Source organism: Streptomyces sp. GL_140 (genome assembly GCF_057834465.1).
Genome location: NZ_CM174404.1, coordinates 1,015,963 through 1,240,674, shown reverse-complemented (window position 1 = coordinate 1,240,674; position 224,712 = coordinate 1,015,963). Strand labels below are relative to the sequence as shown.

200 protein-coding genes and 6 pseudogenes (2 of these 206 cut by a window edge) are annotated in these 224,712 nt (G+C 72.9%); 107 read left to right on the top strand and 99 right to left on the bottom strand.

From position 1 onward, the window contains the following. Positions 1–808 carry the 3' portion of a lactonase family protein gene (locus AC3IYJ_RS05745; protein WP_489400262.1) on the top strand. The gene continues 287 nt to the left of window position 1, outside the view, so only the last 808 of its 1,095 coding nucleotides appear in the window; the start codon falls outside the window, past its left edge; the stop codon is at positions 806–808. A gap of 99 nt (positions 809–907) precedes the next feature. On the opposite strand, the gene AC3IYJ_RS05740 is transcribed toward AC3IYJ_RS05745, so the two are convergent. The 3 genes from AC3IYJ_RS05740 to AC3IYJ_RS05730 all read right to left on the bottom strand — a co-directional run bounded on the left by AC3IYJ_RS05740 (position 908) and on the right by AC3IYJ_RS05730 (position 3,747). After that, on the bottom strand, positions 908–1,822 hold the full coding sequence (locus AC3IYJ_RS05740) for a sirohydrochlorin chelatase (RefSeq protein ID WP_489400261.1): 915 nt from the start codon (positions 1,820–1,822) through the stop codon (positions 908–910). Between the two features lie 122 nt (positions 1,823–1,944). Beyond that, positions 1,945–2,631 (bottom strand): uracil-DNA glycosylase, encoded by a 687-nt coding sequence (locus AC3IYJ_RS05735; RefSeq protein WP_489400260.1) that lies wholly within the window; start codon positions 2,629–2,631, stop codon positions 1,945–1,947. A 27-nt stretch (positions 2,632–2,658) separates the two neighbouring features. Then, complete coding sequence (locus AC3IYJ_RS05730; protein WP_489400259.1) at positions 2,659–3,747, bottom strand: WD40/YVTN/BNR-like repeat-containing protein; 1,089 nt, start codon at positions 3,745–3,747, stop codon at positions 2,659–2,661. Between the two features lie 228 nt (positions 3,748–3,975). Here AC3IYJ_RS05730 and AC3IYJ_RS05725 point away from each other — a divergent pair, with 228 nt between their 5' ends. Further along, positions 3,976–5,088: an NADH:flavin oxidoreductase/NADH oxidase gene (locus AC3IYJ_RS05725; RefSeq protein ID WP_489400258.1), complete on the top strand. Its 1,113-nt coding sequence runs from the start codon at positions 3,976–3,978 to the stop codon at positions 5,086–5,088. Between the two features lie 78 nt (positions 5,089–5,166). Next, positions 5,167–5,514, top strand: coding sequence for an ArsR/SmtB family transcription factor (locus AC3IYJ_RS05720; protein WP_489400257.1), 348 nt, complete (start codon positions 5,167–5,169; stop codon positions 5,512–5,514). An 85-nt stretch (positions 5,515–5,599) separates the two neighbouring features. On the opposite strand, the gene AC3IYJ_RS05715 is transcribed toward AC3IYJ_RS05720, so the two are convergent. From AC3IYJ_RS05715 to AC3IYJ_RS05695, 5 genes are all read right to left on the bottom strand, one after another. Continuing rightward, positions 5,600–6,967: an FAD-dependent oxidoreductase gene (locus AC3IYJ_RS05715; RefSeq protein WP_489400256.1), complete on the bottom strand. Its 1,368-nt coding sequence runs from the start codon at positions 6,965–6,967 to the stop codon at positions 5,600–5,602. Positions 6,968–7,078: 111 nt separating this feature from the next. Beyond that, complete coding sequence (locus AC3IYJ_RS05710) at positions 7,079–7,726, bottom strand: TetR/AcrR family transcriptional regulator (RefSeq protein WP_489400255.1); 648 nt, start codon at positions 7,724–7,726, stop codon at positions 7,079–7,081. Positions 7,727–7,763: 37 nt separating this feature from the next. After that, positions 7,764–8,528, bottom strand: a complete 765-nt coding sequence (locus tag AC3IYJ_RS05705; protein WP_489400254.1) for a phosphatase PAP2 family protein — start codon at positions 8,526–8,528, stop codon at positions 7,764–7,766. A gap of 68 nt (positions 8,529–8,596) precedes the next feature. Then, positions 8,597–9,535: a M56 family metallopeptidase gene (locus tag AC3IYJ_RS05700; RefSeq protein WP_489400253.1), complete on the bottom strand. Its 939-nt coding sequence runs from the start codon at positions 9,533–9,535 to the stop codon at positions 8,597–8,599. Positions 9,536–9,636: 101 nt separating this feature from the next. After that, a complete protein-coding gene (locus tag AC3IYJ_RS05695) occupies positions 9,637–10,203 on the bottom strand; it encodes a DUF5134 domain-containing protein (RefSeq protein WP_489402700.1) in 567 nt (188 codons plus the stop codon). A gap of 189 nt (positions 10,204–10,392) precedes the next feature. On the opposite strand from AC3IYJ_RS05695, the gene AC3IYJ_RS05690 reads away from it, so the two are divergent. After that, positions 10,393–10,932, top strand: a complete 540-nt coding sequence (locus AC3IYJ_RS05690; RefSeq protein WP_489400252.1) for a GNAT family N-acetyltransferase — start codon at positions 10,393–10,395, stop codon at positions 10,930–10,932. A gap of 34 nt (positions 10,933–10,966) precedes the next feature. Here AC3IYJ_RS05690 and AC3IYJ_RS05685 read toward each other — a convergent pair whose 3' ends face one another. Both AC3IYJ_RS05685 and AC3IYJ_RS05680 read right to left on the bottom strand, forming a co-directional pair. Continuing rightward, positions 10,967–11,659 (bottom strand): glycerophosphodiester phosphodiesterase, encoded by a 693-nt coding sequence (locus tag AC3IYJ_RS05685; RefSeq protein ID WP_489400251.1) that lies wholly within the window; start codon positions 11,657–11,659, stop codon positions 10,967–10,969. 190 nt (positions 11,660–11,849) lie between these two features. Next, positions 11,850–12,500 (bottom strand): helix-turn-helix transcriptional regulator, encoded by a 651-nt coding sequence (locus AC3IYJ_RS05680; protein ID WP_489400250.1) that lies wholly within the window; start codon positions 12,498–12,500, stop codon positions 11,850–11,852. 49 nt (positions 12,501–12,549) lie between these two features. Between AC3IYJ_RS05680 and AC3IYJ_RS05675 the strand changes: the two genes are divergently transcribed. The 6 genes from AC3IYJ_RS05675 to AC3IYJ_RS05650 all read left to right on the top strand — a co-directional run bounded on the left by AC3IYJ_RS05675 (position 12,550) and on the right by AC3IYJ_RS05650 (position 18,802). After that, the gene (locus AC3IYJ_RS05675; protein ID WP_489400249.1) at positions 12,550–13,671 is read left to right on the top strand and encodes an LLM class flavin-dependent oxidoreductase; all 1,122 of its coding nucleotides are present in this window, start codon (positions 12,550–12,552) and stop codon (positions 13,669–13,671) included. 19 nt (positions 13,672–13,690) lie between these two features. After that, positions 13,691–14,752: an alpha/beta hydrolase gene (locus AC3IYJ_RS05670; protein ID WP_489402699.1), complete on the top strand. Its 1,062-nt coding sequence runs from the start codon at positions 13,691–13,693 to the stop codon at positions 14,750–14,752. An 81-nt stretch (positions 14,753–14,833) separates the two neighbouring features. Continuing rightward, the gene (locus AC3IYJ_RS05665; protein ID WP_489400248.1) at positions 14,834–16,240 is read left to right on the top strand and encodes a DUF6421 family protein; all 1,407 of its coding nucleotides are present in this window, start codon (positions 14,834–14,836) and stop codon (positions 16,238–16,240) included. A gap of 26 nt (positions 16,241–16,266) precedes the next feature. Beyond that, on the top strand, positions 16,267–17,028 hold the full coding sequence (locus AC3IYJ_RS05660; RefSeq protein WP_489400247.1) for an SDR family NAD(P)-dependent oxidoreductase: 762 nt from the start codon (positions 16,267–16,269) through the stop codon (positions 17,026–17,028). Between the two features lie 11 nt (positions 17,029–17,039). Continuing rightward, a complete protein-coding gene (locus AC3IYJ_RS05655) occupies positions 17,040–18,128 on the top strand; it encodes a threonine aldolase family protein (protein ID WP_489400246.1) in 1,089 nt (362 codons plus the stop codon). Between the two features lie 74 nt (positions 18,129–18,202). Further along, positions 18,203–18,802 (top strand): transglutaminase-like domain-containing protein, encoded by a 600-nt coding sequence (locus tag AC3IYJ_RS05650; RefSeq protein ID WP_489400245.1) that lies wholly within the window; start codon positions 18,203–18,205, stop codon positions 18,800–18,802. On the opposite strand, the gene AC3IYJ_RS05645 is transcribed toward AC3IYJ_RS05650, so the two are convergent. Continuing rightward, positions 18,738–19,997 (bottom strand): MFS transporter, encoded by a 1,260-nt coding sequence (locus AC3IYJ_RS05645; RefSeq protein ID WP_489400244.1) that lies wholly within the window; start codon positions 19,995–19,997, stop codon positions 18,738–18,740. The two genes, AC3IYJ_RS05650 and AC3IYJ_RS05645, sit on opposite strands and share 65 nt — an antisense overlap. 289 nt (positions 19,998–20,286) lie before the next feature. Here AC3IYJ_RS05645 and AC3IYJ_RS05640 point away from each other — a divergent pair, with 289 nt between their 5' ends. Beyond that, complete coding sequence (locus AC3IYJ_RS05640; protein WP_489400243.1) at positions 20,287–21,510, top strand: alginate lyase family protein; 1,224 nt, start codon at positions 20,287–20,289, stop codon at positions 21,508–21,510. Between the two features lie 50 nt (positions 21,511–21,560). Here AC3IYJ_RS05640 and AC3IYJ_RS05635 read toward each other — a convergent pair whose 3' ends face one another. Next, a complete protein-coding gene (locus tag AC3IYJ_RS05635) occupies positions 21,561–22,283 on the bottom strand; it encodes a lysophospholipid acyltransferase family protein (protein ID WP_489400242.1) in 723 nt (240 codons plus the stop codon). A 281-nt stretch (positions 22,284–22,564) separates the two neighbouring features. On the opposite strand from AC3IYJ_RS05635, the gene AC3IYJ_RS05630 reads away from it, so the two are divergent. The 5 genes from AC3IYJ_RS05630 (at position 22,565) to AC3IYJ_RS05610 (ending at position 27,111) form a co-directional block, all read left to right on the top strand. Continuing rightward, entirely contained in the window at positions 22,565–22,903 is a 339-nt protein-coding gene (locus AC3IYJ_RS05630; protein WP_489400241.1) for a TlpA family protein disulfide reductase, read from the top strand. Positions 22,904–23,056: 153 nt separating this feature from the next. Continuing rightward, positions 23,057–23,590 carry a flavin reductase family protein gene (locus tag AC3IYJ_RS05625; RefSeq protein WP_489400240.1) on the top strand — a complete coding sequence of 178 codons (534 nt, stop codon included), beginning with the start codon at positions 23,057–23,059 and terminating at the stop codon, positions 23,588–23,590. Positions 23,591–23,790: 200 nt separating this feature from the next. Beyond that, positions 23,791–24,576 (top strand): electron transfer flavoprotein subunit beta/FixA family protein, encoded by a 786-nt coding sequence (locus AC3IYJ_RS05620; RefSeq protein ID WP_489400239.1) that lies wholly within the window; start codon positions 23,791–23,793, stop codon positions 24,574–24,576. 91 nt (positions 24,577–24,667) lie between these two features. Next, entirely contained in the window at positions 24,668–25,630 is a 963-nt protein-coding gene (locus AC3IYJ_RS05615; protein WP_489400238.1) for an electron transfer flavoprotein subunit alpha/FixB family protein, read from the top strand. 182 nt (positions 25,631–25,812) lie between these two features. Further along, entirely contained in the window at positions 25,813–27,111 is a 1,299-nt protein-coding gene (locus AC3IYJ_RS05610; RefSeq protein ID WP_489400237.1) for a DUF6986 family protein, read from the top strand. Positions 27,112–27,181: 70 nt separating this feature from the next. On the opposite strand, the gene AC3IYJ_RS05605 is transcribed toward AC3IYJ_RS05610, so the two are convergent. Next, complete coding sequence (locus AC3IYJ_RS05605) at positions 27,182–29,545, bottom strand: WD40 repeat domain-containing protein (protein ID WP_489400236.1); 2,364 nt, start codon at positions 29,543–29,545, stop codon at positions 27,182–27,184. Between the two features lie 167 nt (positions 29,546–29,712). After that, positions 29,713–30,927 (bottom strand): IS110 family RNA-guided transposase, encoded by a 1,215-nt coding sequence (locus AC3IYJ_RS05600; RefSeq protein WP_489398780.1) that lies wholly within the window; start codon positions 30,925–30,927, stop codon positions 29,713–29,715. Between the two features lie 364 nt (positions 30,928–31,291). Here AC3IYJ_RS05600 and AC3IYJ_RS05595 point away from each other — a divergent pair, with 364 nt between their 5' ends. Then, complete coding sequence (locus tag AC3IYJ_RS05595; protein WP_489400235.1) at positions 31,292–31,516, top strand: hypothetical protein; 225 nt, start codon at positions 31,292–31,294, stop codon at positions 31,514–31,516. Here AC3IYJ_RS05595 and AC3IYJ_RS05590 read toward each other — a convergent pair. Continuing rightward, positions 31,506–32,549 carry a LacI family DNA-binding transcriptional regulator gene (locus AC3IYJ_RS05590; protein ID WP_489402698.1) on the bottom strand — a complete coding sequence of 348 codons (1,044 nt, stop codon included), beginning with the start codon at positions 32,547–32,549 and terminating at the stop codon, positions 31,506–31,508. The two genes, AC3IYJ_RS05595 and AC3IYJ_RS05590, sit on opposite strands and share 11 nt — an antisense overlap. A 142-nt stretch (positions 32,550–32,691) precedes the next feature. Between AC3IYJ_RS05590 and AC3IYJ_RS05585 the strand changes: the two genes are divergently transcribed. Beyond that, positions 32,692–33,732 (top strand): NUDIX hydrolase, encoded by a 1,041-nt coding sequence (locus AC3IYJ_RS05585; RefSeq protein ID WP_489400234.1) that lies wholly within the window; start codon positions 32,692–32,694, stop codon positions 33,730–33,732. Positions 33,733–33,807: 75 nt separating this feature from the next. On the opposite strand, the gene AC3IYJ_RS05580 is transcribed toward AC3IYJ_RS05585, so the two are convergent. Both AC3IYJ_RS05580 and AC3IYJ_RS05575 read right to left on the bottom strand, forming a co-directional pair. Next, the gene (locus AC3IYJ_RS05580) at positions 33,808–34,422 is read right to left on the bottom strand and encodes a response regulator transcription factor (protein WP_489400233.1); all 615 of its coding nucleotides are present in this window, start codon (positions 34,420–34,422) and stop codon (positions 33,808–33,810) included. Continuing rightward, positions 34,419–35,504: a sensor histidine kinase gene (locus AC3IYJ_RS05575; RefSeq protein ID WP_489400232.1), complete on the bottom strand. Its 1,086-nt coding sequence runs from the start codon at positions 35,502–35,504 to the stop codon at positions 34,419–34,421. Before AC3IYJ_RS05575 ends, AC3IYJ_RS05580 begins: the two co-directional genes overlap by 4 nt. Positions 35,505–35,707: 203 nt before the next feature. Between AC3IYJ_RS05575 and AC3IYJ_RS05570 the strand changes: the two genes are divergently transcribed. Then, positions 35,708–36,988 (top strand): tannase/feruloyl esterase family alpha/beta hydrolase, encoded by a 1,281-nt coding sequence (locus AC3IYJ_RS05570; protein ID WP_489400231.1) that lies wholly within the window; start codon positions 35,708–35,710, stop codon positions 36,986–36,988. A gap of 5 nt (positions 36,989–36,993) precedes the next feature. Here AC3IYJ_RS05570 and AC3IYJ_RS05565 read toward each other — a convergent pair whose 3' ends face one another. Together AC3IYJ_RS05565 and AC3IYJ_RS05560 are read right to left on the bottom strand one after the other, a co-directional pair. Continuing rightward, positions 36,994–37,698 carry an MBL fold metallo-hydrolase gene (locus AC3IYJ_RS05565; protein WP_489400230.1) on the bottom strand — a complete coding sequence of 235 codons (705 nt, stop codon included), beginning with the start codon at positions 37,696–37,698 and terminating at the stop codon, positions 36,994–36,996. 85 nt (positions 37,699–37,783) lie between these two features. Then, entirely contained in the window at positions 37,784–39,148 is a 1,365-nt protein-coding gene (locus AC3IYJ_RS05560) for a dipeptidase (protein WP_489400229.1), read from the bottom strand. A gap of 189 nt (positions 39,149–39,337) precedes the next feature. On the opposite strand from AC3IYJ_RS05560, the gene AC3IYJ_RS05555 reads away from it, so the two are divergent. Further along, positions 39,338–40,759, top strand: coding sequence for a geranylgeranyl reductase family protein (locus AC3IYJ_RS05555; RefSeq protein ID WP_489400228.1), 1,422 nt, complete (start codon positions 39,338–39,340; stop codon positions 40,757–40,759). Between the two features lie 139 nt (positions 40,760–40,898). Here AC3IYJ_RS05555 and AC3IYJ_RS05550 read toward each other — a convergent pair whose 3' ends face one another. Then, positions 40,899–41,357: a nitroreductase/quinone reductase family protein gene (locus AC3IYJ_RS05550; RefSeq protein ID WP_489400227.1), complete on the bottom strand. Its 459-nt coding sequence runs from the start codon at positions 41,355–41,357 to the stop codon at positions 40,899–40,901. Between the two features lie 159 nt (positions 41,358–41,516). Between AC3IYJ_RS05550 and AC3IYJ_RS05545 the strand changes: the two genes are divergently transcribed. Both AC3IYJ_RS05545 and AC3IYJ_RS05540 read left to right on the top strand, forming a co-directional pair. Continuing rightward, positions 41,517–42,251 (top strand): TetR/AcrR family transcriptional regulator, encoded by a 735-nt coding sequence (locus AC3IYJ_RS05545; RefSeq protein WP_489400226.1) that lies wholly within the window; start codon positions 41,517–41,519, stop codon positions 42,249–42,251. A gap of 134 nt (positions 42,252–42,385) precedes the next feature. After that, positions 42,386–43,351 carry a spherulation-specific family 4 protein gene (locus AC3IYJ_RS05540; RefSeq protein WP_489400225.1) on the top strand — a complete coding sequence of 322 codons (966 nt, stop codon included), beginning with the start codon at positions 42,386–42,388 and terminating at the stop codon, positions 43,349–43,351. A 346-nt stretch (positions 43,352–43,697) separates the two neighbouring features. Here the strand turns inward: AC3IYJ_RS05540 and AC3IYJ_RS05535 are convergent, their stop codons facing one another. Beyond that, on the bottom strand, positions 43,698–43,949 hold the full coding sequence (locus tag AC3IYJ_RS05535) for a DUF6332 family protein (RefSeq protein WP_489400224.1): 252 nt from the start codon (positions 43,947–43,949) through the stop codon (positions 43,698–43,700). A 57-nt stretch (positions 43,950–44,006) separates the two neighbouring features. Beyond that, on the bottom strand, positions 44,007–44,765 hold the full coding sequence (locus AC3IYJ_RS05530) for a maleylpyruvate isomerase family mycothiol-dependent enzyme (RefSeq protein WP_489400223.1): 759 nt from the start codon (positions 44,763–44,765) through the stop codon (positions 44,007–44,009). A 36-nt stretch (positions 44,766–44,801) separates the two neighbouring features. On the opposite strand from AC3IYJ_RS05530, the gene AC3IYJ_RS05525 reads away from it, so the two are divergent. Both AC3IYJ_RS05525 and AC3IYJ_RS05520 read left to right on the top strand, forming a co-directional pair. Next, the gene (locus AC3IYJ_RS05525) at positions 44,802–45,470 is read left to right on the top strand and encodes an alpha-ketoglutarate-dependent dioxygenase AlkB family protein (RefSeq protein WP_489400222.1); all 669 of its coding nucleotides are present in this window, start codon (positions 44,802–44,804) and stop codon (positions 45,468–45,470) included. Positions 45,471–45,513: 43 nt separating this feature from the next. Further along, positions 45,514–46,848: an ROK family protein gene (locus tag AC3IYJ_RS05520; RefSeq protein WP_489400221.1), complete on the top strand. Its 1,335-nt coding sequence runs from the start codon at positions 45,514–45,516 to the stop codon at positions 46,846–46,848. Positions 46,849–46,888: 40 nt separating this feature from the next. Here AC3IYJ_RS05520 and AC3IYJ_RS05515 read toward each other — a convergent pair whose 3' ends face one another. Beyond that, positions 46,889–47,542: an ATP-binding protein gene (locus AC3IYJ_RS05515; protein WP_489400220.1), complete on the bottom strand. Its 654-nt coding sequence runs from the start codon at positions 47,540–47,542 to the stop codon at positions 46,889–46,891. 265 nt (positions 47,543–47,807) lie between these two features. Here AC3IYJ_RS05515 and cds1 point away from each other — a divergent pair, with 265 nt between their 5' ends. From cds1 to AC3IYJ_RS05500, 3 genes are all read left to right on the top strand, one after another. Further along, on the top strand, positions 47,808–48,935 hold the full coding sequence (gene cds1, locus AC3IYJ_RS05510) for an L-cysteine desulfhydrase Cds1 (protein WP_489400219.1): 1,128 nt from the start codon (positions 47,808–47,810) through the stop codon (positions 48,933–48,935). A 77-nt stretch (positions 48,936–49,012) separates the two neighbouring features. After that, entirely contained in the window at positions 49,013–49,738 is a 726-nt protein-coding gene (locus tag AC3IYJ_RS05505) for a hypothetical protein (protein WP_489400218.1), read from the top strand. A gap of 225 nt (positions 49,739–49,963) precedes the next feature. Next, complete coding sequence (locus AC3IYJ_RS05500; protein WP_489400217.1) at positions 49,964–50,563, top strand: hypothetical protein; 600 nt, start codon at positions 49,964–49,966, stop codon at positions 50,561–50,563. A 46-nt stretch (positions 50,564–50,609) separates the two neighbouring features. On the opposite strand, the gene AC3IYJ_RS05495 is transcribed toward AC3IYJ_RS05500, so the two are convergent. Next, the gene (locus tag AC3IYJ_RS05495; RefSeq protein ID WP_489400216.1) at positions 50,610–51,098 is read right to left on the bottom strand and encodes an SRPBCC family protein; all 489 of its coding nucleotides are present in this window, start codon (positions 51,096–51,098) and stop codon (positions 50,610–50,612) included. A 133-nt stretch (positions 51,099–51,231) separates the two neighbouring features. Here AC3IYJ_RS05495 and AC3IYJ_RS05490 point away from each other — a divergent pair, with 133 nt between their 5' ends. Further along, a complete protein-coding gene (locus AC3IYJ_RS05490) occupies positions 51,232–51,744 on the top strand; it encodes a GNAT family N-acetyltransferase (RefSeq protein WP_489400215.1) in 513 nt (170 codons plus the stop codon). 21 nt (positions 51,745–51,765) lie between these two features. On the opposite strand, the gene AC3IYJ_RS05485 is transcribed toward AC3IYJ_RS05490, so the two are convergent. The 5 genes from AC3IYJ_RS05485 to AC3IYJ_RS05465 all read right to left on the bottom strand — a co-directional run bounded on the left by AC3IYJ_RS05485 (position 51,766) and on the right by AC3IYJ_RS05465 (position 58,256). After that, the gene (locus AC3IYJ_RS05485) at positions 51,766–54,234 is read right to left on the bottom strand and encodes a right-handed parallel beta-helix repeat-containing protein (protein WP_489400214.1); all 2,469 of its coding nucleotides are present in this window, start codon (positions 54,232–54,234) and stop codon (positions 51,766–51,768) included. A 141-nt stretch (positions 54,235–54,375) separates the two neighbouring features. Continuing rightward, the gene (locus AC3IYJ_RS05480) at positions 54,376–54,969 is read right to left on the bottom strand and encodes an Rv1733c family protein (RefSeq protein ID WP_489402697.1); all 594 of its coding nucleotides are present in this window, start codon (positions 54,967–54,969) and stop codon (positions 54,376–54,378) included. A gap of 389 nt (positions 54,970–55,358) precedes the next feature. Then, positions 55,359–56,183, bottom strand: a complete 825-nt coding sequence (locus AC3IYJ_RS05475; protein WP_489400213.1) for an MOSC domain-containing protein — start codon at positions 56,181–56,183, stop codon at positions 55,359–55,361. A 55-nt stretch (positions 56,184–56,238) separates the two neighbouring features. Further along, positions 56,239–56,784 carry a DUF6643 family protein gene (locus AC3IYJ_RS05470; RefSeq protein ID WP_489400212.1) on the bottom strand — a complete coding sequence of 182 codons (546 nt, stop codon included), beginning with the start codon at positions 56,782–56,784 and terminating at the stop codon, positions 56,239–56,241. 278 nt (positions 56,785–57,062) lie between these two features. Continuing rightward, a complete protein-coding gene (locus tag AC3IYJ_RS05465) occupies positions 57,063–58,256 on the bottom strand; it encodes a glycosyltransferase (protein ID WP_489400211.1) in 1,194 nt (397 codons plus the stop codon). 143 nt (positions 58,257–58,399) lie between these two features. Between AC3IYJ_RS05465 and AC3IYJ_RS05460 the strand changes: the two genes are divergently transcribed. Continuing rightward, a complete protein-coding gene (locus AC3IYJ_RS05460) occupies positions 58,400–59,194 on the top strand; it encodes a glutamate racemase (protein ID WP_489400210.1) in 795 nt (264 codons plus the stop codon). A gap of 43 nt (positions 59,195–59,237) precedes the next feature. Here the strand turns inward: AC3IYJ_RS05460 and AC3IYJ_RS05455 are convergent. After that, a pseudogene (locus AC3IYJ_RS05455) lies at positions 59,238–59,741 on the bottom strand (ADP-ribosylglycohydrolase family protein); the annotation flags it as partial. Positions 59,742–59,937: 196 nt separating this feature from the next. Here AC3IYJ_RS05455 and AC3IYJ_RS05450 point away from each other — a divergent pair. The 3 genes from AC3IYJ_RS05450 to AC3IYJ_RS05440 are packed head-to-tail and all read left to right on the top strand — an operon-like array spanning position 59,938 to position 62,734. After that, the gene (locus AC3IYJ_RS05450) at positions 59,938–60,453 is read left to right on the top strand and encodes a hypothetical protein (RefSeq protein ID WP_489400209.1); all 516 of its coding nucleotides are present in this window, start codon (positions 59,938–59,940) and stop codon (positions 60,451–60,453) included. A 50-nt stretch (positions 60,454–60,503) separates the two neighbouring features. Further along, complete coding sequence (gene lnt / locus AC3IYJ_RS05445) at positions 60,504–62,189, top strand: apolipoprotein N-acyltransferase (protein ID WP_489400208.1); 1,686 nt, start codon at positions 60,504–60,506, stop codon at positions 62,187–62,189. 26 nt (positions 62,190–62,215) lie between these two features. Beyond that, entirely contained in the window at positions 62,216–62,734 is a 519-nt protein-coding gene (locus AC3IYJ_RS05440) for an NUDIX hydrolase (protein WP_489400207.1), read from the top strand. Between the two features lie 31 nt (positions 62,735–62,765). Here the strand turns inward: AC3IYJ_RS05440 and AC3IYJ_RS05435 are convergent, their stop codons facing one another. Then, the gene (locus AC3IYJ_RS05435; protein ID WP_489400206.1) at positions 62,766–63,548 is read right to left on the bottom strand and encodes a trypsin-like serine peptidase; all 783 of its coding nucleotides are present in this window, start codon (positions 63,546–63,548) and stop codon (positions 62,766–62,768) included. 643 nt (positions 63,549–64,191) lie between these two features. On the opposite strand from AC3IYJ_RS05435, the gene AC3IYJ_RS05430 reads away from it, so the two are divergent. Both AC3IYJ_RS05430 and AC3IYJ_RS05425 read left to right on the top strand, forming a co-directional pair. Next, on the top strand, positions 64,192–65,481 hold the full coding sequence (locus tag AC3IYJ_RS05430; protein ID WP_489400205.1) for an ATP-binding protein: 1,290 nt from the start codon (positions 64,192–64,194) through the stop codon (positions 65,479–65,481). A gap of 292 nt (positions 65,482–65,773) precedes the next feature. Continuing rightward, on the top strand, positions 65,774–66,100 hold the full coding sequence (locus tag AC3IYJ_RS05425) for a DUF6191 domain-containing protein (protein WP_489400204.1): 327 nt from the start codon (positions 65,774–65,776) through the stop codon (positions 66,098–66,100). On the opposite strand, the gene AC3IYJ_RS05420 is transcribed toward AC3IYJ_RS05425, so the two are convergent. The 5 genes from AC3IYJ_RS05420 to AC3IYJ_RS05400 form a co-directional block, all read right to left on the bottom strand. Next, positions 66,078–66,848: a hypothetical protein gene (locus AC3IYJ_RS05420; protein ID WP_489400203.1), complete on the bottom strand. Its 771-nt coding sequence runs from the start codon at positions 66,846–66,848 to the stop codon at positions 66,078–66,080. The genes AC3IYJ_RS05425 and AC3IYJ_RS05420 overlap by 23 nt on opposite strands. Further along, complete coding sequence (locus AC3IYJ_RS05415) at positions 66,845–68,452, bottom strand: serine/threonine-protein kinase (protein ID WP_489400202.1); 1,608 nt, start codon at positions 68,450–68,452, stop codon at positions 66,845–66,847. The genes AC3IYJ_RS05420 and AC3IYJ_RS05415 overlap by 4 nt, the downstream gene beginning before the upstream one ends. A gap of 138 nt (positions 68,453–68,590) precedes the next feature. Beyond that, the gene (locus tag AC3IYJ_RS05410; RefSeq protein WP_489402696.1) at positions 68,591–69,847 is read right to left on the bottom strand and encodes a Tm-1-like ATP-binding domain-containing protein; all 1,257 of its coding nucleotides are present in this window, start codon (positions 69,845–69,847) and stop codon (positions 68,591–68,593) included. A 48-nt stretch (positions 69,848–69,895) separates the two neighbouring features. Next, entirely contained in the window at positions 69,896–70,372 is a 477-nt protein-coding gene (locus AC3IYJ_RS05405) for an NUDIX hydrolase (protein ID WP_489400201.1), read from the bottom strand. Positions 70,373–70,461: 89 nt separating this feature from the next. Continuing rightward, complete coding sequence (locus AC3IYJ_RS05400; RefSeq protein WP_489400200.1) at positions 70,462–71,535, bottom strand: cation diffusion facilitator family transporter; 1,074 nt, start codon at positions 71,533–71,535, stop codon at positions 70,462–70,464. Between the two features lie 186 nt (positions 71,536–71,721). On the opposite strand from AC3IYJ_RS05400, the gene AC3IYJ_RS05395 reads away from it, so the two are divergent. From AC3IYJ_RS05395 to AC3IYJ_RS05385, 3 genes are read left to right on the top strand one after another with little or no spacing between them, the layout of a single operon-like run. Continuing rightward, complete coding sequence (locus AC3IYJ_RS05395) at positions 71,722–74,076, top strand: ABC transporter ATP-binding protein/permease (RefSeq protein ID WP_489400199.1); 2,355 nt, start codon at positions 71,722–71,724, stop codon at positions 74,074–74,076. A gap of 5 nt (positions 74,077–74,081) precedes the next feature. Continuing rightward, entirely contained in the window at positions 74,082–74,723 is a 642-nt protein-coding gene (locus AC3IYJ_RS05390; protein ID WP_489400198.1) for a hypothetical protein, read from the top strand. Next, the gene (locus AC3IYJ_RS05385; RefSeq protein ID WP_489400197.1) at positions 74,720–75,790 is read left to right on the top strand and encodes a serine/threonine-protein kinase; all 1,071 of its coding nucleotides are present in this window, start codon (positions 74,720–74,722) and stop codon (positions 75,788–75,790) included. Before AC3IYJ_RS05390 ends, AC3IYJ_RS05385 begins: the two co-directional genes overlap by 4 nt. Here the strand turns inward: AC3IYJ_RS05385 and AC3IYJ_RS05380 are convergent. Further along, positions 75,754–76,140 (bottom strand): hypothetical protein, encoded by a 387-nt coding sequence (locus AC3IYJ_RS05380; RefSeq protein WP_489400196.1) that lies wholly within the window; start codon positions 76,138–76,140, stop codon positions 75,754–75,756. The genes AC3IYJ_RS05385 and AC3IYJ_RS05380 overlap by 37 nt on opposite strands. 150 nt (positions 76,141–76,290) lie before the next feature. Beyond that, positions 76,291–77,562 carry a streptophobe family protein gene (locus AC3IYJ_RS05375; protein ID WP_489400195.1) on the bottom strand — a complete coding sequence of 424 codons (1,272 nt, stop codon included), beginning with the start codon at positions 77,560–77,562 and terminating at the stop codon, positions 76,291–76,293. Positions 77,563–77,825: 263 nt separating this feature from the next. On the opposite strand from AC3IYJ_RS05375, the pseudogene AC3IYJ_RS05370 reads away from it, so the two are divergent. Beyond that, positions 77,826–79,052, top strand: a pseudogene (locus AC3IYJ_RS05370) (DUF6777 domain-containing protein); the annotation flags it as partial. A gap of 515 nt (positions 79,053–79,567) precedes the next feature. Here AC3IYJ_RS05370 and AC3IYJ_RS05365 read toward each other — a convergent pair. Continuing rightward, a complete protein-coding gene (locus AC3IYJ_RS05365) occupies positions 79,568–80,491 on the bottom strand; it encodes a C40 family peptidase (RefSeq protein WP_489400194.1) in 924 nt (307 codons plus the stop codon). A 31-nt stretch (positions 80,492–80,522) separates the two neighbouring features. Then, complete coding sequence (locus tag AC3IYJ_RS05360; RefSeq protein ID WP_489400193.1) at positions 80,523–81,596, bottom strand: SPFH domain-containing protein; 1,074 nt, start codon at positions 81,594–81,596, stop codon at positions 80,523–80,525. A 538-nt stretch (positions 81,597–82,134) separates the two neighbouring features. On the opposite strand from AC3IYJ_RS05360, the gene AC3IYJ_RS05355 reads away from it, so the two are divergent. Beyond that, positions 82,135–84,276, top strand: coding sequence for a SpoIIE family protein phosphatase (locus AC3IYJ_RS05355; protein WP_489400192.1), 2,142 nt, complete (start codon positions 82,135–82,137; stop codon positions 84,274–84,276). 3 nt (positions 84,277–84,279) lie between these two features. On the opposite strand, the gene AC3IYJ_RS05350 is transcribed toward AC3IYJ_RS05355, so the two are convergent. After that, positions 84,280–84,651, bottom strand: coding sequence for a DUF4328 domain-containing protein (locus AC3IYJ_RS05350; RefSeq protein WP_489402695.1), 372 nt, complete (start codon positions 84,649–84,651; stop codon positions 84,280–84,282). Here AC3IYJ_RS05350 and AC3IYJ_RS05345 point away from each other — a divergent pair. Then, positions 84,560–84,970 (top strand): annotated as a pseudogene (locus AC3IYJ_RS05345) (phosphodiester glycosidase family protein); the annotation flags it as partial. The gene AC3IYJ_RS05350 and the pseudogene AC3IYJ_RS05345 sit on opposite strands and share 92 nt — an antisense overlap. Positions 84,971–85,210: 240 nt before the next feature. On the opposite strand, the gene AC3IYJ_RS05340 reads toward AC3IYJ_RS05345, so the two are convergent. The 5 genes from AC3IYJ_RS05340 to AC3IYJ_RS05320 all read right to left on the bottom strand — a co-directional run bounded on the left by AC3IYJ_RS05340 (position 85,211) and on the right by AC3IYJ_RS05320 (position 89,960). Beyond that, positions 85,211–85,648, bottom strand: coding sequence for a GNAT family N-acetyltransferase (locus AC3IYJ_RS05340; protein WP_489400191.1), 438 nt, complete (start codon positions 85,646–85,648; stop codon positions 85,211–85,213). 30 nt (positions 85,649–85,678) lie between these two features. Next, complete coding sequence (locus tag AC3IYJ_RS05335) at positions 85,679–86,182, bottom strand: FBP domain-containing protein (RefSeq protein ID WP_489400190.1); 504 nt, start codon at positions 86,180–86,182, stop codon at positions 85,679–85,681. Positions 86,183–86,275: 93 nt separating this feature from the next. Beyond that, positions 86,276–88,300, bottom strand: coding sequence for an ABC transporter permease (locus AC3IYJ_RS05330; RefSeq protein WP_489400189.1), 2,025 nt, complete (start codon positions 88,298–88,300; stop codon positions 86,276–86,278). A gap of 213 nt (positions 88,301–88,513) precedes the next feature. Beyond that, positions 88,514–89,338 (bottom strand): molybdate ABC transporter substrate-binding protein, encoded by an 825-nt coding sequence (modA, locus tag AC3IYJ_RS05325; protein ID WP_489400188.1) that lies wholly within the window; start codon positions 89,336–89,338, stop codon positions 88,514–88,516. A gap of 226 nt (positions 89,339–89,564) precedes the next feature. Beyond that, the gene (locus tag AC3IYJ_RS05320) at positions 89,565–89,960 is read right to left on the bottom strand and encodes a TOBE domain-containing protein (protein WP_489400187.1); all 396 of its coding nucleotides are present in this window, start codon (positions 89,958–89,960) and stop codon (positions 89,565–89,567) included. A 148-nt stretch (positions 89,961–90,108) separates the two neighbouring features. Between AC3IYJ_RS05320 and AC3IYJ_RS05315 the strand changes: the two genes are divergently transcribed. The 3 genes from AC3IYJ_RS05315 (at position 90,109) to AC3IYJ_RS05305 (ending at position 94,500) form a co-directional block, all read left to right on the top strand. After that, the gene (locus AC3IYJ_RS05315; protein WP_489400186.1) at positions 90,109–90,498 is read left to right on the top strand and encodes an RNA-binding S4 domain-containing protein; all 390 of its coding nucleotides are present in this window, start codon (positions 90,109–90,111) and stop codon (positions 90,496–90,498) included. 216 nt (positions 90,499–90,714) lie between these two features. Continuing rightward, on the top strand, positions 90,715–93,816 hold the full coding sequence (locus tag AC3IYJ_RS05310; protein ID WP_489400185.1) for a carbohydrate binding domain-containing protein: 3,102 nt from the start codon (positions 90,715–90,717) through the stop codon (positions 93,814–93,816). Between the two features lie 57 nt (positions 93,817–93,873). Continuing rightward, positions 93,874–94,500: an alpha-ketoglutarate-dependent dioxygenase AlkB gene (locus AC3IYJ_RS05305; protein WP_489400184.1), complete on the top strand. Its 627-nt coding sequence runs from the start codon at positions 93,874–93,876 to the stop codon at positions 94,498–94,500. Between the two features lie 28 nt (positions 94,501–94,528). Here the strand turns inward: AC3IYJ_RS05305 and AC3IYJ_RS05300 are convergent, their stop codons facing one another. After that, positions 94,529–94,825, bottom strand: a complete 297-nt coding sequence (locus AC3IYJ_RS05300; protein WP_489400183.1) for a YkvA family protein — start codon at positions 94,823–94,825, stop codon at positions 94,529–94,531. Then, on the bottom strand, positions 94,825–95,289 hold the full coding sequence (locus tag AC3IYJ_RS05295) for a MarR family winged helix-turn-helix transcriptional regulator (protein ID WP_489400182.1): 465 nt from the start codon (positions 95,287–95,289) through the stop codon (positions 94,825–94,827). Before AC3IYJ_RS05295 ends, AC3IYJ_RS05300 begins: the two co-directional genes overlap by 1 nt. A 155-nt stretch (positions 95,290–95,444) precedes the next feature. Between AC3IYJ_RS05295 and AC3IYJ_RS05290 the strand changes: the two genes are divergently transcribed. Together AC3IYJ_RS05290 and AC3IYJ_RS05285 are read left to right on the top strand one after the other, a co-directional pair. Then, complete coding sequence (locus AC3IYJ_RS05290; protein WP_489400181.1) at positions 95,445–96,002, top strand: DoxX family protein; 558 nt, start codon at positions 95,445–95,447, stop codon at positions 96,000–96,002. A gap of 79 nt (positions 96,003–96,081) precedes the next feature. After that, positions 96,082–97,893: a glycoside hydrolase family 15 protein gene (locus tag AC3IYJ_RS05285; protein WP_489400180.1), complete on the top strand. Its 1,812-nt coding sequence runs from the start codon at positions 96,082–96,084 to the stop codon at positions 97,891–97,893. Positions 97,894–97,912: 19 nt separating this feature from the next. On the opposite strand, the gene AC3IYJ_RS05280 is transcribed toward AC3IYJ_RS05285, so the two are convergent. From AC3IYJ_RS05280 to AC3IYJ_RS05255, 6 genes are all read right to left on the bottom strand, one after another. Beyond that, complete coding sequence (locus AC3IYJ_RS05280) at positions 97,913–98,686, bottom strand: ABC transporter ATP-binding protein (RefSeq protein ID WP_489400179.1); 774 nt, start codon at positions 98,684–98,686, stop codon at positions 97,913–97,915. Then, positions 98,673–99,716, bottom strand: coding sequence for a taurine ABC transporter substrate-binding protein (locus tag AC3IYJ_RS05275; RefSeq protein ID WP_489400178.1), 1,044 nt, complete (start codon positions 99,714–99,716; stop codon positions 98,673–98,675). The genes AC3IYJ_RS05280 and AC3IYJ_RS05275 overlap by 14 nt, the downstream gene beginning before the upstream one ends. Before the next feature lie 64 nt (positions 99,717–99,780). Further along, a complete protein-coding gene (locus AC3IYJ_RS05270; RefSeq protein WP_489400177.1) occupies positions 99,781–100,689 on the bottom strand; it encodes an ABC transporter permease in 909 nt (302 codons plus the stop codon). Further along, a complete protein-coding gene (locus AC3IYJ_RS05265; RefSeq protein WP_489400176.1) occupies positions 100,686–101,801 on the bottom strand; it encodes an LLM class flavin-dependent oxidoreductase in 1,116 nt (371 codons plus the stop codon). Before AC3IYJ_RS05265 ends, AC3IYJ_RS05270 begins: the two co-directional genes overlap by 4 nt. A gap of 416 nt (positions 101,802–102,217) precedes the next feature. Beyond that, complete coding sequence (locus AC3IYJ_RS05260; RefSeq protein ID WP_489400175.1) at positions 102,218–102,754, bottom strand: rhodanese-like domain-containing protein; 537 nt, start codon at positions 102,752–102,754, stop codon at positions 102,218–102,220. A 346-nt stretch (positions 102,755–103,100) separates the two neighbouring features. Then, positions 103,101–103,883 carry a helix-turn-helix domain-containing protein gene (locus tag AC3IYJ_RS05255; RefSeq protein WP_489402694.1) on the bottom strand — a complete coding sequence of 261 codons (783 nt, stop codon included), beginning with the start codon at positions 103,881–103,883 and terminating at the stop codon, positions 103,101–103,103. Between the two features lie 213 nt (positions 103,884–104,096). Here AC3IYJ_RS05255 and AC3IYJ_RS05250 point away from each other — a divergent pair, with 213 nt between their 5' ends. Then, positions 104,097–105,134: a zinc-dependent alcohol dehydrogenase family protein gene (locus tag AC3IYJ_RS05250; RefSeq protein ID WP_489400174.1), complete on the top strand. Its 1,038-nt coding sequence runs from the start codon at positions 104,097–104,099 to the stop codon at positions 105,132–105,134. A gap of 191 nt (positions 105,135–105,325) precedes the next feature. Here the strand turns inward: AC3IYJ_RS05250 and AC3IYJ_RS05245 are convergent, their stop codons facing one another. From AC3IYJ_RS05245 to dhaK, 9 genes and pseudogenes are all read right to left on the bottom strand, one after another. Beyond that, positions 105,326–106,795 carry an APC family permease gene (locus AC3IYJ_RS05245; RefSeq protein ID WP_489400173.1) on the bottom strand — a complete coding sequence of 490 codons (1,470 nt, stop codon included), beginning with the start codon at positions 106,793–106,795 and terminating at the stop codon, positions 105,326–105,328. A 348-nt stretch (positions 106,796–107,143) separates the two neighbouring features. Further along, on the bottom strand, positions 107,144–108,007 hold the full coding sequence (locus tag AC3IYJ_RS05240; RefSeq protein ID WP_489400172.1) for an STM4011 family radical SAM protein: 864 nt from the start codon (positions 108,005–108,007) through the stop codon (positions 107,144–107,146). 62 nt (positions 108,008–108,069) lie between these two features. Then, positions 108,070–109,449 carry an STM4012 family radical SAM protein gene (locus tag AC3IYJ_RS05235; RefSeq protein WP_489400171.1) on the bottom strand — a complete coding sequence of 460 codons (1,380 nt, stop codon included), beginning with the start codon at positions 109,447–109,449 and terminating at the stop codon, positions 108,070–108,072. Further along, positions 109,446–110,264 (bottom strand): STM4013/SEN3800 family hydrolase, encoded by an 819-nt coding sequence (locus AC3IYJ_RS05230; RefSeq protein ID WP_489402693.1) that lies wholly within the window; start codon positions 110,262–110,264, stop codon positions 109,446–109,448. The genes AC3IYJ_RS05235 and AC3IYJ_RS05230 overlap by 4 nt, the downstream gene beginning before the upstream one ends. 37 nt (positions 110,265–110,301) lie before the next feature. Next, on the bottom strand, positions 110,302–111,486 hold the full coding sequence (locus tag AC3IYJ_RS05225) for an STM4014 family protein (protein WP_489400170.1): 1,185 nt from the start codon (positions 111,484–111,486) through the stop codon (positions 110,302–110,304). Then, the gene (locus tag AC3IYJ_RS05220; RefSeq protein ID WP_489400169.1) at positions 111,483–112,445 is read right to left on the bottom strand and encodes an STM4015 family protein; all 963 of its coding nucleotides are present in this window, start codon (positions 112,443–112,445) and stop codon (positions 111,483–111,485) included. Before AC3IYJ_RS05220 ends, AC3IYJ_RS05225 begins: the two co-directional genes overlap by 4 nt. 159 nt (positions 112,446–112,604) lie before the next feature. Continuing rightward, complete coding sequence (locus tag AC3IYJ_RS05215; protein ID WP_489402692.1) at positions 112,605–113,189, bottom strand: PTS-dependent dihydroxyacetone kinase phosphotransferase subunit DhaM; 585 nt, start codon at positions 113,187–113,189, stop codon at positions 112,605–112,607. Then, positions 113,178–113,834: pseudogene (dhaL, locus tag AC3IYJ_RS05210) on the bottom strand (dihydroxyacetone kinase subunit DhaL); the annotation flags it as partial. The pseudogene dhaL and the gene AC3IYJ_RS05215, both read right to left, overlap by 12 nt. Positions 113,835–113,883: 49 nt before the next feature. Then, a complete protein-coding gene (gene dhaK / locus AC3IYJ_RS05205; protein WP_489400168.1) occupies positions 113,884–114,891 on the bottom strand; it encodes a dihydroxyacetone kinase subunit DhaK in 1,008 nt (335 codons plus the stop codon). A gap of 292 nt (positions 114,892–115,183) precedes the next feature. Here dhaK and AC3IYJ_RS05200 point away from each other — a divergent pair, with 292 nt between their 5' ends. Then, positions 115,184–116,311: a glycerol dehydrogenase gene (locus AC3IYJ_RS05200; protein WP_489400167.1), complete on the top strand. Its 1,128-nt coding sequence runs from the start codon at positions 115,184–115,186 to the stop codon at positions 116,309–116,311. Between the two features lie 19 nt (positions 116,312–116,330). Here the strand turns inward: AC3IYJ_RS05200 and AC3IYJ_RS05195 are convergent, their stop codons facing one another. Together AC3IYJ_RS05195 and AC3IYJ_RS05190 are read right to left on the bottom strand one after the other, a co-directional pair. Then, the gene (locus AC3IYJ_RS05195; RefSeq protein ID WP_489400166.1) at positions 116,331–118,544 is read right to left on the bottom strand and encodes a SpoIIE family protein phosphatase; all 2,214 of its coding nucleotides are present in this window, start codon (positions 118,542–118,544) and stop codon (positions 116,331–116,333) included. A gap of 334 nt (positions 118,545–118,878) precedes the next feature. Next, positions 118,879–120,339: an MFS transporter gene (locus tag AC3IYJ_RS05190; protein ID WP_489400165.1), complete on the bottom strand. Its 1,461-nt coding sequence runs from the start codon at positions 120,337–120,339 to the stop codon at positions 118,879–118,881. 126 nt (positions 120,340–120,465) lie between these two features. Here AC3IYJ_RS05190 and AC3IYJ_RS05185 point away from each other — a divergent pair, with 126 nt between their 5' ends. From AC3IYJ_RS05185 to AC3IYJ_RS05165, 5 genes are all read left to right on the top strand, one after another. Beyond that, complete coding sequence (locus AC3IYJ_RS05185) at positions 120,466–121,392, top strand: LysR family transcriptional regulator (RefSeq protein ID WP_489400164.1); 927 nt, start codon at positions 120,466–120,468, stop codon at positions 121,390–121,392. 218 nt (positions 121,393–121,610) lie between these two features. Further along, positions 121,611–121,838: a FeoA family protein gene (locus tag AC3IYJ_RS05180; protein WP_330294984.1), complete on the top strand. Its 228-nt coding sequence runs from the start codon at positions 121,611–121,613 to the stop codon at positions 121,836–121,838. Then, positions 121,835–124,000, top strand: a complete 2,166-nt coding sequence (gene feoB, locus AC3IYJ_RS05175) for a ferrous iron transport protein B (RefSeq protein WP_489400163.1) — start codon at positions 121,835–121,837, stop codon at positions 123,998–124,000. The genes AC3IYJ_RS05180 and feoB overlap by 4 nt, the downstream gene beginning before the upstream one ends. Continuing rightward, positions 123,997–124,398, top strand: a complete 402-nt coding sequence (locus AC3IYJ_RS05170; RefSeq protein WP_489400162.1) for a helix-turn-helix domain-containing protein — start codon at positions 123,997–123,999, stop codon at positions 124,396–124,398. The genes feoB and AC3IYJ_RS05170 overlap by 4 nt, the downstream gene beginning before the upstream one ends. 78 nt (positions 124,399–124,476) lie before the next feature. Continuing rightward, complete coding sequence (locus AC3IYJ_RS05165; RefSeq protein ID WP_489400161.1) at positions 124,477–125,181, top strand: class I SAM-dependent methyltransferase; 705 nt, start codon at positions 124,477–124,479, stop codon at positions 125,179–125,181. Positions 125,182–125,219: 38 nt separating this feature from the next. On the opposite strand, the gene AC3IYJ_RS05160 is transcribed toward AC3IYJ_RS05165, so the two are convergent. Further along, entirely contained in the window at positions 125,220–126,131 is a 912-nt protein-coding gene (locus tag AC3IYJ_RS05160; RefSeq protein WP_489400160.1) for an alpha/beta hydrolase fold domain-containing protein, read from the bottom strand. Positions 126,132–126,344: 213 nt separating this feature from the next. Here AC3IYJ_RS05160 and tdh point away from each other — a divergent pair, with 213 nt between their 5' ends. The 3 genes from tdh (at position 126,345) to AC3IYJ_RS05145 (ending at position 129,779) form a co-directional block, all read left to right on the top strand. Then, positions 126,345–127,373 (top strand): L-threonine 3-dehydrogenase, encoded by a 1,029-nt coding sequence (tdh, locus tag AC3IYJ_RS05155; RefSeq protein WP_489400159.1) that lies wholly within the window; start codon positions 126,345–126,347, stop codon positions 127,371–127,373. A gap of 218 nt (positions 127,374–127,591) precedes the next feature. After that, on the top strand, positions 127,592–128,785 hold the full coding sequence (locus AC3IYJ_RS05150; protein WP_489400158.1) for a glycine C-acetyltransferase: 1,194 nt from the start codon (positions 127,592–127,594) through the stop codon (positions 128,783–128,785). 79 nt (positions 128,786–128,864) lie between these two features. Beyond that, positions 128,865–129,779 carry a LysR family transcriptional regulator gene (locus tag AC3IYJ_RS05145; RefSeq protein WP_489400157.1) on the top strand — a complete coding sequence of 305 codons (915 nt, stop codon included), beginning with the start codon at positions 128,865–128,867 and terminating at the stop codon, positions 129,777–129,779. Between the two features lie 52 nt (positions 129,780–129,831). Here the strand turns inward: AC3IYJ_RS05145 and AC3IYJ_RS05140 are convergent, their stop codons facing one another. After that, positions 129,832–130,611, bottom strand: a complete 780-nt coding sequence (locus AC3IYJ_RS05140) for a DeoR/GlpR family DNA-binding transcription regulator (RefSeq protein WP_489400156.1) — start codon at positions 130,609–130,611, stop codon at positions 129,832–129,834. A gap of 193 nt (positions 130,612–130,804) precedes the next feature. Here AC3IYJ_RS05140 and AC3IYJ_RS05135 point away from each other — a divergent pair, with 193 nt between their 5' ends. The 8 genes from AC3IYJ_RS05135 (at position 130,805) to gap (ending at position 139,038) form a co-directional block, all read left to right on the top strand. Then, a complete protein-coding gene (locus AC3IYJ_RS05135) occupies positions 130,805–131,707 on the top strand; it encodes an SIS domain-containing protein (protein ID WP_489400155.1) in 903 nt (300 codons plus the stop codon). Next, positions 131,704–132,540, top strand: a complete 837-nt coding sequence (locus AC3IYJ_RS05130) for a class II fructose-bisphosphate aldolase (RefSeq protein ID WP_489400154.1) — start codon at positions 131,704–131,706, stop codon at positions 132,538–132,540. The genes AC3IYJ_RS05135 and AC3IYJ_RS05130 overlap by 4 nt, the downstream gene beginning before the upstream one ends. A 26-nt stretch (positions 132,541–132,566) precedes the next feature. Beyond that, a complete protein-coding gene (locus tag AC3IYJ_RS05125) occupies positions 132,567–133,088 on the top strand; it encodes a hypothetical protein (protein ID WP_489400153.1) in 522 nt (173 codons plus the stop codon). A gap of 194 nt (positions 133,089–133,282) precedes the next feature. After that, the gene (locus AC3IYJ_RS05120; protein WP_489400152.1) at positions 133,283–134,497 is read left to right on the top strand and encodes an LLM class flavin-dependent oxidoreductase; all 1,215 of its coding nucleotides are present in this window, start codon (positions 133,283–133,285) and stop codon (positions 134,495–134,497) included. Next, complete coding sequence (locus tag AC3IYJ_RS05115) at positions 134,494–135,555, top strand: zinc-binding dehydrogenase (protein WP_489400151.1); 1,062 nt, start codon at positions 134,494–134,496, stop codon at positions 135,553–135,555. Before AC3IYJ_RS05120 ends, AC3IYJ_RS05115 begins: the two co-directional genes overlap by 4 nt. A 103-nt stretch (positions 135,556–135,658) precedes the next feature. Continuing rightward, entirely contained in the window at positions 135,659–136,849 is a 1,191-nt protein-coding gene (locus tag AC3IYJ_RS05110) for an acyl-CoA dehydrogenase family protein (RefSeq protein ID WP_489400150.1), read from the top strand. A 95-nt stretch (positions 136,850–136,944) separates the two neighbouring features. Then, positions 136,945–137,901, top strand: a complete 957-nt coding sequence (locus AC3IYJ_RS05105; protein ID WP_489400149.1) for a GlxA family transcriptional regulator — start codon at positions 136,945–136,947, stop codon at positions 137,899–137,901. 138 nt (positions 137,902–138,039) lie between these two features. After that, entirely contained in the window at positions 138,040–139,038 is a 999-nt protein-coding gene (gene gap / locus AC3IYJ_RS05100) for a type I glyceraldehyde-3-phosphate dehydrogenase (RefSeq protein WP_489400148.1), read from the top strand. A 59-nt stretch (positions 139,039–139,097) separates the two neighbouring features. On the opposite strand, the gene AC3IYJ_RS05095 is transcribed toward gap, so the two are convergent. Further along, positions 139,098–139,820, bottom strand: a complete 723-nt coding sequence (locus tag AC3IYJ_RS05095) for an SDR family NAD(P)-dependent oxidoreductase (RefSeq protein ID WP_489402691.1) — start codon at positions 139,818–139,820, stop codon at positions 139,098–139,100. A gap of 229 nt (positions 139,821–140,049) precedes the next feature. Between AC3IYJ_RS05095 and AC3IYJ_RS05090 the strand changes: the two genes are divergently transcribed. The 3 genes from AC3IYJ_RS05090 to AC3IYJ_RS05080 are packed head-to-tail and all read left to right on the top strand — an operon-like array spanning position 140,050 to position 144,830. Beyond that, a complete protein-coding gene (locus tag AC3IYJ_RS05090; RefSeq protein ID WP_489400147.1) occupies positions 140,050–140,943 on the top strand; it encodes an oxygenase MpaB family protein in 894 nt (297 codons plus the stop codon). A gap of 27 nt (positions 140,944–140,970) precedes the next feature. Then, positions 140,971–143,241, top strand: coding sequence for a serine/threonine-protein kinase (locus AC3IYJ_RS05085; protein ID WP_489400146.1), 2,271 nt, complete (start codon positions 140,971–140,973; stop codon positions 143,239–143,241). Further along, positions 143,238–144,830 (top strand): phytoene desaturase family protein, encoded by a 1,593-nt coding sequence (locus AC3IYJ_RS05080; RefSeq protein ID WP_489400145.1) that lies wholly within the window; start codon positions 143,238–143,240, stop codon positions 144,828–144,830. The genes AC3IYJ_RS05085 and AC3IYJ_RS05080 overlap by 4 nt, the downstream gene beginning before the upstream one ends. 49 nt (positions 144,831–144,879) lie before the next feature. On the opposite strand, the gene AC3IYJ_RS05075 is transcribed toward AC3IYJ_RS05080, so the two are convergent. Further along, positions 144,880–145,326, bottom strand: coding sequence for a nitroreductase family deazaflavin-dependent oxidoreductase (locus AC3IYJ_RS05075; RefSeq protein ID WP_489400144.1), 447 nt, complete (start codon positions 145,324–145,326; stop codon positions 144,880–144,882). Positions 145,327–145,651: 325 nt separating this feature from the next. Between AC3IYJ_RS05075 and AC3IYJ_RS05070 the strand changes: the two genes are divergently transcribed. Then, on the top strand, positions 145,652–146,416 hold the full coding sequence (locus tag AC3IYJ_RS05070) for a dienelactone hydrolase family protein (protein ID WP_489400143.1): 765 nt from the start codon (positions 145,652–145,654) through the stop codon (positions 146,414–146,416). 56 nt (positions 146,417–146,472) lie between these two features. On the opposite strand, the gene AC3IYJ_RS05065 is transcribed toward AC3IYJ_RS05070, so the two are convergent. Then, entirely contained in the window at positions 146,473–148,566 is a 2,094-nt protein-coding gene (locus AC3IYJ_RS05065) for a serine hydrolase domain-containing protein (RefSeq protein ID WP_489400142.1), read from the bottom strand. A 146-nt stretch (positions 148,567–148,712) separates the two neighbouring features. Here AC3IYJ_RS05065 and AC3IYJ_RS05060 point away from each other — a divergent pair, with 146 nt between their 5' ends. The 3 genes from AC3IYJ_RS05060 to AC3IYJ_RS05050 all read left to right on the top strand — a co-directional run bounded on the left by AC3IYJ_RS05060 (position 148,713) and on the right by AC3IYJ_RS05050 (position 152,752). Beyond that, the gene (locus tag AC3IYJ_RS05060) at positions 148,713–149,819 is read left to right on the top strand and encodes a nitronate monooxygenase (protein ID WP_489400141.1); all 1,107 of its coding nucleotides are present in this window, start codon (positions 148,713–148,715) and stop codon (positions 149,817–149,819) included. A gap of 17 nt (positions 149,820–149,836) precedes the next feature. Continuing rightward, complete coding sequence (locus tag AC3IYJ_RS05055; RefSeq protein WP_489402690.1) at positions 149,837–151,414, top strand: acyl-CoA synthetase; 1,578 nt, start codon at positions 149,837–149,839, stop codon at positions 151,412–151,414. Between the two features lie 189 nt (positions 151,415–151,603). Beyond that, positions 151,604–152,752, top strand: a complete 1,149-nt coding sequence (locus tag AC3IYJ_RS05050; protein WP_489400140.1) for a calcium:cation antiporter — start codon at positions 151,604–151,606, stop codon at positions 152,750–152,752. 103 nt (positions 152,753–152,855) lie between these two features. Here AC3IYJ_RS05050 and AC3IYJ_RS05045 read toward each other — a convergent pair. Then, positions 152,856–155,313 (bottom strand): annotated as a pseudogene (locus AC3IYJ_RS05045) (penicillin acylase family protein). 272 nt (positions 155,314–155,585) lie between these two features. On the opposite strand from AC3IYJ_RS05045, the gene AC3IYJ_RS05040 reads away from it, so the two are divergent. Next, complete coding sequence (locus AC3IYJ_RS05040; RefSeq protein WP_489400139.1) at positions 155,586–157,088, top strand: fatty acyl-CoA synthetase; 1,503 nt, start codon at positions 155,586–155,588, stop codon at positions 157,086–157,088. Between the two features lie 56 nt (positions 157,089–157,144). Here the strand turns inward: AC3IYJ_RS05040 and AC3IYJ_RS05035 are convergent, their stop codons facing one another. Together AC3IYJ_RS05035 and paaK are read right to left on the bottom strand one after the other, a co-directional pair. Then, positions 157,145–158,017 (bottom strand): YhjD/YihY/BrkB family envelope integrity protein, encoded by an 873-nt coding sequence (locus tag AC3IYJ_RS05035; RefSeq protein ID WP_489400138.1) that lies wholly within the window; start codon positions 158,015–158,017, stop codon positions 157,145–157,147. A 164-nt stretch (positions 158,018–158,181) separates the two neighbouring features. Then, positions 158,182–159,489 (bottom strand): phenylacetate--CoA ligase PaaK, encoded by a 1,308-nt coding sequence (paaK, locus tag AC3IYJ_RS05030; protein WP_489400137.1) that lies wholly within the window; start codon positions 159,487–159,489, stop codon positions 158,182–158,184. A 375-nt stretch (positions 159,490–159,864) separates the two neighbouring features. Between paaK and AC3IYJ_RS05025 the strand changes: the two genes are divergently transcribed. Beyond that, entirely contained in the window at positions 159,865–160,080 is a 216-nt protein-coding gene (locus AC3IYJ_RS05025) for a hypothetical protein (RefSeq protein WP_489400136.1), read from the top strand. A gap of 15 nt (positions 160,081–160,095) precedes the next feature. Here AC3IYJ_RS05025 and AC3IYJ_RS05020 read toward each other — a convergent pair whose 3' ends face one another. Then, positions 160,096–160,365: a hypothetical protein gene (locus AC3IYJ_RS05020; RefSeq protein ID WP_489400135.1), complete on the bottom strand. Its 270-nt coding sequence runs from the start codon at positions 160,363–160,365 to the stop codon at positions 160,096–160,098. 13 nt (positions 160,366–160,378) lie between these two features. Continuing rightward, positions 160,379–162,010, bottom strand: a complete 1,632-nt coding sequence (locus tag AC3IYJ_RS05015) for an acyl-CoA synthetase (protein ID WP_489400134.1) — start codon at positions 162,008–162,010, stop codon at positions 160,379–160,381. A 174-nt stretch (positions 162,011–162,184) separates the two neighbouring features. Between AC3IYJ_RS05015 and AC3IYJ_RS05010 the strand changes: the two genes are divergently transcribed. From AC3IYJ_RS05010 to AC3IYJ_RS04975, 8 genes are all read left to right on the top strand, one after another. Then, positions 162,185–162,985, top strand: coding sequence for a crotonase/enoyl-CoA hydratase family protein (locus AC3IYJ_RS05010; protein ID WP_489400133.1), 801 nt, complete (start codon positions 162,185–162,187; stop codon positions 162,983–162,985). Positions 162,986–163,246: 261 nt separating this feature from the next. Further along, positions 163,247–164,215 (top strand): OB-fold domain-containing protein, encoded by a 969-nt coding sequence (locus tag AC3IYJ_RS05005; RefSeq protein WP_489400132.1) that lies wholly within the window; start codon positions 163,247–163,249, stop codon positions 164,213–164,215. After that, positions 164,215–165,288 carry a thiolase domain-containing protein gene (locus tag AC3IYJ_RS05000; RefSeq protein WP_489400131.1) on the top strand — a complete coding sequence of 358 codons (1,074 nt, stop codon included), beginning with the start codon at positions 164,215–164,217 and terminating at the stop codon, positions 165,286–165,288. The genes AC3IYJ_RS05005 and AC3IYJ_RS05000 overlap by 1 nt, the downstream gene beginning before the upstream one ends. Then, the gene (locus tag AC3IYJ_RS04995) at positions 165,285–166,460 is read left to right on the top strand and encodes a thiolase domain-containing protein (protein WP_489400130.1); all 1,176 of its coding nucleotides are present in this window, start codon (positions 165,285–165,287) and stop codon (positions 166,458–166,460) included. Before AC3IYJ_RS05000 ends, AC3IYJ_RS04995 begins: the two co-directional genes overlap by 4 nt. 143 nt (positions 166,461–166,603) lie before the next feature. After that, entirely contained in the window at positions 166,604–166,831 is a 228-nt protein-coding gene (locus AC3IYJ_RS04990) for a DUF397 domain-containing protein (protein WP_371619550.1), read from the top strand. Positions 166,832–167,024: 193 nt separating this feature from the next. Further along, positions 167,025–167,441 (top strand): ACT domain-containing protein, encoded by a 417-nt coding sequence (locus tag AC3IYJ_RS04985; protein ID WP_489400129.1) that lies wholly within the window; start codon positions 167,025–167,027, stop codon positions 167,439–167,441. A 193-nt stretch (positions 167,442–167,634) separates the two neighbouring features. Beyond that, positions 167,635–170,337, top strand: a complete 2,703-nt coding sequence (locus tag AC3IYJ_RS04980) for an ATP-binding protein (RefSeq protein WP_489400128.1) — start codon at positions 167,635–167,637, stop codon at positions 170,335–170,337. A 203-nt stretch (positions 170,338–170,540) separates the two neighbouring features. Continuing rightward, complete coding sequence (locus AC3IYJ_RS04975; protein WP_330294947.1) at positions 170,541–171,041, top strand: hypothetical protein; 501 nt, start codon at positions 170,541–170,543, stop codon at positions 171,039–171,041. 30 nt (positions 171,042–171,071) lie between these two features. On the opposite strand, the gene kstD is transcribed toward AC3IYJ_RS04975, so the two are convergent. The 3 genes from kstD to AC3IYJ_RS04960 form a co-directional block, all read right to left on the bottom strand. After that, positions 171,072–172,850 (bottom strand): 3-oxosteroid 1-dehydrogenase, encoded by a 1,779-nt coding sequence (gene kstD, locus AC3IYJ_RS04970; protein ID WP_489400127.1) that lies wholly within the window; start codon positions 172,848–172,850, stop codon positions 171,072–171,074. A 228-nt stretch (positions 172,851–173,078) separates the two neighbouring features. Continuing rightward, a complete protein-coding gene (locus tag AC3IYJ_RS04965) occupies positions 173,079–173,282 on the bottom strand; it encodes a hypothetical protein (RefSeq protein ID WP_489400126.1) in 204 nt (67 codons plus the stop codon). Positions 173,283–173,357: 75 nt separating this feature from the next. After that, positions 173,358–174,482, bottom strand: coding sequence for an aminoglycoside phosphotransferase family protein (locus AC3IYJ_RS04960; protein WP_489400125.1), 1,125 nt, complete (start codon positions 174,480–174,482; stop codon positions 173,358–173,360). Positions 174,483–174,711: 229 nt separating this feature from the next. Here AC3IYJ_RS04960 and AC3IYJ_RS04955 point away from each other — a divergent pair, with 229 nt between their 5' ends. Further along, entirely contained in the window at positions 174,712–176,196 is a 1,485-nt protein-coding gene (locus AC3IYJ_RS04955) for a DNA-binding protein NsdB (RefSeq protein WP_489400124.1), read from the top strand. A 126-nt stretch (positions 176,197–176,322) separates the two neighbouring features. On the opposite strand, the gene AC3IYJ_RS04950 is transcribed toward AC3IYJ_RS04955, so the two are convergent. After that, positions 176,323–177,765: a PP2C family protein-serine/threonine phosphatase gene (locus tag AC3IYJ_RS04950; protein ID WP_489400123.1), complete on the bottom strand. Its 1,443-nt coding sequence runs from the start codon at positions 177,763–177,765 to the stop codon at positions 176,323–176,325. Between the two features lie 528 nt (positions 177,766–178,293). On the opposite strand from AC3IYJ_RS04950, the gene AC3IYJ_RS04945 reads away from it, so the two are divergent. The 4 genes from AC3IYJ_RS04945 to AC3IYJ_RS04930 all read left to right on the top strand — a co-directional run bounded on the left by AC3IYJ_RS04945 (position 178,294) and on the right by AC3IYJ_RS04930 (position 184,970). Next, complete coding sequence (locus tag AC3IYJ_RS04945) at positions 178,294–180,594, top strand: xanthine dehydrogenase family protein molybdopterin-binding subunit (RefSeq protein WP_489400122.1); 2,301 nt, start codon at positions 178,294–178,296, stop codon at positions 180,592–180,594. A gap of 177 nt (positions 180,595–180,771) precedes the next feature. Then, positions 180,772–181,227, top strand: coding sequence for a (2Fe-2S)-binding protein (locus AC3IYJ_RS04940; protein ID WP_489400121.1), 456 nt, complete (start codon positions 180,772–180,774; stop codon positions 181,225–181,227). Between the two features lie 225 nt (positions 181,228–181,452). Beyond that, positions 181,453–182,997: a helix-turn-helix domain-containing protein gene (locus AC3IYJ_RS04935; RefSeq protein ID WP_489400120.1), complete on the top strand. Its 1,545-nt coding sequence runs from the start codon at positions 181,453–181,455 to the stop codon at positions 182,995–182,997. 20 nt (positions 182,998–183,017) lie between these two features. Then, on the top strand, positions 183,018–184,970 hold the full coding sequence (locus tag AC3IYJ_RS04930; protein WP_489400119.1) for an APC family permease: 1,953 nt from the start codon (positions 183,018–183,020) through the stop codon (positions 184,968–184,970). Here the strand turns inward: AC3IYJ_RS04930 and AC3IYJ_RS04925 are convergent. Beyond that, complete coding sequence (locus AC3IYJ_RS04925) at positions 184,876–186,237, bottom strand: helix-turn-helix domain-containing protein (protein ID WP_489400118.1); 1,362 nt, start codon at positions 186,235–186,237, stop codon at positions 184,876–184,878. The two genes, AC3IYJ_RS04930 and AC3IYJ_RS04925, sit on opposite strands and share 95 nt — an antisense overlap. 161 nt (positions 186,238–186,398) lie before the next feature. Between AC3IYJ_RS04925 and AC3IYJ_RS04920 the strand changes: the two genes are divergently transcribed. Then, positions 186,399–186,962, top strand: coding sequence for a TetR/AcrR family transcriptional regulator (locus AC3IYJ_RS04920; RefSeq protein ID WP_489400117.1), 564 nt, complete (start codon positions 186,399–186,401; stop codon positions 186,960–186,962). A 47-nt stretch (positions 186,963–187,009) separates the two neighbouring features. After that, on the top strand, positions 187,010–187,681 hold the full coding sequence (locus AC3IYJ_RS04915) for a DUF6461 domain-containing protein (RefSeq protein ID WP_489400116.1): 672 nt from the start codon (positions 187,010–187,012) through the stop codon (positions 187,679–187,681). Positions 187,682–187,700: 19 nt separating this feature from the next. Here AC3IYJ_RS04915 and AC3IYJ_RS04910 read toward each other — a convergent pair whose 3' ends face one another. Continuing rightward, positions 187,701–188,936: a M48 family metallopeptidase gene (locus tag AC3IYJ_RS04910; protein WP_489400115.1), complete on the bottom strand. Its 1,236-nt coding sequence runs from the start codon at positions 188,934–188,936 to the stop codon at positions 187,701–187,703. Between the two features lie 305 nt (positions 188,937–189,241). Between AC3IYJ_RS04910 and AC3IYJ_RS04905 the strand changes: the two are divergent. The 6 genes and pseudogenes from AC3IYJ_RS04905 to AC3IYJ_RS04880 all read left to right on the top strand — a co-directional run. After that, a pseudogene (locus AC3IYJ_RS04905) lies at positions 189,242–189,478 on the top strand (helix-turn-helix domain-containing protein); the annotation flags it as partial. 230 nt (positions 189,479–189,708) lie between these two features. Beyond that, complete coding sequence (locus AC3IYJ_RS04900; protein WP_489400114.1) at positions 189,709–190,119, top strand: hypothetical protein; 411 nt, start codon at positions 189,709–189,711, stop codon at positions 190,117–190,119. Next, positions 190,116–190,907, top strand: coding sequence for a transcriptional regulator (locus AC3IYJ_RS04895; RefSeq protein WP_489400113.1), 792 nt, complete (start codon positions 190,116–190,118; stop codon positions 190,905–190,907). The genes AC3IYJ_RS04900 and AC3IYJ_RS04895 overlap by 4 nt, the downstream gene beginning before the upstream one ends. 71 nt (positions 190,908–190,978) lie before the next feature. Beyond that, positions 190,979–191,395, top strand: a complete 417-nt coding sequence (locus AC3IYJ_RS04890; protein WP_330294930.1) for a roadblock/LC7 domain-containing protein — start codon at positions 190,979–190,981, stop codon at positions 191,393–191,395. Positions 191,396–191,450: 55 nt separating this feature from the next. Beyond that, positions 191,451–191,828, top strand: a complete 378-nt coding sequence (locus AC3IYJ_RS04885; protein ID WP_489400112.1) for a hypothetical protein — start codon at positions 191,451–191,453, stop codon at positions 191,826–191,828. A gap of 213 nt (positions 191,829–192,041) precedes the next feature. Then, a complete protein-coding gene (locus tag AC3IYJ_RS04880; RefSeq protein ID WP_489400111.1) occupies positions 192,042–192,533 on the top strand; it encodes a VOC family protein in 492 nt (163 codons plus the stop codon). Here AC3IYJ_RS04880 and AC3IYJ_RS04875 read toward each other — a convergent pair. Continuing rightward, positions 192,530–193,282: an SIR2 family NAD-dependent protein deacylase gene (locus tag AC3IYJ_RS04875; RefSeq protein WP_489400110.1), complete on the bottom strand. Its 753-nt coding sequence runs from the start codon at positions 193,280–193,282 to the stop codon at positions 192,530–192,532. The genes AC3IYJ_RS04880 and AC3IYJ_RS04875 overlap by 4 nt on opposite strands. An 85-nt stretch (positions 193,283–193,367) precedes the next feature. Between AC3IYJ_RS04875 and AC3IYJ_RS04870 the strand changes: the two genes are divergently transcribed. The 3 genes from AC3IYJ_RS04870 to AC3IYJ_RS04860 all read left to right on the top strand — a co-directional run bounded on the left by AC3IYJ_RS04870 (position 193,368) and on the right by AC3IYJ_RS04860 (position 195,592). Next, positions 193,368–193,964 (top strand): hypothetical protein, encoded by a 597-nt coding sequence (locus AC3IYJ_RS04870; RefSeq protein ID WP_489400109.1) that lies wholly within the window; start codon positions 193,368–193,370, stop codon positions 193,962–193,964. 533 nt (positions 193,965–194,497) lie between these two features. Further along, positions 194,498–194,662: an ATP-grasp domain-containing protein gene (locus AC3IYJ_RS04865; protein ID WP_489400108.1), complete on the top strand. Its 165-nt coding sequence runs from the start codon at positions 194,498–194,500 to the stop codon at positions 194,660–194,662. Positions 194,663–194,704: 42 nt separating this feature from the next. Beyond that, entirely contained in the window at positions 194,705–195,592 is an 888-nt protein-coding gene (locus AC3IYJ_RS04860) for a GNAT family N-acetyltransferase (RefSeq protein ID WP_489400107.1), read from the top strand. 11 nt (positions 195,593–195,603) lie between these two features. Here AC3IYJ_RS04860 and AC3IYJ_RS04855 read toward each other — a convergent pair whose 3' ends face one another. After that, positions 195,604–196,047, bottom strand: a complete 444-nt coding sequence (locus AC3IYJ_RS04855; RefSeq protein ID WP_489400106.1) for a subtilase-type protease inhibitor — start codon at positions 196,045–196,047, stop codon at positions 195,604–195,606. A 207-nt stretch (positions 196,048–196,254) separates the two neighbouring features. Beyond that, positions 196,255–198,324 (bottom strand): transcriptional regulator, encoded by a 2,070-nt coding sequence (locus AC3IYJ_RS04850; RefSeq protein ID WP_489400105.1) that lies wholly within the window; start codon positions 198,322–198,324, stop codon positions 196,255–196,257. Positions 198,325–198,416: 92 nt separating this feature from the next. Here AC3IYJ_RS04850 and AC3IYJ_RS04845 point away from each other — a divergent pair, with 92 nt between their 5' ends. Next, positions 198,417–199,235, top strand: a complete 819-nt coding sequence (locus tag AC3IYJ_RS04845; protein WP_489400104.1) for an alpha/beta fold hydrolase — start codon at positions 198,417–198,419, stop codon at positions 199,233–199,235. A 49-nt stretch (positions 199,236–199,284) separates the two neighbouring features. Here the strand turns inward: AC3IYJ_RS04845 and AC3IYJ_RS04840 are convergent, their stop codons facing one another. The 4 genes from AC3IYJ_RS04840 to AC3IYJ_RS04825 form a co-directional block, all read right to left on the bottom strand. Further along, the gene (locus AC3IYJ_RS04840; protein WP_489400103.1) at positions 199,285–199,680 is read right to left on the bottom strand and encodes a Crp/Fnr family transcriptional regulator; all 396 of its coding nucleotides are present in this window, start codon (positions 199,678–199,680) and stop codon (positions 199,285–199,287) included. Between the two features lie 245 nt (positions 199,681–199,925). Next, positions 199,926–200,228: a hypothetical protein gene (locus tag AC3IYJ_RS04835; RefSeq protein ID WP_489400102.1), complete on the bottom strand. Its 303-nt coding sequence runs from the start codon at positions 200,226–200,228 to the stop codon at positions 199,926–199,928. 161 nt (positions 200,229–200,389) lie between these two features. After that, a complete protein-coding gene (locus AC3IYJ_RS04830) occupies positions 200,390–200,830 on the bottom strand; it encodes an ankyrin repeat domain-containing protein (protein WP_489400101.1) in 441 nt (146 codons plus the stop codon). Beyond that, a complete protein-coding gene (locus AC3IYJ_RS04825) occupies positions 200,827–201,549 on the bottom strand; it encodes a maleylpyruvate isomerase family mycothiol-dependent enzyme (RefSeq protein WP_489400100.1) in 723 nt (240 codons plus the stop codon). Before AC3IYJ_RS04825 ends, AC3IYJ_RS04830 begins: the two co-directional genes overlap by 4 nt. Positions 201,550–201,729: 180 nt before the next feature. On the opposite strand from AC3IYJ_RS04825, the gene AC3IYJ_RS04820 reads away from it, so the two are divergent. After that, a complete protein-coding gene (locus AC3IYJ_RS04820) occupies positions 201,730–204,462 on the top strand; it encodes a DNRLRE domain-containing protein (protein WP_489400099.1) in 2,733 nt (910 codons plus the stop codon). A gap of 31 nt (positions 204,463–204,493) precedes the next feature. Here AC3IYJ_RS04820 and AC3IYJ_RS04815 read toward each other — a convergent pair whose 3' ends face one another. After that, positions 204,494–204,799 carry an ArsR/SmtB family transcription factor gene (locus tag AC3IYJ_RS04815; RefSeq protein WP_489400098.1) on the bottom strand — a complete coding sequence of 102 codons (306 nt, stop codon included), beginning with the start codon at positions 204,797–204,799 and terminating at the stop codon, positions 204,494–204,496. 65 nt (positions 204,800–204,864) lie between these two features. On the opposite strand from AC3IYJ_RS04815, the gene AC3IYJ_RS04810 reads away from it, so the two are divergent. Then, positions 204,865–206,874 (top strand): heavy metal translocating P-type ATPase, encoded by a 2,010-nt coding sequence (locus AC3IYJ_RS04810; RefSeq protein ID WP_489400097.1) that lies wholly within the window; start codon positions 204,865–204,867, stop codon positions 206,872–206,874. Positions 206,875–207,125: 251 nt separating this feature from the next. Here the strand turns inward: AC3IYJ_RS04810 and AC3IYJ_RS04805 are convergent, their stop codons facing one another. Continuing rightward, complete coding sequence (locus tag AC3IYJ_RS04805) at positions 207,126–207,596, bottom strand: hypothetical protein (protein ID WP_489400096.1); 471 nt, start codon at positions 207,594–207,596, stop codon at positions 207,126–207,128. A gap of 131 nt (positions 207,597–207,727) precedes the next feature. On the opposite strand from AC3IYJ_RS04805, the gene AC3IYJ_RS04800 reads away from it, so the two are divergent. Then, positions 207,728–208,054 (top strand): hypothetical protein, encoded by a 327-nt coding sequence (locus AC3IYJ_RS04800; protein WP_489400095.1) that lies wholly within the window; start codon positions 207,728–207,730, stop codon positions 208,052–208,054. Here AC3IYJ_RS04800 and AC3IYJ_RS04795 read toward each other — a convergent pair. From AC3IYJ_RS04795 to AC3IYJ_RS04785, 3 genes are all read right to left on the bottom strand, one after another. Then, positions 208,021–208,566 carry a P-loop NTPase family protein gene (locus AC3IYJ_RS04795; RefSeq protein WP_489400094.1) on the bottom strand — a complete coding sequence of 182 codons (546 nt, stop codon included), beginning with the start codon at positions 208,564–208,566 and terminating at the stop codon, positions 208,021–208,023. The genes AC3IYJ_RS04800 and AC3IYJ_RS04795 overlap by 34 nt on opposite strands. A 19-nt stretch (positions 208,567–208,585) precedes the next feature. Next, positions 208,586–209,422, bottom strand: a complete 837-nt coding sequence (locus AC3IYJ_RS04790) for a MerR family transcriptional regulator (RefSeq protein ID WP_489402689.1) — start codon at positions 209,420–209,422, stop codon at positions 208,586–208,588. A gap of 130 nt (positions 209,423–209,552) precedes the next feature. Then, positions 209,553–210,077: a hypothetical protein gene (locus AC3IYJ_RS04785; RefSeq protein WP_489400093.1), complete on the bottom strand. Its 525-nt coding sequence runs from the start codon at positions 210,075–210,077 to the stop codon at positions 209,553–209,555. Between the two features lie 480 nt (positions 210,078–210,557). On the opposite strand from AC3IYJ_RS04785, the gene AC3IYJ_RS04780 reads away from it, so the two are divergent. The 3 genes from AC3IYJ_RS04780 (at position 210,558) to AC3IYJ_RS04770 (ending at position 213,257) form a co-directional block, all read left to right on the top strand. Then, the gene (locus tag AC3IYJ_RS04780; RefSeq protein ID WP_489400092.1) at positions 210,558–211,811 is read left to right on the top strand and encodes an MFS transporter; all 1,254 of its coding nucleotides are present in this window, start codon (positions 210,558–210,560) and stop codon (positions 211,809–211,811) included. Positions 211,812–212,080: 269 nt separating this feature from the next. Further along, complete coding sequence (locus tag AC3IYJ_RS04775; RefSeq protein ID WP_489400091.1) at positions 212,081–212,215, top strand: hypothetical protein; 135 nt, start codon at positions 212,081–212,083, stop codon at positions 212,213–212,215. A gap of 481 nt (positions 212,216–212,696) precedes the next feature. Next, positions 212,697–213,257 (top strand): peptidoglycan-binding domain-containing protein, encoded by a 561-nt coding sequence (locus tag AC3IYJ_RS04770; protein ID WP_489400090.1) that lies wholly within the window; start codon positions 212,697–212,699, stop codon positions 213,255–213,257. Between the two features lie 22 nt (positions 213,258–213,279). On the opposite strand, the gene AC3IYJ_RS04765 is transcribed toward AC3IYJ_RS04770, so the two are convergent. After that, a complete protein-coding gene (locus AC3IYJ_RS04765; RefSeq protein ID WP_489400089.1) occupies positions 213,280–214,023 on the bottom strand; it encodes an SDR family NAD(P)-dependent oxidoreductase in 744 nt (247 codons plus the stop codon). Between the two features lie 277 nt (positions 214,024–214,300). On the opposite strand from AC3IYJ_RS04765, the gene AC3IYJ_RS04760 reads away from it, so the two are divergent. Both AC3IYJ_RS04760 and AC3IYJ_RS04755 read left to right on the top strand, forming a co-directional pair. Next, complete coding sequence (locus AC3IYJ_RS04760; RefSeq protein WP_489400088.1) at positions 214,301–215,377, top strand: RNA ligase (ATP); 1,077 nt, start codon at positions 214,301–214,303, stop codon at positions 215,375–215,377. Positions 215,378–215,497: 120 nt separating this feature from the next. Further along, the gene (locus tag AC3IYJ_RS04755) at positions 215,498–215,710 is read left to right on the top strand and encodes a hypothetical protein (RefSeq protein WP_489400087.1); all 213 of its coding nucleotides are present in this window, start codon (positions 215,498–215,500) and stop codon (positions 215,708–215,710) included. A gap of 81 nt (positions 215,711–215,791) precedes the next feature. On the opposite strand, the gene AC3IYJ_RS04750 is transcribed toward AC3IYJ_RS04755, so the two are convergent. Next, positions 215,792–216,424, bottom strand: a complete 633-nt coding sequence (locus AC3IYJ_RS04750; protein WP_489400086.1) for a GNAT family N-acetyltransferase — start codon at positions 216,422–216,424, stop codon at positions 215,792–215,794. A 130-nt stretch (positions 216,425–216,554) separates the two neighbouring features. On the opposite strand from AC3IYJ_RS04750, the gene AC3IYJ_RS04745 reads away from it, so the two are divergent. Next, the gene (locus AC3IYJ_RS04745) at positions 216,555–217,613 is read left to right on the top strand and encodes a LacI family DNA-binding transcriptional regulator (RefSeq protein ID WP_489400085.1); all 1,059 of its coding nucleotides are present in this window, start codon (positions 216,555–216,557) and stop codon (positions 217,611–217,613) included. 389 nt (positions 217,614–218,002) lie between these two features. Here AC3IYJ_RS04745 and AC3IYJ_RS04740 read toward each other — a convergent pair whose 3' ends face one another. Beyond that, positions 218,003–219,316, bottom strand: a complete 1,314-nt coding sequence (locus AC3IYJ_RS04740) for an ROK family transcriptional regulator (protein WP_489400084.1) — start codon at positions 219,314–219,316, stop codon at positions 218,003–218,005. Positions 219,317–219,510: 194 nt separating this feature from the next. Here AC3IYJ_RS04740 and AC3IYJ_RS04735 point away from each other — a divergent pair, with 194 nt between their 5' ends. Continuing rightward, entirely contained in the window at positions 219,511–220,428 is a 918-nt protein-coding gene (locus AC3IYJ_RS04735) for an NADP-dependent oxidoreductase (RefSeq protein WP_489402688.1), read from the top strand. A gap of 292 nt (positions 220,429–220,720) precedes the next feature. Here the strand turns inward: AC3IYJ_RS04735 and AC3IYJ_RS04730 are convergent, their stop codons facing one another. The 3 genes from AC3IYJ_RS04730 to AC3IYJ_RS04720 form a co-directional block, all read right to left on the bottom strand. Continuing rightward, positions 220,721–221,794 (bottom strand): DUF1996 domain-containing protein, encoded by a 1,074-nt coding sequence (locus tag AC3IYJ_RS04730; RefSeq protein WP_489400083.1) that lies wholly within the window; start codon positions 221,792–221,794, stop codon positions 220,721–220,723. Between the two features lie 185 nt (positions 221,795–221,979). Continuing rightward, on the bottom strand, positions 221,980–224,169 hold the full coding sequence (locus AC3IYJ_RS04725) for a discoidin domain-containing protein (protein ID WP_489400082.1): 2,190 nt from the start codon (positions 224,167–224,169) through the stop codon (positions 221,980–221,982). A gap of 362 nt (positions 224,170–224,531) precedes the next feature. Continuing rightward, positions 224,532–224,712: the 3' portion of a poly(A) polymerase gene (locus AC3IYJ_RS04720; RefSeq protein ID WP_489400081.1), read on the bottom strand. 2,876 nt of this gene lie beyond the right edge of the window; 181 of the gene's 3,057 nt are visible here — the last part of the coding sequence; the start codon falls outside the window, past its right edge; it ends in the stop codon at positions 224,532–224,534.

Here is a 224,712-nt window from a genome sequence, read left to right as displayed (position 1 = left end):
CACGGCGGTCCGCGTCGGCGGCTCCGGCCCCACCCACCTCAGTGTGGCCGGGCGCCGGCTCCTGACGGCCAACTACACCTCCGGCAGCGTCAGCAGCCTGCCGCTCGCCACCGACGGCTCCATCGGCGGCGCCGGCGGCCCTTCCGTGCTCGCGCACCACGGCTCCGGCCCCGACGCCGGCCGACAGGAGGGTCCGCACGCCCACCAGGTGCTGCCCGACCCCAGCGGCCGCTGGGTGCTCAGCGTGGACCTCGGCACCGACTCGGTACGGGTCTGCGTGCTCGACCCGGCCACCGGGGCGCTGCGCCTCCACGCCGAGATCGCGCTGCGCGCCGGGACCGGCCCCCGGCACCTCGCCTTCCACCCCTCCGGCGAGGTGGTCTACGTACTGCACGAGCTGGATCCGCAGCTGACCGTCTGCCGCTGGAACGCCGCGTCGGGCGAACTGGAACCGGTCGCCGAGGTTCCGGTGGCCCCCAAGGCCGCTCCAGGGGCTCCGGAGGCCTATCCCTCGGCGATCGTGGCCTCGCCCGACGGCCGTTTCGTGTGGGCGGCCGTCCGCGGCGCCGACACCATCGCCACCTTCTCGCTCGCCGCCGGCGCCGAGAAGCCGCAGCTCACGGGCTCGGTGCCGTGCGGGGGGAAGTGGCCGCGCGACCTCGCCGCCGACCCTTCGGGCAGCAGGCTGTACGCGGCCAACGAGCGCTCCGGGGACGTCACCTGGTTCGACGTGGACCCGCTGACCGGCCTGCCGCGCCGGGCCGGTTCGCTGGCGGTGCCCGCCGCCACCTGCGTGGTCTTCGGCTGAGTCCGCGCCCGCGGCCCCGGCGGAACCCGTACGTACGAGAGCCCGTGCCCCTGGAATCCGGGGCACGGGCTCTCGTACGTACGGCATGAGCGGGAGGGGTCAGTGGGAGGCGGCGCCCTGCGGGATGCCGAGGGTCGCGGAGTACTGGGCGACGGCCAGCTTGCCGAGCGCCGGGTACGCGCCGAGCACCTCGGCGGCGCTGCAGTCGGCCTCCTTGCAGGCGGTGTCGAGGAGCCCCTCGGCGGCCTCCGGGCCGATCAGGTAGGGGGCCAGCGCGAGCTGGGTCGAACCCTCGCGGCGCAGCTGGTCGGCGATCGCGGCCACCGAGCCCTCCTCGTCCAGCGCGGCGGCCATCACCGGCACCGCGAGGCGGGCGGCCAGCAGCATGCCCGTGATCCCGGCGGCCCTGACGGCCTCCTCGCCACCCGTGGTGACCAGGACGATGCCGTCGGCGGCCGTGGTGACGCTGAAGAGCCTGGCGCGGTCGGCGCGGGCCAGCCCCGCCTCGGAGAGCCGCACGTGCAGGGCCTCGGCCAGCAGCGGGTGCGGACCGAGCGGGTCGGCCAGCTCCGCGGCGGCGGAGGAATCCATCAGCGCCTGGCGCACGCGCCGCAGCAGGTCCCCGTCGGGACCGGCCAGCAGGGGCACGACCACGGCGTCGGGGCCGGTCGGGGCGGGTACCTCGTGCCCGGCGGCGCGGGCGAACTCCGCGCGCGCGGAGCGGTCCTGCGCGACGGCGGTCAGCACGCCCGACAGGGACGGGAACTCGGTCGAGTCGTCGCCGTCGAGAAAGCCGACGCGGGCATCCAGACCGGGCAGCTCGGAGCGACCGATGCTGACGATCTCTTCCGCGAGCCCCCGGGAGGAGGCCGAAGGGGCACCGGGCACGGCGAGCACCAGCGCGGGCGCGCCCTCGGGCGCCACCGCGGGCTCGGGCCGGCGGTGCCGCCCGGTCTGGCGGGGTCGCGGCATTCGTACAGGCAGGCCATTTGCGGGCCCAGTGGGGGAGCTCATGGCGCCGCATGCTACTGGCTTATCGGAACCGGGTGTTCGGGCAGGGCCTTCTAGGGCGGCATCTGTCCGTATTTATCCGTGGAATGTCATATACGGTTCAACCGATCGGTTGGCCCGGCCGGTCAACCGGCGGCCGGGAGCCGCCAGTCCACCGGCTCCGAGCCCTGGCGGACCAGGAGGTCGTTCACCCTGCTGAAAGGCCTGGAACCGAAGAATCCGTTGTCGGCGGACATGGGCGAGGGGTGCACAGACTCCACGGCCGGCAACTCGCCCAGCAACGGCCGCAGGTTGCGGGCCTCGCGTCCCCACAGCACCGACACCAGCGGCTTGCCGCGCGCCGCCAGCGCCCGGATGGCCTGCTCGGTGACGGCCTCCCAGCCCTTGCCCCGATGGGCGTTGGGCTTGCGCGGAGCGGTGGTGAGCGAGCGGTTGAGGAGCAGGACGCCCTGCCGGGTCCACGGAGTCAGGTCCCCGTTGGCCGGCTTGCCCGTCCCCAGATCGGCGTGGAGCTCGCGGAAGACGTTGTCCAGGCTCGGCGGCCACGGGCTGACCTCGGGAGCCACCGAGAAGGACAGGCCCATCGCGTGCCCCGGCGTGGGGTACGGGTCCTGCCCGACGATCAGTACCTTCACCTCGTCGAAGGGCTGCTGGAACGCGCGCAGGACGTTCGACCCGGCTGGGACGTACGTTCTCCCCGCCGCGATCTCGGCGCGCAGGAAGTCGCCCATCGCGGCGATCTGCGCCGCCACCGGCTCCAGAGCTCGGGCCCAGCCCGGCTCGACGATCTCGTTCAACGGTCGTGCTGCCACGGCAGGTCACTCTACTGGCTCAACGGCTCACGACAGGACCGCCGCCCGTACGCACAGCACGTCCGGGAGGTGCTCGGCCAGCAGTTGCCAGCTGTCCCCGTCGTCGTGGCTCGCGTAGAGCTCGCCGTTGCGGTTGCCGAAGTAGATCCCGGCCGGGTCCGCGTCGTCCGTGCAGAGCGCGTCGCGCAGCACCGTGCCGTAGTGGTCCCCGTCCGGCAGGCCCTTCGTCAGGGGCTCCCAGCTCGCCCCCGCGTCCCGGGTCCGGAAGACCCGGCAGCGGCGCTCGGCCGGGACCCGGTCGGAGTCGGCGTTGAGGGGGAAGACGTAGGCCGTGTCCGGCCGGTGCGGATGGGCGACCACCGCGAAGCCGAAGTCCGAGGGCAGGCCGGAGCCGATGTCCGTCCACCGGGTCCCGGCGTCGTCGCTCCGGTAGACGCCCCAGTGGTTCTGCAGGTACAGCCGGTCCGGATTCCCCGCGTCCTGGGCGATCTTGTGCACGCACTGGCCGAATTCGGGATTGGGATCCGGCAGGAACACCGCCGAGACCCCGTTGTTGGACGGGGCCCAGCTGGCCCCGCCGTCCCGGGTCCGGAACACCCCGGCGGTGGAGACCGCCACCGTGACCAGGTCCGGGTCGCCCGGGTCGGTGATCACCGTGTGCAGGCCCTCGCCGCCGCCGCCCGGGACCCACTTGTCCCGGCTCGGGTGCTCCCACAGCGGCCGGACCAGCTCGAAGGACTCGCCGCGGTCGGTCGAGCGGAACAGCGCGGCCGGCTCGGTCCCCGCGTAGACCACGTCAGGGGCCTCGGGGCCGGCCGGGTGCAGCTGCCAGACCCGCTCCAGGGAGGCCCCGGTGTCCTGGGGGAACTTCACGGCTGCCACGGCGGGTTCGCGCCAGGTAGCGCCCAGGTCGTCGGAGGTGAAGACCGACGGCCCCCAGTGCGAGCTGTCCCCGCCGACCAGCAGCCGGGGCGTGGGGTCGCGCCGGTCGATGGCGACGGCGGAGACCGCCTGGGCGTTGAAATGCGGCCCGTCGAACGCCCACGTGCCGCCGGTGCCCCGGCGGCCGATGAACAGTCCCTTGCGGGTTCCCGCGAGCAGTAGCACATCGGTCATGACCGACACCTCCGGACGTCGTTGTCCCTATACGGCGGCTTTCGGGCCAGTCTGCACCCGGCCACTGACAATGCCCCCGCAGCGCCCCGCCGACGGGGAGCGCCGGTTGTATGAGAAATCTCTTAGTACGAGTAACTCCGTAGTATGGTTGTTCACGTACCAGTCTGCGGACCTCGGGCGGTTGCCCGGCGCCCGCCTGTGACCGTCCGTGATCACTGGAGAGTCCTCGTGAGTACTGCCGCCACCGCCCCGGCCGAGTTCGCCGCCCTGTTCGCGCCCTACGCCCTGCGCTCCGTGACCATCCCGAACCGGGTGTGGATGGCCCCGATGTGCCAGTACAGCGCCGAACCCGAAGGCCCGGCCACGGGTGTCGCGGGCGAGTGGCACTTCGCCCACTACGCCGCCCGCGCGGTCGGCGGCGCCGGCCTGATCATCCAGGAGGCCACCGCGATCTCCCCCGAGGGCCGGATCTCCCCGTACGACCTCGGCATCTGGAACGACGCCCAGGTGGAGGCGCTCCGCCCGATCGTCGCCTTCGTGAAGTCCCAGGGCGCCGTCGCCGGAATCCAGCTCGCGCACGCCGGCCGCAAGGCCTCGACCGAGTCCCCCTGGAAGGGCGGCCGGGTGATCGACCCGCAGGCGCCGCACGGCTGGCTGCCCAGCGCGCCGAGCGCACTGCCCTTCCGCGAAGGCGATCCGGTTCCGCACGATCTGACGGTCGATGAGATCCACGGAATCGTCGACGAGTTCGCGGCGGCCGCCGGACGTGCACGGGAGGCCGGCTACCAAGTGGCCGAGATCCACGGCGCGCACGGCTACCTCATCGGCGAGTTCCTCTCCCCCCACAGCAACCGGCGCACCGACGTCTACGGCGGCTCCTTCGAGAACCGCGCCCGCTTCGCCCTCGAAGTCGTCGATGCGGTCCGCGCGGTGTGGCCCGAGGAACTGCCGCTGTTCTTCCGGATCTCCGCCACCGACTGGCTGGAGGAGGCAGGCTGGACCGGCGAGGAGACGGTCCGGCTGGCCGGACTGCTCGAGGAGCACGGGGTGGACCTGCTCGACGTCTCCACCGGAGGCCTCGCCCCGCACGCCGAGATCCCGGTCGGCCCCGGCTTCCAGGTGCCCTTCGCCGCCCGCGTCAAGGCGGAGACCAGCCTCCCGGTGGCCGCCGTGGGTCTGATCACCGAGCCGGAGCAGGCGGAGAAGATCCTGGCCAACGGGGAGGCCGACGCGATCCTTCTCGGCCGCGAGCTGCTCCGCGACCCGTACTGGGTCCGGCGCGCCGCCGCCGAGCTGGGCGTGGCGGCGCCCGTGCCGGGCCAGTACGCCCGAGCCTGGTGAACGCGGGACCGTCCGAGGCGTGTTCTACGATGGGCGGCGCAGCTTTGACGGAAGATCAGCCGAGCCGAGGGAGAGAAAGTGACGGATACGGCCAACGCCCGCGTCCTTGACCATCCCGAGGTCGCCGAAATCCGGCTGGAGAGCGTCCTGCACGCGCTGTCCGACCCGATGCGACTGTCCGTGGTCCGGGAACTGGCGGCCTCGGACGTGGAGCAGCCGTGCTCCGCCTTCGAGCTGCCCGTCACCAAGTCGACCTGCACGCACCACTTCCGCGTCCTGCGCGAGAGCGGCGTCGTCCGCCAGGCCTACCAGGGCACGGCCAAGATGAACGAACTGCGCCGGGCCGATCTGGAGGAGCTCTTCCCCGGTCTCCTCGACCGCATCCTCGCGGCCGCCGCGGCCGAGGAGGCACGGCTCTCGGTCTGAGGCGTGCGGCCGGCCGGGCCGCTACGGAGTCCGGCCCGGCCCGTACGGGGCTCCGGGCGGGCCGCGTACCGGCCGAACCGGTGCCTCAGCCGGACCCGCCGGCCGCGGCCAGCAGGCCCGCCCAGTCCGGGATCTTGACGGAGCGCCGGCCCAGGGACCGGCCGAGCTCCGCCTCCGCCGTCTCGATGGCGAGCCAGCCCGGCCACTCCACCGGCCGCAGCCCCGCCGCGCGCAGCGCCTCCAGCGGGTCCTGCGCCAGCTCGCGGCGGGCCAGCGCCCCCGCGTCCTGGAGCAGTGACGAGGCCGTCTCCTTGGCGCACGGCCGGTTGGTGCCGATCACCCCGGTCGGGCCGCGCTTGATCCAGCCCGCCACGTATTCGCCGACCGAGGCGCGGCCCGCGCGCAGCACCCGGCCCGCCGCGTGCGGGACCGTTCCGGTGCGCTCGTCGAAGGGCAGGCCGGGCAGCGGGACCCCCTGGTACCCCACCGAGCGCAGCACCAACTGCGCCGGGATGTCCTCGTAGACTCCGGTGCCGGTGACCCCGCCCCGGCCGTCGGGGACCGTCCGCTCGAACCGCATCGCGGTGACCCGGCCGTCCGCACCGCCGAGGACTTCCACGGGACGCAGGAAGAAGCGCAGCTCGATGCGCCGGTGCGCGCCGCCTTCGGTCCGCGCGGGACCGGCGGCCGCCCAGCCGCGCAGGACCTCCACGTTGCGGCGGTTCACCGCGGGCAGGACCGCGCCCGGGTCGGCGTACGCCGGATCCAGGCCCAGCTCCGCCGGGTCCACCAGCGCCTCCACCCCGGGTAGCGTGCCCAGCTCGCGCAGTTCCTTCGTGGTGAACTTCCCCTGCGAGGGCCCGCGCCGGGCCACCATGCGCACCTCGCGCACCCCACTGGCGCCGAGCGCGCCCAGGGCCGGCTGCGGCATGTCGGTGGGCGCCAGCTCCGGTACGCCCCGGGCCAGGATCCGCGTCACGTCCACCGCGACGTTGCCCGCGCCGACCACGACGGCCGAGTCCACCCCGGGCAGGCCGAAGGCCTCGGCGGCCGCGTCCGGGTGCCCGCTGTACCAGGCCACGAAGGCGGTCGCGGAGTGCACACCGGCGAGGTCCTCGCCGGGGATGCCGAGCAGCCGGTCCCGGGCCGCGCCGACGCAGTAGACCACCGCGTGGTACAGCTCCAGGAGCCGGGCGGTGGGCAGCTCCGGGCCGCCGACCTCGACGTTGCCGAAGAACCGGATGCGCTCGTCCTCCAGCACGGTCCGCAGACTGCCCTGGAGCGACTTGATCTTCTCGTGGTCCGGGGCCACCCCGTACCGGACGAGCCCGTACGGGGCCGGCAGCCGGTCCAGCACGTCGACCCGTACGCCCGGGACCTCACGCTGCTGGACGAGCGTCTGGGCGGCGTAGACCCCGCTGGGGCCCGAACCGACAACGGCGATACGAAGCACGGCGGAGCTCCTCACGCAAGGTGCTCCCAGCATGACACCGGGCGCCCGGGACCGGCAGTCCCCGCGGGCATCCGGGGGCCCGTGGGGTCATTGAGGCGCGTGAGGGGCCTGTCAGGGCCCGGCGGGGGCCACCGGTGGTGCGGGAAACGTTCCGCCGGGCGGTCCGCCCTCCGGCGGGACCCCGAGCTCCCAGTCGAGCCCGTACCGCTGGAACAGCTCGGCCCGCAGCCGTGCCGCCGGCATCGGCGCCCCCGGCAGCAGCACCGCGACCACGGCGCCCATCAGCAGCGCCCGCAGCAGCGGGTAGTCGGCGTCCACGTCCGCGGAGCCGTACCGGACGACGGTGTCCCGCAGCAGTTCGGCGAGCCGCTGCTGTTCGACGCACCGTACGAAGCCCTCCGCCTGGAGGATGCCCGCCATGTGGGTCCGCATCAGCCGCGGCTGGTCCCGGGCGAGCCCCAGGATCGCGTCGATGGCGCGGGCGAGACGCTCGCGGCCGTCCTCGGTGCGCGGCTCCCGTTCCAGCGCTGCTTCCAGGGTGAGGTGCATCAATCGGTGCACGGCGGACTGGAGCAGTTGGCGTTTACCCGGGAAGTAGTACGACACGAGGCCGCGGGCAGCGCCCGCCCGGTCGGCGATGTCGCCGAGCTTGGTGGCTTCGTACCCGCGCTCGGCCACGAGTTCGACCGTGGCCTGCAACAACCGTTCCCGGGAACGTCTCCGCAATTCTTCATTGACCGATGCGCTGCGCGGGGACATGCTTGCTCCTGCGTTGACTGGCTCAGAGCCAATATACTCAGCGCGCGGGAAAGTCTGCCCTGGGTGAAACGGGGGATCGCCCAGGGCAGGCCCCACCGGCAGCGGCCGGCGTCACATGAGTCACAGGCGTCACCACCGTCCCGAGAGTCACCAGGGCCACGCCCAGCAGCCAGCCCGCCAGGACGTCCGTGGGCCAGTGGACGCCGAGGTACAGCCGGGTGAAGCCGACCCCGAGGACCGAGAGCGCGACCAGCGCCCGGGCCGGGTACGCGTACCGGCGCGGTGCCCCGCGGGGAACCAGCCACAGCAGCAGGCCGCAGACCACAGTCGCCGTCATGGCGTGGCCGGACGGGTAGGCGGCGTAGCTCGCGGAGTCCACCGGATCCGGCCATACCGGGCGCTCCCGCCCCACCAGTGCCTTCAGCCCCTGCTGTACCGCGGAGGACGCGAGGGTCAGGAACGCGATCCGGAGCGCGCACCGGTTCCGGCCCCGCCGCCACAGCCAGAGGCAGGCCGCCGCGGCCAGGGCCCGCATGGTCCACGGATCCCAGAACCAGTCGGTCAGCACCCGCATCACGTGGGTCACCCCGGGGTGGGCGACGGCATGGGCGTGCAGCCCCCGCACGACCCGGCCGTCGAAGGACTCCAGCGGCCGCCAGCCGATCAGGACGAGCACGGTCAGGCCGGCGGCCCCCAAAGCGGCACCCGCACCCACGGCCCGCCTGTCGTCCCCGGTCCGCCTGTCGTCCCCGGGCCGAGCCCGCTCGAGCCCGGCCCGCTCCCGCAAGTGATCGCTGCGCATGCACCGATCCTCGCACCGGACGGCCACGGCGGGCTTCGGGCCGGCAAGGTCCGAAAGGGACGGCCCAGCTAGGCCAGCGCGCTCAGTCCGGGTCCGAACGCCACCAGCAAGGGGATCGCCGGGGCCAGGGTCGCCAGGGCCGTGAGACGCATCCGGCGTCCCGCCGAGAGCCGTGGCGCGGCCGAGAGCAGGCGGCGCACCCGCTGCGGGACGTGCGCCTCCGGGTCGGAGTACTGGCCGAAGACCCCGCGGTCCTCGTTCAGCCCGACCAGGGCCAGGGCGATGGTCAGGCGCCCGTACCGCCGGGAGGCCACGTCGTCGGCGGCCAGCTCCACGAGCCGGTGCATCTCCGCTTCGAACGCGTCGAAGACCGGGACCTGCGGGAACCCCCGGGCCAGCGCCCGCGAGCAGTGCAGCAGCCAGTCGTGCCGGGCCGCCGCGTGCCCCTGCTCGTGCGCGAGCACGGCGTCCAGTTGGCTGCCCTTGAGCCGGCCCAGCGCCGCCGTCGTGACCACCAGCCGCGGGGCCGGGCCCGGCAGCCACCAGCTGTCGGGGCGCTGCCCCTCCAGTACGACGAGCCGTGCCCCGGTGGCTTCCTCCCCGGGCATCAGCGGGGCCTGGAGCAGCAGTTCGGCGCCCTGCGCCCGCCGCCGGGCGCGGTCCCGCAGGACCTCCCGGGTCAGCATCGCGCCGGTCCACAGCCCCCCGCCCGCCAGTACGAGGGCGGTCGCCATGGCCCAGACACCGCCCGCGGAGCCGAGCGCGTACGCGTCGACCACCCGGTGCGGGGCGGCGGCGAACAGCCGTCCCCGGACCGCCTGCCAGGCGCCGGCCGCGCTCAGCAGCATCGACAGCGCGAAGCACAGGAGCACGGCGCCCACCACGCACTGCCAGGCCCACAGGGCCACGACGGGTTCGCGCTCGGGCCATTGGGCCCGGGCGAGTACCCGGGGTGCGAGCATCGCGGTCAGGACGCCGAGCAGCAGGAGAGCGGCGGGGACCATCATGGGCCCAGCCTATGAGCGCACGCCTACCTGCGGGTAGGCCCGGAGTGAAGGGTGACGCAGCACACGTTTGCCCGTACCCCTTTGTCCCCGCGCGCGCCGCCTCACATCATCAGCAGCATCGCCAACATGCCCATCCCCATGGTCAGTCGGCAGGCCCGGATCACCTCCGCCGGCCCGGTCGGGGACGCGGGAGGGCCGTTGGAGTGCGCCCCGGCACCGCCCGCCGTGACCAGCCGGGACCCGCCCAGCACCACGTACCCGGCGTAGTAGACGAGCAGCAGCCCCGTCACCAACGGCAGCCCGCCGCCGTGGCCGTGGCCGGGGCCTCCGCCGTGACCGGATCCCGTTCCGGCGCCGGTCCACGCCGCCAGCGCCATGTAGACCATGGTCAGCGAGCCCACCAGGTGGTGCGCGTGGTGCAGACCGTCGCGCAGCAGCCAGGCCGCATGCAGCGCCGCGCCGCAGAAGACCGCGCCGAGCACCGGAGCCTGCCAGCCGCCGCCCAGGCCCAGGGGCACCGCCATCAGGGCCATCCCGAATCCCATCACGGCCTCTCCGACGGCGGCCGAACCGGCGCCGGCTCTGCCGGCCCGCCGCAGACAGTACGCACCGCTGGTCGCGCAGAGCAGGACGAGCAGCCAGGCGGAGACGGAAGAGGGGACGGACATGGACATGGTGGAACCGTGCACGGCGGAACCTCCCGGTTCGTCGGCTTCAGTCGGCTTCACCGGAAGAGATGCCCCCGTCGCACGGCCCGCACGCCGCCCGGGGATAGTCTCTGTGTGCCGTACACGGCACCTCGTACGTCACCCGGACATGCCGTGCCGGACACGCAGTCCCGAAGAACGGAGCCCCCGATGCCGAGCGCCGACGCCCTGGCCTTGACCTTCCGCACGGCCGTGGAGGCCGACATCCCGGCCCTGGTGGAACTCGTGGAGTCGGCCTACCGGGGGGATTCGAGCCGCGCGGGGTGGACCACCGAGGCGGACTTCCTGGACGGGCAGCGCACCGACGAGGCGGGCGTCGCCGGGATCGTGGCACACCCCGACGGCATGCTGCTCGTTGCGGAGCGCGGGGGCGAGCTCGTCTCCTGCTGCCACCTCGAACACCGCGGGGACCACGTCTACTTCGGGATGTTCGCGGTCCGCCCCGGACTGCAGGGCGGCGGCCTCGGCAAGGACGTCATGGCCGAGGCCGAGCGCCGCGCCCGCGAGCAGTGGGAGGCCAAGGAGATGCGGATGACCGTGGTCAACGTACGGGAGGAGCTCATTGCCTTCTACGTGCGCCGTGGCTACGAGCGCACCGGCGAGATGAGCCCCTTCCCCTACGGGGACGAGCGCTTCGGCGTCCCGCTCCGTGACGACCTGGCCTTCGAGCTGCTGGTCAAGTCGCTCTAGCCGGTCCCGGGGCGCCTCCTCGGCCCGGGGTGGTTCAGGCGGTGAAGCGGCCCGTGGAGCGGATCTCCGGGAAGTCGGTGACCACGCCGTCGAGTCCGAGCGCGCGCGCCAGGCGCAGCCGCTCCAGGCAGTTGACCGTCCAGCCGATCACCCGGAGCCCGGCCTCGTGCGCCGACTCCACGGTGTCCAGGGTGAGATGGCGGATGTTGAGGGCGACCGTCTCCGCACCTGCGTCCACGGCCCGGCCGACGGTCGCCTCGGCGTCCGCCGCGCTCTGGTCGGCGTAGAGCGAGGTCCGGACGCCCGGCACCAGCCGGCTCGTCTCGCCGAGCACCTCGTCGCGGAACGAGGCCACCTCCACCCGCCCGGTGAGATCGCGGCCGAGCAGCAGCTCCGCCAGTGCCGTGGCGACGCCCAGGTCGTGCACCTGGACCTGGAGCGGCGCCCGGACCGTGTCCAGGACCTCTTCGAGTACGGGCACGTGCTGGCCCTCCCCGGCGTCCAGCCCGCGCAGTTCGGCCAGGGTCAGATCGGCGACGGCTCCCGAGCCGTCGGTGGTCCGGTCCACCTCGGAGTCGTGCAGGACGACGAGGGTGCCGTCCTTGCTGAGTCGTAGGTCGAGGGCGATGACGTCCATGCCGGAACGCTCCGCGCGGACGAAGGACCGCATGGTGTTCTCCGGTTCGACACCCATGACCCCGCGGTGACCGATGGTGAGGAAAGTCAAGGTTCTCTCGCTTCCGTCGACGGCGGCTCCCCGCGCGGTCGCGGTGTCCCGACCGGCCGCGCGCGGTGAGGACGCATGCTAGTGCGCCGCGCGGGCGATGAGACCGTCCGTGCAAGGGCTCCGGAACGCCGTTCCGCCGCCTCCCACCGGGCCTGCCGGGGCTCCGGAGCCCCTGGCGGGGCCTGTCGCGTCACCCGGCCGTGGGCGCGTCCCCGCTGCCTTGACGTTCCTGCTGCGCCGGGTCGTTCGGGCCGGCCGGGGCGGCCGCGCCGGGCAGCTCCGCCAGGTCCTCCAGCAGGGTCCGGGTCAGTTCCAGCTCGGCCAGGTGCTGGCGCTCGCTCCAGCGCAACGCCAGGGTGGGGAACGCCCAGTCGGGCTCCTCGGCGGCGTGCGCCATGGCCTCCCGTACGGCGGCCAGCTCGCCCGTGGTGCGCTCCAGGTGCTCCGTCACCATTCGCCGCAGCAGCTCCGGATCCGACAGGTGCCCCAGCCAGACCCGCAGCAGCAGCCCGTGCTTGAGCACCGGGGGGCCGACCTCGGAGCAGTCGGCGGCCCACCCGGCCAGTGCCTCGCGCCCGGCGGGGGTGATGCCGTAGCGGCGCTTGGCCCGGACCTCCTCGGGCCCCGAACGCACGGAGGTCGCGTAGCCCAGTTCCTCCAGGCGGCGCAGCTCGGCGTAGATCTGGCTGATCGCCGGCGACCAGTAGAAGAAGCGGAGGGAGGAGTCCGCCCACTTCTTCAGTTCGTATCCGGTCCGCTCGCCGGGGAAGGACAGCAGACCCAGTACGGCCCACGCGGTCGGCGGCAGCTCTTGCTTCTTCGGCTTCTGACTACTAGTCATATTTCGAATTGAAGTGAGACCGGGTACGGGACGCAACCCTGGAGGCATCGTGAAATTCTCCGTGATCTTCGAAGCTCAACTGGCCGACCCGACCGTGGAGCGGGAGCACCAGGTCATCCGTGACTGCGTCGAGCAGGCGGTGCTCGCCGAGCGGATGGGCTTCGACCGGATCTGGGCCGTGGAGCACCACTCGCTGAAGTGGTACGCACACATGAGCGCACCTGAAATCTTCCTGACCTGGGTCGCGGCCCGGACCAACACCATACGCATCGGCCACGGAGTCGTGTGCATGCCCTTCAACTTCAACCACCCCGTCCGGGTCGCCGAGCGGGCCGCGATGCTCGACCTGCTGTCCGGCGGCCGGGTCGACCTCGGCGCGGGCCGCGGCGGGACCGCGCAGGAGACCTCGTTGTGCGGGGTGGACAAGGACCGCACCACGGCGGAGGTGGAGGAGGCGCTGCGGATCATAGGGAAGGCCTGGCAGCACGAAGAGCTGGAACACCACGGGGAACTGCTGGACATCGATCCGCATCCGATCCTGCCGAGGCCCAGTCAGACCCCGCACCCGCCGCTGTTCCTGGCGTGCAGCCGGGGCGAAACGCTGGTGCAGGCCGCCGAGCTGGGCGTCGGGGCGCTGGTGATGGGCTTCGCCGGACCGGAGTCCATCGCGCGGATGCGGGCCGTGTACGACACCGCGATATCCGGCCGCGACGGCGCCCGCTTCGTCTCCACCGTGGTCAACGACCACTTCTCGGTGCTGTGTCCGACCATCGTCCTCGACGACCCGGAGGAGGCCCGCCGGATCGGCATCCGGGGACAGCGGTTCTTCGCGCAGTCCATCGGCCACTGGTACGGCGGGGCGGGCGTTCCGGACGAGGCGGTGGTGGCCGGCGCCGACGAGGAGGCGGAGATGCGCAGGGCCGCCGAGCAGGTGGTGGCCCGGCTGCACGAGCTGGACATCCCGGTGCGGCCCACCTCCACGGCCACCTTCAACGCCGACCACGCCTACGGGAGCGCGGACGAGGCCATCGCGTACGTGGAGCGGCTGAGGGAGGCGGGGGCCGACGAGATCATGTGCCTGATCCAGATGGGGACCGTGCCCCAGGAGGCCTGTCTGGAAACCCTGCGGCAGTGGGGCGACAAGGTCATCCCGCACTTCCGGAAGGCGTAGGGCCGCCGCCGTGAACGAAATGAACCCGCGGTCCGACGGCCCGGCCGCCCCGGCGGGCCACACCGCCTCGGCGGGCTCCTTCTCGGGGGCCGACCGGCTCGACCCCGCCGCCCGGCCCTACGTGGATGCGATGGCCGCCTTCTTCCCCGACCTCGGGGGCGCCGTCACCGAGGCGCCGGAGGCCCGCCGGATCCTGGCGGCCGTGCCCCCGACGGCCGCGCCGCTCGCCGTCGGCTCCGTCGAGGACCGCGAGATCCCCGGGCCAGCCGGTGCGCCGCCCGTCCCGGTGCGCGTCTACCGCCCGGATCCCGGGGAGTGGCCCGGAGCCCGGCCGACCGTGGTGTTCTGCCACGGCGGAGGCTGGGCCCTGTGCGACCTCGACACCCACGACGCCACCGTCCGGGCGCTCTGCCGCGGCTCCGGGGCCGTCTTCGTCTCCGTCGACTACCGGCGGGCCCCCGAAGCCCGTTTCCCCGCCGCCGTCCACGACGCGTACGCCGCCCTGTGCTGGGCCGGCGCGCACGTCGAGGAGCTGGGCGGGGATCCGGCCGCCCTGGTGGTGGCGGGGGACAGCGCGGGCGGGAACCTCGCCGCGGCCTCGCTGCTGATGGCCCGGGATCACCGGGAACGCGGCGGACCGGCCGTCGCGCTCCAGGTGCTGATCTATCCCTGCCTGGACGCCGGGCAGGACACGAAGTCCTACCGGGACAACGCGGCGGGCTGCTTCCTCACCGCCGCGCACCTGCGCTGGTTCTGGGAGCAGTACCTGGGGCCCGGGGGCGACGGCCGCGATCCGCTGGCCTCCCCGCTCCGCGCCGACCTGCGGGGGCTGCCGCCCGCGCACGTGGTGGTCGCCGGGTGCGATCCGCTGCGGGACGAGGGGGTGGCGTACCACCGTCGGCTGATCGGCAGCGGAGTTCCTTCGGTCCTTGACGAGCATCCCGGGATGTTCCACGGGTTCCTCGCACTGGCCGACGTACTCCCACAGGCCCGCCAGGCCTTGGCGCGACTGGGCGGAGTCCTCGATTCCGTGCATAAGAACGGGAAGACTTCCGGTGAAACTAGGGGTGACGCAGGATAATTTCCCGGATTCCCTCTTGAGCAGGAGAGCCTCACATGCATACGCTGTCTTAACGTGAGGTTCTCCTGTGGAGGAAGTGACATGACGGAAACTCTTGTGCCGGGTATCGGCGGTGCCGTGATAACCGCCGGTGTACGGGTGGTGGACCACCCGGCGTGGCCCGAGCTCAAGGCCGCCGTGGAGGAGATCCGGCCCTGGCAGTCGGCCGACGGCTCCATCGACTTCGAGGCCGAGGGGGCGCCTTCCCGCGCCGCGGCCCAGGTCGCGGTCGAGCGCGTGGTCTCGGGCGTCGAGGCACTGTCGCCGCTGCTGCCGCACGGGGGCGCGTACCACCGGGCCCTCGTCGGCGACCTGCGCAAGTGGGCCGCGGACGGCTTCGGCGTGCCGGACTTCCTCGACTCCCTGCTGGCCTTCCACCCGGCGGCCGAGCGCGCCGACGGGCTCCAGCACCTCGTGGTCTTCCCGATGTACACCCAGAACGGCAACCCGGACCGCAACCTCGAAGCCGTCGTGCTGAAGATGGTGTGGCCCGAGTGGCTCTCCGAGCTGGAGCGCACCCGGTACGACAACCCGCTCTTCCTCGGTATCACCTTCGAGGACTTCACCCCGGGCTACGACACCCACTCCGCGGTGCTCTTCCCGGAGACCATCGCCGTGCGCGAAGCCCCGGAGCGCTTCACCTGGGGCGGGATCTTCTGCGACCGCGAGGCCGCCCGCTACCGCAAGGTCACCGAGGCCGCCGTCGACATCCTGGGCATCGAGCTGCCCGAGGACATCGCCCGCATGGTCGAGGACCAGGAGCGCTGCGAGAAGGCCTTCGTCCTGTGGGACATGGTCCACGACCGCACCCACAGCCACGGAGACCTGCCGTTCGACCCCTTCATGATCAAGCAGCGCCAGCCGTTCTGGATGTACGGCCTCGAAGAGCTGCGCTGCGACCTCACCGCCTTCAAGGAGGCCGTGAAGCTGGAGTCCGAGGGCAACGAGCACGGCCGTGACGTGCAGTACGCGGTCCTCTTCGACCGGATGTTCCGCTTCCCGGTCTCCGGCGACCGCAACCGCAACTACGACGGTCTCGGCGGCCAGCTCCTGTTCGCGTACCTCCACAAGCACGACGTCGTGCGCTGGACGGACAACAAGCTGAAGATCGACTGGATGCGTGCCCCGCAGGTCACCAACCAGCTGTGCGCCGAGATCGAGGACCTCTACCGGGCCGGCATCGACCGCCCGAAGCTCGTCCACTGGTTCAAGGCCTACGAACTGGTCGCCGAGTACCTCGCTCCCCACCCGGGATCCCGCTGGGCCAAGGGCCCCGACGCCCTGGATCTCACGCAGCCGCCGCGCAAGCTCGTGGACGACGTGCTTCCCGACGAGTTTCCGCTCAGCATGTTCTATGAAGCCCTCGCCAAGAAGCTCAAGGGCGTGATCGCTTCGACCAAGGGCATCACCGCCCTCAACACGGAACACGCAGAGCGGGCCGCCGCGTGAGCGCTCGCCCACAGGAGGCTGCACAGATGAACGGCTCCGGGAACGGAAACGGCAAGCTCCACGGCGCGGTGGTGGCGGTGGCAGGCGCAGGCGGCCCCGCCGGGCGCGCCACCCTGCTCCGCCTCGCCGAGGCCGGCGCCGTGGTCATCGCGTCCGACGCCGACCCGGCGCGGCTCGCGGAGGCCGTGGACGCGGCGCGTTACGCCCATGGCGGCGCCACCATCACCGGTGACACCGTGGACCTGCTCGACCTGGACGCCACCAAGGCCTGGGCCGAGCAGACCGAGAAGGAGTTCGGCCGGGTCGACGGCCTGGTCCACCTCGTCGGAGGCTGGCGCGGCAGCACCACCTTCACGGACACCGACCTCGCGGACTGGGACTTCCTGGAGAAGCTCCTCATCCGCACGGTCCAGCACACCTCGCTCGCCTTCCACGACGGACTGCTGCGCAGTGACCGCGGCCGCTACGTCCTCGTCAGCCAGTCCGGCGCGCACAAGCCGGTCGCCAACAACGCCGCGTACAACGCGGGCAAGGCGGCCGCCGAGGCCTGGACGCTCGCGATGGCCGACTCCTTCCGCAAGCTGGGGGGCGAGGAGGGCCCGGGAGCCGCGGCTGCGATCCTGGTCATCAAGGCACTGGTGCACGACGCGATGCGCGCCGAGCGCCCCACTGCGAAGTTCGCGGGCTTCACCGACGTCAAGGAGCTGGCCGAGGCCATCGCCGGCGTCTGGGAGCGGCCCGCCTCCGATGTGAACGGACAGCGTCTGTGGCTCACTCCCCGACCGTGAAGAACACCGGCGTGAGAACCGCGATCAGGAAGTCCCAGGCGAAGACCGACGCCCGCCGGCACCACGACCCGGCGGTGCGCGGCTTCGCCAGCGACAACTACGCCGGGGTGCACCCGGAGATCCTGGCGGCCATCGCGCTGGCCAACGGCGGCCACCAGGTCTCCTACGGCGACGACGAGTACACCGAACACCTGCAAACGGTCTTCCGCGGCCACTTCGGCGCGCACGCCGAGGCCTACCCGGTCTTCAACGGCACCGGCGCCAACGTGACGGCCCTGCAGGCCCTCACCGACCGCTGGGGCGCGGTGATCTGTGCCGAGTCGGCGCACATCAACGTCGACGAGGGCGGCGCGCCCGAGCGCATGGCGGGCCTCAAGCTGCTCACCGTTCCCACCCCGGACGGCAAGCTCACCCCCGAGCTCATCGACCGGCAGGCCTGGGGCTGGGAGGACGAGCACCGGGCGATGCCGCAGGTCGTCTCGATCACCCAGAACAGCGAGCTCGGCACGGTCTACACCGTGGACGAGATCCGGGCCATCTGCGAGCACGCGCACGGCAAGGGCATGAAGGTCCACCTCGACGGTGCCCGGATAGCCAACGCCGCGGCCTCGCTCGACGTGCCGATGCGCGCCTTCACGAACGCCGTCGGCGTCGACGTGCTGTCCTACGGCGGCACCAAGAACGGGATGATGGCCGGCGAGGCCGTCGTCGTGCTGAACCCGGACTCCGTCCGGCAGATGAAGCACATCCGCAAGATGTCGATGCAGCTCGCCTCGAAGATGCGCTTCGTGTCGGTGCAGCTCGAAGCGCTCCTCGCGAAGGACCTGTGGCTGCGCAACGCCCGCCACGCCAACGCGATGGCGCAGCGGCTGGCGGCCGGCGTGCGCGAGACCGACGGGGTGGAGATCCTCTACCCGGTGCAGGCGAACGCCGTGTTCGCGCGGCTTCCGCACGCGGTGACGCGGCGGCTCCAGGAGCGCTACCGCTTCTACTTCTGGGACGAGATCGCGGGTGACGTCCGCTGGATGTGCAGCTTCGACACCCTGGAGGAGGACGTGGACGGCTTCCTCCAGGCCCTCAAGGAGGAGCTGGCCCGCTAGGGTCGGAGCCGCGATTCCGCGGGTGCCATAAATCTATAGACATGCAGAATTCTGCATAGGTATGCTCCTGGATCATGAAACTGATCCAGGAGCATTCCGACGTCGCCGCCTATCTGGCGCCCGACGAAGCGGTCGATCACGATCACCCGCTGGTCCAGGAGACCGCCGACGCCTTGTGGTCGGCCACGGGCGACGCATATTCATACGCCAAGGTCGCCTTCGAGTTCGTCCGCGACACCATCCCGCACTCCGCCGATTCCGGGGACGACCGCGTCTCCTGGCGCGCCTCCGACGTGCTGGGCACGCGCAACGGCATCTGCTACGCCAAGTCCCACGCGCTGACGGCCCTGCTACGCGCCCGCGGCATCCCGGCCGGGCTCTGCTACCAGCTCCTCGGCGACGGCGACGGGTCGAACCTGGCCGTCCACGGCCTCGTCGCGCTGCGTCTGCCCGGCGGGGAGGACTGGTCCCGGGTGGACCCGCGGGGCAACAAGCCCGGCGTGGACGCCCAGTTCGCTCTCGACCGGGAGCAACTGGCCTTCCCCGTCCGCCCGGAGCTCGGCGAGATCGACTACCCCGGGCTGTACGCGGCGCCGCACCCGGCCGCGCTCAAGGCGCTCCAGGAGTCCGCTGACCGGTCGCAGTTGTGGCGGAACCTGCCGACGGGGCTGTAGCCGGGGGAGCGCCGGTGGCGTCCGGTACGGGCGCGCGTGCGGTCACCAGCGTGTGCAGCAGGGCGCCGGCCAGCTGCAGTGCGGCGATCCCGAGCAGCAGGATCCACGGCGGCGCGTCGGCCGCGAGCCCCACGAGGGCGGCGCCGGTCGACGCGGCGGTCACCTTGAGTCCGGCACCGAGGGTGAAGACCTGGGTGCGCACCCCGTCCGGTGCGTACTGCGAGCGGATCCGCAGGGTGGCCGTGAGCAGCGGCCCGTCGCACACCCCGGCCGCCGCGAACGCCACCGCCGTGAGGGCGACCGAGGGGGCGAACGCGGCCGCCGTGAGCGCCACTCCGGTGGCCGCCATGGCCCAGCGGGCCAGCTTGCCCGGTGCCACGGCCGTGATCCGGCCCAGCGTCAGGGAGCCGGACAGGGCGCCCAGGGCGAAGGCCGTCATCAGGACCCCGCCGCCGCCCGGACTGCCGAGCGCGGTGGCCAGGAGCACCGACGTGGTGGTGAGCGAGCCGATGCCGACGAAGGCCAGGGTGGTGGCCGAGGTGACCGCCCGCAGCTCCCGGATGCGCCACAGGGCGGCCAGCCCCGCGCCCAGCCCGGCCCGGGGGGCGCCGGGGGCGGGGTCCGCGCCGTGGCTCCCGTGGTTTCCGTACGGAAGGGTGGCCGCCAGCGCCGCCGCCAGTGCGCCGGACGCCGCCAGGACCGCCATCGCCGGACCGGCCGAACCGAAGGCCGCCACCAGGCCGACGGCCGCCGGTGCGGTGACCGCGGCGCCGTTGTAGGTGGACGCGTCCCAGGCGTAGGCCCGGTCGCGCGCCGGACCGGCCGGGACCAGGCCCGTCACCAGACTGGACAGCCCGCCCGTCACCATCGGCCCGCAGGCGCCGCCGAGCACCGCCACCACGAGCACCACGGGCGTCGGAGCCCGCCCGAGCAGGACGGCCAGGGTCGCCACGGCCGCGGTGAATCCGGCCAGCGCGCCCACGTGGAAGAGCCTGGGGCTGCGCGCCCTGGCCGCGGCGGCGCCCGCGAGCGGAGCCGCCAGTACGTGCGGGGCGAGCCAGGCGGTCAGGACGAAGGCCCCGTGCGCCGCGCTTCCGGTGCGCTCCAGGGCGAGCAGCACCACCGCCATGCCCATGCCCTCGGAGGCGAACCGTGCGGCCAGCGCCGCGGCCAGGTACCGCCCGAACCCCTGCATCCCAGGCCCCCCTGCGTCCGGCAGTGCCGTATCGGGCAACGCCGTGGAGGGGCAGACGTTACGCCATTCGGGTGTATGGGGAGAGGGGTGCGGCGCCGGGCCGAGTGCGGGACCACGGGATTCGGTCAATAGGAAACTTTCCTGTCTGACATCGTTGTCACCTTGGCATGCGCATGGGTATCTTCGGCCACAGGAATCCCCCCACGGACCCTTCTCGCGGGACCTCCGCACCCCCATTCCGCGGACGCCCGCACCTTCCCCCCCCCACCTCCGACCGGAAGGCGCTTCCATGCGTTTCGGAATCCCCACCGGGCCGGCCGCGACGGCCCTCGCCCTGGTCGCGGCGTTAGCCTTCACCATTACTCCCGCCGCGCACGCCACCCACCCCCTCCCCGCCGCGGCCCCCGCCCCGGCGGCCGCCCCAACCGCCTTCGCCCACCCGGGAGTCCTCAACAGCCGCGCCCAACTGGACTTCGTACGCACCAAGGTGCAGGCAGGGCAGCAGCCGTGGAAGGCGGCGTTCGACGACATGCGGGCGAGCGGGTACGCCTCCTTGTCCCGGACTCCCAAGCCGCGCGCCGTCGTCGAATGCGGCTCCCACTCCAACCCGGACATCGGCTGCTCCGACGAACGCGAGGACGCGATCGCGGCGTACACCGACGCGCTCGCCTGGTACATCACCCGCGACCCCGCGTACGCGAAGAAGTCGATCGAGCTGATGGACGCCTGGTCCGCCCGGATCAAGAGCCACACCAACAGCAACGCCCCGCTGCAGAGCGGCTGGGCGGGCTCCACGTGGCCGCGCGCCGCCGAGATCGTCAAGCACACCTACACCGGAGGCTGGGCGAACCAGGGGCGCTTCGCGACGATGCTGCGCGAGGTCTACCTGCCCGAGGTGATCAACGGGAGGCCGAACAGCAACGGCAACTGGGAACTGATCATGATGGACGCGGCGGTGGGCATCTCCGTCCACCTAGACGACCGCGCGTCCTACGACAAGGCGATGGCGATCTACCTCGGCAGGGTTCCCGCCTACTTCTACCTGGCCTCCGACGGCCCGCAGCCCAAGTACCCGCCGCGCTCCACCATCGACACCAGGAGCGAGCTGATCGACTACTGGCACGGCCAGAGCACCTTCATGGACGGTCTGGCCCAGGAGGCCTGTCGGGACTTCGGCCACACCGGCATGGGGATCGCCGCGACCATGCACGTCGCCGAGACCTCACGCATCCAGGGGCGTGACCTGTACCCGGAGTTCAAGGACCGGTTCCGCAACGCGCTGGGCTTCCACGCCAAGTACGAGCTCGGCGCGGCCGTGCCGGCCTCACTGTGCGGGGGGAGCCTGACCAAGGGCCTGGGCCCGGCCACCGAGGTCGGCTACAACGCCCTGCACAACCGGCTCGGCGTCGCCATGGAGAACACCGGCCGGCTCACCGAGAGCCGGCGTCCCGCGGGTACCGAAAACCATTTCGAGGCGTGGGAGACGCTCACCCACGCGGACAACCCGAACTGACCGGCGCGGTGCGGTCCGCCACCCGGCGGGCCGCACCCCGTCCCGAGGGCTCAGCCGGCTTCCTTGACCTGGGCCGCGGTCGGCGCGGTGCCGCCGAGGTGGGCAGGCAGCCACCAGGAGTCGTCCGCACCCCTGGGCTTGGCCGGGTAGGCGGCCTGCGCGGCGTCCAGCAGCTCCTGCACCCGCTCGCGCAGCCGGCGGGTGATGGCCCCGGCGAACTGGTCGGAGGGCGCCTCCAGCGGCTCGCCCACGCGCATGGTCACGGGGATGTGGCTGCGCTTGAGGTCCTTGGGGCGGCCCTTGGTCCACAGTCGCTGCGTACCCCACAGGGCCACGGGGATCAGCGGCACCCCGGCCTCCTGCGCCATCCTGGCCGCGCCGGACTTGAAGCTCTTGAGCGTGAAGGACTGGGAGATCGTCGCCTCGGGGAAAACGCCGATGATCTCGCCGGAGCGCAGGGAGTCGAGGGCGTGTTGGTACGCCGTCTCACCCTGCGCGCGGTCCACGGGGATGTGCTTCATGGCGCGCATCAGCGGACCGGACACCTTGTGCCGGAACACCGACTCCTTCGCCATGAAGCGCACGAGGCGCTTCTGCGGGCGGGCGGTCAGCCCGGCGAAGATGAAGTCGAGGTAGCCGATGTGGTTCGACACCAGAACAGCTCCGCCCTTGCGGGGGATGTTCTCGGTGCCCTTCATGTCGATGCGGACGTCCAGCGCGCGGAACAGAGTGTGTGCGGCGCCGATCACCGGGGGGTAGACGAGCTCAGCCATGGTGGGGAGACCCCGCTTTCTGCCTGGAGGTGCTCCCGGCCGGAAGTTACGGCAGCGTAGGTACGCGGCCATGGGGATCGTGCCCCATACGGGAGCCCCAGACCAGCCCAGACGCCTGAGCCCGGGGAGATTCTCGTCACGCCGGGAATGCGGCGCGCCTGCCGGGCGCTCCGATCAGCGTACGAACGTACTGGGATCATGTACGGACACACATACGGTCGGCGTATGGACGCGGGTGTGGACGCGGGAGCGGTACGAGGACGGCGGCGACGGGAGCGGGCGTGCGCGAGCACGATGGGCACGACGGGACGGGCCTTCGGCTGGGCGCCCCGGAGCTGGGCGCGGAGCCGGGGGAGCGGGCCACCCTGGTGCAGTTCTCCAGCGCCTTCTGCCAGCCCTGCCGGGCCACGCGACGGATCCTGGCCGAGGTCGCCGGCATGGTCGAGGGGGTCGCGCACATCGAGATCGACGCCGAGGACCGGCTGGAACTCGTACGGGCCCTCGGGATCGAGAAGACCCCGACCGTGCTCGTCCTGGACGCGGCCGGCCGGATCGTGCGGCGGGGCGTGGGGATGCCGCGCACGGCGGACGTGATCGCCGCCCTGGGCGCGGCCGTATGACGCTCGCGCGAGGTCCGGAGCGCCGGTGCGCGCGCCCGCACGCAGAGTGACGCGCCCTACATCTGTCCGCTGCGGCTTGACTGTGTACACGGGAGATCGCCAGGCTGGCGACATGCGGTATGAACTCCTGCTTTACGGATGGGGAATCCCTTCATGACGGCTCCGACGGCTCCGTCCCCCCGATCCGGCACCGGCCTGCCCGGCTCGCCCGACCTGTTGCGCTCGGTGTTCCGCCGGCACGCGGCGGGCGTCGCCGTGATCACCGCCGACAACGGCGGCCGGCCGGTGGGCTTCACCGCGACCTCGCTCAATTCCGTCTCCGCGGACCCGCCGCTGCTGTCGTTCACCATCGGTACCGGGTCCTCCAGCTGGCCCGGGGTCCGGGACTCCGAGTACCTCGGCGTCCACATACTCGGTGAGCACCAGGGCGATCTGGCGGGCCTGTTCGCCCGGAACGGAGCCGACCGCTTCGGCCCGGCCACCGACTGGGCCCCCGGACCGTACGGGGTCCCGGTGCTGGACGGAGTCCTGGCCTGGCTGGTGTGCCGGATCGTGGCACGCGTGCCGGCCGGTGCGCACCGGGTGGTGATCGCGGAGGCGGTCGCCGGGGATCCGGCGGGGGATCCGGCGGGCGACGGGCGTCCGCTGCTGTACCACCAGGGGCGCTTCAACGCGTTGCGCGACTGAATCGTCCCTGCTGGGACGGGTTCCGCCCGCGTTGGCCAGATCACAGTTCACGGGCCTTGCAACCTGGCGGGACCCGCTGTGTACTGACGAGTAACATTCCCTTCGGAGCGCGGGCCGCCCCGGCGGGAACGGCCCGAGATGGCGCCTATGCTGCCTGAACAAGGCGGTACCAGAAATGTCGATGCGGTAGGAGAGCCGGCGTGAGCCTGAGGATCGTTGTCTGTGTGAAGTACGTGCCCGACGCCACTGGCGACCGGCAGTTCACCGAGGACCTGACCGTCAATCGTGACGACGTCGACGGCCTGCTGTCGGAGCTCGACGAGTACGCCGTCGAGCAGGCGCTGCAGATCGCCGACGAGGCCGACGACGCGGAGATCACCGTCCTGACGGTGGGCCCCGAGGACGCGAAGGACGCGCTGCGCAAGGCGCTGTCCATGGGTGCCGACAAGGCCATCCACGTCGAGGACGACGACCTGCACGGCAGCGACGTGATGGGCACCTCGCTGGTGCTGGCCAAGGCGATCGAGAAGGCCGGTTACGACCTGGTCATCACGGGCATGGCCTCGACCGACGGCACCATGGGTGTCCTCCCGGCGATCCTGGCCGAGCGTCTGGGCGTCCCGCAGGTCACCCTGCTCTCCGAGGTCAAGGTCGAGGACGGTGTCGTCACCGGCCGCCGCGACGGCGACTCGGCGAGCGAGCAGCTGGAGGCCTCCCTCCCGGCGCTCGTCTCGGTGACGGACCAGTCGGGCGAGGCCCGTTACCCGTCCTTCAAGGGCATCATGGCCGCCAAGAAGAAGCCCGTGGAGTCCTGGGACCTGGAGGAGCTGGACATCGAGTCCGACGAGGTCGGTCTCGAAGGCTCCTGGACCGCGGTCGACTCCGCGGCCCAGCGTCCGGCCCGCACCGCCGGCACGATCGTCAAGGACGAGGGCGAGGGCGGCAAGTCGCTGGCCGCCTTCCTTGCGGAGCAGAAGTTCATCTAAGAGCTGTCTGGCCGGCCGGAAGTTCATCCAAGAGCTTCGGCCCCTTCCTCAAACGCCCCCTGACTACTTCGCATTCGCAGGAGCATCCCCAATGGCTGAAGTCCTCGTCTACGTCGACCACGTCGACGGCGCCGTCCGCAAGCCCACTCTCGAACTGCTGACGCTGGCCCGCCGCATCGGCGAGCCCGTCGCCCTGGCCCTGGGCGCAGGCGCCGAGGCCACCGCCGCCGTGCTCGCCGAGCACGGCGCCGTCAAGGTCCTCACCGCCGACGCCTCCGAGTTCTCCGACTACCTCGTCGTACCGAAGGTGGACGCGCTCCAGGCCGCGTACGAGGCCGTCTCCCCGGCCGCCGTGCTCGTCCCGTCCTCCGCCGAGGGCAAGGAGATCGCGGCCCGCCTGGCCGTGCGCATCGGCTCCGGCATCATCACCGACGCCATCGATCTGGAGGCCGGTGAAGAGGGTCCGGTCGCGACGCAGGCCGCGTTCGCCGCTTCCTTCACCACCAAGTCCCGCGTCTCCAAGGGCACCCCGGTCATCACCGTGAAGCCGAACTCGGCCCCGGTCGAGGCCGCTCCGGCCGCCGGCGTCGTCGAGGCCCTCGCCGTCACCTTCGGCGCCCTGGCCACCGGCACCAAGGTCACCTCCCGCACCCCGCGCGAGTCGACCGGCCGCCCCGAGCTGACCGAGGCCGCGATCGTGGTCTCCGGCGGCCGCGGCGTCAACGGCGCCGAGAACTTCCACATCATCGAGGCGCTCGCGGACTCCCTCGGCGCGGCCGTCGGCGCCTCGCGTGCCGCCGTCGACGCCGGCTGGTACCCGCACTCCAACCAGGTCGGCCAGACCGGCAAGTCGGTCTCCCCGCAGCTGTACATCGCCTCCGGCATCTCGGGCGCGATCCAGCACCGCGCCGGCATGCAGACCTCGAAGACCATCGTGGCCATCAACAAGGACGCCGAGGCCCCGATCTTCGACCTGGTCGACTACGGCGTGGTCGGCGACCTCTTCGCGGTCGTCCCGCAGCTGACCGAGGAGATCAAGGCGCGCAAGGGGTAGTCCCCAGTCCGCAGGCCTGACCTGCGGGAAGTGCTCTCCGGGGCCGTGTGGTGTTTCTCACCGCGCGGCCCCGAGTCGTTTGTCCAGGACGGCCGGGGGACCATTGACTGAGCGGAACCCCGTGGCTAAATTCTGCTATGCGGATGAAAGATTCCGTGAAGCGGAAAAGAGGAGAGTGCACGATGGGTCAGCAGGAGAAGGTGGCGACGAGCCTCGCAGGCGCGGTCAGCGAGGGCATCAGCGCTTCCCTCGCGCCGGTGGACGCGGAACTCGCGCGCCACTACCCGGGCGACCCCGGCACCCGTCAGCCCATCCACACGGTCTACGTCCCCGGTGACGTCTTCAACGCGGACACCATCCGCTCCTGGGGCGACCAGGCCCTCGCGGCCCTGGACGAGCACGCCCCGGACGCCGCCACCTTCGCCAAGGTACTCGGCATCTCCGACGAGCTGGCCGTGCCGGTCTACGACCGCGTCCGCGCCAAGCTCGCCACCGAGCCGATCGAGGACCTGCGCGTCGACTTCGAGGACGGCTTCGGCGTCCGCTCCGACGAGGAGGAGGACCAGGCCGCCGCCCGCGCCGCCCGCCTCATCTCCGAAGCCTTCTCCAACGGCACGAACGCCCCGTACATGGGCATCCGCATGAAGTGCATGGAGTCCAACGTCCGCGACCGTGGCATCCGGACCACCGACGTCTTCCTCTCGGGGCTGCTCGCGCACGGCGGCCTGCCCGAGGGCCTCGTCCTGACCCTGCCCAAGGTCACCTACGCCGAGCAGGTCACCGCCTTCGTCAAGCTTCTGGAGGCCTTCGAGGCCTCCCGCGGCCTGCGTCCGGGCCGGATCGGCTTCGAGATCCAGATCGAGACCAGCCAGTCGATCCTCGCCTCCGACGGCACCGCCGCGGTCGCCCGCATGATCGAGGCCTCGAAGGGCCGCGCCACCGGCCTGCACTACGGCACCTTCGACTACAGCGCCTGCGTCGGCGTCTCCGCCGCCTACCAGTCGAGCGACCACCCCGCCGCCGACCACGCCAAGGCGGTCATGCAGGTCGCGGCTGCGGGCACCGGCGTACGGGTCTCCGACGGCTCGACCAACGTCCTGCCGATCGGCACCACCGAGCACGTCCACGAGGCCTGGAAGCTGCATTACGGCCTCACCCGGCGCGCCCTGGCCCGCGCCTACTACCAGGGCTGGGACATGCACCCGGCGCACCTGCCGACCCGCTACGCGGCCGTGTTCGTCTTCTACCGCGAGGGCCTCGAAACGGCCGCCGCGCGCCTGAAGGCGTACGTCGCCAAGATCGAGGGCGACGTCATGGACGAGCCCGCGACCGCGAAGGCCCTGGCCGGCTACCTGGTACGCGGCCTCGACTGCGGCGCGGTCGGCGCCGACGAGGTCACGGCCCTGACCGGCCTGACCCGCGCGGAGCTCGACGCCTTCGCCATCCCGCGCCGCTCGGCGACGATGACGGCCACCGCCTGAGCGGTCCAGTCACCCGGGAACCCCTGACGAGGCCCGGCCGGTCTGCCCCCGGCCGGGCCTTTCCGGTGCCTCAGGACCGGTGGACCAGCCAGAGCCTGAGGACTCCGTCGTCGCACGCGGCGGCCAGCAGACTCCCGTCGGGGGAGAAGGCCGACCCGATCGCCCCCGCCCCGGCGCCGTCCAGCAGCCGTGCGACGAGCCGCCCGCTCGCCGCGTTGGACAGCCGCAGGGAACCGTCCCCGCCCGTCGTGGCCAACAGACCGCCGTCGGGGGAGAACTCCAGCGCCATGATGCCCGGCCGGTACCCCTCCAGGAGCGGTCCGAGTGCCTCGCCGGTCCTCGGGTTCCACAGCGAGACGCCCGTCCCGTCCCGGTCGACCAGGGCGAGCCGCGTGCCGCCGGGCGCGAACGCGGCGGGCGGCCGGACCGTGCCCGGCCGCTCGGGGAACGGCCGGCAGGCGAGAGCGCCGGTCGACGCGTCCCACACGTGCACCCGCTCCCCGACGACGGCCAGCAGCCCGCCGTACGGCGAGAAGAGCACCTCGGCGGCGAGCTCGGGCCCGCCCGGATCGAAGGGGCCGCCCCGCTGGGTGAAGGTGGGGGCGTCGTGCACGGTCACCGTGCCGTCGGTGCGGGTGAGGGCCACCAGATGGCCGTCCGACGAGTACGCCATGTGCTCGACCATGGACACCCGGACCCGGTCCGCCCGCCCGATCGGCGGAGCCAGGCCGCGGGAGGTCCAGACCTCCGGCAGGCCGCCGTCCCGGGCGAATTCCACCCCCCAGGCGGGTACCCCGCGCGGCGCGCGCCGCGCGAGGCATTCGGCCGGGTCGGCCAGATCCCACACGAGCAGCCGATCGGCGTCGCTGACCGCGAGGACCAGGGAGCCGTCCGGTGAGAACCGCGGCCGGTCCAGGACCCCGCCGTCGGGCAGGAGGCCCGGTGACGGCAGCGGCACGGCGACCCACCTGCGCAGGGCGGCCGTCAGCGCCGCGCCGCCGCTGGACGCCGGGAACTCCGCGGACGAGGCATCGGGGCCGGCGCGGTGCAGCAGTACGGCTTGGTCGTCGCCTGCCGTGGCGAGCGTCCGCCCGTCCGGGGAGAAGGCCACGGCGTTGACGGCGAGGGCGTGACCGCCCAGGGGCCGTCCGACCGGCGCGCCCGTGTGCGCGTCCCACAGACGTACGGTCCGGTCGCCCCCGGCGGTGGCGAGCGTCCGCCCGTCCGGGGAGAAGGCCACGGCGTTGACGGCCCCCGCGTGTCCTACGAGGCCGGAGCCCTGCCTCCGCCCGGTGCCGGCATCCCACAGCAGCGCCGTTCCGTCGTGGCTGCCAGTGGCCAGGAGCCGTCCGTCCGGGGAGTAGGCCAGTGCCTCCACGTTGTCCGAGTGCCCGGCCATGACCGGCCCGAACGGCTGCCCCGTGGCCGTGTCCCACTGCTGTACCTCGCCGAACGCGTCGACCGCGGCCAGCCGTCGGCCGTCGGCCGAGAGGGCGAGGACCTCCGGGAGCCCGCCGCAGTCGGCGAGGACTGGTCCCACCGGGCGGTCGGCGTCCAGGTCTTGTACGTGCACATCGTCGCCCGTGAGGACGACGCCGAACAGGCTCCCGGCGGCCGTGAACGCCGGCCCGTCGAGGTTCCGGATGCCGGGGGGCCGGGGGCGGGGTGAGCGCAGCGGGGTCCACGACGCCGGGTCCCACAGGTGTACGACGCCGTCGTCGAGGACGGCGAGGAGCCGGTCGCCGACGGGGGAGAAGGCGACGTGCAGGGCCGGGGAGGCGGACATCCCGCGACCGCTGCCCAGCACGGCTTCGGCCCGGCCCTCGGAGGCGCTCCACAGCCGGACCGTGCCGTCGTTGCCCGCCGAGGCCAGGGTCCGGCCGTCGGGGGAGAAGGCGAGCTGCCAGATGGTGCGGGTGTGTCCGACGAGCCGGTGCGCGACGCGGAACTTTGCTGCGGCCGTGGGGTCCGGGGGGTCGGTCAGGGGGGTCGGGTTCGGTGCCGGTGCCGGTGCCGGTGCCGGTGCCGGTGCGGGTGCGGGTGCGGGTTGGTTCACCGCGTGTGCCGTGCTGGTCGGTTCCGGTGGGGGGTCCGGGCGGCGGTGTGCGGGGTCGTCCAGGGCGGCCAGGTCGCGCCAGCGGCGGCGCCAGAGCTCCAGTTCGGGCGCGCCGTGCGGGGGGACGGGCTTGTCCTGGCCGAAGGCGTCGAACGCGTGGAGGATCCGGACCAGGCCCATGAGCCGGTCGAGCCCGGGCAGCCGCTCGCCGCGGAACGCGTCGCTCTGGGTGGCCACCGGGAGCCGGATCCCGGTGCGCGACCTCTCCGCGCGGGCCGCGATCTCGCGGTACGAGCGTTTGCCGCGGTCGATCCTGAGCTGGCGCAAGTCCGCGGCGAAGGCGGCGAGTTCATCCTGGAATCCGGGCGTGTTCTCCATCAGGGCCCAGGTTAGGGGGGTGCGGCACGGCTCCGCCGGACAATCCCGAACAGCGCGGAACATCTCGGGGAACCGCCGGTGTCCGGCGCCGTTCGGCAGCCTGGGGGGGGGTGTCTCTATGTCTTTCGTCAAGGACGTGGTGCCGGGTATGAGGCTGTTTGGGATGGTCATGGGGCGAGGGTGGCGGCGGGGACTCTGGAGTCGTAGAAGGTGCCGTCTCGGAGCATGGCGAACAGGACACTGATGCGTTGTCGGGCGAGTCGTAGGAGTGCCTGGGTGTGGGTTTTGCCGCGGGCTCTTTGCCGGTCGTAGTAAGCGCGGGAGGCTGGGTCGGCGTTCATGCAGGCGAAGGCGGAGAGGAACATGGCGCGTTTGAGCTGGCGGTTTCCGCCGCGGGGTGCGTGTTCGCCGTGGATTGAGGTCCCCGACGACTTCGTGGTGGGGGCGAGGCCGGCGTAGGAGGCGAGGTGGGCGGCGCTGGGGAAGCTGGTGCCGTCTCCGACGGTGACCAGCAGGACGGCGGCGGTCCTGACTCCGACTCCGGGCATCGAGGTCAGGACCTGGTGAAGAGGGTGGGCCTCCAGCAGGCTGCTGATCTGCGCTTCCAGCGCACGGCGCTGGTCATGGACCGTGGCGAGCGAGGCGGCCAGGGACGGGATCACGATGTCGAGGGTGCCGGTTCCCGGGACCACGACGGTCTGCTCGTCGAGGGCGTCGAAGACGTCGTCGATCAGCCGGACGGCCATGCGTGGGGCCTTGGGGCGGATGAGTTCGACGAGTCTGCGGCGGCCGGCTTTCCGCAGTGCGGCCGGGGATCCGTGACGCTCGAGGAGCCAGGTGACGGCCGGGTGGTCCAGCCGCGGTCCCAGGACTCGTTCGAGGCTGGGGTGGAACTGGGTCAGCAGGCCGCGTATCCGGTTCGAAGTGCGGGTGGCTTCGGCGGCGAGGTCCTGGTCGAAGCCGGTCAGCACCGTGAGCTCGGCGGTGATCTGGTCGGTCAGCTCCAGCGACCGCAGGACGTGCGGCATGGTTCGGGCGGCGTCCGCGATCACCGCCGCGTCCTTCGCGTCGGTTTTCGCCTCGCCTGGATACAGGTCAGCGATCCGCCGCATCGAGAGCCCGGGCAGGTAGGCGACCTCACAGCCGGCGTCGCGGGCGACGGTCAGCGGCAGAGCGCCGATCGATGCGGGCTGGTCCACGATCACCAGCACCGTGCCGAACTTGGCCTTGAGTTTGTCGAAGACGGCCCGCAGCCTGGGTTCGCTGTTGGGCATCGGCTTGTCGAAGACCTTCTTGCCCGCCGGCGTCAGCCCGTGGCCGTGGTGGGCGCTCTTGCCGACGTCCATACCCAGGAAGACGCCCACATCGCCGGTGTCTAACATCGAACCCCTCCTGGGTGGTTGACCTGGCCGGCCACGGCGTTGGCACCGTACTCGCGCATCCACGTTATGCAGACCTGCCGCCCACGTCTCTGTCCGGCATTGCGCCGGACCGGGCGGTGGCCGGGTCTCTCATCAGCGGCTCCGACGGCACCCCACGGGCCCGGCGACACCACCCCCCAGGCCATCACTTCGACAGAGGGGACACAGTCATACCGGGCCCGGAGGCCAGCGGTCCCGTTGCAGGACCGCGAAAAACATAACGGGGGGGGGGGGGGGGGGGGGGGGGGGGGGGGGTCGTTCGGCGGCGTGCCGATTTCGTTCGGCCCGTGCCGTGCGGCGGTCCGCAGCGCGCTGCAATCGGTGCATGACCACACATGAGCCGCGCGCGTCCCGGAACAGCGAGCGCCCGCAGTCCGATCCGCCTCTCCTGACCCTGCACGCCGCCGTCGTGCTGGTCCTCGCCGTGCTCGCCGGGTTCACCGTCGGCGGGCTGAGTCACCTCGGCGGGGTGTCCGGCCCGTTGTCGGTGCTCGCGGGGCTGGGGGCCGGGGGCGGAGCCGTCCCCGTGTTGCACGGTCTCATCCGGTGACCGGGGGAGGGAGCTCGCCCGAGCCACGGGTGATCAGGCGGGTCGGGAGTTCGATGCGGGACGGGGGGAGGTCGGCGCCCGCGAGTCGTTGGAAGAGACGGTCTGTGGCCACCCGGCCCAGGGCCGCCGCGTCCTGGGAGACCACGGTGATCCCGGGGCGCAGGAGGTCGGCGAGCTCGAAGTCGTCGAAGCCGACCAGTGCCACGGGCAGCGGCCGCGCCGCGAGGACCCGTACGACCGTGACCGTCACGCGGTTGTTGCCGGCGAAGACCGCAGTGACCGGTTCGGTTCCGGAGAGCATCGCGCGGGCGGCGGCCGAGACGCGGTCCGGGGCCGTCGCGCCGAGCGAGACCCATGATCCGGCGACCGGCAGGCCGGCGGCCTCCATGGCCGCGCGGTAGCCCCGTAGCCGCTCGGTGGCCGTGTGGATGTGCGGATGGTCGCCGATGAAACCGATCCGGCGGTGTCCGGCCGCGATCAGGTGCGCCACCCCGTCCCGGGCGCCGCCGAAGCTGTCGGACAGCACGACGTCCGCGTCGATCCGGCCCGCCGGGCGGTCCACGAACACCGTCGCGACCCCGGCCCGGATCTCCGGCTCCAGGTAGCGGTGGTCGTCCCCGGCCGGGATCACGATGAGGCCGTCCACCCGGCGGGCGCACAGCGCGAGCGCCAACTCCCGCTCGCGGTCCGGATCCTCGGCGCTGGAGCCGTTGATGAGCAGGGCGCCGTGCGCGCGGGCCACCTCCTCCACGGCCCGGTTGAGCGGACCGTAGAAGGGGTCGGCGAGGTCCTCCAGGACCAGGCCGACGGTGGCGGTACGGCCCTTGCGGAGCACGCGGGCACTGTCGTTGCGCCGGAAGCCCAGCGCGTCGATGGCGTCCTGGACCCGCTTCTCGGTGTCGGGGGTGACCCCCGGCTCGCCGTTGACCACACGGGACACCGTCTTGAGGCCCACGCCGGCCCGGGCCGCCACGTCCTTCATGGTCGGCCGGTTGCCGTAGCGGGGTTCGGACGGGCGGCGGGTGTGCGGCACGGTGGTGAAGCCTCCGGGACGGTGGGCGGTCGGGTGGAGCGGCAAGGCCCTGACCTTGAGGATAAGCACTCACAGGGGCGGCGGGGTTTCCGTGGCAGGGTGGTGCGGGCAAGCCACTGGGGGCATCGGGAGAGGGGTAGACGTGATTGTCTGGATCAACGGCACTTTCGGCGCCGGGAAGAGCAGCACGGCCCGTGAGTTGACCGGGCTCCTGCCGGACAGCACCCTGTTCGACCCGGAGTTCATCGGCGACGCACTACGGGTCCTGCTGCCGCGCAAGCGGCTCGCGGAGGTCTGCGACTACCAGGACCTGCCGAGTTGGCGGCGGCTCGTCGTGGACACTGCGGCGGCGATGCTCGCCGAGGTGGGCGGGGTGCTGGTGGTGCCGATGACCCTGCTGAGGCAGGAGTACCGGGACGAGATCTTCGGCGGGCTCGCCGCGCGCCGGATCGCGGTGCGGCATGTGCTGCTGGCCCCGGGGGAAACGATCCTTCGGGAGCGGATCGCGACCCGGGAGGAGACCGCTCCGGGACAGGACAGGGACCCCCGGGACCGTCAGTGGGCGTACGAGCACATCCCCGCCTATCAGCACGCGCTGGGCTGGCTGACGGCCGACGCGCACGTCGTCGACAACGGGGCGCTGACCGTACGGGAGACGGCGGAGCGGATCGCCGAAGCCGTACGCACCGACGAGGCCCGGGCCTGCGACATCGTGCAGACGCCGCAGCCGACGCGGGAGACGGTGGCCGCCGGGGTGCTGCTCTTCGACGACGCCGACCGGGTGCTGCTGGTGGATCCGACGTACAAGGCGGGTTGGGAGTTCCCGGGGGGCGTGGTCGAGGCGGGCGAGGCACCGGCGTGCGCGGGCATGAGGGAGGTCGAGGAGGAGCTGGGGCTCGTCCTGGCCCGTCCGCCGGAGCTGCTCGTCGTCGACTGGGAGGCGCCCGGACCTCCGGCGGGGTACGGGGGACTGCGGCTGCTGTTCGACGGCGGCCGGCTCCCGGCGGCGGAGATCGGGCGGCTGCGGTTGCCGGGGCCGGAGCTGCGGGCATGGCGGTTCGTGACGGAGGAGGAGGCGGCCGGGCTGCTGCCGCAGGTGCGGTACGAACGGCTGCGCTGGGCCCTCAGGGCCCGGGAACGGGGACGCGCGGTGTACCTGGAGGCGGGGCGGGCGGTGCCGTAACCGGCCCGGGGGCCGCCCCGTAACCGGCCCAGGCCGTCTCCTTCGGCCCCGACCGACAGACCTGAAGGGGACGGCCTAGATCAGCCCGTTGTCACGGGCGTACAGCGCGGCCTGGGTGCGGTCGCGCAGGCCCAGACGGGTCAGGACGCGGGAGATGTGGTTCTTGACGGTGCCTTCGCTGAGGTAGAGGCGGGAGGCGATCTCCTTGTTCGTGGCGCCCGCCGAGATGAGGCGGAGCACTTCCGTCTCGCGGGGTGTGAGGGCGTCGGGAGCGGGGAGACCGGCTGCCAGGTTGGCGAGGACGGACTGGTCGAACTGGGCGACTCCCGCGTGGGCGAGGCGCACCGCCTGGGCGAGCTCGGCGGCGGGCAGGTTCTTGAGGAGGTAGCCGACCGCGCCCGCCTTCAAGGCACGGCTGACGTACTCGTCGTCGTTGAAGGTGGTCAGCATCACGATCTTGCAGGTGGGCAGTCGGCGCCGCAGCACCCCGGTGGCGGTGACCCCGTCGAGGCCGGGCATGCGCACGTCCATCAGCACCACGTCCGGGCGGCAGCCCGGCGCCTCCTCGACGGCCTGCTCGCCGTCGCGGGCGCTGCCCACCACCTCGATGCCCGGCTGGATGCCCAGCAGCGCGGTGATCCCCTCACGGACCAGGTCCTGGTCGTCGACGACGTACACGCGCACGCTCACCACGGGACTCCCACCGAGAGGACGGTGCCGGACGGCGAACTGTCTATGTCCACCGTTCCGTCCGCGAGGCGGACCCGCTCGCGCAGTCCCGCGAGCCCGAAGCCCTCGGCCGCCCCGGCGAACCCGGCGCCGTTGTCCGCGAGGCGCAGGCGGGCTCCGTGGTCGTCGTACGACACCGCCACCTCGATCTCGGTGGCGCCCGAATGCCGGCAGGCGTTGGTGAGACCTTCCTGGACGGCCCGGTACAGCACCAGCAAGGGCCTGCGCTCGGTCCCGGACATGTCGAGGGAGATACGGCGGTCTGCGCCGTCCAGATGGTGGACGAGGTCGGCCAGCGCCCGCGACAGGCCGGCCGGCTCCGATTCCGACTCGGGTCCCAAGGTGCGCACGGAGGCGCGTACTTCGTCGAGCGCGCGGCCCGCCGACCAGCGGGCGCTGGAGACGGCCTTCGCGGAACCGCCCGGGTCCAGCGAGGCGAACGCCTCCGCCTTCTCCAACTGGATCCCTATCGCGGTCAGATGGTGGCCCAGGCTGTCGTGTATCTCGCGGGCGAGCCGATTGCGCTCACGCGTCGCGGACAACTCCGCGACCTGCGCGAGCGTGCCCTCCAGGCGGGTCCGCGCCTGCTGTTCGCGGACGGCCACGGCGGCCATCGCGACGGCCAGGACCACACCCAGGGCGAACATCAGCAGGTCCGAGATGTACGCGGCCTCCAGCTGCCAGTGCGGGACCCACAAGGTGAACGCGCCCGCCAGCAGGGCCACGCAGCCGGCTCCGAGCCAGATGCCGGCGGTGGGGCCGAAGGCGAAGTACCCGAGGAAGGGGACGAGGACGAACAGGACGCGCGAGAGCCCCGAGTCGTCCAGTGCCGCCACCGCGCACAGCAGGACGATCCTGGCGCCGAAGACCATGCGGGGCGCGAGGGCGCGCTCGCGGAGGTCGAGCGCCACGAGCAGCCCGAGGACGGCCGTGAAACCGGCCGTCCGGACGTCGGGGCCCGGTCCGATCGCGCAGTAGTAGAGCCCGCCGACCAGCACCGCCCCGTAGAGGACGGTGGGAATCCAGGGCACGGGTCGTGGCATCGATCCTCCTTCACATCGTGCGTTCCTGTGCAGCGTACGTGGCGGGCGGGGTCGTCCCGGCCGCCTGTGGACAGAGGGATCGGGGATTGGCCAGAGGTCATGTGCCCTTCGGGTACTGAGGCTTGGCTGACTCGCACTTACCTGGGGTGACCTGCGATTCCTACATTTCGAGGGTCATCACAACTCAGGGAAGAGAGACCCCCATGCTGCGCAGTCTGGCCATCGCGCCCTTGCTGCTCGCGACCGCTCTGACGGCTCCCGCGGCGGCCCGTCCGGCCCCCGCCGACCTGAAGGTCCCCGGAGCCGAGTACGCGGTCACCGCGCGCCTCGCCGATCTGACCACCACGGGGACGAGGTCCACCGGGCACACCGACCTCAAGGACTGGGCGGGACTCGAAGCGCCCAGGACGGTCACTCCGTCCGGCGTCCCAGGGGTCCAGATAGACGGGTACTTCCCCGATACCTCCACCACCAACACCGACCACGGCTGGAACCACGACTCCCAGTTCGTCATCCGGCTGCCCGACCACTGGAACGGCGGACTGGTGGTGGCGGGCCCGCCCGGCACCCGCAAGCAGTACGCCAATGACCGGATCATCAGCGACCAGGTCCTGGCCAAGGGGTACGCGTACGCCGCCACCGACAAGGGCAACAACGGGGCCGAGATATACAAGGACGGCGAGCGGCCCGGCGAGGGGATCATGGAATGGCACCGCCGCGTGGCCGAACTGACCGTCGCCGCGAAGAAGGTGACGAACCAGAGGTACGGGCGCACCCCGAGTCGGACGTACGCCGCGGGACTCTCGGCCGGCGGGTACCTGGTCCGCTGGCAACTGGAGCACTACGCCTCGCTCTACACGGGAGGCATCGACTGGAACGCCCTCACGTTCACCTCCGAGGGCAGCCTGCTCACCACCCTCCCGCCCGCCCTGCGCGCCTATCCCAGTGCGGCCAAGGGTGACAAGGCGGCCCACGACGCGATCATTGCGGCCGGGTACCCCGCGGGCTCCGAGAAGCTCTGGGGATACCAGTACGACAACCTGTGGGACTCGCTCCAGCGGACGGTGCGCGAGGAGCTCGACCCGGGCTACGACGGCGCCACCGAGGGAGGGACGCCGTTCTGCGCCGCGGGCAGCGGGGCGGGCTGCGACGCCGACTACGATTTCGCATCCCGGCCCCGGGCCGTCCACCGTGCGGTGGAGCGGGTCTCGTTGACCGGACGGATACAGAAGCCCCTGATCAGCATCCAGGGCACCCTCGATGCCCTCACCCCGCCCGCGACCTTCGGTGACGTGTACGACCGCATGGTCACCGACGTCGGCCGCGGCAGCCTCCACCGCTACATCAAGGTTCCCGGCGGTACCCACACCGATGGCATGGTCCCCATAGACGAGCAGAACCTGCGGCCCATGCTGCCCTCGTTCGTCGAGGCCTTCGGTCAGCTCGAAACCTGGACGCAGGGCAAGCAGCCCGGGCAGCGCTGAGCCGTCTAGACGGTCTGGGCGCCGACCGCCTGCGCCGCCGCGCGCAGGACGGCCGCCGCGTCCACCGTCAGGGGGTCGCCGTGGCCGAAGCAGGCCACCGACGGGGACAGGGCCGCCAGCCGGCCGAAGGCCGCGATGGCTTCGGCGCGGTCCACGTTGAAGACCCCCAGCATCACCTGGCCGACCCCGGCGACGCAGTCGCCGGTGAACAGCACGCCGTGCGAAGGGAGATGGACACCGATGCTGCCCGGAGTGTGACCCGGGGCGTGGACGATGACGGCGCCGCCGCCGAAGGGGAGCACCTCGCCGTCCGACAGTTCCCGGTCCACCCGGGTCGGCGGGGCCGCCGGGACCGTCAGGCCGTGTGCGTACAACGGCCGTTCCCACTCCAGGAGCACCGGCTCCGGAACCGGGAGGTCTCCGCGGATGACCGGGGCGTCCAGCCCGTGGGCCAGTACCTCCGCGCCCCAGCGGGCGGCGAGTTCGCCCGCCGCGCCGACGTGGTCGCGGTGGCAGTGGGTCAGGACGATCCGCTGCAGCCGCTCGGGGCGCAGACCGAGGGAACGTATCGCCCCCTCGATCGCGGCCGCCGACTCGGCGTGGCCCGCGTCGATCAGGGTCAGGTCCGCGCCGTCGCGCCAGAGGTAGGCCTGGCCGATGGGGAAGCGGAGCATGTGGAGCCGTTCGGGGATGACTTCGACAAGATCCATCACCCGAACGTACGTGGACGGGACCCGCTCCCGGCCGAGATACGCCGAGAGCGGGGTTCGCCCGTAGCGGAGCGTCAGGCGCGCGTCAGGCGCGCTTGGACTCCGCGTAGTTGACGAGGAACAGCGCCTCCGTGACCGACAGGCGCTCCAGCTCCTCCGGGGAGACGCTCTCGTTCACCGCGTGGATCTGGGCCTCCGGCTCGCTCAGACCGATCAGCAGGATCTCGGCCTCCGGGTACAGCGAGGTCAGGGTGTTGCACAGCGGGATCGACCCGCCCATGCCGCTGACCTGCATCTCCTGGCCCGGGTACGCGACCTTCATGGCCTCGGCCATCGACGCGTACGCCGGGCTGTCGGTGTTGGCCTGGAACGGCTGGCCCTGACCCACGACTTCGAGCTCCAGACGCGCCTTCCACGGGGTGTGCGCCACCATGTGCGCCTCAAGCAGCTTGATCGCCTCCGTGGTGTCCACGCCCGGCGGCACGCGCAGGCTGATCAGCGCACCCGCGCTCGCGTGCACCGACGGGGTCGCGCCGACCACCGGCGGGCAGTCGATCCCCAGCACGGTGACCGCGGGCCGGGCCCAGAGACGGTCCGCGACGGTGCCCTCGCCGATGAGCTCGACCCCGTCCAACACCTTCGCGTCGGCACGGAAGTCGGCCTCCGGGTACTGGAGCCCCTCCCACACAGCGTCCGAGGCGAGCCCGTCCACCGTGGTCGAACCGTCCGCCGAGCGCAGCGAGGCCAGCACCTGGATCAGGGCGGCCAGCGCGTCGGGGGCCACCCCGCCGAACATGCCGGAGTGCAGGTTCCCGCCCAGCGTGTCGATCTTGACCTTCAGCAGGGTCATCCCGCGCAGGGTCGCCGTGACCGTGGGCAGGCCCGTACGGAAATTGCCCGCGTCGCCGATCACGATGGTGTCCGCGGTCAGCAGCTCGGGGTGGGCCGTCGCGTACTGCTGCAGACCGCCCGTGCCCTGCTCCTCCGAGCCCTCGACGATCACCTTCACGCTCACCGGCACACCGCCGTTGGCCTTCAGGGCACGCAGCGCGAGCAGGTGCATGATGAACCCGCCCTTGCAGTCCGCCGAGCCGCGCCCGTACCAGCGGCCGTCGCGCTCGGTCAGCTCGAAGGCGGGGGAGATCCAGGCCGCGTCGTCCAGCGGCGGCTGCACGTCGTAGTGCGCGTACAGCAGCACGGTCGGCGCGCCCGCCGGACCGGCCAGGAAGCCGTAGACCGACTGGGTGCCGTCGGGGGTGTCGAGGAGGGCCACGTCCTGGAAGCCCTCGGCGCGCAGCGCGTCCGCCACCCAGTTGGCGGCGGCCTCGCTCTCACTCTTGGGGAACTGTGCCCAGTCCGCCACCGACTGGAAAGCCACCAGCTCGGACAGCTCCTGCTTGGCGCGGGGCATCAGCGAGGCGATGGTTTCGGCGATCGGGTGCGAAGACATGGGCACGCTCCTACTGGGTGCGACGTTGGTGTACGTGTACGCCTCCCGCATCCGCGGGGTGGGCGTATGCGGGCTGAGGCAAAAGACAATGTCGATCCTCGCACAGCAGCGCGACCCGGCTCGCGCCGTAGGATTTCCCCGGCATCGGAGCAATGGCATGAACCGCAGGGTCAGGAGCAGCAGCACATCGTGAGCAGCGACGAGAGCGACAGCGGCGACGTACGCGACGCGGCAGCAGGACAGGCCGCTCAGGGGGCGGACGCGGAGACGGCCGGGGGGACCGGCGAGGTGTGGGACGTGATCGTGGTCGGGGCGGGACCTGCCGGGTCCTCGGCCGCACATGCGGCGGCTACCGCCGGGCGGCGCGTCCTGCTGCTGGAGAAGGCCGAACTGCCCAGGTACAAGACCTGCGGCGGTGGCATCATCGGCCCCTCGCGCGACGCCCTCCCGCCGGGCTTCGTGCTGCCCCTCAAGGACCGCATCCACGCGGTCACCTTCTCGCTCGACGGGAAGTTCACCCGGACGCGGCGTTCGAAGCAGATGCTGTTCGGGCTGATCAACCGTCCCGAGTTCGACGCGGCGCTGGTCGCCGAGGCGGAGAAGGCCGGCGCGACCGTCCGTACGGGTACGGCCGTGTCGCGGGTGGAACAGCACGGGGCCTCCGTGCCCGACCGGCGCACCGTGGCCGTGGTGCTCGCCGACGGCGAGACCCTGCTGGCGCGGGCCGTGGTCGGCGCGGACGGCAGCGCGAGCCGGATCGGCGCGCACGTCGGGGTCGAGATGGACCAGGTGGACCTCGGTCTGGAGGCGGAGATCCCCGTCCCGGACACGGTCGCCGAGGACTGGAAGGGGCGGGTCCTCATCGACTGGGGTCCGATGCCCGGCAGTTACGGCTGGGTGTTCCCCAAGGGCGACACCCTCACGGTCGGGGTCATCTCGGCGAAGGGCGAAGGCGCCGCGACCAAGCGGTATCTGGACGACTTCATCGCCCGGCTGGGCCTGTCCGGCTTCGAACCGGCGATCTCCTCCGGTCACTTGACCCGCTGCCGCAAGCCCGGATCGCCGCTCTCGCGCGGCCGGGTGCTCGTCGCGGGCGACGCGGCCGGGCTGCTGGAGCCGTGGACCCGGGAGGGCATCTCCTTCGCGCTGCGCTCGGGGCGCCTCGCCGGTGAATGGGCTGTGAAGGTCGCCGAGGCCCAGGACGCGGTGGACGCGCGCCGACAGGCGCTCAACTACGCCTTCGCGGTCAAGGCCGGGCTGGGTGTGGAGATGGGCGTCGGCAAGCGGATGCTCACCGTCTTCGAGTCCAAGCCGGGCGTTCTGCACGCGGCGATCACCGGCTTCCGGCCGGCCTGGCTGGCCTTCGCGCGGATCACCCGGGGTTCGATGACGCTGGCCGACATGGTGCGTACGTACCCGCTGGCGCGCAAGGCGCTGCACCTGCTCGACACCAGGCAGGCGCGCGGCCGGGGCGAGGGCCCGGCCCAGGGCCAAGGGCAGGGGCCGGAGCAGGGCGCGGATCAGGTGCGGGGCCCGGGTGCGGGTGGTGCGAAGCCGGGAGAGCCGCAGGGCGAGACGTCGAGCGCGGCGCCCGCCGGACCTCAGGGCTGATATCCGGCCGACGGTCGCCGGACGCGGGGGCCGAGGTTCGCTTCCCAGTGGGGGAGCGGGCGTGTGCAGTCGCGCGGTGTGGCGGTCTTGCCGGATGTTCCGGCGAGGCCGCCGCCGTCTTTTGCGGGGCGGCGCACGGTCAGCCGGTGACGGTGATGCGGAAGACCGGGTGGTCGGCGGCGGCGGCCCGGAGCTCGGCCTCGGGGGAGTTGACGGTGACGCCCTGGAAGAACCGGTTGACCTCCCAGCCCCACTTCTTCAGGTACCCGCGCAGGACCACGGCCTGCTCGGCGGGGTCGGTGAGCTCGGTGACGGTGAAGGCGCGCACCTTGCGGCCCACGCGGAGCTCGCCGCCGCCTGCGGCACGCATGTTGCGCACCCACTGCGAGTGGCCGCGGGCCGAGACCAGGTACTGCACGCCGTCCTGGGTGTACGGGTTGACCGGGATCCGCTGCATCCGGCCGGACGTGCGGCCGCGTACCGACAGCTCGGCCGTGCCCGCGAGGCTGATGCCGAGGCGGGCGAGTCTGCCGAAGAAGGCGTTGAAGCGGATGGCGATCGGGCCGGACGTGACGTAGTAGGGCGTGGGCGCGTTCATGGCAGCCTCCGGGGCGCTGAGGAGAGGGTTGAGAGAGCACTGCTCTCGCTTGAGATCAGTGTGCACGGAGCGTCGATCCAAAGCAAGAGCAGTGCTCTCGAAATAGATCGGCGATCCTCTTTTTGGGCACTGCTCTGCCTGCGTGCCACACTGACCCCCATGAGCACCGTGCGAGGGGCCAGGGAACGGGCCCGCATCGAAGTCACCGCCGCCATCAAGGACGAGGCGCGCCGCGCACTCGCGGCCGAGGGCGCGGCCAAGCTCTCGCTGCGCGCCGTCGCGCGCGAGCTGGGCATGGTCTCCTCCGCCCTCTACCGCTACTTCCCCAGCCGCGACGATCTGCTCACCGCGCTCATCGTCGACGCCTACAACAGCGTCGGCGCCGCCGCGGAGGAGGCCGACGCCCGTGCGCTCGCCGCCGGCGGAGCCGCCGGAGCCGGACCCGGAGCCGGAGCCGGCGGGGCGCCTCGGGCCCGCTGGATCGCGGTCTGCGAGGCGGTCCGCGGCTGGGCGCTGGAGCACCCGCACGAGTACGCGCTCATCTACGGATCCCCCGTCCCCGGCTACAGCGCGCCCAGCGACACCGTCGGCCCCGCCTCCCGCGTCGGCAACACCCTCATCGGCATCGTCCGCGCCGCCTACGAGGGCCACGGCCTCGCGCTCCCGCCGCTCCCCGCCGAGCTGCGGCCCGAAGCCGTCCGGATGACCGAGGACTTCGCCGAAGGCCTCCCCCCGGAAGTCACCGCAGCCCTGGTCGCCTCCTGGGCGCAGCTCGTGGGGCTCGTCTCCTTCGAGCTGTTCGGCCAGTTCAACCGGGTCGTCGAGGACCGCGACACGTTCTTCGCGCACGCCGCCGGACAGCTGGCGCACGGGGTGGGGCTGCCCACCGTGTGAGGGTGGGCGCGTTCGCTTGTCAGTTCCTCTTACCGAAGCGGAGGTTTCCGGCCTGGCGTGCCCGGCCGCCCGTCTAGTGTTCCTCGGGTCGCGTTCCCGCCGTCCCCGCCCCCGCCGCCGCCCGAGGAGCCGTCATGACCCGCGCCGCGAAGGCCTTGTTAGCCGTCGTCGCCACCCTCTTACTGGCCGCGCCGGCGCCCGCCGTCACCGCCTCGGCGACTCCGGGCCCGGTCTCCGCGTCCGCCGCGGGCCCCGCTCCCGCCGTGGCCCCCGCAGTGACCCCGACCCCTCGGATGCCCGGCGTCCGGGGCCTGGAGGTGGCCGTCCCGGCGTACGTCTGGGCCGACGACCCGATGCTGGCCGACCTCACCGCCACCGGCCCGGCCGCCTCCGTGGTCGTCCTCAACCCCGGCAACGGCGACTCCCCGTTCAACGCCCCCTGGCAGGCCCGAGCCGACGCCCTGCGCTCCGGCACCACCTCCACGGGTGAGAAGACCAAGGTCCTCGGCTACGTCCACACCGACCACGGCAACCGGGACCTCGCCGCCGTCGAGGCCTCCATCGACAACTACTTGAAGACCCCCGACGGGCGTCTCCACGTGGACGGCATCTTCTTCGACGTCGTCAGCCGCGACTGCGGCCCCGGCAACGCCATCCGCGACCGCTACGCGCAGCTGCGCCGGTACGTCCAGGACGCCATGGAGGCCATCGCCCCCGACGCCTCCGAACTGGTCGTGAACAACCCCGGCACCGCCATCGCCGACTGCTTCCTGGAGCCGGGCCACCGCACCGCCGACGTCTTCGTCACCTACGAGGACACGTACGCGGCATACATGGGCGGTGGCTGGCTCGGCGGCAACGTGTTCAACGGCCTCACCGGCTACCGGGCGGGCGCCGAACTCGACCCGAGCGGAACGGCGTTCTGGCACCTCGTCCACGACGTCCCGGACGCCCCCGCGATGCGCGCGACGCTCCGCACGGCCTTCGAGAGAGGCGCGGGCTACGCGTACGCGACCAGCGCGAGGATGCCGAACCCGTGGAACGCGCAGCCCAGTTGGAAGTACCGCTCCCAGACCACCTACGCGTCCTCCCTCGGCTGAGCGCCGAGCACTGAGCACGGAGAACCGAGCGCTGAGGTCTCAGCACACGTCGACCTCGACGGTTCGCCCGTCGGGATCGACCAGTCGGTGGTGACCCGGCCCGAGGTCCGGGTTCGTGGTGGTTCCGTCGACGCTCAGACTCAGCCCCAGGCGCAGGTCATCGGACCAGCAGGGTCACCCGCGCGGTGGCGGCCGGGGCCGGCTGTTCGACGTCCTTCGGAGCGGCCGGTCCGACCGTCGGATATCCCATGCGGCCGAGTTTAGGGCGGCGGGGTGAACGGCCCTGGGGCCTGTCGTCAAAGTGGCGTCGTCGCCCGCGGGGCAGACGGCATTTTGACGACAAGGCTTAGCGGCCGTCGTTCTCCGGGCGGCGGGAGAAGCGCCACAGGAGGCGCGTGACCCTGAAGAGGAACGCGGCTCCGGCCAGGGTGGCGCCCACCGCCGCCAGGATCCCCGCGGCGGTGGGGGAGAGGTCGAAGAGGAGGGCGGGGCCGTAGACGCCCGCGAAGGTGAGGGCGGCCGCGAAGGCGCCGCTGATGAACGCGTAGGCGATCTCGATGGTGATCGCGTCCCGGTCCGCCTGGCTGCGTCTCCCCATGCCCGCAGTGTCACAGCGCCCCGCGCACCCCCACAAGGGCGCCCCGCCGGTGGTGCGTCAGATCCCGGCCGTGTCCGCCCAGAGCCGCGCCAGCTTCGCATCACCCGTCACACCCGGCCCGGTCAGCGGCAGCCGGTTCCACAGCGCCGAGTACAGCCAGGCGGCCTCGCCGGTCAGCGTGCAGTCGGCCGGCACGGCGTCGGTCCCGCCGTCGGCGCCGAACCGCACCGTACGCGCCGGGTCCTGCGACAGGTGCACGGTCCACACCGCGCCCGTGTCCGATGCCCGCACCCGCAGCACCCGCGGCTCCGCCGTCCGTACCCGGCTCGTGGGCCGCGCGTGGAAGCCGGTCAGCAGCTCGTCCACCCCGTCGGCGGCGAACAGGGGCTCCACCGGCCCGAATGCCGTGCCCAGCGCCGCCTCCGCGTCCAGCCGGTGGACGGTGGTCTCATGGGCCTGGCGGCGCGCCCAGAACGCCAGCGGCGACGGCGGCGCCGTCGGCAGGAAGGTCCAGCACTCCATGTCGGCCGGGGCCTCGCTCAGCGTCCGCACCAGCGCCGAGTGGCCCTCGCGGAACCATGCCAGCAGCTCCGCGCCCGCCAGTTCCGGCGCGTCCGGGAACGGCGCCCGCTCCGTCAGGCCCTCCCTGACGTACCCGGCCGCCCAGCGGTGCACCGAGCCGGTGTGCCGCAGCAGATCGGCGACCTCCCAGTCGGGGCAGGTGGGCACCGGGGCATCGGTTCCCGCCCGTTCGGCGGCGGAAGCGAGCAGCTCCCCCTCACGGGCAAGGGTCTTCACACAATCGATGATCTCCATATCGGGATTTTGTCAGCCGGACGCACAATGGACGACATGGACGGCGAACTCTTCCCGCGGGAGCGCACCGAGATCGTTCCGGGCGCCGTGCACGTGCCCGACTGGCTGGATCCGTCCCGGCAGCGGGAGTTGCTGGACGCCTGCCGCTCCTGGGCCAGACCACCCGCGGGGCTGCGCACCGTGCACACCCCGGGCGGTGGCACGATGACCGCCCGGCAGGTGTGTCTGGGGCTGCACTGGTATCCGTACGGGTACGCCCCCACCGCCGTGGACGGGGACGGGGCTCCGGTCAAGCCGATGCCCGACTGGCTCGCGCGGCTGGGGCGGGACGCGGTGGCCGTGGCCTACGGGGACACGCGGAGCCTCGATGCCGGGCCCGGGGCGGCCGAGTACGACATCGCGCTGGTCAACTTCTACGGGGGCGACTCGCGCATGGGCATGCACCGCGATGCGGAGGAACGCTCCCCGGCACCGGTGGTCTCGATCAGCCTGGGTGATTCCTGCCTCTTCCGCTTCGGCAACACGGCCTCGCGCGGGCGCCCGTACAGGGACGTTGAGCTGCGCAGCGGGGATCTGTTCGTCTTCGGCGGACCGGTCCGACGGGCCTATCACGGGGTGCCGAAGGTCCTGCCCGGCACCGCCCCGCCCGGACTCGGGCTGACCGGGCGGCTGAACATCACGCTCCGCGTCGGCGGGCTCGGCTAGTACACGGCGCTCGCACCGCTCCGGTCGTGCGAGGATCGCTGTCATGAACGGCAACGGGGCCCCGCCGCGGGTGGGGGATGTGACCACGGTGTCCGACGGGACCGAGGGGACCGACGGGATCGAAGGGGCCGCCGCGCTGGCCGTGCCCACCGCACCGAACGGGCCCACCGGCTCCGCGCGGACCAAGCTGGAGCGGGGCCGCGGCGCGCTCGGACCGGCGCTGGAGCTCGTCCACACCGGCCGCGCCCCGACCCGCGCGGTCCTGACCGCCGAGCTCGGCGTCACCCGCGCCACCGCCGGAGCCGTGGCCGCCGAGTTGGAGGCGCTCGGCCTGATCCGGGTCGACTCCCGCCCCGGCGGGGCCGGTGGCGCCCAGGGCCGTCCCTCGCACCGGCTCTCCGTGGACGAGAACGGCCCGGTGGCGCTCGCCGCGCAGGTGCACTCGGACGGGTTCCGGGCCGCCCTGGTCGGCCTCGGCGGCCGGATCGTGGCCACCGCCCCCGGCCGGGTGCCGGTCTCGGCCGACCCGGCCCAGGTGCTCCGCGCGGTCGTCGAAGCGGGCGCCGCGCTGCTCGAGGAGACCGGGCGGCGCTGCGTGGGCGCCGGACTCGCGGTGCCCTCGGCGGTCGCGGAGCCGGAGGGCACGGCGCTGAACCCGCTGCACCTGGCATGGCCCGCCGGCTCTCCCGTACGGGCCATCTTCGCCGAGTGCGTGAAGGCGGCCGGGATCGACGGCCCGGCGCTGACCGGCAACGACGTCAACCTCGCCGCGCTCGCCGAGCACCGCCACGGGGCGGGCCGCAGCGCGCAGCACCTGCTGTGCGTGGCCACCGGCCACCGCGGGGTCGGCGGAGCGCTCGTCCTGGACGGCCGTCTGCACAGCGGGAGTTCGGGCCTGGCCCTGGAAGTCGGCCACCTCACCGTGAATCCGGAGGGGCGCCCCTGCCACTGCGGCAGCCGTGGCTGTCTCGATGTGGAAGCCGATCCTCTGGCCTTCCTCACCGCCGCCGGGCGTACCCCCGGCCCCGAGGTGTCGCTGCTCCAGCAGGCCCGTGACCTGCTGCGCGAGGAGTACGCGGAGCCCGGCGTGCGGGCGGCCACCGAGGAGCTCATCGACCGGCTCGGCCTCGGCCTCGCCGGGCTGGTGAACATCCTGAACCCGGACCGGATCATCCTCGGCGGGCTCCACCGCGAGCTGCTCCACGCCGACCCCGAGCGGCTGCGCGCGGTGGTCGCGGACCGCAGCCTGTGGGGGCGCAGCGGAGGCGTGCCGATCCTGCCCTGCACGCTCGACCACAACAGCCTGGTCGGAGCCGCCGAGCTGGCGTGGCAGCCGGTGCTGGACGACCCGCTCGGCGCCCTGGGGGCCGCGGCCTGACGTACCCGGCGGCGGCTCCGGCGGACCCCTGGCCGGAGCGCTACCCGGGCCGGGTGCCGATCGAGGCGGTCACCGACAGGCCTGCGGAGACGGGCTCGGGGGGAACGGCGGCGGACGGGGCCGGGGCAAGGCCCCGTACCGGCTTCTCGGCCGGGGGCGCCGGGTGGGGCGCCAGGGCCGCCGCGTCCGGTGCGGCGCGCAGGGAGAACCAGACCAGCTTGCCCGGGGTGTCGGCCCGGTGCCGCGCCCCCCACGCTTCGCTGACGGCCGCCACGAGCGCGAGGCCGCGTCCGGAGGTCTCCAGCGCGTCGGCCTCCCAGGCCTCCGGGGCCTCCCCGGGCTCGGTCGTGGTCGCGGTCGCGGGCTCGGGTCCGACCCCGACCCCGACCCCGCACCCCGTCCCCACCCCGGTCCCGGACTTCGCGCGCAGGACCGGCAGGCGTGGATCGCTGTCGTAGACCGAGACGGTCAGGCGGCCGAGGCGGAGCTCGATCTCGACCGTGCAGGTCTTGTCCGGCTGCGCGTGGCGGTGGACGTTGCTGAGCAGCTCCGTCACGCCGAGCGCAGCCCGGTCTATGAGCGGATCGAGCTGCCAGTGGCGCAGTTGCGCGGAAACGATTCGGCGGATCTGTCCGATCCGCAAGGGCAGGGCCTGCAGTTCGACGACGCAGTGCCTGCGGGAATGACTGATCACGGCTGCGACTCCCCGACATCAGTGTTACGGGTGCTGCACCCTCGGTGACACCTCCCCAGGGTCACCCACTGTGGGCCCGTGTGCAACCGAACGCGACCGAAAGCAATCCGCATGGATACCCAAAGCGACTGTTTGCGCAGGTGAGGGGGGTACATTGCGAGAGCGGGAGCCGAGAGACGCACGATGCGAAAGAGGCATGCGATGCGCGGGGGACGCGAGCCCGCCGAGCACTCGGGGTAACGGGCAATACGAAGGAGCACGGCGCATGAGCACCACCGGTACGACCGCCACGACCATCGACGTCGACCGCAGCGACGCGGACTACCGCGCCTGGCTGAAGGAAGCCGTCCGCAAGGTCCAGGCGGACGCCAACCGCTCCGCCGACACCCACCTGCTGCGCTTCCCGCTCCCCGAGGCCTGGGGCATCGACCTCTACCTCAAGGACGAGTCCACCCACCCGACGGGCTCGCTCAAGCACCGCCTCGCCCGTTCCCTGTTCCTCTACGCCCTCTGCAACGGCTGGATCCGCCCCGGCCGCCCCGTCATCGAGGCCTCGTCCGGATCCACGGCCGTCTCGGAGGCCTACTTCGCCAAGCTGATCGGCGTCCCGTTCATCGCGGTGATGCCGCGTACGACGAGCCCCGAGAAGTGCCGGCTCATCGAGTTCCACGGCGGTGAATGCCACTTCGTCGACGACTCGATGAAGATGTACGAGGAGTCGGCGGAGCTCGCGGCGCGGACCGGCGGGCACTACATGGACCAATTCACGTACGCGGAGCGGGCGACGGACTGGCGCGGCAACAACAACATTGCAGAATCGATTTACCAGCAGCTGCGCCTGGAGCGGTTCCCCGAGCCCACGTGGATCGTGGCCACGGCCGGCACCGGCGGCACCTCCGCGACCATCGCGCGCTACGTGCACTACATGCAGCACGACACCCGCATCTGCGTGCCGGACCCGGAGAACTCCTGTTTCTTCGACGGCTGGACGAACAACGATCCGCACGCGACCAGCGATTGCGGATCGCGCATCGAGGGCATCGGCAGGCCCCGCATGGAGCCGAGCTTCGTACCCGGCGCCATCGACCGGATGATGAGGGTCCCGGACGCGGCGAGCGTCGCCGCCTGCCGAGCGCTGGAGGCGGCGATCGGCCGCAAGGCGGGCGGTTCCACCGGCACCGGCCTGTGGAGCGCACTGAAGATCATCTCGGAGATGGTGGCGGAAGGCCGCACGGGCAGTGTCGTCACCCTGTTCTGCGACCCGGGCGACCGCTACCTCGACAAGTACTACTCCGACGAGTGGCTGGCGGCCCAGGGCCTCGACATCGCCCCGTACCGGGAGACGATCGACACCCTGCTGGCCACCGGTGTGTGGAGCGAGCCGGCCGCCTGACGGCCCGCGGCCCTGGCCGGGGTTGATCCAAAGTGGCTACGCTGTGCGGACTTTGGGCGTGGTGAGGGGGCGGGGTCATGGCGGAGATCGTGGACGGCGCGGGGATCGGTGATGCCGGCAGAGGTGTCGGCGTCACCGGTAGCGGTGGTGGCATCGGTAGCGGTGGCGGGCGTGAGGGCGCGGACGGGGGCGGGGGCGGGTCGTTGGCCTGTCCCCGGTGCGGCCGGGAGGACCGGGTGCGGGGCGTGGCCGCCGCGTACCTCCGGGCCAAGGCCGAGCTCAAGGAGGAGACCGGCAGCGGCGAGGACGCGAAGACCACGACCCGCCAGGAGAACTCCGCACTGAGCAAGGCCCTCTCCGTCGCCCCGACCGAACCGGACACCAACATGGGATGTTGGGGAGCGGTGCTCCTCCTGGTGGCGGTCGGAGCCTTCGTGTGGGGCGCGATCGAGGGCGAGTGGTTCGACGCCGAGACGGCGGTGCGGTTCGTCCCCGGGACCGCGTCCGACGGGTCCTCTCTCGACGTCACCTCCGGCGCCTACCTGGGCTGGATCTCGGGCGCCGCGCTGGTGATCGGCGTCCTCCTCACGGCCCTGGCCCGCCGGGCCCTGCGGGCCTGGCGTCGCCGGACCGAACCGGGCCGGGCGGCCGCCGACCGGGTCTGGTCCGAAGCCTGGTACTGCGGCCGGTGCGGCACGGTCCACTTCTCCGGCGAACGGGCCATGAGCCTGCAGGAGTTCCGGGTCCGAGTCTGGTCCGCGGGCGGCTACGGAGACCTTGCCGTGCGGCATCCCGCGATCTGATCCGTGACACGGCTGTGGCGACAACCCCGTAGGCGCGGCGACGCGTGCTGCCTACGCTGTGCGGACTTCGATCACATCGGAGCGGAGCACCGGGGGAAACCATGGCGGGCATCGAGTACAACAGGCCGGAGCCGGGACGCGCGGACGGGGGCGGGGACGGGGCCGGGCGCGGGAGCGGGCGTCGGATCGCTCCCCGTGTGCCGCTCCTGCGGCCGAGGCGACGAAGTGCGGGCGGTCCAGGCGGTGTTCCTGGACGGACACGGCCGTGTCCGTGAGGAGACGGGCTCCGGCGCCGAGCGCCGGACGACGACCCGAGAGGTGACCTCGCGGCTGGCTCGGGCACTGGCGCCCGTGCCGCCCGCGCCACGCGTGTCGGGCCGGGCCGTCCTGGGGTACTTGCTGACCTTCGTGTCGGTCGGCACGTTCCTGGGCGGGGCGCTGTCCGGGCACTGGTTCAGCGCGAGCGCGGAGGATTCCCGACCGCCGTACCCGGCCCCCGGGTGGAACGAGCTGATCCCTCCCGGACGGGAGGCCGGCCACCTCTTCCTCGGCTGGATATCGGGGCTCGCACTGCTCGCCGCCGTCGCCAGAGCCCTGAGGGCCTACCGCGCGCGGACGGAACCGGGCCGCCCTGCCGCCGAGAGCCTCTGGGCGCGGGGGTGGTACTGCGCCCGCTGCTCCACCGCCCACTTCGCCGGCGGGCCGGCCCTGAGCCTCCAAGAGTTCCGTACGCGGGTTTGGGCGGCCGGCGGCTACGGAGACCTGGCCGAGGCGCACCGGGCAGTCGACCTGACGATTCGGCATGGTCGGGCCGATGGCGGCTGATCCGCCTTCCGCCCGATGGGCGGCGCCACCCGGCCGAGGGCTCCGCCTACTGATCCGCCCCGCGCCGATCCGCCAGTCGCCGGTCCAGGGTGCGGACCGCCGTGCGGAAGGAGTGCCCGAGGCCCGGTCGGGCGGTGGCGAGGGCGAAGCGGAAGGCGGCCGGGCCGTCCGCGCTGAAGGTCCAGCGGATGTGCGTGCCGGTGCCGGCGGGGGTGAGGCGCCAGTTCTCCAGCAGGGCCCGTACGCCGGGGACGTTGGTCTCGTCGACCCGGTACGCGTAGCGCTGCCCCGGATCCGCGGCCATGATCGTCTCCTGGAACCGGACCCCGCCCATCAGCTTGATCTCGCGCCCCGCGCCGCCCTGTGTGGGCCGGGCCAGTGTGACCGCCCCGAACCAGCTCGGCCAGCCCTCGACCTCCTCGGCCAGTGCCCGGTACACGGCCTCGGGTCCCGCGGTGCTCCGGCTGTCGAAGGACAGGCGGACCGGGGCGTCCTCGAGGAAGTCCAGCCCTACCGGGCGGAGTCGGCGAGCCATGGCGGTACTCCCAGGGTCGGTCGGCATGCGGCGGGCTGTGCGGCAGTCACCCTAGCTGGCGGGCCGTCAGATGTCCGCCGCGGGGTGGCATACCCGTTTCCCGGACCCGGCGCCAACCTGGACAATGCCGTGCATGCGTATCAGAGCAGCGCACATCGACGAACTGCCCGTCCTCCAGGACATCGAGAGGGCCGCCGGCGAATGTTTCCGGGCCATCGGCATGCCGGAGATCGCCGACGACGAGCCGCTCCCGCTCGATGAACTCCTCGGCTACCGGAAGGCCGGGCTGGCCTGGGTCGCGGCCGACGGGCCGGGCACGGGCACACCCGTCGGCTATCTCCTCGCCGACCGGGTGGACGGGAACCTCCACGTCGAGCAGGTGTCGGTGCACCCGGACAGTGCCCGCCGCCGCATCGGACGCGACCTGCTGGAGCATCTCGCGGTCCGGGCCGCCGCCGAGTCCGCCCCGGCGCTGACGCTCACCACCTTCACCGACGTCCCGTGGAACGCCCCCTACTACCTCCGATGCGGCTTCCGCACCCTCGGCGAGAGCGGCCTCGGGCCCGGTCTGCGAGAGATCCGCGACCGGGAGGCCGAACACGGTCTCGACCGCTGGCCTCGGGTGTGCATGCGCCGGGACCTGTGAGCGGCGGGCGGGAGCCCCCCGTCAGACCACCGGCGCCGGCAACTCCGGCAGGTCCGCCGGGAACAGCAGGGTGAGATCGTCCGTGCTCGGCTCCGACAGCTGCGCCACCCGCCCCGCGTGCCGCTCGACCATCGACTCGAAGGTCTGGCGGGCGGTGCGGCCGTTGCCGAAGGCCGGACCCTTGGGCAGATCGGTGAAGTACGTCAGCAGCGCCTCGGAGGTCTTCTCCCCGAGCCGGTACTCGTGCTCCTCGGTCTGCTGCTCCACGATCCGCAGCAGTTCCTCCGGCCCGTAGTCCCCGAAGGTGATGGTCCGGGAGAACCGCGAGGCGACGCCCGGGTTGACGGTCAGGAAGCGGTCCATCTCCGCCGTGTACCCGGCGACGATCACCACCACCGCGTCCCGGTGGTCCTCCATCAGCTTCACCAGGGTGTCGATCGCCTCGCGCCCGAAGTCGCGTCCCGAGTCCTCGGGCGCCAGCGCGTAGGCCTCGTCGATGAAGAGCACCCCGCCGCGCGCCCGGTCGAAGGCCTCCTGGGTGCGGATCGCCGTGGATCCGATGTGCTCGCCGACCAGGTCCACCCGCGAGACCTCCACCAGGTGGCCGCGCTCCAGCACGCCGAGGGAGGCCAGGATCTCCCCGTACAGCCGGGCCACGGTGGTCTTGCCGGTGCCGGGGGAGCCGGTGAATACCAGATGGCGGCGGACGGAGGCCGCCTTGAGGCCCGCCTGCTGCCGGCGCCGGCCCACCTCGATCATGTCGGTGAGAGCGCGGACCTCGCGCTTGACGCTGTCCAGCCCCACCAGGGCGTCGAGCTGCCCCAGGACCTCGCCGGAGCCCCGCCCGTCCGAGGCCGGTCCGTCGGCGGCCGGGGCCGGCTCGTCGGCGGGACGCGGAGCCGGCACCCGCTCCGTCGCGGGCCACTGGGCTACGGGGCTCTGCGCGGCCGAGACGGTACGGATCCCCGCGCGCTCCCCGCCCGAGGCCGCCCCCGAAGCCGAGTGGGCGGCGAGCCGCGGCCCCGACTCGTCGCTCGTGCAGTCCTCGGCGACAGGGCCGTCCTCGGCGAACTCGTAACCGCCGCGCGCCGAGCGCTCGGTGTGGCAGCGGCTCAGGGTGGTGCGGCAGCCGTCGATGACGTGGAACCCGAAGCCGGAGCTGCCCGTGACCCGGCACGCGGTGAAGGTGCCGCGGCCGCCCGCCGACACGTAGAACCCGGCCTCGGCGGGGGAAGTGACCGTGCACCGCTCCAGCGCCGGATCGGCGCCCTTGGTGACGATCACGCCGGTCTGCACGGAGTCGATGGTGCAGTTGGCCAGGGTGCCGCCGCTGCCGTGGTCGCGGAACCAGGCTCCGGTCGCGGCCTCCCTGATCCGGCAGTCGTCCAGCTGGGCCGTCGCCCCGTCGCTCACCGAGACCGCGGTGTTGCGGACCTGGGAGAGGTCGCTGTCCACGACGTCGGCGCGCGAACCCCGGTCCAGGACGAACAGCGCGTCCGGCACGTCGTGGACCCGGCAGGAGTCCAGTGAGGCGCTGGCGCCGTCGCTGATCCAGACGGCGGGATAGTCGCCCGTGCTGTCGTGGATCTCGCAGGATTCGGCGACCACCCGGGTACCCGGATCCCACACGGACAGGCCGTTGCGGCCGAAGCGGCGCACGGTGGTGCGGCTGAGCGTGAGCACCGAACGGGAGCGCAGGTCCACCGCGTTCTCCGGGATGTCGTGGATGTCGCATCCGGCGAGGGTGAGCACGGCGTCCGTGTCGAGGGTGACCCCGTCGGCGGAGGTGCGGTGGACCGAGCAGTCGGTGAGCACCGCGCTCGCCCGCGCCGCGATCTGCACGCCGGCGCCCTTGATCTCGTAGACCTCGCAGCCCAGTGCCTCCAGGCCGGAGCCCTCGCCGGTGACCCCGATGCCGGCGCCCGTGGCGTGGTGGATCCGGCAGCGCTCCAGCCGGGGACGGCCGCCGCCGCGCACCGAGACCCCGGCCTGCCCGGCGGCCACGACCTCGCACTCCTCGAACACTCCGCCGCCGCCGTCCAGTACGGCGATCCCGACCCCGGCCGGATTCTCCACAGTGCAGCGCCGGACCAGTGGCCGGGCGCCGCTGCCGCGGACCTCGATTCCGGCCGCGGACCGGGTGCTCACCCGCAGGTCCGTGAGCTCGGGGGAGCCGTCCTCGATGAGCAGCGCGGGAGCCGCCCGGTCCTGGCCCTCCAGGTACAGGTCCTGGACCACGGCCGAGGCGCGGACGGTCAGCGCGACGCCGTCGAGCGGAGCGATCCGCACCGAGCCCACCGCGCCTTCCGGCCCGCGCAGGGTGACGGCGTGGTTGAGCACCAGGTTCTCCCGGTAGGTGCCGGGCGCGATGGAAAGGACGTCCCCGTCACCCGCCACGGCCAGCGCGGCGGTCAGCGTCGGATATTCACCGGAGCGGCGCCGCCACCGCGAAGACCCGCCGTGCGTCACCTGGACCGTGCCCTGAGCCATGGTGCTGTCGTGCCCCCACCCTCGTGTTCGCGTGTTCCGTTGCGCGTGTTCGTTTCCCGCGCTGCCGAAGAGACGGTCGAGACCTAGGCGACGGTTCCGGCCGTCCCACCGTAGCGCGCGCGGGGCCGGTGAGTTGCCAGGTCAGCTGCCCGCGCCCGCTCGGCCCCAGTCGGGTCCCGCGGCGGCCCATGCGCGGTCCAGCCGTATGTACCGCTGATGCATGAGCCTTCGTACGACCAGGCGGCGGACCGTCTCCACCAGCCCGGCGATGCCGAGGGCCGCCGCCAGTCCCGCTACTCCCGCGTGGAAGGTCGCGGAAGACGGGTCCAGGGGCTGTCCGACCAGCCGGCCGTGCGTATCGGTCCATATCCGGAACCGGTCCCCGGGGTGCGGCGGTTCCTCCGCCGCCGGCACCGTCCCCTGGTGGCTGCTGCCGTCGGGAGCGGTCCACGAAGCGACGATCTGCGTGCGCTGCGGGGTTTGTCGCTGCGCCGCCGGATCGGTAGCCGCGCCCGCGAGGGCATCCGGGGCCGGCCGGACCACCACCGCGGGAATGAGGTACCGCTCCTGCCGCTGTTCGCGCGCGGCCCGCTGCAAGGTGCCGTCCACCCGCAGGCCGGCGGCACAGCCGATGGCCGGAGCCACCAGCAGAACACACACCAGCGCGGCGAACGCCACCCACGCCTCGAAGAGATCAGTCTGCCGACGCAACGGATTGCGCCGCCAACGCCACACACCCAATGCTGTCCGCACGGTCCGGCTCCCCCAACTTGTGCCAGTCTCCGTCTGCCTGCTCTGCCAGCCTCCCGCATGCCCCGATCGTGCGCATTCCAGGACTCGCGAGACTTGTGTCACCCGATCCGGTACACGTCGGTGGAGGAATCAGAACCCTCACCCGCACCCCTGCAACCGCTCGGCTCTCCCCGCACCTTTCTCGCAGCTTCCCCGTACGTCTCGAATGCTCCAACGGGCAGTTCACGGCGGTTGGTTCCGGGGAATTCGAAGAGCCCCTCGAACGTGTCATTCCGTCGCGCGGCCGACCGGTCGTGCCGCCGCGCGCTCCGCCGTTCGTCCCCATTCGTCCCCGCTCGTCCCGCTGTTCGTCCCGCCCCTCGTCCCGCGGTTCACTCCAGGACGCGGACCTCGTCGCCGACGCGGACCGTGCCCAGCCGCACCGGCACCAGCAGCCGCCCGAAGGCCAGCGACTTGCCGATCCGACGGTGCTTGGCCAGGGTCTTCAGGGGCTCCTTGCCCCGCTCCGCCGTCGCCTGGTCGGTGGTCGTGACGATGCAGCGCCCGCATTCGCGCACCCCGCGGAAGACGGCGTCGCCGATCGCGATGCGCCGCCACTCGTCCTCGGCCCACGCCTGCGCGCCGGAAACGACCACATTGGGGCGGAAACGGTTCATCGGAAGCGGCCCCTCGCCAGGGTGGTCCCCCTGCGCGATCAGCGAGTTGAGGGCGTCCAGCGAGGCGAGCGTGGCGATCAGCAACGGGTAGCCGTCGGCCAGGCTCACGGTCTCGCCGGGCAGCGCGTAATCCGGATCCACGGGCCGGCGTACGGCCGGGTCGTCCATGTGCACGAGGTGCGCCGGTACCCCGAGGTACGCGCCGAACCAGTCGGCAGCCGCAGGCGCCGCGGCCACGGTCTCGATCTTCTTCCCGAACAGCACCACGGTTTCCAGCGGCCCCGGTTCCGGGACCTCCACGGTCAGGTCCGCCATGCCCGGTGCCGACAGAGCGATCCCGCCGCCCCCCAGCGGACGGGCGCTCGCCAACGCCAGCCTCGGCTGCTGGCGTTGGGTGATGACCGCGCCCTCGCCGTCCACCACCGCCCACCGGCGGTCACCGGCCAGACCCCAGGGCTCCACGGCCACCTCGTCGGGAGCTGTCCCCGCTACCGACTTGACGGGGTGGACGTGGAGCGCCTGGACATACAAGTTCGCCATGAGGGCATACTGCCAGCCGCCCTCGGGGCCTCCGCCACGACCTCGCTGCTGTGGGTCAGTAACCCCGTCCCTGCGGCTGGTACGGGCGGCCGTACGGGTCCTCGTACGAGGCGGCCGGGACCGGTGCGGGCTGCGCCTGCATCGGACGCGGCGCCGCCGGACGCATGGCCTCGTAGCCGGTGCTCGTGGCGACCGGACGGGGCTGCTGCGACTGGGGCTGCGGGACGTACCCCCCGCGGGCCGCGAACGGCTGCGGCGGGACGTACGCGGCGGGCGCCTGCTGGAGCGGCATCTGCTGCTGCATCTGCTGGTACGCCGGCTGCGGTGCCTGCTGCTGGTACTGGTACCCGTACGCCGGCGCGTGCTGCTGCGGCAGGGCCGGCGGGAGCGCGGCCGGCAGGGCGGGCAGCGCGGACGGGAGGGCCGGGAGGTACCCACCGCTCGAATAGCCCGAACTCGGGGAGTCGTAGGCGGCCGGGACGCGGATCGGAGCGATCTGCGGGGTGCCGCGTTCGGCGACGAGGGAGTCGTAGATGGGGGTGTCCGGGAAGGAGGGCGCGGAGTAGTAACCGCCGCCATAAGTGGAGCGGGGGGAGGTCATGGACCTAAGTTAAGCCCACGACTTCACCGGGTCCATAGCGAGGTGCCCCCAACACCGCCCTGACCTGCATATTCGCAGGTCAGGGCCACAGCTTTCACTTCATGTTCACGTGCACGATTCGCCACTTCCGCCCCGTCTTGCTCCTACTCGTACTCGCCGGTTGGCCGGTGCACCGATGTGGAGCCGGAGGTCCGCCGGCCGCCCACCGGTCCCGTGCTGACAGAGCGTCACAACATGGTGACCTCGGATGACATGGTTTCGGGTGGGGACGACCGGTTTCAGACGTCGCTCGGGCGGGCATAGGTACGGCCCTTCCATGACGCCCCGCGTCCGCGGTAGTGCTGCACGGCCGAGTCGACGGTCATCAGGAGATAGAGCAGTGCGGTGAGCGGAAGCAGCGGCGCGAGGGCGGGCGGCTGCCGGTAGTAGCGCAGCATCGGCAGGTACGTGGCGGTCATCAGCAGCCAGGCCAGCCCCCCGGCCCAGGCGACGGCGGGCCTCCCGGCGGCGAGGCCCCCGAGGAGGGCGGCCGGCGGCACGAGGTAGACGAGGACCAGTCCGGCCACCGTCCCGGCCAGCAGCGCGGGCTGGTGGCGGAGTTGGGCGTACGCGCTGCGCGAGACCATCCGCCACAGGTCGGCGAGGGAGTCGTACGGGCGCACGCTGTCGACCCGCTCCGCGAGGCCGAGCCAGATCCGCCCGCCGGCGCGCTGGACGGCGCGGGCGAGGGAGACGTCGTCGATGACGGCCTGGCGGATCGAGTCCGGCACTCCGGCCCGTACGGCCGCCTCGGTGCGCAGCAGGACGCAGCCTCCGGCGGCGGCCGCGGTCCGGGCGGTCGGGTGGTTGATCCAGCGGAAGGGGTAGAGCTGGGCGAAGAAGTACACGAAGGCGGGGACGATCAGCCGCTCCCACGCACCGACGGCGCGCAGCCGGGCCATCTGCGAGACGAGGTCGAGGCCGGCGGTCGTGGCCGCGGCGACCAGCTCGCGCAGGCTGTCCGGCTCGTGGGCGATGTCGGCGTCCGTGAGGAGGAGGTAGGCGGGGGGCTGCGCGGACGGGTCCGACCGGACGGCGGCCGGGGTCACCGCGTGGGTGATGCCGTGGCGCAGCGCCCAGAGCTTGCCGGTCCAGCCGGGGTCGGGATCGCCGGGGGAGAGGACGGTGAGGGGGAGTCCGGGATGCGCCTCGGCGAGCCGGCGGGCCAGGGCGGCGGTGCCGTCCGAACTCCCGTCGTCGACCAGGATCACCTCGGCCTCGCCGGGATAGTCCTGCGCGAACAGCGTGGGCAGGCTCCGCGGCAGGACCGCGGCCTCGTCCCTGGCCGGGACGATGATCGCGACGGACGGCCAGTGGGCGGGCGCGTGTCGCGGAGGCAGTCGGTTGTCGGTCCGCCAGAACATGCCTTGGCCGAAGGTGAGCCAGAGCCAGGCGGCGAGCGAGACGCAGGCGGCGACGAGGAGGGGACCCATCCCGGCAGTGTCCCGCGCGGGGCGGCCCGCGGCGGGTCGGGACACCGGCGGGTCGGGACACCGGCCTTCTGCCGCATCGGAGCGCTCGGGGGCCGCGGTGCCGTTGGCCCTGGCCGGACAGGGGCATCGACTAAGGTGACCAGGTGAAGATCGCCCTCATGGACTCCGGTATCGGCCTCCTCGCGGCGGCCGCCGCGATGCGGCGGCTGCGGCCGGACGCCGAGCTGGTGCTGTCGTGCGACCCCGACGGGATGCCCTGGGGTCCGCGGACCCCGCAGGACCTCACCGGGCGGGCGCTCGACGTCGCCCGCGCCGCCGCCGCGCACCGTCCGGACGCGCTGATCGTGGCCTGCAACACCGCCTCCGTCCACGCGCTGCCCGCGCTGCGCGCGGAGCTGGAGCCCGTGATCCCGGTCATCGGGACCGTGCCGGCGATCAAGCCCGCCGCGCTCGCCGGAGGGCGAGTGGCCATCTGGGCCACCCCCGCCACCACCGGCAGCCCCTACCAGCGCGGGCTCATCCGGGACTTCGCCGACGGGGCACGGGTCACCGAGGTGCCCTGCCCCGGACTGGCCGACGCCGTCGAGGCCGCGGACGAGGTCGCCGTCGTACGGGCCGTGGCCGCGGCCGCCGCGCTGACCCCGGCCGACGTCACCGACGTGGTGCTCGGCTGCACGCACTACGAGCTGGTCGAAGCCCCCATCCGGGCCGCCCTCGCGGCCCGCACGGGCGGCGCCCGTCTCGTCTACCACGGCTCCGCCGGGCCCGTCGCCGTGCAGGCGCTGCGCCGCCTCGGCGCCCGGCCCGAACCGGGCCTGCCGCTCACAGGCGGCCTGACCGTCCTGCTGAGCGGCCGTCCGGGCGCCCTTCCGGCAGCCGCCCTCGGTTACGCCGAAGGCCGCCTCCTGGCTGGTCGGAACGCGGCCGTCGGGGGATGACCCCGAGACGAGCCCCGCTTGCCGGGGGTCACGTCCGGGTCGGTCAGCGGCCCTGATTCGTTCGAGGGCCCTCCGCGAGGCGTAGTGCCAGGTCGCGCAGCGCGGCCGCGTCCAGGGTGCGGTCCGCGAAGCCCGGCAGGGGGACGTGCAGCGGGGTGGTCCAGGTGTCGGGGATCGCCGCGCGGCCGTAGCGGGCCCCGGCCAGGGTGCCGGTGACCGCGGCCACCGTGTCGGTGTCGCCGCCCAGGTCCACGGCGGCCCGTACGGCGTCCGCGAAGCCGGTCGTGGTGCGCAGCGCCCACACCGCCGAGCCCAGGCAGGGCCAGACCGCCCCGTTGAACTCGGTGGCCAGCTCCGGGTGCCAGTCCGGGGCGAGGACCCGGGCGTACCGCTCGCGGTGGCCGGGGTGCACGGCCTCCAGCGTCGCGGGAAGCGCGGCCAGCGGATCGGCTCCGTCCAGGGCCACCCTGACGAGCTCGTGCAGGACGGCCGTGCCCTCCCACGCGGCCCGGTCCCCGTGGGTGAGCGCCGCGATCCGCCGGGCCGCGCCGCCGCAGTGCCCAGCGCGTGGCCTTCGGCTCCCGGAACCTGCACCGCTTCGTGACCCTCCGCCGTCCGGCCCTGCGCGACGCGCTGATCAGCCTCCTGCCCGGCTAGAGGTGTCAGGAGGTGTCTTGAGCCCGTCGTCGCATCGCCCCGGAGAGCCGGTGGCGTGCGTGCGGATCGTGAGTACGCTGCTACACATGACGGTTCACCCCCCGGGTCCGCTCTGGACGGGCCGGGCATCCAACCGCGTGCAGTGGCTGCTCGCGGGGGCCGGTGTGGCCTGCCTGGCGCTCGGCGTCGAGCTCGCCGTCGACTACGCCTGGGACGTGGGCATCGTCGCGCTCCTCATGGCGGTGATCGGTTGCCTCGCCGTGGGCCTGCTCATCCTCTTCGGCACCCTGGCCTTCGTCCACGTGGCCGTCACCGTGGACGCCGAGGTGATGGAGGTGCGCTGCGGGCACATCGGCGTGCCCCGCCGGAAGATCCGGCTGGCCGAGGTGACGTCCGCCGAGTTCCTGCCCCGGATCACCCCCCAGCAGTGGGGCGGCTGGGGCTACCGGTGGCGCCCGGAGAAGGGGACCGCCGTCATCGTCCGGCGCGGCGAGGGCCTGGAACTGAGGCTCGGGGACGGAAAGCTGTTCACCGTCACCGTGGACGACGCCGAGAACGCGGTACGCGTGATCCGCACCCATCTGCGCGCCCTCGCCCACTGAGCCGAACACCGCAGCCCACCGGCACAGCAGGGGGACGTACACTCCGCCAGATGAGCAGCAGTGCGACCCGCCCGGCGGGGAACGAGCCCCCGAAGCCCGCCGACCCGACCGGGGCGGGACCGGAAACGGAAGCGGAAACGGAAGCGGAAGCGGAAACGGAAGCGGAAGCGGAAACGGAAGCCGCAGTGGACGTGGACGTGGAACCCGGATCGGTCCGCGCCCGCCGGTGGGCCGGCCGGCTGAAGCGCCCCGCGCTCGCCGTCGTGTCCGGCGTGCTCCTCTACCTCAGCTTCCCGCCCCGCCCCCTGTGGTGGCTGGCCCCCTTCGCGCTCGCCCTGCTCGGCTTCTGCCTGTACGGGCGCCGCGCGCGGGCCGGCTTCGGTCTGGGCCTCCTGCACGGACTCGCCTTCCTGCTGCCCCTGCTCGTCTGGACCGGCGAGGGCGTCGGCCCGGTCCCGTGGCTGGCCCTCGTCACCCTCGAATCGCTCCTGATCGGATTCACGGCCCTGGGGATCTCCCTGGTCAGCCGGCTTCCCGCCTGGCCGCTGTGGGGCGCCGCCGTCTGGATCGCCGGCGAGGCGCTGCGCGCCCGCGCCCCCTTCGGCGGCTTCTCCTGGGGGAAGCTCGCCTTCGGCCAGCCCGACGGGATCTTCCTGCCGCTCGCCGCGCTCGGCGGCACCCCGCTGCTCTCCTTCGCCGTGGCCCTGTGCGGATTCGGGCTCTACGAGGTCGTGCGCGTCGGCACGGGCACCCGCCGGGCCACCGCCGCGCTGCTCGCCGCCACCGCCGTGGCCGCCCCGCTCGCCGGGGCACTCGCCGCCCGGCCGCTGGTATCGGACGCGGCCGAGGACGGCACCGTCACGGCCGCCGTCATCCAGGGCAACGTTCCGCGGTCCGGTCTGGACTTCAACTCCCAGCGCCGCCAGGTCCTGGACAACCACGCCAACCGCACCCTCCAGCTCGCCGAGGACGTCAAGCTCGGCAAGGTGGCGAAACCGGACTTCGTCGTCTGGCCGGAGAACTCCTCGGACATCGACCCCTTCGCCGAGCCCGATGCCTACACGGTGATCGACAACGCCGTCAGGACCATCGGCGTTCCCGTGGCGATCGGCTCCGTGCTGGTCCCGGAGACGGGCCCGCTGCGCAACACGATGATCCTGTGGGACCCGGTCAAGGGCCCCGTCGACACCTACGACAAGCGTAAGATCCAGCCCTTCGGCGAGCGCATGCCGATGCGGTCCGTCGTCCGGCTCTTCAGCTCGGACGTCGACCGGGTGCGGCGCGACTTCGGCCCCGGCAAGGAGCCCGGCGTCTTCGACATGTCGGGCAGCGGAGTCGGCATGGTCACCTGCTACGAGGCCGCCTTCGACGACGCGGTCCGCTCCACCGTCCAGGCGGGTGCCCAGGTCCTCGCGGTGCCCAGCAACAACGCGACCTTCGGCCGCACCGAGATGACCTACCAGCAGCTCGCCATGGACCGCGTCAGGGCCGTCGAGCACAGCCGGACCGTGCTGGTCCCGGTCACCAGTGGGGTCAGCGCCGTCATCCGCCCCGACGGCAAGGTCGTCAGCCAGACCAAGATGTTCACCGCCGACGCCCTGGTCGAGGCGATCCCGCTGCGGTCGAGCCAGACCCCCGCCACCCGCTTCGGCCCGCTCGCCGAGTACTTCCTGTTGGCCGTCGCCGCCTTCGGGCTCGGCTGGACGCTGGTCCGCCGGGTCGCCAGGGCCTCCTAGGCGCGCGGGCCTCGTAGGGTCGGGGGATGACCACACCCGATTTCATCCGGACCCTGCGCGCCAGCGCCGGGCACCAGCTGCTCCTGCTCCCCGGGGTGACCGCCATCGTCGTCGACGACGACGGGCGGGTCCTGCTCGGGCGGCGCGCCGACACCGGGCGGTGGTCGGTGATCGGCGGGATCGCCGAGCCGGGGGAGCAGCCTGCCGAAACGGCGGTGCGCGAGGTGTACGAGGAGACGGCGGTGCGGTGCGTCCCCGAACGGGTGGTACTGGTGGAGATGCTGCCGCCGATCACCTATCCGAACGGGGACGTCTGCCAGTTCCAGGACATCACCTTCCGCTGCCGGGCCACCGGCGGGCGGGCCCGGGTCAACGACAACGAGTCGCTGGAGGTGGCCTGGTTCGCGCCCGACGCGCTGCCCGAGCCGCTGGAGTCCTTCGCCGTGGACCGGATCCGCCGGGCCCTGCGGGACGAGCCGACCTGGTTCTCGGCATCCGACGTGACGTTGGCCGAGCCCGAGCCCGAGACAGAGCCGCAGTCCTAGCCGCAGGCCCGGCCCGCGCGTGGCCGAGGCCTCAGTCGCTGTCGGAGGCCTCGCGGTAGAGCTCCACGGCCTGGTCGCCCATGACTGCGCTGTACGAGACCTCCGGGACGTCCCCACCGCCCTGGTAGCCGCCGAGCACGCCCGCCAGGGCGCCGTCGACGAGCCAGGGGCTGCCGCTGGTCCCGCCGCTGAGGTCCGGGCACTCGATGCGGCGCTGCGTCTCGGAGAACAGGGTCGTGGTGTTGGCGCAGTGCAGCGGGGAGTCGTCGCTGCTCGGGTAGCCGACGATGGAGAACGCGGCGTCGTCCGGCTGCTCCGCGGCCACCGGGAAGGCGCCGACCACGTCCTCGACCGACTCGTCCTGCCGGCCGTCGGCGGGGACCACCGTCGCGAAGGCGATGTCGTCGTCCGGGTTCCGGCCGTTCGTCCAGTCCGGCGCCACGTACGCGCTGGTCAGCTTCCACAGCCCGTACGGGGCCTCGCCGTCCCGGTAGCCGGGCGCGAAGTAGGTGCCGTCCAGGCTGTCCAGGCAGTGCGCGGCGGTGGCGATCACATCGTGGTCGTCGCTGCGCACCACGGCGGCGGTGCAGAAGTGCCCGCCGTCGAGGCCGCCCGCGAAGAGCGCGCCGACCCGCCCGGCCGTGGCGTCGGCGGCGGCCGTGGTGGTGACTCCGAGCGGCGGCTCGGCGACCGCGGCGGGGATGTTCAGGCTCAGCAGGGCAGTCATCGAGGCCAGTGCCAGGAGGATCCGGGTCGCACGCCTGCCACGGGCGCGGGGGCGGCGTTCCGGTCGGGAGGGGATGCGCTGGATCATGTGCAGAGCTTCTCGGGCGAACCTGTGCCCGGGGCCCGGTCTTCCCTGAGAATCGGCTGTGAATCAGGGATTCCGGTGTGGTTCTCACCTGGTTCTCAGAAAACCGCGCACGGCCCGGCGCGGCCGGGGGCGGCGGTGCGGCCCCCTCAACGCCGTTCGTACACCGTCACCTGGCGGCGGCAGCATCGCCACCACCGAGACCCCGACCGCGACCAGCACGAGGGCCCCGTCCGCCGCCCGGGCCCGGCGGCCGGGAGCAGCGAGACCACAGCAGGGCCGAGGGCCCGGCGCCCCCGTGACCAGGGGGTACGAGGTAGTACGCCCCGTTGACGGCGTCCACCGTGCCCGGCATGTGCCAGATCTCGCCGGTGGAGCGCTCCGCCACCTGCCAGGTCGCCGCCTCGTCCCGCCACACGCTGCGGGCGCCCGCCTGTGCGGACGGCGGATATGTGGGATGTCATGAAGGCGTACGGGCCCTCGGTCAACAGTTCGGGCGGAAACCACCAGTCTATGGACGACACGGACGGTTTACGGACCGGCTGTTGTGCACGACGGAGCGTGATCACGGGGCCCGCCCGCCCCTAGCCTCGCGGCAGAAGGTACGCAGAAGGCACACAGGAGTACGAACGAGGGGCGGTACCCGGTGAACTGGCTGATCCACGACTACCGCGAGAGCGATCTCGCGGCCGTTGTCCATCTGATCGACACCACGGCCGAGCTCGGCCAGGAGTCCGTCTTCTCCCTGGCCGAGTGCATCAGCGCCCTCACCGACCGGCAGCCCTGCGTGGTCGCCGTCCACCAGGGCGTTCCGATCGGGGCCGCGCTGGCCTGCGTCACCGGCGAACGGGCCTGGGTGATGCGCATCGCCATCGCCGCCGGCTGGCGCGGCCGGGGACTGGCCAGCGCCCTGCTCGTGGAGCTGGAGCGCCGACTCATAGCCGCGCGCGTGGGCCGCATCGCCTACGTCCTGCCCGAGGAGGACCTGCTCGGCGAAGGACTGCTCAACGCCGGTTACACCCGGCAGCCCGCCGTCGCCTACTTCGAGAAGACCGAGCCGCTGCACGGACCGGCCGCGGGCCTCCTCGACGACCTCGGCGGCCGCTTCCTCCCCAACGACCTGTGGGCCAAGGTCGCCGGCATGGAGAAGGAGAAGGACCTCATCGAGCGGCGCGTGGTGCTGCCGCTGGCCGAGCCCGAGCGGGCCGCCGCGCACGGGGTCCGGCCGCCGCGCGCCATCACTCTGTTCGGCCCGCCCGGCACCGGCAAGACCACCTTCGCCCGCGCCATCGCCTCCCGGCTCGGCTGGCCCTTCGTGGAACTGCTGCCCTCCCGGCTGGCCGACGAGGGCAACCTCGCCACCGCGCTGCGCGACGCGTTCTCCCGGATCGCCGAGCTGGAGCGGGTGCTCGTCTTCATCGACGAGGTCGAGGAGATCGCACCCGTGCGCACCGAGCCCGCGCAGCCCGGCGGGATCCACGGGGTGACCAACGAGCTGCTCAAGCTGATACCCGGCTTCCGGGAGGGTGACGAACGGCTGCTGGTCTGCGCGACCAACTCCATCCGCTCGCTCGACCCGGCCTTCCTGCGGCCCGGCCGCTTCGACTACCTGATCCCGATCGGCACCCCGGACGCGGGCGCCCGCGCCGCGATCTGGGCCCGCTACACGGCGGGGCGCGGTGATGTGGACGTGGCGGCGCTGGTGGAGGCCAGCGAGCTGTTCACCCCGGCCGACATCGAGCACGCGGCGCGGATCGCGGCGCAGGTGTCCTTCGAGCGGGACCTGGAGGCGGTGGGCGCGCGGGGCGCGGCGGCGGCGCAGCTGGGCGCGAGCACGGAGGACTACCTGGCGGCGGTCGCGCAGTGCAGGCCGACGGTGACCCCGGCGATGACGGGGGAGTTCGCGGCGGACATCGTCGCGCACGCCAGGTTCTGAGCCCGGACGTGCAAATGGCCCGCAGCCACTCCCCAAAGCGGCTGCGGGCCTCCCGCGCGGACTTGTGATCCGTTGCGGGACGACCACGTTCCGGTTGGGGGTGTATCGCCGGCTGGAACGTGGACGTGAAGGGTGCCGGGGAGGCGTCCTGCGCGCTCTCCTCGACACCTTCGAGTCAACCAGCGAGGGGGGTGCGGGCACCTCGGCCGGACGGTCCCGAACGGCAGGCCGGAAGCACGGCTCCACCCGTCGGGCCGTAGGCCGAAAGGAGGACCGGGGTTAGGGTCGGGGCATGGCCTTCGTCGTCTTCATGACCATCCCCGGGCTGGCGCTGCTGCTGACCGCCATGGCCTTCCTCGACCTGGCGCTGGAACGCGCGGGCCGCGCCGGACTGCTGCCGTGGCGCTGGAACGGCCGGAAGGGGCAGATGTCCTCGACCGGCTTCGAGCAGCTGCACGCGAGCTTCTCGCCGGGCAAGCAGAACGAGCTCAAGGAGCGGCAGAGCGCCCTCGTCATGCGCGACGACGAGGAGGACGGCGCTCCGCCCCGCTCCCGGGTGGACCTCGACGGCGGCCGAGCGGTGATCCGGCTGCCGGCTACGGGCGGCAGCGGTACGTGAACTCCGCCGCGGCCGTCCGCTGCGCCGGGGACACCAGCTGCAGTTCGGCCTCGGCGGGGTAGGTTCCCGCGCCCTGGAAGGTCCACAACAGGTGCAGCCGGGCCTCGTGCTGCCCGCTGGGCACCCGCTCCGTCAGCTGCGCCGAGCGCGTGCCGTCACTGCGCAGCCAGCGGTAAGTGAGCACCCCCGCACGCCCGTTGGTCCGTACGACGGCCACCACGTCGGCGGTCGTGTCGCAGGCCGGGCCATTGGGGTCGGTGGCGACCGTGACGTCGCGGACCTCCAGGGCGGGTCCGTAGTGCCGCCAGCCGAGGTAGACGAGGACGGCGAGCAGGACCACGGCGGCGAGGGTGTAGCGCCGCCATTCGCCCGGCCGACGGCGCGGGGCGGGTGCCGGGTCCAGCGGGAACGGCAGCGGGAGCGCGGCCGTCACCCCCGGCCCGAACCGCAGCACGGACCCCTCGACGCGGTCCGGCCGGGCGCCGCCGCCCGGGGTCTCCAGCGGCCGGGTCGGGTCCTCCGGAGGGGTCACGCCCTCCCGCAGGGTCACGCCCTTCCGCAAGGTCACGTCCTCGCGCAGGGTCACGTCCTCCTGCGGGGTCGCCTCCTCCCTGCGGGTCACGTCCTCGCCCGGTGTCGCCAACCGCTGGGTCCCGGCCGGATCCTGGTGCGGTCCGGTGATCCAGTGGCTGCCGAGCACGGTGGCGCTGTAGTCGTCTTCGCCCTGCGGGGCGCGGGGGTCGCTCATCGGGGCACCGGTACGCAGGCCTGGAACTGGTAGGTCGCGTAGGCGTACCGCGTGGGCGCGGCGGGCGCGGTGGAGACACGGACCGTCAGGTAGCAGGCGCTGCCCCCGCGCGGTCGGGTGTGCGCCTGCGACACGCCGGTCGGCGATCCGGCGGGGGCGGTGAGGCGGTCGGTGCCGTTCGCGACGGCGAGGTCGTTCGGCGCGCTGCCGAGGAACCATTCGAGTGTCACGGTGGCGGGTCCGCCTTTCGCGTTGAGGCTCACGGTCGCGTCCACCGTCGCGCGCCCGGGTTTGAGGCCGACGGACACGCCGGAGACGCTCACGCCCGGAGTCGGAGTCGGTGTGGGCGTCGGGGACTTGGTGGCTGTGGGCGTCGGCGCCCAGCTGTAGCTCGGCGTGGCCGATGCGGACGCGGACGTCGAGGGCGTCGTACTGGGCGACGGGCTCGGGCTCGCGCTCGGGCTGCCGCTCTCGCTCGGCGACGCCGACGGGCTGGGGAGGGTTATCGGGGAGGCCGGGGCGTCACCCGCGGCGCTGGAAGTGGCGAACGCGTTCAGCGCCTTGGCTCCGCCCGGCTCCGCACCGACCGCCTGGTAGCCCAGTACGGCCATCACCCCCAGCACCAGCGTCGCCCCGGCCGCGACCAGGCCGCGCCGGCCCGGGGTCCACCCGGAGGACGGGGGCTTCGGCAGGGTCGTCGTGGCCAGTGCGGTGGTGCCTTGCGCGGAGACTCCGGCCGAGGGGAACAGCAGCGGCAGCAGGGCCGCAAGCGCGGCGAGCTTGCGCTGCCCGCGCTCCTCCCAGTCGGGCCCGTACGCGGCCTGCGCCACGCCCTCCAGCTCCGCCACGAAGGCCTCGGCGTCCGCCGGGCGCTGCTCGGGGTCCTTCGCCAGGCCCCGCCGGATCAGCGGACGCACCGGCTCCGGGGCCTCGGTCTCGGGGACCGGCGCCTCGACGTGCTGGACCGCGAGTTCGGCGAAGCTCTGCCCGTCGTAGGGCTTGCGGCCGGTCAGGCACTCGAAGAAGGTCGCCGTCGCGGCGTACACGTCGGCCGCGGGGGAGGCCGGACGGCCCTGCCACTGCTCGGGGGCCATGTAGGCGGGCGTACCCGCGGCCCCGGGGGTGGCGCCGAGCGGAGTGGCGATCCCGAAGTCCACGAGCTTGGAGGTGCCGTCGGCCGCCACCAGGACGTTCGCCGGCTTGTAGTCGCGGTGGACCACACCGGAGCGGTGGGCGTCGGCCAGCCCGAGCAGGGAGCCCTTGAGCAGGACCAGCGCCGCTTCGGGGCCGGTCCGCCCGCTCTGCTTGAGCAGCGCGTTCAGCGGGATCCCGTCGACGAGCTCCATCACGATGGCGGCGCCGCCGGGCGCCTCCACGTACTCGTACAGCCCGACCACGTACGGGGAGCGCAGATCGCCGAGCAACTGGGCCTCGGCCCGGAACTCCCGGACGAAGGCCGGGTTCTCGAGCATCCGGTCGCTCAGGTACTTCACCGCCACCGCGGTGCCGGTGCCCTCGTGGACGGCGAGCACCACGCGGCCGCTGGCGCCCGTGCCGAGCTCGCGTATCTCCGAGTAACCGGGAACCGACCACATGCCGTTCATGCCTTTCCCCCTGCCGTGGCGTGACCGCGCCCCGGGGCCGGTCGTCCCAGGCGATCGGCCATCACCTGGGACACATTCCCGCCACGGCTGGTTCCCGGCCGCGCGGTGCTCTCGGCGGGGAAGGGGCGGGGCGGGACCTCAGGCGGCCGCGGCCCGCGCGCCGATCATGGCGTGCAGCCGGTCGGCCGCCGCGCGTCCGAAGTCGGGATCGTTGATGTGGGTGTCGTAGTCGTAGAGCCGGGCGGCGCTGCCCCGCAATCCGTCACGCAGTGCCGAGAACAGCGCCCGGTCCGCGTGGGGGTCATGGTAGGGGCCGCCGGGCGCGCCGAGCGTGGACAGTCCGCGAAGTGGGACGCAGACGGCCGTGGGGCCGGTGGCCGCACGGAGTTTGGAGGCGACCCGGCGGCCGAGTTCGGCGCATTCGGCCTCGGTCGTACGGATCACCGTGATGGAAGGGTTGTGGACGCGGATCCGGCGGTAGCGGACTCTCTCGGGCAGGCTCTCCATCGGCCCGAACTTCACCATGTCCAGCGCTCCCAGGCTCACCACCTGGGGGATCCCGGCCCGCCCGGCCGCGCTGAGCCGGTCGGGACCGGCGGTGAGGATGCCGCCGCACAGTTCGTCGGCGAGCTCGCTGAGCGTGAGGTCGAGGACGCCCGCGAAGATCCCCTGGCCCGCCAGTTTCTCCAGCGTGCGACCGCCGGTGCCGCTGACGTGGAAGACCAGCACCTCGTAGCCGAGCTCGGTCAGCCGCTCACGGGCGGCGTCCACGCCGATCGTGGTCACCCCCGCCATGCTCGCCGCGATCAGTGGACGACTGCCCTCGCCCAGCTTGGCCGGCCGCCGCAGTTCCATGGAGGCGCGCTCGAACCCCTTGGCCATCGCGGCGACGGCCTCGACGGCGTTGGTCAGGACCGGTGCGGAGATGCTGTTGATCCCCGCGATGTCCACGATGCTGTACATCATCGTGATGTCCGCGGAACCGACGTACGGGGCCACGTCCCCGGACGCCATCGACGAGACCATCACCTTCGGAACGCCCAGCGGCAGCGCGCGCATCGCCCGCGTGGCGATGGAGGTCCCGCCGCTGCCTCCGATCGCGAGGACTCCGTGGAGCCGCCCTTCGGCGTGCAGGCGTAAGAGGGTCGCTTCCGCGCCCTGGGCCATCGTGGTCACGGCCGCACCCCGGTCGGCGGCCGCGCGGAGCTCCGAGAGTTCCGTTCCCGCTGCCCGCGCGACCGCTTCACGCGGCACATCGGCGGGCACCCGGGGCTCGTCCATGATTCCTGTGTCGACCATGACCACTTCGACGCCGGCGCGCAACAGCCTCTCGCGCAGCCAGCCGTACTCCACACCCTTGGTGTCCAGGGTTCCCACCAGCACGACGTTCGTCATATGTGCAATGTCCATGCAGATAGGGTTTGTTGGCAAGTAAAGGGCGGGTCAACCCTCATTCTCCAAGAGTTCCGACAATCGCTCCAGAAAAGGGATTTGAGACACCACCAGTTTGTTTCTGGCCATCGGGGGAGAAAACCACTCCACCCGGTCCAGCTCGGGGAACTCCGCGGTACGTCCCGATTTCGGCGGCCATTCCATGGTGAATGTTCCCGGTACCGCCAGTGCCGGATCGAGATCCGCCCGTACCGCCCAGATCGTCACCAGCTTCCCGCCGATCATCCGCACCTCGCCCAGTGGCAGGTACGGGCCCTCGGGCGGCGGCAGCCCGAGCTCCTCCTCGAATTCCCGGCGGGCCGCGTCGACCGCGGTCTCCTCGGGGCCGTACTCGCCCTTTGGGATCGACCAGGCGCCCGCGTCGCGCCGCTCCCAGAGCGGGCCGCCCATATGGCCGATCAGTACTTCGACGCCTGTGGCCCCGGATTCCCTGAACAGGAGCAGACCGGCGCTCCGTTTGGTGGTCATGCGTTCATGTATGCCCCCGTGCGGCGGGAGTCAGTGCTCGTACGGGGGCGGGTACGGGTACAGGTGCGGGCACCGGTGCCCGTGCGGGCTCAGTGCTCGTGCGGTCCCTGGCGGTGGACCGGGCCGTGGGAATCCGCGCAGTGCGGGTCGGCCGGTTCCTCACCCGGGCGGCCGACGGTGAGCAGGGAGTCCTGGGCGTGGTCCACCTGGAGCGTGGTGTGCGTGATCCCGTACTCCTTGGCCAGCAGCGCCTCCAGATCCCGGCGCACGGCGTGGCAGTCGCCCTCCTCGGCCACCAGCACGTGCGCGGACAGCGCCGCCTGGCCGGAGGTGATGGTCCAGATGTGCAGGTCGTGGACCTCGGTGACCGGCGGCTGCCCGACGAGGCGGTCGCCGACCGCGTCCGGGTCCACATGGGCCGGAGCGGCCTCCAGGAGGATCCGTCCGGACTCGCGGACCAGACCGTAGCCCGCCTTGACCATCAGGACGACCACGACGAGCGAGGCGATCGAGTCGGCCTGCCGGAACCCGGTGGTGAGCACGATCAGACCGGCGACCGCGGTGCCGATGAAGGCGAACAGGTCGTTGAGGATGTGCTGGTACGCGCCCTCGACGGCCAGCGAAGTGCGGTTCGCCTTCGAGATGCACCAGGCCGCCGCGATGTTCACGACGATGCCCGCGAGCGCCGTGACCAGGACCAGCCCGCCCTCCACGGGAGGCGGATCGAGCAGTCGGCGTACCGCCTCGTACGCCAGCCAGACCGCCAGCAGCAGCAGGGTGAGCCCGTTGGCCTGCGCCGAAAGTATCTCCGCGCGCTTGAGGCCGTACGTGAAACCGCCGCGCGCCGGCCGGGCCGCCAGCCGCATCGCGATCAGCGCGAGGACGATCGAGACGGCGTCGGTCAGCATGTGCGCGGCGTCGGAGATCAGGGCCAGGGAGTGCGCCAGGACGCCGATGACCACCTCGACGGCCATGAAACCGACGATCAGGCCGAGGGAGATGCCGAGCCAGCGGCGGTCCGCGTCCAGGGAGACGCCGTGGCTGTGGCCGCCGTGGCCGTGGTCGTGGGCGCCGCCGCCGTGGGAGTGGCCGTCGTCGTGCGCGTGCCCGTCGTGGCCGGTGGTGGCGTCGTGCTCGTGCGGCGCGTGGTCCTGCGCGCTCATGGCGTCCCCCGTCAATCGTTCCGTGTTCCCGCCGGATCCGGCCGGATGCGTCGCCTGAAGTGAAGCGCACCTACCGAAGATGGGCAAAGGCTGCAACGGGGACCGTTGTCATTACCTATAACGCCCCTTTGACCTGCGGTGATGCCGAGCCCTGCCGAGCGGGTCGGATCGTGGGAAAATCTCCCCATGGTCCAGCGCCACGGTGCGGCGACCGCGCCCGAACTCGTACTCGAAACCGACCGTGGCTCGACCGCGATGAGCCCTCGCCGGACGTACCACGTCGGCCGCGACCCCCTCTGCGAGATCTGCCTCGACGACGCCCGCGTCTCCTGGCACCACGCGGTCCTGCGCCCCGACGGCGACCACTGGACGCTGGAGGACGAGGGCAGCACCAACGGCACCTGGGCCGACGGCCACCGCGTCCAGGAATGGGCCGTCGGGGTCGGCAGCGAACTGCGCTTCGGCAGCGCCGCCGACGGCCCGCGGGTCCGCTTCGTCGACCCCGCCCCGGGCACCTCCCACCCCTCCTCGGTCTCCCATCCGGGCCTGACCAGCACCTTCCGCCGGCCGACCACGGTCCGCCCGCTCGCCGCCAAGGCCGCCGTCCGGATCGGCCGCGCCCCCGACAACGACCTCGTCATAGACGACCTCGTCGTCTCCCGCCGGCACGCCGAACTGCGCGCCCTCGCGGACGGCACCTACGAGATCGCCGACCTCGGCAGCCACAACGGCACCTACCTCAACGGCGCCCGCGTCGACCACGCCGCCATCGGCGAAGGCGACATCGTCGGCATCGGTCACTCCGCCTTCCTCCTCGTCGGCGACCAGCTGCAGGAGTACGTCGACACCGGCGAGGTCTCCCTCGACGTCCAGGACCTCGGCGTCGCCGTCGACCAGGGCCGCAAGACCCTCCTCGACCAGGTCTCCTTCCCCGTCGGCGCCAAATGCCTGCTCGCCGTCGTCGGCCCCAGCGGAGCCGGCAAGTCCACCCTGCTCGGCGCGCTCACCGGCCTGCGCCCCGCCGACCGGGGAACCGTCCTCTACGACGGGCGCGACCTCTACCGCGACTACGCCGAACTGCGCAGCCGCATCGGCCTCGTCCCGCAGGACGACATCCTGCACGGCCAGCTCACCGTCCGCCGCGCCCTCGCCTACGCCGCCGAACTGCGCTTCCCGCAGGACACCGCCAAAGCCGAACGCGAGGCCCGGGTCGACGAGGTGATCGGCGAACTCGGCCTCCAGCAGCGCGCCGACCAGCCCATCCACAGCCTCTCCGGCGGCCAGCGCAAACGCGTCTCCGTCGCCCTGGAACTGCTCACCAAGCCCTCGCTGCTCTTCCTCGACGAGCCCACCTCCGGTCTCGACCCCGGCATGGACCGCTCGGTGATGCACATGCTGCGCGGCCTCGCCGACGACGGCCGGACCGTCATCGTCGTCACCCACAGCGTGCTCAGCCTCGACGTCTGCGACCAGCTGCTGGTCCTCGCACCGGGCGGACGCATCGCCTACTTCGGCCCGCCCCAGGAAGCGCTGGCCTTCTTCGGCTTCGCGGAGTGGCCGGAGGCGTTCGAGGCGTTCGAGGACCAGCAGGGCCGCGACTGGGCCGGGGAGTACCGCGCTTCACCGGCCCACCGCCGGCACGTCGAAGTCACCGCACGCCAGCCCCTGCTCGCCGGGCAGGGATCCGGACGGCCGACCGGAGCCCCGGCGCACGCGCCGCCGAAGGCACAGAGCTGGGGCTCCCAGCTGTCTACCCTGGTCCGCCGCTACGGCGCCGTGCTCGGCGCCGACCGGACCTTCCTCATCATCATGATCGCGCTGCCGTTCATGATGGGCGCCATGGCCCGCGCACTCGCCGGGAACACCCTCACCGCCGAGACGGCGCTGAACGCCCTGCTCATCCTGTGCATCGGCGGCGTGCTCACCGGCGCCGCCAACGCCGTCCGCGAGCTCATCAAGGAACGGGTGATCTACCAGCGCGAGCGCGCCGTCGGGCTGTCCCGCTCCGCCTACCTGATGTCGAAGGTGGTGGTGCTCGGCACGATCACCGTCCTGCAGGCCGCGGTGCTGACCGTCGTCGCTCTCGGCGGAGTCAACCTCAACGCCCCGGGAGGCAAGGGCGTCTTCATGCCCCCGCTCATCGAGATCGCCCTCGCCGTGGCCCTGCTGTCCTTCACCGCCATGATGCTCGGCCTGATGATCTCCGCCCTGGTCCGCAAGGAGGAGGTCACGATGCCGCTCCTCGTCCTGATCGCCATCGTCCAGGTCGTCTTCTGCGGCACCCTGCTGAAACTCACCGGTGTACCCGTCATCGAACAGCTGGCGTGGTTCGCGCCCTCCCGATGGGCGATGGGCGCGATGGCCGGCACCATCGACCTCGCCCGGATCGTCCCCGGCAAGCTCACCAGCGACCCGCTCTTCGCCCACGAGAAGGGGGTGTGGCTGCTCAACATGGGCATGCTCGTGGCCCTGTCCGTGCTCTTCGGAATCGTGGTCCTGCGGCTGCTGCGCCGCCACGAGCCCGCGATCATGCGGAAGTAGGGCGGATGACGACTCCTGGAGGGGCTCCCGACTTCCGGCCCACCCACGTCGTGCCCCAGGACGGTCTGCCCGCCTGGGAGGGGCCCGACCTGTCCCGGCCGACCACCGCCCTGGACGCCTTCCTGCCCGTGCGGCTGCTGGCCCGCCGCGGCGAATGGGGGGAGATCCTGTGCGCCAACGGCTGGTCCGCCTGGGTGGACGGACGCCTGCTGGTCGCCGTCCCGCAGCCCCCGCCGACCGGCGGCCGCCCGATCACGCGCACCGAGGACCCGCAGCCGCTGCTCGCGGCCGCCTGCGACGAGCTGGACCGCTACCGGCGCGCGGTGGCGGAGCTCGCCGCTGGGAGGGTGGACGCCGAGGCCTTCCGGCGCGTCGTACGGGGACTGCGCGCCGGGGTCGTCGTCGACGGGGAGTCGGTGTGGCTCTACGACGACACGGCGGGACGGTGGATGTACGCGGACGGGAGCCGCCTGACGACTTACGCGGTCGTCGCCGGACCGGGTGCTCCGCCCGCGCGGGAGACGCCGTCGCGGGAACCGGACACGGCAGGAGAGGGCGACGTACGAAAGAACCCGGCTGAGCCCGCGCCCGCGCACCCGCTCACCACGATCGTCACCCCGCCCCCGCCCGGGCCGGAGGCGGGATGACGGGCCCGGCGGCGGACGAGAACCCGGCGCGAGGGCGCTCGTCCGACCTGCGGGGACGGCGGATCGCCGGCTACGTGGTGGAGGAGGAGATCGGGCGCGGCGGGATGGCAGTGGTCTACCGGGCCCACGACGTACGGCTCGACCGGACGGTGGCGCTCAAGCTCCTCGCGCCCGAGCTGGCGCGCAACGACACCTTCCGGCAGCGGTTCGCGCACGAGTCGAAGGTCGCGGCGGCCATCGACCATCCGCACATCGTGCCCGTCTTCGAAGCGGGCGAGACGGACGGGCTGCTCTACATCGCCATGCGGTACGTGGCCGGCCAGGACCTGCGGGCCCTGCTGGACCGGACGGGGCCGCTGCCCGTGGGGACGGCGGCCCGGATCGCCGGGCAGGTCGCCTCGGCGCTGGACGCGGCGCACGCCCACGACCTGGTCCACCGCGACGTGAAACCCGGCAACATCCTCGTGGCCGAGGGCACCGACAGCGAACATCCGGAGCACGTCTACCTGACGGACTTCGGTCTGACGAAGAAATCGCTGTCGCTGACCGGGTTCACGAGCGTCGGCCAGTTCGTCGGAACCCTGGACTACGTCGCGCCCGAGCAGATCTCCGGGAAGCCGGTGGACGGGCGCTGCGACGTCTACAGCCTGGGGTGCGTGGTCTACGAAACCCTGACCGGCGGGCCGCCGTTCCAGCGCGACGACGACATGGCCCTGCTGTGGGCCCACCAGTACGACCCGCCGCCGGCGGTGACCTCGCGGCGGCCCGGCCTGCCGGCCGGGGTGGACGAGGTGCTGGCGCGGGCCCTGGCGAAGTCGCCGGAGGACCGGTGGGGGAGCTGCCTGGAGTTCACGGGGGCGCTTCGACGGGTGGGCGCGGCCGCGGCGGGGGCGGCGGGCGCGGGGGCGGCCGCGGATCTGCGGGGGCCGACCCGGGTGGCGGCGACCGCGGACGGGCCGCCGCCACCACCGCCGCAGTGGGCCCTGCCGGTCTTCCGGCCCGTCCAGGCCGGGGCTGGGGCCGAGGGAGCTCAGTCGCCGTCGGGGGAGGGCACGCACACGACGTGAGCGGTGACCTCGGCGTGCGAGGCCGAGGCGTACCAGCCCTTGCGGCCGCCCGCGTCGAGGACGGGGTGACTGGCCAGGACGGCGTGTCGCAGCGAGCCGTCGCGGGCGCGGTCCCAGCGCCCGGTGGAGTACCCGCCGGACTGCACGGTCGTGCCGCGCGGGCAGAACACCCGGCTGACGGAGACGGCTTCGGCGCTCGCGTCCTCGTGGCCGGTGTTGCCGGAGAGGTAGCGGGTGCCGGGCCCGGTCGCCTGGGTGGGGAGGGCGGTGGAGAGGGTCAGCGCGAGCGCGGAAAGGGCAAGCAGACCCGCGGCGTGAAGCGGCCGGAACAGGCCTTTGGTCATGTTCACGGAGGCGAGCGTGCCACGCAGAAACGATCCCCCGATGAACCGATTTCTGTCGATTCACCCGTACGGCGCAATCGTCGGCCTGTGCGACCCGTCCGGGCGCGGGGCGCGGGTGCCGATTCCGGGGTGTGAGCGCGGGATCCGGGCGTCCGGTCAGCGGTGCCGGCGGCGGGGGAGCAGCGCTCCGAGGAACCCCGCGACCGCACCCGCGACGAAGGCGAGGCCGACGGTACGCCAGAGGACCGCACGCAGCTCCACCTTGCCGCTGAGGTCGTCGACGTCGCCGATGCCCAGTACGGACAGGCCGAACTGGGCCTGGACCCGGCCCAGCAGGCAGACCACCAGAGTGGCCAGTGCCAGGGCCACCGCCAGGTGCAGGGCGTGCTGCCAGGGCCGGACGTGGACCGGGGAGCGGGCGGCCGCCAGCGCGCCCGCGCCGATCAGCAGGACGACGGCGAGCACCACCAGCCACCACGCCCGCGCATCCCGCTCCGCGAGCGAGGCCACGTCCACGGTGGACAGGTCGGAGCCGGAGCCCGAACCGGTGGCGCGCAGCACCTGGTCGAGGGCCTGTGGCATCGGCAGCCCGAACGGGCCGTCGGCCTTGCCCTCCCAGGCCCCGCCGAAGCCGATCGTGAGGGCGAACCAGACCAGGTTGGGCAGGCCCAGCAGGATCACCGCCAGGGTGCGGCCCGCATGCCCCTGGGTCGCGGCCACGAGCAGGCCGGCGACGACGCCGATGACCACGTACGCCAGCAGCAGCGCGACCACGGCGAATGCGGCCGGCCGCACCGCCGCGTGGAAGCGGACCAGCGAGGCGGGGAGCGGCGCGCGGCGCGAGACCAGCAGGGCGATCAGCAACAGGCCCAGGATCCAGAGCAGTCCGAAACCGATGGTGGCGGGGATCGCGGCTCTGAAGCCCACCGTCGGTGTGGAGTCCAGGAGTTCGCCGAGGTCTCCGATGGCCGAGTTGCCCGTGGAGATCGTGAAGTCCCGGTGGGCCAGGAGGGCGGTACCCGTCAGTGCGGCCAGCCAGAGGACCATCAAGGGCACGGCCCGGCCGAGGAGTTCGAGCGGTCCGGCCACTGCCCGGTTGTGCAGGGGGCGCAGGAAGAGCCAGCCTGCGGTCAGCGCTCCGGCCAGGCTGACGGACAGGGGGAGCACGGACAGGCTCGCATCGGCCCCGGCCAGGAAACCGGCCCCGCCCGTGACGTCGACGGAGCCGCCGGCCGCCATCACCACGACGGCGGCGACCACATTCGGGAACCCGCCGCCCGGCAGGTCGACGGCTCCGGCCAGGCACAGGCCGGCGGCGGAGAGAACGGCCATCACGGCGAAGCCCGCGACGACGGCCACGAGGGCGTCGCGCCATGCTCGCGCGCCGGGCTTCGCAGGCGCATTGTGGCTCATTTCGGGATGGCTCACCCTGACACCGTAGGCATCCCCGGCTTGCGGCCACCACCCGGACGGCGCACACAATGGTCGACAGGAGCGTTAGAAATCCGGATATGTCCGCATGATGCCTGCGGGACGTCCACATGGGACCGGACTCCTCCGCCTGGGAAGAAGAGCCTGTGACCACGCAACCCTCCGGTGAACGGCCGCCGCAGCCCCCGTCGCAACCCGAGTCGCCGTCGCCGTCGTGGCCTTCCTCGTCCGGGCGCCCCACGGGCCCGCCTTCCGGGCCGCTGTCCGGCGGGCCGGAAGGCCCTCCGCCGCCACCCCCGCCCGCTCCTCCCGGTTCCGGCGGGGCGGGTGGTCCGGGCGGCACCTCGGCGGGGCCGCCCCCGAAACCCTGGTGGCGGTCCGTTCCCCGGCTCGCCACCGCGATCGTGGCCCTCGCCGCCGCCGTGACCCTGGCCGTCGTACTGACCAGGCCGACCGGCGGCGGCACTGCCACCTCCGCGGGCGGTGAGGTGTTCCTGCAGCCCGCCGCCGCGTCCGGGCCGGACCCCTTCACCGAGTCCACCGCCGCCGAGCAGGCCGCACCACCACCGGAGAGCCCGCCCCCGCACAGCCTGCCGCCGTCGGCGGCTCCCGCGACCGGAGGAACGGTCACGCGGAGCGTCGCGGGGTCCTCGCCGGGCCTCTACGGGGGCACGAAGAACGTGGCCAGCTGCGACGTCGAGAAGCAGATCAAGGTGCTGTCGGGGCAGCCGTCGAAGAACGCCGCCTTCGCCTCGGCGCTCGGGCTCCAGCCTTCGGCCGTACCCGGGTACCTGCGGTCGCTCACCCCAGTCCAGCTGCGGATGGACACGCGGGTCACCAACCACGGCTACCAGGACGGCCGGGCCACCTCCTACCAGGCGGTGCTCCAGGCCGGGACGGCCGTGCTCGTGGACGACCGGGGCGTGCCGCGGGTGCGGTGCGCGTGCGGGAACCCGCTGGGCGAGCCGGTGGCGCTGCGGGCCGATCCGAAGCGTTTCGGACAGCCCTGGACCTCGTACCAGCCCGCGCAGGTCGTGGTCATCGCGCCGTCCGTGACCATCGTGAACAAGTTCGTGATCTACGACCACCAGGACCGCCACTGGTACGAGCGCGACCGGGGTGACCACCACGGCAGGCACGACAAGCCGATCCCGCCGCCGGTGTTCCCGACCCCGACGCCGACGCCGACCCTGTCGCCGGTGACTTCACCTCCGCTCACTTCGCCGCCGGTGACTTCACCCCATGTCACCTCTCCGCCGGTCACCTCTCCGCCCGTGACTTCCCCTCCGCCGTCGTCGGAGTCCCCGTCGCTCTCGCCCTCGGCATCCGAGTCCTCGTCGGAGTCCCCGTCGGAGTCTCCGTCGAAATCCCCGGCGGAGTCGCCTTCGGAGTCGCGGTCCGAGCCGCCGTCCGAGTCGCCTTCGGAGTCTCCTTCGAAGGCCTCGGAGTCCCCGGAGGTCGTGCCGTCCAAGTCCGAGTCGGCGTCCGCTTCCGTGTCTGCCTCCGAGTCGGCTTCGGAGCTGCGATCGCCGTCCGCCTCCGCGTCCGAGTCGCCTTCCGAGTCGCGGTCCGCGTCCGTGCGACCCTCCGAGTCGCCTTCGATGCAGCGGTCCGCGTCCGCGCGCCCGTCCGAGTCGCCTTCGACGCAGCGGTCCGCGTCCGCACGCCCGTCCGAGGCGCCTTCGCCTTCGTCTTCGTCTTCGGCGCTGCGGTCCGCGTCCGCGTCCGTGCCCGCCTCCGAGCCGTCTTCGAAGCCGCGGTCCTCGGCCGCGATCGAGCCCACGGCCGTAACCGAGTCCGCTGCCGCTCCGTCTTCCGTCCCGCGGCCGGAGATCTCTGAATCCTCCGCTCCGAAGGTCCCGGAGTCCCCGGTGCAGGAGGTTCCGCAGTCCCCGACGCCGTAGTCCGGTCCCCCGACCGGAGTGCTGCGGAGCATCCCGAAGCCTCCCCGGGGCCACTGGCCCCGGGGAGGCTTCGGGAGCGTCATCGAACGGGGTCGCCGTTAGCGGACGCGGCCGTACATGTTCGGGTTGTACGCGCTGAAGCTGGAGACGCGGACCTGCTTCCCCGGGCGCGGGGCCTCGATGTACTTGCCGTCGCCGAGGTAGATGCCGACGTGGTGGATGCCCGAGGCGCTGCCGTTCGAGGTCCAGAACACCAGGTCCCCGCGGCGCAGTTCGGAGCGGGAGATGGGAGTGGTGGCCCGGTACTGGTCGGAGGCCACGCGGGGGAGGGACATGCCCGCGGAGCGGTAGGCGGCCTGGACCAGGCCCGAGCAGTCCCAGCCGTGCGGGCCGTTGCCGCCCCAGACGTAGTTGTCGCCGAGGTGGCTGTTCGCGAAGGAGATGGCGCCCTCCGTGCCCTGCCGGACGGGAGTGCCGGAACCGCCCGAGGAACCGCCCGAGGAGCCGGAAGAGCCGGAGGAACCCGAGCCGCCGGAGGAGCCGGAGCCGCCCGCGTGGCGTTCGTACTTGTCCTGGTGGCTGGTCCAGCGCCACCAGCCGGTCCCGTCCTTGTACCAGTACACCCGGTCCGTCGAGTCCCAGCCCGCGCGGCCGCGGAAGGTCGGCTCGGAGGTGCGTACGGAGGAGGAGGAAGCCGAGGAGCCCGAGGAGGAGGGCTTCGAGGCGCTGGAACTACCGCCGTTCGCGACGTACTTGCTGTAGTGGGACGTCCAGCGCCACCAGCCGGTCCCGTCCTTGTACCAGTACTTCGAACCGTCCCAGCCCGCTCGGGCCGGGGCCTGCTCGGCGGACGCGACGCCCGCGCCGGTGCCCATCAGCAGGGTCGCACCGACGGCCGCGACGACGGCTCCGCGCAGGGTGCAGCGGCGGCGGGCGGTGGCCTTGACAGCCGTCGTGCCCCGGGCGCATCCGGCGCAGTCGCAGGTGTCGGGTATCTCTTCGGTGAACTCGGGCGTGCGCATGCGGGGTTCCTTCTCTGTCGGGGATGTTCTTTCAGCGGGCGTCGGCGGCAGGGCCGCGCGCCGTGTAGAAGGCCACGGTCAAGTCCTTGACCAGGGCCTTGCGTTCGTAGTCGTCCAGGCCCACGAGCCCGCGGTCCGACATCCGGTGAACGGTGTCGTCGACCGCGTCGAGGACGGAAGTCAGGACGGAGTCCCGGTGCCGGGCGTCGATCGAGGCGATCCGGCGGCGCTGCATCGCGGCGGCGACCTCGGGCGCGTACTCCACGTTCAACGGCCGGGCGGAGAAGACCTCGATGCCCACGGGCCTGCATTCGGCGGCGAGCATCCGGGTCAGCTCGTCGCCCACGGTCTCGGTGTCGCGCAGGGTCTCCGGTTCGCCGGGTTCCGGGTCGAAGGAGTCGGCGGGCATCCGGGAGAGCACCCGGGCGACCGCGGACTCCACCTGTCCGCGCAGGTAGGAGGTGTGGTCGTCCACGGCGAGCAGCGCGCGGGCGGTGTCCTTGACCCGCCACACGACGAGGACCACGGACCGCAGCGCGGTGCCTTCGGCGTCGACCGCGCAGAGCGGCTCGCTGCGCCAGTGCCGCAGCCGTACGTCGACCCGTGCGTGCCGGGGCAGCGGGCTGGACCAGACGAATCCGGTGCGCCGGATCGTGCCCCGGTAGCGCCCGAAGAGGGTGAGCGACCAGGCGTGGCCGGTCCGGCCGCGGCGCAGTCCGGAGAGGGCCGCGAGGGTGAGGAGCGCGCAGCCGGTGAAGAGGGCGAGCGGCCAGGCCTCGGTCGGGGAGGCGGAGGGGCGGAGCTCCTCGTACCGGGCGAGGACGGCGGCGCCGGCCGTGGCGAGCGCGGCGACGACCAGGGCCCACCACCCGGAACAGGCCCGCGCGGGGCGTTCGGTGAGCTCGGGGTCGAGCACGGGGGGCAGCGTCCGCGGGGAGGGCGTCGGAGTCGACGGTGGGGCGGGCCGGGGTATCGACCCGCGGACGGCGGGCTGGCGGAGGGTGTCGGAGTCCGCGGCTCCGGCCGCGGTGCGGGTGGGCGCGCCCTGCGCCGTCTCGTCGCGGAAGAGCGGGCCGAGGACGAGCGGATCCCGGTACGGCCGCACGACGAGGCTGCCGCGGCCGGTCCGTGCGCCGGCGCCGACAAAGCCGCCTGGCGCGGCGGATATCCGGTCCGGGGCCGATGCCCCGTCCTGCTGCTCCGGCGTCCCTCCCTCCGCCCCTCCCTCCCTTCCGTCGGCCGGGCCTCCGGTCGTATTCGGCGCTTGCGACAAGCCACACCCCACACAGCCGTGGCGTCAACACCCCTGCTTCGAGAGGGTTCTGACGCCGGTAAAGATGATCATGATTGGATCAATCTTCGCGAAATCGTATAAGTCGTCCATTCGGCAGAGGTCATGACAGGCCGGGACTTTGGTCCTTTTCTGTGGGGATATGGCCGGAAGTGGCGGTGGGTAGCGCATACGGAGGGTGATAATCCGCTCGACACGCCGGACCCGCCCTGTGCGCAGCGCGAACGCCGGAATGGCACGAACGCCGGGAACGGCACGGGCGCCGCGTAACGCCCGTCGGCACCGCGAGCGCCCGCCGGCAGCGCGACCGGTGCGACCGGCGCGGCCGGCCGAAGGGTGAGACCCTGAAGGCGTGGCCGAAAGGGGAGTGACCCCTCAGGTCGAGTGGCCCGCCCGACCGGACACGAGCCTCGCGCTCAACCGCATGGGCACCTTCGACTGGGACCTCGACAGCGGGCAGATGCATCTGGACGCCACCGCTCTCGAGGTGGTCGACCTGCGTCCCGAGGAGTTCAGCGGCACCCCCGCCGGGCTGCGCTCCCGCCTCGCCCCCGGCGAGGAGGTCCGGCTCGACGCGCGGGTCGCGCAGGTGCTCAAGGCCGGCCGAAGTCACTACGGGGCCTACGTGCGCAGCCGCGCCAGGGACGGCTCCCCGGGCTGGACCCACATCCAGGGCCACATCCTGCGGGACCCGCACGGGCGCCCGTACCGGATCATCGGGATCATCCGCGACGCCGCCCACGATCCGGGCGAACCCGGGGCCGCCGGGGAGCGGGACGAGGGCCGGCGCAGGCTCACCGGGGTCGTCGAGCGGACCACGGCGATCCTCGCGCACGCCCGTACCGTCAACGACGTCACCGACATCCTCAAGGACCCCGAGGCCCTGGGCCATCTCGGCGCGGTCAGCGTCATGCTCGGCGTGGTCGACGGCGGCCGGATCCATCTGGTCGCGGAGGGGCGGCTCGGCTCGTACGTCCCGGAGACCGAGTACACGCGGATCGACGCCCCGCTGCCGATGAGCGAGGCGGTGCGGCGCCTGCGGCCGGTCTACCTCGGCTCCCGCGAGGAGTTCCAGGAGCGCTACCCGCTGCTGTGGCCCTACATCGAGCCGCTCGACGTCCGCAGCGGGGTCTACCTGCCGCTCATCGCCCAGGGACGGCCCATCGGCGCCCTCGGGCTGCTCTACCCGCGGGACGGCGACTTCACCGCCGAGGAGCAGAACGTGCTGATGGCCCTCGGCAGCGGCATCGCGCAGAGCCTCCAGCGCGCCATCCTCTTCGAGCAGGAGCACGATCTTGCTGAGGGCCTCCAGCGGGCCATGCTGCCGCGCCGGATCCCGGAGGTGGCGGGGGCGCGGATCGCCGTACGGTACCGGGCGGCCCGGATGGGGCGGGACATCGGCGGCGACTGGTACGACGTGATCCCGCTCGACGGCGGCCGCGTCGGCGTGATGATCGGCGATGTGGAGGGGCACGACACGGACGCCGCCGCGGTGATGGGGCAGCTGCGGATCGCGCTGCGCGCTTACATCTCCGAGGGGCACACCCCCGGCGCGGCCATGGCGCGGGCCTCGGCCTTCCTCCGGGAACTGGAGACGGAACGGTTCGCCACGTGCACGTACGCCGAGATCGACCTCACCACCGGCGCGTGCAGGCTGGTGCGCGCCGGGCACCTCGATCCCGTGGTCCGCCGCGGCGACGGCAGCTGCCACCGGATCCAGGTGGTGGGCGGACTGCCGCTCGGCCTGCCGTCCCCCGAGCCGCCGGACGGCCGCGCCGGAGGCACGGGATTCCCCGTGACCAGCCTCGACTTGCACCCCGGCGACACCCTGCTGCTGTGCACGGACGGCCTGACCGACCGGCCCGGCCAGGACACCGAGACGGGGATGCGGGAGTTCATGGAGGCCGTCCGCAACGGCCCGGCCGACGTGGAGGAACTCGCCGACGTCCTGTGCGACCTGGTCGGGGACTCCGGCGGCGGGGACGACATGGCCCTGCTCGTGCTGCGCCGCCGCGGCACCCCCGCCCCGCGAGGCGGCGGCGCGCTGCACCACAGCCTGGTCCCGGGCGACCCCGACGCCCCGGCGATGGCCCGGCATCTGATCCGGGCGGCGGTCGCGGCCTGGGGCGCGTGGGACCAGGCCGACGAGATCGAGCTGGCGGCCGACGAGCTGATGACCAATGCCCTGGTCCACACGGACGGGGTCGGCCAGGTCAGCATGCGGCTGACCCCGGACGGGCGGATCCGGATCGAGGTGGAGGACACGAGCAGCGCCCTGCCGCGGCAGCGCGAGGCGGGCGACTGGGCGGTGTCGGGGCGGGGGCTGCTGCTGGTGGACCGGCTGGCGGACGCCTGGGGCGTGGAGCCGCGGGGCGGCGGGAAGTGCGTGTGGTGCGAGTTCACCATCCCGGTCCGGCCCGCGCCGGGAGCCGGTCCCGGAGGTCCGGCTCCTGGTTCCGGGGGTCAGGCCGGTCCCGGCTCCCCGGCGGGGTGAGGGCTACTCGGCCTGGCCAACGGACCAGTACGAGCCGTCCTGTCGCAGTTGGAGGCTGGCGGCCCATATCTCCTTGGCCATCTTGTACGGGATGAAGAGATTGCCGATGGGGATGAACCACGCGCCGATGGCCCAGCCTCGGGAGCGCGTGACCGCGCCCGGGTTGAAGGTGTCGGCATTGCCGTAGGCGCGGTGGAACCAGATGATGAACAGGACCGCCGTGCCGAGGAACAGCGGCCACTGGGCCATGGAGCTCAGCGCCATCAGGCTCTCCGGCAGGGTGATGCTCTGCTCGGTGATGGTGCCCGTGTACTTCCCGGTGCCCGCGGTCGTGCTGACGTACAGGCTGATGCCCGCCGAAGCCAGGTCGAGCACACCGGAGAGCGTGAGCAGACCCTGCTGGTCGCCGGAGGCGCGGCGGCGCCCGAACTCGCCGCCCTGCGTCCCGGGGACGCGGTCGCCGTCACCGCCCGGCCCGCCGTGCCCGGGGGGCGGACCGCTCCCGGTCGGCGCCGTCGGCGGCCGGGAGGCGCTCGTCGTGGCCGGGGTCGCGCAGAACCACGACGGCGAGCCGAACAACACCGCCGCCCCGCGCACGGCCGCCGGGTTCTCCCGCGACGGCCGGCGGCTGCGGCTGGTCACCGTGGACGGCCGCCAGCGCGACAGCGGAGGCCTGACGTTGACGGCGCTCGGCCGGATGATGCACGGGGTCGGCGCGTACGAGGCCCTGAACCTGGACGGTGGCGGCTCCGGAGCCCGGCCCGCCGTGGAACTCGCCGACGGGGGCGGGAGAGCGGTCACGCTGCGCGGGCCCGCCGTGGACTGGACGGGCTGGCGGGAGATCAGCCTGCCGCTCCCGGCGGTGGCGGAGCGTCCGTACACCTTGACCCGGCTCTCATCGTGGCGATCGCAGTCCGACGTCCCGGTCACAGCACTAGGTGGCCGTCCGAACCCGGGGGAGGCCGAAGGCGGCCATGCGCTTCTCCTCGTAGGAGAGGAAGCCGAGGCTGCGGTAGAACGCGGCGTTCCTCCGTCCCTCCGGGGTCGACTCGTGGTCGGTGGAGAGCAGGAAGAAGCGGCAGCGCACGTACCGGGCCTTGAGGTGTTCGAGCAGGGCCCGGCCGATGCCCTGGCGGTGGAACCTCGGGTTCACCAGCAGGTCCTGGACGTAGCAGATGCTCTCGTCGTCCGAGACCGTGCGGGCGAGCCCGAGCAGGGTGCCGGACTCGTCCCGGGCCGTGACGACCAGGTGCGAGTTGGCGAGGCCGCGGCACAGCTTGTCGACGTCACAGGTGTAGCCCACCCACTCGACGGAGTCGTAGAGCTCGAACATCTCCTGCGGATCGAACACGTGCTCCTGGGCTATGCGCATGCCGCTCCCCTCGTCGCCGTCATCCATGGATCAGCCGGTGATCCTGGCCGTGAACGCGTCGAGGTTCGCGAGGGCGCGGGCGATCTTCTCGTCCACCGTCAGCGTCTCCTCGAAACCCCTGGTCTTCAGCTTCGGCTGCCGCTTGCCCCTGATGTAGAGCGAGCAGGCGAGGTCGGCGCAGACGTACGTGCCGACCGTGTTGCCCTCCCGGCCGCGGGCGCCCGCGAGCGGGGCGACGAGGAGGGTCACGCCGGAGGAGGCGTGGCCGGTCAGGCAGATCTGGCAGATGCTCGACTTGAAGCCGCCCACGCGGTTCGCGGCCGGCACGCGCAGCGAGATGCCGATGGCCCCGCCGTCCGCCGCGGGCCGTACGAGGTGCGCGCGCTGCGGGGCGCCCGGATCCACCCAGCCGAGGAAGTCGAGGTCCTGCCAGGGGAGTTCGGCGAAGTCGACCGGCAGCTTCATGCGGGCGGCCTCGCCCTTGGTGCAGTTCACGAAGGACGAGCGGATCTGTTGGTCGTTGAGCGGGTCCATGGAAAGGCACGGTACGGGGTGATACCGGCCCTGGCCAGCCGATTTCCGCCGGTCAGGGCCCTGGAGGCGGCCCCCGCACCTTGACGACAGGCCCTAGAGGCGGACGAGCGTGACCTCGGTCGCCTTCACGCTGGTCCACACCTCGGCGCCGTCGACGATGCCCAGCTCGGCCGCCGCCTCCGGGGTGATCTCCGCGACCAGATCGGGTGCCTGCGCCGAGCCGACCAGCACGCGCAGACGGCTGCCGACCGAGGTGATCTCCCGTACGGTGCCGGGCCAGACGTTACGGGGGCTGCCGCCCGGGCGGTCCCGGTGCACGGACACTGCCTCCGGGGCGATGATCGCGAGCGCCTGCGCACCCGCGGGCAGCGCCTCGGCCACCACGAGACGGCCACCGCCGGCCAGTTCCAGCCCGTCCGCCGACGCCGTCCCGGGCCAGGCGTTGCGGCCGAGCATGCGGGCCACCCAGGGGGAGCGGGGATGGCGGGTGACCTCGGAGGGCGGGGCGTCCTGGAGGGTCTTGCCGTCGGCGAGCACGAGGACGCGGTCGGCGAGGGAGACGGCCTCGACGGGGTCGTGGGTGACGATCAGGCAGACCCCGCCGAAGCCGGCGAGGTGGGTGCGCAGGGTGTGGCGTACGTGGGCGCGGGTGGTCTGGTCGAGGGCGGCGAGCGGCTCGTCCAGGAGCAGCAGGCGGGGGCGGGCCGCCAGCGCGCGGGCCAGGGCGACGCGTTGGGCCTGACCGCCGGAGAGCTGGGCGGGCTTGCGGTGGGCGAGGTGGCCGACGCCGAGCCGGTCCAGCCAGGCCTGCGCCTCGGCGCGGGCCCGCGCGCGCGGTACTCGGCGGGCGCGCAGCCCGTAGGCGGTGTTGGCGAGGGCGTTGAGGTGGGGGAAGAGCGCGCCGTCCTGCGGGACCCAGGCGACCTGCCGCTTGTGCGGGGGCAGCGCGGTGACGTCGGTGTCGCCGAGGCGGAGCTCGGCGTGGGCGCGCGGGGTCAGTCCGAGGAGCGCGCGGAGCAGGGTGGTCTTGCCGGCGCCGTTCTCGCCGACGACGGCGATGGTGGTGCCGGGTTCGGCGTCCAGGGTGAGCTCGTTGAAACCGGTGACCGTGGCGTGCAGCGGCCAGGCGGGAGCCGTCGGCACGGAACGAGGATCCTCGGCCGGGGAGGCCGGGGCGGACGGATCCGCGGGGCCCACCTGGTCCGCGGGGCTCGCGGGACCCACCCGGCCGGGCGCACCTGCCGGAGCGACGCCGTCCATCGGGTGCGGACCGGGAGGCTCCTCCGCGATCACGGGTGCTTCGGCGGAGTTGCGGGCGACGGGAGTCCCCGTCCACCTGCCGCGCAGGCCGATGAGTACGGCCATGGCGATCGCGAGCAGCAGCAGGGATACGGAGGTGGCGGCCTCGGGCTGGTCCTGGAGCAGCAGGTAGACCTGGAGCGGCAGGGTCTGGGTGGTGCCGGGCAGGTTGCCCGCGAAGGTGATGGTGGCGCCGAACTCGCCCAGTGCGCGGGCCCAGGTCAACGCGGCGCCGGCGATCAGGCCCGGGGCCACCATCGGCAGCGTCACCGTGAAGAACACGCGGACCGGCGTGGAACCGAGGGAGGCCGCGGTCTCCTCGTAGCTCTGCTTGAGGCCGCCGAGCGCGCCCTCCAGGCTGATCACGAGGAACGGCATCGCCACGAACGTGGCCGCGACGACCGCGCCCGAGGTGTGGAAGGGCAGCGTGATGTCGAAGGTCCCCTCCATCCACGGGCCGAGCAGCCCGCGCCGCCCGAATCCGAGCAGCAGGGCCACACCGCCGACGGTGGGCGGCAGCACCATGGGGAGCAGCACGAGCGAGCGCACCAGCGCCTTGCCCTTGAACTCGACGCGGGCCAACAACCAGGCGAGCGGCACCCCGAGGAGGAGCGAGAGGCCCAGGGCCCACAGGGACACCACCAACGAGAGCCTGAGCGCCTCCACCACACCCGGGCTGGTCAGGTGCGTGCCCAGCTCGCTCCACCGGGTCCGGGTGAGGATGCCGATCAGGGGCATCAGCAGGAACGCCACGGCGAGCAGCGCGGGGAGCGCGAGGGCCACGGGGGGCCGGGCGCGGTGGGTACAGAGTCTGCTCATATCGGGTTCCTGGCTGGGGAAGCTGTGGCGGCGGGTGAAGCGTAGTGCGCGGGCCGGGACGGGAGCACCCGGCCGGGCGGGCGGCCGTCAGCTCGTCAGCTCGTCAGCCCGTCAGTCCGTTCGTCCGTCAGTCCGTTCGTCCGGACAAGAGAAGAGGGGCTGCCCGTCCCCCCGGACCGGGCAGCCCCTCTCCGTCAACGGAGCCAGTTGCCGTTACGGCTTCTGGAAGCCGGCGTCCTGGAGGATCTTCTGCGCCTCCGGGGTGGTCAGCCACGCCACGAACGCGGCGGCGGCCTCGGCGTTCTTGGAGCCCTTGAGCGAGGCGGCCGGGTAGGAGGCCACGGCGTTCTCGGCGTCCGGGATGTCGACGACGGCGACCTTGTCACCGGACTTGAGGGTGTCGGTCTTGTAGACGAGGCCGGCGTCCGCCTCGCCCAGCTCGACCTTGCTCAGCACGGCGCGGACGTTCGGCTCCTGGGAGACCGGCTTGACCTCGATCTTCTGCGCGTCGAGGATCTGCTTGCTGTAGCGGCCCACCGGAACCTCGGGCGCGGCCAGCACGACCTTGATCTTGGTGTCGGCGAGGTCCTTGAGGCCGCCGATCTTGAACGGGTTGCCCTTGCCGGTGGCGATGACCAGACGGTTCTTGGCGATGATCGCCGGGTCGTTGGTCTCGGCCAGCAGGCCCGTCATGGTCTTGGTGTCGGCGGTCACCAGCGCGTCGGCCGGGGCGCCCTGCTTGACCTGGGCGGCGAGCTCCTGCGAACCGGCGAAGGAGAAGGTGATCTTCGTGCCCGGGTGCGCCTTCTCGTACGCGGCACCGGCGGTCTTGAAGACGTCGGTGAGGGAGGAGGCGGCGAGCACGGTGAGGTTCGCGGGCTTCGGCTCGGCCGAGGCCGAGGCGGAAGCGCTCGCGGAGGCACCGGCGTCCGTCTTCTTGTCGTCGCTGCTGCCACAGGCGGCGAGCGCCGGCACGAGCAGGGCGGCGGTCAGGGCGAAGGCGGCGGTACGGCGGTTCAGCGACAGGTTCGGGGACATGAGCTGGTGCTCCTCGGTCGGGTCGGCGGCCGGCCTGGTGCCGGGTCCGCGTGGTGGTGACCCGCGCCGGTGACGGGCGGAGCGGGTGGGGACGCGCGGTGCTGAGCGGAAGTGCGTCTGCAGTGGGCTACGGAGTTACGGAGCTGCGTAGCTGGAGAGCTACGGGGCTGCGGCTACGGGATCCCGGGTACGGGGTTCGGCGACCGGGATCCGGATCCGCACCGGTTCAGGTGCGGTCGATGTGCACGCTGGTGGACTTCACGCGGGCGGTGGCCTGCATGCCGACCTCCAGCCCGAGCTCCTCGACGGCCTCACGGGTGAGGAGGGAGACCAAGCGGTGGGGACCGGCCTGGATCTCGACCTGGGCGGCGACATCGCCGAGCTTGACGGCGGTGACGATGCCGGGGAAGGCGTTGCGCGCGGAGGTGTACGTCTCCCCGTCCTCGGTGTGGGCACCCTGGGCCACCTCGATGGAGAACGCGGCCAGGGCGCGTCCGTCGATCAGACGGCGGCCGCCCTCGTCGCGATGGGTCGCGACTCGGCCGGCGTCGGCCCAGCGGCGTGCGGTGTCCGGGCTGACGCCCAGCAGGCGTGCCGCCTGACCGATGGTGTAGGACTGCATGTGCGACACCGTAGGGGTACGTCTCCGGCATTTGCAATTCCATTGGGATGATGTACATGGCAGATGCTAGCCGCCTTGTGGTAAACGCCAAAAGCTGTTCCGCTTTCGTCGGCCTGGACGGCCGGTGCCGCGGCACTAAAGTCGGGGCATGGCTGAAGAAGGAACCACGGGGACGGGATCGGCGCGGGTCGACGTGTGGATCTGGTCGGTCCGGCTGACGAAGACGCGGGCGATCGCGGCCGCGGCCTGCCGGGCGGGCCATGTCAGGGTCAACGGCGAGCGCGCCAAGCCGGCGCAGTCGGTGCGGGCCGGGGACGAGGTGCGCCTCTTCCATGCCGGTCGGGAGCGCATCGTGGTGGTCCAGCGCCCGGTGACGAAGCGGGTCGGCCCTCCGGTCGCCGCGGAATGCATGATCGACAACAGTCCGCCGCCGCCGACCCCCGTGGAGGCGGCCGTGGTCGGCATCCGCGACCGTGGCGCGGGCCGCCCGACGAAGCGCGAGCGCCGCGAGATCGAGACGCTGCGGGGCAGTCGCTAGCAGCAGGAGAGGTCAACCGAAGCCCGGTCCGGCGTGCAGCCGGACCGGGCTTCGTCGTTTTCAGAATTTTCTGCAAAGGATTGCTCGCCTTCTCCCGATAAGGGCGGGAAGAGGGGTGCGGTGACGGATGGAGCCGCGACATTTCTGGTTCACGAGGGCTTCACGCGCTGGTGACATGGCCAGTAGCCTCGCGCAAAACCTTGCGGCAAGTTTTCAATGTCGCGGAGCCGCAGGGCTGTTGGGCCCTGCTTCGAGGAGCAGACCTTGAGATCACGTACCCGATCACGCCGCCTCGGGGGGCGGTCGACGGCCTTGGGCCTGGCCGTCGCCGGAGGGTGTCTGGCGGCCGCCCTGCCGGCGGCCCCGCACGCGGCGGCCGCCGCCGCGGCGACGACCAGTGCGACGGCTGCCGCGGCCGTCACGACGACCGCCGCCGCGGCCTCCGACAACACGGCGACGGTCTTCTACTACACCAGGACCCGCAACTGGGCCGCGTACAACCTGCATTGGGCTCCCGATGGCGGAAGCTGGACGACCGTCCCCGGCACCGGGATGGAGGCGGCCTGCACCGACTGGGTGAAGAAGACGGTCAGCCTCGGCGCGGCCGCCGGTCTCCAGGCGACCTTCAACAACGGACAGGGCACCTGGGACAACAACGCGGGCAAGAACTATGCCCTGGGAACCGGTGTGATCACGGTCAAGGACGGGGTCGTGGCGCACAGCGATCCCTGCGCCACCGACCCCGGCACCGGTACGGGCACCGGCTCGACCGCCACCGTCTACTACTCGACCACCGCCGTCGGCTGGCCGACCGTGAACCTCCACTGGGCCCCGACCGGCGGCTCCTGGACCACTGTCCCCGGCGTCGGCATGGACCCGGCCTGCGCGGGCTGGGTCAGGAAGACGGTCCCCCTCGGTTCCGCCACCGGACTCGCGGCGACCTTCAACAACGGCAACGGGACCTGGGACAACAACAGCGGCAAGAACTACGCCCTCGGCCCCGGCCTCTCCACGGTGAAGGAGGCCAAGGTCACCGCGAACGCCGCCGACCCCTGCGCCGCCGTCGTCCCCGACACCACCGCGCCCACCGTCCCCGCCCGCGTCCAGGCCGCCGCCACCGACGTGTCCACCGTGGTCACCTGGGACGCGGCCACGGACGACCGGGGCGTGACCGGCTACCAGGTCACCCGTACCGGGGGCGCCGGGGGCACCCTCGTCACCAGCGTCGCCTCCACCGTCCTGAGCGAATCCGGGCTGGAGGAGCGGACCGCCTACACCTACACCGTCAAGGCGGTGGACGCCGCCGGGAACCTCTCCGCCGCGTCCGCCCCGGCCGTCGCCACCACCGGCACCCGGCCCCCGGTGCCCGCCGGTTCCGTACCGCTGGGCGGCGACCCCCGCAAGGACCCGATCTACTTCGTGCTCACCGCCCGCTTCAACGACGGGGACGCCTCCAACAACCGCGGCGGCAGCCAGGACGTGAAATCGGGCAACGCGGCCAACAACGACCCCATGTTCCGTGGGGACTTCAAGGGTCTCGTCGAGAAACTGGACTATGTCAAGGCCCTCGGATTCTCCGCGATCTGGATCACCCCGGTCGTCCTGAACCGCTCCGACTACGACTACCACGGCTATCACGGCTACGACTTCTACAAGGTCGACCCCCGCCTGGAGTCGGCCGGCGCCTCCTACCAGGACCTGATCAACGCGGCGCACGCCAAGGGCATGAAGATCTACCAGGACGTGGTCTACAACCACAGCTCCCGCTGGGGAGCCAAGGGCCTGTTCACCCCCACCGTCTACGGTGTCCGCGACGCGCAGTGGTCCTGGTACTACGACGAGAAGCAGTCCGGCTTCGAGTACGACGGCCTCACCGTCGACCCCAAGAGCGGCAAGTCGTACTACAACGGGGACCTCTGGTCGACCGCCCAGCCGGCAGGCAACACCTGCGTCAACTGGGGCGTGCCCACCGGGAACAAGAGCGCCGAGGGCTACACCGTCTACAACTGCCAGTGGCCCAGCCCCACTTCCGGCATGTTCCCCAAGGCCCTCTACCACCAGTGCTGGATCGGCAACTGGGAGGGTGAGGACGCCCGTTCCTGCTGGATCCACGAGGACCTCGCCGACTTCAACACCGAGAACCCGACCGTTCAGAACTATCTGATCGGCGCCTACGACAAGTACATCGACATGGGGGTCGACGGCTTCCGCATCGACACGGCCGTACACATCCCCCGCGTCACCTGGAACCGGCACTTCCTGCCCGCCATCCAGGCCCGGGTGGCCCAGCAGTTCGGCGCGCAGAAGGCCAACGACTTCTACGTGTTCGGAGAAGTCGGCTCCTTCGTCAACGACAAGTGGAACCGCGGATCGGCCAACCAGTCCGCCCAGTACTACACGTGGAAGGAGTCCGCGACGTACAGCGCGGACGACGCGACCGCCGCCGTCCAGCAGTACACGACCGACAACGACCCGGCCAAGCAGCCGACCAGCACCAACGCCTTCCTCAGCGGCAACCTTTACCGCGCCCCCGACCACAGCATGTTCTCCGGCATGAACGTCATCGACATGCGCATGCACATGAACTTCGGGGACGCGAACAACGCCTTCCAGAACGGCAAGGACTCCGACGACAGTTACAACGACGCCACCTACAACGTCGTCTACGTCGACAGCCACGACTTCGGCCCCGGCAAATCCTCCACCCGCTACGCGGGCGGCACCGACGCCTGGGCCGAGAACATGGCCCTGATGTGGACCTTCCGCGGCATCCCGACCCTGTACTACGGCTCGGAGATCGAGTTCCAGGCCGGAAAGCAGATCGACTGCGGCCCGACCTGCCCGCTCGCCACCACCGGCCGGGCCTACTACGGGGACAGGATCGCGGGATCGGTCACCGCCTCCGACTTCTCCAAGGTCGCCACCGCCTCCGGAGCCGTAGCCGCCACCCTCGAATCGCCCCTGGTCAAGCACCTCCAGCGGCTGAACGAGATCCGTCGGGCCGTCCCGGCGCTCCAGATGGGCCAGTACTCCACCGAGGGCATCTCGGGCGGGATGGCCTTCAAGCGCCGCTACACCGACGCCGCCACCGGCGTGGACAGCTTCGCCCTGGTCGCCGTCACCGGCGGGGCCACGTACACCGGGATCCCCAACGGCACCTACAAGGACGCGGTCACCGGCGACGTGCGGACCGTCACCGACGGCAGGCTTTCCGTGGCCGCTCCCGGCAAGGGGAACCTACGGGTCTACGTGCTGGACCTCGGCGGCCGCAACGCCGCCCCGGGCAAGGTGGGCGCCGCCGGCCCCTACCTGAAGTAGCCCTGCCCCGACCCTTTCATTCGTGCATGCGTTCGATTGGAGCGTTACGCTGGACCCATGCACGCACTCCAGGGCTCGCTCTTCGACCAGGGCGACGAGATCCGGTTCGCCCCCCGCCCGGCTCTGCTCCGCACGGAGCTGGGCGCGGGCGCCTGGGTGGACCACCTGCCGGGCTGGCTGACGGGCGCCGACGCCCTGTTCGAACGACTCGCGGCCGATGTGCCCTGGCATGCCGAGCGCCGGCAGATGTACGAACGCACGGTGGACGTGCCCCGGCTGCTCGCCCACTACGGCGAGGGCGAGCAGCTCCCGCACCCCGCCCTCACCGGGGCGCGCAACGCACTGAGCCGCCACTACGCCGCCGAGCTGGGCGAGCCCTTCGTCACCGCGGGCCTCTGCCTCTACCGCGACGGCCGCGACAGCGTCGCCTGGCACGGCGACCGCACCGGCCGCTCGGCGACCGAGGACACGATGGTCGCGATCCTCTCCGTCGGCGACCCCCGCGACCTGACCCTGCGCCCCCGCGAAGGCGGCCCCACCCTCCTGCGCCTCCCGCTGGGCCACGGCGACCTGGTCGTGATGGGCGGCTCCTGCCAGCGCACCATGGAACACGCCATCCCCAAGACAGCGCGCGCGGTGGGCCCCCGAATCAGCGTCCAGTTCCGCATGCGCGGGGTGCGATGAGGCGGGTGAGGCGGATGGGCGGACGGCGCTACGTCGCGTCGAGTTCCTTCGGGGGGCGGGTCGCCGAGGCTGCTGCGTGCAGGGAGCGCAGTGCCAGGAGCAGGATGCCGATGTCGTCCAGGTAGACCGGGTCCGGGATCAGGTCCACCGGGGAGATCGTGTAGACCACGGCTGCCCAGAACAGGGCCTTGTCGCGCAGCGGGATTCCCGCGTCGCGCAGCAGTTTCCGGGCCGCGAAGACCCGTACGAGCAGTACCGCCGCGGTGACCGCCAGCCCGGCCGCGATCACCGCCGCGACCGCGAGCCAGGCCGTCGTCGCGTCCATCAGACGCCCTGCTCCCGCAGGCGCCGGCTGACCTCGCCGAGCCCGTCCGCGAGCACGTCGAGCTGTTCCGGGGTGAGCACGTCCACCAGTACCTCGCGGACCTTGGCCACGTGCCCCGGAGCGGCCTCCGCCAGTCGGGCGCGGCCCGTCTCGGTGAGGACGGCGTAGACCCCACGGACATCGGAGGGGCAGGTGCGGCGGCGGACCAGGCCGGTCTTCTCCATCTGGGTGACCTGGTAGGTCAGCCCGCTCTTGGAGTTGATCAGCCCGTTGGCGAGCTCCGTCATGCGCAGTTCGCCCTCGGGGGCCCTGGTGAGCCTCACGAGGATCTCGTACTGCGGGTGGGAGAGTCCCGAGTCGTCCTTGAGCTGTTGGTCGAGGCGGCGGTTGACCAGCGCGGAAGCGGCCAGGAAGCCTTCCCAGGCGCGCATCTCGCGGTCGTCCAGCCATCTCGTTTCAGACATGGGATCAGCCTACACGGGTCGTTCCAATTTGAATCAGCGGAGGGTTCGTGGTTAGAGTGCGATGGAGGTTGTTTGAATTTGAACAATCTCCATTCTGTTTTCTGCTTTCTGTTTCCGCTTCCCGCTGCCCGTCCGACCGGAAGGCCTTCATCCCCATGACCAGTACCTCCGTCGCCGCACCGTCCGCCACCGCTCCCGCCGCGCCCGCTGTGCCTGCCGCTCTCTCCACCCCCGGCCACGACGTCGGTCTGCTCCTCCTGCGCCTGGTCCTCGGCCTGACCATGGCCGCCCACGGCACCCAGAAGCTCTTCGGGTGGTTCGGCGGCGGCGGCATCGACGGCACGGGGAAGTTCTTCACCGCCAGCGGATATCCGGCGGGTGACGTCATGGCCGCGGTCGCCGGGCTGACCGAGACCCTCGGCGGCCTCGGCCTCGCCGCCGGTCTGCTCACCCCGCTCGCGGGCGCCGCCGTCGTCGGCACCATGATCAACGCGATTGCCGTCCACGGCGCCGGCTCGTTCTTCGCCCCGCAGGGCGTCGAGTACGAGATCCTGCTCGCCGTCGGCGCCGCCGCCCTCGCGCTCACCGGCCCCGGCCGCTACGCCGTCGACCGCTTCCTGCCCGTCCTGCGCGGCCACCGCCTCGTCCACGGCGCACTCGCCGTCGGCCTCGGCATCGTCATCGCGGGCGCCCTGCTCCTCGTGCGGAGCTAACCCCTTCTGCTGCCCCCGTACCCGCCCTCGCACCTGTACGGGTCGATTGAGTTCGGACATTCGGGGGAAGGGGGCATAAATGACACAACCCATCGAAGACTACGCACTCATCGGCGACCTGATGACCAGTGGACTGGTCGGCCGCGACGGGTCCATCGACTGGCTGTGCCTACCGCGCTTCGACTCGGCCGCCTGCTTCGCCGCTCTCCTCGGCGATCAGGAGAACGGCCACTGGCGCATCGCCCCGGCCGGGGCGCCCGACTCCGCGCGCTGCACCCGCCGGGCCTACGTCGACGGCACGCTCGTCCTGGAGTCCTTCTGGGAGACCGAGGACGGAGCCTCGTTCAAGGTCATCGACTTCATGCCGCAGCGCGACACCGCCCCCGACGTGATGCGGATCGTCGAAGGGCTCGACGGAGTGTCCACCGTGTGCAGCGCCCTGCGCCTGCGCTTCGACTACGGGCGCGTGGTCCCCTGGGTCCGCCGGTGCGAGGGCCACCGCGAAGGCGACCGGGTCGCCGTCGCCGGACCCGACTCCGTATGGCTGCGCAGCGAGCCGCCCGTGCGGACCTGGGGCGAGGGCATGAGCACCCGCTCCGAATTCACGGTCGCCGCCGGGGAACGCGTGGCCTTCGTCCTGACCTGGCATCCCTCGCACGAGGACCGCCCCGAGCCGCTGGACCCGTACGGCGCGCTGGAGCAGAGCATCGTCGACTGGCGGGACTGGTCCTCCCAGTGCCGGTACGAGGGGCCCTACCGGGAGGCCGTGCTCCGCTCCCTGATCACCCTCAAGGCCCTCACCTATGCCCCGACCGGCGGCATCGCCGCCGCCGCGACGACCTCGCTGCCCGAGGAGCTCGGCGGCGTCCGCAACTGGGACTACCGCTACTGCTGGCTCCGCGACTCCACCCTCGCCCTCGGTTCCCTGCTGGCCACCGGCTTCCTCGAAGAGGCCCGCGCATGGCGGGCGTGGCTGCTGCGGGCCATCGCGGGCGACCCCGCAGACCTGCAGATCATGTACGGGATCGCGGGCGAGCGGCGGATCCCGGAGAGCGAGCTGCCGTGGCTGAAGGGGTACGCGGCCTCCGCGCCGGTCCGGGTCGGCAACGCGGCCGTCGACCAGCTCCAGCTCGACGTCTACGGGGAGGTCCTCGACTCCCTGTACCTGGCCAGATCCAACGGACTGCCCGCCGAGTGGCACGCCTGGAAGATCCAGCTCACCCTCCTCGACTTCCTGTCCGAGAACTGGCACCGCCCCGACGAGGGGCTGTGGGAAGTGCGGGGCCCGCGCCGCCACTTCACCCACTCCAAGGTGATGGCCTGGGTGGCCGCCGACCGGGCGGTGCGCACACTGGAGCTCAACCCCGCACTGCCCGGCGACGTGGAACGCTGGCGGACCATGCGGGACGCCGTGCACCGCGACGTGTGCGAGAAGGGCTACGACGCCGAACGGGGCACCTTCACCCAGTACTACGGCTCGCGCGAGCTGGACGCGGCCACCCTCCTCATCCCCCGGGTCGGCTTCCTGCCGCCCGACGACCCCCGGGTGGTCGGCACGGTCGACGCGGTGCGCGCGGAACTCGGCAGCAGCGGGCTCGTCCGCCGCTACAGCACCGAGGGGCCCTCCGTGGACGGGCTTCCCGGCGACGAAGGAGCCTTCCTCGCCTGCTCGTTCTGGCTGGCCGACGCCCTGCACCTGACCGGCCGGGAGAAGGAGGCGCGGGAACTCTTCGCGCGGCTGCTCGCCGTACGCAACGACGTGGGGCTGCTCGCGGAGGAGTACGACGCCGTCGCCGGCCGCCAACTCGGCAACTTCCCGCAGGCGTTCAGCCACGTCGGGTTGGTGAACACGGCGCTCACCCTGGGCGGGGGAGGCGTGACGCCGGGCTGACGGCGGGCCACCGGTCGGCTCAGCCCGAGCGCAGCGCCTCCGTCAGACGGCCGCGCAACCTCGCGAACTCGGGGGAGGCGCGCAGCCCCGGGACGTCCGTGTCCGGGGCGCGGGGCAGCGGCACCGGAAGGTCCTCCACCACCCGGCCCGGTCCCGCCGCCATCACCAGGACGCGGGATCCCAGCAGCACCGCCTCCTCCACGGAGTGCGTCACGAACAGCACCGTCGTGCCGAACCGCCCGGCCAGGGAACGGACCTCCTCCTGGAGGTGCTCCCGGGTCAGCGCGTCCAGGGCGGCGAACGGCTCGTCCATCAGGAGCAGTTCGGGCTCCGAAGCCAGGGCCCGGGCCAGCGCCACCCGCTGCTGCTGGCCGCCCGACAGCTCCCAGGTGCGCCGCCCGGCCATGCCGGGCAGCCCCACCTGCTCCAGCAGCTCGGTGACCCGTCCCCGCCGCCGGGACCGGGGCACCCCGTGCCGGGCCAGCGCGAAGCCGATGTTCCCGCCGACGGTGCGCCACGGGAACAGCCTCGGCTGCTGGAACACCACCCCCGCGCCCCGCCCGGGGCGCGGGGCCGCGCCCCGGACCAGGGCGCTGCCCGAGGCCGGGCGGGCGAAGCCCGCGATCACCCGCAGCAGGGTGGTCTTGCCGCACCCGGAGGGGCCGACCAGGACGACGAACTCGCCTGCGCGGACCCGTAGGTCCACCGCGTCGAGGACCGTCACGGGCTGCTTCGCCGAGCCGTAGCGGACCGACACCCCGGAGAGCTCGACGGCGTCCTCAGTTCGCGGCACGGCCGAGCTCCTCCACCGCGAGGGCCCGGCCGAAGGCGGCCTGGTCCGGAACGGAGTCCACCTTCTTCTGTTCCTTCAGGAAGACGGCCGCGTCGTGCAGGGTCGCCGCCAGCTTGCCGGGGGCGCCGGGCGTACCCAGGTACTCGGGGCCGGTCTGCTCCTTCGCGCTCAGCAGCACCAGCTCGGACAGCTGCCGCTTCGCCTCGTCCGGCTGCAGCCCGAGCTCCGCCCCGATGGACTTCGCGGCCTGGTCGGGGGCGGTGCGGGCCTGCCCGACGGCCTGGTCCTGGGCCTTGATCCACGCGGTGACCACTTCGGGGTGCTTGGTCGCGAAGGCGTTCGTCACCACGCCCAGGTCGGCGGTGGGCTTTCCCTGCTCCGCGAGCTGTCGGCTGGTGATCAGCACCTTGCCGTCCTTGGTCAGCTCGCTCAGAGTCGGCGTCCACACGTAGGCCGCGTCGATGTCCCCGCGCTTCCAGGCGGCGAGAGTGTCCTGCGGCTGCAGGTCGATGGTCTGCACGGCCGCCGGGTCCACCCCGGCCGCCCTCAGCGCGGCGAGCAGCGAGTAGTGGGAGGTGGACCCGAACGGGGTGGCCACCTTCTTTCCGGCCAGGTCCTTGACCGAGCCGATCCCCGGCTTGGCCACCAGGGCCTCGTTGTCGCCGATCAGGTCGTGGATCCAGACCACCTTGTACGGGATGTTCAGCGGGGCCGACAGCCCCTTGGTGACCGGACTCGACCCGGCCAGGCCCAGGTCCACCGAGCCCGCGATCACAGCCGTGTTGACGTCGCCGCCGGACTCGAACTTCACCCACTTCACGTCGGCGTCGGGCAGGGCCTTCTCCAGCAGCCGCTGGTTCTTCACGATCAGGTCGGCGTTGGGTATCGACTGGTAGGCGATCCGTACGGTGGTCCGTCCCGATCCGGCGGCGGCCTTGTCCCCGTCCGCCCCGCAGGCGGCGGTGGTGGAGGCGGTCAGGGCGACGGCGGCGGCCAGCAGCAGGGCGCGGCGGGCGACGGTTCCGGGCATGGTGGAACTCCATTGATGAGGAAGGCGGGTGTGGGGAAAGCGGGTGGGTCCGGGGGTCCCGGGGTCAGGTGCGGCCGCGCCAGGGGACGGTGAGATGCTCGATCCCCCGGAGCAGGGCGTCGAGCACGATCCCGGACAGTCCGATGGCGAGGATGCCGGCGATCACCAGGGCCGTCTGGTTGTAGCGCTGGGCATCGCGGATCATGCCGCCGATGCCGGGGACGCCGTTGATGGTCTCCGCCGCCACCACGGAGGTGTAGGCGACCCCGACGGCGATCCGGATGCCGGTGAGGATCTCGGGCAGGGCGCTCGGCAGGCGTACCGACAGCAGCAGGGACACCGGTCCGGAGCCCAGGGCCCGTGCCGCTTCGACGAGTTGGTCCGGCACCGTCCGCACGGCCGCCGCGGTGGCCGCGGCGACCGGCGGCAGGGCGGCGATCACCAGGAGCCAGATCTTCGGGGCCTCGTCGATGCCGAACCAGATGACGAGCAACGAGAGGTACGCGAGCGGCGGCAGGGTGCGCAGGAAGGTGACGGCCGGCTCCAGCACCACCGCCAGCGGGCGGACGGTGCCGATCAGCAGGCCCAGCGGAACCCCGGCCAGCACCGCGTACCCGGAGCCGGTGCCGATGCGGCCCAGGCTCACCCCCAGGTGCTCGATCAGGAAGTGGCCGCCGTAGCCGCGTACGCCCTCGTGGGTGGTGGAAGCCAGCAGGAACTGCCGCCACACCTCGCCCGGCGAGGGGACCAGCACTCGGGGCCACACCTCGGCGGCCACCACGGCCTGCCACGCGGCGAGCAGAACGGCCAGGGCGACGATGCGCAGAGCGCTCCAGCGCAGCGCCTCCCGGATCCGCTCGCGGGACTCCGATCCGCCCTCGGACGCAAGGGGTTGGGGCCGGGCGGAGACCTCGGCGGGGGTGGCGGGCTCGGTGGGTTCGGCGGGTTCGGCCGCCGTGGTGAGCGTGGTCACGCGGCCGCCGCCCCGGTCAGGGCACGCAGGCGCGGGGCGACCTCTTCGCCCACCCGGTAGGCCTCTTCGAGGTGCGGGTAGCCGGAGAGGATGAACTCGTCGATGCCCAGCGCCCGGTACTCCGCCAGCCGCGAGGCGACCTCGTCGTGCGAGCCGACGAGGGCCGTGCCCGCCCCCTCGCGGACCAGCCCGATGCCCGCCCACAGGTTCGGCGCCACCGTCAGCCGTTCGGCGTCGGCGACCCCGCCGTGCAGGGCGGCCATCCGGGCCTGACCGGTGGAGTCCATCGCGGCGAACCGCTGCTGAGTGGCCAGGACCGCCGCCGGATCCAGCCCGGCGAGGATCCGGTCGGCCTCGGCCCATGCCTCGGCGGCGGTGTCCCGGCTGATGACGTGCAGCCGCAGCCCGAAGCGGACCGTGCGGCCGGCCGACTGGGCCCGGACGCGCAGCCGGGCGATGCGCTCGGCGACGTCCGACGGGGGCTCGCCCCACAGCAGTTGTACGTCGGCCCGCCGGGCGGCGACCTCCTCGGCGGCGGGCGAGGCTCCGCCGAAGTACAGCGGGATCGGGTGGCTCAGGTCCGGATCCGTGAGGCGGGCGCCTTCGATGCGAAGGTGGGTTCCGTGGTGGTTCACGGGCTTTCCGTCCAGGAGGTCCCGCAGCACCGCCATCACCTCATCGGTGCGGGCGTAGCGTTCGTCGTGCGCCAGCTGGTCCCCGTAGGCGCGCTGTTCGGCGGGATCGCCGCCGCTCACCACGTTCAGCCCGAGTCGGCCGCCCGCGAACCGGCGGAAGGCGTCGGCCTGTTGGGCGATCAGGGTGGGGCTCGCGAAGCCCGCGCGGAACGCCACGAGGAATCCGATCCGTGTGGTGTGCTGCGCGAGTGCGGACGTCAGGATCCACGGATCGACGCAGCCGAGCCCCACCGGCGTCAACAGCGAGTGGAATCCGGCCTGTTCGGCGGCGCGCGCCACCTGGGCGAGATACGGCACGTCGGCGGGCCGGCGAGTGGCGTTGCCGCTGCGTCCCTGGACGGCCGTGACACCGCCGGGGTCACGGCCGTCCCCGCCGGTCGGCAGGAACCAGTGGAGCAGGAGCGGGTTCTCGGGCATGGCGAAACCTCGTCGGAGCAGCGCGACGCGGACCACCGCGCGGGAGGGGCGTGAGGTGGCACGTGTACACGGGAGTGCGGACAGGAGAGCGGAAGTCCGCGCGACCGGAGGCGTGGCGAAGGGACGGCCGTGAGGCCGGGATCGAAGCCGTGGCTAAGGGCGCGGATTCATCCGTACGGGGTCAGAAGCGGCGGATCGGAGGATCAACAGCCGTGCGTACGGGAGGTGGAGGCCCGACAGAGCATGGTCGACACACGCAGCAGATCTACGTGTCGACGCGATACGAGTACGGGGGCCATGGGGTGCATCCTGTCGGTGTCCGAGGGTGTCCACAAGCGGAGTCCGGATGTTGGACGAAATCATCCCGGATTTCGGTCGTTAGTGGGTTGGGCGGACCGTGGCCACCGGCCCAGGGGCTACCGGCTGCGGTTGAACGGGAGGCGGCCGAGGACCACCGCCATTCCGCAGGTGTCCGTGAGGGCGGAGAACACCAGTCCGCCCGCGATGGCGGCGCTGAGCAGCTCGAACGCAGGGTGCACCAGCAGGCCGAGGAGCAGCCCGAGGAGGACGAGCGAGCCGGCGGACAACCGGACCTGCCGCTCCATGGCCCAGACCCGCCGGGGACCCGTGGCGGGGTAGTCGAGCGGGTGCCCCTGCGCCGACCAGGAGCTGGTGCCGCCGGTCAGGCTGGTGGCGGGGATGCCGTGCCCGGCGAGGGTACGGGCGGCGTTCTGCGAGCGGGTGCCCGAGGCGCAGACCAGGAGGATCTCCTTGTCCTGGGCGAGCCGGCGCAGCTCGGGCAGGGAGCGGGCGATCCGGTCGAGCGGGATGTTCCGCGCGTCGGGCAGGTGGCCGGAGGCGTACTCGCCCGGGGTGCGGACGTCGACGATGACGAACTCGTCGTGGCGGGCGTGGGCCTGGCTGACGTCGAGGAGGGCGGGGTTGCTGCTCATGGCGGACGGGCTCCTTCGAGGGGTGAGGGGGCGCCGGGCGCGGATCCGTAAACGGGTACGGGTCCGCAGGCGGGTACGGGTGCACGGCGGTGCGGGAATGCGCAGGAGGTGCGGGTTCGGACGGCTTCGCGGGCGGACACCGGTGCGGTACGGCGTCGGGTGCGGGGCGGGAGCGGGCCGGGGCAGGCAGGCGTCAGCGGGGACAACAGGAGCGCGACAGGAGGCGCTGGGTGACGGCCATGGCGCGGAGCATAGACGACGGGGCGTGGTGAGCGGGACGCCCGTTCCGCCATTCGGGACGCAGCGGACCTGACCGGCAAGATCCGGCAGGGGTGACAGGGGTGGCCTAGCCGTGGGTCCCGGTCCCGCTCGCGGTCCGGGCCGCCTCGCGGCGCCGCAGCAGCTCGCCGGTGGCCGCGTCGGCGGGCAGGAACGCCTCCAGGTGCAGCTCGGCCAGGGTCACGTCCACGGCCGTGGCGAAGGACGTCAGCGTGGTCAGCAGGCGCAGCTCCCCGTCGGCGGAGCGCAGCCGCAGCGGCACGGCGAAGCCCAGGTGTTCGGACGGCGCCGGGGTGGCGGTGGGCAGGTAGCCGGTCAACTCCACGATCAACGCGTCGAGGTCGGCATCGGGGTGGGCCGTCGCGCGGGCCCGTAGGCTCTCGGTGATGTGCCGGCCCCACGCCGCCAGGTTCACCACGCGCGGGCCCATGCCCTGCGGATGCAGGGCCAGCCTCAGCACGTTCACGGGCGGTGCCAGCAGGTGCGCGGCCGAACCTTCGGCGAGGACGTCGAACGCGGCGTTCGCCAGGACGAGTTCCCCGCGCGGCCCGGCCACCACCGCCGGATACGGCAGGTGCCCGGTCAGGATGGACCGCAGCGCCTGCATGGCGGGCTCGATGCTCTCCGCGTCCCGCGCCGACTCGGCGTACACGGGTGCGTAACCGGCGCTGAGGAGCAGGGAGTTGCGTTCGCGCAGAGTGAGTCCCAGTGACTCGGCCAGACGCACCACCATCTCCCGCCCCGGCACCGAGCGGCCGTTCTCGATGAAGCTGAGGTGGCGCTGCGTGGTTCCGGCGAGGGTGGCCAGCTCCAGCTGGCTCATCCGCCGCAGCGACCGGCGCCGGCGCATCTCGCGGGCGAACGGGGACGGCGCGGCAGCGGCGGTCGTGGCGGTGGCGGCAGAGGTGGCAGCGGCAGCGGTGGCAGCAGTGGTGGCCATGAAGCCTTTCTAGCCGCCGCCCCGGCGGAGTTCTCCATTCCCCGGAGGGAATTGCCGCCCGTGTCCCGGCGCCGGAGCATCGGGGTCATCGGATGCGAGGCGAAGACCGGCCCGGAGGCAGAGATGCGTGCGTACCACCTGGAGACATTGGGCTCGATCGAGGGGATCGTGCTGCGGGACGGCGGCGGCCCGCGCCGCCCCGCCCCCGCCGGGCCGACCGGGATCGTGGTCCGGCTCCGGGCCGCCTCCCTCAACAAGCGCGACCTGCTGATCCTGCACGGGCGCTACCCGCTGTCCGCCGCGCCCGGGGTGGTCCCGCTGAGCGACGGCGCGGGCGAGGTGGTCGCCGTCGGGGATGCGGTGACCCGGTTCGCTATCGGGGACCGGGTGTCCTGCGCCTACTTCCCGCACTGGCGGGACGGCCGGATCACCCCCGAGCTCGTCGGCCAGCCCGGCTGCACCTTCGACGGGATGCTCGCGGAGTACGCCGTGCTCGACGAGCAGTGGGCGGTGCGCGTCCCGGACCACCTGACGTGGGAGGAGGCGGCGACCCTGCCGTGCGCGGCGGTCACCGCCTGGAACGCGCTGACCGGTGGGGAGGGCGGAGCGCCGACGGCCGGGCAGAGCGTACTGACCCTGGGCACCGGCCCGGTGGCGCTCTTCGCGGTGCAGTTCGCCAAGCTGCTGGGCTGCCGGGTCGTCTCGACGACTTCCAGTGAGGAGAAGGCGGACCGCCTGAAGGCGCTGGGGGCCGACGCGGTCGTGAACTACGTACGGACCCCGCAGTGGGGAGCCGAAGTACGGGAGCTGACCGGCGGCGCGGGCGCCGAGCTGGTGGTGGAGACGGGCGGGCCCGACACCATCGAGCAGTCGGTCCGGGCCGCTTCGCTCTACGGGCAGATCGCCCTGCTGATCACGGCCAGTGCCAAGCGGTCCGGGATCGAGATCTCGCACGCCGCGTACGCGTCGAGCCTGGCGACGATCCGCCGGGTGTTCGTCGGCAGCCGGACCCAGTTCGAGTCGATGAACGCGGCGATCACCGCGCACGGGCTGCGCCCGCTGATCGACCGGGTGCACCCCTTCGAGGAGGCACGGGAGGCCTACCGCGGCTACGCGCGGGACGCCCCGTTCGGCAAGGTGGTCATCCGGATCGGGGAGTGACCCCCGCAACGGGGGAGGAAGAGGGCCGGGTGCGGAGCCGACGGGATTCGAACCCGCGGGGCCGGTGGGCGGGTCCGCCGCCGGGCCGCTAGTCGGCGGTGCCGGGGACCCCCGGCACCGCCGATCGCAATGGACCGCTCTGCCACGGCCCCGCACCCTGTGGGACCGCGCGGTCCCGTTGTCGTGGGACCTTACAGAGCCGCCACCGTGGCCGCAGCCGGGTTTTCGCCCGCCGGGGTCAGGCCGGCCGTGTCCGCGTCGGCCGGGTTCTCGTCGTCCTCGGGGATGCTGACCAGCCAGCGGGTGTCCTTGCGCGGCCGCAGGTACAGCGCCCAGTAGAGCGTCGCGAAGGCGGTGATCCCGCCGGTCCACAGCAGGTACTGGGTCTCCTGCTGGGTCAGGATGTACGCGAACACCAGGATCAGCAGGATCGGCACGGCCGGCCACAGCGGCATCCGCCAGGCGGACCGCTCGCGGTGCGCCCCGCGCCGGCTGGCCAGCGCGGCCACCGCGACCAGCAGGTACATGCCGGTCACCGAGACGCCGGTGACGCCGTAGAGGGTGTCGAGGTTGACGAAGCACATCAGCGCACCCGGGACGCCGACGAGCAGGGTGGCCACCCACGGGGAACCGAACCGGCCGAGGCGCGAGAGCGCGGCGTTGACGGGGGCGGGCCAGGCCTTGTCGCGGGCGGAGGCGAACAGCACGCGGGAGTTCTGGATGACCATGACGATGCCGGCGTTGACGATGGCGAGGGCCACGCAGAGGCTGACGAAGGTGCCGACGGCCGAGTTGGACCAGGCGGTGACCATCGCGCCGATGTCGCCGGAGGCCAGCGTCTCCAGGTCGGGGGCGCCCATGGTGATGGCGATGACCGGGACCAGGATGACGGCGGTGGAGATGGCGAGGGTGGCGAGCACGGTCTTGGGCACGTTGCGGCGCGGGTTCTCCAGCTCCTCGGAGAGGTAGACGGCCGTCGAGAAGCCCTGGGTGATGAACAGGGCGATGGCGAGGCCGGAGACGACCATCATCGCGGTGACGGTCGAGGTGCCGCCGCCTTCCACGGCCACGGAGCCGTGCACGAGGGCGCCGGCGCCCCGCTCGCTGTGGGCGAAGCCCAGTACGGCGACGAGCGCGGCGGCCACGACCTCCAGGACCAGGAAGATGCCGGTGATCCAGGCGTTCGCCCGCAGGTCGAGGAGACCGGCGAGGGTGGCGAGCAGCATCACGCCGGCACCGGCGGCCGGAGCCGGGATGTCGACCAGCGGGGAGAGGTAGTCGGCGGTGCCCATGGCTATCACGGGCGGCACGATCATCACGACCAGGAGGGACAGCACGAACACCAGCCAGCCGGCGAGCCGGCCCGACATGGTGGAGACCATCGCGTACTCACCGCCGGCGCTGGGGATGAGGGTGCCCAGCTCCGAGTAGCAGAACGCCACGCCGATGCACAGCAGCGAGCCGATGGCGATGGTGAGCGCGGTCCACGTGCCGAGGCTGGAGAACAGGTCGGGCACGACGACGAAGAGGGTCGACGCGGGCGTCACGCAGGAGAGCGTGAGCAGTGTGCCACCGACGACGCCGATGGAACGCTTGAGCTTCTGCGGGACGGGCCCGGTGGCGGGGGCGAGGGCCTGAGGGGCGCTGATCGTGTCAGACATCGTGCGGTGTTCCGATCGGCAGATGCGGTGAGTGAGCGCGGGAGCGGTATCGCCTCCGAGGCGGTGGTGAGCATCAGGTGTTTCGGTGGCTCCCGGGCCGTCATGCAATCTCCACGAGATCCGCAGGTCAAGAGCTGTTCACATACGGATTCCATCGTCTGGGTGGCGGTAGCGTGACCTATTCGGCGTTAAGACCCCGTCAATGCTGAGCAATCACCATGTGCGATAACCGCAGGTGATCGTGGGGAAAATTCCCTCCGCTTTGCCAAGCTGCCGCCGTTCGGTCACCACGTCCGGTCACTGAATCCGCTCACCACGTCGCTCACCGCATCCGCTCACCGCATCCGCTCACCACGGGGCCGACGGCGGACCGGGGGCCGGGACGCGTTCGAGCACGCCGCCCGCGAAGGTGTCGTAGAGCGGGAGCGTCTCCAGGTGGACGTAGCCGATGTGGCAGTCGCAGACGGCCAACGGGCAGGGGCGGGGGCGCAGCGCGGAGCGGTAGGAGCCGTCGTAGAGGTTGCCGAGCTCCGCCTTCACGAAGTGGCAGCGGCGGACCGTGCCCGCGCCGTCCACCGAGATCACCGAGGCGCCCGTACGGCACGGGAGGCCCGCCGAGCGGTGGGGGTGGCGGCTGAACGGGAACAGCGGGTCCAGGGCCGTCCAGTCGGCCGCCTCCGGGTCGGTGTACGTGTGGCCCTCGGCGGCGTTGACCCACAGGTACACCTCGGGCGGCAGGGCGGCCCGCAGCCGCCGGGCCTCCGCGAGGTGCTCCGGCAGCCCGACCACCCCTACGCTGAACCGCACCCCGGCGGCCGCCAGGTCCCGGCCCTTGCCGAGGAAGCGCTCGTACGGGGTCTGCCCCGGGTGGTACGTGCACCACAGCGCGAGCGTGTCCAGGTCGGCCTCGGCCGTCCAGCCGGTGCGCCCGCTCAGATTGGTCTGGATCGCGACGCGGCGGACGTGCGGCAGGTGCGACAGCTCCACCAGCGCGCGCCGGTACCAGGAGCGGACCAGCCCTTCGCCCCACGGGGTGAACAGGACGGACAGCCGGTCGGTGGAGTTCCCCGCCGCCCAGGCGGTGAACCGCTCCAGCGCCGCACGGTCGGCCGTCAGAGTCTCCCGGCTGTCGCGCCGCTTGGCGAAGGGGCAGTACGGGCAGTCGTAGTCGCAGGAGGCGAGCGGGCCCCGGTAGAGGACCGTCAGGTCCATCCCGGGTGCCCCCGGGGCCGTCCCGGGTGCTTGCGAGCCCGCCCCGGGCCCCTCCGGCGCCGTCACTTGCGCTCGTACGCGGCCATCACGGCCCGTACGTCCGCCGAGAACAGCGCCGGGCCTGCCGCGTCCGAGTGCGCCAGCCCCTCCGGAGTGAGCCGCAGCAGCGCGGCGTCGTCCTCCAGCCACCCCCGCTCCGCGAAGGCCGCCAGCTCCGCCGGGAAGTCCTCCCACGGGCTGCTCCCGAACCGCCCCCGGTACTCGGTCACCGGCATGCCCCGGGCCTGGAGCAGGGACTGCAGCAGGTGTCGCCGCCGGGCCTCCTCCGCGTCGATCCACCGGCCGTGGTCGGTACGGGCGAAGTCCGCTTCCGGGCGGGCCACGTAGGCGTCGACGATCGTACGGATCTGCCGCATGTCCACCGCGTAGTCGAAGGAGTAGTGCAGCTCGGCCGTGTACGAGCGCGCTCCGCAGCCCAGCCCGACCATGCCGTCCGTCTGGCAGGCGTGGTCGGCGGGGCCCTCGGAGCTCTGCGCCGGCGCGTCCGCGCGGCGGAACATCCGCATCGACACCTGCTCGTACCCGGCGGCCAGGAGGTGGTCCCGGCCCGCCCGGTAGAGGCGCAGCCGCTGCTCGTCCCAGGCGGCCGGGGAGTCGTTCGGCCGGCGGCCCAGGCCCGTGAGGGGCCGTACGTACAGCGGGTACAGGTACAGCTCCTCCGGCCGCCACGCCAGGGCGGCGTCCAGCGAGTACCGCCAGCTCTCCTCGGTCTGCCCGTCGATGCCGTAGATCAGGTCGATGTTCAGGACCGGGATCGCCGCGTCCCGGATCCGCGACAGCGCCGCCTCCACGTCCGCGCGCTTCTGCGGCCGCACCGCGGTACGCGCCTCGTCGGCCACGAAGCTCTGTATGCCCAGGCTCAGCCGGGTCGTGCCCCGGTCGGCGAGGACGGCGAGCCGGTCCGCCGTGGCGGTGGCCGGGGAGGCCTCCACCGACAGCGGGACCGCCCGCAGATCGGCGCCCGCACGCTTCTCCGCGATGTCGCAGAGCCGCTCCAGCTCGGAGGCCGTCAGGAAGGTCGGCGTCCCGCCGCCGAAGGCCGCCGCCGCGAACCGCACCGGCTCGTCGGGGCCCAGCGCCTCGCGGACCGCCGTCGCCTGCCGCTCCAGCGCGTCGAGGTACGCCGTGGTCAGGCCTTCCGGTGCGCCGATCCGGGTGAAGAGGTTGCAGAACCCGCAGCGCACCTCGCAGAAGGGGATGTGCAGGTAGAGGGAGAGCGCGTCCTTCGGCTGCTCCGCCCACAGCTCGCGCAGCGCGGGCCGCCCGGGCAGCGGGCGGTACGCCGTCTTGTGCGGGTAGGCGTAGACGTAACTCTCGTACGGGGTCGGGTGGTTCAAGGGCGGGTGGTTCGAAGTCGGGGGGGTCGTGGCGGTGGAGTTCATCGGTCGGTCGGCTCCTCGTGGTCCAGGAAGAACTGTGCGTAGGGGACCGTCCAGACGGCCTCGTGGGCGAGCCGGTGCCCGGTGTACCCGTCGTCCCCGTACGTCGTCCCGTGGTCGGAGCAGACGACCGCGAAGCAGCGGCGCCGCGCGCTCATCGCGTCGAAGAGCCGCCCGATGTGCCGGTCCACGTACTCCAGGGCGGCCGCATGGGTCTCCCACGAGTCCCCGGCCGCCGCCGAACCGGTGGGCGAGTGGAACCAGTTGGGCTGGTGCATGGCGGACACGTTCAGGAAGAGGAACAGCCGCCGGTCCCGGGGAAGGCCCGCGACCACCCGCTGCGCGCACTCCACCTGCGCCTCGAAGGAGTTGGGCGAAGCCACCCCGAACTCCGGCTCCCAGTGGCTCTCCTGGAACATCCCCGGCAGTACGGATCCCAGCGCGGCCCGCTTGTTGAAGAAGCCGACCCCGCCCACGCACACGGTCCGGTATCCGGCCCCCGCCAGTCCCGCCACCAGGTCCGGGGTGTCGAACACCCAGGTGCGCCCGGCGGTGGTCTCGCTGCCCGCGAACCGGGCGGCGAACAATCGCTCGTGCGGGCCCGGCCCGTCGGGGGTCGGCAGGAAACCCGCGAACATCGCCTGGTGGGAGGCGTAGGTGAAACTCCCCGGCGCGTGCCGCCGCTCCCACACCCCGCCGGGCAGGTGCGCCGCAAGATGCGGGATCCGGCCCTCGGCGGCGAGCCGCTCGGCCACGTCGTGGCGCAGCGTGTCGAGGGTGACCAGCAGCAGGTCGTCGCGGCCGACGACCTCGTTCATGTCGGGGGCGCAGGCGGCTCCGGGGGCCCAGGCGGGGTCAGTCGTGGGCGGGGGCGAGTGCATGGTGTTCCTGTGGTTCCCGTCGTACGGCGGCCACTTGGGCCGCATAGGTGTCGAGCCCCTCGGCGGGCGAGCCGGGCAGTCCGGTCAGCCGGGGCAGCAGATCCCCGAAGGCGTTGACCTCGCCCACGGCGAAGCCCCGCCAGCCGGTGCCCGGCAGCAGGTCGACGCCCACGCACGGGGTGCGCGCGAAGGCGGCCGCGGCCCGCTCGCAGACGGCGAGGGCGTCCGCCTCCCAGCTGCCGCCCGCCGCCGTCACGGCGGCCACGGCGGCCGCCAGATCGCCGCGCGCACCGCCGAGGTGCAGATTGGTCAGCGGTCCGGCGGCGGTACGGACCACGGCGTGCGTGGCCCGGCCGCCGATGACGACGATCCGCAGATCGGCGGAGCGGCCCTGCTGCGAGGCCTTCGGCAGCCAGCGCTCGATGTGCAGGCCGTCGGGGGCGAGGGAGTCGACGATCGCGCCGATCACCCGCTCGTCCTCGTACCGGCGCAGCCGCAGCGAGTTGTGGAGGGCTCCGCAGGGGGCCCGCTCCACGGAGGTGGTGGCGCGGATCCGGCCTCTCGCACCCGTTTCCAGGGCGAGCACCCCGGAGGCCGAGGAGCCGTGCGCGAGCTTCACGAACGCCCGGCGGTAGCCGGGGCGCGCGAGCACCGCCCGTACCTCCTCCCACCCGCGCACGGGCGCGGCCGCGGCGGTCGGGCCCGAGGTCGGCGAGGCCGGTACCGGGATGCCGGCCGACTCCAGAACCCCGTGGCAGAGCCGCTTGTCGAACAGCGCCGCCAGCTCCGCCGGATCGCCCAGCAGTCTCCCGCCGGCCGCCCGGACCCCGTCCGCCACCGCGTGCACGGCTCCGGTGAACCGGCGGTACCAGCGGCCGGTTCCCTCGACCCGCGTGGTGTCGGCGACCCCGCGCAGCAGCCGCTCCACCTCCGGATCCTCGCCGGGCGAGTCGATCCGTACGCTCTCGCCCGCCCGGAAGGCGGCCCGGCCGTTCAGGACGTCCAGCCAGGGCACCACCCGGGCTTCGGGCAGCCCGGCGGCGCGCACGGCGTCCTGGAAGAGGGCGACCCGGCGGTTGCCCGGATTGCCCACCACGGCGAAGTCGACGGCGGATCCCGTGGCGGACGCGGTGGCTACGGCGGGTGCCGTACGCCTCACTCCGCCACCGCGATGTAGCGGTACACGGTCCCGTCCTCGTCCACGTCGTCCTCGTCCGGGACCTGGTGGTCGCCGAGGTCCACCTCCACACCGTGCGGGGCCAGCGCCGCGCATATCCGCTCCCGGAGCGGCTCGCTGATGTAGTGGTGGTGCAGATCGAGCCTGGTGAGGTGGGTGAGCGGGCCGCCGGCCAGCAGGGCTTCGACGCCCTCGTCGTCCAGGACGCCCATGGAGAGGTCCAGGACCTCCAGCCGCTCGACGACCGGAGCGGTGGCCAGGGCCTTCGCGATCTCGTTCTGGATCTCGCTGTTGTGCAGCGCGAGCCGGCGCAGGGTGGGCAGTCGGCGGCCGGTCAGGAACGGCTCCAGATCGCCGACTTCCGTGTCGCCGCCGTACTCGGGCGTGCCGAGCCACAGGTCGAGCTCGGTGAGCGCGGGCAGTTCGCTCGCCGCGACCCCGCGCACCACCTCCCGGGGAAGCCCGCCCGCCTCGATGCGCAGCACGCGCAGCGCCTCGTGCCGTACCGGCGGGAAGAGCAGGCCGTCGCCGCCGCGCACCCCGAACTCCTCGAGTGCCGGATAGGCCCGGAGCAGCGGGCCCACGTCCGACTGCTGCAGCCACGAGATCTCGCACTGCTCGAAGGTGACGTCGCCGATGAACAGGGCCCTCAGTGCGGGGAACCGGCCGGCGGCCTCGGCCAGCACCGCGATCAGGTCGTCGTTGGAGGTGTCGTAGGCTTCCGACCAGCCGCCCACGATCAGCGCCCGGACGGCCCGGGTGTCCACGGAGTCGGCGAACCGGGCGAAGACCTCGGCCCATTCCTCCTCGGCGTCGTACACGTCCGCCGAGACCCGCCAGGCCACGGACCCGGCCTCGGGCAGCGCACGGGTGTCCTTCGGCCCCGGGAAGTCGAAGGCCGGCAGGCCGCCCAGTTCACGCAGGTGCTCACCGATGGTCATGTGCGCTGCTCCTGATGGTGGCGATGGGTCGGAGGGTGTCCTCCGTCCTCCGACAACAGTTCTACCAAGCGCCACCGACAGCCCGACCGCCGGAGGGCGCCGGCCGGGCCCGTCCGGCCGGCCGGACGACGACGGCACCTCGAGGACGGGCCCGAGCGGTCAGCGCTTTCGGTAGCAGCGGGCGTCCTCGGCGGCGGCCAGCACGGTATCGAGGTCGCCGCCGATCGCCGCGGTCAGAGTGATGGCCACGGCGCCCTCCAGGAACGGCGCGTCCACGATCCGGGCGCCTTCCGGCAGCTGCGAAGGCTCCTCGCCGAGCAGGGACTTCACCGTCAGCACCGCGCTGCCCATGTCGCACAGCAGAGCCACGCCCACGCCCTCGTCCACCGTCCGCGCGGCGGCCGTGATCAGCTCCGCGCTGGTGCCGATCCCGCCGTCCGGGGTGCCGCCCGCCACCGCGAGCGGCGCCGGGTCCACCGCGCCGAGCAGCGCGCCCGACAGCACGGCCACGGATTCCGCGACCGCCTTGCTGTGCGAGACCAGGACCACGCCGACCCGGCCGGTACGGGCCTTCGCGCCAAGCTCGGCGGCGGCCGTCCCGACGACGCCCGTCCCGACGACGCCCGTCCCGACGACGCCCGGCTCGGTGGCACCCGGCTCGACGGCGCCCTGCTCCGCAGCGGCCGGCTCCTCGGGTACCAGCGGGACCTCCGGCGCGTCCACCGCGCAGCGCAGGGCCTCCATCAGCAGGGCCACGGAGTTGGCCCCGGCGTCCTGGTGGCCGATGCTCCGCTCGCCGAGGTAACTGGCCCGGCCCTTGCGGGCTTCGAGCCCCTCGGTGGCGTCGGCGCCCGCGCGGGCCGCCGAGACCGCCTCGTCCAGGGCCTCGCGCAGCGGCCGACCTGCCTCTCCGGCTTCGGACAGGGCCGCCACGGCCGGGGCCAGGGCGTCCACCAGCGTGGCGTCGCCGATCTCGGCGCCGCCCAGATTCTGCACCGACCGCAGCCCGGCGCCGAGCGCGGCGCCCAGCTCCAGGACGCTCGGAGCGGCGGTGTCGCCGAGCACCTTGCCCGTGCGGCGCAGGGCGGTGCCGAACAGCGGTCCGGAGGCGCCGCCCACGGTGTTGGTCAAGGTGGTTCCGGCCAGGGTCAGCAGGGCGCCTGGAGTGGACGGCCGCTGTTCGGCGACGGCCGCGCCGACGGCGCCGAAGCCCCGTACGAGATTGGCCCCGTGGTCCCCGTCGCCGATGACCGCGTCCAGCTCGGTCAGGCGCGCGCCGTCCCGCCGTACGAGCCGGTTGGTCTCGGCGATCCAGCGGCGGAAGCAGGCGGTGTCCAGCGCGGGGTTCGTCGCGGTCGGGGTGGTCGGTGCGGCCGGCGTGGCGGTCATGGGATGGCTCCTGGGGGGTGTGTCGTCGAGGGGGAGGTCGGGAGGCGGTTCAGCAGCCCCAGCGCAGGGACGGGGTGTCCACCGGCGCGTCCCACAGGCGCAGCAGTTCCTCGTCGGCGCGGCACAGGGTGAGGGTGCAGCCGGCCATGTCCAGGCTGGTGACGTAGTTGCCGACCAGCGAGCGGGCCACGGTGATCCCGCGCTCGTCGAGCACCCGCTGGACCTCGGCGCGCATGATGTACAGCTCGACGGGCGGGGTCCCGCCGAGGCCGTTGACGAGCAGGATGACGGGGGAGCCGGCGGCCTCGGGGAGGTCTTCGAGGATGGCGTCGAGCATCGCTCCGGCGGTTTCGGCGGCGGTCATCAGCTTCCGTCGCTCGCGGCCGGGCTCGCCGTGGATGCCGATGCCCAGCTCGATCTCGTCCTCGCCGAGCGTGAAGTTCGGGCTGCCCTTGGAGGGGGTGGTGCAGGAGGTCAGGGCCACGCCGTAGCTGCGCGAGTTCTCGTTGACCTTGCGGGCGACCGCGGCGACCTCGGAGAGCGGGGCGCCCTCCTCGGCGAGCGCCCCCGCGATCTTCTCCACGAACAGGGTGGCGCCGGTGCCGCGGCGGCCCGGTCCGTTCGCCGTCCGGGCGACGGCCACGTCGTCGTCCACGACGACCTGCTCGACCTTGACGCCCTCGTCCTCGCAGTCCTCGGCCGCCATCGTGAAGTTGAGGATGTCGCCCGTGTAGTTCTTCACGATGTGCAGGACGCCCGCGCCCGCGTCGACCGCGCAGGTGGCGCTCGCGATGATGTCCGGCACCGGGGAGGTGAACACCGGGCCGGCCACGGCGGCCGACAGCATCCCGCGCCCGACGAACCCGGCGTGCAGCGGCTCGTGCCCGCTGCCTCCGCCCGACAGCACCGCGACCTTGCCGGCCGGCTCCCCGGACGCCCCGGCCGCCCGCGTGACGATGCCCTTCTCCGCCTCCACGCGGAGCCCCGGGTGAGCGGCGGCCATTCCGCGCAGGGCATCGGCGACGACGCTCTCGGGGGAATTGATGAGCTTCTTCACGGGGGCCTCTTTCCTGAAACGCGGAACGTGGAACGCGAACACCGACCCGGAGCGGAAATTGGAATTACGGGACGGCATTCACTCGGTGCCGTCGCCGATCCGCCACCGCTTCCGGGGTACTTGGCTGGAACTTTACTTGGGAGGCCCTCCGAAACCGGCCGGGTCCTTGGTCCCGGATCGGGCCGCGGAAAGGCCTCTGCGCAAGGGGACCGTGCATATCTCCGCCGTCACCGGAAACCGTGATAGGGATGAATGAGCAAGCCGAAATGAATTCGCAATGAGGAGGATTCACGTGAAGACCGTCGGTACCCGCATGATGATCAGCCCGCCGAAGTACGTGCAGGGCGCCGGGGCCATGAACGACCTGGGCGAGCACACCGCGCACCTCGGCACGAACGCCGTCGTACTGGCGGACAAGGGCGTCTGGAGCTTCGTCGACGCGGCCGTCACCGCCTCCCTCGCCGCCGCCGGGGTCGAGCTGACCAAGGAGGTCTTCGGCGGGCTGTGCACGCAGAAGGAGATCGACCGGGTCGCCGCGGCCGCCAAGGCCGCCGGCGCGGACGTCATCATCGGCATCGGCGGCGGTACCTCGATCGACACCGCGAAGGCCGTCGGCCACGCGCTGGGCGACATCGCCGTCGTGTCCGCCCCGACCGTGGCCTCCACCGACGCGCCGACCAGCGCGCTCGCCGTGATCTACACCGAGGAGGGCGCCTTCGAGCGCTACTCCTTCTTCCGGCGCAACCCCAACCTCGTCCTCGTCGACACCGCGCTCGTGGCGGGCGCCCCCAGCCGCTTCATCGTCTCCGGCATGGGCGACGCGCTCGCCACCTGGTACGAGGCCCGTGTCTGCGTCGCCGCCAACCGCGTCGCCATGGCGGGCGGCCTCGCCACCGAGGCCTCCCTCGCGCTCGCCCGGCTGTGCTGGGAGACCCTGATGGAGTACGGCCCCCAGGCCCGCCTGGCCGCCGAGGCGCACGTGGTCACCCCGGCGCTGGAGAAGGTCACTGAGGCCAACACCCTGCTCTCCGGCCTCGGTTTCGAGTCCTGCGGCCTCGCCGCCGCCCACGGCATCCACAACGGCCTGACCGTCTCGCACAAGGTGCACGGCATGATGCACGGCGAGAAGGTCAACATCGGCACGCTCGCCCAGCTGATCCTGGAGGGCGCCCCGACCGACGAGCTCGACACCTACCTGCGCTTCAGCCGCGCCGTGGGCCTGCCCACCACCCTCGCCGAGATCGGCCTGGGCAACCCGGACCGCGAGGAGCTCATCGCCATCGGGCGCGCGGCCACCGCGCAGGGCGAGACCACGCACAACATGCCGTTCCCGGTGACCCCGGACATGGTCGCGGACGCCCTGATCGCGGGCGACGCGTACGCCCGCGCCACTGCCGGGAAGTCCGGCAAGGGCTGCTGATCCGGAGGGGCGCGCGGTCCTACGGGGCTGCGCGCCCGGTCCCGGTCCGGGACGCCAGCAGCAGGGCGATGTCGTCCGGCCGGTCGGTGGCGTTCCCGGCCTCGGCCACCAGCCGGTCCGCCGTCTCCGTCAGCGGGCCGGGACCGGCCGCGGTCAGCGCGGCCCGCAGCCGGTCCACCCCGATGTCGATGTCGGTGCCCGGGGTCTCCACCAGCCCGTCCGTGTACAGGGCGAGCACCGCCCCCGGCTCGAACCGGAGCTCGGTGACCGGATAGTCGGCCTCGGCGTCCACGCCGAGCACCACCCCGCCCGGCAGGTCCAGCACCTCGGTCCGGCCGCCCGGCTGCCGAAGCAGCGGCTGGGGGTGACCGGCCCGGACGGCGTGCGCGCGGCCCGTCGCCGGGTCGAGCAGTACGTAGCAGCAACTGGCGAACTGCCCGGGGTCGAGGCCGATGAGCAGCCGGTTCGTGCCCCGCATCACCTGCTCCGGGGTGCCGCCTCCGAGAGTGAAGGCCCGTACGGCGCTGCGCAGTTGGCCCATGGTGGCCGCGGCCGCCACGCCGTGGCCCTGTACGTCGCCGATGACCAGCGCGAGGCATCCGCCGTCCGCCTCGATCACGTCGTACCAGTCGCCGCCCACGTCCATGCCCGCGGTGCCGGGCAGGTAGCGGCCCACCGTGACCACCTGCTCGTGGACCGGCAGCCGGTGCGGCAGCAGCGCCGCCTGGAGTCCCCGGGCCAGCTCCGCCTCGCTGTCGTAGCGCCGCGCCCGTTCCAGGGCCTGGGCGATGAGGCCGGCGAGCGCCGTGAGCACCGTACGCTCCTCCGGGCTGAATCCGCGCGGGGCGTCGAACCCGAGGATGCACGAGCCGACCGGGCGGCCGGAGGCGATCAGCGGAAGGAAGGCACGGGCGCCGAGGTGGGCGTCCAGGGGGATCCCCGGGTAGGCGTCGGCCAGGCGCTCCATCGACTCGAAGAACAGCGGCCGGCCCGAGGTGAGGGTTTCCACCCCGGGCAGCCGGGTGTCCAGCGCGACCCCGTCGAACCGGTCGAGGAACCCCTTCGGGAAGCCGGTCTCCCACGCCAGGTGCAGATGCCCCTCGCCCAGCAGGTAGATCGCCAACTGGCGTCCGCCGAAGGCCGGGAGCAGCTCCTCGGTCACCACCGCCGACACCTGGCGGGCCGTCACCGCCTCGGTCAGCGCGATCGCGAGGGCCACCGGCCGGTACAGGGCCGAGGCCCGGTCGGCGGGCGAGCCGAGGCCGGGGGAGCCGAGCCCGCCGCCGGGCCGCATCACCGACTCGGGCGTGTACGGGGGCGGTTCGGCGGATCCGATGGTGACGGTGATCCCGTCGGTTCCGGGGTGCAGGCCCACCGACAGCCATTCCCCGGGCTCCTGACGGCCGTGCCGGGCCTGGAAGTACACCGGTTCGGGGGCCAGGTACACGGCCCGGAAGTGGTCTTCGTACGCCGGGTGCCCGAGCCAGGGCAGGGCCTCCCACAGCGTCCGCCCGGTCAGCTCCGGTCCGTCCTCGGCCCCGAGCAGGGTGCCGGCCGCGCCGCTGCGGGCGGCGGAGTTCACGAACCCGATCGTGCCCCGCCGGTCCACGGACAGGACGGCCTGCTCCAGCCGGTCCACGACCGCGCGGGCGCCGTCGCGGTCCCCGTCGCGTTCGGGTGCGTCCGGCCCCGCGGATCCGGCGGGCCCGCCCACGCACACCGGGTCGCCCTCCCAGGTCACCGGCGCCCCGCCCGCGGCGAGCTGCGCCAGCTCCCCGGCCAGCCGGTCGGCCACCGCGCGCAGCCGCGCCCGGTCGCCCGCAGAGACCGGGATCCCGGGCGTCGCGGGGCGCAGCACCACGAGGACCCCGTAGCGCTCCGGCCCGAGGGCCACCGGCTCGTACAGCGAGCCGAAGGGGAACGGCAGCCCGGCCATCAGCTGGGGGAAGCGCCGCATCGCCGATTCCGCGTCGGGCAGGTGCACGGACTGCCCCGAGCGGTAGGCCTCCGCGACCGGATAGGGCCGGTTCGCGTGCATCCGCCACCAGGGCCGGAACAGCGGCCCCGGAATCCCGGTCAGGACGGCCATCCGCAGCAGGCCTTCGGTGCCGGAGCGCAGGTAGACCCCGCCCGCGTACCCGCCGGCGGCCACCACGGCATCCAGGGCGGCCCGCGCGAGCACCCGGGCCGCGGTGTCTTCGGCGGGGCCGCCGATGTCCGGTCTCGCCGTCACCCCTTCAGGATGCGCCCGGGACCCGGCCCCCGCACACGGCCCGAGCGCAGGGCCCGCGCGCAGGCCCCTCAGGGCGGTCCCCGCGCACCGTGCGACGGACGGCGCGTTGAATTCAACACCGCAATGCCGGGCGCGATCCCCCCGCATTGGCTTCGGGCGATGATCGCTCTCGTGACACACGCAGCAACCACCGTGCCGTCGCCCGGCACGGACTGGTGGGCACCAGCTCCACCGCGCGCATGCTCAGATCCGAACTGGGCCTGAGCATCCGGTCGGTGGAGTCCGGCCCGCACGGCGGGGACCAGCAGATCGAAGACGGTTTCGCCCTCGAAGGTCAGGCCGACGAACGGGTGGCGGCCCCCGCGCGGTCCCGGTAGCCCGCCACCACCGCGGCCCCCGCCACCAGCAGTACCGCGGCCACCGTGCGCAGGGCCGTGCCCATGGCGTCCGTGAAGGCCGTGACCTGCGCGGCGTCCTGCGGCACCCCGTGGAAACGGGAGGCGAGGACCGTGCCGACCACCGCCACCCCGAGGGCCGCGCCGATCTCGCGGGCCGCGGTGTTCACCCCGGAGCCCAGCCCGGCCTGGTGCGCGGGCAGCTCGGCGACCACCGTCAGGGTCAGCGCGGGCGCGCACAGCCCGGTGCCGACCGACAGCACGAGCAGGTAGAGCGCGTAGAGGGCGTACGGGGTGTCCGCGTCGGCGGTGGACACCAGCAGCAGTCCGCCGCCGATCAGGCCGATCCCGGCCCCGACGGGCAGCCGGGGACCGGTCCGCTCCTGGAGGCGGGCGCCGTACTTGGGCACCAGGGCCATGCCCACGGTCAGCGGCACGATCGCGAAGCCCGTCTGGGCAGGGGAGAAGCCCTTCGCGTACTGCAGGTACTGGGCGTTGACGAAGAACAGCGAGAACAGTCCGAAGAAGGCCGCGCCGATGCCGAGCGCGCCGGCCCGCAGCCTGCGCGAGGCGAAGATCCGCGGATCCAGCAGCGGGCGGGCGGCGCGCAGACCGTAAACGGTGAAGGCGGCCAGCAGGGCCGCACCCGCGCCGAAGGAGGACAGCACCCGCACCGATCCCCAGCCGTACGACGGCCCCTCGATGATCGCGTGGACGACTGCGAGGAGCGCCCCCGCGAGCAGGGCCGCCCCGGCCGGGTCCACGGAGGTGTCGCGGCGTGCGGGCGTACGGGGCACCGTGCGGGCGACGGCCAGCGCGAGCAGCGCTCCGAGCGGGACCACGGCCCAGAACAGGGCCCGCCAGGTCAGGAACTGCCCGGCGAGGCCGCCGCCGACATTGCCCGCCAGGCCCCCGAGGCCGGCCGACAGGGTCCAGGTGGCCAGCGCCTGCCCGCGCCGCTCGGGCGGGGACAGGTGGATCAGGACCGACATCGTGGCGGGCATGATCAGGGCCGCGCCCGCCCCGCACAGCCCGCGCCCGGCGATCAGCAGGGCCGGCCCGGTGCAGAGCGCGCTGAGCGCGCCGCCCGCCGCGAACAGGAGGAGCCCGGCGAGCAGGGCACCCTTGCGGCCGTAGCGGTCGCCGAGGGCGCCCGCCGGGATCAGCAGCGCGGCGAAGACGATGACGTAGGCGTCGACCGTCCACAGCAGCTGCTCGGGGGTGGGGTGCAGGGGGGAGGCGGCGAGCTGTGGGATCAGCAGGTTGACGGCGGCGACCATGGCCTGGGCGACCAGGACGCAGGCGCACAGGACCAGCAGGGCGGCGCGGGTGAGTCCGGGTGCGGGTGCGCCGGAGGGTGTGGCGGCGGGTTCCCGCTTCTTGAGGGCATGGCGGAGCACGGCTCCTCCTCGGAGTCGGTGGGCAGGATGGGGGAGTGGGGCGGTGACGGTGCCGTCGGACCGCGTCCCGTTCTCACCGTAGGGTCGGCATGACCTGCTTTCCAGTGCAAGTTATGCAAGGGATCCATGCACATGACGCAATCGGGAGCGGCCTCCGGCCTCGACCTGAACCTGCTCCTCGCCCTCGACGTCCTCCTGGAGGAGTCGAGCGTGTCCCGGGCGGCCGCCCGACTGCACCTGTCCGAGCCCGCGATGAGCCGTGCCCTCGGCCGGATCCGCAAGGCGCTCGGCGATCCCGTGCTGGTCCGCGCCGGCCGCACCATGGTCCCCACCCCGCACGCCCTCGCGATCCAGGTCGAGGTCAGGGCGGTCGTGGAACGGGCCCGCGCGCTCTTCCTGGCCGGCGGCCGGCTGGACCTGACGACCCTGACCCGCACCTTCACCGTGCTGGCCAACGAGTCCTTCACCGCCGTCTACGGCGCCGCCCTCTTCGGCCGGGTCGCCCGGGAGGCGCCGGGGGTGCGGCTGCGCTTCCTGGCGGAGAGCCACATCGACGTGCCGGCGCTGCGCGAGGGCGTGGCCGATCTGGAACTGGGCATGATCGACACGCGTTCGCCGGAGGTGCGGACCGAACACCTCGCCGACGAGCACATGATGGCCGTCGCACGCCCCGGGCACCCCCTGCTGCGCGGGCGGCTCACCGCGCGGCGGTTCGCCGCGGCCCAGCACCTGATCGCCTCCCGGCGCGGCCGCCTGGAGGGCCCGGTGGACACGGCGCTCGCCGGACTGGGTCTCACCCGGCGGGTGGTGGGGAGCGTCGGCACTTTTCCGACCTCCCTCTTCGTCCTCCGCGAGAGCGACCTCGTGGGCCTGATCACCGGCCAGGCCGCGCCGCTCGCCGCGCAGTTGGGGCTGGAGGTCTTCGAGATCCCCCTCGAACTGCCACCGCTGCCCTTCGGCATGGCCTGGCACCCGCGCCACGACGCCGATCCCGCACACGCCTGGCTGCGCGACTGCGCCCGCGCTCTGACGCCGACGGAGGCGCGGGCGTAGGGACGGGGCGTAGGGATGTGGGGTGGGGACGGGGGGTGGGGCGGGGTCCGCCGAGCCGCGGGCGGAGCCCCGCCGCCCGGGGCCGAACCGGCCGATCGGCCCAGGACGGGTCGGGACCCCGGGGGCCGAAAGTCCCTGCGGATCGGGGACTTTGCCCGGCTGTCGGACCACCTCCGACTGCTTAGGTTTGCCTAAGTAGAACCGAAGAAGGAGGTCCGGTGCCGTCGCTCAACGACAGCCGTCCCGGGACGACCGTACGCATCACGGGGATCGACCCCGGCCAGGCCGGCGGAAGCCGGCGCCGACTGCTGGAGTTCGGCTTCGTGCCGGGCGCCGACGTCACCGTGATAGCCCGGGGTGCCACCGGAGGCCTGCTCGTCGGGCTCGGGGACACCCGGGTCGCGCTGGACTCCCGCACCGCCGGCCGGCTGAGGTGCGGCCGATGAGCTGCCACGGCGCCGAGGGCGCCCGGGCGGCCACCCTGGACCGGGGGACCGGCACACCGGTCGTCGCCCTGGTCGGCAACCCCAATGTCGGCAAGTCGACCCTGTTCAACGCCCTCACCGGCGCCCACCAGCGCGTCGGCAACTGGCCGGGCAAGACGGTCTCCGTGGCCCAGGGCGACTGGCGCACCCCCGGCGGCCGCCTGCTGCGCATCGCCGACCTGCCCGGCTCCTACAGCCTGCTGCCCGACTCCCCGGACGAGGCGCTGGTGCGCGACGTCCTGACCGCGCGGCCCGGAGAACGGCCCGACGCGGTGGTGTTCGCCCTCGACGCGGCAAACCCGGCCCGCAACCTGTACCTGCTCTCGCAGATCCTCGACACCGACATCCCCGTCGTCATCGCGCTCACCATGACCGATGTCGCCGCCCGGCGCGGCTCGGCCCCCGACCCCGGCGCGCTGGCCCGTGAGCTGGCGCTGCCCGTCGTGGCGGTGGAGGGGCGCAGCGGAACCGGGCTGGACCGGCTCGCCGACGCCGTGGTCGACGTACTGGACACGTCACCGTCACCGCCACCGTCACCCTCACCCTCGCCCTCGCCCTCGCCCTCGCCCTCGCCTTCGCGGTCCGGCTGGGCGGCCGGTTCGCCGGTGGCCGCCGAGCTGGACGCACTGGCCGAGTCGGCCCGCGAGGCGGCCGCGCGGACCTCGCACCCGGCGCGGTGGCTGGCCGTCAGCCTGCTCTGCGGGGAGCAGCCGCCCGGCGTCCCGGCCGCTCTGGCCGAGCGGGCGGTGGCGGCCGCGGACCGCCTCGCCGCCGCCGCGGAGGAGGCCGACACCGACGCCGAGCTGCTCGTGGCCGAGGCCCGCTACGCCTGGGCGCACGCCGTCATCGAGCGCGCCGCGCCCCGCCCTGTACAGGCCCGGCCCACCCTCACCGACCGGGTGGACCGGCTGCTGCTGTCCCGGACCTTCGGGATCCCGTTCTTCCTCGCCGTGATGTGGGGCGTCTTCCAGGCCACCACAGTCCTGGCGAAACCCCTCCAGGACGGCCTCGGCGACTTCGTCTCCGGGCCCGTCAGCGGCGGGGCCGAGCGGCTCCTGGAGGCCGTTCACGCACCGGGCTGGCTGACGGGGCTGCTGGTGGACGGCCTGATCAACGGGGTGGGCCAGCTGCTCACGTTCGTCCCCCTGATGATCATCATGTTCGTGCTGCTGGCCCTGCTGGAGGACTCCGGCTACTTCGCCCGCGCCGCCTTCGTCGCCGACCGCCTGATGCGCACCCTGCGCCTGCCCGGCCGGGCCTTCCTCCCCCTCGTCGTCGGCTTCGGCTGCAACGTCCCCGCGCTGGCCGGCACCCGCATCCTGAACCGGCACCAGCACCGGCTGCTGGTCGGCCTGCTGATCCCGTACATGAGCTGCACGGCCCGGCTCGCCGTCTACGTGATGATCGCGGGCGTCTTCTTCGGATCGAACTCCGGCACCGTCGTGTTCTTCCTCTACGTCGCCTCCGTGCTGCTGGTGGTCGGCATGGGCCTGATCCTGCGGCCCCTGCTCTTCAGGGACATGAAGGAGGAACCCCTGGTCCTGGAACTGCCCCCGTACCGGCTGCCCACCGTGCGGGTCACCGGCGCCCAGGTCCGCCAGCGGCTCGGCGCCTTCCTGCGCACCGCGGGCGGGATCATCGTGGCCACCGCGGCCGCCGTCTGGCTGCTGATGGCGATCCCGTCCGGCACGGGGTCGGGCGGCTTCGGCAAGGTGGACGTGGAGCAGAGCGTGTTCGGTACGGTCACCCGCGCGGCCGCGCCCGTCGTGGCCCCGGCCGGATTCGGCGACTGGCACGCCACGGCCGCGCTCGGCACCGGGCTGATCGCCAAGGAGGGCGTGATCTCCACCCTCGCCCAGACCTATTCGGCACAGGAGGACGGCGACCCGAAACTCACCACGAGCCTGCAGGCCACCTTCGACGAATCCTCCGGAGGCCACGGGCGGGCGGCTGCGCTCGCCTTCCTGGTCTTCATCCTCGCCTACACCCCCTGCATGGCCACCCTGGCCGCGCAACGGGCCGAGATCGGCACGCGGCTGACCGTCATCGGCTTCGGCATCCAGCTGGCCGCGGCCTGGCTGCTGGCCGTCGGGGTCTTCCAGATCGCGAGGCTGGTGTGGTGAGCGGGGTCAGCGGGGTCAGCGGGACCGACGGGACCGGAGGGAGCCCCCGGGCTTCCACGGGGCACGAGCCGAGCATGCTGCGCAGGCTGCTGCGCGCCTTCGAGGAGGCCGCCCCCGGCGAGGGGCTCGCGCAGATCGCCGATCGGCTGGGCATCGGCCGGGCCGAGGCGGCGGACCTCGCCGCGTACTGGGTCCGCAAGGGCCGTCTGCGGCGCGAGGAGCTCGGCGCCCCCGACTGCTCGGGCTGCTTCTTCGCCTCGCGTTCCTGCAACACCTGCCCCAGTGGTTCCGTACCGGCGCGGCCGGCGCTGGTCGCGCTGAGCCCCGTACGCGCCGCGGATCCCCCGGGTCCCGTGAGCCCGGCAAGCCCCGTACGCCCCGTACGCCGTACCGACTGACCCGAACGCCTCCCCCGTCCGGGGGAGGTCCCGCGCCGGGGCCGTCTCCGGACGGTGCGCACGGGCAGGCTTGCGGGCATGCGACAGCAGTACGACACCTCAACGCCCCCGGTGGCCTTCTCGCTGGCCGACGCCTTCACCCTGCGCACCGCGCTCGACGCGCTCGGCGGGGTGCGCGGCCTGGACACGATCGACCTCGCCTGCGGACACGGAGGCACCACCCGGATGCTGGCGAGCGGGGGAGCCCGCCGCACCGTGGGCGTCGACAGCTGCCCCGAACGGATCCGGCGGGCGCGGGCGAGCGGGGCCCCCGTCGAGTACGTCCTCCTCGACGACGCGGCCGGGATGTCGGAGCTGGGCCCCTTCGACCTGGCCACCGCCGTCTACCTGTTCAACCAGGCCCACGACCGGACGGCCCTGCACGCCATGTTCCGGGCCGTCCGGGCGGGCCTGCGCCCCGGCGGACGGCTCCTGGCCATCGTGCCGAACCCGGGCGCCTTCCCGTACGCGGACTGGTCGCCGTACGGGATCAGCGTCGTGGAGCGGGCTCCGGGCGGGGACGCGCCCCTGCTCCGGGCCCGGCTGGAGACCGATCCGCCGGTGCCCTTCGAGTGCCGCGAATGGGCGCACGCCGACTTCGCCGAGGCCGCCGCCGACGCCGGCTTCGCGACCGTCTCCTGGCAGCCGACCAGGACACCCCCGGCGTGCGCGACCCGCGACGAGACCTACTGGTCCCGCTACCGCACCGCCCCCGTCGGGTCCCTGATGAACTGCGTTGCCTGACCGACGGGCCCCGGGCCGTCCGTCCCGGATCCTGCCGGTCAGGTCTCCGACGCCGTCGCGCGGATCAGCTCCACGATCCGGTCGCGTGCCGCCCGGCCCTCCGGAAGCGGCATCAGCGGGTACCCGTGCGGCAGCCCCGGTTCCTCGTGGAACTCCACCTCGGCGCCGTCCGCGCGGGCCCGCCGCAGCAGCTCGCGGCTGTCGGTCGTCAGGAGATCCCGGGTGCCCGTGAACACCGTCAGCGGGGCCAGCCCCGCGAACGATCCGTGCAGCGGGCTCACCCGGGGGTCGTCGGCGGCCAGGTTGCCCGCGTACAGCCGCCCGGCCTCCAGAAGCCCGGGACGGGCCAGCATCGGGTCGTCCGGCTCGATGGCGGCCTGGTCGGGATGGCTCATGGACAGGTCCAGCCAGGGCGAGATCAGCACGATCCGGGACGGCTGCGCCCCGGTGCGGTCGCGCAGCCGCTGGGCCGCCGCCAGGGCCAGCCCGGCGCCGGCCGAGTCCCCGACGAGCACGGTGCCGCCCGCCCCGCCGCTCGCGATCAGGCCGCTGAGCAGATCGGCGGCGACCGGGACGGTCCGGTCGGCGGTTCCGCGCGGGGCCAGAATGTACGCCGGTACGACGATCCGGGCGCGGGCCCGCGTCACCAGGGTCCGGATCAGGGCCCAGTGCGGGCGGACCAGCTCGCCCACGTACCCGCCGCCGTGCACGTACAGCACCCGGGCGGCCGGTTCGGCCCCGAGCGGCGAGACGTCGTACACCGGCCAGGCTCCGACGAAGGTCCGCGAGACCTCCGCGACCCGGCCCAGCGAATGCGGCGGCAGATGGGAGGCCGGCCGGCGGGCCGATTCGGCCACCCGGGTCCGGACCGCCTCGGCACTCGCGAACCGTCTTCGCCGCCCCGCCGCGATCAGCGCGGCCGAAAGCGCCCTGCTGCGCAGACTCGGCACGCCCCTCACCTCCCCGTTCCCGGCCCGGACCGCTCACCGGTCCGTCCCCTGCCCGACACCTGAGGAGCATAGGCGTGAAGCTGCCCTGTGGACCCGCTTAAGAAATCCTCGATGGACTGATCACCCCGCAGGTCGGCAGATTGGTGACCGTCACCACGCTGCCGGGCCCGCACGCCCCGTAGCGCTTCCTTCCGCATGCCTGGAGCCACCCCCATGAAGGCACTCGTCAAGCACAAGGCCGAGCCCGGGCTGTGGCTCATGGACGTTCCCGAGCCCGAGTACGGCCCCGGCGACGTGCTGATCAAGGTGCTGCGCACCGGCATCTGCGGGACGGACCTGCACATCCGCTCCTGGGACGGCTGGGCGCAGGGCGCCGTCAAGACCCCGCTCGTGCTCGGTCACGAGTTCGTCGGAGAGGTGGCCGCGCTCGGCGCGGGCGTCACCGGCATCGAGGTCGGCGCGCTGGTCAGCGGCGAGGGCCACCTGGTGTGCGGGACGTGCCGCAACTGCCTGGCCGGGCGCCGCCACCTGTGCCGCAGCACGGTCGGCCTCGGGGTCGGCCGCGACGGCGCCTTCGCCGAGTACGTGGTCCTGCCCGCGCAGAACGTGTGGGTGCACCGGACCAAGGTCGACCTCGACGTCGCGGCGATCTTCGACCCGTTCGGCAACGCCGTGCACACGGCGCTCTCCTTCCCGCTGGTCGGCGAGGACGTGCTGATCACCGGCGCGGGCCCGATCGGCATCATGGCGGCGGCCGTGGCCCGGCACGCGGGCGCGCGCAACGTGGTGATCACCGACGTCAGCCCGGAGCGCCTGGAGATCGCCCGCAAGGCGGGCGCCACGCTCGCGCTGGACGTCTCGAAGGCGACGATCGCCGACGCGCAGGCGCAGCTGGGCCTGCGCGAGGGCTTCGACGTCGGCCTGGAGATGTCCGGCCGCGGCGAGGCGATGCGCGACATGATCGACAACATGACGCACGGCGGCAAGATCGCGATGCTGGGCCTGCCGGCGCAGGAGTTCGCGGTCGACTGGGCCAAGGTCGTCACCTCGATGATCACCATCAAGGGCATCTACGGCCGCGAGATGTTCGAGACCTGGTACGCGATGACCGTGCTGCTGGAGGGCGGGCTCGACCTCAGCCCCGTCATCACCGGCCGCTACGCCTACGGGGACTTCGAGGCCGCCTTCGACGAGGCCGCCACCGCGCGCAGCGGGAAGATCATCCTGGACTGGACGGCGTAACCGCCCCGGCCACGGACCCGTTTCCGGTCCCGGCCACGGACCCAGTTCCGGTCCCAGCCGCGGACCCAGTTCCGGTCCCAGCGTCGGCCCCAGTGCCGACAAGCCGCCTCCCCAGCCTCAGCAAGCCACCTCCCCATGGCCGGGCCCCGCACACCCTCCCCCCTCCGCGGGGCCCGGCCCCCTCCCTCCGCCGCACCAGGAGAAAGAGAGCACCGCACATGTTCGAGACCGTCCGCGAGGACTTCCGCGCCACCCTCGACGAGATCCGCGCCGCCGGGCTGCACAAGCCCGAGCGCGTCATCGGCACCCCGCAGAACGCCGCGGTCGCCGTGACCTCGGGCGGCACGGCCGGTGAGGTCCTCAACTTCTGCGCCAACAACTACCTCGGCCTCGCCGACCACCCCGAGGTCGTCACCGCCGCCAAGGAAGCACTCGACCGCTGGGGCTACGGCATGGCCTCCGTGCGCTTCATCTGCGGTACGCAGGAGGTGCACAAGGAGCTGGAGGCGCGGCTCTCCGCCTTCCTCGGCCAGGAGGACACGATTCTCTACTCCTCCTGCTTCGACGCCAACGGCGGAGTCTTCGAGACCCTCCTCGGCCCCGAGGACGCAGTCATCTCCGACGCCCTCAACCACGCCTCGATCATCGACGGCATCCGCCTCTCCAAGGCCCGCCGCCTGCGCTACGCCAACCGCGACCTGGCCGAGCTGGAGACCCGGCTCAAGGAGTCCCAGGACGCCCGCCGCCGCCTGATCGTGACCGACGGCGTGTTCTCCATGGACGGCTACGTCGCCCCGCTCGCCGAGATCTGCGACCTGGCCGACCGCTACGACGCCATGGTCATGGTCGACGACTCGCACGCCGTCGGCTTCGTCGGCCCCGGCGGCCGAGGCACCCCCGAACTGCACGGGGTCATGGACCGCGTCGACATCATCACCGGCACCCTGGGCAAGGCGCTGGGCGGCGCCTCGGGCGGTTACGTCGCCGCGCGCACCGAGATCGTCGAGCTGCTGCGCCAGCGCTCGCGCCCGTACCTGTTCTCGAACTCCCTCGCCCCGGTCATCGCGGCGGCCTCGCTCAAGGTCCTCGACCTGCTGGAGTCGGCCGGTGACCTGCGCGACCAGCTCGCCGCGAACACCAAGCTCTTCCGCACGAAGATGACCGAGGCGGGCTTCGAGATCCTGCCCGGCGACCACGCCATCGCGCCCGTGATGATCGGTGACGCGGCGGAGGCGGCGAAGATGGCGGAGCTGCTGCTGGAGCGCGGGGTCTACGTGATCGGCTTCTCCTACCCGGTGGTCCCGATGGGCGCGGCCCGTATCCGCGTCCAGCTCTCGGCCGCCCACTCCACGGCGGACGTGGAGCGCGCGGTGGCCGCGTTCATCGACGCGCGGGCGGCGCTGGCGTCCTGACGGGCCTAGGCCTGACCCCCGGCCGGGGGCTCCGACCCGCCCGGACCGCGTGGTCCCCGCGGGCTGCGAGAATGGCAGGGTGATCGACCCCCGCCGGCTGCGCATCCTGCGGGCCGTGGCGGACCACCGTACGGTGACCGCCGCGGCCGCAGCCCTGTACCTCACCCCCTCCGCCGTCTCCCAGCAGCTCGCGGCGCTGGAGCAGGAGACCGGGCACTCGCTGCTGACCCGCAGCGGCCGGGGCGTACGGCTCACCGCCGCCGGAGAGATCCTGCTCGGGCACGCCCACGAGGTGCTGGCGCAGCTGGAGCGGGCCGAAGCGGAACTCGCCGCCTACGCGGGCGGCTCGGCGGGCGAGGTCACCGTGGCCGCCTTCGCCACCGGCATCGCCGAGGTGCTGGCTCCGGCCATCGCCCGGCTCGCCGTGGACCATCCCGGGATCCGGCTGCGCGTGCGCGACGCGGAGGGCGACCAGAGCCTCCCGCTGCTGCTCGACGGCGAGGCGGACCTGGCGCTGGCCGTCGAGTACCGGGGCGCCCCGGGTCCGGGCGACGGCCGGCTCTCGGTGCTCCCGCTGTACGCGGAACCCTTCGACGCGGTCCTCCCCGCCGGGCACCCGCTCGGCGACCTGCCCGAGGTGTCGCTGGCGGACCTCTCCGACTCGGACTGGGTGGGCCAGTACCCCGGCAACCCCTGCCACGACGTGATGCAGCTCGCCTGCGAACTGGCCGGATTCCAGCCCCGGTTGGTGCACTCCTCCGACGACTTCAGGGCCGTGGTCGCGCTGGTCGGCGCGGGCGCCGGGGTCGCGCTCGTGCCGCGCTCGGCGCTGCGCGGCATGGAGCTCAAGGAAGTCCGGGTCCGCCCGGTGGCCGGCCCGGCGGCGACCCGCCGGGTCTTCGCCGCGACCCGGCGCGGAGCCGAAACGCATCCGCTGATCGCCCCGGTCCTGGCCGCCCTGGCCCGCGAGGCGGACCGGCTCCCGGCGCACTGAGCGCGGGCCGCGTCGGCCGCGGGGCCGGGCGCTCCGGGCGCTCCGGGCGCGATCAGGCCCGGATGACCTCCACGCCGGCCGCCTCGAAGGCCTCGGCGACCGCCGGGGACAGCCCGGTGTCCGTCACCAGGACGTCCACGGCGTCGGTGGCGACGATCCGGGCGAAGGCGCGGACGCCCAGCTTGCTGGAGTCGGCCGCGATCACCACCCGCCGGGCCCGCTCGCAGAGCAAGCGGTTCATGGCGGCCTCGTCCTCGTGGCGGGTGGCGGCCCCGTCGGCCGGGTCGAAGGCGTCCACGCCGACCACGGCGGTGTCCACGGAGAGCTGCCCGAGCACCTCCATGGCGAGCGGGCCGGTGAGCTCGTAGGACTGGGGCCGGGCCACGCCGCCCGTCAGCACGATCTTGAACTGCGGTCTGATGACCAGCTCGCCCGCGATGTTGAGGGCGTTGGTGACCACGGTGAGGGCGGGGGAGCCGGTGGCGAGGTCGGGGCGGGCGGCCAGCGCCCTGGCCACCTCGGTGGTCGTGGTGCCGCCGGTCAGGCCGATCACCTCGCCCGGCACGATCAGCGCGGCGACCGTCTCGCTGATGCGGCTCTTCTCGGCGGCCCGGCGCGAGGTGCGGTAGCGCAGGGGGAGTTCGTACGAGACCCCGTGCATGACCGCTCCGCCGCGGGTGCGGACCAGCAGCTGCTGTTCGGCGAGCTGGTCGAGGTCGCGGCGGATGGTGGCGGCGGACACGCCGAGGGCCTCCGCGGCGGGTTCCACTTCCAGCTCGCCCCGCTCCACCAGCAGGTCCAGCAGTGTCTGCCAGCGTTCCTTGCGGGTCATCGGCCGCCCCTTCGGTATTCGCTTCACTGTTCGCTTCGATGGTCTCTCTTGGCCTACACGCCGACGCACGGCGGCCTGCGTATCGACATTAACGCAGGAGATCATCCCCGAGATGCTTGAAGTTGCGCGAAAGAGCCCACTATCTTGCAAGAACACGCATTCAGGGGTGCACGCACCGCGCTAGGGAGCCGCCATGAGCCATGTCGCGTACGAGTTGGGCACGCAGCCCGCATGCTGGGAGCAGGCCGCCGAACTGGCCCCGGAACAGCGGTCGGTGCTGCCGAGGCCGGGGGAGCGTACCGCGATCGTCGGATGCGGGACCTCGTACTACATGGCCCAGGCCGCCGCCGTGTTGCGGGAGGAGGCCGGGCAGGGCGAGACCGACGCCTTCCCCGCGTCCGAGTTCCCCCACCACCGCCGCTACGACCGGGTCGTCGCGCTGACCAGGTCCGGGACCACCACCGAGGTGCTGGACCTGCTCGCCGGCCTGCGGGACGCGGGCGTGCCCACCACCGCCGTCATCGGGGACCCGTCCACCCCCGTGATCACCCTGGCGGACGAGCTCGTCGTACTGGACTTCGCGGACGAGCAGTCCGTGGTCCAGACCCGGTTCGCCACCACCGCCCTCACCCTGCTGCGCGCCCACGTCGGACTGCACACCCCGTCCGTGGTCGCCGACGCGCGGGCCGCGCTCACCGCCCCGCTCCCGGCCGAGCTGGAGACCCGGGGGCAGTTCACCTTCCTCGGGCGCGGCTGGAGCGTCGGACTCGCCAACGAAGCCGCGCTGAAGATGCGCGAAGCCGCCCTGGCCTGGGCCGAGTCCTACCCGGCCATGGAGTACCGGCACGGGCCCATCAGCGTCACCGCGCCCGGCACCGCCACCTGGTCGATCGGCGAGGCGCCCGCCGGGCTCGCCGAACAGGTCCGGGGGACCGGGGCCCAGTGGATCGCCGGACACCTCGACCCGCTGGCCGAGCTGGTCCGCGTACACCGCCTGGCCGTCGCCGTCGCGGCACACCGGGGGCTGGACCCGGACGCACCGCGCAACCTGACCCGCTCGGTGATCCTCACCACGGGTGAGGAGGCGGTCCGATGAGCCTCGTCTCCGCCGGAGCGCTCGTCCGCGAAGCGGCCGCCCGGGGGCGGGCCGTGGCCGCCTTCAACATCATCACGCTGGAGCACGCCGAAGCCGTCGTCGCGGGCGCCGAAGAGGCCGGAGTGCCCGTGGTCCTCCAGCTCAGCGAGAACGCCGTCAAGTTCAGGGGCGGGCAGCTGCTGCCCATCTCCTGTGCGGCGGTGGCCGTGGCCGAGGCCGCCGGGGTTCCGGTCGGCCTGCACCTGGACCACGTCAAGAGTTCCGACCTGCTGCGCCAGGCCGTGGACGCCGGGTTCAGCTCGGTGATGTACGACGCCGCGCACCTCCCCTACGCCGAGAACCTGGAGGCCACCCGCTCCGCCGCCGACTGGGCACACGTCAACGGGCTTTGGATCGAAGCCGAGTTGGGCGAGGTCGGCGGGAAGAACGGGGCCGCGCCGCTGGACCCGCACGCGCCCGGCGCCCGTACCGACCCGGACGAGGCGCGGCGGTTCGTCGCGGACTCCGGAGTGGACGCGCTGGCCGTGGCGATCGGCAGCAGCCACGCCATGACCAGCCGGACCGCGGCCCTGGACCACGCGCTGCTCGCCCGGCTCGCCAAGACGGTCGACGTGCCCCTGGTGCTGCACGGCTCCTCGGGCCTGCCGGACGGGGAGCTCGCGGCAGCCGTCGCCGGCGGCATCCGCAAGGTCAACATCGGTACCGCGCTCAATGTCGCGATGACCGAGGCGATCCGCACGCATCTGACCCCGGCGGACCCGCGCCCGTATTTGACCGCCGCACGGACGGCCATGAAATCAGCCACTGTGGCTATGATCAGCGCCCTGAACTGACGGGATCTGGGTAGCGGGGGGACTTGATGGGCGCACAGCGGGGCCACACCAGCAGACGGGGGCTCCTCCTGGGACTGGGGGCCCCGCTGCTCCTCGGCGGAGCCGGGCTCACCTACGTGCTGTGGCCCGAGAAGGCGGCCGGCATGAAGGTCCGCACCGACCTGGAGCCGCTCAACCGGCGCTTCTGGACCGCGCTGGGCGACGTGTCCGACGCGCACTGGCTGGGCTACGACGCCGACGAGCCCGGCAGCCCCCGGAGCGTACCGACCCCGGACTCCCGGGTGCGCCTGGTCGGCCTCGCCCACCTCAAGTCGGGCACCGCGAAGCGCATCCTGCGCGACAAGGCCCACACGTTCGAGATCACGAAGCTGTCCACCCTGCCCCCCGAGCTGAAGCCGTACGTGCCCAGCGGCGCGGGCTGGCAGAGCAGCGAGACGTACAACAAGGTGGCGCTCGCGGAAGGGCTGGACGTGATCCCGTCGGGATCGTTCTGCTTCGACGGGATACGCGACCTCGTGTACTTCGACTTCACCTTCCTCTACACCTGACGCGACCGCGACCGCGACCGCGACCGCGACCGCGAGCGCGAGTGGCCGGCCCGGGCCGGGCCGGGCCGGCCGGCCGTGCGGTCCGTGGGACATCCCACTCAGCGGGAGGACGGCGCCGCCGCCATTGAAGGTGCGGCGGGAGCGGTGTTTCGTCGGATGCCGGGTCAGGCGCCGTCGAGGGAAGGCCACCGCACATGTCGCAGTCGCATCCGCAGTCGCATCCGCAACAGCAGTCTCGTCCGCAGCCGTATCTCCCCAACCGCTTCGGAGTGTTCCTCGCCCCCTACCACCACCCCGACCGGGACCCCGCGCTCCAGCTGCGCCGGGACCTCGACCTCGTCGGCGACCTCGACCGGCTCGGGTACGACGAGATCTGGGCCGGGGAGCACCACTCCGCCGGGTACGAGATCATCGCCTCGCCCGAGCTGTTCCTCGCGGCCGCCGCGGAGCGGACCGGGCGGATCATGCTCGGGACCGGGGTCAACTCCCTCCCGTACCACCAGCCGTTGATCCTCGCCGACCGGATCTGCCAGCTGGACCAGCAGTCCCGGGGCCGCGCCATGCTGGGCGTCGGACCTGGCCAACTGCCCTCCGACGCCTTCATGATGGGGGTCGACCCCCTGCGCTCCCGGGAGATGCTGGCCGACTCGCTCGACGCGATCGTGCGGCTGCTGCGCGGGGAGACCGTGACGGCCGCCACCGACTGGTTCGCCCTGGAGGAGGCCCGGCTCCAGCTCGGTCCCTACCGGGGGCGGGAGCTGGAGGTCGCGGTCGCCTCCGCCGTATCGCCCACCGGGGCGGTGCTCGCCGGACGCCACGGGGTCGGCATGCTCTCGCTGGCCGCCGCCGACCCGGCCGGATACGGGGCGCTCGACGCCAACTGGGCCGCCCACGAGCGGGCCTGCGCCGAAGCGGGCCGCCCGGCCGATCGCTCCGCCTGGCGGCTGGTCACCCCGGTGCACCTCGCCGAGACCCGCGAACAGGCCCTGTGCGAAGCCGAGTACGGCACGCCCGATCTGGTCGACTACATAGAGAAGCTGAGCGGTACCCGCCTGGAGGGCTGCGCCACCGCGGCCGGCGCCGTCGAGCGGTGGACCACCGAGGGGCTCCCCACCTTCGGCCGGGCCGTCATCGGCACCGCCGAGGACGCCGTCGAGCGGATCACCCAACTGGCCGGGAAAACCGGCGGATTCGGGACCTTCCTGATCCTCCAGCTGGATCTGGCCGAACCTGCGGCCGCCCTGCGCAGCCTGGAACTCTTCGCAGAGCGGGTCGTGCCCCGGCTCACCGGACACGCCGGTGCCCGCCGCGCCGGCCTGGAGTGGGCCGCCCGCAACAGCGGGCGGTTCGTCGAGGCCGTGCGGAAGTCAACGATGGAAGCCATCGCCCGGAAGGGAGAGGTCCGTTGAGGGCGGCGGTGCTCGAAGAGGGCCGGTTCCTCGTGCGCGAGCACCCGGATCCGGTACCCGGTCCGGGGCAGGCGCTCGTGGAGACCGCTGCCTGCGGGATCTGCGGCTCCGACCTGAGCGCGGTGGCGCACGCCGCCGAATTCCTGCGCGCCTCCCGCGACAGCGGCACCACCAGCTTCCTCTTCGACCCGGACCTGCCGCTGGTGATGGGCCACGAGTTCTCCGGCCGGGTCCTCTCCTACGGGCCCGGCGCGACCGGTCCCGAGCCGGGCACCGGAGTCGTCGGCCTGCCCTGGGCCGTGGACCCGGCCGGGACCGTGCGCACCGTCGGCTACAGCAACGCCTTCCCCGGCGGATTCGGCGAGCGGATCGTCGTACAGGCCCAGGCGCTGCTGCCCGTCCCGCACTGGCTCGACCTAGAACTGGCTTCCCTCACGGAGCCGTTGGCCGTCGGGTTCGGCAACATCGCCCGCAGCGCGGCCGACAGGGGCACCCCGGCCGTGGTCATCGGCTGCGGACCGGTCGGCCTCGGAGCCGTCGCCGCGCTGCTGGAGCGCGGGGCGGAACCCGTCGTCGCCTCCGACCCCTCCGCGTTGCGGCGGGCGGCGGCGCTGCGGCTCGGCGCGCACGCGGTGGTGGACCCGGCCGAGCGGGACCTCGTAGGGCTCTGCGCGGAACTCGCCGGACCGCGGCCGCGTCCCACCGTGGTCGTCAACTGCGTCGGTGTGCCCGGCATGCTCAACGAACTCCTCCACAGCGTCCCGCGCGGCACCGAGATCCTGCAGATCGGCGGAGTGATGACCGAGGACGTCATCCGTCCGGTGGTCGGCATCTACAAGGACGTCACGATCCGCATGTGCCTGACCTACCCGCCCGGGGAGTTCGGGGCCACCCTCGACCGTCTCGCCGACGGCCGCATCGACCCGGCGTCCCTGGTCACGGGAGAGGCGGGCTTCGGCGGCCTGGACGCGGCCTTCGCCTCCCTGCGCCGCCCGGAGGAGCACATCAAGGTCCTGATCCGCCCGGGGCTCGCCGGAACCGGGGTGACGGCCCCGTGATGGCCCGCTGACCCTTCCGGATTCTTGCAACAGGTTCTAGTCTGCCCCCGCATCGGCGATGGACGCCCGCGCGACGACCAGCCACGAGAGACCCGGAGGGGCCGTGCACCTCGAATACACGCCTGAGCAGCAGCAGTTGCGCACCGAGCTGCGTGCCTACTTCGCCGAGCTGGTCCCCGAGGACGTCTATGCCCGGTACGAGGACCCGGCCGCGCAGAAGCGCTTCTACCGGGAGACCATCCGCCGGCTCGGGGCGGACGGCTGGCTCGGGGTCGGCTGGCCGAAGGAGTACGGCGGTCGCGGGATGTCGCCGATGGACCAGTTCATCTTCTTCGACGAGGCCGCGCAGGCCGTCGTACCGCTCCCGCTGATGGCGCTCAACACCGTCGGGCCGACCATCATGCAGTTCGGCACCGACGAGCAGAAGGCGTACTTCCTGCCCAAGATCCTGGCGGGGGAGATCGACTTCGCCATCGGCTACAGCGAGCCCGACGCGGGCACCGACCTCGCCGCCCTCAAGTGCAAGGCCGTCCGTGAGGGCGACGAGGAGACCGGCACCTACGTGGTCAACGGCCAGAAGATCTGGACCACCAACGGCGACACCGCCGACTGGGTCTGGCTCGCCGTCCGCACCGACCCGGACGCCCCCGCCCACAAGGGCATCACCATGCTCCTCGTCCCGACATCGGACCCGGGCTACTCCTGCACCCTCATCAACACCCTCGCCTCGCACGACACCACCGCCAGCTACTACGAGGACATCCGCGTCCCCGCGAGCCGCCGGGTCGGCCAGGAGAACAAGGGCTGGCGGCTGATCACCAACCAGCTCAACCACGAGCGCGTCACCCTCGCCGCCCACGGCACCATGGCCATCCGCGCCCTGCACGACGTGCAGCGCTGGGCCGCCGACACCAAGCTCGCCGACGGCCGCCGCGTCATCGACCTCTCCTGGGTCCGCGGCCGCCTGGCCCGGACCCACGTCCGCCTCGACGCGATGAAGCTGCTGAACTGGCAGATGGTCAACGCCGTCCAGGACGGCACCCTCACCCCGCAGGACGCCTCCGCCGTCAAGGTCTACGGCTCCGAGGCGCGCAGGGACGCGTACGCCTGGCTGATGGAGATCGTCGGCGCGGCCGGCTCCCTCAAGGACGGCTCCGCGGGCGCGGTCCTGCACGGCGAACTGGAACGCGGCTACCGCAGCGCCGTCATCTTCACCTTCGGCGGCGGCAACAACGAGATCCAGCGCGAGATCATCTCGTGGATAGGCCTGGGCATGCCGCGCGTACGCCGCTGACGGGCCCGCGGCCAGCCTGGGATTCCCGGCGGAAGTCCATGGGGTCGTACCCTGCCGATTGATCGGCAGGGTACGCGCCCGCATACCCTCGTCCGGTGCCAGTCTCCCGCCGCCACCGCGTCGCCGTCCTCGTCCTCGAAGGCGCGAAACCCCTTGACGTCGGCATTCCCGCGCAGGTGTTCACGACCCGCGCGAGCATGCCGTACGAGGTGCGCGTGTGCGGTGCGGCGCCCGGGCTGGTGACCGGCGGTGACGGGCTGTCGTACCACGTGACCCACGGACTCGAAGCGCTCGCGTGGGCCGACATCGTCTTCGTCCCCGGCTACCGCTCCCCGGACCGTGACGATCCGCCGAGGGCCGTGATCGACGCCCTGATCGCCGCCCACGAGCGGGGCGCGCGGCTCGCCGCGATCTCCACCGGGGCGTTCGCGATCGCCGCCACGGGCCTGCTCGACGGCAAGCGCGCCACGACCCACTGGCACTACGCCCGGGCGTTCATGACGAGGTATCCGCTCGTCCGGCTCGACGAGAACGTCCTGTTCGTCGACGAGGGCAGTGTGCTGACCTCGGCCGGCGCGGCCTCGGGCATCGACCTGTGCCTGCACATCCTGCGACGCGATCTCGGCGTGGCCGGCTCCAACCACGCGGCCCGGCGGCTGGTCGCCGCCCCCTACCGAAGCGGCGGCCAGGCGCAGTACGTGCCGCGCAGCGTGCCCGAGCCGCTCGGCGAGCGGTTCGCCGCCACCCGCGAGTGGGCCCTGCACCGGCTGGGAGACCCGCTGACCCTCGAGGCGCTCGCCCAGCACGCGGGAGTCTCGCCCCGCACCTTCTCGCGGCGCTTCGCCGAGGACACCGGGTACACGCCGATGCAGTGGGTGATGCGCGCACGGATCGACGTGGCCCGCGAGCTGCTGGAGCGTTCGGAGCGCGGTGTCGAGCAGATCGCCGCCGACGTCGGTCTCGGTACCGGCGCCAATCTGCGCCTGCACTTCCACCGCATCCTCGGCACCAGCCCGACCGAGTACCGGCGCACCTTCACGCGGGGCGAATAGGCGCCCGATCCGCGGCGCCATGGTGCTTGCGGTGCCTGTGGTGCCTGTGGCGAGATCCTTGCGAACCATGGCGATCTCGCCGCTGTCGCGGCCGCCCGCGGGGCGCGAACCTGATGGCGAACGAAAGGGAGACAGCTCATGACTCGCATCGCCATCAACGGATTCGGCCGCATCGGACGCAACGTGCTGCGCGCGCTGCTCGAACGCGACACCGACCTCGAGGTCGTCGCCGTCAACGACCTCACCGAGCCCGCCACCCTCGCCAGGCTGCTCGCCTACGACACCACCTCCGGCCGTCTCGGCCGCCCGGTGACCGTCGACGGGAGCGCCCTGGTCGTCGACGGCCACCGCATCGCGGTGCTCGCCGAACGGGAGCCGGAGCAGCTGCCTTGGGCGGAGCTCGGCGTGGACATCGTTCTGGAGGCCACCGGCCGGTTCACCTCGGCAGAGGCCGCCCGCGGCCACCTCAAGGCGGGCGCGCGCAAGGTGCTCGTCAGCGCCCCCTCCGACGGCGCCGACGTGACGCTCGCGTACGGGGTCAACACGGACGACTACGACCCGGCCCTGCACACGATCGTCTCGAACGCCTCGTGCACGACCAACGCGCTCGCCCCGCTGGCCGCCGTACTCGACGACCTCGCCGGCATCGAGCACGGCTTCATGACCACGGTGCACGCCTACACGCAGGAGCAGAACCTGCAGGACGGCCCGCACCGCGACCCCCGTCGCGCCCGCGCGGCCGCCGTCAACATCGTGCCGACCACGACGGGCGCGGCCAAGGCCATCGGCCTCGTACTGCCGAACCTCGCCGGCAAGCTGTCGGGCGACTCGATCCGCGTGCCGGTCCCGGTGGGCTCGATCGTCGAGCTCAACACCACCGTCGCCCGCGACGTGACGCGCGAGGAGGTCCTGGAGGCCTACCGCGCAGCGGCCCGGGGACCGCTGGCCGGCGTACTCGAGTACTCCGAGGACCCGCTCGTGTCCTCGGACATCACCGGCAACCCCGCCTCGTCGATCTTCGACTCGGAACTCACCCGCGTCGACGGACGCCACGTCAAGGTCGTCGCCTGGTACGACAACGAGTGGGGCTTCTCGAACCGCGTGATCGACACGCTCACCCTTCTCGCCGCCGGCTGATCCGGGGACCGCAGCCCGACCGGTGCAGCAGCCCGGCCGCTGCACCGGGGCCGTGCGCGTCAGACCTGGCCGGCGCCGCCGTCCACGAAGAGTTCGACGCCGGTGATGAAGCTGCTCTCCCGGGACGCGAGGAAGAGGGCCGCCGCGGCCACCTCCTCGGGGCGCCCCGCCCGGCCGAGCGGGACCCCGGCGGTCGCCCGCTCGCGCACGGCGGCCGGTGCCAGGGCCAGGGCGGGGGTGTCGATCGGCCCCGGGCTGAGGGTGTTGACCCGGATCGAGCGCCCCGCGAGCTCCAGCGCGAGGCTGCGCGCGAGCGACCGTACGGCCGCCTTGGTGGCGGCGTACACCCCGTACCGGGTGGATGCCGAGGAACCGGCCGCCGAGCCCAGCAGGATCACCGAGGCGCCGTCGCGCAGCAGTGGCAGGGCGCGTTGGACGGTGAAGAAGGCGCCCCGGAAGTTCAGGTCCGAGGTGGCGTCGAACTGCTCTTCGGTGAAATCGGCGAACCCGCCGGCCGGTCCGCCGCCCGCGTTGACGACCAGCACGTCGATGGCCCCGCAGCCCGCGTCCGCGACCGCCGCGTAGAGCCGTTCCAGGTCCGCGACGCGGGAGACGTCCCCGCGGACGCCGACGGCCACCGGGCTGCCGCCCAGCTCCGCCACCGCCGATGCCAGTTCGGCCTCCCGCCTGCCGGTGACGAAGACCCGGGCGCCCTCCCGGACGAACCGCTGCGCGGTCGCCAGGCCGATGCCCGCCGAGCCGCCCGTGACTACGGCGACCATGCCGTCGAGCTGTCCCGTCCGTTCCGTGCGTTCCGCACGTCCTGTACCCGTACTTGTGCCCGTGACCGTATCCGTGCCCATACCCGTACTCCTCGTCCGAGGGGGAGCGGGTGCGGTCCGCCGACGGCGAATGCTAGTGGTCCGTACCGGCGCCGGCGGGGTGGAATGCTGGAATCGCGGGCAGGAGCAGAGCACACGCACATGCAGGCGCGGGGGAGTGGGAGTGATCTTGAGCGCAGCGGACGGCGGCCCCGACCCCGGGGTCTACGGACCCGGGTCCGTCACCTGGCAGTGCCACGGCGACCCGATGATGTGGATCGCCGGGGTCCGCGCCCTCTACCTCCAGGCCCTGCATCCGCGCGCCGTCCGCGGGGTGATGGAGAACTCCGACTTCCGGCGGGACGCCTGGGGACGGCTGCTCCGTACCGCCGACTTCGTCGGCACCCTCACCTACGGGACCACCGAGGCCGCCGAGCAGGCCGCCGCCCGCGTCCGGAAGATCCACCGCACGCTGTCCGCGACCGACCCCGTCACCGGGGAGCGCTTCCCCGTCGACGACCCAGAGCTGCTCCTGTGGGTCCACTGCGCCCAGATCGACAGCTTCCTGCACATCATCCGCCGCTCCGGCATCCCCCTCAGCCCCGACCAAGCGGACCGCTACGTGGCCGAGAACCGGGTGGGCGCCCGCCTCGTCGGGCTCGACCCGTCCGAGGTGCCGGGGGACACCGCGGCCCTCGCCGCCTACTTCGAGCGGATCCGCCCCGAGCTCGCCGCCGGAGCCGACGCCCGCGCCGTCGACGACTTCCTGCGGAGCCCGCCGATCCACCCGCTCCTGGTCCCTGGCCGAAATCTGGTGTGGCGCCCGCTCGCCTCGCTGGCCTACGGATCCCTCCCCGCCTACGCGCACCAGCTGTACGGCCGCCCCGCACCGGCCCCGCGCAGCGTCACCCGGCGCCTGCGCCTCACCGGTAGCCTGTTGCGCAGCATTCCCGCAGGTCTGCGCTGGCAGCTGCCTCCAGGTCACATCTTGAAAGCGATGCGCCGCATGGGCCCCGGGAGCCGCCCCTCCCCGTACACACTTCGTACGGCGGCGGCCATACTGGACCGGCCGGGGAGGGCGTAGCACGACACACGGGGGCGACTTCAAGACATGGCGGAGTCCAGACTGATCCAAGGCCGGTACCGGTCCCTCGATCTGATCGGCCGCGGCGGCATGGGCGAGGTGTGGCGGGCCCGGGACGAGTCGCTGGGGCGGCACGTGGCCGTCAAATGCCTCAAGCCCATAGGGCCCGAGCAGGACGCCCACTTCACCCAGGTGCTGCGCGAGCGCTTCCGCCGCGAGGCGCGCGTCGCCGCGTCACTCCAGCACCAAGGCGTCACCGTCGTCCACGACTTCGGCGACGACAGCGCCTCCGGCGGTCCCCTCTACCTCGTCATGGAGCTCCTCGAGGGCCGCAACCTCAGCCAGTTGCTGGAGGACAACGGAGCGCGCCCGCTCCCCGTGGACGTGGTCGTCGACATCGCCGAGCAGATGGCGGCCGCCCTCGGCTACACCCACGACCAGGGCGTGGTCCACCGCGACCTGAAGCCCGCCAACATCATGCGGCTCACCGACGGCACGGTGAAGATCTGCGACTTCGGCATCGCCCGCCTCGCCGCCGACATCGGCTTCACCGCGAAGCTGACCGGCGGCGGCATGGCCATGGGAACCCCGCACTACATGTCGCCCGAGCAGATCGCGGGCGGCGAGGTCGACCACCGCAGCGACCTCTACTCCCTCGGCTGCGTCCTCTACGAGATCGCCACCGGGGCCCCGCCGTTCGACCTCGGAGACTCCTGGTCCGTCCTGGTCGGCCACCGCGACACCGAGCCCGTGCCGCCCCGCGAGCACCGCCCCGAGCTGCCCGGCTACTTCGAGCGGCTGGTGCTCGACCTGCTGGCCAAGCGGCCCGAGGACCGGCCGGACGATGCCCGTCGCCTCCACCGGCTCCTCGTCGAGGCCCGGCTCGGCTCCGGCGCGCTCCCGGGCGGACCGGCGGGCGCGGGGGCATCGCTGCCGGGATGGGCCGGCGGGATGACCGCCGGACGCAAGGCCGGTATCGCGGCGCGCCCCGCGAGCGGGGAGTGGGCGGTCCTGACCGGCTCCTGGACGTCCGCGCGCATCGGGGCGCAGCGGCCCGCCGGGTCGCCTGTGGCGGGGTCCGGCGCGAGGTCCGCCGCCGGGTCCGGGGCCCCGGCCGGGTCCGCCGCCGGGCTGCCGTCCGGCAGCTCCGCCGCTGCCCCGGGCTCCGTCCCCGCGCCCTCCTCCTCCGCCGCCCTGCCCGTCGTCCGCCCGCGCCCCGCAGGAGACCCGAGCCCCGCAGGGGGCCCGCGGCCCGCAGGGGACCCGCGCCCCGCCGCGGACCCGCGGCTCACCGCCGCGTACGGGCTCCCGCGCGGCCCCGGCGCCGACCCCACCGGGACCGCCGCGCTCGCCGCCGGCCACACCCGGGCCTTCGCCCTCAGCCGGGCCGGCCGCACGCAGGAGGCCCTGGCCGTGTACGCGACCGTGGCCGACGGCAGGGCCCGGGTGCTCGGCCCGGACCACCCCGACACCCTCGCCGCGCGGCAGGAGGCGGCGTACGAGACGGGCCTGCTCGGCCGCCACCAGGAGGCCTACGAGGGCTACCGCGCGGTGCTCGCTGCCCGCGAGCGGACCGCGGGACCGCACCACCCCGACACCCTGCGCTGCCGGCACAACCTGGCCTGCGCGCTCGGCGCCCTCGGCCGCTACGACGAGGCCCACGCCACCGCCGCCGAGGTCGCCGCCGACCGGGCGGCCGCCCTGGGAGCGGAGCACGCGGACACCCTGCTGACCCGGTACGAGGTGGCGTACGCACTCGGCCGCCTGGAGCGCTGGGAAGAGGCCCTGGAAGGCTTCCGGCACGTGGCCGCCGTACGGGAACGCGTGCTCGGCCGCGACCACCCCGACACGCTGGCCGCACGGTACGAGGCGGGCATCGCGCTCGGCCGTACCGGCCGCTCGGCCGAGGCCCTGGCGCTGTTCCGGGCCCTGGTCGCCGACCGTACCCGCGCCTACGGCGCCGCCGACCCCGAAACCCTGCGGGCCCGGCACGTCCTCGGGGTCAACCTGGGGCGTCTGGAGCGCTGGGAGGAGGCCGTGGCGGAGGCCCGGCAGGTAGCTGTGGCGCGGGCGAAGGCGCTCGGGCCCGAACACCCTGACACGCTGGTCAGCCGTCGGGAACTGGCCGTGGGGCTGGGCCGGCTGGGCCGCTGGGACGAGGCACTGCCCGTCTACCGGGAACTCTCCGGCATCCGCGAACGGTCCCTGGGCGACGACCACCCCGACACGGTCGCCGCCCACGCCGATGAGGCGCACTGTCTGGAGCGGCTGGGCCAGGTGTGTTACCAAGAGCCATGACGACCTCGCGGGGCTTCGGTACGGATGTCTACGACGCGGTGATCGTGGGAGGCGGCCACAACGGCCTGGTCGCCGCCGCCTACCTGGCGCGGGCCGGCCGTTCGGTGCTGGTCATGGAGCGCCTGGGCCACGCCGGCGGGGCCGCGGTGTCCACCCGGCCGTTCGCGGGCATCGACGCGCGGCTGTCCCGGTACTCGTACCTCGTCTCGCTGCTCCCGGCGAAGATCGTGCGCGACCTGGGCCTGGAGTTCGCCGTACGGGGGCGCTCGGTCTCCTCGTACACCCCCTTCGAGCGCTCCGGCCGACCCGGCGGGCTGCTCGTCGGCGGCGGCGAGGCGCGCACCAGGGAGTCCTTCGCCCGGCTGACCGGCTCGGACCGGGAGTACGAGAGCTGGCGCGCCTTCTACGGAACCACCCGGCGGGTTGCCGAACGCGTCTTCCCTACGCTGACCGAGCCGCTGCCCACCCGGGCGGAGCTCGGGGCCCGCGTCGACGACGAGGCGGCCTGGCGGATGCTGTTCGAGGAACCGATCGGGCGGGCGGTGGAGCGGGAGTTCAGCGACGACCTGGTGCGCGGGGTCGTCCTCACGGACGCCCTGATCGGCACCTTCGCCGACGCCCACGACCCCTCCCTCGCGCAGAACCGCTGCTTCCTCTACCACGTCATCGGCGGCGGCACGGGGGACTGGGACGTACCGGTCGGCGGCATGGGGGCGCTCACCGACGCCCTGGCGGGAGCGGCGCGGGCGGCCGGGGCGGAGATCGCCACCGGGCACGAGGCGGTGCGCATCGACACGGACGGCACGACCGCGCCGGCCGAGGTGGCCTTCCGGACGCAGACGGGCGAGGGCCGGGTGGCCGCGCGGGTGGTGCTCGTCAACGCCTCCCCGCGGACCCTGGCCGCGCTGCTGGGCGAGGAGCCCGAAGCCCCGGCGGCCGAGGGCGCCCAGCTCAAGGTCAACATGCTGCTGCGGCGGCTGCCCCGGCTGCGCGACACCTCCGTGGACCCGCGCGAGGCCTTCGGCGGGACCTTCCACATCGCGGAGGGGTACGAGCAGCTCGCGCGGGCCTACGCCGAGGCCGCGACCGGCGAACTGCCCTCCGTACCGCCCTCGGAGATCTACTGCCATTCGCTGACGGATCCGACGATCCTGGGGCGGGAGCTGGCGGAGCAGGGCTACCAGACCCTCACCCTCTTCGGGCTCCACACCCCGGCGCGCCTGTTCGACCACGACAACCAGGGGGCGAGGGAGGTCCTGCTCGCCGCCACCCTCGCCCAGCTCGACGCCCACCTGGCCGAACCGATCACCGACTGCCTGGCCTTCGACGCCGACGGCCGCCCGTGCATCGAGGCCAAGACCCCGCTGGACCTGGAGCGCGAACTGCGCCTGCCCCGCGGCCACATCTTCCACCGGGACCTGTCCTGGCCCTACGCGGAACCGGACTCCGCCGCGTACCGGGACGCCGGCCGGTGGGGCGTGGCGACCGCACACCGCAACGTCCTGCTGTGCGGGGCGGGCGCGGTGCGCGGCGGCGGGGTCAGCGGGGTGCCCGGGCACAACGCGGCGATGGCGGTACTGGGCCACTGAGGGGCCGGGCCCCGAGCCCCGGACCCCGAGCCCGGCCCCGGCCCTGCGGTCAGGCGACGACCGGGTCGATCACCACGATCGGGATCTCGCGATCGGTCTTGGCCTGGTACTCGTCGTACGAGGGCCAGTGCTTGACCATCAGCGGCCAGAACGCGGCACGCTCCTCGGAGGTCGCGGTGCGCGCGACGCCCTGGAGGACCTCGGGACCGACCTGTACGCGGACCTCGGGGTGCTCGCTGAGGTTCCGGTACCAGAGCGGGTCCGCGGGGTCACCGCCCTTGGAGGCGACGATGAGGTAACGGCCGCCGTCCTCACCGTAGATGAGGGGGGTGCGCACGGGCTTGCCCGACTTGCGGCCGATGGTGGTGAGCAGCAGGGTCTGGGTGTTGTTCCAGAACTGCCCCTCGGTGCCGCCCGAACCGACGTACAGCTTGACGTGATCCAGGGTCCAGCCGGGCTTGGGGTCGATCGGGTTGTCCCAGTCAATGGCGTTCATATGGCTCTGCCCATCTTCGAGTTGAACAGTCAACAAGCCTCAACAACGAGTATGAACCCCGGCGGGCAACGGTGTGTTCCGCCGACCGGGTGCCCCAGAGCCACTGACGGTCGTGTCCGTGCGGCAGGATCGGTGGAGGGAAAAAGGGTTGGAGGGACGATTTTCGGGCTGGTACTTTGCCGGTGACCGTGACACCGCCCGAGGAGGTGAGACCCATGAACGCTGTAGCGATGTGGGTGCTCCCCCTTGCCGTCATGGTCGGGCGATTGACGTAGGTGTCGCCGGGAGCGCCTCGACAACAAGGCACTCCCGAAAGGCAACACCCATGCAATCTCTGCATTTCACCTCCGAGTCGTCGTCGAACGGCATGATCGAGCGCGACTTCACCGTGGGCGAGGTCCCCGGAGTCCTCTGGTCGCCGGCATCCGGCGCCGAGCGCGCGCCCCTGGTCCTGATCGGCCACGACGGCGCCAAGCACAAGAAGCACCCCGCGATGACGGGCCGTGCCCACCACTTCGTGAACGCCTGCGGCTTCCATGTCGCCGTCATCGACGCGCCCGGTCACGGCGACCGGCCGCGCACCGCGCACGACGAGCAGGAGCGGGCCGCGCTGTCCCGGGCGTGGGCGGCGCGCGAGCCGGTGGCCCCGATCGTCGTGCGCTACAACGAGCATCTGGCGGAGGTCGGTCTGCCCGAGTGGCGGGCGACCCTGGACGCGCTCCAGGAACTCCCGGAGATCGGCGCCGGGGGGCCGGTCGGCTACTTCGGCGTCAGGATGGGCGCCGCGACCGGGGTGCCGCTGGTGGCGATCGAGCCCAGGATCACGGCCGCGGTCTTCGGTCTGCACTGGTCGGAGACCCTGGTAGCGAAGGCGAGGCAGATCACCGTCCCGATCGAGTTCCACATGCAGTGGGACGACGAGCACAACCCGCGCGAGGCCTGCCTGGAGCTGTTCGACGCCTTCGCCTCGACGGAGAAGACGCTGCACGCCAACGCGGGCAAGCAGGGAGAGCTGCCCAGGTTCGAGGCCGACAGCGCGGCCCGCTTCTTCGCCCGCCACCTGGGCCGGACGGTCAAGACCCCGGCCTGAGGGCGAGCGGCAGCGGCGCCCGGACTTCCCCGGGCGCTGCTACCGCGTCCGGGGATCTAGTCCGCCGAGCGGGTCCATCCCTTGGCCTCCATGCGGGAGGCGTCGGTGGGGCGGTCTTCGGCGAAGAGGAGGTGGGAGGGCTCCGATACGCGCAGGACGTCCACGTAGACCCCGCGGCCGACGTAGCGGCCCTGGGCGGTGTGGCGGAAGCGGATGTGGACCTCGCGGCCGGCCCAGGCCGCGAGGGGGGCTTCGAGGCGGTGCCAGATGCGGCCCGACCAGCCGGTGACGGCGCCGTCCGGCCAGTCCTCGGTGGCTCCGCCGGTGGTGCGGACGGTGGTGAAGGGGAGCGGCTCCCAGGTCCGCCCGTCGGCGGAGGCCTCCACGTGCAGGGATCCCGTGCCGGGCACGGTGTCCCACCACAGCGCGCAGCGCAGGCGGGCGGAGCCGGTGGCCGGGGTGAGCGCGGGCAGGGTCAGGGTGCCGGAGCCACCGGTCTCCATGCCGGAGTACCAGGCGGGGCCGCCGTGTCTTGTACGGACCGGGACGGCGCGGGCGAAGCGGTTGCCGACGGCGACGCGCGGGGCGCTGCCGGCGCGCCAGGTGCGTACGGGGTGAACGGAGTTGCCGAGCAGGATCAGGAAGGAGTCGGTGGAGGGGTCCAGGACGAGGGAGGTGCCGGTGAATCCGGTGTGCCCGGCGGAGTGCGGGGTGGCCATGGCACCCATGTACCAGTGCTGGTAGAGCTCGAAGCCGAGTCCGTGGTCATCGCCCGGGAAGGCGGTGTTGTAGTCGGTGAAGAGCAGCTCGACGGAGGCGGGCCGCAGGATGCGCTTGCCCGCGTAGGTCCCGCCGTCGAGCAGGGTGCGGGCGAGGACGGCGAGGTCCCAGGCGGTGCCGAAGACGCCGGCGTGGCCGGCGACGCCGTTCAGTGCGTAGGCGTTCTCGTCGTGGACCTCGCCCCAGACCAGTCCGCGGTCGAGGCCGGACCAGGGCGGGCGCTGCACCTCGGTGGCGGCGGTGACCCGGCGCCAGGAGGCCGGCGGGTTGTAACGAGTGCGGTGCATACCGAGTGGAGCGGTGATCTCGTCGTGGAGCAGGAGGTCCAGAGTGTGACCGGTGATCCGTTCCAGGAGCAGCTGGAGCGCGATGAGGTTGAGGTCCGAGTACCGGTAGACCGTCCCCGGAGTCTCCTGCGGTGTCACCGACCACAGCAGTCTCAACTGAGCCGCGCGGGTGGACTCCTTGTAGAAGGGCGCCCAGGACCGCAGCCCCGAGGTGTGCGTGAGCAGCTGGCGGACGGTGATCGACTCCTTGCCCCCGCCCGTGAACTCGGGCAGGTACCAGTTGACCGGCGCCTCCAGCTCCAGCCGCCCCCGTTCCATCTGCTGCACCGCCAGCAGCGAGGTGAACAGTTTCGACAGCGAGGCCAGGTCGAAGACCGTGTCCTCCGCCATCGCGATGCGCTCGGCGGCCGGGAACTCCCGTACCCGGTCGGTGCGCCCGTCGTAGTCGCGGTAGCGGACGGCGTCGCCCATGGCCCGGTGCAGGGCCACGGTCCGGCCGCGGCCGGCGAGGACCACGGCCCCCGCGTAGTAAGGGTGTTCGGGTGAGGGGCCGAGGAACCTCCGCGCCTCGTCCACCGCCCCTTCGAGGTGCTTCTCCAGCAGCCCGGCCTGGCGGGCGGATCCGTAGCGCAGCCGCAGTCCCTGGAGCGCGCGCCGTGCCGCGGGCCCGGCGGCCCCGCCGGCGCCGGCCGCCCCGCCGGCCGCCCCCGCGGACCCGGGCAGCGCGGCCTGGAGCACGAGCACGCCCCCGAGCGCGAGGAGCCGTGCGCCGAGCCGCCGCCGGGTGAGCCCGCCCCCGCCGACCGCGGTACTCGGAGCGTCGCCCGCGGAGGCCGAACCACCGCTCGCGGTGTCCCGCCGGCCGGTTGCGCCGCGCGGCCCGGCGTCCGCGCTGCCCGGCCGGGTGCCTGCGGTGTCCGGTACGTCGCTCGCGCGGCCCGGCCCGCCGCCGCTCGCGCCGCCTCGTGCATCGTCCGCGTCACCGGGTCCGTCGCCCCGTACGCCACCTCTGCTGTCGGCGTCGCCGCAGGCGTCCGGGCCCTTCGTCCCGCCGTCGTTCCCGGTTGCCGTCCGTGCCTCCATGACCGGTCCTCCCGTCCACCTTCGAGCCCTCCCGAAGTATCTGCCCGCCCGTCCCGCACCTCCCGCAGTGACCGGGCCGCAAAGAATCTGACGCTGCATCAGAAAAGCTCTTCCCTCGGCGCCCCCGCTGCGGCATCCTGCCGCCCATGGAGACGGAGCTGAGCAAGAAACTCGGAGTCGAACACGCCATCTTCGGCTTCACGCCCTTCCCGGCGGTCGCCGCTGCCATCACGCGCGCGGGTGGTTTCGGGGTGCTCGGGGCGGTCCGCTACACCGCCCCCGACGACCTCAAACGCGATCTCGACTGGATGCAGGAGCACACCGACGGCAAGCCGTACGGTCTCGACGTCGTCATGCCCGCCAAGAAGGCCGTGGACGGCATCAGCGAGGCCGACATCGAGGCGATGATCCCGGCCGCCCACCGCGAGTACGTCCGCGACACCCTCGCCAAACACCACGTCCCCGAGCTCGCCGAGGGCGAGGCCTCCGGCTGGCGGATCACGGGCTGGATGGAGCAGGTCGCCCGCAACCAGCTCGACGTCGCCTTCGACTACCCCATCAAACTCCTCGCGAACGCGCTGGGTTCCCCGCCCGCCGACGTCATACGGCGCGCCCACGACCACGGAGTCCTCGTCGCCGCCCTCGCCGGCAGCGCCAAGCACGCCCGGCGTCACGCCGAAGCCGGCATCGACATCGTCGTCGCCCAGGGCTACGAGGCCGGCGGCCACACCGGTGACATCGCCACCATGGTCCTGGTGCCCGAGGTCGTAGAGGCCGTCGCCCCGATCCCGGTCCTCGCCGCGGGCGGCATCGGCAGCGGGGAACAGGTCGCCGCCGGCATCGCACTCGGCGCCCAGGGCGCCTGGCTCGGCTCCCTGTGGCTCACCACCACCGAAGCCGAGATGCACTCCCGCGCCCTCACCGAGAAGCTCCTCGCCGCCGGCTCCGGCGACACCGTCCGCTCCCGCGCCCTCACCGGCAAGCCCGCCCGCCAGCTGCGCACCGAGTGGACCGACGCCTGGGACGACCCGGAGGGCCCCGGCGCGCTCCCGATGCCGCTGCAGGGCCTGCTCGTCGCCGAGGCCGTGTCCCGCATCCAGAAGTACGAGATCCAGCCGCTGCTCGGCACCCCCGTCGGCCAGATCGTCGGCCGGATGAACAGCGAGCGCAGCGTCCAGGCCGTCTTCGACGACCTCACCAGCGGCTTCGAACGAGCCATCGACCGCATCAACCGCATCGCCGGCCGAGCCTGAGAGGCGTGAGCAGCAGCATGACCGACACGCAGACACAAGGACAGCCCAAGCAGCCCCCGAACGGCTTCTGGGCCCAGGCGGTCGCCGACCCCGACCGCACCGTCCTGGTCACCCCCGAGGGCGAGGAGTGGTCCGCGGCGCGGCTGCACTCCGACGTCAACCGGCTCGTGCACGGCCTGCGCGCCGCGGGCCTGGAGAAGGGCGACGTCTTCGCGGTCGTCCTGCCCAACAGCGTCGAGTTCCTCACCGCCTACCTCGCCGCCTCGCAGGCCGGCTTCTACCTGGTCCCGGTCAACCACCACCTCGTCGGCCCCGAGATCGCCTGGATCGTCTCCGACTCCGGCGCCAAGGTCCTCATCGCCCACGAGCGGTTCGCCGACGCCGCCACCGCCGCGGCCGACGAGGCGGAGCTGCCCGCGAGCCACCGCTACGCCGTCGGAGCCGTCGCGGGCTTCCGCTCGTACGGCGAGCTGCTCGACGGGCGGCCCGACACCGCTCCCGGGGACCGCACCCTCGGCTGGGTCATGAACTACACCTCCGGCACCACCGGCCGGCCGCGCGGCATCCGCCGCCCGCTGCCCGGCAAGCTCCCGGAGGAGACCTACCTCGGCGGCTTCCTGGGCATCTTCGGCATCCGGCCCTTCGACGCCAACGTCCACCTGGTGTGCTCGCCGCTCTACCACACGGCCGTACTGCAGTTCGCGGCCGCGGCCCTGCACATCGGGCACCCGCTGGTCCTCATGGACAAGTGGACGCCCGAGGAGATGCTCCGCCTGATCGACTCCCACGCCTGCACCCACACCCACATGGTGCCGACGCAGTTCCACCGGCTGCTGGCGCTCCCGCAGGACACGAAGGACTCGTACGACGTCTCGTCCATGCGGCACGCCATCCACGGCGCCGCACCCTGCCCCGACCACGTCAAACGGGCGATGATCGACTGGTGGGGCCGGTGCGTGGAGGAGTACTACGCGGCGAGCGAGGGCGGCGGCGCCTTCGCGACGGCCGAGGACTGGCTGAAGAAGCCGGGAACCGTCGGCAAGGCCTGGCCGATCAGTGAACTGGCCATCTTCGACGACGAGGGCGAGCGGCTGCCCGCAGGCGAGCTCGGCACCGTCTACATCAAGATGAACACCGGCGGCTTCAGCTACCACAAGGACGAGGGCAAGACGAAGAAGAACCGCATCGGTGACTTCTTCACCGTCGGCGACCTCGGGCTGATGGACGAGGAGGGCTACCTCTTCCTCCGCGACCGCAAGATCGACATGATCATCTCGGGCGGGGTGAACATCTACCCGGCCGAGATCGAGTCGGCCCTGCTCACCCATCCGGCGGTCGCGGACGCCGCGGCCTTCGGCATCCCGCACCCCTCCTGGGGCGAGGAGGTCAAGGCGGTCATCGAGCCCGCCGAGGGGTTCGCGGCGAGCGACGCGCTGGCGGCGGAGATCCTCCAGCACTGCGAGCGGCAGCTCGCCGGGTACAAGCGGCCCAAGACCGTGGACTTCATCGAGACGATGCCGCGCGATCCCAACGGCAAGCTGTACAAGCGCCGCCTGCGCGAGCCGTATTGGGAGGGCCACGAGCGCGCGATGTAGCGACACGCCGAAGTCAGGAAGCTGTCCGGGCGTGGCCCGCAGCCACCCCGGCGTGGTGGGTGGTCCTGGCGGGCCGGTCCTGGCGGGCCGGCCCGCCACGCCCGGCCACATCGTGAGAAGTGCCACGTCAGACGCCTGATGGCGGGTGTTGCGACGCACCGTCGGAACACTTCTGGCAAGTTGGCTGATATGAGTACGGCAACGCACAGAACCCCCCTGACCGACTGGACCGTCGTGGTCCCCGTGGTGGCGCTCGTCGCGCTCGCCTTCAGCTGGGGACGCGACCTGCCTTCATTCGCCGTGGCGCTGGTGGCCCTCTGCCTGGCCGGCGCGGTGCTGGCGGCGGTCCACCACGCCGAAGTGGTCGCCCACCGGGTCGGCGAACCCTTCGGATCCCTCGTCCTCGCCGTGGCCGTCACCGTCATCGAAGTGGCCCTGATCGTCACGCTGCTGGCCGACGGCGGGGACAAGACCGCCTCCCTCGCCCGGGACACCGTCTTCGCCGCCGTCATGATCACCTGCAACGGCATCGTCGGCCTGTCGCTGCTCGTCGGGGCGCTGCGCAACCGTGTCGCCGTCTTCAACGCCGAGGGCTCGGGCGCGGCCCTGGCCACCGTCGCCACGCTCGCCGTACTCAGCCTCGTGCTGCCCACCTTCACCACCAGCAAGCCGGGCCCCGAGTTCTCCACGGCCCAGCTCGCCTTCGCCGCGAGCGCCTCGCTCGCCCTCTACGGGCTGTTCGTCGCCGTCCAGACCGTCCGCCACCGCGACTACTTCCTGCCCGTGGACACGAAGCGGATCCGCAAGGAAGCCGCCAAGGCGGCAGCCGCGGCCGCCGCCGGTACGGACTCCGACGGTGCGGAGCACGCCGAGCCGCCCACCGCCCGCGCCGCCGTGATCAGCCTCGGCCTGCTGCTCGTCGCGCTCGTCGCGGTCGTCGGCAACGCCAAGGCCGTCTCCCCGACCATCGAACGCGGGGTCGCGAGCGCCGGTCTGCCCTACGCCGTCGTCGGTGTGATCATCGCCCTGCTCGTCCTGGCGCCCGAGACCCTCGCCGCCGTCCGCGCCGCCCGCCGCGACCGCGTACAGACCAGCCTCAACCTGGCCTACGGCTCCGCCATCGCCAGCATCGGCCTGACCATCCCCGCCATCGCGCTCGCCTCGGTCTGGCTCACCGGCCCGCTGGTGCTCGGCCTCGAACCGACGCACATGGTGCTGCTCGCGCTGACCGTCGTCGTCGGCGCCCTCACCATCGTCCCGGGCCGCGCCACGCTGCTCCAGGGCGGAGTCCACATCGTGCTGCTCGCCGCCTACCTCTTCCTCGCGATCAGCCCCTGACCGCGCCCCGGCACACGTACGGCCGGCCGCCCCCTCCGAGGGAGCGGCCGGCCGTACGCGCGTCAGCGCGCATCAGCCGTACGCGCGTCAACGGTCCCGGCGGTCAGCGCCGCTCGCGCGGCCAGACCACCTTCAGCTGCGGCGAGGTGAGGATGTCCCACTCGCAGAACCGCGACTTCACCCAACGCTCCTGCGAGAAGAGCCGGGTCTGGTCGGCGTAGTGGGGAGAGTTCGGATTCGACGACTGGCCGTACGTGAGCAGCGTGCGCGCCACCGGGCAGCGGCTGCCGTCCCAGCCGACCGCCTGGATGTGGCTGGAGCCGTGCACGACCTCCGGGTAGCCGCCGCCCGCCGCGTTCCACGGTGCCTCGATCTTGTTCCAGACGCCCAGCGCCTCGGTTCCGCCGCCCACCGGGAGCTTCTCCCCGCCGCGCACGACGAACTGGTTCTCGCCGAGCGGGGCGTCCAGTGCGATGCCCGCCGCCTTGAGCTCCGCGACCGTGTCGGCGAGCGCCCGCCCGATCCCGGGCGCCGCCTGGTTGAGCGTGCGCGGCGTGCGGACCGGATCGGCCGCCGAGAACGGCACCAGCCACAGGTCCTTGGCCGCGGTGCTCGCGGTCAGCTTCCGCCAGAAGCGGTCGAAGAGCAGCGCCCCTCGGCTCGACGTGTCCGCCGTGCGGTCCCAGGCCGCCAGGACCCCGCAGGCCGCCGAAACGTCCACGGCCGCGCCGCCGCTGCCCGTCGCGGTCCCGCCGGGCAGGGCCGCGCAGGCCTTCGCCGCGTCGGCCGCCGCCAGGTCACCGGCCGGGACCCGGTTCGCGAACTGCTGCTTCTGCAGGTCGGCCACGGTCAGCCCGCCCCTGGCCGCCATCGCGGACACGTCCTCCACCGCGCCCCGGGTGCGCAGCGAACGCGGGGTGGCCGTATTGCCCCAGATCCGCTCGTAGCCGGTGACCGGAGTCGCGGCATTGGCCAGCCAGGCGCTGTCGTTGGAGTTCTCCGCGTACGGGGCGTCGCGCAGGGTCGGTGCCTTCCCCGGGCCGAAGACCCCCGGCTGCACCGCGTCCGGGTCCGAGCCGAGCGCGCAGTCCCCGCGCGAACCGTCCAGCACCGCCAGCCCCGAGGACGGGTACGTGGCCCTGCCGATCGGGGTCGAGCAGCGGGCCACGAGCTCGTCGGTGATCCGGGGGAGCACCTGCGACTGGGTGAAGAGGGTGCCGCCCGCCGAGTCCGCGGCGACCGTGTTGACCCACGGCAGGCCCTGGGTGCGCCGCAGGGCGTCCTGGATCCCGGCGACCGAGCGGGCCTTGCCCATGGCCAGGGCGGTGTCGGAGCCGCGCAGGTTCGAGGCGTTGGGGTCGTTCAGCGCGTACGCGGTGGTCGCCGTCCAGGGCAGCGGCAGGCCGGCGCCGAGATTGGAGACGACGGGGCCGAAGCGGGTCCACCACTGGGTGCGGGTGACGGGATCCGCGCTGCCCGCCACTTGGACGGCGACCTCGCGGCGGGTCATCCTCTCCGGCTTGCCGTCCACCAGGTAGGCGGTCGGGTCGGTGGGGTCGAGGGTCAGCTGGTGCAGGTTGAGGGGGGTGCCGGTGGCCACGGTGTGGCTCCAGGCGACCTTCTCGTTGAAGCCGATGTTCACCACGGCGGTGCCGAGCAGCGAGCCGCCCGAGACGTTCAGCTCACCGGGGATGGTCTGCTGCGACTGCCAGAACCGGCGGCCGCCCTGCCAGGGGTAGTGCGGGTTCCCGAGCAGCAGCCCCTTGCCGTTCGCGGTGGTGGAACCGGCGAAGGCCACCGCGTTGGAGCCCATGTCGTAGCGGGTGGTGTCGAAGAGCTCCCGGGCTGCCTCGGCCGCCGTGGCGGGATCGGGCTCGCCGGTGGCGCCGGTGCTGCCGGTTCCGCCGGTGGCGGCGCCGCGGGCCGTGGCCGCGCCCGGCGGCCGCGCCCGGCGGCCGCGACGCGGTGATGCCGTCGACCGCGCGGCCCTGGCCGCCGAGCACGGAGACGGCGTACCCGCGGGCGGCCACGTCGGCGATGCCGACCGGGTGGACCCACTTGGCGTCCTTGCAGGCGGGGTCGGTGATCCTGTTCTGCGCGAGCCAGGCGTTGTAGCCGGCGGCCCAGCCGCGCATCAGGTCCTTGACGTCCTTGCTCGGCCCGGCCGGCGCGGGGGTCGCGAGCAGCTGCTCCACTGCGCCGGACTCGCGGACGCCCTTGAAGTAGAGGTCGCTGGAGAGGTTCCCGGCCGCGGACGAGAGCGAACCGTCGGGCGCGGCATCGGGCCCGAACCAGCGCGAGCGCTCCCCGGAGACGGTCAGGAACCCGTCGGCCAGCACGCACACCTGATCGGCGGCCTGCGCCCAGCCGGTGCCGAAACCGAGGTGGGCGTAGTCCTGGGCCACGATGTGCGGGATGCCGTTCTCCGTGTACCGGATCACGGCCGACAGGCCGCCGCCGGACGGGCCGGATCCCTGGGGGACCGCTGCCGCGGCGGCGGCCTGGGGTATCGCGGCCGTGGCGGCGAGCAGGGCGGCGCCCGTGAGGGCGACGCGACGCAGAAGCGCGTGGGTGCGGGCGGTGCGGCGGCGTCGATCGAGGCGGTGCTCATCGAGGCGGTGTCCATCGGAAGAGTGCAACGTGCCTCCCAAATAGCCTGCGTGCGGGCCGGGTTGCCCGTACGAGGTGATCGGTGCTTTCGTGCTCCCACACTCACGCAGGCACTTGACGTCCTGTCAACATCCCGTTTGGTATCCCTGATGTCTCAGGTGTCCCCGGTGTCGCGACACCCGGCTTATTGACCTTGTGCGTACGAGGGGACGAGGATCCCGTCATGACGCCAGTGCGGAAGAACACGGTCGACGGACTGCTCCACGACAGCGCGCGGCGCGTCCCCGACCGGACGGCGCTCCGCTACCGCGAGCGGACCTGGAGCTACGCGGAACTCGACGCGGCCGTCTCCACGGGTGCGGCCGTGCTGCGCGGCCCGTACGGGCTGGCCGAGGGGGACCGGGTCGCGACCTTCGCGCACAACTCCGACGCCTACCTCCTCGCCTTCCTCGCCTGCGCGCGGGCCGGGCTCACGCACGTCCCGGTCAACCAGAACCTCACCGGCCAGGACCTCGCGTACATCCTGGAGAACTCCGCGAGCTCGCTCGTCCTCGCCGACCCAGACCTGGCCGGGCGGGTCCCGGCCGGGTTCGCCGTACGGCCGCTGCGCGACGCACCCGGCTCCTTCCTCGGGGAGCTGGCCGAACCGGCGCCCTACGCCCGGAGCGAGGACCCGTCGCTGCTGGCGCAGCTGCTCTACACCTCCGGGACGACCGCCCTGCCCAAGGGCGCGATGATGACGCACACGGCGCTCTGCCACGAGTACGAGAGCGCGATCGACTCCCTCGACCTGACGGAGGAGGACCGGCCGGTCCACTCACTGCCGCTGTACCACTCGGCGCAGATGCACGTCTTCCTGCTGCCGTACCTGGCGGTCGGCGCGCGCAACACGGTGGTCGACGCCCCGGTCGCGGCGGAGATCTTCGACCTGGTGGAGGCGGGGGAGGCGGACAGCCTGTTCGCGCCGCCGACCGTGTGGATCGGGCTGGCCAACCACCCGGACTTCGCGGTGCGCGACCTGTCCGCGCTGGCCAAGGCGTACTACGGGGCCTCGATCATGCCGGTGCCCGTCCTGGAACGGCTGCGCGCGCGGTTGCCCGGACTCGGCTTCTACAACTGCTTCGGGCAGAGCGAGATCGGGCCGCTGGCCACGGTGCTGCGGCCGGAGGAGCACGAGGGGCGGATGGACTCGTGCGGGCGGCCGGTCCGCCACGTGGAGGCCCGGGTCGTCGACGAGGACGGGGCGGACGTGCCGGACGGCACCGCCGGGGAGGTGGTGTACCGGTCCCCACAGCTGTGCCAGGGCTACTGGAACGACGCGGGGGCGACCGAGAAGGCCTTCCGCGACGGCTGGTTCCGCTCCGGGGACCTCGCGGTCCGGGACGCACAGGGGTACTTCACGGTGGTGGACCGGGTGAAGGACGTCATCAACTCGGGCGGCGTGCTGGTCGCCTCCCGGCAGGTGGAGGACGTGCTGTACACCCACCCGGGCGTGGCCGAGGCGGCCGTGGTGGGTCTGCCGGACGAGCGGTGGATCGAGGCGGTCACGGCGGTGGTGGTCCCGCGGGGCGAGGTGACGGAGGCCGAACTCATGGCTTACGCCCGGGCGGAGCTGGCCCACTTCAAGGCCCCGAAGCGGGTGGTCTTCGTGGACGCGCTGCCCCGCAACGCGAGCGGCAAGATCCTCAAGCGCGAGCTCCGGGACCGCTTCTCGGACCCCGCCTGATCACCGATCACCGATCACCGATCACCGATCACCGATCACCGATCACCGATCACCGATCACCGATCACCGATCGTCGGTCGGTCGTCCGGCTTCCGGAGCGGAGGGGGCTGCTCGGCGAGGAGGCCGGTGGAGCGGAGGCGGCGGAAGGTGAGGTGTTCGTGGACGAGGCGGCCGACGAGGGCGCCGCCGTACACCACGAAGCCGACGCCGACGAGCCAGGACTGGACGACCAGGAGGGTGCCGAAGGGGCCGTAGGTCACGGCGTTGGAGGCGATCAACGGGGAGAACACCAGCTGCGAGAAGATCCGCAGGCCCAGCAGGCCGAGGCTGGTGGCCGCCGCTCCCGGGAGCAGCGCGCGCCAGCGGACCCGGCCGCCCAGGAGCACCCACTGGGAGGACCAGAAGAAGAGGCCGGTGCCGATGACATCGCCCGTGGTGCCCAGGATCGTGCCTGGCGCGTCGTCCGAGGGGGAGGGGATGGCGACCAGGAGCGCGAGGTAGCAGACCAGCAGGGCCAGCCAGACGACGTGCCGCCACATGGTGTGCCAGCGGGCCGTGGGCAGGTCCCAGACCTTCTCGTACCCGGTCTGCACCGCCGAGCCGAAGGTCAGGCCGAAGACGGCCAGGGCGGCGAGCCCGAACGCCGTGGTCCGCTCCAGCGCCTGGTCGGCGGCGCCGAACAGCATCTCGACCCGCTCCCGCGAGTACGTCGTCACCCCGAGCGCCTGGCCGAGCCAGCGGCCGAAGCCCGAACCGCTGCCGGGCGCGGCCGCCGCGACGACGACCAGCAGCGGCACCAGGGTCAGGAAGCCGAGGGCCGCGAAGCCCATCGCCCGGTGCATCAGCTCCATCTCCCGGCCACGGCTCCAGGCCAGCCCCGCCTGGGAGGCCTGGAGCCGGTCGTGGAGCCGCCGGAAGAACGAGGTCACGCTCCTTCCCCTACCCGCACCGGCCCGCCGGCTCCCGGCAGGCCCCCCGAAGTGGTCCGAAGGGGTGGATCACGAGGCGGGCCGAGCGGCCGCCCGGCAGCCCCTCCCGCGACGGGTCCGCCGGTGGCTCCGGCGCTTGTCCGCGGGCCCGCAGGAGCGCGGGCTCAGCCCTCCCGGAGGTCCACCAGGCGCTTGATCTTGCCGACCGAGCGCTCGAGGGTCTCCGGATCCACCACCTCCACCGCGACGGAGACCCCGATGCCCTCCTTGACGGCCCGGACCACGGTGGCGGCCGCGGCCTCCCGCTGACCGGGGTCGCTCTCCCGGCGCGCCTCCACCCGTACCGTCAGGGCGTCCAGCCGGCCCTCCCGGGTCAGGCGGAGCTGGAAGTGCGGAGCGAGGGCCGGTATGCGCAGGAGGACCTCCTCGATCTGGGTCGGGTAGAGGTTCACCCCGCGCAGGATGATCATGTCGTCGCTGCGCCCCGTGATCTTCTCCATCCGGCGGAAGGCGGGCCGGACGGTACCGGGCAGGAGCCTGGTCAGGTCCCGGGTGCGGTAGCGGATGACGGGCATCGCCTGCTTGGTGAGCGAGGTGAAGACCAGCTCCCCGGACTCGCCCTCCGGCAGCACGGCCCCCGTCAGCGGGTCGACGACCTCCGGGTAGAAGTGGTCCTCCCATATGTGGAGGCCGTCCTTGGTCTCGGCGAACTCCTGTGCGACACCCGGACCCATCACCTCGGACAGGCCGTATATGTCCACCGCGTCGATGTCGAGCCGTTCCTCGATCTCGCGGCGCATCTCCTCCGTCCACGGTTCGGCGCCGAAGATGCCCGTCCGGAGCGAGGTGGCGCGCGGGTCGATGCCCTGGCGCTCCATCTCGTCCAGCAGGGTCAGCATGTACGAGGGGGTGACCATGATGACCTCCGGCCGGAAGTCCTGGATCAGCCGGACCTGGCGGTCCGTCATCCCGCCCGAGGCGGGCACGACCGTACAGCCCAGGCGCTCCGCGCCGTAGTGCGCGCCCAGGCCGCCGGTGAACAGGCCGTACCCGTAGGCGATGTGGACCATCTGGCCGGATCTGCCGCCCGCCGCGCGGATCGACCGGGCGACGACGTCCGCCCAGGTGGACAGGTCCCCCTCGGTGTAGCCGACGACGGTCGGCCGGCCCGTGGTGCCGCTCGACGCGTGGATGCGGCGCACCTCGGGGCGCGGGACGGCGAACATCCCGAAGGGGTACTGATCGCGCAGGTCGCTCTTGGTGGTGAAGGGGAAGAGGGCGAGATCGGCGAGGGAGCGGCAGTCGTCGGGCCGCAGACCGGCCTTGTCGAAGGCCTGCCGGTAGAAGGGCACGTTGTCGTAGGCCCGGTGCAGGGTCGCGCGCAGCCGCGCCAGCTGGAGCGCGGCCAGCTCGTCCGGCCCCAGCCGCTCGCCCTCGTCGATGCCGCCGTGGCCCCTCGTGTACGCGTTCATGTGCCGCCCACCCCTTTCGAGTCAACCGACCGATCATTCGGTAGATTGCCGGACCCCGGCGGCCAAATCAATCACTCGAACGAATGATCGTCTGCTGGGATGATCCGCATGTCGATCCCCACACGCTCCGCCACCCGCTCCACCTGCACCTTCACCACATAGGACGGAACCGACCTGCTGGCCCACTCGGCCGCCGGAAACCTGGCAACCCTCTACGCGGCTGGCGCGACGACGCGGAGTGGTTCGCGGCCCGGATCGAGGGGTTCCTCGCCACCGGGGCCTGAGCGGCGACCGCGCGAGCCGTGCCTGAGCGGCGACCGCCGGGACGGGGGCGTACGGTCGAATCAGGGGCTCCGGTGAAGGGAGGCGGCGGCCGTGTCCGCCATCGACCCCGCGGTAACCGTCCGCCTCGGCGCCCCCGGCGCCCGCCGCCTGGCCGGCCTGCTCTCCGAGGTGGCCCACCTGCTGGAGGACCCCGGCCCGCTGCGCCTGACGGAGGCCCAGTCCGACGTTCTGGGCCAGGGCACGGACCGCCCCGAACTGGCGGCCTGGACCCGCATGCTCGCGGCGGAACTGCTCAGCCGTCTCTGAGGGGACGGAAGCGGCCTATACGTAGCCGGGCTGTCCGGACTCGTTGAAACGGTGGACCGAACGGCGCAGGAGGTCGAGGAACTCGGCGAGGCCGTTGGCGATCCGGTCGAACTCGCTTTCCTCGGAGGCGGTCCGGGAGCACCGGACGGCACCGTCGGGGCCGACGGCGTACTGGAGCCCACCACCGATCTCGCCGAAGAAGACGGCGAGATCGGCGAAGGCCGGAGATTCCGCGGCGAGCCGCCCCGCGGCGGCCTTGCCCGCCGCCTCCGGCGGGTGGATCACGTTCTCGCCCGGGCTACGCCTCCGCGTCAGCCTCCGTCGCCACCGACTTCGCCCACCGGTAGTCCGCCTTGCCGCTCGGGGAGCGCTGGATGGCCGGGGCGATGACGAGCTGGCGGGGGATCTTGTAGCCCGCGAGCTTGGTGCGGCAGTGGGCCTGGATCTCGTCCAGCGTGGGCTCCGCGGCGCCCTCCCGGACCTGGACCACCGCGGCCACGTGGCTGCCCCACGTCGGGTCCGCGACCCCGGCGACCAGGGCGTCGTAGACGTCCGGGTGGGACTTGAGCGCCTGCTCGACCTCCTCCGGGTACACCTTCTCGCCGCCCGTGTTGATGCACTGCGAACCGCGGCCGAGGACGGTGACGATGCCCTGCTCGTCCACCGTCGCCATGTCGCCGAGCAGGACCCACCGCTCCGATCCCTTCTGGAAGAAGGTCTCGGCGGTCTTGGCCGGGTCGTTGTAGTAGCCCAGCGGCACGTAGCCGCGCTGGGCGAGCCGTCCCGGCTCGCCCAGCGGTACCGGCTCGTGGGTGACCGGGTCCACCACCTGCGTCCGCTCGTTGACCTCCAGCCGGAAGCCCTTCTCCGGGCTGGAGTCGTTCGTGGCGCGGCCGTTCGAGCCGGACTCGGACGAGCCGAAGTTGTTCAGCAGCATCACGTTCGGCACGAGCCGCTGGAACTCGGCCCGGACCGTCTCCGACATGATCGCGCCGGACGAGGAGACGCTGAAGAGGGACGAGAGGTCGGTGCCCTTCAGGGGGCCGTTCAGGGCGTCGATGAGCGGCCGCAGCATCGCGTCGCCCACCAGCGAGACGCTGGAGACCTTCTCCTTCTCTATGGTGCGCAGCACCTCCTCGGGCGCGTACTTGCGGTGGATGACCACCCGCTGCCCGTAGTTGAAGGCGATGAACGAGGTCAGCGTGGAGGTGCCGTGCATCAGCGGGGGAGCCGGGAAGAAGGTCAGTCCGGCGCCGCGCGTCGCCACCCGCTCCGCCAGCTCCTCGGGCCGCTTCACGGGCTCGCCGGAGGGCTCCCCGCCGAAGAGGCCTGCGAAGAAGAGGTCCTCGGCGCGCCACATGACGCCCTTGGGCATGCCGGTCGTGCCGCCGGTGTAGATGATGAACAGGTCATCGGGCGAGCGGGGCAGGAAGCCCCGATCGGGTGAGCCCGCGGCCTCCGCGTCCGCGTACGCGACCGGCGCGATCGAGGGCTCCGGAGCGCCCTCGGGCGTCGGCCCGACCCGGATCAAGTGGCGGAGTTTCGTCGTCTGCGGCAGCGCCGCCGCGACCCGCTCGGTGAACTCGCCCTCGAAGACGAGCGCCGCCAGATCGGCGTCGTTGTAGAGGTAGACCAGTTCCTCCTCCACGTACCGGTAGTTCACGTTGACCGGCACCAGTCGGGCCTTCAGGCAGGCCAGGACGGTCTGCAGGTACTCGATCCCGTTGTAGAGGTGCAGGCCCAGGTGTTCGCCGGCCTTCAGCCCGCTGTCCAGCAGATGGTGCGCGATGCGGTTCGACGCCGCGTCCAGCTCCGCGTACGTGAGGCGGCGCTCGGCGCCGGTCCCGGGGTGGTCCACGTACACGAGGGCCTCGCGGTCCGGGACCACGTCCACGACCGACTCGAACAGGTCGGCAATGTTGTACTCCACCGGTCCTCCTGACCCAGAAAATCCCATGGCTGGTCTGCTCGGCGGTCATTAGAGCGTCGCCAACCCCAACTGGGAAGGGGACCGTCCAATAAATCTGACTGGGTGTCAGAAAACTATTGAACTGCACCCGCCCCTCCTGCAACCTGTTCTAGGTCTTGAGACGGGAGGACGGCAATGGGTGGGACAGAACACCTGACCGTGGAACGCCACGGCGCCACGCTGGTGCTCACCATGAACAGGCCAGAAGCGAAGAACGCGCTTTCGCTGCCGCTGTTGGTGGGGCTGTACGACGGCTGGCTGGAGGCGGACGCGGACGACACGATCCGCTCGGTGGTGCTGACGGGCGCCGGCGGGGACTTCTGCGCCGGAATGGACCTGAAGGCGCTGGCCGGCAAGGGCATGGCGGGCGACCACTACCGGGACCGGCTCAAGGCCGACCCGGACCTGCACTGGAAGGCGATGCTCCGCCACCACCGGCCCCGCAAGCCGGTCATCGCGGCGGTCGAGGGCTACTGCGTGGCTGGCGGGACGGAGATCCTGCAGGGCACGGACATCCGGGTGGCGGGAGAGGGTGCGACCTTCGGCCTGTTCGAGGTCAAGCGCGGACTCTTCCCGATCGGCGGCTCGACGGTGCGGCTGCCCCGGCAGATCCCGCGCACGCACGCGCTGGAGATGCTGCTGACCGGACGGCCCTACGCGGCCGAGGAGGCGGCGCGGATCGGGCTCATCGGGCGGGTGGTGCCGGACGGCACGGCGCTTGCCGCTGCGCTGGAGATCGCGGAGAAGATCAACGCGTGTGGGCCGTTGGCGGTGGAGGCGGTGAAGGCGTCCGTCTACGAGACGGCCGAGATGGCCGAGACGGAAGGGCTCGCCTCGGAGCTCCTGCGGGGGTGGCCGATCTTCGACACCGCGGACGCGAAGGAAGGGGCGAAGGCTTTCGCCGAGAAGAGGCCCGCGGTGTATCGGCGGGAGTAGTCGCCCATGGCTGTGCCCGTGCCCGTGCCCGTGGCCGGGCCTGCGTTCCGGTCCGTGCGCGGGTGCGGCGCCGTTGCCGGGGGCCGGCCCCCGACCCCCGCGCCTCAAACGCCGGCGGGGCTGGATTTGCCGGGCGGGGTCGGATTTCGGGGCTTCGCCCTGGACCCCCGCGCCTCAAACTCCCCCAGCTACCGCTGGGAGGTGCCCCCGGGCGTGGCTGAAGTTGCCCCCTCTCGAAACCCGAACATCGGAGACCAACCCATGACAGCCCCCTCCCCACCCGAGATCCTCCGCGCCCCCCTCGTCGTAGAGTTCCCCTTCACCCGGTCCCTCGGGCCCGTGCAGAGTGCCTTCCTCACCGGCCTGCGCGAAGGCGTCGTGCTCGGGGTCACCACCGCCGACGGCAAGGTGATGGTGCCGCCCGTGGAGTACGACCCCGTCACCGCCGAGGAGATCCGCGACCTGGTCGAGGTGGGTACCACCGGGACCGTGACCACCTGGGCCTGGAACGGCACCCCGCGCCGGAGCCAGCCCCTGGACACGCCCTTCGCCTGGGTCCTGGTGCGCCTCGACGGCGCCGACACCGCGATGCTGCACGCCCTCGACGTGCCCGGCCCCGAGGCCGTGCACACCGGCATGCGGGTCCGGGTGCGGTGGGCCGCGGAGCGGGCCGGGGCGATCACCGACATCGCCTGCTTCGAGCCCGCGCAGCCCGGGGACGGGGACGAGTCCGCGGGGGCCGTCCCGCACGGCGGGGAGTTCGCCGACGCCGTCACCGGCATCGTCGCGGAGGCCCGGCTGGACTACACGTACAGCCCCGGCCGCGCGCAGACCGCGTACATCGCCGGCCTGTCCGAGCAGAAGACCATCGGCGAGCGCTGCCCCTCCTGCCACAAGGTGTACGTGCCCCCGCGCGGCGCCTGCCCCACCTGCGGGGTGGCCACCACCGACCGGGTCGAGGTCGGCCCGGCGGGCACGGTCACCACGTACTGCATCGTCAACATCAAGGCCAAGAACCTCGACATCGAAGTCCCCTACGTCTACGCCCACATCGCCCTCGACGGCGCCGGCCTCGCCCTGCACGGCCGGATCGGCGGGATCCCGTACGACCAGGTCCGCATGGGCCTGCGCGTGGAACCCGTGTGGACCGAAGGCGGCCGCTACCCCGACCACTACCGCCCCACCGGAGAGCCGGACGCGGACTACGACGTCTACAAGGAGCTCATCTGATGGCGACGCCGAACACGACCAGGCACGGGCGCGAGGTCGCCGTCGTGGCCTTCGCGCAGAGCGACCACCTGCGCCGCACCGACGAGCTCAGCGAAGTCGAAATGGTCATGCCGGTCCTGCACCAGGTGCTGGCCCGGACCGGCCTGAAGGCCGGCGAGATCGGTTTCACCTGCTCCGGTTCCAGCGACTACCTCGCGGGCCGGGCCTTCTCCTTCACCATGACCCTCGACGGGGTCGGCGCCTGGCCGCCGATCTCCGAGTCCCACGTGGAGATGGACGGAGCCTGGGCCCTCTACGAGGCCTGGGTCAAGATCCAGACCGGCGAGGCCGACACCGCGCTGGTGTACTCGTACGGGAAGTCCTCCCCGGGGTCGGTGCGCGACGTCCTGACCCGCCAGCTCGACCCGTACTACGTGGCTCCGCTCTGGCCCGACTCCGTGGCCCTGGCCGCCCTCCAGGCGCAGGCGCTCATCGACTCCGGGGAGACCGACGAAGCCGCGCTCGCGGCGATCGGCGCCCGCAACCGGGCCTCCGCGAGCGCCAACCCGTACGCCCAGCTCAGCGGGGCCGTCCCGCAGGGCGACTACCAGGTGGCCCCGCTGCGCACCGGCGACTGCCCGCCCATCGGCGACGGCGCGGCCGCCGTCATCCTGGCCGCCGGGGACGTGGCGCGGCGGCTGTGCGAACGGCCCGCCTGGATCACCGGCATCGACCACCGCATCGAGGCGCACAGCCTCGGGCTGCGCGACCTCACCGACTCCCCGTCCACGCGGATCGCCGCCGAGCACGCGGGCGTCTTCGAGGGTCCGGTGGACACCGCCGAACTGCACGCGCCGTTCTCCTCCCAGGAGGTCGTGCTGCGCAAGGCCCTGGGACTCGACGAGTCGGTGAGCGTCAATCCGTCCGGCGGGGCGCTCGCCGCCAATCCGATCATGGCCGCGGGCCTGATCCGGATCGGCGAGGCGGCGGCCCGCATCCACCGCGGCGAGTCCGACCGGGCCGTCGCGCACGCCACCTCCGGCCCCTGCCTCCAGCAGAACCTGGTCGCCGTCCTGGAAGGGGACCGAGCATGAGCACGACGGGCAAGGAGCCGGTGGCCATCGTCGGCATCGGCCAGACCAAGCACGTCGCGGCCCGCCACGACGTCTCCATCGCGGGGCTGGTGCGCGAGGCGGCGGCCCGCGCGCTCGCCGACGCCGAGCTGACCTGGGCGGACATCGACGCGGTCGTCATCGGGAAGGCCCCCGATTTCTTCGAGGGCGTGATGATGCCGGAGCTGTACCTGGCCGACGCCCTCGGCGCGGTCGGCAAGCCCATGCTCCGCGTGCACACGGCCGGTTCGGTGGGCGGCTCCACGGCGCTCGTCGCCTCCAACCTGGTAGCCGCCCGCGTCCACCGCACGGTGCTGACCCTCGCCTTCGAGAAGCAGTCCGAGTCCAACGCCATGTGGGGGCTCTCGCTGCCCGTCCCCTTCCAGCAGCCTCTGCTGGCGGGGGCCGGCGGTTTCTTCGCCCCGCACGTGCGCGCGTACATGCGACGGACCGGGGCCCCGGACACGGTGGGGTCGCTCGTCGCGTACAAGGACCGCCGCAACGCGCTGAAGAACCCGTACGCGCACCTGCACGAGCACGACATCACCCTGGAGAAGGTCCAGGCCTCGCCGATGCTGTGGGACCCGATCCGCTACTCGGAGACCTGCCCGTCCTCCGACGGCGCCTGCGCGATGATCCTCACCGACCGCGCGGGCGCGGCCCGTTCGCCGAAGCCGGCGGCCTGGCTGCACGGCGGGGCGATGCGCAGTGAGCCGACCCTCTTCGCGGGCAAGGACTTCGTGTCCCCGCAGGCGGGCAAGGACTGCGCGGCCGACGTCTACCGGCAGGCCGGGATCACCGATCCGCGCCGGGAGATCGACGCGGTGGAGATGTACGTGCCCTTCTCCTGGTACGAGCCGATGTGGCTGGAGAACCTCGGTTTCGCCGAGGAGGGCGAGGGCTGGAAGCTCACCGAGGCCGGGGTCACGGAACTCGACGGAGACCTTCCGGTCAATCCCTCCGGCGGCGTCCTGTCCACCAACCCGATCGGCGCCTCCGGCATGATCCGCTTCGCCGAGGCGGCACTTCAGGTGCGCGGCCAGGCCGGGGAGCACCAGGTCCCCGACGCGCGGCGGGCGATGGGACACGCGTACGGAGGCGGGGCGCAGTTCTTCGCGATGTGGCTGGTGGGGTCCGAGCCGCCCGCCTCCTGACGGGGCGCCGACCGGAATTCCGTTTCCGAAAAGGGTGCCGCACAGGCCACGAGTGACTCACCGTGCCCTGTGCGGCACGCCGTGCGATGGCTAACCTGGCCCCGGGACGACGTACCGGGAGGAGCACGCACGTGGCAGAGAGCATGACTTCGCAGGCGCCCGCCGGCTGGAGCAAGCCGGACCTCGATCTGACCGAGGCGGACTGGCAGTCGAGCAGCCGGGGAGCGGGTGACGTCCAGATCGCCTTCGTGGAGGGTTTCATCGCCATGCGCAACGGCGACCGCCCCGAAAGCCCCTCGCTGATCTTCGCGCCGGACGAGTGGCGCAAGTTCGTCCTGAACGCGCGGGGCGGGGAGTTCGACCTGACGTAGGCCGGACGGACGGCGCAGGGGCCGGGCATCCCACGGGTGTCCGGCCCCTGCGACGTTTCCGGCCGGAGGCCGGCGCACCGTCGTGACTCCGGTGCTGCGGCGGCTCCGGGACCGGCTCGTCGGTGCGGGCGACGCAGTGGCCGAGCGCCGCCGCCAGGTCCGGTCATATCGGGACGATAGGTAAGGTGGCCGCATGAGTGGAGAGAGCGACCTGCGGAAACTGCTGAGCGGAATGCGGCCGGAGCTGAACGACGGGCTGTACGTCTTCTGCACCATCCCCGGAGACACCGACCCGGAGGCCCTTGCCGGGCTCACCCCCGTCGCCTCCATCCTGGAACCCGAGGGACTCACCCTCGTCCTGGGGCAGGAGGAGGCCGACGAGGCCGGGCTGCCCTACGACTACACCGCCGGCTGGATCACCCTGCGGGTCCACTCCTCGCTCGACGCCGTCGGCCTCACCGCGGCCTTCGCCACCGAACTCGGTGCGCACGGCCTGAGTTGCAACGTCATCGCCGGCTACCACCACGACCACCTCTTCGTCGCCGCCGACCGGGCCGCCGAGGCCGTGGCCGTCCTGGAGGCTCTCGCGACCCGCTCCGCGCAGGACTGAACCCGGCCCGGAGGGGGCACTTGAACCCCTCCGGAGGAACCGTCGGAACCCCTCGGGACGGCGGCCGAAAAGAAGATCAGCATGATTTTCCGCACGAGGCTTCCCGCACGGGTGCGCGGGCGTACGCTGATCCTCCGAACAGGCCTGGGGGGTACCAGCCATGACGGACCGCCGGACCCGCAAACGGCGCACGATGTTCGAACGTGAGACGGAGCTCGCCACCGTCGACGAGGCCCTGGACCAGCTCACCGGTCCCGGGCCAGACGCCGACGGAGTCCTGCTGGCCTTCTCCGGACCCGCCGGACTCGGCAAAACCACCCTCCTCGCCGAAGTCCGCCGCCGTGCCCACGCCAGGGCCTGCACCGTCCTCGCCGCCCGCGGCGGCGAACAGGAACAGAGCCAGCCCTTCCACGTCGCCCGCCAGCTCATCCAGCCCCAACTGGCCGGCACCACCGACGAGGAACTGCGCGCGGCCCTCGGCAGCTGGTACTCCATCGTCGGCCCCGCCCTCGGCCTCTGCGCCCCCGAACAGGGCGCCCCGCCCGACCCCCAGGGCCTGCGCGACGGACTCGACTGGGTCCTCACCCACCTCATCGTCCAGCGCGCCCCCGTGGCCCTCGTCCTCGACGACGCCCACTGGGCCGACCCCGAGTCCCTCTCCTGGCTCGCCGCCTTCGCCCCGCGCGCCGAACACCTCCCGCTGCTCCTCGTGGTCGCCTACCGGCCCGACGAACTGCCCGCGCATGCCGAAGCGTTCCGCACGCTGCCCGGCCGCGCCGGACACCGCCCGCTGACCCTCGCGCCGCTCACCGCCGAGGCCGTCTCCACCCTGGTCCGCGAGTCCGTCGGAGACCACGCCGACGACGCCTTCTGCCGCGAAGCCTGGGCCGTCACCACCGGCAACCCCTTCGAAGCCGTGGAACTCGCCGTGAAGGTACGGGACAAGGGCCTCGACCCCGTCGAAGCCAGCGCCCCGCTGCTGCGCGACCTCGCGGCGGCCCAGCGTGGCAGCGGACTCGTCGCCCGCTTGCACAGCCTCGGCCCCTCCACCGTCCGCTTCGCCTGGGCCTGCGCCGTCCTCGGCACCGACATCCCCAGGGACCTCGCCGCCCGGGTCGCCGGACTCGGCGCCGAGGAGGCCGTCGACTCCACCTGGCGGCTGCGCGACGCCCGCATCCTGTCGGCGGCGACCGAAGCCGCCGGTGAAGCCGCCGAACCCGAGGGTCGGGACGAGGCCGGGCTGGAGTTCGTCCACCCGCTCATCGCCACCGCCATATACCGGGCCATCCCCGACGCCCTGCGGGTCGCCCTGCACGGGAAGGCCGCCGCGGCCGTCATCGACGCGGGGCTCGGGCCCTCCGCGGCCGCCCGCCACCTCCTGGAGACCCACCCCGAGAACGACCCGTGGGTGGTGCGGACCCTGCGCGAGGCCGCCGGCGAGAACCTCCGGGCCGGTGCCCCCGAAGCCGCCCGCCGCCAGCTCGCACGGGCCCTGCGCGAACCCCCGGACTTCGACGAACGCGCGGCCGTCCTCTACGAGCTCGGCTGCGCCTCGCTGCTCACCGAGCCCGCCAACACCGTCAACCACCTGCGCGCCGCCCTCGCGGAGCCCTTCGAGGACCAGGCGCTGCGCCAGGGCATCGTGATCCGGCTCGCCCAGGTGCTCTCGCACAGCGACCGCCTCGCCGAGGCCTCGGAGTCCCTCGCCCGGGAGATCCCCCACACCCAGGACGTACGGGCCCGGCTGCGCCTGCAGTCCGAGCAGTTCATGTGGGACGCCTTCAACGCGGCCGAGACCGACTCCCCGGCGCGCTCGCGGCGCCTCGCGAAGCTCGCCGACCGGCTGACCGGCCGCGACCTCACCGAGCGGTACGTGATCGGGCTGCGCGCGTGGGACGCCTGCCTGCGCGGAGAGCCGGTGGACGTGGTCCTGCACCACGCCGGGCGGGTGCTCGAAACCGGGTTCAGCTGGGCGTACGAGGACCGGGGCTTCGAGGTCCCCGTCCTGGTCGCCATGGTGCACATGTACGCCGACCGGCCGGGTCGCGCGGAGGAACTGTTCGAGGCCGGCACCGCCGAGTTCGAGCGGCAGGGCTGGCGCGGGGCGCACCTGTCCTTCGCGTACAGCCTGCGCGCGTACATCCGCTACCGGCGCGGACGGCTCGTCGAGGCGGAGGAGCTGGCGCGGGCCGGGCTGAGGCTCGCGGAGCGCGTGGGGCGCCGTACGCCCGTGCACTGGTACGCCATCGCGATCCTCGTCACCACCCTGCTGGCGCGGGGCCGGGTGGACGAGGCCTGGGAGCTGGCACGCGAACACGAGTACGGGGAGCCGTTCCCGTCGGCGGTGGTCTTCCCGGACTCCCAGACGGTCTACGCGGAGCTCCTGCTGGCCCGCGGCCAGGCGAAGGCGGCGGCCGCCGAGCTGGAGGCGGTGGGCCGCCGGCTCATCCCGCGAGGGATCCAGAACCCGTCCTGGTGCCCGTGGCGGCTGCACCTGGCGCGCGCGGTGGTCGCCGAGGACCCGGCGCAGGCCGGCGAGCTGGCCGCGGACGCGGTCCGCCGGGCCCGTGCGTTCGGCGCCCCGTCGGGCATCGGCCAGGCCCTGCGGGTGGCGGCGGAGGTCGCGGCGCCCGGTCCCGGGCGGGTGGCCCTGCTGGAGGAGTCGGTGGCTCTGCTGTCGGCCTCCCCGGCGGGCTACGAGCTGGCGCTCGCGCTGGCCGCGCTGGGGGAGGACCGGGGGGATCTCGACGTCCTGCTGCGTGCGGAGGCCGCGGCCCGTGCCTGCGGGGCGGACGGCCTGGTGGCCACCGTCACGGCGGCCCTGGTCGCCCTCGGCGGGACCTTGCCGAGCGGCCCTGTGCCCGGCCCGGACCCGGCCGCCGACCCGGCCCGCTGACCCGGCCCGGCGCGCCGGGCCGGGCGGGCCCTGCGGGGCTGTCCCCCACCCACCCTTCGCCCGTTCCCCGGGGCTCCGCCCCGGACCCCGCTCCTCAAACGCCGGAGAGGCTGACATGGCCCCGCGGGCAATCCAGCCCGCAGTGAGCCCCGGGTCGGGGGTGGAGGGCCGGCAAACGCGGGCGGGCACGTACCATTGGCGGCATGTCCTTCCTCCGCCGCCACCGCGCCGCCACCCCCGCCGGCCCGGACTTCGACGTCCTGGCCATGGACCCGGGGGACTGGCCGGGCAATCTCGGGGCCGGGCTGCTGCCCGCGCCCGACGGCAGCTGCCAGGGTGTCTTCCTCCGCTACGACCTGTTCGGCGGACGCGGCCCCGCCATGATCATCGGCAACCTCCCCGAGGGTTCGCCCGCCCGTGACCTCTCCGAGGGCCAGGTCCCCTTCGAGGTGGCCCAGCTCCTCGACGCCCTCGAGAACGACGAGGACGTCGAGGTCACCGGAGCCGAGGACTGCCCCGTCATGCAGGGCGACAACCTCCTCATCGTCCGGAAGATCAAGCTTTCCGAGACCCGGATCAGCTGCGTGCAGTTCGACCGCAGCGACAATGTGCTGGTCACCATCGCGAGCTGGGACCGGCCGATCACCGACGACCTCTACGCGCTGCTGAAGCCGCTCCCGGCCGAGCTCTTCCAGCAGGGCTGATTCCGCAGCCGCGGCACTAGCCGACGGGCGTCACCCGTTGGCTATGTCGTTCGCCGCCACGTAGCCGAAGGTCATCGCGGGACCGATCGTCGATCCGGCCCCCGCGTAGCTGTGCCCCATCACCGCCGCGCTCGCGTTGCCCGCCGCCCACAGGCCCGGGATCACCGATCCGTCGGCCCGCAGCGCGCGGGCCCGCGCGTCCGTGACGATGCCGCCCTTCGTGCCCAGGTCACCCGGCACGATCCTGAAGGCGTAGAACGGCGGCGCCCAGATAGGGGCCAGGCACGAGTTCGGGCTGACGCCCGGGTCCGTGTAGTAGTGGTCGTAGGCGGTGTCCCCCCGGTGGTAGTCGGGGTCGGTGCCGTTCCAGGCCTGCGCGTTGAACCGGTTGAGGGTGGAGCGCAGGGCGCCCGCCGGTACGCCGATCTGGTTGGCCAGCGCGTCCCAGGTCCACGCCTTCTTCGCCGCGCCCACCTCGTACCAGGAATCGGGGAAGACGATGGTCGGCAGGATGTCCTTGAACAGGTACTTGTTGCGGTAGTTCTGATCCACGATCAGCCACGCGGGGATGTGTGAGCCGGTCGCCCCGCGGTCCTTCTCGTACATCACGTGCACCACATCGCTGTACGGGGCGGCCTCGTTGACGAAGCGCGCACCCTTCCCGTTGACCATCAGGCCTCCGGGCAGGGTCCGTTCGGCCAGACAGAAGTACGGCTCGTTCGGCAGCGGGATCGAGGGGCCCCACCAGGCGTCGTCCATCAACGCCAGTGCGGCGCCGGCCCGCTGTCCCGCCCGGATGCCGTCGCCCGTGTTCTCCTTCGCGCCGACCGACCACTGGGTGCCGATCGGCTGCTGCTGGTACTGGGCCCGCATCTCCGCGTTGTGCTCGAAGCCGCCCGAGCCGATGACCACGCCCTTGCGGGCCCGCACGACGCCCCGTACGCCCTCCTTCTCCACCACCACACCGGTGACGGCGCCGCCCTCCTGGACCAGGTCGACGAGCGGGCTGTTCAGCCACACCGGCACCCCGGCCTGCATCAGGCCGGCCCGCAGGCCCGTCGCCAGGGCCTGGCCCATGGTCAGCGGCTTCTGCCCGCACAGCGCGGCCGCCGTGCCGCGCGCCAGGCATTCGGTGGACACCGCGAGCCCCTTGGCGCTGACGGCCGCCAGGTTGAGCCATTTGTAGTCCTGGCTGAAGACCACCATGCCGGCCGGTACCGGCATGTACGCCGGGTTCAGGTGCGCCAGTTCGGCGCCGAGGAGATGGCCGTCGATCTGGTCCGGCTCGATGGAGCGGCCGTTCGGCAGCCCGCCGGGGAGGTTGGGGTAGTAGTCGCTGTAGCCGTCCATGAAGCGGAAGCGCAGCGGGCTGTTGGCCATCACGAAGTCCAGCATCCGGGGCCCGTTGGCGAGGAAGGCCGCCTGCCGGTCCGGCGAGGAGCCGTTGCCGACCACCGCCGACAGGTACGTGGCTGCCTTCGCGGGGGTGTCGGGAACCCCGGCGGCCAGGATCACGGAGTTGTTCGGCAGCCAGATGCCGGCGCCCGAACGGGCGGCGGACCCGCCGAAGGTCGGGGCCTTCTCGACCACGAGCACGCTCAGGCCCCGCTTGGCGGCGGTCAGCGCGGCGGTCATCCCGGATGCCCCGGAGCCGACCACCACGACGTCGTACTCGCCGAGCGGGGGCCCGTCCTGGGCACTGTCGGCGCGCGCCGCCGCGGCGGGCAGCACGGTGGCGGCCAGCACCCCGGCGCCGGTCCCGGCGAGGACCGTCCGGCGGGAGGGGAGGGCGGGACTCGGTTCGGTCATGGGCAGGCTCCAGTCACGTGGGGCGGGAAGGAGTGGATCCAGCATTCTGATGCTGAGTCAGAAAAGGTGTTCGGGGGATCATGTGAAGTCAAGGCATACGCGCCAGTTCGGACCGGCCGGGGATCTCCGCCGGACATGCGAAATCCCGTGGCACGCACACCGGCTGTGCGTGCCACGGGATTTCTGGCAGGTCGGACCGGTACCCCGGCAAGATCCGGAAGGGACGGCCTAGTTGTCGTACGGGGTGACTCCGCTGAGCACCGATCCCGTCCCGTCGGCCGGCAGCGCGTAGTTGGCGTACGGGGTGACCCCGCTGAGCACCAGTGCGGTCCCGTCCGTCGCCGGGGCCGCCCCGACGGCGACCGCCGTCACTGCCGCTGCCGCGAGTCCCGCCGCCAGCACGACGGCCACCGCCGCATTGCGTATGCGCATGTTTCCTCCCCTGTGCCGCCCCGCACGCGCGGGGGCGGACACCAGTGTGCCCGCCCCCGAGCGTTCGCTGTTCTCTCAGCGCGTGCCGACCGCCGCGCGGACTGCCCTGCGGGCCATGCCCGCGTCGTCGTGCAGGCGGCGCAGCAGCAGCCGCTGCTCCTCGCCCGAGGACAGGGCGCCCGCCGCCACGGGTTGCGCCGGGGCGGTCGCCAGCATCGAGCGCTGCACCGCCGTTTCGGCCATCCGGATCTCCCGGGTCAGCACCAGCATCAGGTTGACCAGGAAGGCGTCCCGCGCGGCCGGACCGGCCGCCTGTGCCATGCGGCTGATCTGGGAACGGGCGGCCGGGGCGTCGCCCAGTACCGTCCACAGCGTGGCCAGGTCGTAGCCGGGGCGGTACCAGCCCGCGTGCTCCCAGTCGAGGAGCACCGGACCCGCGGGGGACAGCAGCAGGTTCGACAGCAGCGCGTCGCCGTGGTTGAACTGCCAGGGGTTGCCCGAGAGCTTCACCCCGTGCAGCAGCTTCTGCAGGTCGCCGAAGTCACGGTCGGTCAGCAGGCCCTGCTGGTAGTCCCGGGCGATCCGCCGGTCGTAGTCCAGAGGCCTCGTGAACAGCTCCTCGGCGGGCTGCCAGCCGTTCACCTGGCGCACCGCGCCCAGCGCCGCCCGCAGATCGGGCCGCGGCGGGGCTTCCACCGGATGCCGCTGCAGCGCCGCGACCCGGCCCGCCATCCGTTCGACCACCAGCGTGCAGTTCTCGGGGTCGGCGGCGATCAGCCGGGGCACCCGGACCGGCGGGCGGTGCCGGACGAACGTCCGGTACGTCGCAATTTCGTGCCGGTACCGCTCGCACCACTCGGGAGAGTGATCCAGTAAAACCTTCGCGACGGCCGTCATCCGTCCGGTGGTTCCCACCAGTAGGACCGAACGTCCGCTGCGCCGCAGTACCTGGATCGGCGCGAACTCCGGACAGATGCGCTGCACGGAGGCGAGCGCCGTGCGCAGCTGCGCACCCTGCGGTCCCGAGAGGTCGATTCTTCCGCTGAGCGGCTGTGATCCGGTCCCCGGCAGCCGCCGCGCCCGTACCACGCCCTGGGTCGGTGCCGCTGGGCGGCCGGGTTCGAGGTAGGGGCCGCCGCCCGCGGGGAAAGTGCGGTGCGGGCGGACCGGGGCAGACACGGAGGTCGTTGCTGCGTACATGGCGTTACGGATCCCTTCGTGCGCCGACGAGTTGCGTACGCCGCCCCGCCGATCCCGTGCATCACCCTGGGGAGTTCCGCCGGTGACCGGGTCGGGGAGGCGCATTCCTACCTGACACCCGGCCGTGGGTGGCGGACCACATTGCGTGCCCTGGCGAACCCTGGCGAATAGTCGCTCGGCATCTGACTGGGGGTTACTGTCAACTCAGCCGAGAACCTGGGGGCTTGACGTGAGCAAAGGTCCAAACACCCGTCTGAACGACCTGTTCGGCCTGGCCGGCTGGTCGAAGGGCGAACTGGCGAGGATGGTCAACCGGCAGGCGGCCTCCATGGGCCACCACCAGCTGGCCACCGACACTTCGCGGGTGCGGCGCTGGATCGACATGGGGGAAACCCCGCGCGAACCGGTGCCCACGGTACTGGCAGCACTGTTCACCGAGCGGCTCGGTCGTGTCGTGACCATCGAGGACCTCGGGTTCGTACGGCAACGGCGCACCACCAAGCGGCAGCCGGACGGGGAGAAGGAGAACCCCGACGGAATGCCCTGGGCGCCCGAACGCACAGCCGCGGTCCTCACCGAATTCACGGGAATGGACCTCATGCTCAACCGTCGCGGTCTGATGGGCGCGGGTGCCGCGCTCACCGCCGGCTCAGCCCTCAGCAACGCCATGTACGACTGGCTCCACACCGATCCGGCCCGCGCCAAGGACGCGCAGCGCCACGACGACTACTTCCAGGCCGACGGAGCGGGTTTTGACCGCTACGAGGCCGCGCCGATCGGCTCCCAGGAGATGGACGCGCTGGAGCACTCCGTGGAGGTCTTCCGCGCCTGGGACGCCTCCAGAGGCGGCGGCCTCCAGCGCAAGGCCGTGGTCGGCCAGCTCAACGAGGTCGGCGGCATGCTCGCGTACCACCACCCGGACCACCTCCAGCGGCGCCTGTGGGGGGTGGCGGCGAACCTGGCGGTGCTGGCGGGCTGGATGTCCCACGACGTGGGCCTGGAGCCGACCGCCCAGAAGTACTTCGTCATCGCCGCGCACGCGGCCCGCGAGGGCGGCGACCGGCCGCGCGCGGGAGAGGCGCTGTCCCGCGCGGCCCGCCAGATGGTGCACCTGGGCAAGCCGAACGAGGCCCTCGACCTGATGAAGCTGGCCCAGTCCGGCTCCGGCGAGCAGACCCTGCCCCGCACCCGCGCCATGCTGCACACCATCGAGGCCTGGGCCCAGGCCGCGCTCGGCAAGGGCCAGGCGATGCGCCGCACCCTCGGCGAGGCCGAGGACCTCTTCGTCTCCACTTCGGGAGACGTGCCGCCGCCCTCGTGGATGCAGCACTTCGACGAGGCCGACCTGCACGGCATGCAGGCGCTGGCCTTCCGCACCCTCGCCGACCACGACCCCTCGGCGGCGCCGATCGCCCAGCGGCACGCCAAGGAGGCCCTGCGACTGCGCGCGGACGGCCACCAGCGCTCGAAGATCTTCGACTACATCTCGATGGCCTCGGCCTGCTTCATCGCGAACGACCCCGAACAGGCCGACCGCTACGCACGCCTGGCGCTGGTCTCGATGAACGAGACCTCTTCGCACCGCACATGGGACCGGCTGCGCGAGATGTACCGGCTGACCGGCCACTACTCCGGCTTCGCCGGCATCGAGGACCTCCGCGAGGAGATCAAACTGGCCCTCCCCAACAGCCCGGTGACCACGCGCACGGTGTGATGCCCGTACGGGAGCCCGTACGGGAGGGGGACGTACGGGGGGCAGGACGGGACGGGCAAGGCCGCGCCTTCCGGCGCGGCCTCGGGATCCTCGGGTGGTGCGGGTGCGGTCGGCGGATGTACGCGGCTACACGTTGATGCGGGCCACCAGCACGCAGGCGTCGTCCTCGCGCTCGCCCTCGCCGAACTCCCCGATCACCATCCGTACGCAGTCCTGCGCGGACCTGGCGGCCGAGAACTGCGGCGCGAGCGCCAGCAGCCGCTCGGTCCCGTCGGCCTTGCTGAACTCGATGCTGCGCGGGGTCAGTCCGTCGGTGTGCAGGACGAGCACGTCGCCCACCTCCAGCCGCTCCTCCGCCTGACCGTACGAGGCACCGGAGGTGGCTCCCAGCAGCACGCCCTCCGGCGGCAGCAGCGAGCGGCCCTGACCGCGGCGGAACAGCAGCGGGGCGGGGTGGCCGGCCTGCGCCCAGGACAGCACCCGGCGCGCGGGGTCGTAGCGACAGCACACCGCGGACCCCAGAGCGGGCTGTACGGAGGTCTCCAGGAGCTGGTTCAGCCAGCCCATCAGGGGGCCCGGCTCGATGCCGGCCATGGCCATTCCGCGCAGGGCGCCGAGCATCATCGCCATGCCGGAGGTGGCGGTCACCCCGTGGCCCGTCAGATCGCCCACCGTCAGCATCGACTGCCCGTGCGGCAGTTCGAGCGCGTCGTACCAGTCGCCGCCGATCAGGGCGCTGGTCGCGGAGGGCAGGTAGTGGGCGGCCACGTCCAGTGCACCGGTGCTGTCGTGCGGGAACCGCAGGGAGCCGCGCCACGGGGGGAGCACGGCTTCCTGCAGTTCGACCGCCAGCCGGCGCTCGGTCTGCGCGATCTCCCGCCGGCGCTGCAGCGAGTCACGGGACTCGCGGACCGCCCGCTGGCTCCGGCGCAGTTCACTCACGTCCCGCAGTACGGCCCACATGGAGGCCGTGCAGCCGTCGGAGTCGAGTACCGGCTCGCCCCTCATGTGCAGCGTCCGGACGCGGCCGTCGGTCCGGACGATGCGGAACTCGCCGTCTATCGGCCTGCCGTCCACCAGACAGGCCGTGACCATCGCGGTCAGCAGCGGTTGGTCCTCGGAGAACAGGGTGGAGCCCAGTTCGTCCAGGGGCAGCGCGCCGCTCTCGGGCGAGCGACCGAAGATCTGGAACAGCTCGTCCGACCAACTGACTTCGTCGGTCAGGAGGTTCCACTCGGCGCTGCCGACCCGGGTGTGCTGCGCCTCGAGCCCGGCGGGTCCGACCTCCGGAGCCGGGGCCGCCAGCGGCAGCTCGACGGCTTCGGGAACAGCGGGCGGCAACCCTTCCTTGAGCTGGCCGAGGTGCTCGCGCAGGTCGTCGAGGTGGTGCACGGCGAGATCGCAGAGCGCCCGCTGCCACCGCCCCTGGGCATCGTCGTCGTCGACCACCGTGTCGCGGCGGACGGCGTCGACTTCTCCCCGCAGCCGTCGGGTCTGGGAGATCAGTGCGTCCACCGACCCTGGCTCCGGAGGCTGCGCGGGACGGTCCGCGTACAGGTGGGACGGCATGAGAACTCCGATACAGGCGCGGCACGGCCAATTCTGAAAGGTAGGACCGGTTCTGAAGGAAGGGCCGGTAACGACTGTGGCACAGGCGGCGAAGGCCTGTAAGGCGTTTGGCAACATCTGCTGCGGTCTTGCTTGGGGCATATGCCTGCGGCCTCCCGGCCCCCTGCGGATGTGCGAACGAATCCGGTCAGCCCTACTGGCGGGTCGGCCCGACCGGGCCCGAATCGCGCCTGCTGCACCTGCTGCTGCCGTCGCCTGCCCGCGGCCGGAAACCGGCCTTCCGGACGAGGGTTGTCGATCGTACGGCCGAGGTGTGCGAGGGGCGCCCCGCGCCGAACTCGCGCAAGTCCGCCCGGGACCCGGATCAACACCAGCGTACGGGGACCCCCCGAACGACTGACGCCGCGCCGGGCGGGTAGGGACGCTCCCGACTTCCCACCGCAGTCGGTGATCGCTACCCTACGTGTCGGTAACGAGCCGGGGATGCCCGCTTCGGCGGGCTGCGCGCAGGGTGGGGACACAAACGACATGACCGGGCAGAGCCATGCGCCGACCCAGGAACAGAGCGGCGAGCCGGTCGGGGGGCAGCCGGACGGCACCGCGCAGGAGCCCGGGGGCGCCGCAGGCGCAAGCCGCCGCTCGTTCCTCACCTACCTGGTCGCGGCGCCGACCCTGGCCCTGGTCACCCGCGCCGGCGCCGACGTCCTGGCCCCGCAGCCCGCCCACGCGGTGATCCCGACCCTGCCGGCCCCCGCCGACCTGGTGGACCTCGGCGACCTGTTCATCCTGGCGGGCGCCCCCACCTCCGCCCTGCTCGCACTCGTCGTCGAGGCCGACGGCACCATCCGGTTCCGGCTGCCCCGCGAGGAGGTCGGCCAGGGCCTCACCACCGCCGTGGCGATGCTCGTCGCCGAGGAACTCGACGCACCGCTGGACCGCGTACGGATCGAACTGGACGACGCCCGCCCCGAGCTGCTCTTCAACCAGCTGACCGGCTCCTCCAACTCCATCCGCTCCCTCTACGGCCCGGTCCGCCAGTGCGCCGCCACCGCCCGCGCCCGCCTGGTCGCGGCCGCGGCCGTGCGCTGGAGCCTGCCGGCGTCCTCCCTCACCACCGCGAACGGCGCCGTCCGGGCCCCCGACGGCCGCACCGCCGGATACGGCTCCCTCGCCGCGGCCGCCGCCGACCCCGCCCTGATCGTCCTCGGCGCCACTCCCAAACAGGCCGCGAAGCACACCCTCGTCGGCAAGCCCACCGCCCGGATCGACGCCCGCGCCATGGTCACCGGAGCCCAGCGCTACACCCTCGACCTCGACGTGCCCGGGGCCAAGCCCTGCGTGGTCCGCCGGCCGCCCACCCTCGGCGGCAGCGTCCGGTCGGTGGCCAACCTGGCAGCCGTCAAGGCCATGCCCGGCGTCCTGCACGTGGTCACCGTCGCCACCGGGGTCGCCGTCGTGGCCGAGACCTTCGGCCAGGCCCTCGACGCCAAGGCCGCCCTCCAGGTCACCTGGGGCCCCGGCCCCGCGGACCAGCTCTCGGACGCAGCAGTCCGTACGAAGCTGCGCGCCGCCACCGCCCCGCTGCTGGTGCCGCCGCTGCTCACCGCGTACGTGGACGCCGAGTTCGACTTCGCCTTCGTCAGCCACGCCCCCATGGAGACCAACTCCGCCGTCGCCGACGTGCGCGAGGACAGCGCCGAGATCTGGTCCGGGCTCAAGTCCCCGATCGTGGCCCGCGAGACCATCGCCGCCGACCTGGGGCTGCCGCTCGACAAGGTCACCGTCCACGTGGTCCAGGCCGGCGGTTCCTTCGGCCGGCGGCTCTTCTTCGACGCGGCCCTGGAGGCGGCCCGGATCTCCAAGGCCTGCCGCCGCCCGGTCCGTCTGATGTGGACCCGTGTCGACGACACCCGGCACGGCCGGATGCGCCCCGCGACCCATCACAAGATCCGCGCCACCCACGCCCTCGGCGAGGTGCTCAGCTTCGAACACCGGGTCGCCGCCGCCGAGACCGACTTCCGGCACGGCCTCGGCGAGATCATCACCGCCACCGCCGCGAGCCTGCCGCTGGGCATCGGCAACGCCACCCTCGCCCAGACCCTGTTCCTGACCACCATCAAGTCCCCGTACCACTTCGGGCTCACCACCCAGGTGCTCACCGAGGTCCCGACCGGGGTGCCCACCGGCTCCTGGCGTTCGGTGTACTCGGCGAACACCCGCGGCGCCGAGGAGATCCTGGTCGACGAGCTGGCCGCCGCCACCGGGCGGGACCCGTACCAGTTCCGCCGCAGGTTCCTGAAGACGGCGGCCCAGCGGGCCGTGCTCGACAAGGTGGCCGCGGAGGGCGACTGGGGCCGGGCGATGCCCACCGGATGCGCCCAGGGCATCGCCTTCCACGAGGAGTACAAGTCCCGGACCGCCTGCCTGGTCGAGATCGACACCAGGGACCCGGAGCACGTCCGCGTCACCAAGGCCGTCATCGCGGTGGACGTGGGCCTGCCCGTCAACCCGCGCGGTCTGGAGGCCCAGCTGATCGGCGGCCTGACCGACGCCATCTCCACCACGCTCAAGGCCGGCCTGCACCTCGACAAGGGCCTCCCGCTGGAGGGCAGTTACAGCCAGTTCCACTGGGCGAAGCAGCGCGACACCCCACGGGACGTACGGGTCTTCGTGCTCCCGGCGACCGGAACCGAGCCGGGCGGAGCCGGCGAGCTGGGCCTGCCGGCCGCCGTGGGCGCGATCGCCAACGCCTACGGCCGGGCCACCGGCACGAAGCCCCGTAGCTTCCCCCTCGACTTCGACGTCGACTTCACCCCCTACCCCCGATAGGCCGTCTCTTCCGGATGTTGCCGGGCCCGCGCCGCCCGGCACCGCACCTCGCCGCACTGCCGGGGCACCCGAGTACGTCCAGTACGCGGGAGCCCCGGCAGCACGACGAGGCACGGCACCGGACGACGCGGACCTGACCGACAACATCCAAAAGTGACGACCTCCAGGAGCCGATCCGTGCCCTCGCACACCTTCACCGTCAACGGGCAGAGCGTCACCGTGGACGCGCCCGACGACCTGCCCCTGCTGTGGGTGCTCCGCGACATGCTGGGCGTCCGCGGTCCCAAGTACGGCTGCGGGGTGGACGTCTGCAAGGCCTGCACCAGCCACCTCGACGGGGTGGACGTCCGCCCGTGCGTGGTGCCGGTCTCCGCGTGCGCGGGCAAGGCGGTGACCACCATCGAGGGGCTGGCCGACGGCGACGTGCTGCACCCGGTGCAGGAGGCCTGGCTCGAACAGGACGTCGCCCAGTGCGGCTTCTGCCAGCCGGGCCAGATCATGGCGGCCGTCGCCCTGCTGAAGCGCACGAGCGCGCCGACCGAGGAGGACATCGACGCGATCGCCAACATCTGCCGCTGCGGCACCTACTTCCGCATCCGGGAGGCCATCCGCAGCGCGGCGGCCAAGATGTGAGCGAACGCGGAGGGCCGGGACGTGGGCGGATGCGGCCGGGACGTGAGCAGGCGCGGCCGGGACGTGAGCAAAGGACGGGCCCCGGCTTCCCCCGTTGCGTTCCGCCGACAGTCGGGGCCCGACCGCTCGTGGCGAGCCTAGGCGGCGGCCGTCCCGCCCGCAGGGTCCGTTGTGCCCAGTGAGCGCACGAGACGGGTGTCACAGCGCACAGTGTGCCGAGGATGGTTGAATGCGGCGCCGCCGACCGACACCCCGAAGGAACCTCCGATTCAGCCCCGCCCCGCACCCCCGCAGCCCGCCGACCGGTCCCGCTCCGAAGACGTCCTCAAGCTGCACCGCCTGGCCCGCGCGGGGAGTTCGGCCGCGGTGCTGGAGTGGCTCACCACCCGTCTGGGCGGCTGGATCGGGGTGATGGACACCGAGCGACCGCAGGGACCCGAGGCCGCGGTTCTGGGCGCGGCCGAGCTGAGGGCGCGCAGGGCCGGCTCCGCCGTCCTGCTGCACGCCGGCCGCGCGGCGCTGCTGTTCGCGCTGGACGAGGGGCGCGCCCTGGCCGCCGTACTGGAGCTGCCGCACCATCCGGGAGCGCCCGCGCTGCTCGCGGACGCCGCCGTGCCGCTGGCCCTGGTGCTGCGCGCCGAAGAGGTGGGACTGCGGGAGGAACGGGCGGCCGCCGCCGAGGCGATGGTCCGCGAGTCGGTCCTGCACCTGCTGATGAACGGCCTGCTCTCCACCGCACGTCAGATCGCCGAGACGCTCGGGCCCTCGCTGCCCGATCCGATGCGGATGTACGTCGTCGAATGCGGTACCGGCGAACGCGCGGCGGCGGCCCGGCTGTTCACGGAGCTGACGGGCGGCCGGGCCTGGATCGTGCGCTGCCCGGTCTACGTGCACCACCTCATCGTGCTCGTGCCCACCGACCTGGCGGCGGCCTCGGCGGACGACGACCCGCTCTCGGGGGCGCTGACGGCGGCCGCCCGCCACTGCACGGTCGGGGTCAGCGGCCGATCCGCCCTCCGCGAGGCCCCCGCCGCGTACGCGCAGGCCTTCCACGCGCTGGCCGTCGCGCGCGGCCGGGACGAACGCCACGCCCGGTTCGGGCCGGGCCCGGAGTTGGCCCTCGCCGTGCACGGGGCCGGCGCCGGATGGGCGGCCGCGCTGCTCGCGCCGCTGCACGCGTACGAGCCCCGGCGCCCCCAGGACCCCGGCGCGCAGGAGCTGAGGGCCACCGCCCACGCGTGGCTGAACTTCACCTCGCACGCGACCCGGCTGCTCAAGGTCCACCGCAACACCCTCGCCGGGCGGCTCCGGCTGATCGAGGCGGTGCTCGGCCTGGACCTCGGCAGCCTCGCCGACCAGGCGGCGCTGTCGCTGGCGCTGCGGCTGACCCCGGGCGGCCGCGGCGCGGAGCGGGCGGGCGGGGGAGTCGTGTCGGCCGCGGGCGCGCTGGACGACGTACTGCGCGACCCGGCGACGAGGGCGTGGGCCCGCGCCCATCTGGCGCCGCTGACCGGGCCGGACGCCCCGGCCGGAGCGCGGGAGACGGTGCGGGTCTGGCTGCGGCACGACGCCCGGCTGGTCCCGACGGCGGACGCGCTCGGCATCTCGGTGGCCGCCACCCGCAAGCGGATCGGCCGCGTCGAAGCGCTGCTGGAGCGCTCGCTGCTCCAGTCGCCGAGTGCCCGCTACGACCTGTGGGTGGCCCAGCGGGTGGAGGAACTGGGCGGGTCCGGCCGGGACACAAGTCCGATGGTGGATGGATTGGGGTGATTGTGGACGATCATGCCTGAATGAGGCGTATCAATGCGAAACGTGTGCTGGTCGGTGAACCGCTCGACACCGCGCGTCTGGGCGAGACCCTGCTGCCCAAACGGCTCGCGCTCCCGATCTTCTGCAGCGACCCGCTCTCCTCCGTGGCCTACGCCACCGAGGAGATCCTGCTGATCCTCGCCCTCGGCGGCGTCGCACTGCTCCACCTCGCCTGGTACGCGGCCGCCGCCATCGTCTTCCTGCTGGTCGTGGTCGTCGCCTCCTACCGGCAGACCTGCTACGCCTACCCGGGCGGCGGCGGCGCCTACATCGTCAGCTCCAAGAACCTCGGCCCGACCGCCGCCCTCACCGCCGCGAGCGCGCTCCTCGTCGACTACGTCATGACGGTCGCCGTCTCCGTGGTCTCCGGCGTCTCCGCCATCACCTCCGCCATTCCCTCCCTCACCGACCACGAAGTCGGCCTGTCGGTGGGTTTCGTGGTGCTGCTGACCCTCATGAACCTGCGCGGTGTACGGGAGTCGGGGCGGGTCTTCGCCATCCCGACCTACGGGTTCGTCCTCGTCATCTACCTGATGTTCGCGGTGGCCGCCTACCGCATCGCCATCGGCGACACCATCCGCGCCGAATCCGCCGAGCTGCCGATCACCGAGGCCGGGACGTACGCCGGCCTCGCGCTGGTGCTGCTCGCCCTGCGCGCCTTCGCCTCCGGCTGCACCGCGCTGACCGGCGTCGAGGCCATCAGCAACGGCGTGCCCGCCTTTCAGAAGCCGAAGAGCAGGAACGCGGCGACCACGCTCGCCGTGATGGGCGCCCTGGCCGTCACCATGTTCGCCGGGATCACGGTCCTCGCCATGGTCTACAAGGTGCACGTCGCCGCGGACCCCACCGAACTGGGCCTGGCCCCCGGGACGCCGATGTCCACCGCGCTCGCCCAGATCGGCCGCGCGACCTTCGGGGACTGGCACTTCCTCTTCTACCTGCTCCAGGCCGTCACGGCCGGCGTGCTGATCCTCGCCGCCAACACCGCCTTCAACGGCTTCCCGATGCTCGCCTCGATCCTGGCCAAGGACCGGTACGTGCCCCGCCAGCTCTACAACCGCGGCGACCGGCTCGTCTACTCCAACGGCGTCGTCCTGCTGGCGCTCGCCGCCATCGGCCTGATCGTCCTCTTCGACGCCCAGCTGACCCGGCTCATCCAGCTCTACATCATCGGCGTCTTCGTCTCCTTCACGCTCTCCCAGGCGGGCATGGTCCGGCACTGGCAGGACGAGCTCCGCTCGCCCGACACCCCCAAGGAGGAGCGGATCCACATCCACCGCCGGCGCGCCATCAACGCCGTCGGCGCCGTCATGACCTCCGTGGTCCTGGTCATCGTCCTGATCACCAAGTTCACCCACGGCGCCTGGCTGGTCGTCATCGCGATGCCGCTGCTCTTCCTCGGCATGAAGGGCGTACGCCGCCACTACGACACCGTGGCGCGGGAAGTCGCCGTCGCCCCCGGGGTCAAACCGCGCAAGCCCGCCCGTCACCACGTCGTCGTCCTGGTCGCCGCCGTGCACGCGCCGACCCTCAAGGCGCTCGGCTTCGCCATGGGCCTGCGGCCCGACACCCTGACGGCCCTCTCCGTGGCCGCCGACGAGGAGGACGCGGACCGGCTGCGGGAGGCCTGGGCGGAGCACGACCCGGGGATCCCGCTCAAGGTGCTGCACTCCCCGTACCGGGAGGTGGTCGGGCCGGTACTCGCCTACGTCCAGGAGCAGGCGGCCGCCGAGGGGACGGACATGCTGTCGGTGGTGATCCCGGAGTACGTGGTCGGGCACTGGTGGGAGCAGCCCCTGCACAACCAGAACGCGCTGAGGCTCAAGGCGCGGCTGCTGTTCACGCCGGGGGTGGCGGTAATCGACGTGCCGTACCTGCTGGAGTCCGCGAAGGGCGCGGAGCCGGAGGAGCGGGCTCCGCAGGAGGCGCGCTAGGAGCCGCGCCAGGAGGAGCGGCTGCCCGTGCCGCCCGGTGCTGGGTGACCGCCGTGTGGGCCAGTGCCAGCTCCACCACGTGCGCCGGATCCGAGAGGGTGCGCCCGGTGAGCTGCTCCAGGCGGCGCAGCCGGTTGGAGACGGTGTTGCGGTGGCAGTACAGCCGCTGCGCGGCGTACGTGGTGGAGCCCTGGCAGGTCAGCCAGGTGCCCAGGGTGGTCAGCAGCATCCGGCGGTCCTCCGGCGCCAGCGCCAGCACCGGACCCAGTACCACCCGGCGCAGCCGGTCCGCGAGTTCGGGCTCGGCCGCGATCAGCGCCGCGGGCAGCCGTTCGTCGAGCAGCACCGTCCGCGGCCCCTTCGCGGCGGGGGCGGTGCGCAGCGCGAGGCCGGCCAGCAGGCGGGCCCGCGCCAGCTCGGCGGGCGCCGTCACCACTGGGCTGACCCCGGCGCTCGCACCGAGCGGCGCGAGCAGCTCCCGTACGGATTCCAGCGGATGGTGGCCCAGCTCCACGAGCCCGGTCTCCCCGTCGGCACCGATCCGCCACAGCACGCGCGGGGCTCCGGCCGTCACGGGCCGGCCGGCGGCCGTGGATCCATCGGTCCCGGATCCGTCAGTCCCGGATCCGTCGGTCCCGGATCCGGCTGGCGGCGGCCCGGTGGAGCCGGGGGCGGGCCCGAGCGCCACCACCGCGAACCGGCCGCGCTCCGGCAGGCCGAGCCGCTGCGCCGCGCGGGCGGCCTCCCCGGCGGATGCGTTTCCGTCGAGCAGGGCGTCGAGCAGGGCCGCCCGGAGCTCGCGTTCGCGCTCGCCCCGGACCGCTTCGGCCAGCCGGTAGGACTCGGCCGCCGCGTCCGCCATCCGGTCGATCACGTCCCACAGCGCGGGCGCCCCGGGCAGCAGCCGGGGCAGCGCGGCCCGGTCGTGTGCGGCGACGGCCTCGGTCAGGGTCTGCCACAGCAGCCGGCCGCAGAGCCGGTACATCCGCAGCAGGGAGTCGAGCGGCAGCCCCTGCCCGGCACGGAGCGCACCCTGGGCGCGGGCGTCGGCGAGGTCGGGCGGCAGGCCGCGGGAGGCACGGACCAGGCCCTCGACCGCCTGGCGCAGGACGTGCTGGATCCGGTCGCGCAGCGCGGCCCGGCCGAGCAGGGCGGCGTAGGCGGCGTAGGCCGGATCCCCGGCCGACGTGCGGTCGGCGAGCCGCTCCGCCGCCACTGGAATCCGGCGGTTCAGGTCCTCGCGTATCTCCTCGATGATCCGCTCCATGACCGGAGGGTGACACGGGGGAGGGGGCGGTGGGGAGGGCCGCGACGGTGCCGTGTCCGCTAGCGTGTCCGAAGCACTCCAAGTGCAGTGCATATGCGGCGGTCATAACGACACCCCCGTCGCACCGCTCACCCCGTTGCCACACCATCAGGGATCCCCCCATGCGCCAGAATCCGGAGCGCCGAGCCGCGCTGCTCGACGCCGCCATCGAAGTGCTCGCCCGCGAGGGCTCGCGGGGGCTGACCCTGCGCGCGGTGGACGCGGAGGCGGCGGTGCCGACCGGCACCTCCTCCAACTACTTCGCCAACCGCGCCCAGCTGCTCGTGCAGATCCTGCACCGCACCCGGGAGCGGCTGATCCCCGATCCGGCGGAACTGGCAGGACCGCACGACACCAAGGTGCTGCTCGGCCGCCTCCTGGAGCGTATGCGCCGCGAACGCAGCGTCCACACGGCGATGCTGGAGCTGCGCCTGGAGGCGACCCGGCGGCCCGAGCTCCAGGAGGCGCTGGCCGGGTTCCAGGGCGCCGAACTGGAAGCCAACATCGCCTGGCACATGGAGGCGGGACTGCCCGGGGACCGGCAGGGCGTGGTGCTGATCTACCTGGCCATGCTGGGGCTGATCGTCGACGACCTGACCGTGCCCGGACTGCTCGACCCCTACCCGGTGGAAGGGCTCATCGAAGCGATGGTCGAGCGCCTCCTCCCGGAGCGCCCCGCGGACTGACTATCGTGCCCATGGGGGAATGCCGGCACGAATCGCGGGAGGCAACCGTGGGCATTGCGGACATCACCGGGCGTGAGCAGGGCTTCGGCGCAGGCGCCGCCGACCGGGCGGACGCGGGCGGCGGTGAGGGCATCCAGTGGCTGGCGGACTGGGACGCCTGGTACGTCGGCCTGACCTTCGCCCGCGGCATCGGCCCCGAGGAACTTGCCGCACGACTGGGGGCGTTGCCCGGGATCCACCCCGGGCCGCTGGGCGCCATCGACGCGTGGAGCATGGTCACCGAGACCGTGGACGGCGACGGGGTGGCGAGGGTCGGCAGCTGGGGCGGCTGGTCCTTCGCCGTCGAACACGGGATGCCGGCCGGGGCGCAGCGATTGGCCGAGGTGTCCCGCTCCGGCGTCGAAGCGGTCCACCTCGATCCGCAGCCCGACCATCCGCCCAAGCAGTTCGCGTACGCCCTGGACGGCGAGCTGGTCTGCTGCTTCGCGCTTGGCGAGGAGTGCTGGCGCGGTGGCCACCGGCCCGACTTCCTCCTGCCGGAGCTGGTCGAGGCCAAGATCCTCGCCCCGGACGGTACCTACGCCCGCCCCGAGGACGAACCGTCCGCGGACCGGGACCGCCTCACCCTCTCCGTGCTGGAACGCCGCTTCGCCCTGGCCCTGCCGCGCCGTCTGGTCGAGGAGACCCCGCTCCCGGCCTTCGTGACCTGCACGCAGTAGGGGGAGCGGGGACCGCGGCTCAGCGGGCGTAGTCGCGTATCACCCGGCGGGCCAGCTCCTCGCGGGCCGGGGCGAGTTCGGCCGCGACGGCCGCGCTGCGGGAGGAGTCGAAGGCCACCCCGGCCCGGTGCGGGCCGCTGGAGAGCAGGCAGCGGCGCCGCAGGTGGGTCGGGGGGTGGGTGTCGTCGACGGAGTGGCCGCGCCGGGTGGAAACCCGGCGCAGCCGCTCGTACTCGGTCTCGGGCACGGAGCCCATCCGTGCGGCGAGCCGCTCCCAGAGCCCCCGCTCGGCGGCCTCACGCGCCTCGCGGCCCGCGGATCCACCGCGGACCCCGGCCGCCACCGACTCGCGCCGCATCTCGGCCTCGACCGCGTCGCAGACCAGAAGCCGGTCCATCAGGAGGACGGCGGCCTCCGTGGACCCGGCGCGGGCCGCGCCGCTGTCGGCCAGGTACTCCGCCCGCTGCGAGGCCCGCATCGTCAGGCCGTCGAGCAGGTGGATCAGCCCGTACACGGCCCAGCGCGGCGGGAACAGCACGGCGTTCACGAACCAGTCCACGAGGTTGTGCGCGGGCTTCGGGAGCAGGAAGTAGTACCAGCGGGCCAGGGCGCCCATCGCCCAGTGCGTCACGAACTGGGAGCGGAGGTCGCCGTTCGCGAAGTGCCCGAGTTCGTGCCCCAGCAGAGCCACTCGCTCCTGCGGCGAGAGGATCTCCCACAGTCCGAGCCCCAGGATCAGCACGCGCCGCCGCCGGATCCCGTAGTTCGTGACCGCCGCGTTGGCCATCGGGGCCACTGCCACGGCATGCACTCCGGAGGTTCCGACGGCCGCCGCGACCTCGTCGACCAGCTCGAACAGCCGTGGAGCGTCCGCCCGGTACAGCACCGGCGCGTGCTTCGGCAGTCGTTGGGGCTTCGGCCACAGGACCGCCACGATCCCCAGCAGGAGCGCACCGAGCAGGGGTTGGACCACGGTGTACCAGCCCCCGATGATCAGTACTCCCGCGATCACCACCAGCCCCACGGTCACCGCGTGCACCACCAGCGAGAGGCCGATGGCCAGCACGCTCGACGCGTCCAGCCGGCCGGGTCCGGCCTCGCCCCCGCTCCGCGCGATCTCGGCCGCGAGCTGTTCCCCGTACCGGTGCGCGAGGCGCCGCCGTACGGTCTCCACGCGCCCCCGGGCCGGTTCCGGAGCGCCCGGATCCACATTCCAGTCGCATTCGGCGCACCAGTCGACGTACCGCTCGGGCACGGTGGCGATGGTTCCGCACTGCGGGCACGGCCGGAGCTCCGGCCGTGTTCTCGTTTCACTGCTGGTTTCCACGGTCCTCTGATCCCCTCCCACGCCGCGGACCTGCTGCGATCCGCGGTTCGCGAAGGATAGGGGGACCTCGTGGCGCCTGCGGCACCGGGTCGGCTGCCGGAGCGCTCCGGCAGCGGGGAGCCCGCATGCATAGTTGATCTTATGCTCAGGTTTACGCGAGTCCGCTGGTTTTGCGGCCAGTGAGCGACTTTGATGGGTTTGCCAGGCCTCGTACCGGAGCAGGGGGACCACTCATGGACACCGAGCGCAGTCAGAAGGACAGCGTGGACAGCGGTAACGGCACCACCACCGCACCCACCCTCATCGGTTCCGTGCAACGGGCGTTGCGTCTCGTGGAGGCGATGTACGCGGAGGGCGGGGCGACCGCCAAGCGGCTCGCGCGGCTGACGGGCATCCCGTTGCCCACCGTCTACCACCTGCTGCGGACCCTCACTCACGAGGGCTATGTACAGCGCGAGGGCGGAGCCTTCCGGCTCGCGGACGACCTGCCGCTGCCGCTCGCCTCCTGATGCCCGGATCCCCTGGATCCAAACCAATGATCAAATTCTGGTGCGTTCCGGCCAAGCTCTCACACGTCGCCGTGCATGTTCCAGCGGAAAATGCCAGAACGCCCTTTCGCGCTGTGAAACTTGAGTAAGTTCCCTTCTGTCGCGCCGTACGACCGTGCACCACGCACGTTCCGGCCGGGAGGGGAGCCCGCGTGCCCGGGATCGACGAATGCCTGCTCGAAGCCATGGCCCTGCCTGGTGCGAGGGGGGCCGCGCTGGTCGACTGGAGCAGCGGACTGGCCCTCGGCACCGCAGGGGACTCACCGGTCGGTGACCACGAGACCACCGCCGCCGAGACCGCCGAATTGGCGAGGGCCGCAGCCGAGTACGAGTCCTTCGCCCTGCCCGAGCCACCCGCCGGCTCCGCCGACGGCGAGGCGGCCGGGCTGCCCGTCGAGGACCTGATCGTCACGACCCGGACCGGCTACCACGTGCTCCGTTTCGTCGAAACCAGCTTCGACAGCAGCGTCTTCCTGCACCTGTGGCTGGACCGGGCCGAAGGCAACCTCGCCCTCGCCAGGCACCGGCTGCGCACCCTCGCCGAAGGGCTGGTGCTCAAGTGAACGCCACCGTCACCCCGGCGGTGGCCGTCTCGCCCCTGCTCACCCGCCTCGCCGCCGAGCGCGCCACCGGAGCCCTGTTCCGTGAGCGCGGCACCCTCTTCCTGGAGGACGGCCGGGTCGTGCACGCGGAGAGCCCGGCCACCCCCGGCCTCGACGTCCTGCTCACCACCGGCGGCGGTCTTGCCCCCGAGCGCTGGACCGAGGCCGTGAACCAGGCCGGCGCCCGCCGGCAGGTCGCACGCTTCCTCGTCGACAGCGGGGGCATGGCGGGCGGGGAACTGGAGATATGCCACCTCGCCGCCATCTTCGACGCCGCCTTCTTCGCGCTCTCCCCGGGCAGTGGCCCCTCCCGGTTCCGCCGCGGGGCCACGCACTGGATCGGCTCCGTCCGGTCGATTCCGGCGGAGGCCGTGGAGCGGGAGACCCGGCGGCGCCGGGAGCTGCTCGACGCTGTCTGGCCCTACCCACTGCTCGACACCTCCCCGGTGGTGCCCCGACCCGCCGCCCCCGGCCAGACCGTCACCGCCCGGCAGCGGATCCTGCTGGCCCGCGCGGACGGCGTACGGACGCCCGCGGACCTCGCGTGGGTCCTGGGCCGGCCGGCGTTCCACACCCTGCTCGACGTACGGCGCCTCGCGGCGGCCGGGCTGGTCGAGACCCCGTACGCACCGGCGGCGGGACCGGAGCCCGTTCCGGAGACCCCCCTGCCCGAATGGATGACGCAGGCGCAGTCCCCCGACGTGGCGCTCCTGCGCCGGTTGCGCGACGCACTGGAGGCAAGTCTGTGAGGCTCCCGCTGCGACCGGTCCTGCGCGCCGACCGCTCCGAGCGCAGACAATCCGAAAGGAGAAGGACCGACATGAGTACGGTGCCCGCCGAAGCGGAGGCCGAGATACTCGCCGAGCTCCGGCGGCTGCGCTCCCGGGTCCCCCAGCTGACCGGCGCCCTCGCCGCGAGCTCCGACGGGTTCGTCCTCGCCCAGGACGGCGCCGCCGCCGAAGCCGAGTCCGTGGCGGCCCTGACCGCGGCCGCGCTCGGCGTGGCCCAGCGGCTCAGCGACTGCACCGGGCAGGGCGGCTTCCGCGAGCTGCTCGTGCGCGGGGAGGAAGGCTACGTCGCCACCTACGCGGCGGGCGACGCGGCGGTACTCACCCTGACCGCCGAGCAGCGCGTCAACGTGGGGCGCCTCCATCTGGAGGCCCGGCGCTCCAGCCTGCGCATAGCCGAACTGATCGACCACAGCCTCGGCCGCCGGGGTCTCGGCCAGGCCACCTGACCAAGCCACGTTCCAACCGAATCCCAGGACAGCCGAACAGAAAGAGGAATGATCCATGGCCAACATCGAAACCGCACTCAAGGAAGCCAGCACCACCATCGACGGTGTGCTCGGCGCGGCCCTGGTCGACTACGCCAGCGGCATGGCGCTGGGCACCATCGGCGGCGGCAAGGAACTCGACCTCACGGTCGCGGCCGCGGGCAACACCGACGTGGTGCGCGCCAAACTGCGCACGATGGAGATGCTCAACTTCAAGGACGAGTCCATCGAGGACATCCTGATCACGCTGGGCACCCAGTACCACCTGATCCGGCTGCTGAAGGGCCGGGGATCCTCTGGTCTCTTCCTCTACCTGGCGCTCGACAAGAACCGCGCGAACCTCGCGATGGCCCGCCACCAGCTGAAGAAGATCGAGGCCGAGCTCGAAGTCTGACCCGTGTCGCCGAGGCGGCGGACGGCCGAATCCATCGCCGTCCGCCCCGGCGGCCAATAGGCCGGACGTTCGGGATGTGACCCACTGGAGTGCAATTCGGACGGGACGCGGAGCCGTCCCGGTCCCGCCGATGAATTTAGGGCCCCGGACCGGTCTGTATGTGTACGGGACGCAATCGTGTTCCGTCCGTACGCGCACGCTCCGGAGGCAGTCATGACCGACACGGCAGGCAACGGGTTCACCACGTGTCTGTGGTTCGACGGCAACGCGGAGGCAGCCGCCGACTACTACCTGTCCGTCTTCAAGGACGGCAAGCGCGGCCGCGTCGCCCGCTACAACGAGGCGGGTCCCGGACCGGAGGGCCAGGTCATGGTCGTCGAGTTCGAGATCAACGGCCAGAAGTTCGTCGGGCTCAACGGCGGCCCGCAGTTCCCCTTCACCGAGGCCGTCTCCTTCCAGATCCACTGCGCCGACGACACCGAGGCCGACTACTACTACGAAGAGCTGACGGGCAACGGCGGCCAGGAATCCGCCTGCGGCTGGGTCAAGGACAGGTTCGGGCTGTCCTGGCAGGTCGTCCCGGCCGGTGCCATCGACCTGATCTCCGACCCGGACCCGCAGCGGGCCGCCCGCGCGACCGCCGCCATGCTGAAGATGAAGAAGCTCGACGTGGCGGAGATGCGGCGGGCGGCGGACGCGGCCTAGAGCGACCCGGCCTGGAGCGACCCGTCTCCGGAGATCCGCCGGAGCAGCGCCGGTAGGGCGGTCCCGATCGGCTCGCGGATCACCTCGTCGGCCAGGGAGTCGTACGGGGTCTCCTGCGCGTTCACGATGACCAGCCGGGCGCCGGCTTCCGCGGCCATCCCGGCCAGCGAGGCCGCGGGCTGCACCTGGAGAGTCGACCCGACGGCCACGAAGACCTGACACCCCTTGGCCACGGCGACGGCCTGCGCCAGCACCTGGGGGTCGAGCCGCTCGCCGAACATCACGGTCGCCGCCTTGAGGATCCCGCCGCACAGCAGACAGGCCGGATCCGGTTCCCCGGCGGCGACCCGGGCCAGCGCGCCGTCCATCTCCGACCGGTCGTGACAGGCCGTACAGACCACGGACCGGGCCGAACCGTGCAGTTCGAACACCTTGCGCGCGGACGTCCCGGCGAGCTGTTGGAGCCCGTCCACGTTCTGCGTGATCACGCGCACCGGGGTTCCGCCGCGCTCCAGCTCGGCGACGGCGAGATGCGCGGCATTGGGCCGGGCCCCGAGTGCGCCGATCTCCGCCCGCATCAGCCAGGACCGCCGCCGGATCTCCGGATCGGCCATGTAGTACTCGTAGGTCACGAGCTTCTCGGCATCGGGCTCCCGCCGCCACAACCCCTGCGGCCCCCGGTAGTCCGGAATCCCGGAATCGGTGGACATCCCGGCCCCACTGAACACTGCTACGAGCGGCTTTCCCATGCGGTGACCTTAGAGATCGCGGGCGCCCGGCCGCGATCCCTTTTTCCCTTACCAGGGAAGGGCGCCGTGGCCGTAGGGTCACCGCATGGAAGAGGTGGGGGACAGCAAGGCGGCCGCGGCCGATCCCCGTGACCGGCACGGGCTCTACCCGTACCGGGTACGGGGGCGGCGGCGCAGCGGGACGGTGCTGTGGCGGCCGGGCCGGCGTGACGCAGAGCCCGACGAGGTGCTCACCGTCCGGGACCGGGACCGGGACCGGGACCGGGACCGGGACCAGGGCGCGAGCGCCGACGCGAACGGGGCCGGGTGGCGGGTGCCGGTGTTCACCACCGGGCGCCAGCCGGGGCCGTACACCCGTCGGCACGGGCTGCGGCTGGTGCGGGTCGAGGCCAATGTGCTGGAGCTGGTCAGGGTCGAGCGCTGGCTCGTCGACCCGGTCCGCCGCGCCGCGCCCGCGGGCGACGTGCTGGGAGCCTGGAACTTCTTCGAGGACCTGGCCCGCGGCCTGCGCACGGTCGACGCGCTGCCCCCGCAGGGATCCGAGCACGACAGCGCGTACGACAAGCTGTTCGGGGACGAGTGCGATCAGTGGACCCCGGCGGAGCACGCCCGCGTGGTGGAGCTGCTCACGGCCGGGGTGGCACTGTGGAACAGCTGCCCGGTGGCCGTCCGGCCGCGCTGAGCTCCGTAGGGTGGCCGGTGTGCCGATCGCCGTCCTGTACTGCTCCGATCCGCTGAACGAGCGCCGGGTCGACGCCCACTTCGCGGCCGAGGCCCGCGAGCTGCGCGCCGCCGGAGCGGCCACCGCGCTCATCGACCACGACGCGCTGCTCGCCGGGGACGCGGAGCGGGCCGTGGCCGGGGTGCCCGCCGGGGCGGGGGAGCTCTGGTACCGCGGCTGGATGATCCCGGTGCGGCGGTACGCCGAACTCGACGCGGCCCTGCGCGAGCGCGGCGGCACACTGCGCGTCAGCCCCGAGGTGTACCGGCGCGCCCACGAACTGCCCGGCTGGTACGAGATGTTCGCCGAGCTCACCCCGCCCAGCGGCTGGCGGGCGGCCGCACCCGGGAAGACCCCCGATCCGGCGGAACTCGCAGACCTGGCCGCGGCCCTCCCGGCCCGCTCCGGCATCGTCAAGGACTACGTCAAGTCCCGCAAGCACCAGTGGGCCGAGGCCTGCGTACGCGCAGTTCTCGCCGCCGGAGCTCGACCGGGTGCGCGCCGCCGTGGCGGCCCTGGACTGTCCCTTCGTCACCACCGATCTCGCCCTGCGCGCGGACGGGGTCTGGCGGGTGGTCGAGGTGGGTGACGGACAGGTGGGCGATCTGCACCGGGAGGCCGATCCGGCGGCGTTCGCCCGCCTCCTGACGGCCGGTTAGGCCTGGCTGCACACGCCCTGCGCATCTGGTACAACACCGGACATGACGGGATTCGAGATCAACGGCGCGAGCGCCGCCGACATGGCGCTGATCCGGGACTGGGCCGACGAGGAGGGCTGGAACCCGGGGGACTCCGACCGGTTCGCCTTCGCCGTGGCCGATCCGACCGGCTTCCTCGTCGGCCGGCTCGGCGGGGAGCCCGTCGCCTGCATCTCGGCCGTGCGGTACGGGGATGGCTTCGGCTTCATCGGCTTCTACATCGCCCGCCCCGAAGTCCGCGGCCAGGGCTACGGCATGCGGCTGTGGAAGGCCGGAATGCAGCGGCTCGACGGGAGGCTCGTCGGACTGGACGGGGTGGTCGAGCAGCAGGACAACTACCGCAAGTCCGGGTTCCGCTCGGCCTGGAACAACGTCCGCCACGAAGGGGCGCCGCGCTCAGCCGCTGCCGCGGTGGACGGGACGGACCCCGGGAAGGCGTCCACGGCCTCCTCCTCCGGGGTCGAGATCGTGGACGCCGCCACCGTGCCCTTCGCGCAACTCGCCGCCTACGACCGCAGGTTCTTCCCCGCGCCCCGTGACGCCTTCCTCGCGGCCTGGGTCGGACTGCCGGGCCGCACCGCCCTCGCCGCCGTCCGAGGCGGCCGGATCGAGGGGCTCGGCGTGATCCGGCCGAGCAGCGGCGCCTCGCGGATCGGTCCGCTCTACGCCGCCGACCCGGCAGTGGCCTCGGCCCTGCTGCTGCGGCTCGCGGAGCACGCCCCGGACGGGGTGGTCGCCGTGGACGTACCGGACGCCCACCCGCGCGCCGCGGCCCTGCTGGTCGGTCTGGGACTCGACCCGACCTTCGAGACGGCCCGGATGTACACCGGCCAGGAACCGGACATGGACCTGACCGGCATGTACGGGGTGACCAGCCTCGAACTGGGCTGACGGGCGCCGGGTCAGATGCCGAACAGTATGCCCGTGCTGTTGCGCAGCCCGCAGGAGTTGGAGTACGTGTAGGTGTAGCTCAGGTGCCGGCCCTGCCACACCCCGTCGGCCGTGACCGTGACGGGGGCCCACTCCCTGGTACACGCCGCGTCCGGGCGGGGCTTCGCGAGTGCGTCGAGCGAGGGCCCGTTGGCCCGTAATTCGGCGCAGGCGGCGGCCGGAGCCGGGTGCGTTCCGCTGGGCCGGGGCGCGCAGTTGAGGGTGGCCGCGCGCAGCACCGTACCGTCGGCGGCGCTGGTGCCGTCCGTGACGGTCAGGACGAGTGCGGACGGTGCGTAGAGAACTTCGGCGCCGGTCGGTGCGGCGCCGGCCGCGCCGGACCCGGCCAGGGCGGTGAGGGCGGCGAGCCCCATGGCGGCGGACGAAAGCCCCAGACTCCTGGTGATGGACCGCATGTCGAACACTCCTCGCGTTGTTGCGTCGGATAACGGACGGGAGTCTTGCCCATGCGGAAGCGGAACGCCCGTTCGCACCTCTACTTTTCGTCACCGAACGCGCACGCATGACCGCAGACCGCAGCGGTGCCCGGGCTCTGACCTGCGGGGGAGCGTGCGGCGGAATCGGCCGAACACACCCGGTAATCCCGTGGATTCCGTCCGTGATCAGCGGCCTTCGGGCCCCTCCCTCCCGCTCGGAGGGCTTCCGGGCCCGCGCAAGGACCACGGGGAGGAAACCCGCGGATCGGGGACGTAGGAGCAGTAGGTCCCCGTACGGATCGTGCGGTCGAGGTGCTCGCCGAGCTGCGGGGAGGCTTCGTGGAGGCGCTCGATGGCCTTGCGCACGGCCTGGGTGACGGCGGAGCGGGCCCGTTCGGAGCCCGCCCCGGCGTGCCGGTCGCGCCCGCCGAGCCCGACGGCCCGCGCGAGTTCGTCGATGAGGAATCCGCGTTCGAGCCCGGTCTGTTCCTGCCTGCCGATGTCGTTGTCGGCGAGGGCCTCGGCCATGTCGTCCTCGATCTCGGCGAGCCGCCGCCGGTACATCCGCTTGGCGCGGTCGTCCAGGAGGGGACCGGTGTCGCCGGCGCGGGCGAGCCGGGCGGCGGTCTGCGGGTCGGTGGTGTCGGCGGCCGCCAGGTCCAGGACGTGGAACTCCCGGCCCGGCGCGGCGAGCAGCCGGGCGAGGTGGTGCATGCCCTTGTTGTCGCGGGCGGTCACGCGGCGGCCGTCGAAGACGACCCGCCAGTAATCGCCCTCCCGGACGAAGGAGTCCGGCCCGGCCGTGTCCGCCGGTGGGTCGTCGGCCGCGGGAGTCAGGGCGATCCGTTCGAGATCGGTGCGCGCCGCCGCCCGCTCCAGGGTCTCGGCCTGGAGGTTGCCCAGGGCGCGCTGGGCGTCCGCGAGCCGGAGCCGGCACTCGGCCGTCTCGTAGGGGGCGCCGACCTCGCCCCAGGTGCGGACGGCATCGGTGAAGGACGCGGCCGCGCCGGCCGCGTCGCCCCCGCCGAGCAGAACCTCACCCCGGGCCCGCAGCGCCGAGGCGGCGAGCGCGTTGCTCTCGAAGCGGGCGGCCACCTCATGGAGTTCGCGGGCCGCGGCCCGGGCCGTCTCCAGGTCGCCGCCGGCGACGGCGATCCTGACCTGTGCGTCCAGCAGCGGTGCCCGCCTCAGCCCGGAGGCGGGGGGCAGTTCCTTCGACGGCACCGGCAGCGGCCGCGCCAGGGCCGCCCGGATCGCGGCGGCGGCCGTGTCGACGTCGCCGCCGGCGAGTCGGACCAGCGAGAGCCCGGGTTCGGGATCCCACCCGAGCCGATGGGCGGCGACGAGCGCCTCCTCGGCGCCGGCCAGGTCGCCCCGCCGCAGCCGGATGCGGCCCAGCTCCGTCAGCGGCCAGCCCAGCTCGCGCCGCATGTAGGGGCGCAGCTCGTCGCAGGCGAGCAGCACCTGCCGTTCGGCGTTCGCGCACTGACCCCGCAGGCGCAGGATCTCGGCCCGGTGCACCCGGCACCGCCCGTGCAGGCTGCCGATCGCGTTCGTGCGCGCCCACCGTTCCATCGCCTCGGTCCACTGCTCGGCCAGGTCGTACTGGGCCAGTCCCTGCAGTGCGCAGACCAGCTCGCAGTAGACGACGCCGGTAGACAGCGCATCGAGGTCTCCGGACATCGCCGCCGTGCCGACGTCGTCGAGGAGCTCCAGGCCCCGCTGCACCTCGCCGTCGAGGATCAGCAGTCGCGCCTTGGCCACACGCCCGATCGCCGCTGCCGCCGGATCGGTGCGCGAGCCGGTCCCGATCGCCCGCTCGGCCCACTCCCGTGCGGCTTCGAGGTCGCCGCTGAGGATGCGCTCGAAGGTGCGTACCGCTGCGAACCACGCGTGCGCGCCCGTCTCCGGCAGGGGGGCGAGGAGGCGGTCCGCGCGGCGCAGCCATCCTCGTACGGGCGCCATGAGCGCGGTGTCGAACAGCAGGTGCATGGCGACCCGTACGGCGGCTCCGGCCGCGGCTTCGTCCTCGCCGAGCCCGGAGAGATCGTGGTGCAGCTGCTCCCAGGTCTCGATCGTGACGTCGAGGTGGCCCGCGGCATACGCGACGTCGGCGAATTCGGCGAGCTCCGCCGGGCCGAGGCCCTCCGCCTCCCGGGCCGCCAGATACCCGGCGTAGGCGTCCGCCCACGCTCCGCGGGCCGCGGCGTCCCGCGCCCGCTCCAGGGCGGTTCCGTCCCCAACGGCATGCGTCACGGACATTCCTTCGATCCCGGGTTCGGCCGGTTACGGCGGTAAGCGTCCTGCTTACGCCTCCATGGTGAGCCACAACCGCACCGGAGGACATCATGGACACCGTCACGGTCAACGACATCCAGCTGGAACACGAGATCCGCGGCACCGGGGAGCCGGTCCTGTTGATCAGCCCCGTCCTCGCCGACGGGTTCGTCCCGCTCCTCGCCGAACCGGCACTCGCCGAGCGCCACCAGCTCATCCGCTACCACAAGCGGGGCTGGGGCGGCAGCACCCACACCCCCGGGCCGGTCACCGTGGGCGACCACGTCGCCGACGCGATCGCGCTGCTCGACCACCTGGGCATCGAACGCACCCACGTGGCCGGACATTCGAGCGGTGCGGCGGTCGCCGCCCAGATGGCCCAGGACCACCCCGACCGCATCGCGACGGTCGCCCTGCTGGAGCTCTCCCTGCTGTCCGTGCCCGCGGGCGGGGCGTTCTTCGCGCAGGCGGCGCCGGCGTTCGAGGCGTACGCCGACGGGGACGCCGAGCGCGCCCTCGGACTGTTCCTGTCCCTCGTATCCGGCATGGACACCGAACGCTGCCTGCCCCTGTTCGACGAGCGGATGCCGGGCAGCGTCGCGCAGGCGGTCAAGGACGCCGACACGTTCTTCGGGGTCGAGCTCCCCGCCCTGGGCGAGTGGCGGTTCGGCCCCGACGACGCCGCGGCGATCCGGCAACCGGTGCTGTCCCTGCTGGGAAGCGACACCCAACGGCTGTGGGTCGAGGTCGCCGAATTCCTCCGCTCGAACGTGCCCGACGTCGAGGAGCGCGTCATCGACGGCGTCGGGCACCTGCTCCACATCGAAAGGTCCCGGCCGGTCGCCGAGGCCCTTGCCCGGTTCCTGGAGCGTCACCCGATCGCGGCCTGACCACTGCGCGAGCGCCTGGCGTCTGGCGCCAGACGCCAGATGTCAGGCGTCAGCTCGCGGCGGCGCGCGGGGCGTACAGGTCCAGGAGGCGGGTGCGGGTCTGGTGGAGGCGGAGGGCGAGGACGCGGCCCACCCAGTGGCCGACGGCGGAACCGAAGGCGGGATCGGCGTCCATGAGCATGCGCACGGTGGTGGCGTCGAACTCGTAGGCCCGGACCGGCGTCATCGCCTCGGCGCCCAACTGCCAGACGTACGGCGCGAACAGCCACGACCAGCCCACCAGCTCGCCGGGGCCGAGGCTCTCGATGGGGGCGGGGCGGCGGCCGGGTACGGGGATCTCCAGCGTCACCGTGCCGGAGCGCACGATCCAGAAGGATTCCGCCAGGGTGCCTTCGTCGAAGATTCGCGCACCCTCGCGGAAATTGACCTCACGTGCGTGGGACATGAGCCGTCCACGGTGCTCGGTGGACAGGACTGCAGCGATCCGGATGGGGGAAGGTGTGCTCACGACGGCCTCCGATCGGGACCCCCCGCTCCCCCCAGTGTCGCCGACGCGCGGCCGATCCGAAGCTCGGTGTCGGGAGGATGAACCCGTTCCACCCGGAATAAACCCCTCCAGCCGGAACGGGCCGCCACTGCGGGGGCTCCGGACGGCCGGAGGGGCCCCGAGGGGGCCCCGGCGGAGGCGGCCTAGTCCTCCGCTCCGGCTTCCAGACAGGCCAGCTCCATGGCGTCGAGGACCGCCTCGTGGCTGCGCCGGCTCAGCTCCGCGACGTTCTCGATCTGCGCCGTCGCCCAGGCCGCCAGCGTCATCACCAGCACACGGAGCCCGTCCGTGCCGAACTCGGCGAGGATCTCGTCGGCGGTGATCATCGCTTCCTCGGGCACCTGCTCCGGGGGCTCGAGACCTGCGAGGCCGCGGAGCAGGCCCAGGGCGCGGCGCGAGATCTCAGGCGTCATCCTCGCCAGCCGCATGTCTTCTTCGTCGTCCATCCCGTCCCACCCCTTCGGTCCCTCGCCGTTCCCCCAGGGCACGGTAGAGGGCGCGGCCCCTGGTCGGGCGGCATTCGTGAGAACCGGTCGTACCCCTCCCGTCACCGCTCCCGCCCCGCGCCCGTCCCGGCCGCACCCGCCCCACCCGGCCGGGTGTCGCGTCAGCCGTCGGCGCGGCCGCCGGCGGGTGCGTCCCGGGCCGCGCGGAGCAGGATCCGTGCGGTCTCCTCGTGGTTCCCGCGCCTCGCCCACTCCAGCGGTGACAGCCCGCTGCCGCCGTCCTCGCGCCGGCCCGGATCGGCCCCGTGCGCGAGCAGCACGCGCACCGTTTCGGTCTCTCCCCAGGCCGCGGCCGCGCACAGCGGGGTCCCGTCCGTCGGGCCGCCGCTCTCGGCATCGGGGTCGGCGCCCTGCGCGAGGAGCCGGCCCACGGCGTCCGGGGCGCCCCGCACGGCCGCCGCGTACAGGGCCGTCGTGCCTTCCGCGTCCCGTGCGCCGGGGTCGGCCCCGGCCCGCAGCAGAGCGGTGACGCGGGCATCGGGGCCGAGCGCGGCGGCGGCGACCAGGGCGCGGGAGAGCCGCTTCTGCGTACGCCGTTTCATGCCCGCGGGCCCTTCGCGGAGCCGAGCCGTTCGCCCAGCGCGGGCAGGCCCGGCCCCGACAGCAGGGGCAGCGCCGCGAAGTGCCGGCCGGTCACCAGCAGCAGGAGCGCGGAGACCGGGCCCTCCACCAGCGGATCCCGGCTCTCTCCGGGGCCCGAGGAGCCTGAGGGGCCGCCGGGGCCCGGGGCGCCGCCGGCCGTCCAGTCGCAGTCCGTGGCCGCCAGGCGGAAGCCCGCCAGATGCCGCCGGGCGTGGAACGGGAACCCCATCGACCAGGCCCGCTGCGCGGCGGTCGCCGCCGCCCCCGTCGGCATCGCGCGGGTGCGGCCCAGGGGGAGCGTGATGTCCTGCCCGTGGACCAGGATGTCGAGCATCGGCTCCAGCAGGGTCACGCCCGGCGCCTTGCGGCGGGATCCGGCCATCGCGCGCAGCCGGGGAGCGAACTCCGGTACCGGGCGCACGGATTCCCGTACGGCGGTGTCGTGGATCATGCGGTCGAAGCTGCCCCGGGCGCGCACGGCGGCCACCAGCGCCGGGAGGGCGCCCATGTGGGCCAGGGTGAGATGGGCGACGACGTCACGCACCCGCCACCCCGCGCAGAGGGACGGGGCCTCCCATTCCGCCGGGCTCAGGTCGTCCAGGAGGTCGGCCAGGGAGAGCCGCTCGCTGTCGATGGTCCGCCAAACGTCGTCGGGGTTCATCCGGACCGTCCCGGCCATGTCGATCGGCCTCCCTCTGGTGCGATTTTGCATCCGATGCGTCAAGTCCGATGAACGGAAAGGCGATTCCCCTTAGGGTGCGCCCGTACCCACGGCCGCGGACGACCCTACGCCGATTTTCGGCCATACGGCGATCCGCGCACCGCACCACGCACCACGCACCATCGAACTGGGGGGTTCATGCGTAGATCCAGAGGGCTGGCGGCCGCTCTCGCCCTGTCCCTGGCCGGGACCGGCACGGCCATAGGTCTCGGCCTCGTCCAAGAGGCGGCGGCCATCACCCCGCCGGTCGCCTTCACCGCCGACGCACTGTCCACGTGGCAGCCCAACGGGGTGGTCTGGGCACTCGCCGAAACGGGCGGCCAGGTCTTCGTCGGCGGCACCTTCTCCGCGGTGCGCCCGCCTGACGGCGGCGCCGGCACCGAACGGTCGGCGGTGAACTTCGCGGCCCTCGACGCCGCGACCGGCGCCCCGACCTCCTGCAACCTGTCCTTCACCGTGGGCGGCGCCACCGCCACCGTCCGCGCGCTGGTCCTCTCGCCCGACAAGAAGACCCTCTACGCGGGCGGCTACTTCGGGGCCGTCAACGGCACCCCGGTCTCCAGCCTCGCCGCCATCGACGTGGCGACCTGCACCGTGAAGGCGGGCTTCCACCCGGCCTTCGCGGCCACGGTCCGGGGCCTCGCCGTCACCGGGGACACCGTGTACGCGGCCGGGGACTTCCTCACCGTCGCGGGCCAGCAGCGCGAACGCTTCGCGGCCGTCGACGCCGCCGACGGCACGCTCAAGCCCTTCACCGCCGACGCCGACGAGCCGGGCCGCGCCATCGAGGTCACCCCGGACGGCGCGCACGTCGTGCTGGGCGGCGACTTCTTCACCGTGGGCGGCACCGACACCCACGCCCTCGCCGTGGTCGACGCCACGAGCGGCGCCCTGACCAAGGCCTATCCGGGATTCATCGAGACCAACTCGGTGGTCAAGGACATCGCCACCGACGCGACGGGCTTCTACACCGCCAACGAGGGCACGGGCGGCGGGGTCTTCGACGGCCGGATCGCCCTCGACCTCAGCGATTTCAACCAGCGCTGGCGCGACACCTGCCTCGGCGCCACACAGGCCGTGCTGCCGTACCAGAACGTGCTCTACAGCGCCTCGCACGCCCACGACTGCTCCAGCGTCGGCGAGTACCCGGACGGCCAGCGCCACCACCTGCTCGCCGAACCGACCTCCGGCACGAACAAGCTGGGCTGGGCTCCCGACACCAACGACGGCATCGGCGAGGGCATCGGGCCGCGCGTGATGGCCGTCGGATCCAAGGGCGGAGTCCAGTACCTCTGGGTGGGAGGGGAGTTCACCACCGTCAACGGATCGGCGCAGCAGAGCCTGACGCGCTTCGCGTCCACCGGGGACACGGGGGCTCCCACCGCTCCGGTCGCGAGCGCCGTCAGCTTCAAGGCCGGTGAGGTGCAGGTGCGCTGGCGCACCAGCCTCGACCTGGACGACAGTGCGCTGACGTACAAGGTCTACCGCAACGGCGCGGCCACGCCGGTCGCCACGGTCACCGCCGACTCGCTCTTCTTCCGGCGCCCGCAGGCCTCGTGGACCGACACCGCGGCCGTCGCCGGCCAGTCGTACACGTACCGGGTCACGGCCACCGACGCGGCGGGCAATACCAGCGCGTCATCGGCGACGGTGAGCGTGACGGTGCCGAGCTCGGTCGACGCGTACCCGAACGCGGTCCGCGCGGACGGCGCCCAGCTGTACTGGCGCTACGACGAGTCCGCGCCGCCCTTCGTCGCGGACTCCTCCGACGGCGGCAATCAGAGCGGCGTGCACCTGGGTGCCCCGGCCCTGCGCCAGACGCCCGGCGCGGTCTCCGGCGCCAGTACCGCCATCGGCTTCAACGGCACGGACACCCAGGTCTACGGGGACCGCCGCCAGACGGTGGGCAACACGTACAGCATCGAGACCTGGTTCAGGACGAACACGACCCGGGGCGGCAAGCTCTTCGGGTTCGGCAACAACCAGTCGCGCGGCAGCAATCAGTACGACAAGCACATCTACATGACCGACGACGGCCGACTCGTCTACGGGGTCTACACCGGTGCGACCCGGACGATCACGACCACCGGAACGTACAACGACAACCAATGGCACCACGTCGTCGCGACCCAGGGTGCGGGCGGCATGACCCTGTACGTGGACGGCGCCCAGAAGGGCACGCTCGGCGTCACCACGAACGAGAACTTCGCCGGCTACTGGCACGCCGGCGGCGACAGCCTCGGCGGCTGGCCGGACCGCCCGATCAGCGAGTACTGGGCGGGCCAGCTCGACGAGACCGCCGTCTACCCGACCGTCCTGAGCGCGGCCCAGGTGCAGAACCACCACACCCTGGCCTCCGCCCCGGCCGACTCGGTCGTCCAGGTCGTGGCCGCGGAGGACACCTACGCCAACGCGGGCGCCCCGGACGGCAACTACGGCACCTCCGGCTCCCTCGCGGTGCGCGGGACCTCGCTGTACGCGAGCTACCTCCGCTTCAACCTGCCCGCCGCACCCGCGGGCACGGTGCTCAAGTCCGCCACGCTCGGCGTGAAGACCAGCACCATGAGCGGCGCCGGTACGACGGACACGGTCTCGGTCGTCCCGATCACCGGCTCCTGGACCGAGTCCGGGACCACGTACAACAACCGCCCGGCGCTCGGCGGCCCGGCGCTCGGCAGTTTCGCGGGCGTCCCGGACGGTTCGGCGGTCCACACCACCGGGCTGAACACGGCCACCGTCGCGGGGGCGCTCGGCAGCGCCTACGGTCTGGCGCTGACCAGCACCGGCACGGACGCGCTGTGGCTGTGGTCCTCGGAGGCCCAGGCCAACGAGGGGACGCCGCGGCTGACGCTGACCTTCGGCGCCCCGTAGTCCGGGGGCGCGGCGCCGCGGCCGCCGGGCGTCACGCCCGGTCGTCGCCGTGGTGGACGTGCGCCAGCACCTGTCGGAGCAGGGCGGCGACGTGCGCGTCGTGGAGTTCGTAGACCACGCTGCGCCCGTCGCGCCTGCCGGTCACCAGGTCGAGGTGGCGCAGGAGCCGCAGGTGGTTGGAGACGGTGGGCTGGCCGAGGGCGAGGTCCTCGGCCAGCTCGCCGACCGAGCAGGGGGACTGGAGCAGGCGGGCGAGGATGCGGATCCGGGCCGGTGAGGCCAGGCCCTGCATGACCTCGGCGACCGCGGCGGCATCCGATTCGGTGGGCGGTTCCATGGACGGCAGCCTAGATCAGAATCTCCACAGGTTCATATATTTAAAAGTGCTGATATCTTGATGTCATGACTGCGAATGGGATGGGAACCAAGGGAACCAAGAACGACGCTCCGCGCACCCACCGCCGCGGACTCCTCGGCGAGCGCGCCGAACTGATCAGCGCCCTGCTCGCCCTCACCGTCTACCTCGCGGGCCTGACCCTGCGGCTCACCGGCTACGGCGGCCCCGCCCCGGGAGCCCTCTTCGTCGCCGCCTACGTCTTCGGCGGGTTCTTCACCCTCCGTGAGGCCGTCACCGCCGTGCGTGCGGGCCGCTTCCAGGTCGACTTCCTCATGCTCGTGGCCGCCGCCGGCGCCGCCGCCATCGGCCGCTGGGAGGAGGGCGCCGTCCTGCTGGTCCTCTTCAGCCTGGGCCACGCCCTCGAGGGCTGCGCCATGGGCCGCGCCCGCCGCTCCATCGAAGCGCTGGGCGCGCTCGCCCCGCGCACCGCCCTCGTCCGGCGGGGCACCGCCGCTCCGGCCGAGGTGCCGGTGGAGGAGCTGGCGGTCGGCGACACCGTCGTGGTCCGCCCGCACACCCGCGTCCCGGCCGACGGGTTCGTGGTCGTCGGCACCGGCAGCGTCGACCAGTCGCCCATCACCGGCGAGAGCGTCCCCGCCGACAAGACCCCGGTCGCCGATCGGGCCGCCGCCCTCGCCGACCCCGGCGGGACCGGCCCGGACAGCCGGGTCTACGCAGGCACGGTCAACGGAGCCGGAGCCCTCGAAGTGGTCGTCACCCGGCTCGCCGCGGAGAACACCCTGGCCAGGGTCGTCCGGATGGTCCAGGAGGCGGAGGAGCGCACCTCGCCGACGCAACGGTTCACCGAGCGCTTCACGAAGGTCTTCGTACCGGGCGTGCTCGCGCTCGTCGTCGTACTGCTCGCCGTCGGCGCCTTCACCGCCGAGCCCTTCACTGACACCTTCTACCGCGCCATGGCCGTCCTCGTGGCCGCCAGCCCCTGCGCCCTGGCCATCGCCACCCCCGCCGCCGTCCTCAGCGCGGTCGGCCGGGCGGCGCGCGGCGGGGTCCTCGTCAAGGGCGGGGCGCCGCTGGAGGAGTTCGGCCGGCTGAGGACCATCGCCTTCGACAAGACCGGCACCCTGACCGAAGGCCGGCCCCGCCTCACCGAGATCGAGCCCGCCGACGGAGCCGGGCGCGAGGAACTGCTGCGCACCGCCGTTGCCGCGCAGCGGCTGAGCGACCACCCGCTGGCCCAGGCCGTCGTCCGAGACGGCTCCGGACTCCTGACACGGGCCGCCACCGCCTCGCAGGCCATCGCTCCGGAGGCCGTCAACCTGCGGGCCGTCATAGGCCGCGGGGTGTCCGCCGAGCTCGACGGCGAGCCGGTCCACATCGGCAGCCTGGCCTACGCCGACAGCCTCGCGGGCCCGCCCGTCCCGGCCGCGCTCCGCGAGCGTACGCAGGCCCTCACCAGCACCGGCCGCACCACCATGCTGGTCCGCCGGGGAGAGCGCTGGCTCGGCACCCTGGGCCTGATGGACGCGCCGCGACCGGAAGCCGCAGCGACCGTGGCCGCCCTGCGCGGGCTCGGCGTGAACCGCACCGTGATGCTGTCCGGCGACGACCAGCGGGTGGCCGACGCGGTGGGCCGAGAGGTCGGCATGGACGAGGTCCGGGGCGGGCTGCTTCCCGAGGACAAGGCCGCGGAAGTGGCCCGGCTGCGCCGCAGTGCCCGTACCGCGATGATCGGCGACGGAGTCAACGACGCCCCCGCGATGGCAGGCGCCACCGTCGGCGTGGCCATGGGCGCGGCCGGTTCGGCGGTGGCCCTGGAGACGGCGGACATCGCCCTGATGTCCGACGACCTGCGTCGGCTCCCGTTCATCACCGGCCTCAGCCGCCGGGCGAGCCGCATCATCCGGCAGAACCTCTGGCTGAGCCTGGGCATCGTGGCGGTCCTGGTCCCGGCCACCGCGATGGGCCTGGGCATCGGCCCGGCCGTCCTGGTCCACGAGGGCTCCACCCTCGTGGTCGTCGCCAACGCGCTGCGGCTGCTGCGCTACCCGGACTGAGCGGACGGGACCTCCCGGAGCGGTGGCTCCGAGGCCCTGCGGCGGATCGGTGGGACGGCCTAGAGGTGTCCAGGCGTCCTGTCGGTCAGTCCGCCTCCTGCCGCGCCAGGCCTTCCCGCGCAGCGCCAGGCCTTCCCGGTCCCGCGGACCTTGGCGAGGGCGCCGGGGCGGGGTACGTCGTCCACCGCGAGGCAGATCCCGAAGACGCGGTCGTGGCCGGTCCGTCGGGGTAGCAGATTTGGCCTTCCCCGTCAGGGGGCCGGTGGTGGTTCCACCTCCAGGAAGCGGCGTCGGCGCGGGCCTCGGTACAGCAGGCAGACCCAGCCGAGCGGTTCGAGTACCGCCGCGCATGCCGTCAGGCGGTCCTGTTCCTCCTCGGCCGCGCCGCCGCCCGGCGGGCCGAGCCAGGTCACCTCCACGCGGCCTTCCCCGGAGGCGGCCGGACCCACCCGGTACCCGGTCCGGGTACGCCGGCCGTCGGGGTCCTGCGGATCCTGTGCCGACGCGGGGATGCCCGCCGCCTCCAGTGCGAGGGCCACCGCGCGCGGCATCAGGCGCAGCTCCCAGGGGGCGGGAACCGTGGCACCCGCCGGTCCGTTGACCAGGCGGCGGATCTGCAACAGTCCCTCGTACGCGGTGCGCAGCTCCGCCGCCCGCCCCGCCGCGGGTGGTGGCGGGCCGTCGCCGCTCGCCGGTTCGAAGCCCTGCCCGGGTGTGGTCACTGGCCCCTGCCCCTCTGGTCGTCCAGTCGGTGGGTTCGCGGGTTCGCGGGTCCGCGTCTGAGTACCTCGCGCCCAACAGCCTGAGTATCCGCCCCGATTCCCCGGCGTGCCCCCGCTGATCGAATGGGGGCATGACCTCCGAGACCGCCGCCACCGCGCGCACCGCGAACCGTCCGCGCATGCAGCAGCACGTGACCACCGCCGGTTCGGCGCTGGCCGTGGTCCTGGTTCCGCTCGTGGTCGGGGTCCTGGTCGCCAAAGGGCTCGGCGCCGACGCGCACGCCCCCGTCAACGCCCTGATCACCGGCGGTGGCCAGCGCGCCGGGCTGCCCCGGGCCGAGTGGCGCCGGCGCGGCCACGACACGATGCGCCGCCTGCGTACGGCCCGGCGGGGTACGGTCCGGGGCACCGTACGGGGCTGTTCCTACGTCTGCGGCCGCCGCCCGGCCGGTCGCTGAGACCGCAGCCAGGCATCGGCGGCCGCCGGGGAGCGCAGCCGGACCACCCGCAGCGGGGCGAACCGCGCGTCACCGGCCAGCAGGCCGATCTCCGCGCGCCGGGACCCGTAGCGCGACCAGGCCCACCACGCGGGATGGTCGGCGCGCAGCCACTCGCGCCAACCCTCCCGGTTGCCGCCGAACAGCCGCTCCCGCAGCAGGGTGCGGCGCAGCGAGCGCAGCAGCACCCGCCGCATGACGACGTGCCGGGGATGGTCGAGCCATACCACGGTGTCGGCCCGCTGCCACAGCAGCTCGCGCACGGCTTCGGGTCCGTACGAGTCGAGGACCCACCGCTCGCCCTGCGCGATCCGGGCCGTGTCGGCGGCGAAGGAGGGGCTGACGGTCCACCCCGGCCCGACGAAGTGGAGGGCGTCCACTTCGTGGTACGGCAGCCCGAACCGCCGCCCCAACTCCCGGGCAAGGGTGGACTTGCCGGCTCCGCTGATGCCGACCACGAGTACGCGCTGCATCAGCGGAGCCTATCGAGCGTCAGGCGCCGAGCGGTTCCTGGAGCTCCGTGACCCACTGCTCGCGGTCCTCGGGGCAGGCCAGGGTCAGTTCGCGGGCGTACCCGGACGAGCGCTCGCCGTTCGCGTCGATCCACTGGGCCAGGGCCTGTGCGGTCGGCAGCACGGAGTCCATCGAACCCCGGTGCACGACCGTCGCGGCCCGTTCGACGGCGGGCAGCACGACGATCCGTACCTCGCCGCCGAGGTCCTCGGCCCGGACGCCCGCCGCCACCGGCAGCCCGGCGTGGACCAGCACGGCGCCGGGACGCGCCGCGTCACCGGCGTCCTCGTAGTACGCGGTGCCCGGTGCGGTGGGCGTCACCCCGGCGGCCTCGATCCGGCGGCACAGTTCCTCGTAGAGCGGGCCGATGACCGGGCTGATGTCCCCGGGCTCGTAGCTGGCCGCGACCCCGCTCAGCTCGGCCAGGCGGACGGGCGGAAGGCTCTTCACGACGATGTCGATGGAAGACATGGTTCCCTCGTTCTCGATGATCCGGAGCCTCGTCTCGACCTGGGCCAGCCGGGCCGCCGCAGAGGCCATGGCCGACTCCAGTTCCGCCTGCCGCAGCCGCAGCATGCCGCGCAGCTCCTCCGAGCCCACGAGCTCGTCGAGTATCGACCCCACCTGGTCCAGGCTGAAGCCGAGTTCCTTGAGCGCGATGACACGGTTGAGGCGGGCGAGCTGCCCGGCCTCGTAGTAGCGGTAGCCGCTGGCGGGGTCGACACGGGCCGGGCGAAGCAGTCCGAGGGCGTCGTAGTGACGCAGCATGCGGACCGATACCCGGCCGTGCTTGGCGAAGTCTCCGATGGTGAACATGACGCCTTCCAGTGCAGGCCCTGACACGGTGTGAGGGTCAAGCCCGACCAGAGTATCCGGATGTTTTTGCAGGTCAGTGATGTTCGGGCGGCGGCCTCGTCCCCGGCTTCCGGCGCTGCTGCGGGAGCCTTCAGCGGCCGGACTGGCGCAGGCACAGGTCCACGATGGACGGCGGTACGGAGCCTTCGGCGCCGGCGCACAACTCGTCCAGGCCGGGCGGCGGGGCCGGCCGGCTTCCGGAGCGGAGGGGCGTGGCCTTCAGGGGATGCGGGTGGTGCGGGGCGGCGGGCTTCGAGCGGTGCTCGGCTCCCTTGCGGGGTGTTTTCGCGGAGCGGCGGGCGGGGTCGGGGCCCGACGTCCCCGGACCGGCGGCGGTCGCCGCGGGCGAGGTGGGTGAGGTGGGCGAGGTCGGCGTGGGGAGTCTGCCGAGGGGCAGCCCCTGCGCATCGGACGCGTTGGCGGGACCGGCCGGGCCTCCTGGTCCGGCCGGGCCACCGGCTTCGGCGGATCCGTTCGCAGTGGCGGTATCGGGCGCGTCGGCAGGCGGTACGGAGCCGTGCGCGGGCCCGCCGGGAGCCTGCGGGCCTACCGACACGCAGCCGGTGCTCGCGAGCAGCGCGAAGAGGGAGAGGGGCAGGACCCGGCGTAACTGCATCGGACCACCATGCCGCACGGGTGGCCCTGCCATGCCCCGCACACGTGCGTGTGGGTGAGGCCGCGACGGGTCCGGGGCGGGCCGGGGTGCTCCGGAGGCGTTGCCGGAACGGTTCGCCGCGGCCACCCCGATCGTTTCCGCCAGGTCGGGAGGTTTCACCGGTCCGGGAGCACGCGTACGTGGACGGGGGTGGACCGGACGGGAAATCCCGGACAAGGTTCGGGATGGGAACGACAGTGTGGATGCCGGGGGAGGCGCGACCTCCGGCGCTCCGGGCTGCCGTGCCGGGCCCACGGACGGGCCTGCCCGGCGGCACTTGCCCGCCGGGTGGAGGTCCTCGGCCCGCCCTCCTGCCCGCCCGTCCTCCCGCTTGCCCGTACGGAGTGTCGAACCATGACCGCAGCTGCCGCGCCCGGCGACGACCACCCTTCGAAGCCTGCCCCTGGTCCGGGTCAGACCCCTGAGCCGAACCCCGGGCCGATGCCCGATTCGCCCCCGGACCCCGCTCCGGCGGTCGCGGGATGGAAGGGATGGGGCGCCGTGGGCGCCGTGGCGCTCGGGATCTTCTGCCTCATCACCTCCGAGCTGCTGCCCATCGGCCTGCTCACCTCGATGGGCGCCGAGCTCGGGGTCTCCGACGGCACCGCCGGACTGATGGTCACCGTGCCGGGGCTCGTCGCCGCCTTCTGCGCTCCGCTCGTCACCGTCGGAGCGGGCCGGCTCGACCGGCGCGGGGTGCTGGTCGGGCTGATCGCACTGGTGGCCGTCGCCAACCTCGTCGTCGCCCTCGCCCCCGGCTTCGGGGTGGTCCTGGCGGCCCGGCTGCTCGTCGGGGTCGGCCTCGGGGGCTTCTGGGCCATAGCCGGCGGGCTCGCGGTGCGCCTCGTGCCGGAGCGGCACGTCGGCCGGGCCACCGCGCTCGTCTTCGGGGGAGTGCCCACGGCCTCGGTGCTCGGCGTCCCCGCCGGGACCCTGCTCGGCGAACTCGGCGGCTGGCGCACGGCCTTCGCCGCCGTCGGCGGACTCGGAGTGCTCACCCTGGCGGCCCTGCTCCTGCTGCTGCCGCCACTGCCGCCGACCCGGCGCATCACCTTCACCCAGCTCCCCGCCCTCCTGCGGCGCAACCGCGGCGTCCGGGCCGGAGTGGCCGTCACCTTCCTGGTGGTGACCGGGCAGTTCGCCGCGTACACGTTCGTACGGCCGATCCTCCAGGACGTCTCGGGCGTCGGCGCGGGGTTCGTGAGCACCCTCCTGCTGGGCTACGGAGCTGCGGGCGTGGCGGGGAACTTCCTGGCGGGCGCGCGCGATGCGCACCGTACGCTGCTGGTGGTCGGCGCCTCGCTCGCCGTGATCCTCGCGTTGATCGCCACCGTGCCGGGGGCGATCGCCGGAACGGTGCTGATGCTGGCGTGGGGACTGGCGTACGGCGGGGTCTCGGTGAGCCTTCAGGGCTGGATGATCAAGGCGGCCCCGGAAGACGCGGAGGCCTCCTCCTCGCTGATGGTCGCGATGTTCAACCTGGCCATCGCGGCGGGCGCGCTCTCCGGCGGCCTCGTGGTCGACGGGATCTCGGTGCCCGCCGCCCCGCTGACCGGGGCCGCGCTGATGGGCATGGCGGCCGTCACGGTCTGGGTCACCTCCGCGTCGGGACGGGCGCGGGCCGCTGCCGCCGCGGTCCCCGCGCAGGTGCTGCCCGCCGCGAACCGGGAGAGTTCCGCGGCCGACCACCGGTAGACCGTAGGGGAGGAGTTGACCGTCCGTTATGCGGACGGTCGACCGGTCGATCCCGGCGGAGAACTCGACCCCGATGGGATGGTTTCGGCGAAGACTTCGCGTACACATCGGATGGATCGGACGCATCGGACATCCGGCTTGACCCGGGGCATCCCCGGGGGAAAGAGTGCGCCGGTCGAGCACCACCGCCCGGACCGTCGATCGCGTGTCCGACCGCCTCGCCGGGCGGCAGGCGCCACCGCATGAGCCGCACTTCGGAGATGTCCTGCATGTCTATATTCGTCCGCTCTTCGCTCGCCTCGGCCGCGATCGGCGGTTCCCTCGCCGTGACGGCCGTCGGCAGGGCTGTGATCCCGGCCGCCGGAACCGGTATGGTCCTGGTCGCCCGGCGGCGCAGGGCCTGACCGGCCGGGCAGGGGGCCGGCACCGCACCGCCGCGCCGGCCCCCGCACCCGCCGGGAGACAACCGTGTCCCCAGAACCCGATGAGAGCGACGCCGTCCCCGCCGACCGGCTGCTCGTACGCCCTTACGTCGCCCCCGCGACCCTGCCGACCGGCCCGCAGGCCCCGGCGCCCACCTCTGCCTCTACCCCTGGCTCTGTTCCTGCACCAGCGCCTGGGCCGGGTTGGCCTCAGGCCGACCCCGTGACAGGTCCGGTCGCGGGTCCGGTGTCCGGTCCGTCGGCCGGTCCCGTGCCGTGCCGGAATCCCGAGGCGGCGCCCTGGTTCGCGATGCCCGCCGCAGGGTCTTCCGAGGTGCCGGAGCCCCTGTTCGCTCCCGGGCCGGCTGCCGCTTCCGGACCCGGGCCCCGGCCCGGTCCCGACCCGGTTCGTGCTCCCGAAGCCGTGTCGACGACTGCGCCACCCACCCCACCCACCGCACGGATGTCCGCGGCCGACCGGCGGAAACAGGGCGGCAGCCGGCTCCCGTTCGCCGTCCTCGCCCTGCTCGCACTCGCCGCGGCGGGTGCTCTGACGCTCCTGCTGGGCGGCCCCGAGCAGGAGCCGCCGAGGACGGTCGCCCGGCCCGACCTCTCCGTCCCCGTGCTCCCGGCACGGAGCCCGGGCGCGGGTGAGGAACCCGCGGCGACGGGTGGGGCCGTAGGACCGGCCGGGACCGGTAACCCGGCGCGGTCCACGACGGCCCCGCCTGCCCCCGGTCCGGGGGCGAGCGCGAGCCGGGAGCCCCAGCCGTCGGGGTCGACGGGTGCCTCGCAGTCGCCGCCCGCGGGGGCCGGGACGCTGCGCCCGGGGGACAGCGGGCCCGAGGTGCGCACCCTCCAGGGGCGGCTGTACGCGCAGGGATTCACGTACGTCTCCGTCACCGGGGTCTACGACGAACAGACCCGGCGCGGCGTCACCCAGCTCCAGCAGAACCGGGGGATCAAGGGCGACCCGCAGGGCGTCTACGGTCCGGCCACGCAGGCGGCCTTCGCGAGTCGCTAGTGCCGGAGGGGACGGCCCGGGCTCAGCGTCCGCCGGAGACGCGCAGGACGGCTCCGGTCGTGTAGGCGGAGTCCGGGGACAGCAGCCAGGCGATGGCCGCGGCGACCTCCGTGGGCTGCCCGGCCCGCCCGAGCGGGATCTCGGCGGCGGCGAGCGCCGGGCGGTCGGGGTCGCCCATGGCGGCGTGCATGTCGGTGTCGATGATGCCGGGCGCCACGGCGTTGACACGGATCCCGTCCGGCCCGAGTTCCTTGGCCAGACCGAGGGTCAAGGTGTCGGTGGCGGCCTTGGTCGCGGCGTAGTGGACGTAGCGTCCGGGGCTGCCGAGGGTGGCGGCCGCGGAGGAGACGTTGACGATCGCCCCGCCGCCGGACGCGGCCATGTCCCGGGCGGCCCGGCGGCAGCAGAGCAGGTACCCGAAGAGGTTCACGTCCAGCACGCGCCGCAGGTCCTCGGTCCGCGTGTCGGCGAGCCGGCCCGGGGTGCCGGTCACCCCGGCATTGTTGACCAGGCCGGTCACCGTGCCGAACTCGGCCCCGGCGATGTCGAAGAGCCGATCGACCCCGCACTCCTCGGAGCTGTCGCCGCGCACGGTCACGCACCGGGCACCGGCCGCCCGTACCCGCTCGGCGGTGGCCTCGGCGGCGGCGTCGTCGTGGAGGTAGCCGAGTACGAGGTCGTGCCCGTCGGAGGCGAGCCGGACGCAGGTGGCGGCGCCGATGCCGCGGCTGCCTCCGGTGACGATGGTGACCGGACGACGTGCCATATGAGCCTCCTGTGTAACGCACTGCGAATGTCGTGCCCGTGCTCATGATCGCTGCCCGCGAGCCCGTCCGTGTGGGAAGGGCCGTTCGCGCGGCAAAGGCCCGTCGTGCAGGCAGGGCCGTATCCGGCCGCCGTGCCGGGCCGCCCGCGCGAGGTGGCCCCGCGGCGGCCGCAGATTAGCATCGCGATAAGCGGTGGACCAGCGGAAACCGTGGGCCGCAGAGTGGTTGCCGATATCTGAAGCCGTCACCGGGCCATCCCTTCCGAGGAGTACCGCCATGTCGACTCTGCGGGTCACCGTCGAAGAGCTCGCCGTCCATCCACACCCGAACGCCGACGCGTTGGAGCTCGCGCAGGTGGGTCTCTACCGGGCCGTCGTGGCCAAGGATGCCTACCGAACCGGCGATTACGCCCTCTACATACCCGAACAGGCCGTACTCCCGGCCGCGTTGATCGACGAGCTCGGTCTGACCGGCCGCCTCGCAGGCGGCGACGCGAACCGGGTCAAGGCCGTCCGGCTGCGCGGAGAGCTGTCGCAGGGCCTGGTGTGCCGTCCGCGCGCGCTGGCGGACGTGGATCTCGTTCAGGCGGCCAAGGAGGGCACGGACTTCGCGGAGTTCCTTGGCATCACCAAATGGGCTCCGCCCATCCCGACGACGATGGACGGCGACGTCGAGGCCACCCCCGATCTGCTGCCGTGGGTGGACATCGAGAACCTCCAGCGCTACCCGGACATCTTCGAGGCCGGTGAGCAGGTCGTGCTCACCGAGAAACTGCACGGCACCGCTTGCCTGTTGACGTACCTCGCCGAGGAGGGCCGGGTCCTCGTCTCCTCGAAGGGCTTCGGATCCAAGAGCCTCGGGCTCAAGGAGGACGAGCGCAACCTCTACTGGCGGGCCGTACGCGGCCACGGAGTCCCCGAGGCCGCCGCCGGGCTGGCCGAGCGGCTCGGAGCGACCCGGGTCGGGATCTTCGGCGAGGTGTACGGCCGGGGGGTGCAGGACCTGGCCTACGGGACCGACGTGCACACGGCCGAGACGCCGCCCGCGTACGCGGTCTTCGACGTCTCCGCCGAGATCGACGGACAAGTGTGCTGGCTGGACGCCGCGGAGGTCTTCCAGGACGGTGAACTGCCCTTGGTGCCGAAGCTGTTCGAGGGCCCGTACAGCCTCGAAGCGGTGCTGGAGCGGGCGAGCGGACGCGAGACCGTGTCCGGCCGGAGCCTGCACCTGCGCGAGGGCGTCGTCATCCGCCCGGCGGTGGAGCGCTACAGCCCGGTGGTCGGCGGCCGCGCCATCGCCAAGGCGGTCAGCCCCGCCTACCTGACGCGCAAGGGCGGCACGGAGTACGAGTGAGCGCGGAACGGGTCCGCGCACGAGCCGGCGGGCAGGGAACTCCTCCTCGCCCACGGGTTCACCCCGGCGCAGGCCCGCTTCGCGGCCACCCGCGCCTCCTGGTCGGCGACGGGGGTGAGAGTGGACGAACTGTTGGTCAGCGTCGCCGACAAGGTGTGGAAGGGCAAGCGGGTCACCGACCTGGAGGACCTCCTCATCGACCACCTCGTGCGGGCGGCGCCCGGCACGGAGCGCTGGGAGGCGTCCCTCGAACTCGATGCGTTGCTCGCCCGCGTCGCCGATGGCGCCGACGCCCGTCTGGCTTTCCAGGCTGCGCACCCGGTCCACGTCTGACGTCCGCGGCTCCTGTCGAGACGCCGACGCGCGGTGTCGTCCGGTGACCGGTGACCCGTAACCCGCAACCCGGATTGAGGTTCAGGGAGCGACGGGCCCGTGGATGAAGCCGGTCAGCGGTGCGAGGACCTTCCAGTCGAGTGTCTCGTAGAGCGCTCTGCCCTGAAGGGTCGCGCCCAGGAGGCCGGTGGCCGCACCGTTCTCGACGGCCGCGTTGGTGAGTGCGCCCATCACCACCGTCCCGAGGCCCCGGCGCTGGTATGCCTCTTCGGTGACGATCTGGTCGAAGACGCAGGCGGCACCTGTCAGACCGATCTGACCGCGCGCGGCGAGCTCCCCGTCGGCGGCCTGAACGCGCACGCTGATGACACCGCCGACGGTCTCGGTGGTGGCCGTGTAACCGCCAGGCGCGCGCACGGCGGACGGGCGCAGGTCGACGGCCATCAGGAAGCCGGGATCGGTCGGCTCCCACTCGGGCGGGAACCACGGTTCCATGAGGTCCGGTTCCAGAAAGGCCTTGATCCAGGTGGCCGGTTCGGCGGTCGCGCCGACGAGCCCGCGGGCGGTCCCGGCATCGGCGTCGAGCAGGACGTGACGGACCGTCTGGGTCGGCAGTCCGACCTGGATGCTCAGCCCCCACGGGGCGTCCACCGGCGCGGGTGTCCGCCGCGAGACGGTCCATCCGTCCACCCATGCGCGCGCGAGATCCCACATCCGGACACCCCTCCAAGTAATGACTGCAATACGAGTTTGGATATTACACAAGCGCACTGACAATCGTCGGCCGTTGGCAGTCGACCGGGCGCGGACCGGGCCTGCGAACGCGGGCGACTACAGTGCCGTCATGGACGCAACGAGCGAGGTGACCGGGGCGGGAGCCGGGACGGCCCCGACCCTGGAGGACGTGGCGCGCCGCGCCGGGGTGTCCCGGGCCACGGTGTCGCGCGTGGTCAACGGCGTCCGCAACGTGGACCCGGTCATCCAGCAGGCGGTGCAGCAGGCCGTCGCGGCGACCGGGTACGTACCGAACCGGGCGGCCCGCTCGCTCGTGACCCGGCGCTCCGGCGCGGTCGCGCTGGTGGTGTCGGGTGCGGGGGCGGACGCCGACCGGGTGTTCCAGGACCCGTTCTTCGGGCGGGTGGTCAGCGGAGTCGTACGGGCGCTGCGGCCGCGTGGGGTGCACCCGGTGCTGATGTTCGCCGACGGGGAGCAGGACCGGGCGCAGGTGCTGGCGTACCTGGCGCAGGGCGGTGCGGACGGCGCGCTGCTCGTGACCACCGACGGCCACGACCCGCTGCCCGGCATGCTCGCGGCCGCGGCCCTGCCCGCGGTGCTCTTCGCGCGGCCCACGCCCCCGGTCCCGCTGGACTGGGTCGACCTGAGGCACCGCGAGGGCGGGGGGCTCGCCGCGCGGCACTTGCTGGCGGGGGGCCGTCGGCGGCTGGTCGCGATCGGCGGCCCGGCGGACGTGCCGGCGAGCCGGGAGCGGGTGGCGGGGTTCCGTGAGGCCCTGCCGGACGGCGGTGGCGCCGCCGTGCGGGTGGCCGAGGCGGACTTCACGCTGGACGGCGGGGAACAGGCGATGCGGATGCTGCTGGCCGAACAGCCCGACCTGGACGGGGTGTTCGCGGCGAACGACCTGATGGCGCAGGGCGCCTGCCTGGTGCTGCGCGAGCACGGCCGCCGGATCCCCGAGGACGTGGCGGTGGTCGGCTTCGACGACTCCGCCGCGGCGGTGGCGGCCCGACCCCGGCTGACGACGGTCCGCCAGCCGGTGGAGGACATGGCGGCGGAGATGGTCCGCCTGCTGCTGGACCGGGTCGCGGGCGTGGTGGCTGCCGCCGACGCCGGATCGACGGGGGTGCTGTTCGAGCCGGAACTGGTGGTGCGCGACTCGGCCTGACGGCCGGCCGGGTCTGTGCCGGTGCCGGTGCCGGTGCCGACTGGGCGACCGATGCGGTCGCAGGCCGCTCGCTCCGCGCGGCTTCGGTCAGCGCCGGTCGGGTAGCGGGTGCTGCGACGAGCGGGGCCGCTGCGCGGATCTCTCCCTGCCCCACCCTTCCACCGTTCCCCGGGCGAAGCCCGGACCCGATGCGAGGCCCGCCCGCGGTGGGCTCCCCGGGTGTCCGCCGGTCTGGGTCATGGTCCGAGCCCCCGGGCCTCGCCCGGTCCGCGCTGATCCGGTTCGACGGTGCGCCCGGCAGGGCACCGGGCCTTGCGGGGAGCCTGGACGCGGGAATGCGCACACGGCGCGGCGGTACGGGTAGGGGCCCGGAGGACGCGCTGCCGTCGCTACCCCCGCTTCGTCGTCGACTCGCCCCGGACCTCCAGGGCCGTCTGCCAGCCCGGGGCTTCCGTGGGGGGTTCCGGTGGGGTGCGGCGGCCGCCCGTGGCGAAGAAGGCGGCCAGGGGGAGGGTGGCCGCGCCCACCGTGACCGCGTCGGGGCCCAGGGAGCCCATGTCGATGGTGACCCTGGCGGCCGGGTGGCGCAGGGAGTACCGGGTCGCGTGTTCCCGTACCGCCGGCAGGATGTGGGGGCCCAGCATCAGGCCCGCCCAGCCGCCGATCAGGATCCGCTCCGGCTGGAAAAGGTTGATGACGTCCGACAGGCCCGCGCCCAGGTACTCCGCGGTCTCGTCGAGGACCTCCAGGGCCACCGGGTCGTCCGCGCGGGCCGCCGCGAGCAGTGCGGCCAGGGCGTCCTCCTCGTGCCCCGACCCGGCCGCCGGGTCCCCGCCCCGCTCCGCCCAGCGTGCCAGCAGCGACTCCGCCCCCGTGTAGGCCTCCAGGCACCCCAGGGCCCCGCACCGGCAGCGCCGCCCCCGGACCTGGACCGTGAGGTGGCCGCACTCCAGCGGGGTGCCCTCGGTGGTGCCCCCGTCCGGGGAGCCGTCGGTGATCAGGCTCGCGCCGACGCCGGAGCCGAACAGCACCACCACCGCGTCCCGCGCCCCGCGTCCGGCCCCGAACCACATCTCCGCCTGGCCGAGCGTGCGGGCCCCGTTGTCGATGATGTACGGGACCTCGCGCGGTACGGCTCCCGTCCCGCGCAGCAGTGCTTCGAGGGGGACCGCGTCCCAGCCGATGGTCTGGCCGTGCACCACGGTTCCGCCGGGCGCGTCGCGGTCCACGATGCCGGGGACGCCGACCCCGACCCCGAGGAGCCGCTGCGTACCCACCCCGGCCTTCGCGAGCACGGTGGCGATCCCGGTCCGCACGTGGTCGACGATCGGCCCGACGTCGTAGCAGCCGCGCGGCTGCAACGGCATTTCGGTACGGGCCAGTTCGGTGAGGGTGAGGTCGAACAGCTCGACCCTGACCCGGGTTTCGCCGACGTCGATGCCGATCATGTGCGCGCTGTGCGGGGCGACGCGCAGCAGCGTACGCGGGCGCCCGCCGTCCGAGTCGACGATGCCGGCTTCCTCCAGGAGGCCGTCCGCGACGAGCTCGCCGACGACGTTGCTGACGGATCCCGAGCTGAGCCCGGTCGCAGGGCCCAGCTCCTGGCGGCTCATCGGCCCGCCGAAGTACAACCGCTGCAGCACGGCGCTGCGGTTGCCCCTCCGCAGGTCCCGCACCGTACGTCCACCGCGCCCCGTGGTCATGTGGCTCCTTCCGCCCCGATATCGATCGCAACATACCCTTGCGCGCCCCTTTGACGAACCACGGACAACGGGCGCCGCGCCGTGCCCGCCGCTCCTCCCGGGGCGGGCACGGCTTCCCGTGGTGGGATGGGGAAGGGGCGAAGCGACCGGTTCAAGGAGAGGCGAGGCGGATGTCCGAAGACCTGGAAGGCACCATGCGGGCCATGGCGTACGAGACGTACGGAGGGACGGAGGTGCTCACCGAGACCCGGCTCCCGGTGCCCAAGGTCGGCCCCGGCGAGGTCCTCGTACGGGTCCGCTGCGCCTCGGTCAACCCCGTCGACTGGAAGATCATGGCCGGTGGGCTCGACGGCCTGATGGACGTCGTGTACCCGGTCGTCCCCGGCTGGGACGTGGCCGGAACCGTCGAGGTCGTCGGCATCGACACGCCCGAGTTCACCGCCGGGGACGAGGTCATCGCCTACGCCCGCAAGGACTACGTGCACGGCGGCACCTTCGCGGAGTTCGTCACCGTGCCGGTACGGGCCCTCGCGCCCAAGCCCGGCTCGCTGAGCTGGCAGCAGGCCGCGGGGCTGCCGCTGGCCGGGCTCACCGCGTACCAGCTGCTGACCCGCCTCGACACCGGCAAGGACGACACGGTCCTGGTCCACGGCGCCGCCGGCGGCGTCGGCTCCCTCGGCGTGCAGATCGCCCGCGCGCTCGGCGCCCGCGTCATCGGCACCGCCTCGCCGCGCAACCACGACCGGCTGCGCGAGCTGGGATGCGAACCCGTCGCGTACGGGGACGGCCTCGCCGACCGGGTCCGTACGCTGGCACCCGGCGGGGTCACCGTCGTCGCCGACTTCGTCGGGGGAGTCCTCGACACCACCCTGGAGGTGCTGGCCGAAGGCGGCCGGCACGCCTCCATCGCCGACCACACCGTGCTCGGCGCGGGCGGCCAGTGGATGTGGGTGCGGCCCGTCGGCGCCGACCTCGCCGAGCTGGGGCGGCTCGCCGACGCCGGACAGCTCACCGTCACCGTCGCCGAGACCTTCCCGCTCGCGGAACTGGCCGCGGCCTTCGAGCTCAGCCGGGCCGGACACGCCGCCGGAAAGATCGTCCTGGAGGTCTGAGTTCCCCAGTCGGCACGACTGCGGACACGACCGCGGACACGACCGCGCGCCGCCCGGGTCAGGTCCGGGCGGCGCACGGGGTTTGGGACGACGTCGGGCCGAGGATCAGGCGTGGACGCCGACATGGAACAGGGAGTGGCCGTAACCGGTGCCGTCGGAGTGGCGCGCGCGGGGCGGCCGTGGTGACGGTGTGCTCATGCGGGAAAGCATGCGGGAGCCCCCTTGGGGGAGGGTGGAGTGCGGGTGGGGGAGCGGACGGCGCGGAGTCCGCTGCCCCGTGGTGCGAGGTCCGCTACGGGAGGCGGTAGTCCGGGCCGAGTACGGCGCCGGCGGCCGGGTGGGTCTCGTCGTAGCCGCGGGCGTTGCACTGCAGGCCGCCCTTGATGCAGTGCTCGACCATCGCGTTCAGGGTCCGGTCGTCCCACGCGTTGAAGAAGTCGTAGTGGAACGTGTGACCGGCGCCGCTGGAGAGCCTGACTTGCGACATGTCACCGCTGACCGGGAAGGCCATCTTGAATTCGACCATCGGCACCGCGACCGGGTGGTCGGCGGGACAGACGTTGTCGTTGTTGCCGGGCTTGACGACCGGATAGGCCATGTGGGCCTTGTGGTCCGGGGTGTCGAGGTTCTTCCCGTCCCAGCAACTGGGCGACTGCATACGGATGTTGAGCTGACTTCCGGCCGGGCAGTTGGCCGGGAACTCGACGTTCTTGAAGCTTTCGCCGCACTCCCAGCCCTCCACCCAGCCCTTGTTGGCGCGGAACTCGGCCGCGGTCTGGGTCGGGCTGCCGACCACGAAGCGCAGTCCCTTGGGGAGGGGGCGCACGCTCGTGTAGTCGGTGACTCCAGTCTTGTAGTAGATGACCTGGGGCCCGGTGGGAAGGATCTTCTGGTTGCCGTTGAAGAGGCTCGGCATCCAGTAGCCGGACAGGTCGCCTACTGCGTTGCAGGCGGTGCTGCCGGCGCTGAGGGAGGCGGTGGTGCTGTTGCCGTCCGTGCCCTTGTTGCCCAGGAAGGTGTGGTCGTGCGAGGCGCCGGGCCGTCCGGCGAAGACGATCGGGTCGTCCGGGGCGGTCCTGGTGACGGCGCAGTTGGCCTGGAACTCGTGGAAGTACCGGTCCGGCGGGTTGTTCCACGACGGGGTCACGCCCGTCACCTGCGGCACGGCCGGGATGTAGCCGTCGCCGTCGGGGTCGTCCCCCGTCGCGATCGGGGCCACTGCGGAGTGGTCCATGTTCATGTGGACGGAACCGGCGTCGGGGGTGGCCTGTGCGGTGAGCGCGGTGGCGCCGAACCCGGCGGCCGCGGTCACGGCGACGGCCGCCGAAACCAGTAGCGCGGACAGGGTCCGCGGTCGGAGTTTCATCGTCTGGATTCCTTCGGCTGGATGGGTGGACGGGTGGGTGGGCGGATGGGGTTGGGCGGGGGTCGAGAGGGGTGGGAGAGCGCTCTCTCGGATGGCCCGGAGAACGCGGGACGGCCGGTGGCCGCCCCGCGATGTCCGGGAGTCAGTGGTCGATCGGTCGGTAAGCCGATCAGCCGATCAACCGATCAGGGGAAGGAGACGACCGTGGACGGGGTGGTCGACGTGCCCGAGGTCGCCGCGCCCGTGTTGTTGACGACGTGCGCGTACTGGCCGTTGCCGCCCAGTGAGACGACGAGGAGGTCGTGGAACTTCACGCCGGGCTTCACCGGGACCTCGAAACCGTGGTCCTGGATGATCGTCGGGTCGACGTTGTAGTAGCAGTAGCTGCCGAGTCCCCAGCCCTCGTGGGTGTTCACCGAGTCGGCCACCTTGTAGGCCGCGAAGCCCCTGACCGAACCGTTCTGGACGGCGGCCTGGTTGGGGGCGTCGTACGCCTTCTCGTTCTGGAAGAAGATCGTGCGGCCGCGCTCGCCGTTCCACTCCACGTCGAACTTGTTGAAGTGCTCGACGAACAGCCCGGTGGCCAGTACGTCGTCGCCGTTGACGCGGAACCCGTAGTCGGAGCGGTTGGTCTCCCAGCCCACCCCGTCCCCGTGGTCGGCGCGCCAGATCCAGGTGTGGTCGACGATCGTGCTGCGGTTGTTGATCACCATGCCGGCCGTGGCCTTGCCCGCTCCGGCGCCGCCGACCCGGATGAACACGTCCTGGACGGTGGTCGGGTTGTTGCCGTGGTCCGCGGTGGCGCCGGCCGGGCCGACCTCCAGCAGGGAGGGGGAGTTGACGGTGCCCGCGTCGATCAGGAAGCCGGCGAGCTTGACGCCGTCCACGTCGGCGACCTTCATCGCGGTCACCCCGTTGTCCGGGACGATGGTGGCGAGCCCGAGACCGAGGACGACCGTGTCGGCACGGTTGACCTGGATGGTCTGGTCGACGTGGTAGACGCCGGGGGTGAAGAGCAGGTGCAGGCCCTGCGCCAGCGCCTGGTTCATCGTCGCGGCGCTCGTGCCCGGCTTGACCACGTAGAACTGGCTGAGCGGGATCGAGGTGCCCTGCGGGGTGCCGTTGCCCCAGGAAGTGCCGCGCGCGTTCACGCGCTTGGCCGGGGCGAACACCTTGTACTCGGCGCCGTCCAGGTAGAGGAACGGCTTCTCCCGGGAGGCCGGGGTGGTGTCGAGGGTGGTGTAGCGCGGCTCCGGGAAGCTCTGCGCGGGCGCGCCCTGGGTGCCGGAGAACACCTGGTTCCAGACGCCGTTGGACCAGCCGCCGATGGAGCTGTCACGCGTGTACCACTGCTGCTGCGAGTAGTTGCCGATCTGGCCGTCGATCTTCGAGTCGGCGATGTAGCCGCCCGAGGCCCAGCCGTAGCCGGAGGGAGCCAGGTTGAGGCCGCCCTTGACGTGCATGCGGCGGAACGGCGCGGCCTGCGACACGGCCCAGCGGTCGGTGCCGTTGACCGGGTTGAGCGCGAGGTTCTCGGTCGAACGCCAGAAGTTCTGGGTGGCGTTGCCGTTGAACCAGCCGGCGTCGACGGTCACGTCGCCGTTGATGGTGGTGTCGTCGGGGTTCAGGCCGAGGCCGGAGATCGAGGTGTAGAAGCCGATCTGGGCGTTGAGGCCGTTGTACGTACCCGGCTTGAAGAGGAACTGGTAGCGGCCGGAGCCGAACTGCGCCGACTCCTGCTGGGCGAAGACCTGGTCCAGCTTGGCCTGGATGTTCGGCGTGGAGGGATCGAACACGATCACGTTGGGGCCGAGGTCCCCGCCGCCCGGGAGGGTCGGTCCGGTGCCGGTGGTCCCGTAGACCTGGAACTCCCAGAGCGAGTAGCCGTATCCGGTGGTGCGCTGGGTGCCGTACACGCGGACGTAGCGGGCGGTGCCGGTGACGCCGAGGGTCTGGACACCGCCGGTGGCATTGGTCGTCGAGTAGGCGGTGGACCAGTTGGTGCCATCCGTGGACAGCTCGACGCGGTACGCCTTTGCGGCGGCGGTCTCCCAGTGCAGGACGACCTGGCTCACCTGGGCGTTGGCTCCGAGGTCCACCTGTATCCACTGCGGATCGGAGAACTGGCTGGACCAGCGGGTGCCGTTGTCGCCGTCCACGGCGGCGGAGGCGGGGGTGCCGGCGCCCTCGACGGAGGAGGCGGTGGCGGGCTTGCCCTGGGAGAGGAGCGTGGGCGCCGCGGTCGCGGCGGTGCTCGGGAGGAGCACGAGGAGGGCGGCGACCAGTGCGGCCGCGAGAGCTGCCACGGAGATTTTCGAGGGGCCGCGGCGGGGCGGGACGGGTCGGCGGGGAGGGTGATCGGAGAGGAGGGGCATGCGGGGCTACTCCTGACGTCGGGGATCCGGGGGGATCGAAGCGTGAGTGAACTGCCCCGCCGAAGGCCCGTCAAGGGTTTGAGCGTTCACGAACTGAAGATCAACCGACGTGTCAATCACGCATCAGGCCTGTGAACTTGGGGTTTCTTCAATCCTTGTGAAAAGTATTGACGAAAAAACTTGGCAGGGCTCTACTGAGGCTCTGACCGCTCCGTCCCGCCGTGCCTGCTACGGCGGGGTGGAGCTTGGTCCGGGAGTCTCCGATGTATTCGGGGATTGACGGCTGACCCATGGTCAGAAGTGGCTGTGTGTTCGCTACTTGTCGATGACCGGGCGTACGGTGCCGCCTGCCGGTCCTGTTGTCAGGGGAGGTCGGGAACGGCGCCGCCGTCCGCCCGGTCGACTTCCGTGCCGGAGAGCCCCCGTGACCACGGGATCGTGACGGCGGCCAGGGCGGTGGCCAGGGCGGTGGCGTCCGGCGGCGCGGAACCGAGGCCGATCGCGTACCGGGCCAGGGTCCCGGTCCGCTCGAAGGGACGGGGC

What these genes read in the sequence shown, in the direction of transcription:
- AC3IYJ_RS05740 (WP_489400261.1), bottom strand. Translation starts at nt 1,822, where the DNA reads ATGAGCTCCCCCACTGGGCCCGCAAATGGCCTGCCTGTACGAATGCCG.
- AC3IYJ_RS05730 (WP_489400259.1), bottom strand. Translation starts at nt 3,747, where the DNA reads ATGACCGATGTGCTACTGCTCGCGGGAACCCGCAAGGGACTGTTCATC.
- AC3IYJ_RS05710 (WP_489400255.1), bottom strand. Translation starts at nt 7,726, where the DNA reads ATGTCCCCGCGCAGCGCATCGGTCAATGAAGAATTGCGGAGACGTTCC.
- AC3IYJ_RS05705 (WP_489400254.1), bottom strand. Translation starts at nt 8,528, where the DNA reads ATGCGCAGCGATCACTTGCGGGAGCGGGCCGGGCTCGAGCGGGCTCGG.
- AC3IYJ_RS05700 (WP_489400253.1), bottom strand. Translation starts at nt 9,535, where the DNA reads ATGATGGTCCCCGCCGCTCTCCTGCTGCTCGGCGTCCTGACCGCGATG.
- AC3IYJ_RS05695 (WP_489402700.1), bottom strand. Translation starts at nt 10,203, where the DNA reads ATGTCCGTCCCCTCTTCCGTCTCCGCCTGGCTGCTCGTCCTGCTCTGC.
- AC3IYJ_RS05690 (WP_489400252.1), top strand. Translation starts at nt 10,393, where the DNA reads ATGCCGAGCGCCGACGCCCTGGCCTTGACCTTCCGCACGGCCGTGGAG.
- AC3IYJ_RS05680 (WP_489400250.1), bottom strand. Translation starts at nt 12,500, where the DNA reads ATGACTAGTAGTCAGAAGCCGAAGAAGCAAGAGCTGCCGCCGACCGCG.
- AC3IYJ_RS05670 (WP_489402699.1), top strand. Translation starts at nt 13,691, where the DNA reads ATGAACCCGCGGTCCGACGGCCCGGCCGCCCCGGCGGGCCACACCGCC.
- AC3IYJ_RS05665 (WP_489400248.1), top strand. Translation starts at nt 14,834, where the DNA reads ATGACGGAAACTCTTGTGCCGGGTATCGGCGGTGCCGTGATAACCGCC.
- AC3IYJ_RS05660 (WP_489400247.1), top strand. Translation starts at nt 16,267, where the DNA reads ATGAACGGCTCCGGGAACGGAAACGGCAAGCTCCACGGCGCGGTGGTG.
- AC3IYJ_RS05650 (WP_489400245.1), top strand. Translation starts at nt 18,203, where the DNA reads ATGAAACTGATCCAGGAGCATTCCGACGTCGCCGCCTATCTGGCGCCC.
- AC3IYJ_RS05645 (WP_489400244.1), bottom strand. Translation starts at nt 19,997, where the DNA reads ATGCAGGGGTTCGGGCGGTACCTGGCCGCGGCGCTGGCCGCACGGTTC.
- AC3IYJ_RS05640 (WP_489400243.1), top strand. Translation starts at nt 20,287, where the DNA reads ATGCGTTTCGGAATCCCCACCGGGCCGGCCGCGACGGCCCTCGCCCTG.
- AC3IYJ_RS05635 (WP_489400242.1), bottom strand. Translation starts at nt 22,283, where the DNA reads ATGGCTGAGCTCGTCTACCCCCCGGTGATCGGCGCCGCACACACTCTG.
- AC3IYJ_RS05625 (WP_489400240.1), top strand. Translation starts at nt 23,057, where the DNA reads ATGACGGCTCCGACGGCTCCGTCCCCCCGATCCGGCACCGGCCTGCCC.
- AC3IYJ_RS05615 (WP_489400238.1), top strand. Translation starts at nt 24,668, where the DNA reads ATGGCTGAAGTCCTCGTCTACGTCGACCACGTCGACGGCGCCGTCCGC.
- AC3IYJ_RS05610 (WP_489400237.1), top strand. Translation starts at nt 25,813, where the DNA reads ATGGGTCAGCAGGAGAAGGTGGCGACGAGCCTCGCAGGCGCGGTCAGC.
- AC3IYJ_RS05605 (WP_489400236.1), bottom strand. Translation starts at nt 29,545, where the DNA reads ATGGAGAACACGCCCGGATTCCAGGATGAACTCGCCGCCTTCGCCGCG.
- AC3IYJ_RS05600 (WP_489398780.1), bottom strand. Translation starts at nt 30,927, where the DNA reads ATGTTAGACACCGGCGATGTGGGCGTCTTCCTGGGTATGGACGTCGGC.
- AC3IYJ_RS05595 (WP_489400235.1), top strand. Translation starts at nt 31,292, where the DNA reads ATGACCACACATGAGCCGCGCGCGTCCCGGAACAGCGAGCGCCCGCAG.
- AC3IYJ_RS05575 (WP_489400232.1), bottom strand. Translation starts at nt 35,504, where the DNA reads ATGCCACGACCCGTGCCCTGGATTCCCACCGTCCTCTACGGGGCGGTG.
- AC3IYJ_RS05570 (WP_489400231.1), top strand. Translation starts at nt 35,708, where the DNA reads ATGCTGCGCAGTCTGGCCATCGCGCCCTTGCTGCTCGCGACCGCTCTG.
- AC3IYJ_RS05565 (WP_489400230.1), bottom strand. Translation starts at nt 37,698, where the DNA reads ATGGATCTTGTCGAAGTCATCCCCGAACGGCTCCACATGCTCCGCTTC.
- AC3IYJ_RS05560 (WP_489400229.1), bottom strand. Translation starts at nt 39,148, where the DNA reads ATGTCTTCGCACCCGATCGCCGAAACCATCGCCTCGCTGATGCCCCGC.
- AC3IYJ_RS05550 (WP_489400227.1), bottom strand. Translation starts at nt 41,357, where the DNA reads ATGAACGCGCCCACGCCCTACTACGTCACGTCCGGCCCGATCGCCATC.
- AC3IYJ_RS05545 (WP_489400226.1), top strand. Translation starts at nt 41,517, where the DNA reads ATGAGCACCGTGCGAGGGGCCAGGGAACGGGCCCGCATCGAAGTCACC.
- AC3IYJ_RS05540 (WP_489400225.1), top strand. Translation starts at nt 42,386, where the DNA reads ATGACCCGCGCCGCGAAGGCCTTGTTAGCCGTCGTCGCCACCCTCTTA.
- AC3IYJ_RS05535 (WP_489400224.1), bottom strand. Translation starts at nt 43,949, where the DNA reads ATGGGGAGACGCAGCCAGGCGGACCGGGACGCGATCACCATCGAGATC.
- AC3IYJ_RS05530 (WP_489400223.1), bottom strand. Translation starts at nt 44,765, where the DNA reads ATGGAGATCATCGATTGTGTGAAGACCCTTGCCCGTGAGGGGGAGCTG.
- AC3IYJ_RS05525 (WP_489400222.1), top strand. Translation starts at nt 44,802, where the DNA reads ATGGACGGCGAACTCTTCCCGCGGGAGCGCACCGAGATCGTTCCGGGC.
- AC3IYJ_RS05520 (WP_489400221.1), top strand. Translation starts at nt 45,514, where the DNA reads ATGAACGGCAACGGGGCCCCGCCGCGGGTGGGGGATGTGACCACGGTG.
- cds1 (WP_489400219.1), top strand. Translation starts at nt 47,808, where the DNA reads ATGAGCACCACCGGTACGACCGCCACGACCATCGACGTCGACCGCAGC.
- AC3IYJ_RS05505 (WP_489400218.1), top strand. Translation starts at nt 49,013, where the DNA reads ATGGCGGAGATCGTGGACGGCGCGGGGATCGGTGATGCCGGCAGAGGT.
- AC3IYJ_RS05495 (WP_489400216.1), bottom strand. Translation starts at nt 51,098, where the DNA reads ATGGCTCGCCGACTCCGCCCGGTAGGGCTGGACTTCCTCGAGGACGCC.
- AC3IYJ_RS05490 (WP_489400215.1), top strand. Translation starts at nt 51,232, where the DNA reads ATGCGTATCAGAGCAGCGCACATCGACGAACTGCCCGTCCTCCAGGAC.
- AC3IYJ_RS05485 (WP_489400214.1), bottom strand. Translation starts at nt 54,234, where the DNA reads ATGGCTCAGGGCACGGTCCAGGTGACGCACGGCGGGTCTTCGCGGTGG.
- AC3IYJ_RS05475 (WP_489400213.1), bottom strand. Translation starts at nt 56,183, where the DNA reads ATGGCGAACTTGTATGTCCAGGCGCTCCACGTCCACCCCGTCAAGTCG.
- AC3IYJ_RS05470 (WP_489400212.1), bottom strand. Translation starts at nt 56,784, where the DNA reads ATGACCTCCCCCCGCTCCACTTATGGCGGCGGTTACTACTCCGCGCCC.
- AC3IYJ_RS05465 (WP_489400211.1), bottom strand. Translation starts at nt 58,256, where the DNA reads ATGGGTCCCCTCCTCGTCGCCGCCTGCGTCTCGCTCGCCGCCTGGCTC.
- AC3IYJ_RS05450 (WP_489400209.1), top strand. Translation starts at nt 59,938, where the DNA reads ATGACGGTTCACCCCCCGGGTCCGCTCTGGACGGGCCGGGCATCCAAC.
- lnt (WP_489400208.1), top strand. Translation starts at nt 60,504, where the DNA reads ATGAGCAGCAGTGCGACCCGCCCGGCGGGGAACGAGCCCCCGAAGCCC.
- AC3IYJ_RS05440 (WP_489400207.1), top strand. Translation starts at nt 62,216, where the DNA reads ATGACCACACCCGATTTCATCCGGACCCTGCGCGCCAGCGCCGGGCAC.
- AC3IYJ_RS05435 (WP_489400206.1), bottom strand. Translation starts at nt 63,548, where the DNA reads ATGATCCAGCGCATCCCCTCCCGACCGGAACGCCGCCCCCGCGCCCGT.
- AC3IYJ_RS05425 (WP_489400204.1), top strand. Translation starts at nt 65,774, where the DNA reads ATGGCCTTCGTCGTCTTCATGACCATCCCCGGGCTGGCGCTGCTGCTG.
- AC3IYJ_RS05420 (WP_489400203.1), bottom strand. Translation starts at nt 66,848, where the DNA reads ATGAGCGACCCCCGCGCCCCGCAGGGCGAAGACGACTACAGCGCCACC.
- AC3IYJ_RS05415 (WP_489400202.1), bottom strand. Translation starts at nt 68,452, where the DNA reads ATGAACGGCATGTGGTCGGTTCCCGGTTACTCGGAGATACGCGAGCTC.
- AC3IYJ_RS05410 (WP_489402696.1), bottom strand. Translation starts at nt 69,847, where the DNA reads ATGACGAACGTCGTGCTGGTGGGAACCCTGGACACCAAGGGTGTGGAG.
- AC3IYJ_RS05405 (WP_489400201.1), bottom strand. Translation starts at nt 70,372, where the DNA reads ATGACCACCAAACGGAGCGCCGGTCTGCTCCTGTTCAGGGAATCCGGG.
- AC3IYJ_RS05400 (WP_489400200.1), bottom strand. Translation starts at nt 71,535, where the DNA reads ATGAGCGCGCAGGACCACGCGCCGCACGAGCACGACGCCACCACCGGC.
- AC3IYJ_RS05395 (WP_489400199.1), top strand. Translation starts at nt 71,722, where the DNA reads ATGGTCCAGCGCCACGGTGCGGCGACCGCGCCCGAACTCGTACTCGAA.
- AC3IYJ_RS05390 (WP_489400198.1), top strand. Translation starts at nt 74,082, where the DNA reads ATGACGACTCCTGGAGGGGCTCCCGACTTCCGGCCCACCCACGTCGTG.
- AC3IYJ_RS05385 (WP_489400197.1), top strand. Translation starts at nt 74,720, where the DNA reads ATGACGGGCCCGGCGGCGGACGAGAACCCGGCGCGAGGGCGCTCGTCC.
- AC3IYJ_RS05365 (WP_489400194.1), bottom strand. Translation starts at nt 80,491, where the DNA reads ATGCGCACGCCCGAGTTCACCGAAGAGATACCCGACACCTGCGACTGC.
- AC3IYJ_RS05340 (WP_489400191.1), bottom strand. Translation starts at nt 85,648, where the DNA reads ATGCGCATAGCCCAGGAGCACGTGTTCGATCCGCAGGAGATGTTCGAG.
- AC3IYJ_RS05335 (WP_489400190.1), bottom strand. Translation starts at nt 86,182, where the DNA reads ATGGACCCGCTCAACGACCAACAGATCCGCTCGTCCTTCGTGAACTGC.
- AC3IYJ_RS05330 (WP_489400189.1), bottom strand. Translation starts at nt 88,300, where the DNA reads ATGAGCAGACTCTGTACCCACCGCGCCCGGCCCCCCGTGGCCCTCGCG.
- modA (WP_489400188.1), bottom strand. Translation starts at nt 89,338, where the DNA reads ATGTCCCCGAACCTGTCGCTGAACCGCCGTACCGCCGCCTTCGCCCTG.
- AC3IYJ_RS05320 (WP_489400187.1), bottom strand. Translation starts at nt 89,960, where the DNA reads ATGCAGTCCTACACCATCGGTCAGGCGGCACGCCTGCTGGGCGTCAGC.
- AC3IYJ_RS05315 (WP_489400186.1), top strand. Translation starts at nt 90,109, where the DNA reads ATGGCTGAAGAAGGAACCACGGGGACGGGATCGGCGCGGGTCGACGTG.
- AC3IYJ_RS05310 (WP_489400185.1), top strand. Translation starts at nt 90,715, where the DNA reads ATGTCGCGGAGCCGCAGGGCTGTTGGGCCCTGCTTCGAGGAGCAGACC.
- AC3IYJ_RS05305 (WP_489400184.1), top strand. Translation starts at nt 93,874, where the DNA reads ATGCACGCACTCCAGGGCTCGCTCTTCGACCAGGGCGACGAGATCCGG.
- AC3IYJ_RS05300 (WP_489400183.1), bottom strand. Translation starts at nt 94,825, where the DNA reads ATGGACGCGACGACGGCCTGGCTCGCGGTCGCGGCGGTGATCGCGGCC.
- AC3IYJ_RS05295 (WP_489400182.1), bottom strand. Translation starts at nt 95,289, where the DNA reads ATGTCTGAAACGAGATGGCTGGACGACCGCGAGATGCGCGCCTGGGAA.
- AC3IYJ_RS05290 (WP_489400181.1), top strand. Translation starts at nt 95,445, where the DNA reads ATGACCAGTACCTCCGTCGCCGCACCGTCCGCCACCGCTCCCGCCGCG.
- AC3IYJ_RS05285 (WP_489400180.1), top strand. Translation starts at nt 96,082, where the DNA reads ATGACACAACCCATCGAAGACTACGCACTCATCGGCGACCTGATGACC.
- AC3IYJ_RS05275 (WP_489400178.1), bottom strand. Translation starts at nt 99,716, where the DNA reads ATGCCCGGAACCGTCGCCCGCCGCGCCCTGCTGCTGGCCGCCGCCGTC.
- AC3IYJ_RS05265 (WP_489400176.1), bottom strand. Translation starts at nt 101,801, where the DNA reads ATGCCCGAGAACCCGCTCCTGCTCCACTGGTTCCTGCCGACCGGCGGG.
- AC3IYJ_RS05260 (WP_489400175.1), bottom strand. Translation starts at nt 102,754, where the DNA reads ATGAGCAGCAACCCCGCCCTCCTCGACGTCAGCCAGGCCCACGCCCGC.
- AC3IYJ_RS05255 (WP_489402694.1), bottom strand. Translation starts at nt 103,883, where the DNA reads ATGCGCCGGCGCCGGTCGCTGCGGCGGATGAGCCAGCTGGAGCTGGCC.
- AC3IYJ_RS05250 (WP_489400174.1), top strand. Translation starts at nt 104,097, where the DNA reads ATGCGTGCGTACCACCTGGAGACATTGGGCTCGATCGAGGGGATCGTG.
- AC3IYJ_RS05245 (WP_489400173.1), bottom strand. Translation starts at nt 106,795, where the DNA reads ATGTCTGACACGATCAGCGCCCCTCAGGCCCTCGCCCCCGCCACCGGG.
- AC3IYJ_RS05240 (WP_489400172.1), bottom strand. Translation starts at nt 108,007, where the DNA reads ATGGACCTGACGGTCCTCTACCGGGGCCCGCTCGCCTCCTGCGACTAC.
- AC3IYJ_RS05235 (WP_489400171.1), bottom strand. Translation starts at nt 109,449, where the DNA reads ATGAACTCCACCGCCACGACCCCCCCGACTTCGAACCACCCGCCCTTG.
- AC3IYJ_RS05230 (WP_489402693.1), bottom strand. Translation starts at nt 110,264, where the DNA reads ATGAACGAGGTCGTCGGCCGCGACGACCTGCTGCTGGTCACCCTCGAC.
- AC3IYJ_RS05220 (WP_489400169.1), bottom strand. Translation starts at nt 112,445, where the DNA reads ATGACCATCGGTGAGCACCTGCGTGAACTGGGCGGCCTGCCGGCCTTC.
- AC3IYJ_RS05215 (WP_489402692.1), bottom strand. Translation starts at nt 113,189, where the DNA reads ATGGAGGCCCTGCGCTGCGCGGTGGACGCGCCGGAGGTCCCGCTGGTA.
- AC3IYJ_RS05185 (WP_489400164.1), top strand. Translation starts at nt 120,466, where the DNA reads ATGCACATGACGCAATCGGGAGCGGCCTCCGGCCTCGACCTGAACCTG.
- feoB (WP_489400163.1), top strand. Translation starts at nt 121,835, where the DNA reads ATGAGCTGCCACGGCGCCGAGGGCGCCCGGGCGGCCACCCTGGACCGG.
- AC3IYJ_RS05165 (WP_489400161.1), top strand. Translation starts at nt 124,477, where the DNA reads ATGCGACAGCAGTACGACACCTCAACGCCCCCGGTGGCCTTCTCGCTG.
- tdh (WP_489400159.1), top strand. Translation starts at nt 126,345, where the DNA reads ATGAAGGCACTCGTCAAGCACAAGGCCGAGCCCGGGCTGTGGCTCATG.
- AC3IYJ_RS05150 (WP_489400158.1), top strand. Translation starts at nt 127,592, where the DNA reads ATGTTCGAGACCGTCCGCGAGGACTTCCGCGCCACCCTCGACGAGATC.
- AC3IYJ_RS05140 (WP_489400156.1), bottom strand. Translation starts at nt 130,611, where the DNA reads ATGACCCGCAAGGAACGCTGGCAGACACTGCTGGACCTGCTGGTGGAG.
- AC3IYJ_RS05135 (WP_489400155.1), top strand. Translation starts at nt 130,805, where the DNA reads ATGAGCCATGTCGCGTACGAGTTGGGCACGCAGCCCGCATGCTGGGAG.
- AC3IYJ_RS05130 (WP_489400154.1), top strand. Translation starts at nt 131,704, where the DNA reads ATGAGCCTCGTCTCCGCCGGAGCGCTCGTCCGCGAAGCGGCCGCCCGG.
- AC3IYJ_RS05125 (WP_489400153.1), top strand. Translation starts at nt 132,567, where the DNA reads ATGGGCGCACAGCGGGGCCACACCAGCAGACGGGGGCTCCTCCTGGGA.
- AC3IYJ_RS05120 (WP_489400152.1), top strand. Translation starts at nt 133,283, where the DNA reads ATGTCGCAGTCGCATCCGCAGTCGCATCCGCAACAGCAGTCTCGTCCG.
- gap (WP_489400148.1), top strand. Translation starts at nt 138,040, where the DNA reads ATGACTCGCATCGCCATCAACGGATTCGGCCGCATCGGACGCAACGTG.
- AC3IYJ_RS05095 (WP_489402691.1), bottom strand. Translation starts at nt 139,820, where the DNA reads ATGGTCGCCGTAGTCACGGGCGGCTCGGCGGGCATCGGCCTGGCGACC.
- AC3IYJ_RS05085 (WP_489400146.1), top strand. Translation starts at nt 140,971, where the DNA reads ATGGCGGAGTCCAGACTGATCCAAGGCCGGTACCGGTCCCTCGATCTG.
- AC3IYJ_RS05080 (WP_489400145.1), top strand. Translation starts at nt 143,238, where the DNA reads ATGACGACCTCGCGGGGCTTCGGTACGGATGTCTACGACGCGGTGATC.
- AC3IYJ_RS05075 (WP_489400144.1), bottom strand. Translation starts at nt 145,326, where the DNA reads ATGAACGCCATTGACTGGGACAACCCGATCGACCCCAAGCCCGGCTGG.
- AC3IYJ_RS05070 (WP_489400143.1), top strand. Translation starts at nt 145,652, where the DNA reads ATGCAATCTCTGCATTTCACCTCCGAGTCGTCGTCGAACGGCATGATC.
- AC3IYJ_RS05065 (WP_489400142.1), bottom strand. Translation starts at nt 148,566, where the DNA reads ATGGAGGCACGGACGGCAACCGGGAACGACGGCGGGACGAAGGGCCCG.
- AC3IYJ_RS05060 (WP_489400141.1), top strand. Translation starts at nt 148,713, where the DNA reads ATGGAGACGGAGCTGAGCAAGAAACTCGGAGTCGAACACGCCATCTTC.
- AC3IYJ_RS05055 (WP_489402690.1), top strand. Translation starts at nt 149,837, where the DNA reads ATGACCGACACGCAGACACAAGGACAGCCCAAGCAGCCCCCGAACGGC.
- AC3IYJ_RS05050 (WP_489400140.1), top strand. Translation starts at nt 151,604, where the DNA reads ATGAGTACGGCAACGCACAGAACCCCCCTGACCGACTGGACCGTCGTG.
- AC3IYJ_RS05040 (WP_489400139.1), top strand. Translation starts at nt 155,586, where the DNA reads ATGACGCCAGTGCGGAAGAACACGGTCGACGGACTGCTCCACGACAGC.
- paaK (WP_489400137.1), bottom strand. Translation starts at nt 159,489, where the DNA reads ATGAACGCGTACACGAGGGGCCACGGCGGCATCGACGAGGGCGAGCGG.
- AC3IYJ_RS05010 (WP_489400133.1), top strand. Translation starts at nt 162,185, where the DNA reads ATGGGTGGGACAGAACACCTGACCGTGGAACGCCACGGCGCCACGCTG.
- AC3IYJ_RS05005 (WP_489400132.1), top strand. Translation starts at nt 163,247, where the DNA reads ATGACAGCCCCCTCCCCACCCGAGATCCTCCGCGCCCCCCTCGTCGTA.
- AC3IYJ_RS05000 (WP_489400131.1), top strand. Translation starts at nt 164,215, where the DNA reads ATGGCGACGCCGAACACGACCAGGCACGGGCGCGAGGTCGCCGTCGTG.
- AC3IYJ_RS04995 (WP_489400130.1), top strand. Translation starts at nt 165,285, where the DNA reads ATGAGCACGACGGGCAAGGAGCCGGTGGCCATCGTCGGCATCGGCCAG.
- AC3IYJ_RS04990 (WP_371619550.1), top strand. Translation starts at nt 166,604, where the DNA reads ATGACTTCGCAGGCGCCCGCCGGCTGGAGCAAGCCGGACCTCGATCTG.
- AC3IYJ_RS04985 (WP_489400129.1), top strand. Translation starts at nt 167,025, where the DNA reads ATGAGTGGAGAGAGCGACCTGCGGAAACTGCTGAGCGGAATGCGGCCG.
- AC3IYJ_RS04980 (WP_489400128.1), top strand. Translation starts at nt 167,635, where the DNA reads ATGTTCGAACGTGAGACGGAGCTCGCCACCGTCGACGAGGCCCTGGAC.
- AC3IYJ_RS04975 (WP_330294947.1), top strand. Translation starts at nt 170,541, where the DNA reads ATGTCCTTCCTCCGCCGCCACCGCGCCGCCACCCCCGCCGGCCCGGAC.
- kstD (WP_489400127.1), bottom strand. Translation starts at nt 172,850, where the DNA reads ATGACCGAACCGAGTCCCGCCCTCCCCTCCCGCCGGACGGTCCTCGCC.
- AC3IYJ_RS04965 (WP_489400126.1), bottom strand. Translation starts at nt 173,282, where the DNA reads ATGCGCATACGCAATGCGGCGGTGGCCGTCGTGCTGGCGGCGGGACTC.
- AC3IYJ_RS04960 (WP_489400125.1), bottom strand. Translation starts at nt 174,482, where the DNA reads ATGTACGCAGCAACGACCTCCGTGTCTGCCCCGGTCCGCCCGCACCGC.
- AC3IYJ_RS04950 (WP_489400123.1), bottom strand. Translation starts at nt 177,765, where the DNA reads ATGCCGTCCCACCTGTACGCGGACCGTCCCGCGCAGCCTCCGGAGCCA.
- AC3IYJ_RS04945 (WP_489400122.1), top strand. Translation starts at nt 178,294, where the DNA reads ATGACCGGGCAGAGCCATGCGCCGACCCAGGAACAGAGCGGCGAGCCG.
- AC3IYJ_RS04930 (WP_489400119.1), top strand. Translation starts at nt 183,018, where the DNA reads ATGAGGCGTATCAATGCGAAACGTGTGCTGGTCGGTGAACCGCTCGAC.
- AC3IYJ_RS04925 (WP_489400118.1), bottom strand. Translation starts at nt 186,237, where the DNA reads ATGGAGCGGATCATCGAGGAGATACGCGAGGACCTGAACCGCCGGATT.
- AC3IYJ_RS04920 (WP_489400117.1), top strand. Translation starts at nt 186,399, where the DNA reads ATGCGCCAGAATCCGGAGCGCCGAGCCGCGCTGCTCGACGCCGCCATC.
- AC3IYJ_RS04890 (WP_330294930.1), top strand. Translation starts at nt 190,979, where the DNA reads ATGAGTACGGTGCCCGCCGAAGCGGAGGCCGAGATACTCGCCGAGCTC.
- AC3IYJ_RS04885 (WP_489400112.1), top strand. Translation starts at nt 191,451, where the DNA reads ATGGCCAACATCGAAACCGCACTCAAGGAAGCCAGCACCACCATCGAC.
- AC3IYJ_RS04880 (WP_489400111.1), top strand. Translation starts at nt 192,042, where the DNA reads ATGACCGACACGGCAGGCAACGGGTTCACCACGTGTCTGTGGTTCGAC.
- AC3IYJ_RS04875 (WP_489400110.1), bottom strand. Translation starts at nt 193,282, where the DNA reads ATGGGAAAGCCGCTCGTAGCAGTGTTCAGTGGGGCCGGGATGTCCACC.
- AC3IYJ_RS04870 (WP_489400109.1), top strand. Translation starts at nt 193,368, where the DNA reads ATGGAAGAGGTGGGGGACAGCAAGGCGGCCGCGGCCGATCCCCGTGAC.
- AC3IYJ_RS04860 (WP_489400107.1), top strand. Translation starts at nt 194,705, where the DNA reads ATGACGGGATTCGAGATCAACGGCGCGAGCGCCGCCGACATGGCGCTG.
- AC3IYJ_RS04855 (WP_489400106.1), bottom strand. Translation starts at nt 196,047, where the DNA reads ATGCGGTCCATCACCAGGAGTCTGGGGCTTTCGTCCGCCGCCATGGGG.
- AC3IYJ_RS04845 (WP_489400104.1), top strand. Translation starts at nt 198,417, where the DNA reads ATGGACACCGTCACGGTCAACGACATCCAGCTGGAACACGAGATCCGC.
- AC3IYJ_RS04840 (WP_489400103.1), bottom strand. Translation starts at nt 199,680, where the DNA reads ATGTCCCACGCACGTGAGGTCAATTTCCGCGAGGGTGCGCGAATCTTC.
- AC3IYJ_RS04835 (WP_489400102.1), bottom strand. Translation starts at nt 200,228, where the DNA reads ATGGACGACGAAGAAGACATGCGGCTGGCGAGGATGACGCCTGAGATC.
- AC3IYJ_RS04830 (WP_489400101.1), bottom strand. Translation starts at nt 200,830, where the DNA reads ATGAAACGGCGTACGCAGAAGCGGCTCTCCCGCGCCCTGGTCGCCGCC.
- AC3IYJ_RS04825 (WP_489400100.1), bottom strand. Translation starts at nt 201,549, where the DNA reads ATGGCCGGGACGGTCCGGATGAACCCCGACGACGTTTGGCGGACCATC.
- AC3IYJ_RS04820 (WP_489400099.1), top strand. Translation starts at nt 201,730, where the DNA reads ATGCGTAGATCCAGAGGGCTGGCGGCCGCTCTCGCCCTGTCCCTGGCC.
- AC3IYJ_RS04815 (WP_489400098.1), bottom strand. Translation starts at nt 204,799, where the DNA reads ATGGAACCGCCCACCGAATCGGATGCCGCCGCGGTCGCCGAGGTCATG.
- AC3IYJ_RS04810 (WP_489400097.1), top strand. Translation starts at nt 204,865, where the DNA reads ATGACTGCGAATGGGATGGGAACCAAGGGAACCAAGAACGACGCTCCG.
- AC3IYJ_RS04800 (WP_489400095.1), top strand. Translation starts at nt 207,728, where the DNA reads ATGACCTCCGAGACCGCCGCCACCGCGCGCACCGCGAACCGTCCGCGC.
- AC3IYJ_RS04795 (WP_489400094.1), bottom strand. Translation starts at nt 208,566, where the DNA reads ATGCAGCGCGTACTCGTGGTCGGCATCAGCGGAGCCGGCAAGTCCACC.
- AC3IYJ_RS04790 (WP_489402689.1), bottom strand. Translation starts at nt 209,422, where the DNA reads ATGTTCACCATCGGAGACTTCGCCAAGCACGGCCGGGTATCGGTCCGC.
- AC3IYJ_RS04785 (WP_489400093.1), bottom strand. Translation starts at nt 210,077, where the DNA reads ATGCAGTTACGCCGGGTCCTGCCCCTCTCCCTCTTCGCGCTGCTCGCG.
- AC3IYJ_RS04780 (WP_489400092.1), top strand. Translation starts at nt 210,558, where the DNA reads ATGCCCGATTCGCCCCCGGACCCCGCTCCGGCGGTCGCGGGATGGAAG.
- AC3IYJ_RS04775 (WP_489400091.1), top strand. Translation starts at nt 212,081, where the DNA reads ATGTCTATATTCGTCCGCTCTTCGCTCGCCTCGGCCGCGATCGGCGGT.
- AC3IYJ_RS04770 (WP_489400090.1), top strand. Translation starts at nt 212,697, where the DNA reads ATGTCCGCGGCCGACCGGCGGAAACAGGGCGGCAGCCGGCTCCCGTTC.
- AC3IYJ_RS04765 (WP_489400089.1), bottom strand. Translation starts at nt 214,023, where the DNA reads ATGGCACGTCGTCCGGTCACCATCGTCACCGGAGGCAGCCGCGGCATC.
- AC3IYJ_RS04760 (WP_489400088.1), top strand. Translation starts at nt 214,301, where the DNA reads ATGTCGACTCTGCGGGTCACCGTCGAAGAGCTCGCCGTCCATCCACAC.
- AC3IYJ_RS04750 (WP_489400086.1), bottom strand. Translation starts at nt 216,424, where the DNA reads ATGTGGGATCTCGCGCGCGCATGGGTGGACGGATGGACCGTCTCGCGG.
- AC3IYJ_RS04745 (WP_489400085.1), top strand. Translation starts at nt 216,555, where the DNA reads ATGGACGCAACGAGCGAGGTGACCGGGGCGGGAGCCGGGACGGCCCCG.
- AC3IYJ_RS04740 (WP_489400084.1), bottom strand. Translation starts at nt 219,316, where the DNA reads ATGACCACGGGGCGCGGTGGACGTACGGTGCGGGACCTGCGGAGGGGC.
- AC3IYJ_RS04735 (WP_489402688.1), top strand. Translation starts at nt 219,511, where the DNA reads ATGCGGGCCATGGCGTACGAGACGTACGGAGGGACGGAGGTGCTCACC.
- AC3IYJ_RS04730 (WP_489400083.1), bottom strand. Translation starts at nt 221,794, where the DNA reads ATGAAACTCCGACCGCGGACCCTGTCCGCGCTACTGGTTTCGGCGGCC.
- AC3IYJ_RS04725 (WP_489400082.1), bottom strand. Translation starts at nt 224,169, where the DNA reads ATGCCCCTCCTCTCCGATCACCCTCCCCGCCGACCCGTCCCGCCCCGC.